General features: G+C 63.1%; 189 protein-coding genes and 6 pseudogenes. 79 read left to right on the forward strand and 116 right to left on the reverse strand.

Annotation, left to right across the window (positions count from 1 at the left end):
- The first annotated feature begins 128 nt into the window (after positions 1 to 128).
- The 4 genes from BLV20_RS20300 (at position 129) to BLV20_RS20320 (ending at position 14,080) form a co-directional block, all read left to right on the forward strand.
- The gene (locus BLV20_RS20300; protein WP_371914330.1) at positions 129 to 12,548 is read left to right on the forward strand and encodes a hemagglutinin repeat-containing protein; all 12,420 of its coding nucleotides are present in this window, start codon (positions 129 to 131) and stop codon (positions 12,546 to 12,548) included.
- 7 nt (positions 12,549 to 12,555) lie between these two features.
- Positions 12,556 to 13,188, forward strand: a complete 633-nt coding sequence (locus tag BLV20_RS20310; RefSeq protein ID WP_092304268.1) for a hypothetical protein — start codon at positions 12,556 to 12,558, stop codon at positions 13,186 to 13,188.
- 149 nt (positions 13,189 to 13,337) lie between these two features.
- A complete protein-coding gene (locus tag BLV20_RS20315) occupies positions 13,338 to 13,727 on the forward strand; it encodes a cysteine peptidase family C39 domain-containing protein (RefSeq protein ID WP_081002276.1) in 390 nt (129 codons plus the stop codon).
- Complete coding sequence (locus BLV20_RS20320; RefSeq protein WP_092304269.1) at positions 13,724 to 14,080, forward strand: hypothetical protein; 357 nt, start codon at positions 13,724 to 13,726, stop codon at positions 14,078 to 14,080. Before BLV20_RS20315 ends, BLV20_RS20320 begins: the two co-directional genes overlap by 4 nt.
- Positions 14,081 to 14,145: 65 nt before the next feature.
- On the opposite strand, the gene BLV20_RS20325 is transcribed toward BLV20_RS20320, so the two are convergent.
- Together BLV20_RS20325 and BLV20_RS20330 are read right to left on the reverse strand one after the other, a co-directional pair.
- Positions 14,146 to 14,418: a hypothetical protein gene (locus BLV20_RS20325; RefSeq protein WP_053260991.1), complete on the reverse strand. Its 273-nt coding sequence runs from the start codon at positions 14,416 to 14,418 to the stop codon at positions 14,146 to 14,148.
- Positions 14,419 to 14,941: 523 nt separating this feature from the next.
- Positions 14,942 to 15,544, reverse strand: coding sequence for a GNAT family N-acetyltransferase (locus BLV20_RS20330; protein ID WP_092304270.1), 603 nt, complete (start codon positions 15,542 to 15,544; stop codon positions 14,942 to 14,944).
- A 285-nt stretch (positions 15,545 to 15,829) separates the two neighbouring features.
- Between BLV20_RS20330 and BLV20_RS20335 the strand changes: the two genes are divergently transcribed.
- From BLV20_RS20335 to BLV20_RS20385, 11 genes are all read left to right on the forward strand, one after another.
- A complete protein-coding gene (locus BLV20_RS20335; protein ID WP_175540235.1) occupies positions 15,830 to 16,441 on the forward strand; it encodes a transposase in 612 nt (203 codons plus the stop codon).
- A gap of 74 nt (positions 16,442 to 16,515) precedes the next feature.
- Positions 16,516 to 18,177, forward strand: a complete 1,662-nt coding sequence (locus BLV20_RS20340) for a ShlB/FhaC/HecB family hemolysin secretion/activation protein (protein WP_256577844.1) — start codon at positions 16,516 to 16,518, stop codon at positions 18,175 to 18,177.
- 20 nt (positions 18,178 to 18,197) lie between these two features.
- Positions 18,198 to 20,015 carry a DUF2341 domain-containing protein gene (locus tag BLV20_RS20345; protein ID WP_092304273.1) on the forward strand — a complete coding sequence of 606 codons (1,818 nt, stop codon included), beginning with the start codon at positions 18,198 to 18,200 and terminating at the stop codon, positions 20,013 to 20,015.
- Between the two features lie 11 nt (positions 20,016 to 20,026).
- On the forward strand, positions 20,027 to 20,452 hold the full coding sequence (locus BLV20_RS20350) for an ExbD/TolR family protein (RefSeq protein ID WP_009048781.1): 426 nt from the start codon (positions 20,027 to 20,029) through the stop codon (positions 20,450 to 20,452).
- A gap of 3 nt (positions 20,453 to 20,455) precedes the next feature.
- Positions 20,456 to 21,178 carry an energy transducer TonB gene (locus BLV20_RS20355; protein ID WP_092304274.1) on the forward strand — a complete coding sequence of 241 codons (723 nt, stop codon included), beginning with the start codon at positions 20,456 to 20,458 and terminating at the stop codon, positions 21,176 to 21,178.
- A 43-nt stretch (positions 21,179 to 21,221) separates the two neighbouring features.
- Positions 21,222 to 22,916 carry a putative porin gene (locus tag BLV20_RS20360; protein ID WP_092304275.1) on the forward strand — a complete coding sequence of 565 codons (1,695 nt, stop codon included), beginning with the start codon at positions 21,222 to 21,224 and terminating at the stop codon, positions 22,914 to 22,916.
- Positions 22,917 to 22,946: 30 nt separating this feature from the next.
- Positions 22,947 to 23,591: a DNA repair protein gene (locus BLV20_RS20365; RefSeq protein ID WP_092304276.1), complete on the forward strand. Its 645-nt coding sequence runs from the start codon at positions 22,947 to 22,949 to the stop codon at positions 23,589 to 23,591.
- A gap of 20 nt (positions 23,592 to 23,611) precedes the next feature.
- A complete protein-coding gene (locus tag BLV20_RS20370) occupies positions 23,612 to 24,145 on the forward strand; it encodes a YbjN domain-containing protein (protein ID WP_092304277.1) in 534 nt (177 codons plus the stop codon).
- Positions 24,142 to 25,110, forward strand: a complete 969-nt coding sequence (locus BLV20_RS20375) for a peptidylprolyl isomerase (RefSeq protein ID WP_092304278.1) — start codon at positions 24,142 to 24,144, stop codon at positions 25,108 to 25,110. The genes BLV20_RS20370 and BLV20_RS20375 overlap by 4 nt, the downstream gene beginning before the upstream one ends.
- Positions 25,111 to 25,275: 165 nt before the next feature.
- Positions 25,276 to 26,292: a LysR family transcriptional regulator gene (locus BLV20_RS20380; RefSeq protein ID WP_092304279.1), complete on the forward strand. Its 1,017-nt coding sequence runs from the start codon at positions 25,276 to 25,278 to the stop codon at positions 26,290 to 26,292.
- A 146-nt stretch (positions 26,293 to 26,438) separates the two neighbouring features.
- On the forward strand, positions 26,439 to 26,957 hold the full coding sequence (locus BLV20_RS20385) for a GNAT family N-acetyltransferase (protein WP_092304280.1): 519 nt from the start codon (positions 26,439 to 26,441) through the stop codon (positions 26,955 to 26,957).
- Between the two features lie 170 nt (positions 26,958 to 27,127).
- Here the strand turns inward: BLV20_RS20385 and BLV20_RS20390 are convergent, their stop codons facing one another.
- Positions 27,128 to 27,832: an aspartate/glutamate racemase family protein gene (locus tag BLV20_RS20390; RefSeq protein ID WP_092304281.1), complete on the reverse strand. Its 705-nt coding sequence runs from the start codon at positions 27,830 to 27,832 to the stop codon at positions 27,128 to 27,130.
- 77 nt (positions 27,833 to 27,909) lie between these two features.
- Between BLV20_RS20390 and BLV20_RS20395 the strand changes: the two genes are divergently transcribed.
- Both BLV20_RS20395 and BLV20_RS20400 read left to right on the forward strand, forming a co-directional pair.
- The gene (locus BLV20_RS20395) at positions 27,910 to 28,701 is read left to right on the forward strand and encodes a helix-turn-helix domain-containing protein (RefSeq protein ID WP_092304282.1); all 792 of its coding nucleotides are present in this window, start codon (positions 27,910 to 27,912) and stop codon (positions 28,699 to 28,701) included.
- 69 nt (positions 28,702 to 28,770) lie between these two features.
- Complete coding sequence (locus BLV20_RS20400; RefSeq protein ID WP_175540236.1) at positions 28,771 to 29,262, forward strand: hypothetical protein; 492 nt, start codon at positions 28,771 to 28,773, stop codon at positions 29,260 to 29,262.
- A gap of 10 nt (positions 29,263 to 29,272) precedes the next feature.
- On the opposite strand, the gene BLV20_RS20405 is transcribed toward BLV20_RS20400, so the two are convergent.
- The 4 genes and pseudogenes from BLV20_RS20405 to ccoN form a co-directional block, all read right to left on the reverse strand.
- Positions 29,273 to 29,668, reverse strand: a complete 396-nt coding sequence (locus BLV20_RS20405) for a hypothetical protein (protein WP_092304284.1) — start codon at positions 29,666 to 29,668, stop codon at positions 29,273 to 29,275.
- Positions 29,669 to 30,684: 1,016 nt separating this feature from the next.
- Positions 30,685 to 30,999 (reverse strand): annotated as a pseudogene (locus BLV20_RS31790) (PAAR domain-containing protein); the annotation flags it as partial.
- A gap of 107 nt (positions 31,000 to 31,106) precedes the next feature.
- The gene (locus BLV20_RS20420; protein WP_092304285.1) at positions 31,107 to 31,334 is read right to left on the reverse strand and encodes a CcoQ/FixQ family Cbb3-type cytochrome c oxidase assembly chaperone; all 228 of its coding nucleotides are present in this window, start codon (positions 31,332 to 31,334) and stop codon (positions 31,107 to 31,109) included.
- A gap of 67 nt (positions 31,335 to 31,401) precedes the next feature.
- Positions 31,402 to 32,829, reverse strand: coding sequence for a cytochrome-c oxidase, cbb3-type subunit I (gene ccoN, locus BLV20_RS20425; protein WP_092304286.1), 1,428 nt, complete (start codon positions 32,827 to 32,829; stop codon positions 31,402 to 31,404).
- 496 nt (positions 32,830 to 33,325) lie between these two features.
- Between ccoN and BLV20_RS20435 the strand changes: the two genes are divergently transcribed.
- The 3 genes from BLV20_RS20435 (at position 33,326) to BLV20_RS20445 (ending at position 36,728) form a co-directional block, all read left to right on the forward strand.
- Entirely contained in the window at positions 33,326 to 34,999 is a 1,674-nt protein-coding gene (locus tag BLV20_RS20435; RefSeq protein WP_092304287.1) for a nitrite/sulfite reductase, read from the forward strand.
- Between the two features lie 55 nt (positions 35,000 to 35,054).
- A complete protein-coding gene (locus BLV20_RS20440; RefSeq protein ID WP_092304288.1) occupies positions 35,055 to 35,549 on the forward strand; it encodes a DUF934 domain-containing protein in 495 nt (164 codons plus the stop codon).
- Between the two features lie 210 nt (positions 35,550 to 35,759).
- Positions 35,760 to 36,728 (forward strand): hypothetical protein, encoded by a 969-nt coding sequence (locus BLV20_RS20445; protein WP_092304289.1) that lies wholly within the window; start codon positions 35,760 to 35,762, stop codon positions 36,726 to 36,728.
- Between the two features lie 36 nt (positions 36,729 to 36,764).
- Here BLV20_RS20445 and BLV20_RS20450 read toward each other — a convergent pair whose 3' ends face one another.
- Entirely contained in the window at positions 36,765 to 39,119 is a 2,355-nt protein-coding gene (locus BLV20_RS20450) for a tetratricopeptide repeat protein (protein ID WP_092304290.1), read from the reverse strand.
- A gap of 210 nt (positions 39,120 to 39,329) precedes the next feature.
- On the opposite strand from BLV20_RS20450, the gene BLV20_RS20455 reads away from it, so the two are divergent.
- On the forward strand, positions 39,330 to 40,001 hold the full coding sequence (locus tag BLV20_RS20455; RefSeq protein ID WP_092304291.1) for a DUF3313 domain-containing protein: 672 nt from the start codon (positions 39,330 to 39,332) through the stop codon (positions 39,999 to 40,001).
- 45 nt (positions 40,002 to 40,046) lie between these two features.
- On the opposite strand, the gene BLV20_RS20460 is transcribed toward BLV20_RS20455, so the two are convergent.
- From BLV20_RS20460 to BLV20_RS20520, 13 genes are all read right to left on the reverse strand, one after another.
- Positions 40,047 to 42,560, reverse strand: coding sequence for a fused MFS/spermidine synthase (locus BLV20_RS20460; RefSeq protein ID WP_092304292.1), 2,514 nt, complete (start codon positions 42,558 to 42,560; stop codon positions 40,047 to 40,049).
- Positions 42,561 to 42,824: 264 nt separating this feature from the next.
- A complete protein-coding gene (locus BLV20_RS20465) occupies positions 42,825 to 44,411 on the reverse strand; it encodes an arylsulfatase (RefSeq protein WP_092304293.1) in 1,587 nt (528 codons plus the stop codon).
- A 74-nt stretch (positions 44,412 to 44,485) separates the two neighbouring features.
- Complete coding sequence (locus tag BLV20_RS20470) at positions 44,486 to 45,508, reverse strand: HAD family hydrolase (protein ID WP_092304294.1); 1,023 nt, start codon at positions 45,506 to 45,508, stop codon at positions 44,486 to 44,488.
- Entirely contained in the window at positions 45,505 to 46,869 is a 1,365-nt protein-coding gene (locus BLV20_RS20475) for a BatD family protein (RefSeq protein ID WP_092304295.1), read from the reverse strand. The genes BLV20_RS20470 and BLV20_RS20475 overlap by 4 nt, the downstream gene beginning before the upstream one ends.
- Positions 46,866 to 48,458, reverse strand: a complete 1,593-nt coding sequence (locus tag BLV20_RS20480; protein WP_092304296.1) for a vWA domain-containing protein — start codon at positions 48,456 to 48,458, stop codon at positions 46,866 to 46,868. The genes BLV20_RS20475 and BLV20_RS20480 overlap by 4 nt, the downstream gene beginning before the upstream one ends.
- 1 nt (position 48,459) lies before the next feature.
- Positions 48,460 to 49,452 carry a vWA domain-containing protein gene (locus BLV20_RS20485; RefSeq protein WP_092304297.1) on the reverse strand — a complete coding sequence of 331 codons (993 nt, stop codon included), beginning with the start codon at positions 49,450 to 49,452 and terminating at the stop codon, positions 48,460 to 48,462.
- A complete protein-coding gene (locus tag BLV20_RS20490) occupies positions 49,439 to 50,026 on the reverse strand; it encodes a DUF4381 domain-containing protein (protein WP_092304298.1) in 588 nt (195 codons plus the stop codon). Before BLV20_RS20490 ends, BLV20_RS20485 begins: the two co-directional genes overlap by 14 nt.
- Positions 50,023 to 50,973, reverse strand: coding sequence for a DUF58 domain-containing protein (locus tag BLV20_RS20495; RefSeq protein ID WP_371914331.1), 951 nt, complete (start codon positions 50,971 to 50,973; stop codon positions 50,023 to 50,025). Before BLV20_RS20495 ends, BLV20_RS20490 begins: the two co-directional genes overlap by 4 nt.
- 11 nt (positions 50,974 to 50,984) lie before the next feature.
- Positions 50,985 to 51,959: an AAA family ATPase gene (locus BLV20_RS20500; protein WP_092304300.1), complete on the reverse strand. Its 975-nt coding sequence runs from the start codon at positions 51,957 to 51,959 to the stop codon at positions 50,985 to 50,987.
- 9 nt (positions 51,960 to 51,968) lie between these two features.
- Entirely contained in the window at positions 51,969 to 52,877 is a 909-nt protein-coding gene (locus BLV20_RS20505) for a transporter (protein WP_092304301.1), read from the reverse strand.
- Positions 52,878 to 52,912: 35 nt separating this feature from the next.
- Positions 52,913 to 54,319: a DUF1254 domain-containing protein gene (locus tag BLV20_RS20510; protein WP_092304302.1), complete on the reverse strand. Its 1,407-nt coding sequence runs from the start codon at positions 54,317 to 54,319 to the stop codon at positions 52,913 to 52,915.
- Positions 54,320 to 54,347: 28 nt separating this feature from the next.
- Complete coding sequence (locus tag BLV20_RS20515; RefSeq protein WP_092304303.1) at positions 54,348 to 55,811, reverse strand: DUF1254 domain-containing protein; 1,464 nt, start codon at positions 55,809 to 55,811, stop codon at positions 54,348 to 54,350.
- Positions 55,812 to 55,820: 9 nt separating this feature from the next.
- Entirely contained in the window at positions 55,821 to 56,615 is a 795-nt protein-coding gene (locus BLV20_RS20520) for a hypothetical protein (RefSeq protein WP_092304304.1), read from the reverse strand.
- Between the two features lie 607 nt (positions 56,616 to 57,222).
- Between BLV20_RS20520 and tpx the strand changes: the two genes are divergently transcribed.
- The 7 genes from tpx to BLV20_RS20555 all read left to right on the forward strand — a co-directional run bounded on the left by tpx (position 57,223) and on the right by BLV20_RS20555 (position 70,609).
- Positions 57,223 to 57,723 (forward strand): thiol peroxidase, encoded by a 501-nt coding sequence (gene tpx, locus BLV20_RS20525; protein ID WP_092304305.1) that lies wholly within the window; start codon positions 57,223 to 57,225, stop codon positions 57,721 to 57,723.
- 175 nt (positions 57,724 to 57,898) lie between these two features.
- Positions 57,899 to 59,227, forward strand: coding sequence for an MdtA/MuxA family multidrug efflux RND transporter periplasmic adaptor subunit (locus BLV20_RS20530; protein ID WP_092304306.1), 1,329 nt, complete (start codon positions 57,899 to 57,901; stop codon positions 59,225 to 59,227).
- The gene (locus BLV20_RS20535; RefSeq protein WP_092304307.1) at positions 59,224 to 62,328 is read left to right on the forward strand and encodes an MdtB/MuxB family multidrug efflux RND transporter permease subunit; all 3,105 of its coding nucleotides are present in this window, start codon (positions 59,224 to 59,226) and stop codon (positions 62,326 to 62,328) included. Before BLV20_RS20530 ends, BLV20_RS20535 begins: the two co-directional genes overlap by 4 nt.
- The gene (locus BLV20_RS20540) at positions 62,325 to 65,432 is read left to right on the forward strand and encodes an efflux RND transporter permease subunit (RefSeq protein ID WP_092304308.1); all 3,108 of its coding nucleotides are present in this window, start codon (positions 62,325 to 62,327) and stop codon (positions 65,430 to 65,432) included. Before BLV20_RS20535 ends, BLV20_RS20540 begins: the two co-directional genes overlap by 4 nt.
- Positions 65,429 to 66,907, forward strand: coding sequence for an efflux transporter outer membrane subunit (locus tag BLV20_RS20545; RefSeq protein ID WP_092304309.1), 1,479 nt, complete (start codon positions 65,429 to 65,431; stop codon positions 66,905 to 66,907). The genes BLV20_RS20540 and BLV20_RS20545 overlap by 4 nt, the downstream gene beginning before the upstream one ends.
- A 529-nt stretch (positions 66,908 to 67,436) precedes the next feature.
- A complete protein-coding gene (locus BLV20_RS20550; protein ID WP_092304310.1) occupies positions 67,437 to 69,515 on the forward strand; it encodes a putative bifunctional diguanylate cyclase/phosphodiesterase in 2,079 nt (692 codons plus the stop codon).
- Positions 69,516 to 69,862: 347 nt separating this feature from the next.
- Entirely contained in the window at positions 69,863 to 70,609 is a 747-nt protein-coding gene (locus BLV20_RS20555) for an SDR family oxidoreductase (protein ID WP_092304311.1), read from the forward strand.
- 38 nt (positions 70,610 to 70,647) lie between these two features.
- Here the strand turns inward: BLV20_RS20555 and BLV20_RS20560 are convergent, their stop codons facing one another.
- From BLV20_RS20560 to ccoG, 4 genes are all read right to left on the reverse strand, one after another.
- Positions 70,648 to 71,433 carry a PoNe immunity protein domain-containing protein gene (locus tag BLV20_RS20560; protein WP_092304312.1) on the reverse strand — a complete coding sequence of 262 codons (786 nt, stop codon included), beginning with the start codon at positions 71,431 to 71,433 and terminating at the stop codon, positions 70,648 to 70,650.
- Between the two features lie 14 nt (positions 71,434 to 71,447).
- Entirely contained in the window at positions 71,448 to 72,503 is a 1,056-nt protein-coding gene (locus BLV20_RS20565) for a hypothetical protein (protein WP_092304313.1), read from the reverse strand.
- A gap of 71 nt (positions 72,504 to 72,574) precedes the next feature.
- The gene (gene mapR / locus BLV20_RS20570) at positions 72,575 to 73,984 is read right to left on the reverse strand and encodes a GntR family transcriptional regulator MpaR (RefSeq protein WP_092304314.1); all 1,410 of its coding nucleotides are present in this window, start codon (positions 73,982 to 73,984) and stop codon (positions 72,575 to 72,577) included.
- Positions 73,985 to 74,156: 172 nt separating this feature from the next.
- On the reverse strand, positions 74,157 to 75,569 hold the full coding sequence (ccoG, locus tag BLV20_RS20575) for a cytochrome c oxidase accessory protein CcoG (protein ID WP_092304449.1): 1,413 nt from the start codon (positions 75,567 to 75,569) through the stop codon (positions 74,157 to 74,159).
- Between the two features lie 447 nt (positions 75,570 to 76,016).
- Between ccoG and BLV20_RS20580 the strand changes: the two genes are divergently transcribed.
- Positions 76,017 to 76,520: an MgtC/SapB family protein gene (locus BLV20_RS20580; protein WP_092304315.1), complete on the forward strand. Its 504-nt coding sequence runs from the start codon at positions 76,017 to 76,019 to the stop codon at positions 76,518 to 76,520.
- A gap of 235 nt (positions 76,521 to 76,755) precedes the next feature.
- Here BLV20_RS20580 and BLV20_RS20585 read toward each other — a convergent pair whose 3' ends face one another.
- Positions 76,756 to 76,941, reverse strand: a complete 186-nt coding sequence (locus BLV20_RS20585) for a hypothetical protein (RefSeq protein ID WP_092304316.1) — start codon at positions 76,939 to 76,941, stop codon at positions 76,756 to 76,758.
- A 235-nt stretch (positions 76,942 to 77,176) separates the two neighbouring features.
- On the opposite strand from BLV20_RS20585, the gene BLV20_RS20590 reads away from it, so the two are divergent.
- From BLV20_RS20590 to glgB, 3 genes are all read left to right on the forward strand, one after another.
- Positions 77,177 to 79,174 carry an alpha-1,4-glucan--maltose-1-phosphate maltosyltransferase gene (locus tag BLV20_RS20590; RefSeq protein WP_092304317.1) on the forward strand — a complete coding sequence of 666 codons (1,998 nt, stop codon included), beginning with the start codon at positions 77,177 to 77,179 and terminating at the stop codon, positions 79,172 to 79,174.
- A gap of 670 nt (positions 79,175 to 79,844) precedes the next feature.
- A complete protein-coding gene (treS, locus tag BLV20_RS20595; RefSeq protein WP_092304318.1) occupies positions 79,845 to 83,192 on the forward strand; it encodes a maltose alpha-D-glucosyltransferase in 3,348 nt (1,115 codons plus the stop codon).
- On the forward strand, positions 83,189 to 85,417 hold the full coding sequence (glgB, locus tag BLV20_RS20600; RefSeq protein WP_092304319.1) for a 1,4-alpha-glucan branching protein GlgB: 2,229 nt from the start codon (positions 83,189 to 83,191) through the stop codon (positions 85,415 to 85,417). Before treS ends, glgB begins: the two co-directional genes overlap by 4 nt.
- Before the next feature lie 213 nt (positions 85,418 to 85,630).
- Here glgB and BLV20_RS20605 read toward each other — a convergent pair whose 3' ends face one another.
- The 19 genes from BLV20_RS20605 to BLV20_RS20695 all read right to left on the reverse strand — a co-directional run bounded on the left by BLV20_RS20605 (position 85,631) and on the right by BLV20_RS20695 (position 109,127).
- A complete protein-coding gene (locus BLV20_RS20605) occupies positions 85,631 to 86,689 on the reverse strand; it encodes an autotransporter domain-containing protein (protein WP_092304320.1) in 1,059 nt (352 codons plus the stop codon).
- A 373-nt stretch (positions 86,690 to 87,062) separates the two neighbouring features.
- Positions 87,063 to 87,761: an alpha/beta hydrolase gene (locus tag BLV20_RS20610; RefSeq protein WP_092304321.1), complete on the reverse strand. Its 699-nt coding sequence runs from the start codon at positions 87,759 to 87,761 to the stop codon at positions 87,063 to 87,065.
- Positions 87,762 to 87,906: 145 nt separating this feature from the next.
- Positions 87,907 to 88,707 carry an endonuclease/exonuclease/phosphatase family protein gene (locus tag BLV20_RS20615; protein ID WP_092304322.1) on the reverse strand — a complete coding sequence of 267 codons (801 nt, stop codon included), beginning with the start codon at positions 88,705 to 88,707 and terminating at the stop codon, positions 87,907 to 87,909.
- A 92-nt stretch (positions 88,708 to 88,799) separates the two neighbouring features.
- Entirely contained in the window at positions 88,800 to 89,555 is a 756-nt protein-coding gene (locus tag BLV20_RS20620) for a PIG-L deacetylase family protein (RefSeq protein WP_092304323.1), read from the reverse strand.
- 285 nt (positions 89,556 to 89,840) lie between these two features.
- On the reverse strand, positions 89,841 to 92,009 hold the full coding sequence (glgX, locus tag BLV20_RS20625) for a glycogen debranching protein GlgX (protein ID WP_092304324.1): 2,169 nt from the start codon (positions 92,007 to 92,009) through the stop codon (positions 89,841 to 89,843).
- Positions 92,010 to 92,121: 112 nt separating this feature from the next.
- Entirely contained in the window at positions 92,122 to 92,427 is a 306-nt protein-coding gene (locus tag BLV20_RS20630) for a DUF2934 domain-containing protein (RefSeq protein ID WP_092304325.1), read from the reverse strand.
- A 21-nt stretch (positions 92,428 to 92,448) separates the two neighbouring features.
- Positions 92,449 to 95,241 carry a malto-oligosyltrehalose synthase gene (locus BLV20_RS20635; RefSeq protein ID WP_092304326.1) on the reverse strand — a complete coding sequence of 931 codons (2,793 nt, stop codon included), beginning with the start codon at positions 95,239 to 95,241 and terminating at the stop codon, positions 92,449 to 92,451.
- A complete protein-coding gene (malQ, locus tag BLV20_RS20640) occupies positions 95,238 to 97,319 on the reverse strand; it encodes a 4-alpha-glucanotransferase (RefSeq protein ID WP_092304327.1) in 2,082 nt (693 codons plus the stop codon). Before malQ ends, BLV20_RS20635 begins: the two co-directional genes overlap by 4 nt.
- Positions 97,316 to 99,115 (reverse strand): malto-oligosyltrehalose trehalohydrolase, encoded by a 1,800-nt coding sequence (treZ, locus tag BLV20_RS20645; RefSeq protein WP_092304328.1) that lies wholly within the window; start codon positions 99,113 to 99,115, stop codon positions 97,316 to 97,318. Before treZ ends, malQ begins: the two co-directional genes overlap by 4 nt.
- A gap of 12 nt (positions 99,116 to 99,127) precedes the next feature.
- On the reverse strand, positions 99,128 to 100,696 hold the full coding sequence (gene glgA / locus BLV20_RS20650) for a glycogen synthase GlgA (protein ID WP_092304329.1): 1,569 nt from the start codon (positions 100,694 to 100,696) through the stop codon (positions 99,128 to 99,130).
- Positions 100,697 to 101,182: 486 nt separating this feature from the next.
- Positions 101,183 to 102,136, reverse strand: a complete 954-nt coding sequence (locus BLV20_RS20655) for a D-2-hydroxyacid dehydrogenase family protein (protein ID WP_092304330.1) — start codon at positions 102,134 to 102,136, stop codon at positions 101,183 to 101,185.
- A gap of 21 nt (positions 102,137 to 102,157) precedes the next feature.
- Positions 102,158 to 103,168, reverse strand: coding sequence for an alpha/beta fold hydrolase (locus BLV20_RS20660; RefSeq protein WP_092304331.1), 1,011 nt, complete (start codon positions 103,166 to 103,168; stop codon positions 102,158 to 102,160).
- A gap of 138 nt (positions 103,169 to 103,306) precedes the next feature.
- Entirely contained in the window at positions 103,307 to 103,744 is a 438-nt protein-coding gene (locus tag BLV20_RS20665) for a YqaA family protein (RefSeq protein WP_092304332.1), read from the reverse strand.
- Positions 103,741 to 104,190, reverse strand: a complete 450-nt coding sequence (locus BLV20_RS20670; RefSeq protein ID WP_092304333.1) for a DUF411 domain-containing protein — start codon at positions 104,188 to 104,190, stop codon at positions 103,741 to 103,743. The genes BLV20_RS20665 and BLV20_RS20670 overlap by 4 nt, the downstream gene beginning before the upstream one ends.
- 254 nt (positions 104,191 to 104,444) lie before the next feature.
- Positions 104,445 to 105,359 carry a copper homeostasis membrane protein CopD gene (gene copD / locus BLV20_RS20675; RefSeq protein WP_092304334.1) on the reverse strand — a complete coding sequence of 305 codons (915 nt, stop codon included), beginning with the start codon at positions 105,357 to 105,359 and terminating at the stop codon, positions 104,445 to 104,447.
- Between the two features lie 3 nt (positions 105,360 to 105,362).
- Positions 105,363 to 105,746, reverse strand: a complete 384-nt coding sequence (gene copC, locus BLV20_RS20680; protein WP_092304335.1) for a copper homeostasis periplasmic binding protein CopC — start codon at positions 105,744 to 105,746, stop codon at positions 105,363 to 105,365.
- Positions 105,747 to 105,797: 51 nt separating this feature from the next.
- Entirely contained in the window at positions 105,798 to 106,736 is a 939-nt protein-coding gene (locus BLV20_RS20685) for a copper resistance protein B (RefSeq protein ID WP_092304336.1), read from the reverse strand.
- A complete protein-coding gene (locus tag BLV20_RS20690) occupies positions 106,733 to 108,535 on the reverse strand; it encodes a copper resistance system multicopper oxidase (protein WP_092304337.1) in 1,803 nt (600 codons plus the stop codon). The genes BLV20_RS20685 and BLV20_RS20690 overlap by 4 nt, the downstream gene beginning before the upstream one ends.
- Before the next feature lie 136 nt (positions 108,536 to 108,671).
- Complete coding sequence (locus tag BLV20_RS20695) at positions 108,672 to 109,127, reverse strand: SRPBCC family protein (RefSeq protein WP_092304338.1); 456 nt, start codon at positions 109,125 to 109,127, stop codon at positions 108,672 to 108,674.
- A gap of 531 nt (positions 109,128 to 109,658) precedes the next feature.
- Here BLV20_RS20695 and BLV20_RS20700 point away from each other — a divergent pair.
- Entirely contained in the window at positions 109,659 to 110,189 is a 531-nt protein-coding gene (locus BLV20_RS20700; RefSeq protein WP_092304339.1) for a hypothetical protein, read from the forward strand.
- 331 nt (positions 110,190 to 110,520) lie between these two features.
- Positions 110,521 to 110,709: a hypothetical protein gene (locus BLV20_RS20705; RefSeq protein WP_092304340.1), complete on the forward strand. Its 189-nt coding sequence runs from the start codon at positions 110,521 to 110,523 to the stop codon at positions 110,707 to 110,709.
- Positions 110,710 to 110,725: 16 nt separating this feature from the next.
- Here the strand turns inward: BLV20_RS20705 and BLV20_RS20710 are convergent, their stop codons facing one another.
- Positions 110,726 to 111,106 carry a fe2+ zn2+ uptake regulation protein gene (locus tag BLV20_RS20710; protein WP_092304341.1) on the reverse strand — a complete coding sequence of 127 codons (381 nt, stop codon included), beginning with the start codon at positions 111,104 to 111,106 and terminating at the stop codon, positions 110,726 to 110,728.
- A 312-nt stretch (positions 111,107 to 111,418) separates the two neighbouring features.
- On the opposite strand from BLV20_RS20710, the gene BLV20_RS20715 reads away from it, so the two are divergent.
- Positions 111,419 to 113,767 carry a bifunctional acylase PvdQ gene (locus BLV20_RS20715; protein WP_092304342.1) on the forward strand — a complete coding sequence of 783 codons (2,349 nt, stop codon included), beginning with the start codon at positions 111,419 to 111,421 and terminating at the stop codon, positions 113,765 to 113,767.
- Between the two features lie 52 nt (positions 113,768 to 113,819).
- Here the strand turns inward: BLV20_RS20715 and BLV20_RS20720 are convergent, their stop codons facing one another.
- Entirely contained in the window at positions 113,820 to 114,821 is a 1,002-nt protein-coding gene (locus BLV20_RS20720; protein ID WP_092304343.1) for a FecR family protein, read from the reverse strand.
- A 153-nt stretch (positions 114,822 to 114,974) separates the two neighbouring features.
- Here BLV20_RS20720 and BLV20_RS20725 point away from each other — a divergent pair, with 153 nt between their 5' ends.
- Both BLV20_RS20725 and BLV20_RS20730 read left to right on the forward strand, forming a co-directional pair.
- A complete protein-coding gene (locus BLV20_RS20725; RefSeq protein WP_092304344.1) occupies positions 114,975 to 115,244 on the forward strand; it encodes a PepSY domain-containing protein in 270 nt (89 codons plus the stop codon).
- A gap of 229 nt (positions 115,245 to 115,473) precedes the next feature.
- On the forward strand, positions 115,474 to 116,511 hold the full coding sequence (locus BLV20_RS20730) for an Ldh family oxidoreductase (RefSeq protein ID WP_092304345.1): 1,038 nt from the start codon (positions 115,474 to 115,476) through the stop codon (positions 116,509 to 116,511).
- An 80-nt stretch (positions 116,512 to 116,591) separates the two neighbouring features.
- Here the strand turns inward: BLV20_RS20730 and BLV20_RS20735 are convergent, their stop codons facing one another.
- Positions 116,592 to 116,912: an ElaB/YgaM/YqjD family protein gene (locus BLV20_RS20735; RefSeq protein ID WP_092304346.1), complete on the reverse strand. Its 321-nt coding sequence runs from the start codon at positions 116,910 to 116,912 to the stop codon at positions 116,592 to 116,594.
- Between the two features lie 156 nt (positions 116,913 to 117,068).
- On the opposite strand from BLV20_RS20735, the gene BLV20_RS20740 reads away from it, so the two are divergent.
- Positions 117,069 to 117,323 carry a hypothetical protein gene (locus tag BLV20_RS20740; RefSeq protein WP_025809079.1) on the forward strand — a complete coding sequence of 85 codons (255 nt, stop codon included), beginning with the start codon at positions 117,069 to 117,071 and terminating at the stop codon, positions 117,321 to 117,323.
- Here the strand turns inward: BLV20_RS20740 and BLV20_RS20745 are convergent.
- Positions 117,295 to 118,230 (reverse strand): LysR family transcriptional regulator, encoded by a 936-nt coding sequence (locus BLV20_RS20745; RefSeq protein ID WP_092304347.1) that lies wholly within the window; start codon positions 118,228 to 118,230, stop codon positions 117,295 to 117,297. The genes BLV20_RS20740 and BLV20_RS20745 overlap by 29 nt on opposite strands.
- An 84-nt stretch (positions 118,231 to 118,314) precedes the next feature.
- On the opposite strand from BLV20_RS20745, the gene BLV20_RS20750 reads away from it, so the two are divergent.
- Complete coding sequence (locus BLV20_RS20750; RefSeq protein ID WP_092304348.1) at positions 118,315 to 119,235, forward strand: carbon-nitrogen hydrolase family protein; 921 nt, start codon at positions 118,315 to 118,317, stop codon at positions 119,233 to 119,235.
- Here BLV20_RS20750 and BLV20_RS20755 read toward each other — a convergent pair.
- The 4 genes from BLV20_RS20755 to BLV20_RS20770 form a co-directional block, all read right to left on the reverse strand.
- Positions 119,228 to 119,773 carry a GNAT family N-acetyltransferase gene (locus BLV20_RS20755; protein ID WP_092304349.1) on the reverse strand — a complete coding sequence of 182 codons (546 nt, stop codon included), beginning with the start codon at positions 119,771 to 119,773 and terminating at the stop codon, positions 119,228 to 119,230. The two genes, BLV20_RS20750 and BLV20_RS20755, sit on opposite strands and share 8 nt — an antisense overlap.
- 38 nt (positions 119,774 to 119,811) lie before the next feature.
- The gene (locus BLV20_RS31795; RefSeq protein ID WP_092304350.1) at positions 119,812 to 120,030 is read right to left on the reverse strand and encodes a hypothetical protein; all 219 of its coding nucleotides are present in this window, start codon (positions 120,028 to 120,030) and stop codon (positions 119,812 to 119,814) included.
- Positions 120,027 to 121,280: a ferredoxin reductase family protein gene (locus BLV20_RS20765; RefSeq protein WP_092304351.1), complete on the reverse strand. Its 1,254-nt coding sequence runs from the start codon at positions 121,278 to 121,280 to the stop codon at positions 120,027 to 120,029. The genes BLV20_RS31795 and BLV20_RS20765 overlap by 4 nt, the downstream gene beginning before the upstream one ends.
- A 140-nt stretch (positions 121,281 to 121,420) precedes the next feature.
- The gene (locus BLV20_RS20770; RefSeq protein ID WP_092304352.1) at positions 121,421 to 122,320 is read right to left on the reverse strand and encodes a LysR family transcriptional regulator; all 900 of its coding nucleotides are present in this window, start codon (positions 122,318 to 122,320) and stop codon (positions 121,421 to 121,423) included.
- Between the two features lie 201 nt (positions 122,321 to 122,521).
- On the opposite strand from BLV20_RS20770, the gene glsB reads away from it, so the two are divergent.
- Positions 122,522 to 123,430: a glutaminase B gene (gene glsB / locus BLV20_RS20775; RefSeq protein ID WP_092304353.1), complete on the forward strand. Its 909-nt coding sequence runs from the start codon at positions 122,522 to 122,524 to the stop codon at positions 123,428 to 123,430.
- Between the two features lie 199 nt (positions 123,431 to 123,629).
- Here glsB and BLV20_RS20780 read toward each other — a convergent pair whose 3' ends face one another.
- Positions 123,630 to 124,103: an LEA/WHy family protein gene (locus tag BLV20_RS20780; protein WP_092304354.1), complete on the reverse strand. Its 474-nt coding sequence runs from the start codon at positions 124,101 to 124,103 to the stop codon at positions 123,630 to 123,632.
- A gap of 298 nt (positions 124,104 to 124,401) precedes the next feature.
- On the reverse strand, positions 124,402 to 125,841 hold the full coding sequence (locus BLV20_RS20785; RefSeq protein WP_092304355.1) for a nucleobase:cation symporter-2 family protein: 1,440 nt from the start codon (positions 125,839 to 125,841) through the stop codon (positions 124,402 to 124,404).
- Between the two features lie 255 nt (positions 125,842 to 126,096).
- Here BLV20_RS20785 and BLV20_RS20790 point away from each other — a divergent pair.
- The 3 genes and pseudogenes from BLV20_RS20790 to BLV20_RS20800 all read left to right on the forward strand — a co-directional run.
- Positions 126,097 to 126,598, forward strand: a pseudogene (locus BLV20_RS20790) (RNA polymerase sigma factor); the annotation flags it as partial.
- The gene (locus BLV20_RS20795; RefSeq protein ID WP_256577847.1) at positions 126,599 to 127,570 is read left to right on the forward strand and encodes a FecR family protein; all 972 of its coding nucleotides are present in this window, start codon (positions 126,599 to 126,601) and stop codon (positions 127,568 to 127,570) included. It abuts the pseudogene before it with no gap.
- Positions 127,571 to 127,689: 119 nt separating this feature from the next.
- On the forward strand, positions 127,690 to 130,182 hold the full coding sequence (locus BLV20_RS20800; protein ID WP_092304357.1) for a TonB-dependent receptor: 2,493 nt from the start codon (positions 127,690 to 127,692) through the stop codon (positions 130,180 to 130,182).
- On the opposite strand, the gene BLV20_RS20805 is transcribed toward BLV20_RS20800, so the two are convergent.
- The gene (locus BLV20_RS20805; protein WP_092304358.1) at positions 130,176 to 131,078 is read right to left on the reverse strand and encodes a LysR family transcriptional regulator; all 903 of its coding nucleotides are present in this window, start codon (positions 131,076 to 131,078) and stop codon (positions 130,176 to 130,178) included. The two genes, BLV20_RS20800 and BLV20_RS20805, sit on opposite strands and share 7 nt — an antisense overlap.
- 150 nt (positions 131,079 to 131,228) lie before the next feature.
- Between BLV20_RS20805 and speB the strand changes: the two genes are divergently transcribed.
- The 7 genes from speB (at position 131,229) to chrA (ending at position 137,393) form a co-directional block, all read left to right on the forward strand.
- Positions 131,229 to 132,188 (forward strand): agmatinase, encoded by a 960-nt coding sequence (gene speB, locus BLV20_RS20810; protein ID WP_092304359.1) that lies wholly within the window; start codon positions 131,229 to 131,231, stop codon positions 132,186 to 132,188.
- Positions 132,189 to 132,448: 260 nt separating this feature from the next.
- Positions 132,449 to 133,165, forward strand: a complete 717-nt coding sequence (locus BLV20_RS20815; protein ID WP_092304360.1) for a helix-turn-helix transcriptional regulator — start codon at positions 132,449 to 132,451, stop codon at positions 133,163 to 133,165.
- 54 nt (positions 133,166 to 133,219) lie between these two features.
- A complete protein-coding gene (locus BLV20_RS20820) occupies positions 133,220 to 133,561 on the forward strand; it encodes a nuclear transport factor 2 family protein (protein ID WP_092304361.1) in 342 nt (113 codons plus the stop codon).
- Between the two features lie 283 nt (positions 133,562 to 133,844).
- Positions 133,845 to 134,957 carry a cell division protein ZapE gene (zapE, locus tag BLV20_RS20825; RefSeq protein ID WP_092304451.1) on the forward strand — a complete coding sequence of 371 codons (1,113 nt, stop codon included), beginning with the start codon at positions 133,845 to 133,847 and terminating at the stop codon, positions 134,955 to 134,957.
- A 33-nt stretch (positions 134,958 to 134,990) separates the two neighbouring features.
- Entirely contained in the window at positions 134,991 to 135,590 is a 600-nt protein-coding gene (locus tag BLV20_RS20830; protein WP_092304362.1) for a DinB family protein, read from the forward strand.
- A gap of 87 nt (positions 135,591 to 135,677) precedes the next feature.
- A complete protein-coding gene (locus tag BLV20_RS20835; RefSeq protein ID WP_092304363.1) occupies positions 135,678 to 136,169 on the forward strand; it encodes a GNAT family N-acetyltransferase in 492 nt (163 codons plus the stop codon).
- Between the two features lie 21 nt (positions 136,170 to 136,190).
- Positions 136,191 to 137,393, forward strand: a complete 1,203-nt coding sequence (gene chrA / locus BLV20_RS20840; protein WP_092304364.1) for a chromate efflux transporter — start codon at positions 136,191 to 136,193, stop codon at positions 137,391 to 137,393.
- Positions 137,394 to 137,418: 25 nt separating this feature from the next.
- Here chrA and BLV20_RS20845 read toward each other — a convergent pair whose 3' ends face one another.
- The 5 genes from BLV20_RS20845 to BLV20_RS31480 all read right to left on the reverse strand — a co-directional run bounded on the left by BLV20_RS20845 (position 137,419) and on the right by BLV20_RS31480 (position 142,827).
- Positions 137,419 to 138,837, reverse strand: coding sequence for a heavy metal sensor histidine kinase (locus tag BLV20_RS20845; protein WP_092304365.1), 1,419 nt, complete (start codon positions 138,835 to 138,837; stop codon positions 137,419 to 137,421).
- On the reverse strand, positions 138,834 to 139,508 hold the full coding sequence (locus tag BLV20_RS20850; protein WP_092304366.1) for a heavy metal response regulator transcription factor: 675 nt from the start codon (positions 139,506 to 139,508) through the stop codon (positions 138,834 to 138,836). The genes BLV20_RS20845 and BLV20_RS20850 overlap by 4 nt, the downstream gene beginning before the upstream one ends.
- 566 nt (positions 139,509 to 140,074) lie before the next feature.
- Positions 140,075 to 140,296, reverse strand: coding sequence for a hypothetical protein (locus BLV20_RS20855; RefSeq protein ID WP_092304367.1), 222 nt, complete (start codon positions 140,294 to 140,296; stop codon positions 140,075 to 140,077).
- Positions 140,297 to 140,619: 323 nt separating this feature from the next.
- The gene (locus tag BLV20_RS20860) at positions 140,620 to 142,362 is read right to left on the reverse strand and encodes a phosphoethanolamine transferase CptA (RefSeq protein WP_092304368.1); all 1,743 of its coding nucleotides are present in this window, start codon (positions 142,360 to 142,362) and stop codon (positions 140,620 to 140,622) included.
- Positions 142,363 to 142,653: 291 nt separating this feature from the next.
- Complete coding sequence (locus BLV20_RS31480) at positions 142,654 to 142,827, reverse strand: DUF6026 family protein (RefSeq protein WP_175540238.1); 174 nt, start codon at positions 142,825 to 142,827, stop codon at positions 142,654 to 142,656.
- A gap of 243 nt (positions 142,828 to 143,070) precedes the next feature.
- Here BLV20_RS31480 and gnd point away from each other — a divergent pair, with 243 nt between their 5' ends.
- From gnd to BLV20_RS20875, 3 genes are read left to right on the forward strand one after another with little or no spacing between them, the layout of a single operon-like run.
- Positions 143,071 to 144,084, forward strand: a complete 1,014-nt coding sequence (gene gnd, locus BLV20_RS20865) for a phosphogluconate dehydrogenase (NAD(+)-dependent, decarboxylating) (protein WP_256577848.1) — start codon at positions 143,071 to 143,073, stop codon at positions 144,082 to 144,084.
- The gene (gene zwf, locus BLV20_RS20870) at positions 144,081 to 145,601 is read left to right on the forward strand and encodes a glucose-6-phosphate dehydrogenase (protein ID WP_092304370.1); all 1,521 of its coding nucleotides are present in this window, start codon (positions 144,081 to 144,083) and stop codon (positions 145,599 to 145,601) included. The genes gnd and zwf overlap by 4 nt, the downstream gene beginning before the upstream one ends.
- The gene (locus BLV20_RS20875; RefSeq protein ID WP_092304371.1) at positions 145,598 to 146,419 is read left to right on the forward strand and encodes an HAD family hydrolase; all 822 of its coding nucleotides are present in this window, start codon (positions 145,598 to 145,600) and stop codon (positions 146,417 to 146,419) included. The genes zwf and BLV20_RS20875 overlap by 4 nt, the downstream gene beginning before the upstream one ends.
- Positions 146,420 to 146,910: 491 nt before the next feature.
- Here BLV20_RS20875 and nhaB read toward each other — a convergent pair whose 3' ends face one another.
- From nhaB to paaF, 16 genes are all read right to left on the reverse strand, one after another.
- Entirely contained in the window at positions 146,911 to 148,413 is a 1,503-nt protein-coding gene (gene nhaB, locus BLV20_RS20880) for a sodium/proton antiporter NhaB (RefSeq protein ID WP_092304372.1), read from the reverse strand.
- Positions 148,414 to 148,551: 138 nt separating this feature from the next.
- Positions 148,552 to 150,606: a phenylacetic acid degradation bifunctional protein PaaZ gene (paaZ, locus tag BLV20_RS20885; protein WP_092304373.1), complete on the reverse strand. Its 2,055-nt coding sequence runs from the start codon at positions 150,604 to 150,606 to the stop codon at positions 148,552 to 148,554.
- A 58-nt stretch (positions 150,607 to 150,664) separates the two neighbouring features.
- On the reverse strand, positions 150,665 to 151,918 hold the full coding sequence (locus tag BLV20_RS20890; RefSeq protein WP_092304374.1) for an OprD family porin: 1,254 nt from the start codon (positions 151,916 to 151,918) through the stop codon (positions 150,665 to 150,667).
- Positions 151,919 to 151,951: 33 nt separating this feature from the next.
- Complete coding sequence (locus tag BLV20_RS20895) at positions 151,952 to 153,598, reverse strand: cation acetate symporter (RefSeq protein ID WP_092304375.1); 1,647 nt, start codon at positions 153,596 to 153,598, stop codon at positions 151,952 to 151,954.
- A complete protein-coding gene (locus tag BLV20_RS20900) occupies positions 153,595 to 153,903 on the reverse strand; it encodes a DUF485 domain-containing protein (protein WP_009048869.1) in 309 nt (102 codons plus the stop codon). Before BLV20_RS20900 ends, BLV20_RS20895 begins: the two co-directional genes overlap by 4 nt.
- A gap of 177 nt (positions 153,904 to 154,080) precedes the next feature.
- On the reverse strand, positions 154,081 to 155,157 hold the full coding sequence (gene paaE / locus BLV20_RS20905; RefSeq protein ID WP_092304376.1) for a 1,2-phenylacetyl-CoA epoxidase subunit PaaE: 1,077 nt from the start codon (positions 155,155 to 155,157) through the stop codon (positions 154,081 to 154,083).
- Between the two features lie 24 nt (positions 155,158 to 155,181).
- Positions 155,182 to 155,715 carry a 1,2-phenylacetyl-CoA epoxidase subunit PaaD gene (paaD, locus tag BLV20_RS20910; RefSeq protein ID WP_092304377.1) on the reverse strand — a complete coding sequence of 178 codons (534 nt, stop codon included), beginning with the start codon at positions 155,713 to 155,715 and terminating at the stop codon, positions 155,182 to 155,184.
- Entirely contained in the window at positions 155,702 to 156,463 is a 762-nt protein-coding gene (paaC, locus tag BLV20_RS20915; RefSeq protein WP_092304378.1) for a 1,2-phenylacetyl-CoA epoxidase subunit PaaC, read from the reverse strand. Before paaC ends, paaD begins: the two co-directional genes overlap by 14 nt.
- A gap of 8 nt (positions 156,464 to 156,471) precedes the next feature.
- Complete coding sequence (gene paaB, locus BLV20_RS20920; RefSeq protein WP_007926505.1) at positions 156,472 to 156,753, reverse strand: 1,2-phenylacetyl-CoA epoxidase subunit PaaB; 282 nt, start codon at positions 156,751 to 156,753, stop codon at positions 156,472 to 156,474.
- Between the two features lie 129 nt (positions 156,754 to 156,882).
- Positions 156,883 to 157,872 carry a 1,2-phenylacetyl-CoA epoxidase subunit PaaA gene (paaA, locus tag BLV20_RS20925; protein ID WP_092304379.1) on the reverse strand — a complete coding sequence of 330 codons (990 nt, stop codon included), beginning with the start codon at positions 157,870 to 157,872 and terminating at the stop codon, positions 156,883 to 156,885.
- A gap of 179 nt (positions 157,873 to 158,051) precedes the next feature.
- The gene (gene paaK, locus BLV20_RS20930; RefSeq protein ID WP_092304380.1) at positions 158,052 to 159,374 is read right to left on the reverse strand and encodes a phenylacetate--CoA ligase PaaK; all 1,323 of its coding nucleotides are present in this window, start codon (positions 159,372 to 159,374) and stop codon (positions 158,052 to 158,054) included.
- 104 nt (positions 159,375 to 159,478) lie between these two features.
- On the reverse strand, positions 159,479 to 160,684 hold the full coding sequence (pcaF, locus tag BLV20_RS20935; RefSeq protein ID WP_092304381.1) for a 3-oxoadipyl-CoA thiolase: 1,206 nt from the start codon (positions 160,682 to 160,684) through the stop codon (positions 159,479 to 159,481).
- On the reverse strand, positions 160,677 to 161,126 hold the full coding sequence (gene paaI / locus BLV20_RS20940; protein WP_092304382.1) for a hydroxyphenylacetyl-CoA thioesterase PaaI: 450 nt from the start codon (positions 161,124 to 161,126) through the stop codon (positions 160,677 to 160,679). Before paaI ends, pcaF begins: the two co-directional genes overlap by 8 nt.
- Positions 161,119 to 162,636, reverse strand: coding sequence for a 3-hydroxyacyl-CoA dehydrogenase PaaH (gene paaH, locus BLV20_RS20945; protein WP_092304383.1), 1,518 nt, complete (start codon positions 162,634 to 162,636; stop codon positions 161,119 to 161,121). The genes paaI and paaH overlap by 8 nt, the downstream gene beginning before the upstream one ends.
- A 2-nt stretch (positions 162,637 to 162,638) precedes the next feature.
- Complete coding sequence (gene paaG / locus BLV20_RS20950; RefSeq protein ID WP_092304384.1) at positions 162,639 to 163,430, reverse strand: 2-(1,2-epoxy-1,2-dihydrophenyl)acetyl-CoA isomerase PaaG; 792 nt, start codon at positions 163,428 to 163,430, stop codon at positions 162,639 to 162,641.
- A 51-nt stretch (positions 163,431 to 163,481) separates the two neighbouring features.
- Positions 163,482 to 164,255, reverse strand: a complete 774-nt coding sequence (gene paaF / locus BLV20_RS20955) for a 2,3-dehydroadipyl-CoA hydratase PaaF (protein ID WP_092304385.1) — start codon at positions 164,253 to 164,255, stop codon at positions 163,482 to 163,484.
- 357 nt (positions 164,256 to 164,612) lie between these two features.
- On the opposite strand from paaF, the gene paaY reads away from it, so the two are divergent.
- Both paaY and paaX read left to right on the forward strand, forming a co-directional pair.
- A complete protein-coding gene (paaY, locus tag BLV20_RS20960; protein ID WP_092304386.1) occupies positions 164,613 to 165,209 on the forward strand; it encodes a phenylacetic acid degradation protein PaaY in 597 nt (198 codons plus the stop codon).
- Between the two features lie 88 nt (positions 165,210 to 165,297).
- Positions 165,298 to 166,221: a phenylacetic acid degradation operon negative regulatory protein PaaX gene (paaX, locus tag BLV20_RS20965; protein ID WP_087091048.1), complete on the forward strand. Its 924-nt coding sequence runs from the start codon at positions 165,298 to 165,300 to the stop codon at positions 166,219 to 166,221.
- 261 nt (positions 166,222 to 166,482) lie between these two features.
- Here the strand turns inward: paaX and BLV20_RS20970 are convergent, their stop codons facing one another.
- A complete protein-coding gene (locus tag BLV20_RS20970) occupies positions 166,483 to 166,749 on the reverse strand; it encodes a hypothetical protein (protein ID WP_009048883.1) in 267 nt (88 codons plus the stop codon).
- 351 nt (positions 166,750 to 167,100) lie between these two features.
- Between BLV20_RS20970 and BLV20_RS20975 the strand changes: the two genes are divergently transcribed.
- Entirely contained in the window at positions 167,101 to 168,426 is a 1,326-nt protein-coding gene (locus BLV20_RS20975) for a sigma-54 dependent transcriptional regulator (protein ID WP_092304387.1), read from the forward strand.
- A 60-nt stretch (positions 168,427 to 168,486) separates the two neighbouring features.
- Here the strand turns inward: BLV20_RS20975 and BLV20_RS20980 are convergent, their stop codons facing one another.
- The 10 genes and pseudogenes from BLV20_RS20980 to BLV20_RS32115 form a co-directional block, all read right to left on the reverse strand.
- On the reverse strand, positions 168,487 to 169,773 hold the full coding sequence (locus BLV20_RS20980; RefSeq protein ID WP_092304388.1) for a transporter: 1,287 nt from the start codon (positions 169,771 to 169,773) through the stop codon (positions 168,487 to 168,489).
- 45 nt (positions 169,774 to 169,818) lie between these two features.
- On the reverse strand, positions 169,819 to 170,565 hold the full coding sequence (locus BLV20_RS20985; RefSeq protein WP_092304389.1) for a hypothetical protein: 747 nt from the start codon (positions 170,563 to 170,565) through the stop codon (positions 169,819 to 169,821).
- A 43-nt stretch (positions 170,566 to 170,608) separates the two neighbouring features.
- Complete coding sequence (locus BLV20_RS20990) at positions 170,609 to 171,289, reverse strand: C39 family peptidase (RefSeq protein WP_092304390.1); 681 nt, start codon at positions 171,287 to 171,289, stop codon at positions 170,609 to 170,611.
- Between the two features lie 63 nt (positions 171,290 to 171,352).
- A complete protein-coding gene (locus BLV20_RS20995) occupies positions 171,353 to 172,399 on the reverse strand; it encodes a heme utilization protein (RefSeq protein WP_092304391.1) in 1,047 nt (348 codons plus the stop codon).
- A 60-nt stretch (positions 172,400 to 172,459) separates the two neighbouring features.
- Positions 172,460 to 173,047 carry an adhesin gene (locus BLV20_RS21000; protein WP_092304392.1) on the reverse strand — a complete coding sequence of 196 codons (588 nt, stop codon included), beginning with the start codon at positions 173,045 to 173,047 and terminating at the stop codon, positions 172,460 to 172,462.
- A 1-nt stretch (position 173,048) separates the two neighbouring features.
- Positions 173,049 to 173,510 (reverse strand): hypothetical protein, encoded by a 462-nt coding sequence (locus BLV20_RS21005; protein WP_092304393.1) that lies wholly within the window; start codon positions 173,508 to 173,510, stop codon positions 173,049 to 173,051.
- Between the two features lie 355 nt (positions 173,511 to 173,865).
- A complete protein-coding gene (locus BLV20_RS21010; protein ID WP_092304394.1) occupies positions 173,866 to 174,390 on the reverse strand; it encodes an AAA family ATPase in 525 nt (174 codons plus the stop codon).
- Positions 174,387 to 174,953: a nicotinamide riboside transporter PnuC gene (gene pnuC / locus BLV20_RS21015; RefSeq protein ID WP_092304395.1), complete on the reverse strand. Its 567-nt coding sequence runs from the start codon at positions 174,951 to 174,953 to the stop codon at positions 174,387 to 174,389. Before pnuC ends, BLV20_RS21010 begins: the two co-directional genes overlap by 4 nt.
- Before the next feature lie 106 nt (positions 174,954 to 175,059).
- Positions 175,060 to 175,794: a methyl-accepting chemotaxis protein gene (locus tag BLV20_RS32110; protein ID WP_371914332.1), complete on the reverse strand. Its 735-nt coding sequence runs from the start codon at positions 175,792 to 175,794 to the stop codon at positions 175,060 to 175,062.
- A gap of 171 nt (positions 175,795 to 175,965) precedes the next feature.
- Positions 175,966 to 176,832, reverse strand: a pseudogene (locus tag BLV20_RS32115) (cache domain-containing protein); the annotation flags it as partial.
- A 144-nt stretch (positions 176,833 to 176,976) separates the two neighbouring features.
- Between BLV20_RS32115 and BLV20_RS21025 the strand changes: the two are divergent.
- Both BLV20_RS21025 and BLV20_RS21030 read left to right on the forward strand, forming a co-directional pair.
- Positions 176,977 to 177,807 (forward strand): undecaprenyl-diphosphate phosphatase, encoded by an 831-nt coding sequence (locus BLV20_RS21025; protein WP_092304397.1) that lies wholly within the window; start codon positions 176,977 to 176,979, stop codon positions 177,805 to 177,807.
- Entirely contained in the window at positions 177,807 to 178,232 is a 426-nt protein-coding gene (locus tag BLV20_RS21030) for a DUF1294 domain-containing protein (RefSeq protein WP_092304398.1), read from the forward strand. The genes BLV20_RS21025 and BLV20_RS21030 overlap by 1 nt, the downstream gene beginning before the upstream one ends.
- Here the strand turns inward: BLV20_RS21030 and BLV20_RS21035 are convergent.
- Both BLV20_RS21035 and BLV20_RS21040 read right to left on the reverse strand, forming a co-directional pair.
- Positions 178,229 to 178,573, reverse strand: a complete 345-nt coding sequence (locus tag BLV20_RS21035; RefSeq protein ID WP_007926440.1) for an MmcQ/YjbR family DNA-binding protein — start codon at positions 178,571 to 178,573, stop codon at positions 178,229 to 178,231. The genes BLV20_RS21030 and BLV20_RS21035 overlap by 4 nt on opposite strands.
- A gap of 23 nt (positions 178,574 to 178,596) precedes the next feature.
- Positions 178,597 to 179,505 carry a LysR substrate-binding domain-containing protein gene (locus tag BLV20_RS21040; RefSeq protein WP_092304399.1) on the reverse strand — a complete coding sequence of 303 codons (909 nt, stop codon included), beginning with the start codon at positions 179,503 to 179,505 and terminating at the stop codon, positions 178,597 to 178,599.
- A gap of 128 nt (positions 179,506 to 179,633) precedes the next feature.
- Between BLV20_RS21040 and BLV20_RS21045 the strand changes: the two genes are divergently transcribed.
- Both BLV20_RS21045 and BLV20_RS21050 read left to right on the forward strand, forming a co-directional pair.
- Complete coding sequence (locus BLV20_RS21045) at positions 179,634 to 180,245, forward strand: FMN-dependent NADH-azoreductase (protein ID WP_092304400.1); 612 nt, start codon at positions 179,634 to 179,636, stop codon at positions 180,243 to 180,245.
- A gap of 218 nt (positions 180,246 to 180,463) precedes the next feature.
- A complete protein-coding gene (locus tag BLV20_RS21050) occupies positions 180,464 to 181,501 on the forward strand; it encodes an alpha/beta hydrolase family protein (RefSeq protein WP_092304401.1) in 1,038 nt (345 codons plus the stop codon).
- A 1-nt stretch (position 181,502) separates the two neighbouring features.
- Here the strand turns inward: BLV20_RS21050 and BLV20_RS21055 are convergent, their stop codons facing one another.
- The 7 genes from BLV20_RS21055 to BLV20_RS21085 form a co-directional block, all read right to left on the reverse strand.
- Positions 181,503 to 182,690, reverse strand: coding sequence for an MFS transporter (locus BLV20_RS21055; protein WP_092304402.1), 1,188 nt, complete (start codon positions 182,688 to 182,690; stop codon positions 181,503 to 181,505).
- 231 nt (positions 182,691 to 182,921) lie between these two features.
- A complete protein-coding gene (locus BLV20_RS21060) occupies positions 182,922 to 184,508 on the reverse strand; it encodes an ABC-F family ATPase (protein ID WP_090321229.1) in 1,587 nt (528 codons plus the stop codon).
- 20 nt (positions 184,509 to 184,528) lie between these two features.
- Complete coding sequence (locus tag BLV20_RS21065) at positions 184,529 to 185,722, reverse strand: tyrosine-type recombinase/integrase (protein WP_092304403.1); 1,194 nt, start codon at positions 185,720 to 185,722, stop codon at positions 184,529 to 184,531.
- Between the two features lie 282 nt (positions 185,723 to 186,004).
- The gene (locus tag BLV20_RS21070; RefSeq protein WP_092304404.1) at positions 186,005 to 186,472 is read right to left on the reverse strand and encodes a hypothetical protein; all 468 of its coding nucleotides are present in this window, start codon (positions 186,470 to 186,472) and stop codon (positions 186,005 to 186,007) included.
- Positions 186,469 to 186,849: a pyocin activator PrtN family protein gene (locus BLV20_RS21075; RefSeq protein ID WP_092304405.1), complete on the reverse strand. Its 381-nt coding sequence runs from the start codon at positions 186,847 to 186,849 to the stop codon at positions 186,469 to 186,471. The genes BLV20_RS21070 and BLV20_RS21075 overlap by 4 nt, the downstream gene beginning before the upstream one ends.
- 158 nt (positions 186,850 to 187,007) lie before the next feature.
- A complete protein-coding gene (locus BLV20_RS21080; protein ID WP_092304406.1) occupies positions 187,008 to 187,289 on the reverse strand; it encodes a phage antirepressor KilAC domain-containing protein in 282 nt (93 codons plus the stop codon).
- Positions 187,290 to 187,299: 10 nt separating this feature from the next.
- The gene (locus BLV20_RS21085) at positions 187,300 to 187,890 is read right to left on the reverse strand and encodes a hypothetical protein (protein ID WP_092304407.1); all 591 of its coding nucleotides are present in this window, start codon (positions 187,888 to 187,890) and stop codon (positions 187,300 to 187,302) included.
- A gap of 47 nt (positions 187,891 to 187,937) precedes the next feature.
- On the opposite strand from BLV20_RS21085, the gene BLV20_RS31490 reads away from it, so the two are divergent.
- Positions 187,938 to 188,105, forward strand: a complete 168-nt coding sequence (locus BLV20_RS31490) for a hypothetical protein (protein ID WP_175540240.1) — start codon at positions 187,938 to 187,940, stop codon at positions 188,103 to 188,105.
- Between the two features lie 38 nt (positions 188,106 to 188,143).
- Here BLV20_RS31490 and BLV20_RS21090 read toward each other — a convergent pair whose 3' ends face one another.
- Entirely contained in the window at positions 188,144 to 188,905 is a 762-nt protein-coding gene (locus BLV20_RS21090) for a S24 family peptidase (RefSeq protein WP_092304452.1), read from the reverse strand.
- Positions 188,906 to 189,006: 101 nt separating this feature from the next.
- Here BLV20_RS21090 and BLV20_RS21095 point away from each other — a divergent pair, with 101 nt between their 5' ends.
- The 6 genes from BLV20_RS21095 to BLV20_RS21120 all read left to right on the forward strand — a co-directional run bounded on the left by BLV20_RS21095 (position 189,007) and on the right by BLV20_RS21120 (position 193,746).
- Positions 189,007 to 189,258: a helix-turn-helix domain-containing protein gene (locus tag BLV20_RS21095; protein WP_092304408.1), complete on the forward strand. Its 252-nt coding sequence runs from the start codon at positions 189,007 to 189,009 to the stop codon at positions 189,256 to 189,258.
- 319 nt (positions 189,259 to 189,577) lie between these two features.
- Positions 189,578 to 190,096 carry a phage regulatory CII family protein gene (locus BLV20_RS21100; protein WP_009049401.1) on the forward strand — a complete coding sequence of 173 codons (519 nt, stop codon included), beginning with the start codon at positions 189,578 to 189,580 and terminating at the stop codon, positions 190,094 to 190,096.
- Positions 190,089 to 190,313, forward strand: coding sequence for a TraR/DksA family transcriptional regulator (locus BLV20_RS21105; RefSeq protein ID WP_092304453.1), 225 nt, complete (start codon positions 190,089 to 190,091; stop codon positions 190,311 to 190,313). The genes BLV20_RS21100 and BLV20_RS21105 overlap by 8 nt, the downstream gene beginning before the upstream one ends.
- Positions 190,303 to 192,522, forward strand: coding sequence for a VapE domain-containing protein (locus BLV20_RS21110; RefSeq protein ID WP_092304409.1), 2,220 nt, complete (start codon positions 190,303 to 190,305; stop codon positions 192,520 to 192,522). Before BLV20_RS21105 ends, BLV20_RS21110 begins: the two co-directional genes overlap by 11 nt.
- Complete coding sequence (locus BLV20_RS21115) at positions 192,515 to 192,874, forward strand: PA0613 family protein (protein ID WP_092304410.1); 360 nt, start codon at positions 192,515 to 192,517, stop codon at positions 192,872 to 192,874. The genes BLV20_RS21110 and BLV20_RS21115 overlap by 8 nt, the downstream gene beginning before the upstream one ends.
- A 539-nt stretch (positions 192,875 to 193,413) precedes the next feature.
- Complete coding sequence (locus tag BLV20_RS21120; protein ID WP_092304411.1) at positions 193,414 to 193,746, forward strand: phage holin family protein; 333 nt, start codon at positions 193,414 to 193,416, stop codon at positions 193,744 to 193,746.
- Between the two features lie 138 nt (positions 193,747 to 193,884).
- Here BLV20_RS21120 and BLV20_RS21125 read toward each other — a convergent pair whose 3' ends face one another.
- Complete coding sequence (locus tag BLV20_RS21125; RefSeq protein WP_092304412.1) at positions 193,885 to 194,085, reverse strand: KTSC domain-containing protein; 201 nt, start codon at positions 194,083 to 194,085, stop codon at positions 193,885 to 193,887.
- Between the two features lie 247 nt (positions 194,086 to 194,332).
- Here BLV20_RS21125 and BLV20_RS21130 point away from each other — a divergent pair, with 247 nt between their 5' ends.
- A complete protein-coding gene (locus BLV20_RS21130) occupies positions 194,333 to 194,890 on the forward strand; it encodes a terminase small subunit (RefSeq protein WP_092304413.1) in 558 nt (185 codons plus the stop codon).
- Between the two features lie 20 nt (positions 194,891 to 194,910).
- Here BLV20_RS21130 and BLV20_RS21135 read toward each other — a convergent pair whose 3' ends face one another.
- Together BLV20_RS21135 and BLV20_RS21140 are read right to left on the reverse strand one after the other, a co-directional pair.
- Complete coding sequence (locus BLV20_RS21135; protein ID WP_092304414.1) at positions 194,911 to 195,669, reverse strand: bestrophin-like domain; 759 nt, start codon at positions 195,667 to 195,669, stop codon at positions 194,911 to 194,913.
- A 288-nt stretch (positions 195,670 to 195,957) separates the two neighbouring features.
- A complete protein-coding gene (locus tag BLV20_RS21140) occupies positions 195,958 to 197,550 on the reverse strand; it encodes a GMC family oxidoreductase (RefSeq protein WP_092304415.1) in 1,593 nt (530 codons plus the stop codon).
- 74 nt (positions 197,551 to 197,624) lie between these two features.
- Between BLV20_RS21140 and BLV20_RS21145 the strand changes: the two genes are divergently transcribed.
- Positions 197,625 to 198,689, forward strand: coding sequence for an AraC family transcriptional regulator (locus BLV20_RS21145; RefSeq protein WP_256577853.1), 1,065 nt, complete (start codon positions 197,625 to 197,627; stop codon positions 198,687 to 198,689).
- 21 nt (positions 198,690 to 198,710) lie between these two features.
- Here BLV20_RS21145 and BLV20_RS21150 read toward each other — a convergent pair whose 3' ends face one another.
- From BLV20_RS21150 to BLV20_RS21165, 4 genes are all read right to left on the reverse strand, one after another.
- Positions 198,711 to 199,169: a glycine zipper 2TM domain-containing protein gene (locus tag BLV20_RS21150; protein ID WP_092304416.1), complete on the reverse strand. Its 459-nt coding sequence runs from the start codon at positions 199,167 to 199,169 to the stop codon at positions 198,711 to 198,713.
- A 14-nt stretch (positions 199,170 to 199,183) separates the two neighbouring features.
- Positions 199,184 to 199,612 (reverse strand): YajG family lipoprotein, encoded by a 429-nt coding sequence (locus BLV20_RS21155; RefSeq protein ID WP_092304417.1) that lies wholly within the window; start codon positions 199,610 to 199,612, stop codon positions 199,184 to 199,186.
- 63 nt (positions 199,613 to 199,675) lie between these two features.
- Complete coding sequence (locus BLV20_RS21160) at positions 199,676 to 200,353, reverse strand: DUF3313 domain-containing protein (protein ID WP_092304418.1); 678 nt, start codon at positions 200,351 to 200,353, stop codon at positions 199,676 to 199,678.
- A 46-nt stretch (positions 200,354 to 200,399) separates the two neighbouring features.
- The gene (locus tag BLV20_RS21165) at positions 200,400 to 201,668 is read right to left on the reverse strand and encodes an OmpP1/FadL family transporter (protein WP_092304455.1); all 1,269 of its coding nucleotides are present in this window, start codon (positions 201,666 to 201,668) and stop codon (positions 200,400 to 200,402) included.
- A 232-nt stretch (positions 201,669 to 201,900) separates the two neighbouring features.
- Here BLV20_RS21165 and BLV20_RS21170 point away from each other — a divergent pair.
- A pseudogene (locus BLV20_RS21170) lies at positions 201,901 to 202,684 on the forward strand (transporter).
- 56 nt (positions 202,685 to 202,740) lie between these two features.
- Here the strand turns inward: BLV20_RS21170 and BLV20_RS21175 are convergent.
- From BLV20_RS21175 to BLV20_RS21200, 6 genes are all read right to left on the reverse strand, one after another.
- The gene (locus BLV20_RS21175; RefSeq protein WP_092304419.1) at positions 202,741 to 203,748 is read right to left on the reverse strand and encodes an HAD family hydrolase; all 1,008 of its coding nucleotides are present in this window, start codon (positions 203,746 to 203,748) and stop codon (positions 202,741 to 202,743) included.
- A 139-nt stretch (positions 203,749 to 203,887) separates the two neighbouring features.
- On the reverse strand, positions 203,888 to 205,546 hold the full coding sequence (locus BLV20_RS21180; protein ID WP_092304420.1) for an arylsulfatase: 1,659 nt from the start codon (positions 205,544 to 205,546) through the stop codon (positions 203,888 to 203,890).
- 325 nt (positions 205,547 to 205,871) lie between these two features.
- Positions 205,872 to 206,321: a hypothetical protein gene (locus tag BLV20_RS21185; RefSeq protein WP_092304421.1), complete on the reverse strand. Its 450-nt coding sequence runs from the start codon at positions 206,319 to 206,321 to the stop codon at positions 205,872 to 205,874.
- Positions 206,322 to 206,438: 117 nt separating this feature from the next.
- Positions 206,439 to 207,434, reverse strand: a complete 996-nt coding sequence (locus tag BLV20_RS21190) for a fatty acid desaturase family protein (protein ID WP_092304422.1) — start codon at positions 207,432 to 207,434, stop codon at positions 206,439 to 206,441.
- Positions 207,435 to 207,479: 45 nt separating this feature from the next.
- On the reverse strand, positions 207,480 to 208,280 hold the full coding sequence (locus BLV20_RS21195) for a PaaX family transcriptional regulator C-terminal domain-containing protein (protein ID WP_175540241.1): 801 nt from the start codon (positions 208,278 to 208,280) through the stop codon (positions 207,480 to 207,482).
- A 162-nt stretch (positions 208,281 to 208,442) separates the two neighbouring features.
- Positions 208,443 to 209,402, reverse strand: coding sequence for a LysR family transcriptional regulator (locus BLV20_RS21200; protein WP_092304423.1), 960 nt, complete (start codon positions 209,400 to 209,402; stop codon positions 208,443 to 208,445).
- Between the two features lie 169 nt (positions 209,403 to 209,571).
- Between BLV20_RS21200 and BLV20_RS21205 the strand changes: the two genes are divergently transcribed.
- Positions 209,572 to 211,608 carry an alkyl/aryl-sulfatase gene (locus BLV20_RS21205; RefSeq protein WP_092304424.1) on the forward strand — a complete coding sequence of 679 codons (2,037 nt, stop codon included), beginning with the start codon at positions 209,572 to 209,574 and terminating at the stop codon, positions 211,606 to 211,608.
- 90 nt (positions 211,609 to 211,698) lie between these two features.
- Positions 211,699 to 212,088: a DUF4345 domain-containing protein gene (locus tag BLV20_RS21210; protein WP_092304425.1), complete on the forward strand. Its 390-nt coding sequence runs from the start codon at positions 211,699 to 211,701 to the stop codon at positions 212,086 to 212,088.
- 202 nt (positions 212,089 to 212,290) lie between these two features.
- Here the strand turns inward: BLV20_RS21210 and BLV20_RS21215 are convergent, their stop codons facing one another.
- Complete coding sequence (locus BLV20_RS21215; RefSeq protein ID WP_092304426.1) at positions 212,291 to 214,645, reverse strand: tetratricopeptide repeat protein; 2,355 nt, start codon at positions 214,643 to 214,645, stop codon at positions 212,291 to 212,293.
- A gap of 537 nt (positions 214,646 to 215,182) precedes the next feature.
- On the opposite strand from BLV20_RS21215, the gene BLV20_RS21225 reads away from it, so the two are divergent.
- The 3 genes and pseudogenes from BLV20_RS21225 to BLV20_RS21235 all read left to right on the forward strand — a co-directional run bounded on the left by BLV20_RS21225 (position 215,183) and on the right by BLV20_RS21235 (position 218,761).
- Complete coding sequence (locus BLV20_RS21225) at positions 215,183 to 216,556, forward strand: transposase (RefSeq protein WP_092304427.1); 1,374 nt, start codon at positions 215,183 to 215,185, stop codon at positions 216,554 to 216,556.
- 367 nt (positions 216,557 to 216,923) lie between these two features.
- A pseudogene (locus BLV20_RS21230) lies at positions 216,924 to 217,207 on the forward strand (long-chain fatty acid--CoA ligase); the annotation flags it as partial.
- A 144-nt stretch (positions 217,208 to 217,351) separates the two neighbouring features.
- A complete protein-coding gene (locus BLV20_RS21235; protein ID WP_092304428.1) occupies positions 217,352 to 218,761 on the forward strand; it encodes a DUF1254 domain-containing protein in 1,410 nt (469 codons plus the stop codon).
- A 177-nt stretch (positions 218,762 to 218,938) separates the two neighbouring features.
- Here the strand turns inward: BLV20_RS21235 and BLV20_RS21240 are convergent.
- A pseudogene (locus BLV20_RS21240) lies at positions 218,939 to 220,085 on the reverse strand (IS3 family transposase); the annotation flags it as partial.
- 371 nt (positions 220,086 to 220,456) lie between these two features.
- On the reverse strand, positions 220,457 to 222,007 hold the full coding sequence (locus tag BLV20_RS21245) for a hypothetical protein (RefSeq protein WP_092304429.1): 1,551 nt from the start codon (positions 222,005 to 222,007) through the stop codon (positions 220,457 to 220,459).
- 246 nt (positions 222,008 to 222,253) lie between these two features.
- Between BLV20_RS21245 and BLV20_RS31105 the strand changes: the two genes are divergently transcribed.
- On the forward strand, positions 222,254 to 222,607 hold the full coding sequence (locus BLV20_RS31105; RefSeq protein WP_139192729.1) for a hypothetical protein: 354 nt from the start codon (positions 222,254 to 222,256) through the stop codon (positions 222,605 to 222,607).
- 1,600 nt (positions 222,608 to 224,207) lie between these two features.
- On the forward strand, positions 224,208 to 225,107 hold the full coding sequence (gene lpxO, locus BLV20_RS21260) for a lipid A hydroxylase LpxO (RefSeq protein WP_092304431.1): 900 nt from the start codon (positions 224,208 to 224,210) through the stop codon (positions 225,105 to 225,107).
- Positions 225,108 to 225,193: 86 nt separating this feature from the next.
- On the opposite strand, the gene ligD is transcribed toward lpxO, so the two are convergent.
- A complete protein-coding gene (gene ligD, locus BLV20_RS21265) occupies positions 225,194 to 227,785 on the reverse strand; it encodes a DNA ligase D (RefSeq protein WP_092304432.1) in 2,592 nt (863 codons plus the stop codon).
- Positions 227,786 to 227,816: 31 nt separating this feature from the next.
- Entirely contained in the window at positions 227,817 to 228,701 is an 885-nt protein-coding gene (locus tag BLV20_RS21270) for a non-homologous end joining protein Ku (protein WP_092304433.1), read from the reverse strand.
- Positions 228,702 to 228,916: 215 nt separating this feature from the next.
- Between BLV20_RS21270 and BLV20_RS21275 the strand changes: the two genes are divergently transcribed.
- Together BLV20_RS21275 and BLV20_RS21280 are read left to right on the forward strand one after the other, a co-directional pair.
- Entirely contained in the window at positions 228,917 to 229,273 is a 357-nt protein-coding gene (locus BLV20_RS21275) for a hypothetical protein (protein ID WP_092304434.1), read from the forward strand.
- A gap of 65 nt (positions 229,274 to 229,338) precedes the next feature.
- Positions 229,339 to 230,490 (forward strand): PQQ-dependent sugar dehydrogenase, encoded by a 1,152-nt coding sequence (locus BLV20_RS21280; RefSeq protein WP_092304435.1) that lies wholly within the window; start codon positions 229,339 to 229,341, stop codon positions 230,488 to 230,490.
- The last annotated feature ends 196 nt before the right edge of the window (positions 230,491 to 230,686 follow it).

The raw sequence follows: 230,686 nt of genomic DNA on the forward strand, positions 1-230,686 counted from the left end.
GCCTCAGCGCCGGCGGCCGGCTGAGCAACAACGCCATCATCGAAGCCGGGGTCAACGCCGACAACAGCCGCAATACCGACGGCGACGTCAGCCTGAGCGCGCAGACCCTCGATAACCGCGGCAAGAGCGTGGTCGCCAGCCGCCACCTGACGGTCAACGCGGCGCAAACCCTGAACAACCAGGGCGGCACCTTGAGTGCGGGGCAGAGCGCCAATATCAATGCCGCGACGCTGGATAACCAGAGCAAGGGGCGGGTTTTGAGTGGCGGTAGCCTCAATTTGACAGCCAGCCAGGTGCTCAATGGCCAGGGCGGGCTGGTGAGCAGCAATGGCGAACTGGTCGCCAATGTGGCGGCGCTGGGTAACGCTGGCGCTGAAATATCCAGCCTCGCCGGGGTGACCTTGAATGTTGCTTCGCTGGATAACGTCGCCGGCCTGATAGCGGCCGGCAGCGCTCTGAATATCAATGCCAGCGGTGCCTTCAACAACCAGGGCGGCAAACTGGGCGCCCGTGACATCACCCTTCGGGTAGCGGATCTGGACAACCGCCAGGGGCGAGTGATCGGCGATGCGAACCTGACGCTGAACAGCCAGGGGGCGATCAACAATGTCACCGGCTCGATGACTGCCGGCCAGTTGTTGAATGTGCAGGGCGCCAGCCTCGACAACAGCCAAGGCACGTTGCTGAGCAGTGCGAGCCTGAGGGCGAAAATTGCCGGGCAGTTGCTGAACCAGGCCGGCCTGTTGTCAGCGAACGATTGGCTGGCCCTCGACAGTGCCAGCCTCGACAACCAGCTCAAGGGACGAATCGTCAGCAAGGGCGGCCTCGACCTGAACACGGCGGGCATGCTGGATAACCGCAGCGGCAGCCTCAGCGCCGGTGGCGTCCTGACGCTCAATGCCAACCGGGTGGATAACCGTCTGGGCGGTTCGCTGGGTGCCGTCCAGGGAATGAACCTGGGGGCCGGCAGTCTCGACAATCAGGGCGGCAGCGTCTCCAGCCAGGGCTATCTGAAACTGACGGGGACCACGCTGAATAACAGCAATGGCGGCAAACTGCTCGCTAATGGCGACATCAACCTGAACCTCGAGCAACTCGACAACCAGCTCGATGGCCAGTTGTCCGGGCAGGCGGCTGTGCAGGTCAAGGCTGCGCGGTTGAACAACGGCCAGGGTGGCAATCTCTACGCCAAAGGCAATCTGGACCTTGCGGCGAGCGAGCAGTTGCTCAACGCCCGAGGCACGCTCAAGGGCGATGGCGCCGTTCTGCTCAAGGTCGGCAGCCTGAACAACGATGGCGGCAACCTCTCCAGCGTCAAGGACTTGAAGCTCACCAGCCCGGGCACCGTCAGCAACCTGGGCGGCACTCTGGTCAGCGGCGATACGCTCGACCTCAGCGGCGGCCAGCTCAACAACGGCGCCCAAGGCAGCATCTCCAGCACCAAGGCCCTGACGGCCAGCGTCAGTGGCCTCGATCAACAAGGCGGCAAACTGTTCAGCAGCACGGGGCTGAGCCTCGACCTGAACAACGGCCAACTGAATAACCAGGGCGGCCTGATCAACGCCCCAGGCCAGTTAGTGCTGAAGAACCTCAAGGATGTCGCGAACCAGAAGGGCGAGATTTCCAGCGACCAGGGGTTCACGCTGGCGGCACACATGCTGGACAACACCGCTGGCAAGATTGCCAGTCACGACGCGCTGGTGCTGCGCATTGATCGAGCCCTGAACAACCTCAGGGGGTTGGTGTCGGCCAATGGGCTGGATGTGCGAGCCGCCAGCATCGACAACACCAGCGGCACGATGGGCAGCGCTTCGGGCCTGGCCTTGAACGTTGAAGGTGCGGTGATCAACGTCAATGGCTCCGTTTCCAGTGCCGGGTTATCGACCTTCAAGGCGATGAGTCTGGACAACACCCAAGGCCAGCTGACGGCCGACCTTGGTCTTGGCGTCGAGTTGAGCGGGGCATTGAATAACCAAGGCGGCAAGGTCGGCTCCGGCAAGGCGCTGAACCTGGCCGCCGGCAGCCTCGACAACCGCGCGGCGGGAACGCTGCTGGCTGTCGACGGCAGCCTGACGGCAAAAGTTGCTGGAGCCTTCGATAATCGGGAGTTGGGGAAACTCAGGGCCGGCGCTGGCATCGAGCTGACCACCGGCCGTCTGGACAACCGTGGCGGCAGCCTGTCCGGCAAGGATCAACTGACCTTGCGCAGCGACCTGGCGGATAACCGGGGAGGGCTGATCCAGGCCGAGAAGGACCTGCGGTTACTGGTCGGACAGTTGGATAACCGCGACAAGGGCGTGGTGACCGGCAAGGCGGCGATGAACTATGAAGGCTCGCGGCTGGACAACAGCGGCGGCCTGCTCAGTGCGATCGGTCCGTTGACGCTCAAGGCCCTGGAAGTCTCCAACGGCAAAGGCCGCATCGCCAGTCAGGACGATCTCGTCGCAACCCTCGACACCTTGAACCAGCAAGGGGGGGAGTTGGCCGCCAAAGGCAGTTTGTTGCTGACTGGCAAGACCCTGGACAATCGCGGCGGCCTGGTGGGCAGCACCCACGCATTGACCCTCAATGTAGACCAGGTGGACAACCGGGCGGGGGAGATCTCCAGTACCGAAAGCAGCCTGAGCCATACGGGCCAGCGTCTGGACAACAGCGACGGTGGCAAGCTGCTGTCCGCTAGCGACCTGCAGTTGACCGTGGCGCAACTGATCAACCAGACCAAGGGCAAGCTGTTTGCCAAGGGCGCGGCTCACCTGGCCGGCACCACACTCGATAACGCCGGCGGTAGTTTCTCTGGTCTCAAGGGCCTGGATATCCGCCTGGATGGGGCCCTGCTCAACAACACCGGATTGCTCAGCAGCGAAGAGGCACTGACCCTCAATGTCGCCACGCTGGACAACACCGCGGGCAAGCTCAGCGGCGCCCGCGCCCTGTCGCTGACCAGCCTGGGTGCAGTGCTCAACCAGGGGGGCTCGATCATCACCGACCAAGGGTTGAGCCTGTCCAGCGCCAGCCTCGATAACAGCCACAACGGCGTGATCAACGGCAAGGGTACAACCCGCGTCACCACCGGTGCCTTGGACAACAGCCAGGGCGGCCACCTCACCAGTGACGGTACGCTGGAGCTGACTGCCACCCAGGTCAGCAACGGCGCCACCGGCCGCATTGCCAGTGAAAAGGACCTGACCGCCAGCGTCACGGCCCTGGATCAGCAAGGCGGCGAGTTCTTCAGCAAGACCCGCCTGGAGCTGGACCTGAACAACGGCCAGCTCGACAACCGCAACGGCCTGATCAATGGGCCCGTGCTGGTACTCAAGAACCTCAAGGATGTCGCCAACCAGAAAGGCGAAATTTCCAGTGCCCAGGCCTTCACCGTCACGGCGCAAAACGTCGACAACAGCGGTGGCAAGCTGTTGAGCGACCAGGGCCTGACCCTGCGCATCGCCCAGCTCCTGAACAACCTCGACGGGCTGGTTTCCGCTGCGTCCATTGATAGTCGCAGTGCCTCCTTGGACAACAGTCGCGGCATGATCAGCAGCCGTGGCGCTGTCGATCTGGGCGTGGCCCAGACCTTCAACAACCGCAATGGCACGCTGATCGGCGACGGGGCAGTGCTGTTGGCGGCCAACCGGCTCGACAACAGCGACGGTTCGGTGGCCGGCAAGGCCGATGTGTCGGCCAGCCTCGGTACCCTCGATAACCAGAACGGTCAATTGATCGCCAGCGGTGCCCTGAATCTGACCGCCAGCGCGCTCGACAACCGCCAGGATGGCCTGGTGGCGGCTACAAAAGCGCTGAAACTCGAGGTCGGCGAGATCGACAACCGGGGTGGCGAACTCTCCGGCAGCGCCGGCATCAGCCTGACCGGCAACCGCCTGGATAACAGCGACAGCGGTCAGATCATCGCGGCCATGGGCTTGACCATGACCCTCGGCCAGGTGTTCAACCGCAATCAGGGCCTGATCGACGGTAAGGCGGGTCTGACCCTGGATGGCCAGACCCTGGACAACACCGCAGGTCATTTGCTCAGCGGGCAGGACCTGCGGCTGGGCCTGGGCAGCGACCTGACGAACGATCAGGGCCAGATCGGCAGCGAAGGCACACTCGATGTCAGCGGCGCCAACCTGAGCAACGCTGGCGGCAGCCTGTCGAGCGCAGGCGCCTTGAAGGTCAAGGTCAGCGGTGCGCTTGGCAACCAGGGCGGGAAACTGGTCGGCGACGGCAGCGTCGACCTGCACAGCGCCAGCCTCGACAACCGCCAGCAAGGCGTGATCAGCGGCAAGGGAGTGGTCGGCGTGACCACTGGCGCCTTCGACAACAGCCAGAAGGGTAGCCTGAACAGTGGCGACAGCCTGACCCTCAGCGCCGGCCAGGTCACCAATCGGGACGGCGGCAGCATCGGCAGCGTCAAGGCGCTCACGGCCAGCGTTACCGGCCTCGACCAGATGGGCGGCAAGCTCTTCAGCGAAACGAGCCTCACCCTCGACCTGCATCAGGGGCAACTGAATAACCGCAACGGCCTGATCAATGCCCCGTTGCTGGTACTCGACAACCTCAAGGGCGTCGCCAACCAGGGCGGTGAAATCTCCAGTGCCCAGGCCTTCGCGCTTGCCGCCGACAGCCTCGACAACAGCAACGGCAAGCTCCTCGGCAACCAGGCCGTGACCCTGCGGGTCAACCAGGCCTTGAGCAACCTCAAGGGTCAGATTGCCGCGGCGGCCCTCGATGTACGCGCCGCCAGCCTGGACAACGCCGAGGGAACCGTTAACAGCCGTAGCGATTTGAACCTGAACATTGCCGGCCTGTTGAGCAATCGAGACAAAGGCCTGATCAACGCGAAGCAGAACCTGACACTCGGCAGCGCCGACTTGAACAACCAGGGGGGAACCCTGCTCGGTGGCAGCGCCGTGACCCTCAATGCAATGGCACTGAACAACAGCGCCAACGGCTTGATCAACAGCCAGGGCGGTTTGAGCCTGACCGCCCACAGCCTGAACTCCAATGACGGTGGGGAAGTGTCGGCCAAGGGTGACATGGCCTTGACCCTTGGGGCCTTGACCCAGAATGGCGGTCGCTTGCTGGGCGACGGTGGTGTGCGCCTCGAGTTGTCGGGCAGTGACCTCGACAACCGCAATGGCTTGCTGATTGCCAAAGGCCCGCTGAGCATCAACCGCTTGCGCGACCTGAATAACCAGAATGGGGAGATTTCCAGCAGCCAGAGTTTCAACCTTATCGGTCGTACCCTGAACAACAGCGGTGGCAAGTTGATCAGCCAGAACCAACTGGGGCTGACAGGCGACACCTTGCTCAACCAGGGGGGCCTGATCTCTGGCTGGCAGGGGCTGGCAGTCAATGGCGGCAGCCTCGACAACCGCAACAACGGCACGCTGTCCAGCCGCGGTGGCGACCTGGCGGTGAACGTCGGCGGTGCCTTGCTCAACAGCGGCGCCGGCGCGCTGGTCAGCCAGAAGACCCTGACCGTCAACGCGGCCAGCCTGGATAACAGCGCTGGCATCCTGTCCAGCGGCGCCGGCCAGCAACTGACCGTTGGCGGTCTGTTGAACAATGCCTTGGGCGGCTCGATCGACAGCGGCGCGGCCCTGACGTTGCAAGCCATGGCCTTGAGCAACGGCGGCAACATCAATGCCCAGCAGTCGCTGGGCTTTACCGGCACGACCCTGGATAACTCCGGCGGCAGCCTGGCCAGCAATGGCGCGGTGAGCCTCGACCTATTGGGCAACCTGACGAACACCAATGGCAAACTGGCCAGTGGCGGTCCGCTGGTGATCAGCCGTAGCAGCCAGATCAACAACCAGGGCGGCCAACTGGTCAGCCAGGGGTTGCTGAGCGTGCTCAGCGGTGGCCTGGATAACCGCAATCGCGGCACTGTCGCGAGCAACGACAGCCTGGTCATCAATACCTCCGGCGCCGTGCAGAACAGCGGCGACGGCCTGATCTACAGCCAGAACGGCAACCTGCAAGTCACTGCCGCCAGCCTGGGCAACGCCAAGGGCACCATGCAAAGCCAGGGCGCGTTGAACCTGGCCGTGAGCGGCGATATTGACAACCAGAGCGGCCGGCTCCTGGCCCAGAACGGCGATCTCAAGGTCAGCGCCACCAATCTCGATAACCGCGGCGGTACCCTCGCCAGCCTCAAGGGCGCGCTGGAAGCGCGTGTCGTCGGCGTGTTGAAAAACGGTTACGACCTGACCAACAACCGCCAGGGCGGCATCACTCAGGCTCAGCGCCTGAACCTCAGCGTATTGGGCGGCATCGATAACTACGGCGGGCGCATTTCGACCCAGGGCGGCGATGCACTGATCACCACCGCCAACTTCGACAACCGTAACGGCGGCTTGTATGCCAAGGGGCTGGTCAAGGTCAGCGGCAATAATTTCGACAACAGCGGCGACAACGACGGCCAGATCGCCGGTCACCAGGTCGACCTCAGCCTCAACGGTCACTTGAACAACCGCATGGGCATCATCGAGAGCGACAGCACCCTCAGCGTGCGTGCCGCCAGCCTCGATAACCAGACCGGTCAGCTTCGGGCCCTGGGTGCCGGTGGTAAGACCGACTTCCAGATCGGCGGCCTGTTCGACAACCGCAACGGCAAACTGGAAAGCGCCAACAGCGACCTGACCCTGAATGCCGCGAGCTTCCTGAACCAGGGCGGCAGCTTGTTGCATGTGGGCAACGGCACCTTCGATATCGCCACGGCCAACGTCACCAATGCCGGCGGCAACCTCGTCACCCGTGGCGGGCTGACGCTCGCCGCCGACAGCTGGACCAACAGCAGCGTGATCCAGGCCGGGCGCCTGACCATCAACGTCAACAACCTGACCCAGACCGGCAGCGGGCAACTGCTGGCCTCCACCAGCCTGGTGGGGACCGGTGGCAACTGGAGCAACGATGGCCTGATTGCCAGCGACGGTACGGCCAGCCTGACCCTGGGCGGCAGCTATGGCGGCAACGGGCGTTATACCAGCCTGGGCGACCTGGGGCTGACGGCCGCTGCCGTGAGCCTGGGCAGTGCCGGCAGCGTCGCCAGCGGCGGCAATGCCACGATCAATATCGGCGGGCAGCTCAACAACTATGGGCGCATGACTTCCGCTTCCGGGATGAACGTCAATGCCGGCTCGATCAACAACTTCGGGACCCTGGGCAGCAGCGCCAACCTGCGATTGGGTACGTCCAGCCTGCTGAACCAGAAAGGTTTGATCTTCAGTGGCGGCGACATGACCTTGAGCGTCGCCAACCTGACCAACCAGAACGGCGACCTGTACGGGCTCGGCAACGTGGCGATCGGCGGCTATGGTGGCGCTGCCCGGGCCGCGGGGGTCTACAACGTCTCCGGTTCGATGGAGAGCGGCGGGGCATTCGCGCTGAACGCCGATGTATTCCAGAACCGGACCGATGGCGCGGTGGCGTCGGGCAGCCGCAAGCTGTTGTCGGGCTTTATCGCCAATATCTGTAATGACTGCCGAGGGGGCAGTTACACCTTCACCTTGGCGGCCCGCGAGGTCTACGAGAGCGTCGACAACGACACCAGTGCTTCGGCGGTGCTGACCGCCGGCAAGGATCTGGTGTTCCAGGGCGACAGTTTTCTCAATAGCAAAAGCACGGTGAGCGCCGGCGGCAATATCAATATCACCGCCGACAGCCTGCAGAACATCGGCGCGCAGAATGGGACCATCGAGCGCACGCGTAAGTACCATGTACGCGACATGGGCGCTGGCACTACCGGGCGATTTTTCTCCGATGTCCTGATGCCCTACAACCAGCGCAACAACCCTGATTTTCCTTATGAGTACTATCTCGATCTGGACGGCGGTATCCACAAAGCCATTCCCAAATCGGGTCGTGTCAGAGAGGGAGGGCGAGAGGGCGAAAGCTATAACGTGGTGTCTCTCAAAGATGTCGAAACGGGGAAGGGGGTCAGTGCACGCTATGGCTATAACATCGTACTCACCGGCCTGAAATATGGCTTCGAAAACACGACGTTCTCCCAATACGACCCAAACAACCTGCTTGAACTGCCGAGCCAGCTGTCCCAATACACACTGCTCAGCGACGTCGAGATTGCCAAGGACAGTAGCGGTGCCGTCAGTACCGCAGGCAGCCGTAATGCGGTTATCCAGGCGGGCGGGAATGTTTCGATCACCGCTGCCAAGGACCTGCAGAACAGCGTCATCCATCAGGACTACAACGTCGGCGGTGGTACCAACAAAGTCGCCGACACCAAGGTGAATGCCAACGGCACCACCGTTGTGCGGATCAATAGCCAACTGCCTCCCGATCTGGCCCAGCAACAAGTCAACCCGTTGAGCCTGCCCGGCTTCGCATTGCCGACAGGGCACAATGGCCTGTTCCGCTTGAGTGGGCAGGGCGCAGCGGTGCAGCAGGCGACCCAGGCCAATAGCGGGCCGCAAGACTGGAGCATGGGCAGCGCCTCGGTCAGCACCGCCCAACGTCAACAGAACTTGCCGGATATTCAGGCGCGTAGCTTCCAGATTGCCGATGTTGCCCCAGTGGCCTCCAGCGATCGGCAACTGACCCGGGTTACTCGCCAGGTCACCGACAGCAACGTGGGTGCCAGCGCGCTCGATGTCAGTGCCCCGGCCGACAATGGCGGCAACCTACTGTTGCCAGGCTATGAGGGCCATGCTGGCGCGATCACTCAGGTGGGAGCCGTGCAGGTCGAAGGCGCCAGCCATAGCGCAGTTGCCACGGGGCCGGACCTGAGCGTGCCAACGCTGCCGCTGGCCCCCTCGACCGGCGTGACCACGCCTGGGAACAGCCAGACTCCCGGCGCAATGGTCGCGACACCAGTGGCCAGCCAGACCCTGGCCCGGGTGCAGGGCCTGCCAGATACCAGTTTCAAGGCCAATCCGCAGAAGTACCTGATTGAAACCAATCCGGTGCTCACCGACCTGAAACAGTTCATGAACTCGGACTATCTGCTCGCCAACCTGGGCTATAACCCCGACGAGAGCCAGAAGCGCCTGGGCGATGGTTTCTATGAGCAGAAACTGATCCAGCAAGCGGTCGTCGCCCGCACTGGCCAGCGTTTTATCGACGGCCAGACCTCGGACGAAAAACTCTTCAAGTACCTGATGGACAACGCCATCACCAGCAAGCAGCAGCTCGGCTTGTCGGTGGGTGTGACGCTGACCTCACAGCAGGTCGCGGCGCTGACCCACGACATCGTCTGGCTCGAAGAGCACGAAGTGAATGGGGAAAAAGTGCTGGTGCCGGTGTTGTACATGGCCCAGGCCGAAGGCCGCCTTGGCCCGACCGGTGCCTTGATTGCCGGTAACGATGTCAGCCTGATCGCCGGGCAGAACCTCGACAACGTCGGCACCCTGCGCGCCACCAACAACCTGTCGGCCACGGCGGGCAACAATCTGGTCAACAGTGGCCTGATCGAGGCCGGCAAACGCCTGGACCTACTGGCGGGCAACGACATCGTCAACAAGGCGGGCGGCATCATCGCCGGCCGCGACGTGAACATGGCAGCAATCGGCGGCGATGTGCTCAACGAGCGCAGCGTCACCTCGGCGGACAGCGTGGCACGGGGCTATTCGCACAAGGATTACGCCAACAGCGCCGCGCGTGTCGAAGCCGCCAACGACATGAGCATTTCCGCCGGTCGTGACCTCAGCACCCCTGGCGGCGTGCTGCAAAGCGGCCGGGACATGAACCTGAGCGCGGGGCGCGACGCCAATCTGGTGTCCACCGAGCTCAGCAACAGTCTGGTGCTGGGTAAAAAACACTACAGCAGCGATATCACCCAGATCGGCGCCGAGGTCAGCGCCGGCCGCGACCTGACGGTCAAGGCCGGTCGCGACATCAACGCCATCGCCAGCGAAATCGAGGCCAAGCGCAACATCGCCATGGCCGCCACCCAGAACCTGACCCTGTCCTCGGCGGCCGACGAGCAGCACTCCTACGAAAAGACCAAAAAAGTCACCCGTCAGGAAGACCACGTCAGCCAGGTCGCCACCACCCTCAACGCCGGCGGCGATGTCTCGCTCAGTGCCGGCAACGACATGGCGCTGATCTCCAGCCGCATCACCGCCGGCGACGAAGCCTACCTGGTGGCCGGCAACAACCTCGAATTGCTGGCGGCACAAGACAGCGATTACTCGCTGTACGACAAGAAGAAAAAGGGCAGTTTTGGCAGCAAGCAGACCCAACGCGACGAAGTGACCAAGATCACCCATGTCGGCAGCGAAATCACCACCGGCGGCGACCTGACCCTGGTCAGCGGCGGGGACCAGAAGTATCAGGCCGCCAAGCTGGAAAGCGGCAATGACCTGACGTTGCAGAGCGGTGGGGAGATCACCTTCGAGGGGGTGAAGGATCTGCATCAGGAGAGTCACGAAAAGACCAACAACAACGCGGCCTGGGTTTCCTCCAAAGGCAAGGGCAATACCGACGAAACCCTGCGCCAGACGCAGATGCTGGCCGCCGGCGACATCGTGATCAAAGCCGTTGACGGCTTGAAGATCGACGTCAAACAGGTGGATCAGCAAACCGTCAGCCAGAGCATCGATGCGATGGTGAAGGCCGATCCGCAACTGGCCTGGCTGAAACAGGCCGAAGCTCGGGGCGATGTGGATTGGCGGCAAGTGAAAGAGATTCATGAGTCCTTCAAATACAGCAACTCGGGGCTGGGGCCGGCTTCGCAGATCATCATTGCGATCGTGATGGCGGCGGTGGTTGGGCCTGCTGCTGCCGCGATGGCCGGTGGTAGTACCACGGGCGCTGTGGTCGGTGCTGTCGCGGCAAACGCTTCGACCAACGCAACAGTCAGCGTCATCAATAATCGCGGCAACCTTGGTGCTGTGTTCAAGGACGTGACCTCTTCCGATGCAATGAAGGGGTATGTGATTTCGGGTGTCACAGCCGGATTGACGGCTGCTTACTTCGATGGTTGGACGGGAACCAAGACTGATCCAATCACCGGCAAGGTGACGGGCCCAGCCCTAAATACCTGGAAGGGGGTAGGTCAGTTTGCGAGTAATCAGGTCCTTCAAGGAGGGGCGTCCACTCTTCTGAGCAAGGCACTCGGACAGGGCGGTAGTGCGAACGACGCCCTGAAAAATGCCTTGTTCAACACTCTGGCGGCGGCGAGCTTCAATGCGGTGGGTGACTACACCAAGGATGTCCTGGCGGACGGCTCGTTACCTAAGATCGCGGTTCACGCGATGGTGGGTGGACTACTGGCTAAGGCCACTGGAGGCGACTTCAAGACGGGAGCATTGGCGGCAGGGGCTAACGAGGCACTGGTGGTGCAGTTGGACACCTTGGTCAAGGGAGACAAGAGCCTGCTGACCATGAGCTCGCAGATCGTGGGGGTGCTGGCGGCTGCGGCACAAAGCGATGCTGATGCGGCCAAGATGGAGAAAGGCAGTTGGGTTGCCAAGAATGCAACGCAGTACAACTGGCTATTGCATAAGGAGATAGAGGCAGCAGATCAGGCGCGGGAAGGATGCAAGGCGCGTGGAGGGGATGTTACAGGCTGTCAGAATAGGATTACCCAGGCTATGGACAGTCTGGACAAGGCCCGCAATCTTGAGCGCACAGAGCAGGCTCGACAGGTACAACTGGCTGCCTATCAACAGGGCATGACAGGGGAAGAGTACCAGCAGGCTTTAAACAGCTACTGGAACGGCATCGATCAGAGTCAGGTTGTCTGGTCTGGCTATGGTCCTGCGAACGAATGGGGATACATCGCCAGTGGAATGGGAGCCGGCTTTGTTGATGCGGCTGTGAACTGGCCTGGCAAGGTTTACGACGACACTGTCAATACGCTGACCCATCTGACGGATATTCCAGGCAATATCGTTCAGGCAGGCAAGGCGGGTATTGACTGGCTCAATAGCCCGATTCCTGCGCAAAGCCTGGAGCGCGCTGGTGACCAGTTGCTGTTTTCGACGCCAGATAAGTTAGGCTCTATAGTCTTCGACGCCGCTACTGGGGCGATCACAGCAGGTATTGGTGGTAAGGCTGTTGAGTGGGTTGGTGGGAAGTGGGTTGGTGCAAAAGGGCCAAGTCAGATCGTTGTGCGCAGCGATAACGATTTCAGCGCAACAGTCAACGGAAACGGCAAACCCAAAGCGTATATCAATGAAAACGGCGATTTGGTTCCACCCAACATCAATGGGACTGGCAGCGTCCAAACGCACGTGCGTGGTGGTAACCCTGAGAATTCGCCGTATATATCTGTTACTGATCCAAGTGCAACGTCGAATCCGAAAAATTATGGCACCGATAAAATTGAGATCGACGTAAAGCGCTTGCAGAAGGACATTGATTCCGGTGTACTTCCAGATACCAAGTTTTTGACGAATCAACAGGTGGCAGCAGAATTGCAATCGAAAGTGGATGCGGCTCGTGCAAGGTATACAAACAACCCATCTCGAAATAACAAAGATTCGTTGATTAACGCGGAGAGAGATTTGGGGAACGCTACGCGCGATGGTGAGTGTTTGATCAAGGGCTGTGTGCCGGCCGACTATATTAAAACGGTAAAAAAATAGGTTTTTTATGGAGCCGAAAACATACGAACTTTTGAATCACATTCCAAAACATGCGGATTATGCCGTGAGTGCAGGAGATTTGGATCCAGAGGATATTCCACAGGATAGAATTGACGCCGTGCTGGATTTGCTTCGTCATGCGAATAACGATGAGGAGCACTTCTTGGCTGCGAAGTTACTGACCAGTTGGGGCATCCATGAAGGGTTGATTGCCTTGGAGGGGAGAATGGACAAACCTGGAGGCATCGAAGGAGTCTATTTCCATCGACTACACGGATACGACGACACTTATCACCAAATACTCTTGGCTGTGACTCGGTATTTTGCCAACGTGGCTGATCGTGGAGATATCGAGGCTGCGAGAGTCCAGATCTATTCCCCCCTATCGAAAATCATTGCTTTGGCGAGTAGTGAACCGTTTGAAATAGCCAAAATTTTTGATTTCGCGAGTAGTGAAAACTACTCAGAGTATGTGCCTCTTGTTGAAAAGCACCTTGTCGCCATAATTGATCATCCCGAAATACATCGCTGGAAAATTTATGATGCTATTGAATTTTTGATGGTTTTCAATCCCGGTTTCGTTGCGTCTCTATTGAAAGAGAAAAACAAGACGATTGATGATTTTAGGCCTGTGACATAAGGGCGATAGCCTCGGTGTAAAGGAACCGTGGTTGCCGGAGAAGCTGCTGGTGCAGGCCCTAAAAACCCACTCCTTGCTGATTCGATATCACGAGATGGTGATCGTTTGGTTCTGAACCAAGGACCAATACCTACATGTGGTCATAACTCTTGTGGAATGGTTTTGGATACGATGGGAAAAAGGTTGATGTGGAGAGCCTAATTCAGAAACTTGCACCTTCTAAAGACGGTATTTTTCCTCAGGATGTTGCTAGCCTCATGAAGTCTGAAGGCGTTCCCGCAAGTGCCTTTAGGAGCAGAAATGTTGCTGACTTGGCCAGATACACTTCAGACGGAACTCCAGTGGTTGTTCAGGTGGTTGACAAAACTGGAGGATCTGGCTTCTCTCACTTTGTTGTAGTAGATGGGGTTACAACTAGGAATGGTGTTTCTGTTGTTGCAATTCGTGATTCGCACGGTAGTCAATATTTTAGTCCTGTTACTACCTTTGAAAAGAATTTTACGGGTGAGGTTGTCGTTCCTAGGAGTGCTTTGAAATGAAATTGAATATTAGATTTCCTAAGAATCTAGCTACTGATGCTTTACTTGGGCAGAAGTTAATTCCTTGTTTGTGCAAAGTGTCTAAAGAGTTTGAGGTTTCTTTTCTTGATCCTATGCCTGAGGTTTCGGGAGTTGTTTCTGAGTGGGATCGTAAGGAATTAGAATTAAGAGCTATTGCAGGAGTTGGGGGGCAGTATACGCACTACGCATTCGGCCGGATAACTCTGAAAGAAGTTGAGCTTGATGTTTATCAGGTTATAGATCTTGAGATGTTTTACAGGATTTTTGGCTGGTGTGTGATCTTGAAAGATGGTGAGTATGCGCCGCCCGGGGATTTCTGGGACGAAGAGTAGTCGGTTGTACGTTCAACTATCTAATGGATTAAATAAATGGGCGGCCTAACGCCGCCCACTACTACTTAAGCTGAAAGCCCTTCTTGTAATTTTCTCCCAGCCACATCCATCAAATCACACCCATCGCGCAGCATGATGCTGCAAACCAGCGTCAGTTCCTGAAGCAGAACAGGTTCGTGTCTAGGGGCATCCGCTACCGAAAAACTTTCCAGTAGTTGGGTCACCGCGCGTATGCGATAAGCGGCCGCATCGTGCAGCACGTCGATAGGCGCTTGGGTATCTATAAGCAAGGAAGGGATGTTGCAGTCGTGGCCCGTGATGGGCATGTATCGATCCATGATCAGACTCTCTACTTGATTGCTGAGGTCATCACTCAATCGTCGCCAAACGAAAGGGTGACAGCTGTACGCAGGTTGGCGAACCGGCAGTAGAGAAAACCGGCAGACCCGGAGGTCTCCCGCGCACAGCCGCCATAACGCGACTCTGCGGACGAGCGGACGGCTGCAAAAAAGCCATCAGCTTGCGCATTCTCTACTGTCAGGTCGCCAAACCCGAATCGCCATCTGGGCGACCGGCGGACTATAAGCGCGGGCCCGGGGGCAGGCAAGCCGGGGTTTTGTACAAATCGTGTAGATGATCTTCGGCGTTTATGAAACCGTCGCGGCCGTTCCGGCCGATCGCAGCCTGCGGCAGCGGCTACGGGGATCGCATCGGTTCGGCGTTTTTTTGTCGGGCATGGGGGCCTTTGGGCTTGGCCGCTCAACGGTCGATAGCTGGCGAGAAAATGCCTTGAAGCTCACCACCTTCCGACATAGCCGGTCGTTATTCAGCCGTGGAATGCCCCTCTCACCGACACGGTCCCTATAAAAACTGTCCATCTGGAAGGTCGAGATCGATGGTCCCTCTGGTCAATGCAGAGGCTGCCGCAATGGCCTTGGGTGAAAACAGGCGCAACAGAACGACTTTACCCAGCGTATCGCTGCATAACGCCATTTCGTGTCGATTGCCGATCAGCACTACGTCGGGCGCAATGGGCCAGCCGCCTGCCCGGGCATAGAAACGCGCCAGCGGTGGGTCGCAGGTGAAGACGCCGATATCGAGGTTGCTGTGTTCCATGCAGCGCGTAGCCGCGGCGACGGTCCTCAGGCCCAGGCCTTGTCCCTGGCAAGCGGGATCGGTCATGACGCAGCTGAGCCCGGCGATGTCGAATGTGTGGCCGGCATGCTCGATCGTTTTCATGGCGACAGCGGCGTAGCTGAGCACCCGATCGGGTGCGCAGATGTAGAACGAGAAGGTGTCGAACACGGGCGCGTGCAGCGGGGCGGCTTCGGCGTCTTCAGGCACGTCCGGCTCGGGATAGACGCGCCGCTGCAGCAAGGCGAATTCTCGCTGCAAGGCCGAGGAGGCCCGCTGGTAGGCGATGGCGTCGACAGTCCCGGGTTCCGTGGGCCTGAGGTCTGTCATGGGTGTGTCCTTTGTCTGAAATAGCCTGGCTGAGGGGGCGATATTCTCGCATGCCGGCCGTGTGGCGTTCACCGCGTCACCGCCCCCCACCGTTCCACTCCATATTTCCGGGCCAGGCACCCTGGCGCCCTCAGGCCTGTCCTGGCCGAACCTTCCCGGGGCGAATGAAGCTTTTGTGACAAAAGTTCGGTAGCACTTCGCCAGTCCCGTCATGGATATGTGACGCGCTTGAGGGGGCCTTCTGGCCACTGTTCTGAGCCGAGGCGGGACGCCGGGAGTGAGGTTATGGGGACTATGGAACGCTACGCGAAAGTGGGCATGCAGGAGCTGGACCAGCGGTTGTCGAAGATTGTCGAGGCCGCGCGCAAGAAGCCGGTGTCGGTCTACCGCTACGGTGCGCCGTGGGTCTGGATCGTTTCCCAGGATGACTGGCAGGGCGCCTTGAAGGAGGTGTCGAGCTATATCCCGCCGGGCCATTCGCTGGTGTTGCTACGCCCGCAGATCGACGCCTTGCTCGACCAGCACCGCGACATTCTCCAGGCCCTGGATGCCGAGCCCGGCATGCTCATCGCCCCGCGCACGGTGATGCACATCCTGCTGTTGCAGCTCTTGTACTCGGTGCCCGGCGAGCAGCAGCTGTACGAGCAGCTCAATTACAACCTGTTGTTCCGCTGGTTCATCGGCCTGGACCTGAACCAGAAGGTCTGGGGCCTCGGCGTGCTGAGCCGCGATATCGCCACGCTGTTGAACGACGCGCGGGCGGTGCAGTTGATCCAGAAAATCATCGGTGAAGTGTTCTGTGGCGCCTTGCTGCAAATGCCCGAGTTCTCGCTGAACTTCGCGCTGCTGCACAGCTGGCTGGCCAAGCACGCCACGACATCGACCTTGAGCAATTGAGGCGGCCAAACGCCGTACAGACGGCGACGGCGGTTTCGACGCGGTTCGACATTCTTGGAAATCTAGGGGGCGGTGTGGAGCATCTGTTCAAGAGATGGCGGCCGGGGCCGACCAGGCGCTGGCTGCCGGTGTGCGGCTGGCTGGCGCTGGTCGCGCTGAGCCAGCCGTTGCTGGCCGAGGAGGGCGGCCCGCTGGAAGGTGATGCCGCGCCAGCTGGCGCGGCGCAAGGCGAGGCCGCGCCTGCGCGGCTGGTGGATGTGAATGAATACTTCGTGCGCGGCAATACCGTGCTCGATGCCCGGGCCATCGAAGAGGCGGTGTATCCCTTCCTCGGTCCGCAGAAGGCCCTGAGCGATATCGAAGGCGCCCGCGATGCCTTGCAGAAGGTCTACCAGGCCCGCGGCTACCAGTCGGTGTTCGTCGAGCTGCCGGAGCAGAAGGTCGAGGACGGCATCGTCTACCTGCAGGTCAGCGAGACCAAGGTCGGGCGGGTGCGGGTGGTGGGGGCCAAGCATTATTCGCCGGTGGAAATCCGCGACGAAGTGCCGGCGCTCAAGGAAGGCGAGGTACCGGACTTCGCCAAGGTCCAGGGCCAGCTGGCGAGCCTGAACAAGACCCCCGGGCGCCAGGTCATGCCGCTGGTTCGCGAAGGCCAGCGCCCCGGCACCATGGACGTCGACCTGCAAGTGGAAGACCAGAACCCCTGGCAGGCCAGCGTCGGCCTGAACAACGACTACAGCGCCGACACCAAGCACCTGCGGGCGGTCACCAGCCTGGGTTACAACAACCTCTGGCAACTGGGCCACAGCATTTCCCTGACCTATTTCACCGCGCCCGAAGACCAGGACAATGCCAAGGTCTGGTCCGGTTCCTACACCGCGCCGCTGAACGAGCGCTGGAGCCTGCAGTTCGCCGGCTACCAGTCCGACAGCAACGTCGCCACCATCGGCGGCAGCAACGTGCTGGGCAAAGGCCATTCCTACGGCCTGTCGCTGATCTACAGCCTGCCGGCCAGTGGCAGTTGGGCCAACTCGTTCTCGGTCGGGGTGGATTTCAAGGACTTCGAGGAAGAGCTGAGCCTGGGCGGCAACAGCGACAAGGTGCCGCTCAAGTACGCGCCGTTCACCTTCGCCTACAACGGTTTGCGCTACACCGAGACTTCCCAGCTGGGCCTCGGCCTGAGCCTGGTGGCCGGCACCCGCAGCCTGTTCGGCTATGGCAGCTCGGACGAAGACTTCGACTACAAGCGCTACCGCGCCAACCCCAGTTTCGCCGTGCTCAAGGGCGATGCGAATTACACCTACACCTTCGCCAACGACTGGCAGAGCGCGTCCAAGGCCGCGTTCCAGCTGGCCTCGGGGCCGCTGGTGTCGAACGAGCAGTTCTCCGCCGGTGGCGCCACCTCGGTGCGCGGCTACCTGGCGGCCGAGCGCACCAGCGACGACGGCTACCTGTTTTCCCAGGAATTGCGCACGCCGTCCCTGGCCAAGTACCTGGGCGGCTATGTCAACGAATGGCGCTTCTACGCCTTCGCCGAGGGCGCGCAGATGTACCTGCGCGACGAGCTTCCCGACCAGGAGGCCGACTACAGCCTGGCCAGCGTTGGCCTGGGCACCCGCGCCAGCTTGAGCAAATGGCTTTCCGGCAGCCTGGATTGGGGTTACCCGCTGCTTGACGGACCGAACACCCAGAAACAGGACTCGCGCGTGCACTTCAGCGTGCAGGCGGCGTTTTGATCTTTCACGGAGTAACTTTCATGCAGCGCTTACTGATTTCCCTGTTGATCTGCCTGGGCTTCGTGCTCCCGGCGACCGCCCAGGCCTGGTGGCAGGACGATTGGCACTACCGCAAGCAGATTTCCATCGACACCACGCCGCAAGGCGCGGCCATCAACCAGGCCCTGGGCCGTACCGCGCTGCTGGTGCGCCTGCACACCGGCAACTTCAGTTTCGACGGGGTCAAGGAAGACGGCTCCGACCTGCGTTTTGTCAGTGCCGATGACAAGACCGTGTTCAACCACCAGATCGAAAGCTTCGACCCGCTGATGGGCATGGCCCTGGTCTGGGTCGATGTGCCGAACGTCGAGGGCGGCCAGCGCCAGGACATCTGGATGTACTACGGCAACCAGAAGGCCCCGGCCAGCGCCAACGGCCAACTGACGTTCGACCCGAACTACATCGCCCTCTATCACTTCGATGGCGCCAACGGCATGCCACCCAAGGACACCACCGCCTACGGCAACCACGCGCAGAGCGCCACCGGCGCGAGCATCGACGGGGTGATCGGCCGCGCCTTGCAGTTCAACGGCCAGCCGCTGCTGTTGCCGGCCAGCCCGTCGCTGCAACACAACGCCGACGGCGCCTTTACCTTCAGTGCCTGGGTGCGCCTGGACCAGGCCAGCGGCGAACAACTGCTGCTGGCCCGCCGCGAAGAGGCCGGCAGCCTGCTGCTCGGGGTCAACCAGGGCGTGCCCTTCGTCGAGGTCGACGGCCAGCGTGCGGTATCGACCCAGCCACTGAACCCGGGGCAATGGCAGCACCTGGCCCTGACCGCCCAGGGCAGCCAGCTGGCGCTGCTGGTCAATGGCCGCGAAAGCGCGCGCCTGGCGGTGGCGCTGCCGGCCTTCAATTCGCCGCTGGCGATCGGTGCCGACCTTCCGGCCGAAGCCGGCGCCGAGGCCAGTGTGTTTATGCCGTTCGCCGGCGCCATCGACGAGCTGCGCCTGTCCAAGGTGGCGCGGCCCGCCGGCCTGCTGCTGGCCGACGCCGCGGCCCAGGGCGCCGAATCGAAGCTGGTGGTCTACGGCGTCGATGAAGAGCAGTCGGGTTTTGGTTTCGGCAGCCTGGGCTTTCTGCTCAAGGCCGTGCCGGTGGATGCCTGGGTGATCATCGCGGTGCTGGTGCTGATGATGTTCCAGTCGTGGATCATCATGATCCGCAAGAACCGCACGCTCAGCCGCGTCAGCAGTGCCAACCAGGCTTTCCGCGAGCAGTTCGCCCGGGTCGGCACGCGCCTGGAAATGTTTGCCGACGATCATGAGCTGGCCCAGCGCCTGGAGCATTCCTCGCTGTGGCGCCTGTACCAGGTGGCGGTCCAGGAGATCCGCACCCGTCGCGCCCAGGGCGCCGACACCTCGTCGGTCTCGGCGGCGACCATCGAAGCCATCCGCTGCTCCATGGACGGCGTGCGCACCCGCGAGAACCAGCAACTCGGTTCCAAACTCTCGACCCTGTCCAACGCCATCGCCGGCGGACCCTACATCGGCCTGCTGGGCACGGTGCTGGGGATCATGGTGGTGTTCCTCGGCACGGCCATGGCCGGCGACGTCAACATCAACGCCATCGCCCCGGGCATGGCCGCGGCCCTGCTGGCCACGGCCATGGGCCTGTTCGTCGCGATCCCGGCGCTGTTTGGCTACAACCGGCTGATTACCCGTAACAAGGAAGTCAGCGCCGACATGCGGGTGTTCGTCGACGAGTTCATCACGCGCCTGGCCGAGCTGCATGGCGCCGGCCAGTCCAGCGAAGGCGCCGCCACGCGCGCGCATAACGCCAACGCCAGCGTACCGGCCTGAGGAGAAACGTCATGGCTTCTGTGAACGCCTCCCACGACGACGATGACGACGCGGCAGTGGACAGCATCAACATCACGCCCCTGGTGGATGTGCTGATGGTGGTGCTGGTGATGTTCATCCTCACCGCCACCGCCCAGGTCTCCGGGATCCAGATCAACCTGCCCAAGGCCAGCGCCTCGGTGTCGCTGTCGGAGGCCAAGACCAAGGCGATCTCGGTCAACGACGGCGGCCAGGTGTTCCTCGACGCCTACCCGGTCACATTGCCCGAGCTGGAAGAACGCCTGCGCATGGAGAAGGCCCTGAACCCGGACTTCCCGGTGATCGTGCGCGGCGACGCCACGGTGCAGTACCAGAAGGTCATCGAAGTCCTGGACCTGCTGCGCCGGCTGGAGTTGTCCCAGGTCGGGCTGGTCACCGGCAAACCGAGCCAGGGCTGAATCATGACTGCACAGCAACCGATCGCACCATCACCAATCCAGCTGCCGCCAGTGAAGAACCGCACGGCGCCGCGCCTGCTCAAGTGGGGCGCGGGGCTGCTGCTGGGCGCCGTTGCCGCCTGGCTGCTCTGGCAGTGGGCCAATGACATGAGCGGGGTGCGTCGCGAAGCGCCGAAGGTGCCGACCATCATCCCGCTGCCGCCACCACCGCCACCGCCGCCGGAACCTCCCAAGGAGCCGGAGCCGCAGGTCGAGGAGAAGGTGCCCGAGCCGGAACCGACCCCGGAGCCGGAGCAGGTCAAGCCCGAGGAAGAGGCACCGCCGTCGCCGGTGGACGATCTGGCCAACCCGATGCAGATGGACGGCGAGGCCCAGGCCGGCAGCGACGCCTTCAACATCGGCGCCGGCAAGGGCGGCGGCATGGCCGGTTCCGGCGGCGGGCGCCTGGGCAACGGCACCTACAGCCAGTTCCTGGCTTTCACCTTCCAGCGTGTGCTGCGGGAAAACCCGGAGCTGCGCAACCAGGCCTTTTCGCTGCAAACCGACGTCTGGCTGAGCGCCGTCGGCGAGATCACCCGGGTCGAGCTGGTCAAGTCCAGCGGCAACCCGCACATCGACACCCAGGTGCTGGCCGCCTTGCGCGGCGCACCGGCCCTGACGGAACGGCCTCCGGCCTCCCTGACCCTGCCTGTACGCCTGTCCCTGCAGGGGCGGCGTCCGGGTTAACCGAACGACTGATGCAAGTTTTGCCAAAAGGAGCTGTGTGCAAATGATTTCCAACGTGAATCGATTGTCCCTGGCGATCGGCATGGTCATCGCGACCCTGGTGGGACCGGTAGCGGCCGCGCCCGCTGCGCCCTCGGAAAACGCCACGATCAATCTGATCCGTTTGCTGGTGCAGCAGGGCGTGCTGAAACAGGCACAGGCCGACGGCCTGATCGCCCAGGCCGAGCGCGAAGCGCAGCAGGCGCGCCAGGCCAACACCACGGTGGCCGCGGGGCCGGCGGCGACGCCGGGAGATGTGCGGGTGCAATACGTGCCGGCGATCGTCCGCGATCAGATCCGCGACCAGGTCAAGGCCGAGGTCATGGCCACCGCCAAGCAGGAAAACTGGGCCCAGCCCAATACCTTCCCGGACTGGGTGTCGCGCATCAGCTTCGACGGCGACATTCGCCTGCGTAACGAATCGCGCTACTACTCGGGCAGCAACAGCAACGAAATCGTCGACTTCGCCAAGCTCAACGACAAGGGCCCGTACGACGTCAACCCCAACACCAGCTCCAGCCTGCCGCCCTTGCTCAACACCCGCGAGGACCGCGAAAACCTGTTCCGCCTGCGCGCCCGGCTGGGCATGAAGGCGCAGATCGCCCCCGACTGGAGCGCCGGCATCCGCATCGGCACCGGCTCGGACGACAACCCGGTGTCCACCACCCAGACCCTGGGCGGCGGTTTCGGCAAGAAGGACATCTGGCTCGACCAGGGCTACCTGACCTGGAACGCCACCGACGAGCTGACTCTGACCGGCGGACGGATCGCCAACCCGTTCTTCTCCACCGACCTGCTGTATTCCAACGATCTGAATTTCGACGGCGTGGCGGCGATCTTCAACCACAAGCTCAATCGTGACTGGAGCCTGTTCGGTACCGTCGGCGCGTTCCCGGTGGAGTACACCGACGACACCTCCACCAGCAACGGCTTCGACAAGGAAGACAGCGACAACAAATGGCTGTACGGCGCGCAGATCGGCGCCAACTGGGCGATCAACAGCAACCACCGGCTCAAGGGCGCGCTGGCCTACTACCGCTTCGACGACATCGAAGGCCAACGCTCCAGCGCCTGCGAACCCTGGGCCGGGGCGCCGGGCTGCGACACCGACGACACGCGCGCGGCCTTCATGCAGAAGGGCAACAGTGTGTTCCTGCTGCGCGACATCACGCCCAACCCGCTCAACCCGGCCGCCACCGCGCAGCCGCAATTCGTCGGCCTGGCCTCGGAGTTCAACCTGCTGGACCTGAACCTGGTGTGGGACGCCGACCTGCCGCAGGACTTCAAGCTGCGTAGCCAGGCCAACTACGTGCACAACCTGGGCTACGACGAAGGCGAGATGCGCAAGCGTTCCGAGGGCCAGATCGTCAACAACCTGGATAGCAACGGCGAGCTGGAAAGCGGCGCCAATGCCTGGATGGTGCAGTTCACCCTGGGCAACAGCCTGGAGCTGGCCAAGCAGGGCGACTGGAACCTGTTCGCCGGCTACAAGTACATCCAGCCCGATGCGCTGCCCGACGGTTTCAACGATTCCTCGTTCCACCTCGGCGGCACCAACGCCAAGGGCTATTTCCTCGGCGGCAACTACGGCCTGGCCAAGAACGTCTTCGCCACCGGCCGCTGGCTGAGTTCCGAGGCGGTATACGGTGCGCCGTTCGACATCGATGTCTTGCAGCTTGAAATCAACACGCGCTTCTAGGGCGCAGGGATGGATCGCATGAATAACTTGATGAACACGCGAGCCAGGGCAGGGCGCTGCCTGTTGTTGACCCTCGGCGTGCTGCTGGCCGGCGAGGCCGGCGCCGAAGGCATGGAGGAGCGCCTGCGCACCCAGTTGCGCAGCACCACCCAGCAGTTGCAGGCCCTGCAGAGCGAACAGGCGCAGGCCAGCGCGGCGCGCATCGCCGCCGAGAACCAGGCCAAACAGGCGCAGGCGCAGATCAAGCAACTGACCGCCGACCTGGCCAAGGCCCGCGGCGTCGCCGAGCAACTGGCCGGCCAGCAGCAGAGCCTGCACAGCCAGGCGCAGGCACAGGTGGCCGCCAGCAGCGAGCAGATCGGCAAGTTCAAGAAGGCCTACGACGAATTACTCGCCATGGCCCGGGCCAAAGAGGCCGAACGGGCCAAGCTTCAGGCGCAATTGAGCGAACGTGACACACAAGTGCAGCAATGTTCGGTCAAGAATCAGCAAATGTACGGCGTGGCCAAGGAAATCCTCGCGGCCTACGAAAAGATCGACGTCGCCGAAGTGATGAAGATCCGCCAGCCGTTCGCCGGCAGTGCCCGGGTCAAGTTCGAGGAACTGGCCCAGGGCTTTGGCGACGATTTGTACAAGACCCAGTTCGATGCCCCCCGGGCAGCGAGCGCTCACTGAATATCAGGGAAGAACCGAGCATGACTGAACAAGCGCAACTGATTGCCAGCGTCACCCCGCAGAGCCTCACCGAACTGCTGCAAGGCGCCGGCTACCGCGTCAACCAGACCGACCAGAACGGCATCGTGCAACTGCTCAGCGCCAGCCAGGGCATCGGCTATGCGGTGCGTTTCGGCAACGCAGCGGGGGCTGAAACGCGCAGCTACGTGGACTTCACCTTCAGCTGCGCGCTGCGGGTCCAGGGCGACTTGCCGGCGGGCCTGGCCGAGCTGTGGAATGCCTCGCGGCGCTTTGCCCGGCTGTCGGTGCAGGGCGAGTTCCTGGTAATGGAAATGGACGTGCTGGTGGCCGGCGTCAGCCACGATCACCTGCGCAGCCAGCTGGAACTGTGGGACCGGCTGTTGCAGGAGTTCATCGTCTACCTGCGCGACTACAGCCAGCACGCCGCGCGCCTGCAGGCCCAGGCCGATGCGCCTGGAACAGCGCCCGAAGCAACGCCTGGATCGATAGCCGAGACAGCGCCCGAGGCCACCGCCGAGGTGCCCGCGCCGTGAAAAAGCCAAGCCTGGTGGTCGGCGCCGGGGCGCTGGCCTTGGTGGCGCTGGCGGTGTGGTTGGGCGTGCGCCCAGGCAGCGACCCGGTGGCGGCGCAACAGCCCGTGGCGGCGGCCGCCAGCGCGCTCGACAATAGCCCCGCCGACGCCGGCCCGGCAGTGGCGCGCCTGGGTAACCAGCAGGTGGCGCCGCAGGAGCTCAAGGCGCTGTTTGCCGCGTTGCCCGAGCAGGCCCGCGAGCAGTTGCGCGGCAATCGCCCGGCCCTGGAAAGCTGGATTCGCACGCGCCTGGCGGAAAAGGCCGTGCTCGAACAGGCCGATGCCCAGGGCTGGCGCCAGCGTCCGGACGTGGCCTTGCAGACCCGGGTGGCCACGGAGCAGATCGTCTTTCGCGACTACTTGCGCTCGGTCAGCCAGGTGCCGGACGGCTACCCGAGCGAGGCCGAATTGCAGCAGGCCTATGACGCCGGCAAGGCGCAGTGGCAGACCCCGGCCTTGTACCGGGTCAGCCAGATCTTCCTCGCGGTGAACGACCCGCAGGCGCTCGAGGCGACGCGCAAGCAGGCCCAGGAACTGAGCAAGAAAGCCCAGGCCGCCCCCGGCGAATTCGCCGCCCTGGCCAGCCAGTATTCCCAGGACCCCGACAGCGCCCGGCGTGGCGGCGACGCCGGTTTGCAGCCGTTGCAGCAACTGCTGCCCGAGGTGCGCGGCGCGGTGGCGCGCTTGAAGGTCGGCGCGGTGTCGGATGCGCTGCAAAGCCCGGCGGGGTTTCATGTGCTCAAGCTGACCGAGCAGCAGCCGGCCCGCACCGCGACCCTGGACGAGTTGCGCGAGCGCCTGACCCAGGCCCTGCGGGCCCAGCGCCAGGAACAGATCGCCAAGGCTTACCTGGAAGGCATGCTCGACACCGCGACCCTGAGCATCGACGGCGCGCAGTTGAACAAGGTGCTGGAGGAGAAGCTGTAAGTGCGGCGGTGGGATTGATACCGCTTTCGCGAGCAAGCTTCGCTCCTACAGGTTCAATGCCGTCCATGTAGGAGCGAAGCTTGCTCGCGATAGACGGCAACGCCGTCCAACCCGCTACAAACAACGTGCAATGGATGCAATCACCCACATGACAGGGAGTCACTCATGTCTTTTCTGGAACCCGCCCCGATCTCCGGCATCACCCCCTACATCGCTGCGGCCGAGCCTCGCGAAGCCTGGCTGGCGCTGGCCGCCGGGATCGAGCCGGAGCTGGCGCAGTATTTCCTGGTCACCGCCCGTTGCGGCTGCTTCATGCAGGCCGCGCGCAGCCTGAATATCAAGTCGACGCTGCTGCGCAAACAGCTGGCGCAACTGGAGGAGCAGTTGCGCCGCTCGCTGTTCAGCTTCCAGGGCAGCGCCCTGAGCCTCAGCCGCGAAGGCCAGCAGCTCAAGGCGCAGTTGGTCGCCCTGGCCCACGAACGCACGCTGCCCGTGCTCGAACAGCCGCTGATTCGCCTGGCGGTGGCCGAGTCGATCCTGCATGACATTCTCGGTCGCGACCTGATTTCCCTGCTAAGGCGCAACGCCAGCGTGCGCCTGGAAATCATCTCCATCGACAGCGAATTGTCGTTGCGGGCGCTGACCGCCGACGTAGTGGTGTGGCTGGGCGGAGTCGACTCGCCGACGCCCGGGCCGAGTTTCGTCACCCGCCAGCCGCAGCCGCTGGTGCGCCTGGACTACCTGCCGCATATCGCCAAACGTTACTCGCGGGTCGCCGCGCGCCCGGACAGCCTCGACGACCTGGCCGACTACATGCTGGTGCAATGGCAGCAGGACCGCGAAGTCGAGCCGCTGCGGCCGTGGAACCAATTGGTGGAGCAACGCCTGGCCGGCGTGGTGCAGGTGCATTCCTACGAGCTGATGCTGGAGATGATCCGCTGCAGCGCCTGCATCGGCTTGTTGCCCCATTACATGAGCCGCTTCGACCGCGGCCTGACGGCACTGCCCGGGCTGTTCGACGAGGCCATGCCGCGCCAGGTGTGGATGGCGGTGAACGCCGAAGTGGAGCACGACGCCGAAGTGCAACAGCTGGTCGACCTGATCCTCAACACCTTCCGGGAACGCAGCGAGTGGTTCGACTTCGACCCCCCCCTCCGTAGGAGCGAAGCTTGCTCGCGATAACGTCCTGCCTGACACACCGCGATACCCGCATCGCCAACAAGCTGGCTCCTACGGCGGGAACGGGCCGGGCGCCTTGCGCGGCTCTCGCCATCCGCGCTTCTGGCGCTCTACACTCGACGGTCCTATCGCATAACCAAGGAAGACTTATGCCCGCAGAGACCCCCACCATCGTCATCGAACGCTTCAGCGAAGCCCATGTGCCGGGCATCACCGCGCTGTACAACGACCCCGCGGTCGCCCGCCAGGTGCTGCAGATGCCGTTTCAGTCCGCCGAGGTCTGGCGCAATCGCCTGGCGCCGAGCAATGAACGACTGGTGGCCCTGGTGGCGCTGCATCAGGGCGCGGTGATCGGCAGTTGCAGCATCGAGCAGTTCTCGCGCATCCGCCGCGCCCACTGCGGCAGCGTCGGCATGGGGGTAGCGCTGGAATGGCAGGGCCAGGGCGTCGGCAGCCGGCTGTTGGCCGCGGTGCTGGACGTGGCGGACAACTGGATGAACCTGCAACGGGTGGAACTGACGGTGTTCGCCGACAACGAAGCCGCCCTGGGCCTGTACCGCAAGTTCGGTTTCGAAAGCGAAGGCCGGCTGCGCGACTACGCGGTGCGCGACGGCCAGTACGTCGACGTCCTGAGCATGGCGCGCCTGCGCCGCGCCCTCGCTACCTGACGTCTACCTAACCGCCACCGGCCCCCGTAGCCGCTGCCAAGCGCCAGCGAGGCTGCGACAGGTCCGCAGGACCTCAGCGATCTTGAGAGCGCCGCGCCCGCTCCGGGCGATCGCAGCCTCGCCAGGGCTCGGCAGCGGCTACAGGCTTGCGGATGGCCGATGATCTTCGATCAGCCATGCCGCGCGTCCTCCAGGGCAAACGCCACCGCCGCCCGCGCATGCAGTTCGGTGGTGTCCAGCAGCGGCAGGGGGCTGTGCTCGGGCTTGAGCAGCAGGCCGATCTCGGTGCAGCCAAGGATGATGGCCTGGGCTCCGTGGTCCATCAGGGCCTGGATCACCTGCTGGTAGCGCTGGCGCGAGGCGTCGCTGATGACACCCACGCACAGCTCGTCGTAGATGATCCGGTGCACGGCCTGGCGGTCCACGGCGTCCGGCACCAGCACCTTGAGGCCATGACCGATGAGGCGTTGCTTGAGGAAATCCTCCTCCATGGTGAAAGCCGTGCCCAGCAGGCCGACATTCAGGGCGCCGGCCTCGAGGGCCGCCGTGGCGGTCGGGTCGGCGATATGCAGGAAAGGCACCGACAGCACGGCCTGAATCTGCTCGGCGAGTTTGTGCATGGTGTTGGTACAAAGCACCACGCACTCGGCACCGCCGGCCTCCAGGCGCCGCGCCGCATCCACCAGGATGTCGGCGGCGAGGTCCCAGCGCCCGGCGTGCTGGGCCTGTTCGACAGGCCCGAAGTCGACGCTGTACATTAGCAGCCGCGCCGAGCGCAGCGGCCCGAGTCGGTCCCGTACCTGCTGGTTGATAAGGCGGTAATACTCGGCGCTGGACTCCCAGCTCATGCCGCCGATAAGGCCGATGGTGCGCATACGCAGCTCCTGTTGCTGACAAACCTGAGTGTCGAGAGTGTCCCGTGACACAGCCCAGCGATCTATCAAGAAATTTCATGCCCGCCGTATCAAGCAGCAAGGTTCTGAGCCGCGAGTTGCTGGGCGGTACGCTCGGCCTGCAATTGCTGCCGCGCGCGGCCTACAGTGCGCGCGATCCGCTGCAGTGGCAAAGCCTTGGCGTGAGCCTGGAGCGCCAACGGGGCGTGCATGCCATCGGCAGCGACCGGCGCGAGGATTTCGACAGCTGGCCGGGAACCCTGGCCTTGACCCCGGCCGGCGTCGAGGTGTTTTCCGAGTCGCCCCACGGCGGTGAATACGTGTTGCTGCGCTGGCTGGCCGATCCCCAGGCCCAGGGCATCGCCCGCGGTTCGCAGCGTTTGCAGCTGCCCGGGCAGGCCAGGGCCCTGGCGCTGGGGCGGCAGGCGCGGCGGTTGTTGCTGGAACCGGCCGGCGATCAGTTGGCCCTGGAAGAATGCGCCTTGCAGTTCGCCGGCCTGGCCGCCTTCGACAAGCCGCCGACCAAGGCGCCGCGGCGAGCCGAGTTCAGCCGGGTGCTGACGCTGATCGACGAGCAATACGCCGAGCCCTTGTCGCTCACTGAATTGGCGGCTTGCACCGGACGCAACGAATTGGGTTTCCTGCGCGAGTTCACCCGCGCCATCGGCATGACGCCCCATGCCTGGCTGGTCGAAGTCCGGGTGCAGGCGGCGCGCCGGCTGATCGAACGCAGCGACCTGCCACTCGCCGTCATCGCCCTGGAAACCGGCTTCGCCCACCAGTCCCACATGGGCAGCGCCTTTCGCAAGATTTTCGGCCTGACTCCGAGCCAGTACCGCGCAGGTTTTTAGTCATACGCCATACCCCCCAATCTGCCATGCTCAAGATCCGCAACCGCGGGCTCTCGAAGAGGCATGAACATGGACGACGTACGGCAACTGGGCGAGATGCTTCGGCACTATGCAGAAAGCGAAGCACACAAGAAACAGCTGTTCGAAAGCCAGAAGGTGGTCTGGGCGAGCCGTATCACTGAGCTTTTCGAACATATCCAGCAGTGGCTGGCACCGGTGCTGATGCCGGACCTGCTGGCCTTGAATCGCGAACCCTACTTGGCCTTCAGCCCCAGCGTCCCGGTGAAAACTTCGACCTTCAAGACCGAGAAACTGACCATCGTCATCGTCGGCAAACCGGTGGAGTTCGTACCCGATGTGATGGGCGCCGCCGGGCAGATTTCCCTGGCGGTCATGGGCCTGACCGCCGCGCGTTACGGCAGCGTGTCCTTGGCGGGCTTAGCCGACGGCAGTTGGCAATGGCGCCAGGCCAACGGCCTGAAGGAGTCCGACGTCTTTACCTTCGACGGCGACTTCCTGGCGTCGCAGTTGCAGGTGCTGATCCCCCGGGAGCGTGGGTGAGGGCCCGGGATCAGGGCTGTGCAGCTTCCAGCACCTTGAGTTGATAGGTCCTCTGTGCTTCCTGCCCTGTGCATTGAGTACCGTAGCTGCTGGCATACGCGTTGATGGTATAGGTGCCCGGTGTCAGCGGTTTGCCGGTGATCAGCGCGTAGTGGGTTCTTTTCTGGTAACTCAGCTCCAGCCCCTCGGGTAACGGGTGGTCGGGATGAATATAAAAACCGGTGAGCGGTGTATCGGCGCCCACTACCTCCAGCTTGACGCTGAACGGTTGGCCGGCGACGGCGATGGGCAGTGTCTCTGGCTGCATCGTGAGATCCGGGCGGGTATAGCAGCCCGGAAGAAATCCCAGCCCACAACCGCTGAGCATGAGTGAAAGACCAATAGATGAAATCAGTGCGCGCTTCATGGGAGTTTCCTGGGAGCTGTTCAAGGGATCTTGCTGAACACAAGGCCGCCGTATATGTATTTGAGAATGGTCTGCAGGGTCGATCCCGCTGGGATCTGATGCAATAACTCACCCCAGGAAAAGATCATCGAGGAACTGATGGTGTCACTGGGTGCCGTGGTCGGGGTGATGGGGCCGGATAAGGTTTTCGCTGGTTGCTCCCAGGTCACCCAGTGGTTTTTCATTTGCCCTGCATTGGCTGCCAGCATCCCCGCACCGATAAGGGTCGCCATATGAGTGCCGGGGCGGATGTACTGGAACAGTTCGCTCAACTGATCCTGGTTTATATGGGACGAGAACTGGATGTTGTCGAAAAGAATCTCGGCTCCCGCTTGTTTGAACCATTTTCTGAGCCCGGCGGGCAGGGTGATCCCGGAGAACATGTCATCCGGCTCGTCATAGGCGAACAGCAGGTTTTCACTGTCACGCAAGCAGGCCAGGGTGATCCAGTCGATAGCCCAAATGCGGTCGCCTTCTGTGCCACGGCTGAAGTTTTTCGGATTGCAGGCGCCGTGGCTCGGCTTGATGTGCAACTGCCCGATGGTGGTTTCACCCGTTTCCCATAGCTCGGTGATGGCTTTTGCGTACAGGTCGGGACGGTCCATCAGCAAGGCATAGAAGAAGGTGGCCGGACCGCAGAGGCTGGTGTCTTTCTGGTCGGGGTAGGGGCTGATTGGATGAAAGCGTTTCAGGCTGCCGCCTTGCGCCTTTGCCAGGCGAGCCTCGATCTGCTCGTGAATCTTGCTCTTCTCGAACGGGTCTCGCGGGGTGCCCATGGGGTGAGCCTGATCGTTGAAGATCCGCTCCTTCATAGGCGCCGCTTGAAAGTCGTCGAGAATTTTTGCTGCCGCCGCCCGCGGATCAGCGACGACCGTCGGGATGGTCGGAGCCAGTGCCGCCACGGTTGGCGCGCCAGCCAGCGCTGCGGCCTGTGGGGCAGCGGCAGGCACTAGGGCCGCTGGGGCCGCCGCCAGATTCGGCATCGCCGACACCGCGCTGACCGGCGCCGCTGTAACGGTATCGCCAATGATCACACTGCCCGAACCGCCGACGATAATGCTGCCGTGGCTACCGATACTGCTCTGTACCGCTGCATTACGGCCATTGATGAAGACCGTTGCCGACACCCCACCGACGATCGCCGCGCCGCAGGCACTCTGATCGTCGCGCCGGGCTGCGGCCAGGCCGTCGAACAGGACATCGGGGGAGCCGCTGACGATGGGGTTGGTGCCATGGCCCGGCATCGGGCAGGAGGTCGGGTCGGTTACCCGGGCTGCTGGTTTTCCGCTCATTTTCGAAACGTCCGTGTTTAGTCAGCGGCGAAGACTAAGCGAAACCCCCGGCCGCTGGCCAATCGGTTGTCCTTGGTGCGCAGTGGCGATCAGGCCGCGAGGCGGGGTCAGACCTCCATATTGCCCCAGCCGGGCCTGGCGGTTTGCGGTTCCGGCGCCACGGCGTTGATTTTCTTGCCGGTGACGCGTTCCACCCGGCGCGCCACGTCCGGGTCGTCGGCGAAGGGGATCAGGCTGGCGTCGTCGAGGCTCTTGGCCGATTGATGGCGCAGGCAGTAGCCGATGCTGAGGTAGAGGAAAGTCACGCCGAGCAGGTCAAGGGCGAATTCGATCATCGGGGGCTCGCTGTGCTGCAAGGTGGGGAGGGGGACGCGGGCCAGGTGTGGTCCGCGTCGCAGGCGATCAGGCGATCTGGGCTTCGCTCTCGGCGAGGCGCGGGTCGGCCACGCGCACGGTGCGCCAGGTGTTGTAGGCCATCAGCAGCATGCCGCTGAGGAAGAACACGCCACCGGCGAAGCGCACGATAAAGCCCGGGTGGCTGGCCTGCAGGGCTTCGACGAAGGAGTAGGTGAGGGTGCCGTCGTCGTTGATGGCGCGCCACATCAGGCCCTGGGTAATGCCGTTGACCCACATCGAGGCGATGTAGAGCACCGTGCCAATGGTCGCCAGCCAGAAGTGCAGGTTGATCAGCGGGATGCTGTGCATCTGCTCGCGACCGAACACCTTGGGCACCATGTGGTAGGTGGCGCCGAAGGTAATCATCGCCACCCAGCCGAGGGCGCCGGCGTGCACGTGGCCGATGGTCCAGTCGGTGTAGTGGGAGAGGGCGTTGACGGTCTTGATCGCCATCATCGGACCTTCGAAGGTCGACATGCCGTAGAACGCCAGGGACAGCACCAGGAAGCGCAGGATCGGGTCGGTGCGCAATTTATGCCAGGCGCCCGAGAGGGTCATCATGCCGTTGATCATGCCGCCCCAGCTCGGTGCCAAAAGGATCAGAGACATGGCCATGCCCAGCGATTGCGCCCAGTCCGGCAGCGCGGTGTAGTGCAGATGGTGCGGGCCGGCCCAGATGTACAGGGTGATCAGCGCCCAGAAGTGCACGATGGACAGGCGATAGGAATACACCGGACGCCCGACCTGCTTGGGCACGAAGTAATACATCATTCCCAGGAAACCGGTGGTCAGGAAGAAGCCCACGGCGTTGTGCCCGTACCACCACTGGACCATGGCGTCAGTGGCGCCGGAATACACCGGGTAGGATTTGAACCAGTCCACCGGGATCGACAGGTGATTGACCACGTGCAGCATGGCGATCACCAGGATAAAGGCGCCGAAGAACCAGTTGCCGACGTAGATGTGTTTGGTCTTGCGCTGCACCACGGTGGTGAAGAACACGATGGCATAGGCGACCCAGACCACGGCCATCCACACCGCGCCGGAGAATTCGATTTCCGCGTATTCCTTGGTGGTGGTGTAGCCCAGCGGCAGGGTGACCAGCATGATCACGATCACCGACTGCCAGCCCCAGAAGGTGAAGGCGGCGAGCTTGTCGGAATACAGCCGCACCTGGCAGGTGCGCTGTACCGCGTAGTAGCTGGCGGCGAACTGTGCGCTGCCGGCGAAGCCGAAAATCACCAGGCTGGTGTGCAGCGGGCGCAGGCGGCCGAAGCTGGTCCAGGGCAGGTCGAGGTTCATTTCCGGCCAGACCAGCTGGGAGGCGATCCACACCCCCATGGCCATGCCAATCACGCCCCAGACCACGGTGGCGATGACGAATTGGCGCACCACCTTGTAGTTGTAGGCCGGTTCCATTGTTGCTGTGCTCATGGTCAATGCTTCCACGGTTGCAAAGGCTTGCCAGGCCACCCGGCCTGGCATGCCGTGCACTGTAGAAAGCACGGGCGAAACAAAACAGACTCAGAAAAAACACATAAATACGGATCAGATTGGTCGCCTGCCGGTGCTGGTCCGCGACCTGCTGATACGGTTTTTTAGTGGTTACCTGAATCTGTAACGTCCTGAGCTGCAAGTGCATAGTCACCGCCACACCAAAACCCCCGGATCACCCCTGGAATGCATATCCCCGTGGCCACCGTGGCCCTGTAGCCGCTGCCGAGCGCAGCGAGGCAGCGATCGAGTTGGGCGGCATCCCGACGTAGCGCTCGCAATCCAGGCTATGCGGTCTGGCAGATAGAACGCGTGTGCCGGTCTTGCGGCTGCCTTGCAGCCGATCGCAGCCTCGCTGCGCTCGGCAGCGGCTACGGGCTTAGAGGGTTATGGCGGCCAGGGGCGGGATCGGGGTCAGCATTGATGAGGCCGTGACATGTATCAGTATGACGAGTACGACCGAGCCCTGGTCTTTGAACGGGTGGCGCAGTTTCGCGATCAGGTCGGGCGTTTCATGGCGGGCGAGCTGAGCGAAGAAGAGTTCCTGCCGCTGCGCCTGCAGAACGGCCTGTATATGCAGAAACACGCCTACATGCTGCGGGTGGCCATTCCCTACGGCACCCTCAGTGCACGGCAGATGCGCACCCTGGCCAGCATCGCCCGCGACTACGACCGCGGCTATGGCCACTTCACCACCCGGCAGAACATGCAGTTCAACTGGATCGAGCTGGCCCAGGTGCCGGACATCCTCGAACGCCTGGCCGGGGTCGAGATGCATGCGATCCAGACCTCCGGCAACTGCGTGCGCAACATCACCACCGAAGCCTTCGCCGGGGTGGCCGCCGACGAACTGATGGACCCGCGGCCCCTGGCGGAGATCCTGCGCCAATGGTCGACCATCAACCCGGAATTCCTGTTCCTGCCACGCAAGTTCAAGATCGCCATCTGCTCGGCCCACCAGGATCGGGCGGCGATCATGATGCATGACATCGGCCTGTACCTGTACCGCGACGCGCGCGGGCAGATGCTGCTGCGGGTGATGGTCGGTGGCGGCCTGGGGCGCACGCCGATCCTCAGCCAGCAGATTCGCGACGGCCTGCCGTGGCAGCACCTGCTGTCTTATGTCGAGGCGGTGTTGCGGGTCTATAACCGCCACGGCCGGCGCGACAACAAGTACAAGGCGCGGATCAAGATCCTGGTCAAGGCCCTGGGCATCGAGGCCTTCGCCAAAGAGGTCGAGGAGGAGTGGCAGCACCTCAAGGACGGCCCGGCGCAACTGACCGAGGCCGAATACCAGCGGGTCGCCAGCGCCTTCGTACCGCCGCTCTACGAGCGCCAGCCGGCCACCGATCTCGACTACGGCAGCCGCCTGGCCGAGGAGCCAGCCTTCGAGCGCTGGGTCACGCATAACGTCCAGCCGCACAAGGTGCCGGGCTATGCCAGCGTGGTGCTGTCGACCAAGCCCGGCAGCGCCTCGCCGCCCGGAGATGTGACGGCGGCGCAGATGGAGGCGGTGGCCGATTGGTCCGAGGCCTTCGGTTTTGGCGAAATCCGCATCGCCCACGAACAGAACATCGTCCTGCCGGACGTGCCCAAGGCGGCGCTCCATAGGCTGTGGCGGCTGGCCGGCGAGCAGGGCCTGGGCAGCGCCAACGTCGGCCTGCTGACCGATATCATCGCTTGCCCCGGCGGTGACTTCTGCGCCCTGGCCAATGCCAAGTCGATCCCCATCGCCCAGGCGATCCAGGCGCGTTTCGACAATCTCGATTACCTGCACGACCTGGGCGACATCAGCCTGAATATCTCCGGCTGCATGAACGCCTGCGGCCATCACCACATCGGCAATATCGGCATCCTTGGCGTCGATAAGAACGGCAGCGAGTGGTACCAGATCACCCTCGGCGGTGCCCAGGGCAAGCACAGCGCGCTGGGCAAGGTCATCGGCCCGTCGTTCAGCGCCGAGGAGGTGCCGCAGGTGATCGAACGCATCATCGCGACGTTCGTGCGTTATCGGGAAAGCGAAGAGCCGTTCGTCCAGACCGTGCAGCGCATCGGCCTGGAGCCATTCAAGGAGTGGGTCTATCCGAAAGTGCTGGAGGCGCAGCCATGAATCACAAGCGCGACGGTGAACCACAAGGCGCAGCCATGAACCAGGAAATCAACCCATGAACAATCTGTTGCGCTTGCAGGATGGCCAGGCGGGGCGAGTCGAAGACGATCCCTGGAGCCTGGTACGTGAAGTGGACGGCCCGCTGCCCGCAGGGCCGCTGATCCTGCCGCTGGCTCGCTGGCTGATCCGCCGCATCGAGCACGAGCCGGCGCGGGACGGGGTCTGGCTGGGCCCGGACGATGATGTGGAAAGCCTGCGGCCCTGGCTCAAGCTGATCCCGCTGATTGCCCTGGACTTCCCCAGCTTCCGCGACGGTCGCGCCTACAGCCAGGCCTACCTGCTGCGCACCCGCCTGGGCTGGATGGGCGAATTGCGCGCGGTGGGCGATGTGCTGCGCGACCAGCTTAGCCATATGCGCCAATGCGGCTTCGACAGCTTCGCCATCCGCGAAGACAAATGCGCCAACGACGCTCTCAAGGGGCTGGCCGGCATGAGCGTGCTCTACGGGCGCTCGGCGATCGAGCCGAGGCCGCTGTTCCGGCGCCGCTGAGCCGGGCCGGCGGCGGGGCTCGCCCGTGCGCGCCGCGGCTTGCGTGGCGGTGCCGGAACAGCGGCTGTTGCGACAAACGGACATTTGTCCTTGGGTCGATGGTGGCACTTTGGTAAAGTCCCGGCTCTCAAGAAGGGGCCAGGGATTGGCGTCCGGCGATCAGCCGCAGGCGTGCCTGGCATGGGTCATCCATGGAAGAGAGTCGCGGCTGTGAGCGTTGCTAAAAAAATACTCGGGTTGTTTTCGTTGTTGCTGATCCTGGCCTTGTGGGTCGGTTACTTCTATGTGTACCAGGATGCCCGCAGCGGGCGCCTGGGCGACACCTTCGACAGCTATGGCTTGTGTGGCAACACCTCGAGCGATCCGCTCAATTACTTCAAGCGCGACCATCTGGTGCTCAAGGTCACCAACGACACCCGGGGCGATTTCAAGGTGTCGGGGATGGTCAACGTTTCCGAGCGCACCTATAACCGCTACGAACTGGGCCGCTATCCGCTGAAGTTGCGCCTGGAACCGCTGCAGTCGTCCTACAGCATGCCGCCGTCATATTTTGAAGAGGTCAAGGTCAAGCCCTTGAACCGCAACTTCAACTCGCCGCACAAGAATGCCTACGCCGACCTGGAAAGCCGCTCGATCCGGGTGATCGGCGAGGCCAGCCGGTTTCCCTTCGACGTGTACCGTTATGGCTACAAGCCGGTGTTGTACATCCTCAAGGGCAATGAACAGGTCGACCTGCCGTTCAAGCGCATCGTCACGCAGATGAACCTGTCCAACACGTTCACCCCGACCCGGCTGTACAACCCGGCGGACTATATCGCCGAGCGGAACAGCCTGGTCCAGCCCGGCGACTATCCCGCCTATGGCGCCAGTGAATGCGCCTTCAGCATCGAGCGCAAAAGCTCGTTCAAGGTCATCGTGCTGCTGTTGTTGCTGGTGGTCTGCCTGCCGCTGCTGATGGTGCTGTACCGCGACGAGCCAACCATCGATTTTCTCGCCACGCTGCTGGCGGTGGCGGCGGTCCGGGTGTTCCTGGTCGGGCCGCTGCAGGACTACCAGCTATACGGCATCGACTTTGTGTTTGGCGCCGTGATCATCCTGGTCGGCACGCTGTCGCTGCTCAAGGCCATGCGCATCAACGCCTTGCGCGAGGCGGCGGCAAGGCGCGGAACGACCTGGTAACGGACCACGGCGAGCGGTATCGGCCGCTCGCCCGCTTCACTTCAATGCCGGGTCCTGCGGGTTGAGTTGTTTCCATCCCTGCATCAGCACCTGCGCCTTGGGCTCCTGGCCGCTCTCCAGGTAGTACTGGATCAGCGACAGTCGCGCATTGCGCTGGGTCGGCTGCCGTTTGAGCAGGGCTTCCAGTTGCGCGCAGGCCTCATCGAGTTTGCCGCTGTCATGCAGGGCCACGGCCATCACGTAGGCGTACTGACCGTTCTGTGGTTCCAGGCGCGCGGCATTGCGCAGGTACGGCATGGCTTGGGCACTCTGGCCGGCACGGATCAGTGCCAGCCCCTGGCTGTGTTGCAGCAACGCGGCCTCCGGATGTTTCTTGAGTTGCTCTTGCAGCAGGCTCTGCGCTTGCGGGCCGCGACCGTTGGCCTCCAGCCACTGCACCAGCGTCACCAGCGCCGGGAAGAAACCGGGGTCGCGCAGCAGGGCGGCGCGCAGGCTTGGTTCGACCTTGGCTGCGCGCCCGCTGGCCTGGTAGAGCATGGCCAGGTTGAGGTTGGCCTCGGCGCGTTCGGCGAGGCTCAGTTGCACTGCCTCGTATTCGCCAATGACCCGCTCCCAGCGCGCTTGAGCCGCGCCCAGGCCCGTGCGTGCGGCGCCGAGCAAGTCCCGGGCCGCGGCGATGCGCACCGCGCGGACCGGGTCGTCCAGCAACGGGCTGAGCAAGGCGCCCCGTTCCGCGGCGGGCAGCAGGGCGCTGACCGCGCGAACCGCGCTTTCGCGAATCTGCGGGGCCGGGTTACCCAGGTCGTTGCCGGCCAGCTTCAGGGCTTGCTCGCTGGGGTAGTTGGCCAACTCGCCGAGCAGGGTGGCGCGCTGGATCGCCGGCAGGTTGCTGCGCTGCAACTGTTGGTACAAGGCCTGGGCGGCGCCCGGCTGGCCGCCGCGAATCAGCCACAGGCTGTCGTCATAGCGCGGGGCCTGGGGAGCGGCGCCCGTGGTCCAGAGTTTAAATTGTTCAGTGATGCGGTCACCGGCCTTGCCCTGGTGACAAGCCAGGCAGGCATCCGGAGTCCCCAGCTTTTTCGCTCGTTCCGGGTTGGGCAGGCTGAAGCTGTGGTCATGGCGAAAGTCGTTGCCCATGTACAACTTGCCGGGCATATGGCAATCCACGCACTGCGAGCCGGGCTGGCCCATGGCGTGCCGGTGATGCTCGGGCGAGTCGTAGTTCTTCGCCAGCAGGCCCTTGTCGTCGATGCCGCCGATGGCGCTCTTGCCGGCGCTGTTGTGGCATTGCAGGCAGACACCGTTGCCCGGGGCCTTGAGTGCGGTGCTGTGGGGGTTGTGGCAATTGCTGCAACGCACGCCCTTGTCGAACATCTTGCTCTGCAGGAAGGAGCCGTGTTCGAACACCTCGTCCTGGATCTTGCCGTCCAGGGCATACAGCTCGCGGGTCAGGGTGCTGGGCAGGTAATCGTCCATCAGGCGCTGGCCCACGGTGTAGCCGTCGCCGAGCGGCGCGCGGCGGGCGTGGCAGCGGGCGCAGGTCTCGATCTCGAGCGTGGCGTCCTTGGCCTTGAGGTCGACGGCGAAGCCTTTGTGGATCAGGTCATCCTTTTTCGCGGTCCAGGCCAGATGGTTCGAGGCTGGGCCGTGGCAGGCCTGGCAGCCGACGCCGAGGCTGTTCCAGTGGCTGGCGTAGGTGTTGCTCGAGGCATCGAAATTGCGCTGGTAGCCGGTGGTGTGGCACTCGACGCACATGAAGTTGGCGTTCTGGCTGGGCTGGCTCCAGTGCAGGGGATTCTTGAAATTCACTCCCTGGCCCGGGTACAGGTGGAACCAGCGGTTTTTCTCGGTATCCCAGGCCACGCCCAGGGCTTGCAGGCGACCTTCGCCGACCTCGATCAGGTACTGCTGCAACGGCGCGATGCCGAAGGTGTAGGCGACCTTGAAGTCGGCGTTCCGGCCGTCCTTGCCCGGCGTATTGACCCAGAACTGCGAGCCCTGGCGAAAGAAACGGGTGCTTTCGCCTTCGCCCTTGAAGCGTCGGTCGTTGAAATCACCGAGCACCGTCTGTTCATTGGCGGCCTGCATGGCCAGCTGGTGATGGGAGCCTTGCCAGTCACTGGACGGCTTGCCGTGGCAGCCCTGGCATTGTTGCTCGTCCACCATTTGCGCTGGCGGGCTGGGCGCCGGGGCCTGGGCCGGTTGCCGGGCAACCGCGGGCGGCGGCGCGGGTTGCGGTAAAGACGGTGGTTTGTCGTTGCCGAGAAACAGCCAGAGGGCCACCAGCAGCGCCAGCAACAGGGTGGCGCTCAGGGGGAACAGGTAACGGTCGATGGGCGAGCGGGGCGAATCAGGTCGTGGGGTTGCGGCTTTATTCTTGGGCTTGGGCATTGCGACTTCCGTATCCAGAGGCGTGACTGCCAATACGCTTTCAGGCGGATGCAGCTTTGACGTCGGACCGGTATCTGTCAAATTTGCCACGAACTAATCTTGAACATTTTCTGAATTATCCTGTATTGGTGTACTGATTTTCCCACTATTGGCTATACCTACATTTCCTCAATCCAGTAGTGCTTCCGGATTTCTGACAGGAGTTACCCCATGAAGCTCGCATCAATGATGAGCACGCTGTGCCTGGCCTCCCTTGGGATGGTGGGTTGTTCCAGCAATATCACCCAGCCAGACGAATACTCCGGTTTCCTTAGTGACTACAGCCAGCTCAAGGAAGCCAAGTCGCCATCGGGAGTCGAGGTGATGCGCTGGGTCGATCCCAAGCTCGATGTCAAGCGATACACCGCGGCCTACATCGAACCGACGCAGTTTTATCCAAAGCCTCAGCCGACCGTAAAAATCCCGCAGAACACCCTGAACGGCATCAATGCCTATTACGACCAGGCCCTCAAGCGTGAAGTGAGCAAGTCGCTGCCGCTGGCCAACGGCCCAGGTCCCGGGGTGCTCGTGATACGCGCGGCGATCACCGCGGTCAGCAGCAAGACCGAGGGCCTCAAGCCTTATGAAATCATCCCGGTGGCCCTGGTGGCCGCGGCGGTCAGTACCGCCAGCGGGATTCGCGACCAGGAAACCACCCTGGGCACCGAAGCGCAGTTCATCGATGGCGGCAACAACAAGGTGATTGCCCAGGTGGTGCGCAAAGGCACCGGCAAGGAGCTGGAAAACAGCAGCCAGGTGATGCAGGCCTCCGATGTGAAGAATGTCATCGACGGCTGGGCCTCGGACCTGCACCAGTCCTACCTGAAACTCAAAGGCAGATAAGCCTCAAGGGGCGAGCGCCGCTGCCGGCGCTCGCCCCGTATTGCTTCATTGGCCGGTAAACCAGCGGTAGTACGGGTTGCCGCCATCCCCTCGCATCACCTCGCGGATGTACCTGCCCCAGGCTTCGCGATCTCCTTCGTAGGCATACAGGCTGGCGCGATAGAACTGCATCAGGCGTTGCTGGTGCTGGTTCAACCGGTCGTTGAAGGCCGCGTCGCTGTTGCGCAGCAGCGGCGGCTGGTAGAGGTTGAGCAAGGCCGGCAGGACCCGGGTAATTTCCTTGGCCCGCACCCAGGGCGCGTATTCGATGCGTGGCTGGTCGTCGGTGACCGGCAGGGCATCGGCGACAAAGCGCTGCAAGCCCTCGCGATCGGTGATCCAGGTGGCCAGCAGGGCTGCGGCGGAACTCACGCCGACATCCTGCAAGGCACTGCGCACGCCGTCCTGGGCGAAACGCTGGCTGATGCGCGCCACGTCCAGTTCGATCGGCTCCAGCGAACCCACCAGCAGCATCTCGTGAAATTCACTGGTCCACAGCGTGGCATAGGGAAAGACGTCGAGAAAACTGCGCACCAGCGAGCGCGAGTCATCGATATTTTGCGTCGGCAGCGGCAACCACTGCGCTACCAGGCCCTGGCGTTGCAGGCGCCGGGCCGCCAATTGGTAGAAGTCCCGCGAATACAGGTTGACCACGCCGGCGGCGGAGGGCGGCGGCGGTTCCAGGGTAATCAGGTCATAGCGCTGCGGGCTGCGCAGCAGCTCCTGGCGGCCATCGCGCAGGCGCACTTCGATCGCCGGGTCCGCCGCGGCATTGAAGTTGCCCTTGAACAGCGGCGCGGCCTTGACCACCGACGGCAGTAGCTCGGCCACTACCCGCTGCTCCAGTTCCGGGTAGCGCAACAGGGCGCCGGCGGTGATTCCGGTGCCAAACCCGATGACCAGCGCCGAACGCGGTTCGCCGTTGTGGATCAAGAGCGGCAGCAAGGCCTGGATGCGCATGTAGCGCAGCGAGGGCATGGCGTCGCCGGTGTTCGACACGCCCTGGATGTACAGGCGCTGGAAGGCCCGTTCGCCCTTGCCCTGAGTGACCACCGCCACCGTGCCGCCACGGCCTTCCTCGTAGAACGCCAGCTTGCCATCACGGGCGCCGGGCAACAGCTTGGCCAGGTGGTCCACGGGCACCAGCCCGGCCAGCGCCAGGGACAACAGGCCGATCGCGACCACCGCCTGGCGCCGGCCCTTTTTCACCCCATGGCCGCGGCGCACCGCGAGGTAGCCGATCAGCGCCGCGAGCAGCGCCAGCAAGCCGAGGGTGCGCACCAGGCCCAGCAACGGGATCAGCACAAAACCGCAGAGCGCCACGCCGACTATGCCGCCCAGGGTGTTGAAAGCCACCACCGCGCCGACATCGCGGCCGACCCGCTCGGCCCCCACGCATAAACGCAGGGCCAGGGGGAAGGCGGCGCCGAGCAACAGCGTCGGCACGAACACCTGGCTCAGGGCGGCCACGGCAAAACGTCCGCTCATGCCCAGCAGCTCGCTGCCGCCCAAGGCCAGGACCAGGGCCTCGGCCTGGGTCTGCAGGTGGATCAGCCAGCGCCCGAGCACGGCGATTTCCAGGAGCGCCAACAGCCCGGCGGCGGCAATCAGCAGGCCGAACAGGCCCCAGGGATCACGCACCCGGTCGGCCCGGCGAGCCATCAGGCCACTGCCCAGGAACAGCCCCGCCAGGTAGGTGGCCAGGACCACCGCGAAGGCGTAGGTGCGGGTGCTCATGAACGGCACGATGGATTGCGACCAGACCACTTCGTAGCCCAGCGCCACGCCGCCGGCGAGCGCATACAGCAGCATGGCCTGGCGCGCCAGCGGGGCGGCGACCTCGGCCTTGCGCGGCGCCGCCATGGGCATTGGCGCCTGGCGCAGCAGGCCGAGGGCCGCGACGGCCGCCAGCAGGTTGAGCGCGGCGGCGATCAAGGCGCTGCCGCGCACGCCAAAGGTGGCGATCAGCACAAAGGCGCTGAGCAAGGTGCCGGCGATGGCCCCGGCGGTGTTCGCCGCATACAGCCGCCCGCCGGCCCGGCCGAGTTGCCGTGGATGCGCCGACAGGGCGCGCATCAACACTGGCAGGGTGCCGCCCATCAGCATTGCGGGCAGGCCCACCAGGGCAATCGGCAGGCCCCAGGCCAGCAGGCCGAAATGTTGGCCCAGCCAGGCGAAGGCGGGCGCCGCGAGGCCCAGGCCAACCGTGGCGCCCAGGCCGAGCACGGCCACCAGCAGCTCGACGATGGCATACAGCAGCCAGGGCTTGCCCACCCGGTCGGCATAGCGCCCGACCAGCAGGCCACCCAGGGCCAGGCCGGCGAAGAAGGCACTGATCCCGGCGGTGATGGCATACACCTCGACACCCACCACCAGCGACAGCTGCTTGATCCACAGCACCTGGTAGATCAGCGCGGTGGCTCCGGAGATGAACAGCAGCAGGGCCGGGAGCAGCAACCTGGCCCCGGTGTCGGGCAAGGCGCTGGCGGTGGCCTGTCGAGTGGCGGTACGTGAGGACATGACGCTGGACCTTCTGCAAGAAAATGTGCGCAGGAAAACACGCGGCTCAAACACCTGTAGCCGCTGCCGAAGGCGGCGTCGCGACGCTGGCGATCCTGGCGGACCTGACACAGCCTTCGGCAGCGGCTACAGGACGTTGCAGGCGCGAAGCATGCTGGCGATGAAGGATAACGAGGTCGGTACAGACCACGCGTCCTTATCGCGGGCAAGCCCCGCGCCCATGGTTGTTCGAGGTTCCCACGCAAGCGTGGGAACGTCCGGGAGTTACTGGGTGGCTTGCGCCTTCATTTTTTCAGCGATCTTGGCATCCACCGCCGCGCGGATCTGGTCGATGCTGAAGCTCGCGGGTTTCTGGCTCGGTGGGTACTCGATGAAGGTCTCGAGGAACTTCGCCGACTTGGTCACCGCGACGCCAGCCAGGTAGACGTTCTTGGTCTGCCAGTCGTAATACTGGTCGGAAACGACGTCGGCGCGCTCATACGGGTCCATCCGCAGGTTGAAGATCTTCGGCACCCGCAGGCACACGAAGGGTTCGCTCCAGACTCGGAAGCCGCCAGGCTCGCGCTGTTCGCAGAACACCACTTTCCAGTTGTCGAAGCGCATCGACACCAGCACGCCGTCGTCGTTGAAATAGTAGAACTCGCGACGCTCGCTCTTGGGCTGCTGCCCGGTCAGGTAGGGCAACTGGTTGTAGCCGTCCAGGTGCACCTTGAAGTTGCCGCCGCCGGTGGTGGGCGCCCAGCCCTTGAGCAGCTTGTCCTTGACCCCGGGGTCGCCGGCCGCCGCCAGCAGCGTGGGGAACCAGTCCAGGCCCGAGAACATCTCGTTGGACACTTCCCCCGGCTTGACCTTGCCCGGCCAGCGGATCATCGCGGGCACCCGGTACGCGCCTTCCCAGTTGGAGTTCTTTTCATTGCGGAACGGCGTGGTCGCCGCGTCCGGCCAGGAGAACTGGTTGGGGCCGTTGTCGGTGGTGTAGACGACGATGGTGTTGTCGGCGATTTTCAGGTCGTCGAGGGTTTTCAGCAGTTTGCCGACATCGTTGTCGTGCTCGAGCATGCCGTCGGCGTATTCGTTGCCGGGCATGCCGCTCTGGCCCGCCATCGACTCGCGCACATGGGTGAACAGGTGCATGCGGGTGGTGTTCATCCAGACGAAGAACGGCTTGTCGGCCTTGGCCTGCTTCTCGATGAACGCCTGGGCCGCGGCGGTGGTCTCGTCGTCGATGGTTTCCATGCGCTTCTTGTTCAGCGCGCCGGTGTCTTCGATCTTGCCGTCGGCAAAGCTGTGGATCACCCCGCGCGGCGAGTTGGCCTTGACGAAATCCGGGTCGTCCTTGGGCCAGTACGGACGCTCGGGCTCTTCCTCGGCGTTGAGGTGATACAGGTTGCCGAAGAACTCGTCGAAACCGTGGGCCGTCGGCAGGTATTCATCGCGGTCGCCAAGGTGGTTCTTGCCGAACTGGCCGGTGGCATAACCCTGGGACTTGAGGGCCTGGGCGATGGTGATGTCGCGCTTTTGCAGGCCGACCGGAGCGCCCGGTATGCCGACCTTGGACAGGCCGGTGCGCAATGGCGTCTGGCCGGTGATGAAGGACGAGCGTCCGGCCGTGCAACTGTTCTCCGCGTAATAGTCGGTGAACAGCATGCCTTCCTTGGCGATCCGGTCGATGTTCGGAGTCTTGTAGCCGACCACGCCCATGGAATAGGCGCTGATGTTGGTCTGGCCGATATCGTCGCCGAAGATCACCAGGATATTGGGTTTTTCCGCCGCCCCGGCCGTTGCCGAGAGCGCCATGAGCGAAGTCGCCACCAGGGCGAATTTCGGTAGCCACTTGCGTATGCGAGTCATAGGACTGGCTCCTTGTTAGCTTGAGTCGCGTTGAGCGACCAACGTTGATAGCGATCCTGCGTTACGCTTTTTTCTTATTGCACTTGCTCGGTTGCGGCGGGCTCGAACGGATGGATCCGGCGCCATTGCGAGGCCATGTCGACGATCGTCCAGCCGCGTTTTCTGGCTTCGTCGAGCGCCTTGTCCAGGCGCCCGATCTTCGAATCCCGGTCATAGGCCCATTCGCGTTGGGCATCGGTGTGGTGCACCAGCCCCATGAAACGCTTGCCCGGTCCGGCGGCGGTCCATTGCAGCATCTGCAGGTCGCCGTCGGAGTTGCCGAACGCGAGGATCGGCCGGCGTCCGATCAACGCGTCGATGTTTTCCGGCTTGCCCGGGCCGTCGTCGTTGTGGGCCAGATGGGCGGTGCGCAGGATCGACAGGTCGCCGTCCCGGTCCTGGAAGCGGGTGACGAAGGTGGTGCCGATCACCTGTTCCGGCGGCACGCCGTACACCTGTTCGGCAAAGGCGCGCATAAACGCCGTGTCGCCGCCGGAGACGATGTAGGTCTTGAAATCCTGGCTGCGCAGGTAGTCGAGCATCTCCAGCATCGGCTGGTAGATCATTTCGGTGTAGGGCTTGCCGGTCTGCGGATGGCGGGCCTGGCTCAGCCAGGTCTTCGCGTTGTCGATAAAGGCCTGGGTGGTGATCCCGGTGTGGGTCGCGCCAATGATTTTCAGCAGGCCGTCCATGCCGCTGGCGGCCAGGGCCTGCTGGTCGTTTTCCAGCACCGCCTGGAACGGCTGCTGGGTCTTCCATTCCGGGTGCTGCGGCGCCAGGCGCCGGACCTCGTCGAAGGCGAACAGCACCTGGAAGTACGCCGGCTGTTCGCTCCACAGGGTGCCGTCGTTGTCGAAGACGGCGATGCGTTCGGCCGGCTTCACGTAGTCCCGCGAGCCTTCGGTGGTCACCGCGCGGACGAACTCGATGAGGCTTTTTTTCGCCGGGCCGTCGTTCCACGAGGGCAACGGCTCGTTGGCCTGGGCGAGCAGAGGCAGGGCCAGGGCCAGCAGCCAGGCGAACCGGTAGCGGCGATGCGGGGGCAGTGAGGGCGTCATGGCAAATCCTTGTCTTGACCGGGGTTGAGGGGGCGCAGGCTATGAGCGTCGGCATGCGCGCGGCGGCGCAGGTTGGCCAGGCGCTGCAGGTCCGGCAGGGCCTCGCCGAGTTGCCGCAGTGCCGTCGCGGATTTGCCGTCGCGGCCGTAACAGGCGCGCAGCAAAGTGCTCAGGCGCGGGCCCAGGGTGCCCAGGCCAAGCCCCAGGCGGCGACGGCGCAACCACAGGTACAGCGCGCCCAGTTGTCCTTCTTGCAACTGCGCGGGGACCTGGCGCCAGGCGTACTCGGCGGAGGCCAGGCGTTGTGCCCGGCGCTGCGCCCGCCGGTGCCGCCAGGCTTGCCGGGCGCGTTGCCAGAGCGGCCGGGCGAGCCACAGGCCGAGGCCCAGCAGCAGCGCCGACAGGGTCAGGCCCAGGGCGTGCCGGGACAGGTAGGCAGGGTGGCGCTGGCCGAGGTCCTTGAGGTCCTGGGCGATGGAAAATACCGCCGCGTAACCACCGCCGGCGCGGGCCTCGAAGTCCAGCGCCGGCAGCTGGCTCAATTGCAACCGATGCTGGCGGCTGTCCCACCATTTCACCTGGATGGCCGGAAGCTGGTAATGGCCGGCGCGCTCGATGCGGTAGGTCACGCTGTCGCGGCGCTGGCCACCGCTGACATGCCCGCGGCCATCGTCGATATCGCCAATCTGCGGGGTCTTCGGGTAACGGCTCAGGCCCTCGACTTCGGCCAGCTCCGGCGCCGGCAGCGCCATGGCTTGGGCGCCATCGGCCTGCAGGCTCACGTGACGGGTGATGCTGTCGCCGACCTTGAGCGCGGTGGCGGGCGGATCGATGCGCTGGGCCAGGCGCAGGTCGCGGGCCACCAACACGGTTTCTCCGGGGGCGAAGCCCGGCGGCTGGCGGGCAGCGAAGTGCAGCGGCGGGGTTTGCGCGGTCAGCTCATGGCTGGCCTGGCCGGGTGTGGCCTTGACCGTGAGCACCGGAATATCGAAGTCCTGGGCTCGGGTCGGGGTGATCCGGTAGGTGTAGCGCATGCCGTAGAAGGCTTGGCCGTCCAGGGTCAGGTTGAGGTGCTCGGCCTCGCCGCCCGGGGCCAGGACCTGGGCGCCGGGGAGGCTCAGGCCGGGCAGGGTGGCTGCGCTGGTGAACCAGCTGTCGGTCAGCACATCCACTTGCAGTTGCAGGGTTTCGCCGACCATCACCGAGCTTCCCGGGTCGAGCCGCGCCTGCACCCGCAGTTGCGGCTCGTCGGCCCAGGCCACCACGCACAGCAGCAACCCTGTCGCCGTTGCCGTGAGCCGCGCCAGGGCATGCACGGCCTTCCAGGGGGCGGTCAGCGCCAACAGTTTGCCCAGGCTCATGGCGTGGCCCCCGGCTGGCTGGCGGCCTGGTCCTGCAGGCTGAACTTCTGGCGCAGGAAACTGGCCGGCGAGGTGGTGAGGTTTTGCAGCCAGAGTTCATCGCTGCTGGCCTGCTCGGTTTCCAGGGGCTTGCCCTGGCCCTTGCCGGCCGGCTTGTCGAACTTGATCGCGTCCGGCTTGACCTCGGGGGCGTTCTGCGCGGCGCTTTCGCTGTCTTTTTCCAGGGCGATGGCCAGGGCCAGGTTGGCGCTGGCTTCGGCGAACCGGGGTTGCAGTTGCAGCGCCTGGCGATAGGCGGCGATGGCCTGGGCGAACTTGAAACGCCGCACGTAGATATTGCCCAGGTAGAAGTAGGCCTGGGGTGTGTCGAGGCGGGCGAAGCTCGCCAGGGCCAAGTCGTAGTCGGCGGCGCGGTAGGCCGCGATGCCTTTCCAGTAAGGGTCGACAAACTGCGCGGCCGCAGCCGGGTAATGCTGCCGTTCGAAGGCCCAGCGGCCTTGCTGGTCCGGGGTCAGGAAGGCGTCGGCCAAGGCATTGGCCCGGGCCGCTGGCGTTTGCAGGCCCAGCCCCAGGGCGAGCAGCAGGGCGGCGGTCCAGTTCAGGCTCCAGCCGCGGCGTACACAGCAAAAACCAATCAGCAGCAGTGGCCAGCACAGCCAGTAGCCGGCGTCCTTCCAGTGCAGTTGGCGCTGTTCGTCGCTGGCGTCCTGGAAGTGCCGCTGGGCATGCAGCTCGACCCAGTCCAGGTCATCGTCGTTCAGGGTCAGGCTGCCCAGCGGCGCGTCGAGGGTCTCGGCCAGCTGTTGCAGCGCCTTGCGGTCGAAGCGGCCCAACTCGGGGCGGCCGTTGCCGTCGGTGCGCGGCTGGCCGCTGGCGTCGCGAATGATCCCGCCGTCCTCGCTGCCCACGGCGAGGATCAGCACCTGCAAGGCGCTGCCCTGCAACAACCCGGGCAAGGCGGGCAGTTGCGTGAGGTCGGCGCCGTCGCTGAGCAGCAGCAAGGTGCCGGGGCTGTGTTCCGCCAGCAACAGGCGCCTGGCTTGCTCGATCACCGCCACCAGGTTTTTCCCCGGGCGCTCGATCAGGTCGGTGCCCAGGGCCTGGATAAAGCTGTCGAGCAGCGCCGGGTCGTCGGTGGCCGGCAGCACCAGGTGGGCGCTGCCGGCATAGGCGATCAGTCCGGTGCGCGCGCCGCTGCGGCGCAGCACCAGGTCGTGGAGTTTGTGCTTGGCCGCTTCCAGGCGGCTGGGCGACAGGTCGCTGGCGTCCATCGAGGCCGACAGGTCGACGGCGATGACCAGCGGCGCGCGATCCTGCAGAAAGGCCGGGCGGTCGCGTTCCCAGGTCGGGCCGGCGGCCGCCACCGCGCCGAGCACCAGCAGGGCGCTGGCCAGGTGCACCGGGCGCAGGCGCGCGCGATCCCGCGGGGTGACCAGCAGATGGGCCAGCAGGTGCGGGGCGATATTGCCGCGCAGCCGGCGTTGCAGGTCCTGGCGACGGTGCCACAGCAGCGGCAGGCCGAGGCCGAACGGGATCAGCAGCAGCCACAGGGGGCGCAGAAAATGCAGGTCGGCCAGATCGATCGGCATATCAAGCCTCCTGCCGCACGGGGCTGCGCCGCAGGCGCGGGTGTAGCCAGGCCAGCAGGTGATACAGCGCCAGCAGCCCCAGGGCCGCGGCCAGCGGCAGCCAGAACAGCTCGCGCTGCGGCTGGTGGCTGAAGGTCTTGACTTGATGCGGGGTCAGCCGGTCGAGCGTGGCATACACCTGGTCCAGGCTGGCGCGGTCCTCGGCGCGGAAATAGCGGCCGCCGGTGCTGTCGGCGATGCGCTGCAAGGCACCGAGGTCGACCTTGTTTTCGCCAGCGGCCTGCGGGTCGCCGATGCCGATGGTGTGGATCACCACGCCGCGCGCGGCCGCCATGGCCGCCGCGCGCTCTGGCGCGATGGCGCTGTGCGTGTCGTTGCCGTCGGTGAGCAGGATCAGCACTTTTTCCTGTTCCCGGGCCTGCTCCAGCAGTTTCAGGCTCAGGCCGATGGCATCGCCGATCGCCGTATTGGGCCCGGCCATGCCGATGCCGGTGTCATCGAGCAGCAACGCCAGGCTGGCGTGGTCGAGGGTCAGCGGCGCTTGTGGGTAGGCGCCGCTGCCGAACACGATCAGGCCCAGGCGATCGTCCTTGCGGCGCTGGATAAAGCCATGCACCACCTGCTTCACCGCGGCCAGGCGATCGATCCTCTGCCCGCTGTCGTCGGTGAAATCGGTGGTTTCCATGGACTGGGAAATGTCGATGGCCAGCATCAGGTCGCGCACGGGCTGTTGGCGTTCGATGGGTTTTTCCAGCCATACCGGGCGAGCCACCGCCAGTACCAGCAAGGCCCAGACCAGCAGGTTGAGCAGCAACTGGCCACGGTTGCCAGGAGCCCCGGCGACCGTCGGCGACTGGCCGACAGCGCGGCTGATGCCGGTGAAGAACGGCACACGCACGGCGCTGCGGGCCTCGCGGTATGGCGGCAGGTAGCGGTAGCCGAACCAGGGCAGCGGCAACAGCAGTAACAGCCAGGGGTAATCAAGCTGCCACATGATGACGCTCCACCCAGGCGCGGCAACTGTCGAACAGTTGCCGCCGCTGTTGTGCCGGCAGTTGCAGCAGTTGTTCGTCCGGCGCATAGGCCAGCTGCGCCAGCCGCAGGCTGAAATCGGCGGGCAGCGGCTGCCGGCTGTGGCGTTGCAGGAAGTCCTGCCAGGCCTGGCCGTGCAAGGGCCCCGGCGGCGCCTGTCGCCGCTCGGCCGGCGCGCGCGCGGGCCACCAGGGTTTAGCCGCGAGCCGCTGCCAGCGTCGGTCGCCGGCCAGCCCGGTGCCTGTCCAGGAGTACGGCTCGGGCATCGACAGCGCCACGCGCTTGAGCAGCTCCGGCAGCTCGCGCAGGGCGGCCAGGGAGTCGCCGCTGCCCTGCAATTGCGCCAGGCGCAGCAGCGCCTCGCGCCGGTAACGGTCGCGGCGCCATTGCCAGTAGCGGTGTCCGGCCCAGGCCGACAGCATGACCGCAAGCAGGCCGAGCAGCAGCCACCAGCCCCAGGTCTGCGGCAGATAGCTGACGGGCGCGGGCAACTCCAGCTCCTTGAGCTGCTCGATGGCGGGCGCCGGGCTGCTCATGGCCGGCTTCCGTGCAGCTTGCCCAGCTCGCTGCGCAGTTGCTCGTCGGCGGCGGCGCCGGTGCTGAACATCATCAGCGGCACCTGGCTGCACCGCAGCAGGCTGGCGACGTCCTTGAGCCGGCCGCGGAGAAAATCGCCCAGGGGCTGATGCACCTGGCGCTGCTCCACCGCCAGTTCCACCTGCAGCTCGCCCTGGGTCACCCGCAGGCGGCCATTGGCGGGCAGGTCCAGGGCGAGCGGGTCGTAGACTTGCATGGCGATCACGTCATTGTGCGCCGCCAGTTGCCGCAGCAGTTGCAGGGTGCGCGGGCCGGCGCCGGCGAAGTCGCTGACGATGCAGATCAAATGGTCGTGGCCGGCCAGGGCCAGGCATTGCTGCAACACCTTGTCCAGTTGATCGTCGCCTTCGTGGTCCGGGTTGCCGGCATTGAGCGCCCGGTTGTGCTCGACGATCCGGCTGCACAGCGCTGCCACGCGCTTGCGGCTGCGCAGCGGGGCGATGCTGTCGATGCGCTGGTCGTTGAACACCAGGGCGCCGACCCGGTCGCCGGCCTGCAACGCCATCCACGCCGCCAGGGCGCCGAGTTCGGCGGCCAGGGCGGATTTGAAGCTGCGGCGCGAGCCGAAGAACATCGCCATGCGCTGGTCCACCAGGATCAGCGCCGGGCGGTCACGCTCCTCGGTGAAGGTGCGCACCACCGGCTTGCCGGTGCGCAGCGATGCGCGCCAGTCCAGGTGACGCAGGTCGTCGCCAGGTTGGTAGCGCCGCAGTTCGTCGAAGTTCAAGCCGCGCCCGCGCAACCGCGAGGCATGGCCGCCGGCGAGGATGCTGGCGCGTGGCTGGCGGGCGAGAAAACTCAGCGGGCGGGCCTTGAACTCCAGCGCCATCAACTGCGCCAGGGAGACATAGACCCAACCGTCGGTGTCCTGCTGTCCGGCCTGCATGGGCATGTTCCTCAGGCCGGGATGGCCACGCTGTCGAGCAAACGGTCGAGTACCTGGTCGGCGCTGACGCCGTCGGCCACCGCGTCGTAGCTCAGTTGCAGGCGATGGCGCAGCACCGGGTGCAGCACCGCGCGCACGTTGTCCGGCGACACGAAGTCCTGGCCCTGCAACCAGGCGTCGGCGCGGGCGCAGCGGTCCAGGCCGATGCCGCCGCGGGGGCTGGCGCCGATGGCGATCCAGCGCGCCAGGTCAGGGTCGGCCGAGTGGCGGGTGGCGTCGATCAGGTCGATCAAGTAGCGGTCGATGGCCGGCGATACGTGAATCGCGCTGACTTCGCGACGCGCGGCGAAAATCACCTGTTGTTCCAGGGCAAACCCGGCGACCGGCGCGGTCTTGGCGCCCAGGGCCTGCTCCTCTGCGCGCAACAGGCGCAGCACCTGGCTTTCGTTGTCGGCGCTGGGGTAGTCCAGCAGCACCTTCATCAGGAAGCGGTCCATCTGCGCTTCCGGCAACGGGTAGGTGCCTTCCTGCTCGATGGGGTTTTGCGTCGCCACCACGATAAACAGCTCGGGCAGGGCATGGCTGGTGCCGGCCACGGTGATCTGCCGTTCTTCCATGGCTTCGAGCAGCGCCGCCTGGACCTTGGCCGGGGCGCGGTTGATTTCGTCGGCGAGGATCAGGTTGCCGAACAGCGGGCCGGGCTGGAAGCGGATCCGATGCTGGCCGTCGACCTGATGCAGCACCTCGGCGCCGGTGATATCCGAGGGCAGCAGGTCGGGGGTGAACTGGATGCGGCTCATCTTCGCGTCCAGGTGCTTGGCCAGGGCCTTGACCGTGCGGGTCTTGGCCAGCCCCGGCAGGCTTTCCAGCAGCAGGTGCCCGTTGGCCAGCAGGCCGATGAGGATCTGCCGGATCACCTGGTCCTGGCCGAGCACCGCTTCGGCGATGCTGGCTTGCAGGGCGTTGAGGTCGTTCAGAGTGGTCATGGGCAATCCTTACCAGACGTATTGCAGGCGCAGGGTCCAGGTTTCCACGTCCGGCGAGCCGGTGCGTTCGGACACGGTGTCGGAATAGGCGATCAATCCGCCGAACTGCGGCGACAGCATGAAGCCCATACTCGCCCCCAGCAGGCCGTTTTCCTGCTTGTTGTCCTGCCAGTCGCCATCGATCCGGGTTTCCCCGCCGCGGCTGTAGGTGGCATCGAGCGATGCCCACAAGGCGCGGTTGATGGTGTAGCTGTAGTGGCCTTCGATGGCATACAGCGGCTTCTGCTCGAGCTTGCTGTCGCCGTGGTAATCGTCGTTGTCGCCGAACAGGGAGACCCAGGTGTTGATCTCCAGCCAGGTCGGGCCAAACGGCGTGCCAAAGCCGATTTCCGGCTTGAATACCCAGCGGTTGGCGCCGATGTTGATGACCCGGTCCTTGTCGTAGTCGCCGTTCGGCGTGGTGACCCACAGCGCGCCGGTGAGGAAGGTTTCCGGGGTCCAGTTGGCGAACTCCTCCTTGCTCAGCGCCGGGCCGCCGAAGATGTTGTGCACCAGCACGATTTGCGTGTCGCCCATGCCACCGTTGTGCTTGGTGCCATCGAAAAACCGCGCGTTGTCGAACGAGGCGGAAACGTCGGCGTAGGGCTGCAGGATCTGGATCGCGCTGTTGCGCCCGTCCACCGAGAAGGAACGGGCGAAACGGGCGATATACAGGTTGGCATCCAGCGACAGCCCATCCAGCGGCAGCGCGGTGTCGATCGGCGTGTTGGTGTGGATGCGGTTGTAATAACCGAACGCCATGTTCAGGTCGGTGGGCAGGTTCTGCCAGTCGCGGGCATTGTCGGCTACCCCGAGCAGGGGCGTGATGGCCAGCGTCAGCGCAGTACAGCGGGCTTTACAGGAAAGGGACGAACCCATCGCATGGCTCCTTCAATCTGCTGGTGGGCAGAACTTCATTGCTGCGCGACCGGCGTCAGCAAGGGCATCTTCCATTGGCCGTTACTCACCTGCGGCCGTGGCAGATAAATACGCAGCACCCCGTAGAACGGTCCGTCCGGGGCCGGCAGCCAGTTGCTTTGCAGGGCCTCGGCCGGGGCCTGGTGCTGCACATAGAGGGTCAGGCCGCCGTCGGCATCGCGCTTGAGCCGCGGCAACATGTGGGAGTTGATCAGGTAGCGGTTCAGCGGGTTGTCCACCAGCAGCTTGTTCTTGCCGTCGTACAGGGTCAGCGACCAGAAGGCGTCGGCCGGGGGCAGGGCGTCCTTGGCGAAATGCAGGGTGTAGGCGTGTTTTGCGGCATCCACCGGGTGGCCCTGGTTGTCGACGAAGTAGCCGATGTAATTGGCCTCGTCCGCCGAGTTGCCGAAGATCCCCATGTTGGCGCCGGCATAGCGGTACAGGTAATTGTTCCGCAGGTGCGCGCGGTCACCGAACAGGTCGCCGCTGCTGACCCGGTGAGTGTCGACCTGGTCTTTCTTGAACGCCGCGAACTCGGCCTTGCCGTCGGCGATTCCGTGTTCCAGGGCCTGGCGCTGTTCGGCACTGAGGGCGCTGGCCTGGAACGGCTGGCCGGCGCCGACGCCGATTTTCGCAAAGCGTGCCAGCAGCGGTTTCTCCGCCTCCTGGGCCGGGGCGAAGGCCAGCATGAAATTCAGGTAGCGGAACAGCTCGGGGCTGTCGCTCATGTGCGCGACGGGTTTCGGCCAGTCGATCGGCGCCACGGCCGCGGGCGGCGGTTGCTTGAGGTACTGGCTCAGCGGTTCGACCTTGTAGCCTTGCTGGATGCGCTTGACCTGCTCCAGGTCCTGCCCGTCGTACAGTTGGGTGCGGTACAGGGCATAGGCGATGGCGGTCTCGCTGTTGACCACGCGTTCGATGCCGGCCGGCGCCTGGCCGTTCCAGTCGGGCCCGGCGATCATGAAGCGGCCGCCCTGGTTGCCGCTGGTGCGGGTGCCCAGGTAGGCGAAGTTCTGCGTGTAGAGATCGATCAGTTGCACCGAGTAGTAACGCTCCTTCTCGATGGCCGGCAGGGTCAGGATCACCGGCTCGCGGCGCAAGTCGAGCCAGACGAAGGAGTAGGGCGTGTCCGAGTTGGGGGTGACGAAGGCCGTGTCCCGGGGGGTGAAGACCTGGGCGGTGTTGCCGATGCTGTTGAACCCGGCCTTGAAGTTCGGGCCCTGGCTGTCCACGGCCTGGGTGTAGAGGGTCTTGTACATCTCCACCACGGGGAAGCCGTAGAGGTAGGCCTGCTTGGCAATCGCCCGGGCTTCATCCGGCGTAGCGCTGAACCCGGCCCAGGCGCTGTTGCAAAGTAGTAGCGAGCAGGCCAATAGCAGGCGGATCGGTGTGTCCCTGTTCATCGTTCTGTCCTTTATATAAAGCCATGGGTTATTGCACGGGCGTGATGTCGTCGAGCTTCCAGCTTTTGTCGAAGTAGGCCAGGGTCGGCGCGTACAGCCGGAAGTAGCTGAACCAGTGCTTGCCTGGCAGGGTCTGCACCCAATTGCTTTCCAAGCCTTCGGGCGCCTTGGGGCCGAAGTACAGGTCGACCGAGCCGTCGGGGTTTTTCTTCAGATCCTGGCGCGACGACAGGTCGGCCTTGCGCTGGGGGTTGTCGATCAGGCAGCGGCTGTCGATGTCGTACACCGTCATCGACCAGAATTGCTTGGCCGGTGGGTTGGCGCCGACGCGCAGGCGGTAGTTCTTGCCGCCGTCGAGCCAGTTGCCGCTGTTGTCGGTGTAGGCGCCGAGGTAGGTCTGGCCCAGGCCCGGGGTCTTCGAAACCATGCCCTTGGTATTGGTCACCGCTTCATAGAACCAGGCGCTGCGTTCCCACAACTGGTCGTAATAGGTCAAGCGCTGCGAGGGATCGGCGATGTTCAGGACCTTGTCCCATTGCCGGTCGGGCCAGTACTGGGCGTCGGGGAAACGCTTGGCGAAGGTGTTGGCCTTGGCGATCAGTTCGCCAACCTCGACGCCTTGTTCCAGGGCCTTGCGCTGGCGCTCGTTGGGGTTGAAGGGCTTGTCCTTTTCGATGCCCAGGCTGGCGAGCATGGCCATGTAGAAGCGGTCGCGCTCGTTGACCGGCTCTTTCTGGATGATCCCGTGCAGGCGCTGCCAGTAGGCCATGCCCCGTGGCTGGGTGCCGGACCAGGCCTTGCCGCCGGGCGACAACAGGCGGGTCTTGGCGGGCTCGGCACGCTGGGCGTAGGGGTACATCCTGAAGCGCTCGACCAGGGCCTTGCCCTTGGCCGGGTCCGGGTCGAGCACGCGAAAGCCCACCAGCACGTTCATGGTTTCGGACTTGGCCAGGTAATACTGACCGGCATCGTCCGGCGGTTGCTGGCCCGGTGGCAGCACCAGGTACTTGCCGCCCTTGCCCTGGTCGGGGCCGGTCTGGCCCATGTCGATGATCGCCCGTTGCCAGAAATCACCGATACCGCCGGCGGTGGGCCCGGCGGGCATCTCGATCACCAGCGGCCCGGTTTCGTTGAGGTCGACGAAACCGAGGATGTAGGGCGTGGTGGCGTTGGCGGTGATCACTCCGAGCTTGTCTTCGTAGCTGTCGAGCACCATCAGGTCGCCGCTTTTCGCCCCCAGTTTGTCGCGAAACTCCGCCTGCCACTGCGCGTAGGACACCAGGGGCAGGGCCCAGAGGTAACTCTGGGTGGCCTGCTGGAAGTCCAGCTCGGCATAGAGTGCGGCGACGGCGTCGCGCGCCGGCAGCTCGCCCTCCATGCCGATCGCTCCCAGGCGCGTATCGCCGGCGGCGGCCTGGGCCTGGGCACCGACACCACAGCTGGCGAACAGGGCGAACAAGCTGAAACCGGTACGACGCAGCAGGGCGTGCATAAATGCTCCTTATTTTCCGAAGGTGATATTGAGGCCGGCGAACAGGGTGAACTGCGGCAGGCCATCGCCCTTGCGTTCCACCGTCCACTGCGGCTCGACGAAGGCATTGAGGATGTTGCCGCCGGCTTTCCAGGCCTTGCCGATACCCAGCCCGACGGGGATGTAATGCGTGTCGTTCTTCAGGTCGAAGGTCCAGATGCCGGTGGAGCGCAGGTACCAGCCGCGGGGCAGGTTGTGGATGACGAAGGGCTGCACGGTGGCGCTTTCGACATGGGCGCGGTCATGGTCGCCGGCGAACGAGCTCTGGTACTGCACCAGCGCGCCCAGCAGCCCGCGCGGCGAGGCGTCGATGGCTACCGCGGCCAGGCCGGCCTGCCACTTGCCGGTGCCCAGCTCGTCCTGTTCGGCGGTGGGGGCGGTGATCTGCGGGCCGATGCCCAGCTGCACGCCCTCGGTCTTGAGCAGGAAGATGTCGAACAGGTTCAGGTCGCCGATCCCGGTGCTGTAGCCCTGGTGCGGATCCGGGCGGGTGCTTACCGGCAAGGTGGCGCGCAACAATTGCGGGACCGCAATGAAGTCGCCGGGAGCGATGGGCAGGGTGCCCCGCAGCAGCAGGTCATTGGTGTGGGCGTTGCTGTCGTAGAGTCTTGGCGTGTAGTAGTCCTGAAGGTTCAGGCCCGGTGCCAGGTTCAGTGGGTTGTTGCTTTTGTTGGCGGTCTCGGCGTTATCGGCCAGCGCAGGCAGCCCGGGCAATAGCGTGATGACCACGAGCACCATAGGTGCAATGGAAGAAGCTTTTGACATGATTCCCCAATCCTTTGTCGGCTCAAGTCGCTCTACGGCGCTTATTGGCCGCTTACTACTGGTCTTCATGTGTCAACGGTAGGACTTGTCTGAAGACGCTAGCAGCTAAATCCTGGATCGCCAGTCGAAAGTATTAGTTCTTCAGTCGTTGTGCGCCCTGTCACGGATGTGTGCGGCGCGCTGGATAACCTTCGGTGCATGGGCGCCAGCAAGTTTTGCAAAGGGATGAGTTATCGCATTTTGATATTAAAGTTAAAGTTATTTCTAGAATAGAAAAAGCTATGTAAAACATATAGTTATGTGTGTTTTATGAAGTCTTTTATGTTGTATTGATTGTGAGGGGGGAACATCGCATGGCGGGTCCATGGCGCAATCGGCACTGCACTTTCGGCGTGGCTGCTGGTCAGTCTCTGCATGCTTCGCGCTTTCCATGTCCGGCTGTGCCATGGGCGGCGCTTGCCAGGATGGGACCGTGCAAGCCAGGCGCCAGGCGCTGTAGGACAATTTGCATTGCGGGCATAGGTCGCAGGGCCGTTTCGTGTTTAACTTCGGCCTCTCGAATTTCTTTGCAACAGCTCAATCACAACCATTTGAAAGGACGACGTTCATGGCTCAAGTCACTCTTAAAGGCAACCCGGTCCAGGTCAACGGCCAACTGCCACAAGTCGGCGCCAAGGCGCCTGCATTTTCCCTGGTTGGTGCCGGCCTGGCCGACATCACCCTGAGCAGCCTTGCCGGCAAGCGCAAAGTGCTGAACATTTTCCCAAGCGTCGACACCCCGACCTGCGCCACTTCCGTGCGCAAGTTCAATGCCCAGGCCAGCGGCCTGAACAACACCGTGGTGCTGTGCATCTCGGCCGACCTGCCGTTTGCCCAGGCTCGTTTCTGCGGCGCCGAAGGCCTGGAAAACGTGCAGAACCTGTCGACCCTGCGTGGCCGCGAGTTCATCGAAAACTACGGCGTGGCCATTGCCGACGGCCCGCTGGCCGGCCTGACCGCACGCGCGGTGGTGGTGCTGGACGAGAACGACACCGTGCTGCACAGCGAGCTGGTCAAGGAAATCGCCGAAGAGCCTAACTATGACGCGGCGTTGGCCGTTCTGAAGTAACAGGTTTTACAATTATTCACGGCCTGGCCATGTCCAGGCCGTTTTTATTTGTGCTTCAGTGGTTTAGCCGACACTTGCAAACGTAAGTCGAAGGTAAATTGCCGGTAAAGGCGCTTTGCTAAATACCGGCCAGTGCTTATCTTTCAGCCTTCTGAAAAAGAACCCCTCGCGCCCAATGGTTGATCACTCCATGCAATCCTCCGTTTCCCGCAATTCCCGTCGCTGGCTGTTCGGCCTGCTCGTCCTGTTGGCCATCGTCGGCCTGAGCTGGAAATTCTGGCCGGCCTCGACCACTCCAAAGGATGGCGCCGGGCAAAAAGCCGCTGCCGGACACACCGGTCGCAGCGGGGCGATGCGGCCGGGGTTTGGTGGCGCGACGGGGCCGATCCCGGTGCGGGTGGCGCCGGCCACGCGCGGGGACTTCCCGCTGTATTACAAGGCGCTGGGCACCGTGACCGCGCTCAACACCATTAATGTGCGCAGCCGGGTTGCCGGCGAACTGGTGAAAATCGCCTTCGAGGAAGGGCAGATGGTCAAGGCCGGCGACCTGCTGGCGGAAATCGATCCGCGGCCCTACCAGAACGCCTTGCTGCAGGCCGAAGGCACGCTGTTGCAGAACCAGGCCCAGCTGAAGAATGCCCAGGTGGACTACGAGCGCTATCGCGGCCTGTACGCCCAGGACAGTATCGCCAAGCAAACCCTGGACACCGCCGCGGCGCTGGTCGGCCAGTACCAGGGAACGGTCAAGACCAACCAGGCGGCGGTCAACGACGCCAAGCTCAACCTCGAATTCACCAAGATCCGCGCGCCCATCACCGGCCGCGTCGGCCTGCGCCAATTGGACGTCGGCAATCTGGTGTCGGCCAACGACACCACCGCGTTGGCGATCATCACCCAGACCCAGCCGATCAGCGTGGCGTTCACCCTACCGGAGAACAACCTGAGCACGGTGCTGGAGCGTTATCGCAGCGGCGCCAAGCTGCCGGTGGAAGCCTGGGACCGTGGCGACCAGAAGCTGCAGGCCAGCGGTGTGCTGCAAAGCCTCGACAACCAGATCGACACCACCACCGGCACCCTGAAATTCAAGGCGCGCTACGAGAACCGCGACCAGGCGCTGTTTCCCAACCAGTTCGTCAATGTGCGCGTGCTTGCCGACACCCAGAAGAATGTGGTGCTGGCGCCGTCGGCGGCGATCCAGTTCGGCACCAACGGCACCTTCGTCTATGCCCTGGACGGCGACAACAAGGTCAAGATCCGCCAACTGCAGGTCGGTGACAGCAATGGCGACGCCACCGTGATCAAGGCCGGCCTGGAAGCCGGCGACCGGGTGGTGCTGGAAGGCACCGACCGCCTCAAGGACGGCAGCGAAGTGGAAGTGGTCAACACCGCCGAGGAAGTGCCGGCCACCCCGACCGAGCACCTGCAAGGCAAGCCGGCCAGCTCGGCGAACACGCCTGCCGCGGGCCCGGCCAGCCAGACTCCGGCGGGCAAGGTCGGCGCATGAATATCTCGCGGCTGTTCATCCTCCGTCCGGTAGCGACCACCCTGAGCATGCTGGCCATTGTCCTGGCCGGCCTGATCGCCTATCGCCTGTTGCCGGTCTCGGCGTTGCCCCAGGTCGACTACCCGACCATCCGGGTAATGACCCTGTACCCCGGTGCCAGCCCCGACGTGATGACCAGCGCGGTCACCGCGCCCCTGGAGCGCCAGTTCGGACAGATGCCCGGCCTGACCCAGATGGCCTCCACCAGCTCCGGCGGCGCCTCGGTGCTGACCCTGCGCTTCAACCTCGACATCAATATGGACGTCGCCGAGCAACAGGTGCAGGCGGCGATCAACGCCGCGACCAACCTGCTGCCCACCGATCTGCCGGCGCCGCCGGTGTACAACAAGGTCAACCCGGCGGACACCCCGGTACTGACCCTGGCGATCACTTCCAAGACCATGCTGCTGCCCAAGCTCAACGACCTGGTCGACACGCGCATGGCGCAGAAGATCGCGCAGATCAGCGGCGTCGGCATGGTCAGCATCGCCGGCGGCCAGCGCCAGGCGGTGCGGATCAAGGTCAACCCCGAGGCCCTGGCGGCCAACGGCCTCAACCTGTCGGACGTGCGCACCCTGGTCAGCGCCTCCAACGTCAACCAGCCCAAGGGCAATTTCGACGGCCCGACGCGGGTGTCGATGCTCGACGCCAACGACCAGCTGACCTCGCCCAAGGATTACGCCGAGCTGATCCTGGCCTATAACAACGGCGCGCCGCTGCGCCTCAAGGATGTCGCGCAAATCGCCGGCGGCGCCGAGAACGAGCGGCTGGCGGCCTGGGCCAATGAAAACCAGGCGGTGCTGCTCAATATCCAGCGCCAGCCCGGGGCCAACGTGATCGAGGTGGTCGACCGGATCAAGGCGCTGCTGCCGAGCATCACCGACAACCTGCCGGCTGGCCTCGACGTCATCGTGCTCACCGACCGCACCCAGACCATCCGCGCCTCGGTCGCCGACGTGCAACATGAACTGCTGATCGCCATCGCGCTGGTGGTGATGGTGACCTTCCTGTTCCTGCGCCGGGCCAGCGCGACGGTGATTCCGTCGATCGCCGTGCCGCTGTCGCTGATCGGCACCTTCGGCGTGATGTACCTGGCGGGCTTCTCGGTCAACAACCTGACCCTGATGGCCCTGACCATCGCCACCGGCTTCGTGGTCGACGACGCGATCGTGATGCTGGAGAACATCTCGCGTTTCATCGAGGAGGGCGACAGCCCGATGCAGGCCGCGCTCAAGGGCGCCAGGCAGATCGGCTTCACCCTGGTATCGCTGACCCTGTCGCTGATCGCCGTTTTGATCCCGCTGCTGTTCATGGCCGACGTGGTCGGGCGGCTGTTCCGCGAGTTCGCCATCACCCTGGCGGTGGCGATCCTGATTTCCTTGGTGGTGTCCCTGACCCTGACGCCGATGATGTGCGCGCGGCTGCTCAAGCGTGAGCCCAAGGAAGAAGAGCAGGGACGCTTCTACCGCGCCAGCGGCGCCTGGATCGACTGGCTGATCGCCAGCTACGGGCGTGGCCTGCAGTGGGTGCTCAAGCATCAGCCGCTGACCCTGCTGGTGGCCGTCGGCACCCTGGCCTTGACCGTCTTCCTTTATATGGTGGTGCCCAAAGGCTTTTTCCCGGTGCAGGACACAGGGGTGATCCAGGGTATTTCCGAGGCGCCGCAGTCGGTGTCCTTCGCCGCCATGAGCCAGCGTCAGCAGGACCTGGCGAAAATCATCCTGGCCGACCCGGCGGTGCAAAGCCTGTCGTCCTATATCGGCGTCGACGGCGACAACGCCACGCTCAACAGCGGCCGGCTGCTGATCAACCTCAAGCCGCACCGCGAACGCGACCTCAGCGCCGCCGAGGTGATTGCGCGCATCCAGCCGCAGGTCGACCAGTTGGTGGGCATCCGCCTGTTCATGCAGCCGGTGCAGGACCTGACCATCGAGGATCGGGTCAGCCGCACCCAGTACCAGTTCAGCATGTCGTCGCCGGATAACGACCTGCTGGCCCTGTGGAGCGGACGCCTGGTGGATGCCCTGGCCCAGCGGCCGGAACTCACCGATGTCGCCAGCGACCTGCAGGACAAGGGGTTGCAGGTGTACCTGGTGATCGACCGCGACGCCGCGTCGCGCATCGGCGTCTCGGTGTCGAACATCACCGACGCGCTGTACGACGCCTTTGGCCAGCGGCAGATTTCCACCATTTACACCCAGGCCAGCCAGTACCGCGTGGTGCTGCAGGCCCAGGCCGGGGAAACCATCGGCCCGCAGGCGCTGGACCAGATCTACGTGAAGACCACCGACGGCGGCCAGGTGCGGCTGTCGAGCCTGGCGCGGGTCGAGGAGCGCCAGGCGCAACTGGCCATTGCCCATATCGGCCAGTTCCCGGCGGTGATGATGTCGTTCAACCTGGCGCCCGGCGTGGCGCTGGGGCAGGCGGTGGACATCATCGAGCAGGTGCAGAAGGACATTGGCATGCCCATCGGCGTGCAGACCCAGTTCCAGGGCGCGGCGCAGGCGTTCCAGGCTTCGCTGTCGAGCACCTTGCTGCTGATCCTGGCGGCGGTGGTGACCATGTACATCGTGCTGGGGGTGCTCTACGAGAGCTATATCCACCCGATCACCATTCTCTCCACGCTGCCGTCGGCGGCGGTGGGGGCCTTGCTGGCGCTGATCCTCAGCGGCAACGACCTGGGCATGATCGCGATCATCGGCATCATCCTGCTGATCGGCATCGTCAAGAAGAACGCGATCATGATGATCGACTTCGCCCTCGACGCCGAACGCAACCAGGGCATGGCGCCGGAGCAGGCGATCTACCAGGCGGCGCTCCTGCGTTTCCGGCCGATCCTGATGACCACCCTGGCCGCGCTGTTCGGCGCCGTGCCGCTGATGCTGGCCACCGGCTCCGGCGCCGAACTGCGCCAGCCCCTGGGCCTGGTGATGGTCGGCGGCCTGTTGCTGAGCCAGATCCTGACGCTGTTCACCACTCCGGTGATTTACCTGTACTTCGACCGCCTGGGCCGGCGCTGGCGTTCGGCGCCTGAGCGCGCGGAGCCGGTAGAGCAGCCATGAACCTGTCCGGACCCTTTATCCGCCGGCCGGTGGCGACCATGCTGCTGAGCCTGGCGATCATGCTGCTGGGCGGTGTCAGCTTCGGCCTGCTGCCGGTGTCGCCGCTGCCGCAGATGGACTTTCCGGTGATCGTGGTCCAGGCCAGCCTGCCGGGGGCCAGCCCCGAGGTGATGGCATCTACCGTGGCCACGCCGCTGGAGCGCTCCTTCGGTGCGATCGCCGGCGTCAACACCATGAGCAGCCGCTCCAGCCAGGGCTCGACCCGGGTCATCCTGCAATTCGACCTGGACCGCGACATCAATGGCGCGGCGCGGGAAGTGCAGGCGGCGATCAACGCCTCGCGCAACCTGCTGCCCAGCGGCATGCGCAGCATGCCCACCTACAAGAAGGTCAACCCGTCCCAGGCGCCGATCATGGTGCTGTCGCTGACCTCCGACGTGTTGCAAAAGGGCCAGTTGTACGACCTGGCCTCGACCATCCTGTCGCAGAGCCTGTCCCAGGTGTCCGGGGTCGGCGAGGTGCAGATCGGCGGCAGTTCGCTGCCGGCGGTGCGCATCGAACTGGAGCCGCAACTGCTCAACCAGTACGGCGTGGCCCTCGACGATGTGCGCAAGACCATCGCCGAGGCCAACGTGCGCCGGCCCAAGGGCTCGGTGGAGACCCACGAGCAGATGTGGCAGGTGCAGGCCAACGACCAGCTGGAGAAGGCTAAGGATTACGAGCCGCTGATCATTCACTACAAGGACGGCGCGGCCTTGCGCCTGAAAGACGTGGCCAAGGTCACCGACGGCGTCGAGGACCGCTACAACAGCGGCTTCTTCAACGACGACGCGGCGGTACTGCTGGTGATCAACCGCCAGGCCGGCGCCAACATCATCGAGACGGTCAACGAGATCAAGGCGCAGTTGCCGGCGCTGCAGGCGGTGCTGCCGGCCAGCGTCAAGCTCAACCTGGCGATGGACCGCTCGCCGGTGATCAAGGCCACGCTGCACGAGGCCGAGATGACCTTGCTGATTGCCGTGGCCCTGGTGATCCTGGTGGTCTACCTGTTCCTCGGCAACCTGCGTGCCTCGCTGATCCCGAGCCTGGCGGTGCCGGTGTCGCTGGTGGGCACTTTCGCGGTGATGTACCTGTACGGGTTTTCCCTGAACAACCTGTCGCTGATGGCGCTGATCCTCGCCACCGGCCTGGTGGTGGACGACGCCATCGTGGTGCTGGAGAACATTTCCCGGCACATCGACGACGGCATCGCGCCAATGAAGGCGGCGTACCTGGGGGCCAAGGAGGTCGGTTTTACCCTGTTGTCGATGAACGTCTCGCTGGTGGCGGTGTTCCTGTCGATCCTGTTCATGGGCGGGATCATCGAAAGTCTGTTCCGCGAATTCTCCATCACCCTGGCGGCGGCGATAGTCGTGTCCCTGGTGGTGTCCCTGACCCTGACCCCGATGCTCTGCGCGCGCTGGCTCAAGCCCCACGTGCCGGGTCGGGAGAACGGCCTGCAGCGCTGGAGCCAGAAGGCCAACGACTGGATGGTGGCGAAGTACGCCAGCAGCCTGGACTGGGTGCTGCGCCACAAGCGCCTGACCCTGCTCAGCCTGCTGCTGACCATCGGGGTCAACGTCGCGCTGTACGTGGTGGTGCCCAAGACTTTCATGCCGCAGCAGGACACCGGCCAGTTGATCGGTTTCGTGCGCGGCGACGATGGCCTGTCGTTCACCGTGATGCAGCCGAAAATGGAAATCTTCCGCCGCGCGGTGCTCAAGGACCCGGCGGTGCAGAGCGTGGCCGGTTTCATCGGCGGCAACAACGGCACCAACAATGCCTTCATGCTGGTGCGCCTGAAGCCGATCAAGGAGCGCAATATCTCCGCGCAGAAGGTTATCGAGCGCCTGCGCAAGCAAATGCCCAAGGTGCCCGGGGCGCAGCTGATGCTGATGGCCGACCAGGACCTGCAGTTCGGCGGCGGCCGCGAGCAGACCTCCTCGCAGTATTCCTACATCATCCAGAGCGGCGACCTGGGGGTGCTGCGCGAGTGGTACCCGAAAGTGGTCACCGCGCTGCGCGCCTTGCCGGAACTGACCGCGATCGATGCCCGTGAAGGCAAGGGCGCCCAGCAGGTGACCCTGGTGGTCGACCGCGACCAGGCCAAGCGCCTGGGAATCGACATGGACATGGTCACCGCCGTGCTCAACAACGCCTACAGCCAGCGGCAGATCTCCACCATCTACGACAGCCTCAACCAGTATCAGGTGGTGATGGAGGTCAACCCGAAATACGCCCAGGACCCGATCACCCTCAACCAGGTGCAGGTCATCACCGCCGAGGGCGCGCGGGTGCCGCTGTCGACCATCGCCCATTACGAAAACAGCCTGGAAGACGACCGGGTCAGCCACGAAGGCCAGTTCGCCTCGGAGAGCATTTCCTTCGACATGGCCGAAGGGGTGACGGTGGAGCAGGGCACGGCGGCCATCGAGCGGGCGATCGCCAAGGTCGGCATGCCCGAAGACGTGATCGTCAAGATGGCCGGTACCGCCGATGCCTTCGCCGCGACGCAGAAGAGCCAGCCGTTCATGATCCTTGGCGCGCTGCTGGCGGTGTATCTGGTGCTGGGCGTGCTGTATGAAAGCTACATTCATCCGCTGACGATTCTCTCGACCCTGCCGTCGGCCGGGGTCGGGGCCTTGCTGTCGATCTACGTGCTGGGCGGCGAATTCAGCCTGATCTCGCTGCTGGGGCTGTTCCTGCTGATCGGCGTGGTGAAGAAAAACGCCATCTTGATGATCGACCTGGCGTTGCAGCTGGAGCGTCACCAGGGCCTGAGCCCGCTGGACTCGATCCGCAGCGCCTGCCTGTTGCGCCTGCGGCCGATCCTGATGACCACCCTGGCGGCGATCCTCGGTGCCTTGCCCTTGCTGCTGAGCAGCGCCGAAGGCGCGGAAATGCGCCAGCCCCTGGGCCTAACCATTATTGGCGGCCTGGTCTTCAGCCAGGTCCTGACCCTCTACACCACCCCGGTGGTTTACCTGTATCTCGATCGCCTGCGCCATAAATTCAACCACTGGCGTGGGGTACGTACCGATGCCGCTCTGGAAACGCCGCTATGACTGACTGTTCGCCACGCAACCTTCCCCAGCGCCTGGCCCTGGCCCGCGGGTCGCGGCTGTTGAGCCTGAGCTTGAGCCTGATGCTGCTCAGCGCCTGCGCCATCGGCCCGGATTATCAGCGCCCGACCGTTGCCGAGCCCGCGCAATACAAGGAAGCGGCGGGCTGGCGCCAGGCCAACCCCAGCGACTCCCTGGCCCGGGGTGCCTGGTGGGAGCTGTACGGCGACCGCCAGCTCAACGACCTGATCGGCAAGCTCAACAGCGCCAACCAGACCGTGGCGCAGTCCGAGGCGCAGTACCGCCAGGCCCAGGCCCTGGTGCGCAGCGCGCGCGGCTCGCTGTTCCCCACGGTGGACCTGAGCGCCGGGAAAACCCGCGCCAGCCAGGGCACCGGCAGCAGCAGCTCGGCCCTGAGCAGTTCCTCCAGCGGCATTCGCGACACCTACAACACCCAGCTCGGGGTGAGCTGGGAGGCCGATATCTGGGGCAAATTGCGCCGCGGCTTGGAAGCCGACCAAGCCAGCGCCGAAGCCAGCTTCGCCGACCTTGCGGCGATGCGCCTGAGCCAGCAGTCGGAACTGGTGCAGAACTACCTGCAACTGCGGGTCATCGACCAGCAGAAGCGCCTGCTCGAAGCCACGGTGGCGGCCTACCAGCGCTCGCTGACCATGACCGAGAACCAGTACCGCGCCGGGGTCTCCGGCAAGGACGCGGTGGCCCAGGCGCAAACCCAGCTCAAAAGCACCCAGGCCGACCTGATCGACCTGATCTGGCAGCGCGCCCAGCTGGAAAACGCCATCGCGGTGCTGATCGGCCTGCCGCCGGCCGAGTTCAGCCTGGCCGAGACCCAAGACATCCCGGCCTTGCCCCAGGTGCCCTTGAGCCTGCCGTCGCAGCTGCTCGAGCGCCGCCCGGACATCGCTTCGGCCGAGCGTTCGGTGATCGCTGCCAATGCCAATATCGGCGTGGCCAAGGCTGCCTATTACCCGGACCTGACCCTGAGCATGACGGGCGGCTACAGCAGCAGTACCTACGCCGACTGGATCAGCCTGCCGAACCGCTTCTGGTCGGTCGGGCCGAAACTGGCCATGACCTTGTTCGACGGCGGCCAGCGTTCGGCGGAAGTCGAGCGTACCGAGGCGGCCTACGACCAGACCGTGGCCAAGTACCGCCAGACCGTGCTCGACGGCTTTCGCGAAGTGGAGAATTACCTGGTGCAGCTCAAGGTTCTGGAAGACGAAGCCGCAGTGCGCCAGCAGGCCCTGGACGCGGCGCGCGAGTCGCTGCGCCTGACCGAAAACCAGTACCGGGCCGGGGTGATCGCCTACCTGGATGTGGTGGTGGTGCAAGCCACGGCGCTGAGCAACGAACGCAGCGTGCTGAACCTGTTGCAAAGCCGGCTGGTCACCAGCGTGCAACTGATCGCCGCCCTCGGCGGCGGCTGGGATGGCCAGCTGCAGGCCAGCAAGGAGTAACAGGCTGCATCGGCGATCCGCCAGTTCTACGAGCGCTGCGCGCTCGATCGCAGGCTACAGACAGCATGTAGCCGCTGCCGAGCCCGCGAGGCTGCGAACGGTTCGCGCAGCGACCGCAACCCCTGAATCCACGCGCTATCTGGCCTCACCGGTTGTCCGTCCTACAACCCCAGCGCGCTCGATTACAGGCGACAAACAGCATGTAGCCGCTGCCGAGCCCGCGAGGCTGCGAACGGTTCGCGCAGCGACCGCAACCCCTGAATCCGCGCGCTATCTGGCCTCACCGGTTGTCCGTCCTACAACCCCTGCACGCTCGATCGCAGGCTGCATCGATAGCCGCGTCCCTGGCGTTGTGTCACTGTTGCCAGCGGTCGAGTCGCTGTAACCGATTTGTTTTATCGCCCGGCTACTTTCGTTTGGCTGATGGCTTTTTGCTTAGTTTGTGAGTGCGCTTCGGCGTGCAATCAGTACAATTGCTCCTTTTTTACCGCCGGGTATGGAAGCTTCCGGCTAATGCCACGAGACGTCCATGCTCATCGGTACCTACTCCCCCGCACTGGTTCTGATTTCCCTGTTTGTGGCGATCCTGGCCTCCTATACCGCGCTCGACATGACCGGTCGCATTGCCACCACCCAGGGGCGCGCGGCGCTGTTATGGATGACCGGCGGTTCGCTGGCCATGGGGATCGGGGTGTGGTCGATGCACTTTATCGGCATGCTCGCCTTCAGCCTGCCGATCGCCCTGGGCTACGACGCCGGCATTACCGCGCTGTCGCTGCTGATTTCCGTGCTGTCCTGCGGTTTCGCCCTGTGGCTGGTGAGCCAGCAGCGCCTGCCGCTCTGGCAACTGGCCTTCGGCGCGCTGATCATGGGCGCCGGGATCAGCGCCATGCACTACACCGGCATGGCGGCGATGCGCATGCAGCCGGGCATCGACTACGACCCGAGCCTGTTCGGCGCCTCGCTGCTGATCGCCGTCGGCGCCTCGGCCGCGGCGTTGTGGATCGCCTTCCGCCTGCGGCGCAATACCCCCTATGTACGCCTGGCCCGCTGCGGGGCCGCGGTGGTGATGGGCATCGCCATTGTCGGCATGCATTACACCGGCATGGCCGCGGCACGCTTCGCCGACGGCAGCTTCTGTGGCGCGGCGGTGGACGGCTTGAGCGGCAAGGGCCTGGACAACCTGGTGCTGATCACCACCTTGGCGGTGCTGGTGATCGCCTTGTTGACCTCGGTGCTCGACGCCCGCCTGGAAGCCCGCACGGCGGTGCTGGCCGAGTCGCTGACCCTGGCCAACCGCGAACTGACCCAGCTGGCCCTGCATGACACCCTGACCGGCCTGCCGAACCGCACGCTGCTCGCCGACCGAATCGACCAGGCGATGCAACGGGTGACGGAGCAGGGCGACTGTTTTGCGCTGATGTTCATCGACCTGGACGGCTTCAAGCCGGTCAACGATGCCTTTGGCCATCACATGGGCGACCAGTTGCTGCGCGAGGTGGCCCTGCGCCTGCGCGAAGACCTGCGCAGCCAGGACACCCTGGCGCGGATCGGTGGCGATGAGTTCGTGCTGCTGGTGCAACTGAACGAGCCGGACGATGCCCTGCGCCTGGCCGCGCGCCAGGTGGGGCTGATCGGCCAGCCGTTCCGGGTCGTCGAGCATGAGTTGCAGATTTCCGCCAGCGTCGGCATCGCGCTATACCCGGGCAACGGCCTGACGCCCCAGGAACTGCTGATGAATGCCGATGCGGCGATGTATCACGCCAAGGGCACCGGCAAGAACGGCTACAGCTTTTTCGACGCCTCGATGAACAGCGACGCGCGCCGGCACCTGCAACTGCTGCAAGACCTGCGCAACGCCGTCGAACACAATCAGTTCAAGCTGTATTACCAACCCAAGTTCGACGCCGCCAACGGCTTGCCGGTGGGCGCCGAAGCCTTGCTGCGCTGGGAACACCCGCAGCTGGGCCTGCTGCTGCCGGACAAGTTCATTGGGCTCGCGGAAAAGACCGGCTTGATCATCCCTATCGGCGAGTGGGTGCTCAACGAGGCCTGCCGGCAGATGCGCGAATGGTACAGCGAGGGTTATGAGGGCTGGCGGATCGCGGTGAATATCTCCGCGCTGCAGTTCTGCCATGCCGGGCTGGTGGACAGCGTGGCCAGGGCGCTGAGCCGCCATCGCTTGCCGGCCAACAGCCTGACCTTGGAAATCACCGAGACCACGGCCATGAGCGATGCCGATGCGAGCATGACCGTGCTCAAGCAGTTGTCGGCCATGGGCGTGGACCTGTCCATCGACGACTTCGGCACCGGCTATTCGAGCCTGATGTACCTCAAGCGCCTGCCGGCCAACGAATTGAAGATCGACCGCGGTTTCGTCCGCGACCTGGAGCACGACAGCGACGATGCGGCGATCGTCTCGGCCATCGTCGCCCTGGGCCAGGCGCTGGGCCTGCGCATCGTCGCCGAAGGCGTGGAAACCAACGCGCAGCAGGACTTCCTGACCCAGCTGGGCTGCGATTCGCTGCAGGGTTATTTCCTCGGCTATCCGCTGCCGGCCGCACGCTTCATGCAGAGCATCCACCAGGCCGAACAGCTGGCGCTCTGAGTGCGTCGAACGCCTGCCTGCTTCGCAGGTTCGCAGCCTTCGGCAGCGGCTACAGCGCGTCTGTAGGAGCGAGGCTTGCCCGCGATGACGATGGGCCAAACGGCACAAAATCCCAAGACCGTGCTAGCGCAATAACATCACGGCCGTGCCGGCCGATCGCAGCCTGCGGCAGCGGCTACAGGTTTCAGGTCCAGCGCCTTTGCTCTTGTAACCGCTGCCGCAGGCATCGAGACGGCAGGCGCGACGCTTTGTCAGTCAGTGCCGGAAGCGGCTCGCAGAAGGTTTGCAACGCTGGTCCCAGGGTGTTTAATTGGCGGCGTTCAAAGATCAGCGAGGGAGTTGGCAGCATGGACAAGGTCATCCTCATCACCGGTGGCGGTCGCGGTATTGGCGCGGCCACCGCGCTGCTGGCCGCGCAACAGGGCTATCGCATCTGCATCAACTACCAGGCCGACGAACAGGCGGCCTTCCAGGTGCTGGAGCAGGTGCGCGGCCTGGGTGCCCAGGCGATTGCGGTGCGGGCCGATGTCAGCATCGAGGACGAAGTGATCGGCCTGTACCACCGGGTCGACGCCGAACTGGGGCGGGTCACCGCGCTGGTGAATAACGCCGGCACCGTCGGCCAGAAGTCGCGACTCGACGAAATGTCCGAGTTCCGCATTCTCAAGATCATGAAGACCAACGTGCTCGGGCCGATCCTCTGCGCCAAGCATGCGGTGCTGCGCATGTCGCCACGGCATGGCGGGCAGGGCGGCAGCATCGTCAACGTATCCTCGGTCGCCGCCCGCCTGGGCGCTCCTGGCGAATACATCGACTACGCCGCCTCCAAGGGCGCCCTCGACACTTTCACCATTGGCCTGTCCAAGGAAGTCGCCGGCGAAGGCATCCGGGTCAACGGCGTACGCCCGGGCTACATCTACACCGACTTCCACGCCCTGAGCGGCGACGCCGACCGTGTCAGCAAGCTGGAATCCGCCATCCCCATGGGCCGCGGCGGGCGCCCGGACGAAGTGGCGGAGGCGATCATCTGGCTGCTGTCGGACAAGGCCTCGTATTCCACCGGGACCTTTATCGACCTGGGCGGTGGCCGCTGAGCCGCAGGCCATAGGCCCGACCGTGTAGGCGCCGGCGCTTACCGGCCTGGAATCGGCGGTGGGCTGAAGCGGCGGGCGTACTCGAGCATGTCCCGCGGGAAGACCATGTGCCGCACGGCGCTGTCGTCGAGATCGTAGAGGTAGGCGATGGCCGCGGCCTCGAACGCCCAGTAGCCAAAGTAACTGCCGTCCGCGTGATCCAGATGGCTGTCGTGCCAGGAAGCGTGTTCGAAGGCCAGGTACCATTGGTTGCAATATTCCACCAGCAACTCGCGGGCCTCGCTGGGCTCCTCGGTATAAATGGCCTTGATCAGGGGCGTGTAGACCTCGTGATTCCACTGGTCGACGTCCTCGCGGCCGGGCAGGTAGGCCTTGAGCAAATCTTCGACCAGGGTGTCGTCACCGTGATAGCCGGCGCGGTCTTGCAACAATGCCAGGCGTGGCAGCAGGTCGTTGCGCTGCAGCAGGATGCACAGGCTGATGACCTGCACGTACTCCTCGAAGTCGTGCGGGTAGTCGTCGATAGCCAAGGGCGCGATATCCGGCATCTGCTCATGGAGCGCCAGTTTGCGCTGATAGTCTTCATACGCCTCGATCACCCCATCCAGGGCCTGGGCCAGTTGCTCCAGCGGCTCGCCGCCGGTGTAGCCCAGGATCAGGCGGTGTAGCCGTGCCTGCTGGACTTCCCAGGCCTTGAGGGAGGCTTCTTGAAGCGGGCTGTCGGCCATCATGCTGTGGGTCCGCCAGTGGGCTTCGACGCCTTCCAGGCTTTCGCGTTGCTGCTGGTACTGCTGCTGGCTGAGAAACACTTGTCTGCGGTTCATGTCGGGGCCTTGGTTCAGTACACGGGAATCAGGGTGAAGGGCGCCTTGCGCTGGGAGGCTTCCAGCAGCAGGGTCGGCAGGTCCACCTCGCTCGGTTCCAGCTCAAGGGCTTCCAACTCTTCTTCCAGCTGCCGCAGGTCGGCTGGCAGGGCACGAATCGGCAGGCGCTGGTAGGGCCGCGGGTCTTCGCCGTAGTACACCTGGGCCGGGCCGGGAGGAATACCTTCCAGGCGGGCAAAGCCTTCTTCGTCCAGGCTGCCTTCGGCTTGCGAGCCGTCGCTGAAAACTACCCGGTAGGCGGCGCCGGAGACCGGTTCCAGATTGGGGTAATGCAGGTTCAGCTCCAGCCAGTGGCCTTCGCCGGTGAGCGGCTCGAGGCCTTGGTTGATCGCCTGGGTGGTGCGGGCGGCGTCGCGGGATTCGGCCGGCAATGCGTCGCGGACGGCTGTCTTGCCCGGCTCGAGGGAAGACTGCGGCTTGGCCAGCAGGGCCGGGCCGCTGCTGTGGGCGGCGGCCGAGTTGTTGCGCTGCACGGCGATCCAGGGGGCGATGCGGTCGCGCACCGACTCCATGAGAAATTCGCTGTGTTGCCGCGCTTCATCCAGGTTGTGGATCACCAGCCGCTGTTGCTGGGGTGTCAGGCCTTTGAAGGTGGAGGAGGTGCGCACGGCGCTGACGATCTCGGGCATTTCCTCGCTCAGGCGTCGTGAGTCCAGGCATTTTTCCAGCAGTTGCTCGGGGCTGGTCTTCAGACGGCAGGCCAGCAGAGCATGGCGGATCAGGTCGAACAGGCGTTCGGCATGACGCTGGGGGGCACGGTTGATCAGGCGCAGGATGATCTTCAACTCCTGGCCAGGGCCGGGGATCCAGCCGATCAGGGCCAGGGCCAGATCGAAGAAAGCATCTTCCTCGTCCTTGGGGTTGTTCACCGCGTCCAGTTCGAAGATCGCCTGTACGCAGTCGTAGGCGTTGAGTTCCTGGGCCAGCAGGGGCAGGCGCCCGCGCTGGATGGCCTTGCTCAGTTCGACCTTGGCGTCTGGATAGTCGTCGTAATACAGGTCTTCGACCATGCCGCGCTCCTTCCCTGGAAAATTGGAGCGCGGATGCTGCATGAATTGCGGCGGAGCGACAAGGCCTAGGATTAGAACGAGCGCACGATCCGCCCCAGGGTCTCCATGGCCTGTTCCGCCGCGTCGTTCCACGGGCTGCCGTAGTTGAGGCGGATGCAGTTTCGAAAGCGCTGGGTCGGCGAGAAGATCGGCCCCGGGGCGATGCTGATGCCCTGGGCCAGGGCCATCTGGAACAACTTCAGCGAGTCCATCTGGGCGGGCAGTTCCAGCCACAGGAAATAGCCGCCGGCCGGCTGGCTGACCCGGGTCTGCGCCGGGAAATAACGGGCGATGGCCGCGAGCATGGCACTTTGCTGTTCTTCCAGGGCATAACGCAGCTTGCGCAGGTGGCGGTCGTAGCCGCCGTGTTGCAGGTAGTCGGCGATGGCCGCCTGGGCCGGCATCGAGGCGCACAGCGAGGTCATCAGTTTCAGCCGTTCGATCTTCTGCGCGTAGCGCCCGGCGGCGACCCAGCCGATGCGGTAGCCCGGCGCCAGGCTCTTGGCGAACGAGCCGCAGTGCATTACCAGGCCCTCGGTGTCGAACGCCTTGGCTGGCTTCGGTGCCTGCTGGCCGTAATACAGCTCGGCGTAGACGTCGTCCTCGATCAGCGGCACCTGATGGCTGCGCAGCAATTCCACCAATTCCTGCTTCTTCGCCTCGGGCATGGTCGCGCCCATGGGGTTCTGGAAGCTGGTCATGCACCAGCAGGCCTTGATCGGATGGCGTTCCAGGGTTTGCGCCAGGACGCCCAGGTCGATGCCGTCCCGCGGGTGCACGGGGATTTCCACCGCCTTGAGCTTCAGGCGCTCCAGCACTTGCAGGCTGGCGTAGAAGGCCGGCGCCTCGATGGCCACCAGGTCGCCGGGTTCGGTCACTGCCTGCAGGCACAGGTTCAGGGCTTCCAGGGCGCCGTTGGTGATCAGCAGCTCTTCCATGGGCAGCATCAGCCCGCCAACCATGTAGCGCAGGGCGATCTGCCGGCGCAGCTGCGGGTTGCCCGGCGACATGTCGGTGACCACCACCCGCGGGTCCATCTCGCGGCTGGCGCTGGCCAGGGAGCGCGACAGGCGTTGCAGCGGGAACAGGGTCGGGCTGGGAAAGGCCGAGCCGAAAGGCACGGTGGCCGGGTCCTTGATCGAGTCCAGCACCGAGAACACCAGTTCGCTGACGTCGACTTCGGTGGACTCGTTGACCTGGCTGCTGATCACCGGCTCGGAGAACGGGCTGGGCGCGTGGGTGTTGACGAAATAGCCGGAGCGCGGCCGGGCGCGGATCAGGCCGCGCCGCTCCAGCAGGTAATAGGCCTGGAACACCGTGGACGGGCTGACCCCATAGGTCTGGCTGGCATAACGTACCGAAGGTACGCGCTGGCCGGGGCCGAGCACCCCGGAGCGGATCAGTTCTGCGATGTCGTCGGCGAATTTTTCGTAGCGTTTCATGGGACGGCTCGGGATAGGCGGAAATGGGGCCGGTGCTGGCGCCCCCTGTGTAGGCGCAAGGCTTGCCTGCGATGGGCCGCAAACCAGCAGCGTGTTCTAGCTGCTGGAGCGCGTTGCCCCAATCGCGGGCAAGCCTCGCTCCTACAGGCGAGGCGGGGCCCAGTCTAAGGGATCAACGGTTCAACGGCGCAACAAACCGGCTCTTGGCCACGCTGTAGATTTCCGGCTGGTCGGCGTCGACCACCTTGAAGCCGAGTTCCTGGGAACTGCTCTGCGGCTGGTCGGTAAGCATCGCCACCGACACCGGCAGGTCGACGATTTCGCCGGCGGCCAGGCTGACTTCGGTCTTGCCGTGCAGCTGGAAGCCGTCGCCGTCCACCAGTTGCAGGCGGTAGTCCTGGCGTTGCTGGGTCTTGTTGATGATCTTCAGGCTGTAGATGTTCTCGATCTGGCCCAGGCTGTTTTCGCGGAACAGGCCACGGTCCTTGCTGACGTCCAGCGACACCATCGGCCGCTCCACCAGCGCCAGCGCCAGGGCGCCGATCATCACCAGCAGCACCACGCTGTAGCCGACCAGGCGCGGGCGCAGCAGGTGGGTCTTGCCACCCTGCAGCTGGTGCTCCGAGGTGTAGCTGATCAGGCCGCGGGCATAGCCCATCTTGTCCATGATCGAATCGCAGGCGTCGATGCAGGCGGCGCAGCCGATACATTCCATCTGCAGGCCGTCGCGGATGTCGATGCCGGTCGGGCAGACCTGCACGCACAGCTGGCAATCGATGCAGTCGCCGAGGCCGATATCGGCGGGTTTCACGCCGCGTTTGCGCGGGCCGCGGATGTCGCCGCGAGCCGGGTCGTAGGAAATGGTCAGGGTGTCCTTGTCGAACATCACGCTCTGGAACCGCGCATAAGGGCACATGTGCATGCACACCGCCTCGCGCAGCCAGCCGGCGTTGAGGTAGGTGGCGCCCGTGAAGAACAGCACCCAGAACAGGCTGACGCCGCCGATCTGCAGGGTCAGCAGCTCCTCGGCCAGCGGCCGGATCGGGGTGAAATAGCCGACGAAGGTCAGCCCGGTGAGCAGGCTGATGGCCAGCCACAGGGTGTGCTTGGCCGAGCGGCGGATCAGCTTGTTGAGGTTCCAGGGCGCGGCCTCAAGCTTGATGCGCTGGTTGCGCTCGCCCTCGGTGATCTTCTCGCACCACATGAACAGCCAGGTCCAGGAGCTTTGCGGGCAGGTATAGCCACACCAGACGCGGCCGGCGAACACCGTGATGGCGAACAGGCCGAAGGCGCAGATGATCAGCAGCGCCGAAAGCAGGATGAAATCCTGCGGCCAGAAGGTGGCGCCGAAAATATGGAACTTGCTCTCTGCGAGGTCCCAGAGCACCGCCTGGCGGCCACCCCAGTTCAACCACACGGTGCCGAAGAACAGCAGGAAGAGAAAGCCTGCGCCGCTCATGCGCAAGGTGCGGAACAGGCCGGTGAAACTGCGGGTGTGGATCAGGTTGTCGCTGGATTTGGCCTTCGTCTTTGGGCGCGCAGGCTCGAATGTTTCTACTAATCGGACGGGGATTCTATCGCTCATGGTCATTCGCTCATCAGCCTCCATCAGGCGGGTGAACTATGCCCAGCGATCTGTTTGCATAACAGACTCAGGTATCGCAATAAAAAGCAGATCAGATGGCCGCCAGGGGCTGCCCTGCGACAACTTGCCATACCTGGCCAAACACCGACTGTCGGGCGTCGGCGGCGTCTGGCACAGGCCTGCGCCGGATGCCGTGATGCAGATCAGGCAAATCACCGAATCACTGCCGCCGGCCTGCCAATGCCACCGCGCGTGGTGGCGCCTGCTACGGTCAATACAACGGCTTCTGCTGCGGTCGGACAGCGGCGCTGGCCTTAGAGGCGAGCCGCCGATGGATCGCACCTTTTGCCGGGCGCCGCTGTCCTTTCATTAGGCAGGCGTCATTGAAGGCCGCGAGAAGGCCGGCGCTGGCCACCCACAACAACCCGAACGGAAAAGGACCTGCCCATGAACGCCTGGTGGCATGAAGTCTGGGTCACCCTGCAAGCGGAGTTCGCCGATATCGGCGATGCCCGGCAACTCACCCAGATCACCGTACGTTTGCTGATCGCCGCGCTGCTGGGCGGCATCCTGGGTTTTGAACGCGAGCACAAGGGCAAGGCTGCCGGGGTGCGTACCCATATGCTGGTGGCGCTGGGGGCGGCGCTGTTCGTGCTGGTGCCGCAAATGTCCGGCTCCCAGGCCGATGCCATGAGCCGGGTGGTGCAGGGGGTCATCGCGGGCATCGGCTTTCTCGGCGCCGGCACCATTCTCAAGGGCAAGCAGGACGAGGAAGGGCATGTCAAAGGCCTGACCACTGCGGCCGGGCTGTGGATGACCGCGGCGATCGGCGTCTCGGTGGGCGTCGGCCGCGAAGCCACGGCGGTGCTCAGTACCCTGCTGGCGCTGGCGATCTTCAGCGTCATGCCCTGGATAGTGCGCAAGCTCGAAGGCGACGAGCCGCCAGGGTGAAGCGCGGCGGCATCGCCAGCAGGCTCGCCCCGCACGGCCGCGACAAGCCGAGGGAGCGAGCTTGCTCGCCGATAGCCTGGCCACGGAACGCGAGCCCATTGTCTACGCTTGTCATGATTTTGCTGTAGCGGTGGTCATGGCGAAGCAGGGTTTTGACGAAGCCAGCGTTTTAATAAAGCGATGGCTCGACGAAGCCATGATTCGACGAAGCCATGCCTCGACGACGCTAGGCTTTTCACCAGGCCAGCGTCCCGGGCCTTGGTTTAGCGATGACGGGCGCCGGTTTGCCGGGCGGGTCTTCCTTGGGCGGCGGTGGGTTTTCCGGCGGCTCCTCCTCGGGAATCGGCTGCGGTTCGGTGGGCGGCACGGGCGGGTGGTCGATGTTCGGGTCGGGCGTTTCTGCCGGGATCGGGATGCTCATCGGTATGGCCTCCTTTGTGCTTGGTTTTGCACGGTGTTCCAAGGTGGACCATCGGCCCGGTGATTTGATTCCCGGCGCAGCGGGGCAAATCCACCTGAACTTTTCCCCGTGTCGCGTCTCGGAACCTAAGTGCTTCGCTGATCCGCACGGTGGGTGCGGATGGACTGATCCTGAGGGTAGAGCGCCGGAATAAACCAGTAACAGAGCGTCCATTGGGCGTAAGGAGTGATGCTCGATGACTGCGCAAAAACCGACTGAACTGCACTACAACCCGAATCTGCCGCTGTCGCAGGCCTTGCTGCTGCCGCGCATCGTCATCGAGAACACCATGCCGGTGATCGACGGCGGCCAGTTCGCCGCCAAGGCGGTGGTGGGGCAAGTGGTGCGGGTCAGCAGCAAGGTGTTCGCCGATGGCCACGACAAGCTGGCCGTGCGCATCCGCTGGCACGCCGAAGCCGACAGTCACTGGCACAGCGAAACCATGGAGGAGCTGGGCAACAATGGCTGGGCGGGTCAGTTCACCGTGGCCAGCCAGGGCCGTTACCTGTATTGCATCGAGGCCTGGATCGACCAGTTCGCCAGCTTCTGCTACGAACTGCAGAAAAAACACTTGGCCGGCGTTGCGGTCAGCCTTGAGTTGCAAGAGGGCCGCAGCCACGTGCTGCACGCCGCCGAGCGCAGCGAAGGGCCGCTGCGCGAGCAATTGCTGGCGCTGCACCATGAACTGGCAACATTGCTCGAAGCCGAGCAGGTGGCGCTGTTCCTCGACGAGCGCAGTGCCGCGCTGATGGCCGAGGCCGACCACCGTCCCTACCTGAGCCTGAGCCCCGAGTACCCGCTGGAGGTGGAGCGCGAACGCGCGCAGTTCGCCAGCTGGTACGAGCTGTTTCCCCGCTCGATCACCGACGATCCGGCGCGCCATGGCACCTTCAACGATGTGCACTCGCGCCTGGGGATGATCCACGACATGGGCTTCGACGTGCTCTACTTCCCGCCGATCCACCCCATCGGCCGCAGCTTTCGCAAGGGCCGCAACAACGCCCTGACCGCCGGCCCCGACGAGCCGGGCAGCCCTTATGCGATCGGCAGTGATGAGGGCGGCCACGAGGCGATCCACCCGCAGCTCGGCAGTCGCGAGGACTTCCGGCGCCTGGTGGCCGCCGCCGCCGAGCACGGCCTGGAGATCGCCCTGGATTTCGCCATCCAGTGTTCCCAGGACCACCCCTGGCTCAAGCAGCATCCGGGCTGGTTCAACTGGCGCCCGGACGGCAGCATCAAATACGCCGAGAACCCGCCGAAGAAATACCAGGACATCGTCAACGTCGATTTCTACGCCATCGACGCCATCCCCAGCCTGTGGCTGGCGCTGCGCGACATCGTGGTCGGCTGGGTCGAGGAGGGGGTGAAGATCTTTCGCGTGGACAACCCCCATACCAAGCCGCTGCCGTTCTGGCAGTGGCTGATCGCCGATGTGCGGGCGCTGTACCCGGAGGTGATCTTTCTCGCCGAGGCCTTCACCACGCCGGCGATGATGGCGCGCCTGGGCAAGGTCGGTTATTCCCAGAGCTACACCTACTTCACCTGGCGCAATACCAAGAGCGAACTGGCGACCTACTTCACCGAGCTCAACCAGTCGCCGTGGCGTGAATGCTACCGGCCGAATTTTTTCGTCAACACGCCGGACATCAATCCGTTCTTTCTGCATGAGTCGGGCCGCCCGGGGTTTCTCATCCGCGCCGCGCTGGCGACCATGGGGTCGGGCCTGTGGGGCATGTATTCGGGCTTCGAGCTGTGCGAGGCGGCGCCGATCCCGGGCCGGGAGGAATACCTGAACTCGGAGAAATACGAGATCCGCCCACGGGACTTCAGCGCCCCCGGCAACATCGTCGCCGAGATCGCCCAGCTCAATCGCATCCGCCGGCAGAACCCGGCGTTGCAGACCCACCTGGGCCTGCAGGTCTATAACGCCTGGAACGACAACATCCTGTATTTCGGCAAGCGCACCGCCGACCTCAGCAACTTCATCCTGGTGGCGGTCAACCTGGACCCGTTCAATGCCCAGGAGGCGCATTTCGAATTGCCGCTGTGGGAACTGGGCCTGCCGGACGACGCCCAGACCCAGGGCGAGGACTTGATGAACGGCCACCGCTGGACCTGGTACGGCAAGGTCCAGTTCATGCGGATCGAACCCTGGCGGCTACCGTTCGGTATCTGGCGTATCAGCGTCGCCTGATTCACATCGGTAGCCGCTGCCGCAGGCTGCGATTGGCCCGGAACGGGACGCGCTCTTGAGGCCCTTGAAGGCCCTGCGGGCCTTATCGCAGCCTCGCGAACTCGGCAGCGGCTACAGGGGGCAGGCTCGGCAGCGGTTATAGAGGCGCGCGATCGGTGTAGCCGCTGCCGCAGGCTGCGATCGGCCCGGAACGGGGCGCGCTCTTGAGGCCCTTGAAGGCCCTGCGGACCTTGTCGCAGCCTCGCGGGCTCGGCAGCGGCTACAGAGGAGCGGGTTCGGCAGCGGTTATGGAGGCGCGCGATCGGTGTAGCCACTGCCGCAGGCTGCGATCGGCCCGGAACGGGGCGCGCTCTTGGGGCCCTTGAAGGCCCTGCGGGCCTTGTCGCAGCCTCGCGGGCTCGGCAGCGGCTACAGAGGGGCGGGCTCGGCAGCGGTTATAGAGGCGCGCGATCGGTGTAGCCGCTGCCGCAGGCTGCGATTGGCCCGGAACGGGGCGCGCTCTTGAGGCCCTTGAAGGCCCTGCGGGCCTTGTCGCAGCCTCGCAGGCTCGGCAGCGGCTACAGGGGGTGTTCGGCAGCGGTTGGTTGTTATAGAGGGACGAGCTAGGCAGCGGCTACAGGTGCAGTGCTATCTGCGCGACATGGACCAATGAATTTTTCAGGAGTTACCCATGGCGAAGAAATCCAGGTCAGCCACCTTCATCAAGGACCCGCTCTGGTACAAGGACGCGGTGATTTATCAAGTTCACGTCAAATCCTATTTCGACTCCAATAACGACGGGATCGGTGACTTTCCCGGCCTGATCGCCAAGCTCGACTACATCGCCGACCTCGGCGTAAACACCATCTGGCTGTTGCCGTTCTACCCCTCGCCACGCCGCGACGACGGTTACGACATCGCCGAGTACCGTGGCGTCAGCCCCGACTACGGGACCCTCGCCGACGCCCGGCGCTTTATCGCCGGGGCCCACAAGCGCGGGCTGCGGGTAATCACCGAGCTGGTCATCAACCACACCTCCGACCAGCACCCCTGGTTCCAGCGGGCGCGCAAGGCCAAGGCCGGCTCCAAGGCGCGCGACTTTTACGTGTGGTCCGATAACGATCAGAAATACGACGGCACGCGGATCATCTTTCTCGACACCGAGAAGTCCAACTGGACCTGGGACCCGGTAGCCGGCCAGTACTTCTGGCACCGTTTCTATTCGCACCAGCCGGACCTCAATTTCGACAACCCGCAGGTGATGAAGGCGGTGCTGTCGGTGATGCGCTACTGGCTGGACATGGGCATCGACGGCCTGCGCCTGGACGCCATTCCCTACCTGATCGAACGCGACGGCACCAACAACGAGAACCTGCCCGAGACCCACGATGTGCTCAAGCAGATCCGTGCCGAGATCGACGCCAACTACCCGGACCGCATGCTGCTGGCCGAGGCCAACCAGTGGCCGGAAGACACCCAGCTGTACTTCGGGGATATGAAGGGCGACGACGGCGATGAATGCCACATGGCGTTCCACTTCCCGCTGATGCCGCGCATGTACATGGCGCTGGCCCAGGAAGACCGTTTCCCGATCACCGATATTCTGCGCCAGACCCCGGAAATTCCCGCCAACTGCCAGTGGGCGATCTTCCTGCGCAACCACGATGAACTAACCCTGGAGATGGTCACCGACCGCGAGCGCGATTACCTGTGGAACTACTACGCCGCCGACCGCCGCGCCCGGATCAACCTGGGGATTCGCCGGCGCCTGGCGCCGCTGATGGAGCGCGACCGCCGCCGCGTGGAACTGCTCAACAGCCTGCTGCTGTCGATGCCGGGCACGCCGACCCTGTATTACGGCGACGAGATCGGCATGGGCGACAACATCTACCTCGGCGACCGCGATGGCGTGCGCACGCCGATGCAATGGTCGATCGACCGCAATGGCGGCTTCTCCCGGGCCGACCCGGCGAGCCTGGTCCTGCCGCCGATCATGGACCCGCTGTACGGCTACCTGTCGGTGAATGTCGAGACTCAGTCCGGTGATCCGCATTCGCTGCTCAACTGGACCCGGCGCATGCTGGCGATCCGCAAGCAGTCCAAGGCTTTCGGCCGCGGCAGCCTGAAGATGCTGTCGCCGAGCAACCGCCGGATCCTGGCGTACACCCGTGAATACACTGGGCCCGACGGCAAGCACGAAATCATCCTCTGCGTGGCCAATGTGTCGCGCAGTGCCCAGGCCGCGGAACTGGACCTGTCGGCGTTCGCCGGCATGGTGCCGGTGGAGATGCTCGGCGGGAATGCCTTCCCGCCGATCGGCCAGCTGAATTTCCTCCTGACCCTGGCGCCTTATGGCTTCTACTGGTTTGTCCTGGCGGCGGAAAACCAGATGCCGAGCTGGCATGTGGAGCCGGCCCAGAGCATGCCGGACTTCACCACCCTGGTTCTGAAAAAACGCCTCGAGGAATTGCTCGAGGCCCCGTCGCGCACCACCCTGGAGCAAAGCTCGCTGCCCACCTGGCTGCCCAAGCGCCGCTGGTTCGCCGGCAAGGACAGCGCCATCGAGCAAGTGCACATCGTGTATGGCGTGCGCTTCGGCGATCCGCAGCATCCGGTGCTGCTCAGCGAGCTGCAGGTCAGTGGCGGTGGCCAGAGCGGGCGCTACCAACTGCCGTTCGGCCTGCTCGCCGAAGACCAGATCGGCGCCGCGCTGCCGCAGCAACTGGCCCTGGCCCGGGTGCGCCGTGGCCGCCAGGTGGGGCTGATCACCGACGCCTTTGCCCTGGAAAGCTTTGTGCGCAACGTCTTGCAGGCGATCCAGGCGCAAAGCGTATTGCCCTGCGGCGATGGCGAGATTCGCTTCGAGGCGACTCCGCAGCTGGCCGGGCTCGGCCTGGGCGGGGAACCGGAAGTGCGCTACCTGTCCGCCGAGCAATCCAACAGTTCGGTGGTGATCGGCGGCTGCCTGGTGCTCAAGCTGATCCGCAAGGTGGCCAGCGGGGTGCACCCGGAACTGGAAATGGGCGGCTACCTGACCGCCGCCGGCTTCCCGCACATTTCGCCCTTGCTCGGTTCAGTGAGCCGCCGTGACGGGCAGGGCGAGGACAGCCTGCTGATGATTGCCCAGGGCTACCTGAGCAACCAGGGCGATGCCTGGGAATGGACCCAGAACAACCTGGAGCGGGCGATCCGCGACGAGCTGGCCGACGCCGTGTCCGAGCAGGACCAGCATTACAACGCCCTGGGCGAGCTGCGCGACTTTGCCGGCATGCTTGGCCAGCGCCTGGGGGAAATGCACCAGATCCTCGCGGCGCCGACCGCCAACCCGGACTTTGCCGCGCAGCCGAGCACGGCCAAGGACGCCCAGGCCTGGGCGAAGCAGATTGGCGCGCAGTTGGAACGGGCCTTGCACTTGCTCAAGCAGCATCAATCCGAACTGACGGCCGAGGACCAGCAGCGCGTGGCGTCGTGGCACCAACACAAGAAGGCGATCCTGGCGCATATCCGGGACCTGGCGGAACGCGCGGTCGGCGGCCTGCGCATGCGCGTCCACGGCGACCTGCACCTGGGCCAGGTCCTGGTGATCAAGGGCGATGCCTACCTGATCGATTTCGAGGGCGAACCGGCACGACCGCTGGAAGAGCGGCGGGGCAAGCACAGCCCGTACAAGGATGTCAGCGGCGTGCTGCGGTCCTTCGATTACGCCGCGGCGCTGGCATTCAGTGGCCAGGCCCTCGACGCCTCGGCCCAGGCCCTGGTGGCCCGGCAGCGGGTGACCGAGCGCTACCTGCACGAAGCCCGCGAGTCGTTTGTCCAGGCGTATCGGCTGGCGACAGCTAGTCTTGGTCATGCCTGGCAGGACAAAAACGGCGAGGACGCGGCGCTGACCTTGTTCAGCCTGGAGAAAGCCGCCTATGAAGTGGCGTATGAAGCGGAAAACCGCCCGGCCTGGCTCGCCGTGCCGTTGCGGGGACTGCAGGCGTTGTTGAGCGGTGTGAAAGCCTTTTCCGAAACAAAAAGTGGTGGAGAACAGTCATGAGTTTCTTGAACAAGGGACAGGGTGAGGTCAGGCAGGCGATGCCTGCCGCCAGGGATGTCGAGGCACTGGTGCGTGCCGAGCACCAGGACCCCTTTGCCGTGCTCGGTCCCCATGACGACGGTGCCGGTGGCCAGTTTATTCGGGCCTTCCTGCCGGGTGCGCTGAGCGTGCAAGTGCTGGCCCGTGATGGCGTTACGCTGCTTGGCAGCCTTGACGGCACGGAAGTGCCCGGGCTGTTTGTCGGCCATCTGCCCGTGGCCCAGCCTTACCTGCTGCGCATGCAGTGGGCCGGGGGCGAGCAGGTCGCCGAGGATCCCTACAGCTTCGGCCCGTTGCTCGGCGAGATGGACCTGTACCTGTTCGCCGAGGGCAACCATCGCGACCTCAGTGCCTGCCTCGGCGCGCAGCTGAAAACCGTGGACGGCGTCGACGGCGTGCGCTTTGCGGTCTGGGCGCCGAATGCCCGACGGGTCTCGGTGGTCGGCGACTTCAACGTCTGGGATGGGCGCCGGCACCCGATGCGCCTGCGCCATCCGTCCGGGGTCTGGGAAATATTCATCCCGCGCCTGGGCCCGGGCGAAGCCTATAAATATGAAATTCTCGGCGCCCACGGCATCCTGCCGCTGAAGTCCGACCCGGTGGCGCTGGCCACCCAGATGCCGCCGGACACCGCCTCGAAAGTCGCCGGGCCGCTGACGATCGACTGGCAGGACTTCGACTGGATGCAGGGCCGTGGCGAACGCCAGCGCGCGGATGCGCCGCTGTCGATCTACGAACTGCATGCCGGCTCCTGGCAATGCGAGGTGGACGACCTGGGCGAAGTGGCGCGCCACTACAACTGGCATGAACTGGCCGGGCGCCTGATCCCCTATGTGCAAAACCTAGGCTTCACCCATATCGAGCTGATGCCGATCATGGAGCACCCGTTCGGCGGTTCCTGGGGCTATCAGCCGCTGTCGCAGTTCGCCCCCAGCGCCCGTTACGGCAGCGCCGACGACTTCGCGGCGTTCGTCAATGCCTGCCACCTGGCGGGCATCGGCGTGATCCTCGACTGGGTGCCGGCGCACTTTCCCACCGACGCCCACGGCCTGGCGCAATTCGACGGCACCGCGCTGTACGAATACGGCAACCCGCTGGAAGGTTTCCACCAGGACTGGGACACCCTGATCTACAACCTGGGGCGCACCGAGGTCCACGGTTTCATGCTGGCGTCGGCGCTGCACTGGCTCAAGCATTTTCACGTCGACGGCCTGCGGGTGGATGCCGTGGCCTCGATGCTCTATCGCGACTATTCGCGCAACGCCGGGGAATGGGTGCCCAATCGCCACGGCGGGCGCGAGAACCTCGAAGCCATCGACTTCCTGCGTCACCTCAATGATGTGGTGGCCCTCGAGGCGCCGGGCGCCCTGGTGATCGCCGAGGAGTCCACGGCCTGGCCCGGCGTCAGCCAGAGCACCCAGCAGGGCGGCCTGGGCTTCGCCTACAAATGGAACATGGGCTGGATGCACGATTCGCTGCATTACATCCAGCAGGACCCGGTGTACCGCGCCCATCACCACAACGAGCTGAGTTTCGGCCTGGTGTATGCCTGGTCCGAGCGCTTCATCCTGCCGATCTCCCACGACGAGGTGGTGCACGGCAAGCATTCGCTGATCGACAAGATGCCCGGCGACCGCTGGCAGAAGTTCGCCAACCTACGCGCCTACCTGAGCTTCATGTGGACCCATCCGGGCAAGAAGCTGCTGTTCATGGGCTGCGAATTCGGCCAGTGGCGCGAATGGAATCACGATCAGCAACTGGACTGGTACCTGCTGCAATACCCCGAGCACCGTGGGGTGCAGAAACTGGTGGGCGACCTCAACCGGCTGTACCGCGAGCACCCGGCGCTGCACGAGCAGGACCACGCACCTCAAGGTTTCCAATGGCTGATCGGCGACGATGCGATCAACAGCGTCTATGCCTGGCTGCGCTGGAGCAAGGAGGGCAAGCCGTTGCTGGTGGTGGCCAACTTCACCCCGGTGCCGCGCCAGGCCTACCGGGTCGGCGTGCCGTTCGCCGGGCGCTGGGGCGAATTGCTCAACAGTGATTCGGACACCTACGCCGGTTCCAACTATGGCAACGGCGGCGGGGTGTTCACCGAAGACGTGGCGAGCCATGGCCAGGCGTTGTCGCTGGTGTTGAACCTGCCGCCGCTGGCGGTGCTGATCCTGCAACCAGAGGCTTGATCCGGCTAGCCGTCGCGCCTGCAGGGCAACTCCTGCAGGCGCGAGCTGGCTGGCGATAAGCACCAAGTGTCGCTGAAACCCCAATTCCCGTAGCCGCTGCCGCAGGCTGCGATCGGGCTCGTAGAGCCCACAACCCGGATGACGCGTATGGCCGATGCTCCCTTGGCATCGGCTGCGCCGCCGAGCGCAGCATGCTGCAGCCATTACAGGCTTTTACCAGCGCATCCGCACACCCAGGCTGCCGATCAGCCCGTTGAGGTCGTTGTCATCCACATCGCTGCTGTAGTCGGCGCTCACGTACAGGCTGACGACCGGCGTGAGCCTGGCCACCAGGCCCAGGCCGACCTCGACGGTGGAGGACTTGCGGCTGCTGCTGATCTTGTCGACCTTGTCCAGGGTCAGCACATCGCCGCTGTACACCGTGTGCCACAAGCTGGTGCGCACATAAGGTTCCACCGAGTGCCCGGCCACGTCGTAGTGACCTTGCAAGTGGGCGCCGACGCGGCCGCTCCAGGAGTTCAGGTTGCCGGCGGAACTGCCGCCGCCGCTGTCAGCGTTCGGGTTGTCCAGGCTGATGCGCTGGTTGATCAATTGCGCCTGCGGTTCGACTACCCAGTTGTCGCTGATGCCGATGGGAATCCCGCCCTGTACCGACAGGGTCACCGCGCTGCCCTCGGCAGCTTGCCGCTGGCCCTGTCCGGTGCGGCTGAAGCCACTGACCCGGGCACCGCTGGCCGACAGATCGACATGCCAGCCCTGGGGACCGGTGAGGCTCCAGAACGCGCCGAGGCTTTGTCCCTGGACGCTGATGCTGTCGTTGCGCGGGTCGCTGAAGCCGCCGGGCATGCCCTGGCTGTTGGCCTGGAACTGGCTTTGGCCGCCCAGCAGGCCGACGCGCTGGGTATGGCCGCTGCTGCTTTCGAGGGTGTAGAGCACCGAGCCGCCGGGCATGCCGTTGAAGCTGCTGGCAAAACGCGAACCGAGGTAGCCGACTTCAGTCTGCCGCGCCGCGGGACCGTAAAGCGGATCCCACGCCTGCGGGCGGTCTTGCACGATACCCAGGCTGTTGCCCACGGGCTGGCTGGCCGGCATGGGCGCCTGGGGTGTCGCGGGTGTGAGCAGACTGTTCAAAAGCAGGTCCTGGCGATACCAACGCTGCGCCTCGTCCTCGGCAGGGGATGCCTGCGCCTCCATGGAAGAGCACAGCAGAACCGAAGCAGAAACTGTGCACAGAATGATTTTGATCTCTTGTGGGGTGAGTGAAGTTTTCATGGGGGCTACCTTGCAATCGCATGCCGTGTCTCGCTATGGCGTCTCTCCTACCCCGAATGAGGGGCGACCGAGTTCGTTGAGGCAAGGCGCGTCGACCCGCTCTAGAGCAGGGGTTTCGGACTTGCCCCTGGTGATTTGTCCGGGGGTAGTAAGCTGTAGCTAAGGAGACGACAAGGCAGACGTCAAGAAAATGACCGACCAATGGCGTAGGTAATTCAGGCGATGTAAACGACTGAAAAAACGTGGTTCTCTAAGTTCTTGTTTGTGCGAAAAAACGTCGGCAAGGGCAGGGGCAAGCGGATTTTCAGTAGCCCACTACCGACCCGCCCCTGGGCGGGCGAATCGGCAGGGTTGGGCGACCCTCGGCGGGTTTTCAGCCTTGGGCCAGCTCCGTGGCCGCCTCGTCGATCAGGCCGGCGACCTCGGCGGGCTGGGAGGCGAGGGATGCATGGCTGGCCGCCAGGCTGATGATCTTTCTCGCCCCCAGGCGCGCAGCCATGCGTTGCTGGTTCTGCGGGGCGATCATCCGGTCCTCGGTGGAAATCTGGTACCACGACGGCTTGTGCTTCCAGGCGGGGGTACCGATGGTGTTGCCGAAGGTATTGGCCAGCGGCGCCTTCTGGGTCAGGCCCATGACCAGCCCGTCCTGCTCCGGCAGATCCTGGCAGAAGCTTTCATGGAAGCGCTCCGGCTTGACCCACAAGTAGCCGTCGCTGTCGGGCAGCAGGTTCGCCGCAGCCTCGGGCGGGTGCTGCTGGGTGATGCCGCCAGGGCTTTCGCCGGCATCGGGGGCGAACGCGGCGATGTACACCAGGCCCGCGACATTCGGCGCCAGGCCGGCTTCGGTGATTACCGCGCCGCCGTAGGAATGGCCGACCAGCAGCACCGGCCCTTCCTGCTGGGCCACCAGCTTGCGGGTACGCTCGACGTCATCGGCCAGCGAAGTCAGCGGCAGCTCCACTGCGCGAATCCGCGTGTAGCCGCGTTGCAGCAGCTCGACTATGACTTTGTTCCAGTGGGCGGCACCGCCCCAGAAACCATGGACCAACACAATCACGGGTTTATCGCTCATGGGGTGACTCCTTGGTAATAACACCAGACAGCGGCCCGACGCTGCGGGCAGCGATCGGAATGAGAGGCTCGAGTATCGATGACAATCGCCGCCTGCGCACGATCCCGGCGCGGCGATTGTTTGTGCGAATGTTTTGGGCGGTCGCTCAGAGGTGCACTTCCACCGCCAGCGGCAGGTGATCCGACAGGTGCGTCCAGGGCTTGTGCCCGAGGATCTTCGGCGCATGGCTGGTGGCGTTGCGCAGGTAGATGCGGTCCAGGCGCAGCAGTGGCCAGCGCGCCGGGTAGGTCTTCGCCGGGCGGCCGTGGTGGCGCTCGAAGGCTTCGTGCAGGTCGTCGCGGCGGGCGAGGGTGGTGTTGCCATGCAACTGCCAGTCGTTGAAATCGCCGGCGATGATCACTGGCGCGTCGTCCGGCAGTGCCTCGAGCAACAGGCACAGCAACTCCAATTGCAGTTGGCGATGGCTTTCCAGCAGGCTCAGGTGCACGCAGATGGCATGCACCTCGGCGTGCCCCGGCACATCCAGCACACAGTGCAACAGCCCGCGGCGTTCCGGGCCGGTGATCGACACATCGAGGTTGCGGTACTGGCGGATCGGGTATTTCGACAGCAGGGCGTTGCCGTGATGGCCGTCGGGATAGACCGCGTTGCGCCCGTAGGCGAAGTCGCTCCACATGCTGTCGGCAAGAAATTCGTACTGCGATTGCTGTGGCCAGTTGCTGTAGCGGTTGGCGTGACGCTCGTGCTCGCCGAGGACTTCCTGGAGGAACACCAGGTCGGCCTGGGTGCTGCGTACCGCATCACGCAGCTCCGGGAGAATGAAACGACGGTTCAGGGCGGTGAAGCCCTTGTGGGTATTGACGGTCAGGATTCGCAGGCGATGGATCGCCTGGGTTTCGTCCGGCGTTGCCGGCGTGACCGGGCGCCTGGTTGAATCGGTGCTCACGCTCACTCCTCGTAATCAGGGCGGTTACTCATGCGACTGATACTTTGCCGGTCAGTTCAGGTTGCCCCCGATCGGCATAGGCCGGCGGTGCCCTACATGAAAATGATTTCGTAGGACTGGCGCAGCCGCTCCAGCACCACCGACGTCAGCGTCGGGGCCAGGCCGATGCCCGGATCGCCCTGCAATTGGCTGGCGTAGGCATGCGCCGCATGGCGCTTGCGGGCCACGGTCCAGGTGTCCAGGCGCAGCTTGCGGGCGCGGTGCCAGGGCAGCAGGTGCTCATCGCGCGCCGGCCAGTGCCAGGCCAGCACCGGCATTTCGTGGAAGGCCACGCCGGCCCGGGCCGCGGCCCTGGCGCTGGCCCGGCCGACGGCATCGTGGTCATCGTTGCCGTCTTCGCGCCAGGTGCTGAACACCACGTCGCCGGGGCGCAGGTAGCGGCCGATGAACTGGCTCAACTGGTGCTCGCGGTCTTGCAGCGCATTGTCGACAAAACCGCCGCGAATCCATTTCAGGCTATGCAGGGGCAGCCCGAGGCGGCGCAGGGCCTCGACACTTTCCTGGGGGCGAAACACGCTCAGGCGCCGCTCCGACCACAGCTCGGAGCCGGGGTGGCTGGCGCTGCCGTCGGTGACGGAAATCAATTGCAGCGGATGGCCGTGGTGGGCCAGGACTTGCAGCAGGCCGCCGCAGATCAGCACTTCATCGCCCGGGTGCGGGGCGATGATCACCGCGCGGCATCCGGGCGGTACCAGGCTGGCGATGTTGATGGGGGGGACGTCGGGCAGATGGCGAGCGCCGTTCCAGACCTGCTCCGGCCAGTTGTCGCTCAGAGGTATGGGCTTCATGGGTATCACATCCTTGTTCCGGGGCAGTCGGCGCGCGGTGATAAGCCGGGCCCGCTTGGGTTCGCGCCCGGTGTCGGTCCGGGTGCCGGCGCTCCATACCTTGGATTGCCGTCCTGCAAGAGCGTTCAATCATGCGTGGCCACTGGCCACCATCACAGGGGCCGGCGGCGTATTCCGATCGCCACGCTCAGCGGTTCAAGATAGCCGGAAATGGGGAAATGGCACCATCGTACATTTGTATGATGCGCTGCCCGCGATCGGATTCCTGGATGGCCAGGAACCTGCTCAATCGTCGTTCTCGTGTTGCAGTTCGAACAGCAGCAGCGAGCGACCGGTCACCGAATACTGGTGGCCGAACTCGAAACGTTCCTGGCCTTTCACCGCCGGCTGGTTGGTGTCGATCATGCAGGTCCAGAAGCCGCCGGGGGGCACTTCCGGCAGGCTGAAGTTGACGATGTCGTGGTGCGCGTTGACCACCAGCAGCAAAGTGGCGTCGGCGCCGGGGCGGCGTATGCCGGTTTCCTGGGCGCGGCCGTCGAGCAGCATGCCCAGGCAGCGGCCGTGGCTGTCCTGCCATTGTTCGATGGTCATCTCGCTGGCGTCCGGGGCCAGCCAGGTGACGTCCTTGACCCCGATGTCCTCGTTGTAGCTGCCCACCAGGAAGCGCCCGCGGCGCAGGATCGGATAAGTCATGCGCAGCTTGATCAGGCGCTTGACGAATTTCAGCAACGACTTGCCATCGTCGTCCAGGTCCCAGTTGACCCAGCCGATTTCGCTGTCCTGGCAATAGGCGTTGTTGTTGCCGTGCTGGGTGCGGGCGAACTCGTCGCCGGCGACGATCATCGGCGTGCCCTGGGCCAGCAGCAGGGTGGCGAAGAAATTGCGCATCTGGCGCAGGCGCAGCGCATTGATCTGCGGGTCGTCGGTGGGGCCTTCGACGCCGTGGTTCCACGACAGGTTGTTGTTGCTGCCGTCCTGGTTGTCCTCGTCGTTGGCCTCGTTGTGCTTGTCGTTGTACGACACCAGGTCATGCAGGGTGAAGCCGTCGTGGGCGGTAACGAAATTGACAGAGGTGTAAGGCCGCCGACCGCGCTGGTTGAACATCTCGCCGGAGGCGGTCATGCGCGCGGCGAAGTCGGCGAGCTGGCCGTCGTCGCCTTTCCAGAAGGCGCGCACGGTGTCGCGGAACTTGTCGTTCCACTCCACCCAGCCCGGCGGGAAGCCACCCACCTGATAACCGCCAGGGCCGATGTCCCACGGCTCGGCGATCAGTTTCACCTGGCGCAGCACCGGGTCCTGGCGGCAGGCCACGAGGAAGCTGTGGCGCTCGTCGAAGCCATCGTGGTAACGCCCGAGAATGGTCGCCAGGTCGAAGCGAAAACCGTCCACGTGCATTTCCGTGGCCCAGTAGCGCAGCGAGTCGGTGACCATCTGCAGCACGCAAGGGTGGCTCAGGTCGAGGGTGTTGCCGGTGCCAGAGTCATTGATATATAAGCGTTTTTCGTCAGGCATCAGGCGGTAGTAGGAGGCATTGTCGATACCGCGCATGGACAGGGTCGGGCCCTGCTCGTTGCCTTCGGCGGTGTGGTTGTAGACCACGTCGAGTATCAGTTCGAGACCGGCCTCGTGCAGGTGCGCGACCATTTCCTTGAATTCGGCGATCTTGCCGCTGGCCAGGTAGCGCGGGTCGGGGGCGAAGAAGGCGATGCTGTTGTAGCCCCAGTAGTTGGTCATGCCCTTGTGCAGCAAATGCTGATCGTTGACGAAGGCGTGGATCGGCAGCAGCTCCACCGAGGACACCCCGAGCTTGCGAATGTGCTCCAGCACGTCGTCGACCATCAGCCCGGCAAAGGTGCCGCGCAACGCCTCCGGCACCGAGGGGTGGCGCATGGTGTAGCCGCGCACGTGAGTCTCATAAATGATCGTCTTGTCCCAGGGCACGCTGACCCGATGATCGTGGCCCCAGGTGTGGGCCGGGTCGATCACTTTGCATTTGGGCACGAAGGGCGCGCTGTCGCGTTGGTCGAAACTGAGGTCGGCATCAGGGTGGCCGATGGTGTAGCCGAACAGCGCCTCGGACCATTTCAGTTCGCCGACCAGTTGCTTGGCGTAAGGGTCGATCAACAGTTTGTTGGGGTTGAAGCGATGACCGTTGGCCGGGTCGTAGGGCCCGTGTACCCGGTAGCCGTAGACCAGCCCGGGGTGGGCGTCGGGCAGGTAGCCGTGGAAGATCTCGTCGGTGTATTCCGGCAGCTCGATACGCTCGAGTTCGACTTCGCCCGTGGCATCGAACAGGCACAGCTCGACCTTGGTGGCATTGGCCGAAAACAGCGCGAAGTTGACCCCCAGGCCGTCCCAGGTCGCGCCCAGCGGGAAGGGCAGGCCTTCGCGAATTCGTGTGGGTTCGGTGGTTGGCGGGGTTTTCGGCGTGGCGGCGGCTTTGGACGTGGTCATGAATGCTCCTGCAAATCAGATGGGCGAACAGGCCCTGTGGCGCATGGGCGCGCCACACACATGGGGAAGGGTGGCGAAGGTGGGGCGCGCGGGTGCCTTGGCGGCAAGGACGTCAGAGGGCCGGTGGCTTGCGCGGTGCCCGCGGCTTTTTCACTGCGCTGCTGGCTCCGGCGGCGGCCTTTTCTCCGGGAGGCGTCACCGGCGCCGCGGCCGCGGGCTTGGCGGCGGCCTTGGGCTTTGCCGCTGGCTTGGGGCTGGCGGCACGGGTTGCCTTGGGCGGCGTGCTTGGGGCCATGGCCTCGGCCTCGGCCAGCTTGCGGGCCATTTCCCAATGCCGGTGTTCCTGCCCGTCGGGCCGGCCTTCCGACTCCCAGATTTGATAGGCGAACTCACGAATGCGTTTGTCGTCGGTACTCATCGCAATGCTCCTGAACTGAACTCAAGTTTGGATGAAGAGGTTGACCGGGAAATCCCGCAATGCGCTGCTGATCGTCAGATCCTTGTGGGGTGTGACTGCCCTCGTGGAGAAAAGTCCCTTCAGGTTCTGCCCGGGTGCGGCGAACGGTAGATGCACTCGCGTATCGCCCCAATCCGGCGCGTCGACCCAGGGTTGCGCGCTGCTTTCCAGCAGCCGCGCGACCAACCTGGGCACTATCACCACGGCGCGTTGGCCCTGGTGTTCACGCATGAAGGCCAGCACCTTGCCGGCGTGGCGGCCCTGTACCGGCAGGGCCTGGTAAGTGCCCCGGCGAAACAGCTCGGGGTACTCGCTGCGGCGGGCCAGCGTGGCGACGATCAAGGCCTGCTTGATGCGCCCGTCGCGCCAGTTCGCCAACAGTTCCATGATTTCGCCGGGGTGGTCCAGAGCCTGCTGTCGGGCGGCGAAGTCCACCGGGCGGCGGTTGTCCGGGTCCACCAGGCTGAAGTCCCAGAACTCGTTGCCCTGATACAGGTCCGGCACGCCCGGCACCGTCATGCGCAGCAAGGATTGAGCCAGGCCGTTGAGGGCCCCGGCCGGCGCGATGAGCTGGACGGCGGCGGCGATGGCGCTGCGTAGCGGCAGGCCCTCGGCGCTGAGCAGCAGGCGCTCGATAAAGTCGCGTACCGCGCTTTCATAGGCGTCGTTGGGCGCCGCCCAGCTGCTGTGCAGCTTGGCTTCGCGCAGGGCTTTTCCCTGCCAGCCCCAGAGGCGCCGCGCATAGTCCTGCAGGCCCGGGTGGTCGTCGCTGCGCAGGTGCAGCGGCCAGCTGCCGAGCAAGGCTTGATAGAGGATCAGCTCGTCGCCGCCGTCGGGCGCCAACGGATCGCCGCGCAGCAGTTGCGCCAGGCTGCGCCAGTGCTCGACCTGTTCGACATACCACGGGCTGAGTTCGCTGAGCACCGCCAGGCGCGCGCGGGTATCTTCGCCGCGCTTGTGGTCGTGGGTGGCGCTGGCCAGCAGGTTGTCGGGGAAAGTCGCCAGGCGCTCGCGGCAGGCGGCATGGAAATCCTCCGCCGGGGCGCAGAAGCGTTCGCTGGAAAACCCCACGTCGTTGCGCGACAGCAGCACCGCCGAGCGATAGAAGGCGGTGTCTTCCACGGCCTTGGCCGCCGCTGGCGAGGTCAGTTGCTGGAAGCGCACGCAGGCATGCTTGAGGACCTTGCGCGGGCGCCCCGGCGGCAGCTGCCGCCAGCCGTACCCGCCGAGCCACTGTTGCAGGTAGGCCAGCACTGGCCAGTCGGCCTCGCCCAGGGTGTTGCGGGCACCTTGCAGGGCCTGCTGGAACACCACCTCGTCCGCCGCCGAGCGCCCGCAGGCGCCGATGTAGGTGCGGTACACCGGGAAATGCACGATCAGCGCCTGCAAGGCGCGGCGAATGGCGCCAAGGGTCAGGTCGCGGCTCATCACGTCGTTGCGCGCCACTTGCAGCAAGGCCTGGGCCACGCTTTCAAAGTCGCTGGCCAGTGAGCCGTTGAGCAATTGCTGGCGTGCCAGCCGGGCCTCTTCGAGGAAGTCCGCCGGGCGTTCACTGTAGCGGCTCCAGAGTGCGGCCAGGGGTTCGGCGCCCTGCGGGTCGTGTTGCAGCAGCGACAGCTGGTTCATGAATTCATAGCCGGTGCTGCCGTCCACGCCCCAGTCGCGGCGCAGGCTTTCGTCGGCGCCGAGGATTTTTTCCACGTAGATCGGCAAGTGCTGGCCGGGGCGCAGGGCATCGACCCGCCGCCGCAGCTTGCGGCAATAGCCGCGGGGGTCGGCCAGGCCGTCGATATGGTCGATGCGCAGCCCGTCCACCAGGCCGTCGGCGATCAACTGGAAGATCTTGCCGTGGGTGGCCTCGAACACCGCCGGGCGCTCGACCCGCAGCCCGCCCAGTTCGTTGATGTCGAAGAAGCGCCGCCAGTTGATGTCGTCCGCCGCCGTGCGCCAGCTGGCCAGGCGGTAGCCCTGTTGTTCCAGCAGGGCGTGCAGGCGGGCGAAGCCTGGCGGCTGGCGCGAATCGTAGAGCACCAGGTGCTGTTCGATGGCCGCGCGGACCCGCGGCTCGCGGGCGGCGTCCTGCAATTGCCGGTGCAAGGGGCCGGCCTGGGCATGGGCGTCGGGCTGGTAGCGCAGGGTGCTGAAGGCGTCGGCCAGTTGCTTGAGTCGTTCGGCCAGCGCGGCGTCGGGTTCGCCCTGGACCCTGAGCAGCTCGCCATAGTCGCTGGGGCAGATCGGGAAGTGATGCTGGTAATGCTCGACATGGAATTCGCCCTGCGCGGCATCGAAGCACAGCGTCAGCGTGCCTTCCTGCAGGGCCACGCCATAGTCGCTGCCGAGGAACGGCAGCAACAATTGGCCCTCCAGCAACGGGTCGGGGGAATGCCACTGGATATCGAAGAATTCGCCGTAGGGGCTCAGGCGCCCCCAGCGCAACAGGTCCTGCCACCAGGGATTGTCCGCGCCGCCGACCGCCATGTGGTTGGAGACGATATCCAGCAGCAGGCCCATGCCGTGTTGGCGCAGGCTGCCGACCAGGCGCCCGAGGGCGGCTTCGCCACCCAGCTCGGGGTTGACCCGGGTCGGGTCGACCACGTCGTAGCCGTGCATCGAGCCTGCGCGGGCGCACAGCAGCGGCGAGGCGTACAGGTGGCTGATGCCCAGGCGGGCGAAGTAGGGCACCAGCGGCACCGCGTCGTCGAGGGTGAAACCGCGATGAAACTGCAGGCGCAGGGTGGCCCGCACGGGTTGGCTGGGGATCCTGGCGGTCTTCATCGGTCGCGCTCGTGGGCCTGTTGCCGGGCGCAGGCCAGCAGTTCCAGGCGCCGCGCCGCGTCCGGATCGTCGAGCAAGGCCGCGCTGTCGCCGGCCAGGCGCCGGCGCCAGTTGGGATGGCTGTCGAGGGTGCCGGGCAGGTTGGCCTGTTCGTCGATGCCCAGGGCGTCCTCCAGGGGCAGCAGCACCAGCGGCGCGCGGGTATGGCCGAGAAACCGCACGCTGGCGTCCACCACCTGGTCGGCTTCGCGGGTGTCTTCTCGGAAATTTTGCGGGTCGCGGCTCAGGGCGTGGCGCAGGCCTTCGCGTTCACGCTGGCGATGTTCGCGCCAATGGGTTTCGCCGCTGGCGTCCACCAGGCCCAGGCGCGCGCTCCAGTCGATGTCGCGGCCCTGCCACCAACCGTTGAGGGTCGGCAGGTCATGGGTGCTGGTGGTGGCCAGGGCGTTGTCCGGCCAGTCGAGGATCGGCCGGAAATGCGTGCCGTGTTCCTGCTCGAACAGCAGCACGCGCATGCCGAGCATGGCCCGCGCGCTGAGTTTTTCCCGCAGGCCGTCGGGCACCGTGCCGAGGTCTTCGCCGAGGACGATCGCCTGGTGCCGGTGCGATTCCAGGGTCAGCAGGCGCAGCAGGTCGTCCACCGGGTAATACAGGTAAGCGCCGTCGCTGGGCGGGGCGCCGAGGGGGATCACCCATAGCCGTTGCAGGCCCATCACGTGGTCGATGCGCAGGCCGCCGGCATGGGCGAAGTTGGCCCGGAGCATTTCGATGAAGGCATGGAAACCGTTGCGCACCAGGCCTTCCGGGGAAAAGGCGGAAATGCCCCAGCCCTGGCCCTGGCGATTGAGGATGTCCGGCGGCGCGCCGACGGTCAGCGCCGCCAGCAGTTCGTCCTGGCGGCTCCAGGCCTGGCTGCCGCCGCCATCGGCGCCCACCGCCAGGTCGGCGATCAGGCCGATGCCCATGCCGCTGCTGCGGGCGGTGGTCTGCACCCGTTCCAGGCAGCGTGCGATTAGCCATTGGCAGAAGGCATAGAAGCCAATGTCAGCGGCATGCTCCTCGGCGAAGTGCGCCAGCGCCGGGCTGTTCGGCGTGCGCCAGGCGTCGGGCCATTCGCGCCAGTCGAGACTTTCGCCGCGGGCGGCGCGCTGGGCCTGGATGGCTTCGAAACGGCAATGGTTTTCCAGGGCCTCGCCACTGGCGTGGCGGAAGCTGGCGAAGTCCTGGTGCAGCGGGTGTTCGCCCTGGCAGAAGCCTTCATAGAGCGCGCGCAGGACTTTCTGCCGGGCCTGGGCCGCTACCGGCCAGTCGACCATCGGCTGGTGTTCCAGCTCATGCAGTTGCGCCGCCAGGCCGCTGGCGTCGATCGCGCTGCGCCAGGCGCGTTCGCCAAGAATGGTCCCGGGCGCGGCATACAGGCTGTTGAGGAACAGCCGGCTGGACGGCGAGTAAGGGCTGTAGCGTCCGCTGTCGCTGCTGAACATGGCATGCAGCGGGCTGATGGCCACGGCCTCGGCGCCACGTTCGCCCGCCACCCGGACCAGGTTCTCCAGTGCCTGGGTATCGCCAAAACCGCCATCGCCAGCGCGGCGCAACGCATACAGTTGCACGCTCAGGCCCCAGGCCCGGGGCGTGGCCTGGTCCACCGCGTCGGCGACGCTGTAGCAGCGCTCGGGCGCCACGGCCAGGGTGAAGTGCTGGTCGGCGATGCTGACATGCTGATAGCCGACCGGGACCAGGCCCGGCAGCATGGCGTCGGCGTCCAGCCGCAGGTTGAGCACGCTGCCGTCTTCCAGGCGGATCTCGCAGGGCGTGTCGGGGGCGAAGTAGTGCCCCAGGTCCAGGCCCTGGCCGGCATCGGCGGTCAGCAGCGGCGGCAGTTGCCGGCTCTGCTGCACCTGCAGCAGCTGGCGCAGGCTGGCTTCGATCTGCCGGTCGTTGTCGGCCGGGTGGCCGAGGCTGGCCAGCACGGCTCGCAGCACCCGCGGCGCGACCCGTTGCGGCTGACCGTTGGCATCGATCCAGTCGACGGCCAGGCCGGCCCGGCTGGCGAGGATTTCCAGTTGCGCGTCGCTCATCGGTGTTCTCCGTCAAGGTCTGGCGTGGGGGCGACTGTGCCAAGGCTGACCAGCGCGCTGTAGGGGGCGAGAGTGCCTTGGCGCAACAGTTCGAAAGCCTGGGCCGGGTATTCGAACAGGATCTGCGCCGTGCTCGGTGGCTGTTGCTGCTCGACCTGGCGCGCGCCCAGGTTGAGGTCGATGCGCAATTCCTGTCCATTGCCCAGGCGCCAGCGAGCGCAGAGCGCGCCTTCGCCCAGCACCTCGGCGCCCAGGGCCGTGGCGCCGGGCAGGTGTGGCACCAGGTGTTCGCTGCGCAGTTGCAGCAGCCGGCGATACAGCGCCTGGGTCTGTTCGCCCTCGGCCGGGTCGGCTTGCGGCCGTGAGGCGAGGAAGGTCTCGGGCGCGTTCGGGTCGGGAATCCGCTCGCGTTCATGCGGGTCGGCAAAGGCACTGAAGTCGGCGAATTCATTGCGCCGGCCTTCGCGCACGGCATCCGCCAGCTCGCCGTGGTGGCTGGTGAAATACAGGAAGGGTTGTGTGGCGGCCAGTTCGTCGCCCATGAACAGCAGCGGAATCATCGGCGACAGCAGCAACAGCACCGTGGCCGCCCGCAGCGCCCGTGGCTCGGCCAGGCTTGCCAGGCGCTCGCCGAAGGCGCGATTGCCGATCTGGTCGTGGTTCTGCAAGAACAGCACGAAGGTGCTGGGCGGCAGGTGGCCGCTGGGTTCGCCGCGGGCGTTGCCGTGGCGCGTGACATGACCCTGGTAGGCGAAGCCCTGGCTCAGGCAGCGGGCCAGTTTTTCGGTGGGCTGCTGGGCAAAGTCGGCGTAATAGGCGTCGGTTTCTCCGGTCAGCAGCACATGCAGGGCGTTGTGCCCGTCGTCGTTCCACTGCGCGTCGAAATGCTCTTGCAGCAGGCTGGCCTGGTTGTCTTCGTTTTCCAGGATGAGCCAGGCTTGCCGCGGCGGGGCGACCTGGCGGCGTACCCGGTGCGCCAGTTCGCGCAGGAAGTCCGGGTCGCCGATGGCGTGCACCGCGTCCAGGCGCAGGCCGTCGAAGCGGTATTCCAGCAGCCACATCAGGGCATTGTCGATAAAGAAGTCGCGCACCGCGCGGCGGCGAAAGTCGATGGCCGCGCCCCAGGGGGTGTGCCGGTCTTCGGTAAAAAAGCCCTTGGCATAGCGGTGCAGGTAATTGCCGTCGGGGCCGAAGTGGTTGTAGACCACATCGAGAATCACCGCCAGGCCCAGGCCGTGGGCGCTGTCGATCAGCCGCTTGAGGTCGTCGGGCGAGCCGTAGGAGGCCTCCGGCGCGTAAGGCAGGACGCCGTCGTAGCCCCAATTGCGCTCGCCGGGAAATTCCGCCAGGGGCATCAGCTCGATGGCGGTGATACCCAGTTCGGCCAGGCGCGGTAGCTGTTCCTCGACCGCGCGGTAGCCGCCGAGCACGCCCACATGCAGCTCGTAGATCACCGCTTCGTGCCACGGCCGGCCTTGCCAATGCGGATGGCGCCAGCGATAGGCGCGGGGATCGACCACCAGGCTGGGGCCGTCGATGTCGCCCTCCTGCGCGCGGGACGCCGGGTCGGGTACATGGATTTCATCGTCGATGTTGAAGCGGTAGCGGGTACCGGGCGGGCAGCGGCCGACGATCATGAACCAGCCGTTGGCCCGGGGCAGCATGGGCAGCGAGACAGCGTTTTCCAGTTCGAGGCTGACATGCTGCGCATCCGGTGCCCAGAGGGCGAAGCGGGTGCGCTCGGCGTCGAGGGGGACGGCTCCGTGGTGCCAGGTTTCCAGAGTCCTTGTCGGCATCCCGTGGCCCTCTCAGGGTTTCGCCGATTTTCCCAGGGCCTTGGCCACTAGCTGTTCATAGAGCTCGGCGTAGGGTTCCACCGCCTTGCACCAGTTGAAGGGCGCAGACATGGCCCGGCAGCGCATGGCGTTGAGCAGCTGCGGATAGGCGAACACCTTGAAGGCGCGGCCCAGGGCTTCTTTATAGCTTTGCACGGTCGACTCATCGAAGAGAAAACCGGTGACGCCGTTCTCGATGGTGTCGGCCAGGCCGCCGGTATTGCGCGCCACCGGCAGCGAACCGAAGCGCTGGGCGTACATCTGGCTCAGGCCACAGGGCTCGTAGCGCGAGGGCATCAGCAGGAAGTCGCTGCCGGCGAACATGCGTCGGGCGTCGGTTTCGTTGAAGCCGATGTTCACCCCGATGCGCCCGGGAAAACGCGCGGCCAGGGCGCGCATGGCCTGTTCTTCCTCCGGCTCGCCGCGGCCGATGATCGCGATCTGGCCGCCGGACTTGACGATGTATTCGGCCACTGCCTCGGTCAGGTCCAGGCCTTTCTGGTAGACCAGCCGCGAGACCACGGCGAACAACGGGCCGCTGCTGTCGTCCAGGCCGAACATCTGCCGCACCTGGGCGGCGTTGGCCGCCTTGCCTCGCCAGTCGCCGATGCTGAAGGGCGTGAACAGGTGCGGGTCGGTGGCGGCGTCCCAGCTTTCGTCGATGCCGTTGGGGATGCCGCTGAGCAGGCCTTGCTGGGTCTTGCTGGCAAGGAAACCATCAAGGCCGCAGCCGAAGGCCGGGGTGGTGATTTCCTGGGCATAGGTGGCGCTGACGGTGGTGATGTGGCTGGCGTAGGCCATGCCGGCCTTGAGGAACGACAGCTTGCCGTAGAACTCCATGCCTTCTTGTTGCAGCGCGTGTTCGGGGATGCCCAGTTCCGGGCAGGAGGCCAGGCTGACCACGCCCTGATACGCCAGGTTGTGGATGGTGAACAGGGTCGGCGTGCGCTGCCCGCGCCAGTGCATGTAGGCCGGTGCCAGCCCGGCGGGCCAGTCATGGGCGTGCACCAGATCCGGGCACCAGTGGATCTGCGCCAGGTTGGCGGCGATGTCGGCGGCGGCCAGGCCCAGGCGGGCGAAGCGGATATGGTTGTCCGGCCAGTCGCGGCCGTTGTTGGCGCCATAGGGGGTACCTTCGCGCTCGTAGAGTTCGGGGCAGATCAGCACATAGATCACCAGGCCGTCGGGCATGTCCATGCGCCCGATCTTGCAGGCCGGCAGGGCCGCGTGGCCACCGAGCTCGCCAATTACATGAATGGGGTTTTCGCTGTTCATGACCTGCGCGTAGCCGGGGATCAGCACGCGCACGTCATGCAGTTGCGCCATGGCGCGGGGCAGGGCGGCCGACACGTCGCCCAGGCCGCCGGTCTTGACCAGGTCGGCGATTTCCGAAGTGACGAACAGGACCTTCTTGCGATTGGGGTTGTGGCGGACCAACGGCAGTGACGTCTTGCCACCAGGGGTGGGAATCGAGGTGGGGGCCGTTTCACCGGCCAGCGGCAGAGGATGCTTTCCCTGGGTATGCAATACGGCACTGGTCATCAGTTTCTCCCGTTTTATTGATCTGTTCCTGGCATCGGGCCGGCGTATCAAAAGGCCTATCCGTGGCCGGGCAAAAAAAGCGTTGCGCATGCAAAAGCCGAACGCAGCCTCATGCGTCGACGCGAAGAGGATGAACGGGCCATTGCAAGGATTGCACCAGCCGCGCTGGCCCTACCTTTAACCTGACCCAAGGCGCGAGCCAAAAGTTTCGACTTTCTTTCAATCAAAGTGACTGCCTGGTCACTTTTCGAATTCCAGTCTAGGACAGAAGTTAGAGCGGGGGCATGACGATTAGGTTTTCTCTGCGGCGAGGTTGCGCTGCCCTGGAATAAAGCCGACGAAAGGCAGTTTCGCGCACCGGCGGAGGGCGAGGTTTTTTCGCCCCGGGAGCCAGGCGATGAAGCGATGCAAGCGCGCGGTGCGGGGCCGGACCGCCGGCGCCCGATGATGGTGCAGGGCAGCGCTGGCGCGATGCCCTGCGATGGTTCAGCCCAGCTGGCGGATCGGCTGCCCGGCCGCCCAGGCCTGGATGTCCTCGATCATTTGCTCGAAGAACTGCCGATAGTTCTGCTGGCTGACATAGCCGACATGGGGCGTGGCCAACACATTGGGCAAGCGGCGCAAGGGGTGGTCGATGGGCAGCGGCTCCTGTTCGAACACGTCCAGTGCCGCGCCGGCCAGGCGCCCGCGTTCCAGGGCGGTGATCAGCGCCGCTTCATCGACGATCGGCCCGCGGGCGGTATTGACCAGCAGGGCCGTGGGCTTCATCCAGGCCAGCGCCTGGGCATCCACCAGGCCGCGGCTGCGTTCGCTGAGCACCAGATGCACCGAGAGCACGTCGGCCTGTTCGAACAGTTGCTGCTTGTCGACATAGGTCACGCCGGCCGCCGCGGCGCGTTCGGCGGTGAGGTTCTGGCTCCAGGCGATCACCCGCATGCCGAACACCTGGCCGAACTGCGCCACCCGCTGACCGATGCTGCCCAGGCCGAGAATGCCCAGGGTCTTGCCATGCAGGTCGCCGCCCAGCCCCTGTTGCCAGAGGCCGGCGCGCAGGGCGCTGGCTTCGCTGAGCAGGTTGCGGGTCTGGGCCATGATCAACGCCCAGGTCAGCTCCGGCGCCGCATGCTTGTAGCTGTCGGTGCCGCACACCTGGATGCCCAGGCGAGCCGCGGCCGCCAGGTCGATGGCGGCATTGCGCATGCCGCCGGTGAGCAACAGCTTGAGCCGCGGCAGGCTGCGCAGCAGCTGCGCGTCGAAACGGCTGCGCTCGCGCATCACGCAGATCACCTCGAACGGCGCCAGGCGCTCGCTCATGGCGGCGGTGTCGCTGGGGTAGTCATGGATAAAGCTGACCTGGCCGATACCGGCCAACGCCGACCAGTCCACGACGTCACGGGCAACGTCCTGCCAGTCATCGATTACCGCGATCTGCACACTCATGGAGGCTCCGGGGAACACGCATCAAGGGGTTTGCAGCCAGCCCAGCAGGGCCTGGTGGAATTGCGCCGGTTGTTCCATCTGCGGGGCGTGGCCCAGGCCCGGGAACTCGATCAGGGTCGAGTGCGGGATAAGCCCGGCCACCTGCTTGCCCAGGACCTGATAACGGCCGATCCGCGCCTTGACCGCCGGCGGCGCGATGTCGCTGCCGATCGCCGTGGTGTCGGAGGTGCCGATCAACAGCAGGGTCGGTATCTTCAGGTCCTTGAACTCGTAGTACACCGGCTGGGTGAAGATCATGTCGTAAATCAGCGCCGAGTTCCACGCCACCCGCGTGTGCCCGGGCCCCTTGTTGAGGCCGGCGAGCATGTCTACCCAGCGCTCGAATTCCGGCTTCCAGCGGCCGTCGTAATAAGTCGTGCGTTCATAGTTACGGATGCCTTCGGCCGACAGCTTGAGCTCGCGGGCGTACCACTGGTCGACGCTGCGGTAGGGCACGCCGAGGGCCTTCCAGTCTTCCAGGCCGATCGGGTTGACCAGCGCCAGTCGCTGCACTTGCTCGGGGTATTGCAGGGCGTAGCGGGTGGCCAGCATGCCACCGGTGGAATGGCCCAGCAGGCTGACCTGCTGGATACCCAGCTGGTCGAGCAGTTGCCGGGTGTTCTGCGCCAGTTGCTGGAAGCTGTATTGATAGTGCTCAGGCTTGCTTGAAGTGCAGAAACCGATCTGGTCCGGGGCAATGACCCGGTAACCGGCGTCGCTCAGGGCCTTGATCGAGGTGTCCCAGGTCGCGCCGCAGAAGTTTTTGCCGTGCATCAGCACCGCGCTGCGACCGTTGGGCGTGCCCTTGGCCGGTACGTCCATGTAGCCCATCTGCACAGCCTGGCCCTGGGACTCGAAGGCGAAGTGCTGCAGCGGGTAGGGATAGTCGAAGCCTTGCAGCTCCGGGCCGTAGGCCGGGCCTTCGGCGGCCAGGACAGGCAGGGCGGTGGTCAGCAGCAGGCCGGGTAACCAGCGCAGGTATGAGCGGGACATCAAGCGACTCCACAAGGCGATGGCCGATCCTGGAACGGCGCGATTAGGGCGACATTAATAGGCAAAGGCCATGGCCCGGGCGAAACGTTCCCTTGGGTGTGCATGTTTTTGCGCTGCCAGGGGGGTGTTCCAGCGGGTTCAAGCGACCCAGCCGAGGGTCATCCAGGCCAGCACGCCGTAGCGCGCGCCCTTGGCCAGGGTGACGATCAGCAGGAAGCGCTTGAGCGGTTCACCCATGACCCCGGCCACCAATGTCAGCGGGTCGCCGACGATCGGCAGCCAGCTCAGCAGCAGCGACCAATGGCCGTAGCGCCGGTAATGGCTGCGGGCTGTATCCAGGTGGCGCGGGCTGACGGGGAACCAGCGGCGCTCCTTGTAGTGTTCCAGGCGCTGGCCCAGCCACCAGTTCACCAGGGAGCCGAGGACATTGCCGAGGGTGGCGACGGCCAGCAGCAGCCACAGGCTGAACTGGCCGTTGAGCAGCAGGCCCACCAGCACGGCCTCCGATTGCAGCGGCAGCAGGGTGGCGGCGCCAAAGGCTGCCAGGAACAGGCCGAGTAAGGCGGCGAGGATCAATGGGCCGGGTAGTCCGCGACCACCACGTCCTTGCCATCCTTGGTCAGGCCGATGACCTGGTAGGCGTCGGCGGGCATGCCGTCCATTTCCATGCCGGGCGAGCCCATGGGCATGCCGGGCGCGGCGACGCCGAGCAGGTCGTCGCGCTTGCTCAGGGCCAGCACCTGGTCCGCCGGCACATGGCCTTCGACGAATTTGCCGTTGATCACCGCGGTGTGGCAGGACGCCAGGCGCGGGGCCACGCCCAGGCGTTGCTTGACTTCGCTCATGTTGCTTTCGACGTGGTCATTGACCTTGAAGCCGTTGGCTTGCAGGTGCTCGATCCATTTTTTGCAGCAACCGCAGTTGGCGTCGCGGTGCACGTCGATCGGGATCAGGTCGGCGGCCTGGGCCAGGGAGCCGACGAGCAGGGCAGACAGGGCGGCCAGGCGCAGGGTGGTGTTCATAGGGAATCTCTCATCAGGGGTGCTCCGAGGGGCACGGTCTTGGGCCAGCAGGCTGGCGTATTTTGCTACTTTTCTCGAGCGCGGCGCGGCGCTTGTGTTTCAACGTTATACCAAGTGCTGGTCATCCGGACGCCGGGGCTTGTCCGTTATGCCGCGTTATCGTTTATCGCGGGCAAGCCTCGCTCCTACAGAAAATGTGCGCGCCTCTGTAGGAGCGAGGCTTGCCCGCGATAGCGGTCGCATCATTTCCGTGGTCATTCGGGAGCCGGGCTCAGGATGCCGAGCATGGCCACCAGGCCGAGAATCAGCAGGGCCGCCAACAGTTCCAGGCACATGCTGCGGCGCAAGGCGGCCAGCGCCGCTTTGGGCGAGCCTTGGCGCAGCCCCTGCTCGAGCTGCGGCACCAATTGAAAACGGTTCAAGGCGGCGAACACCAGCATGAGGGCGAACACCGCCACCTTCAGGCTGAGCAGCAAGCCGTAGGTAGTGGCGCTCAAGGGCGCCAGGTCCGGACCGACGATCAACAGGTAATTGACGACCCCGCTGAGGCTCAGGCAGACCACGATCAGCGTGCCCAGGCCGGCAAAACGCTTAAGCGCGTCGAGCAACTGGCGCACCTGTTGTTCGCCGGCGCAGGACCTGTCGCGTAGCAGCAAGGCAAAGGCCGCCAGCGCCCCCAGCCAGGCGCCGGCCCCCAGCAGGTGGAGAATGTCGCTGCCCAGATGCAGATAGCGCCGGCTGCCTTCGTCCATCGCCCCGTGCCCGCTCCAGGCCAGGCTCGCCAGGGCCAGCGCCGTACACAGGCTCAGGCCGCCGAGCGTGAACCTCGGCCAACCGCCGCTGGACGCAAGCAGCAGGCCCCCCAGCAGCAGAGCGGTCAGGCGCAGCAACCAGCTGTGGCCGACATCGGTCTCCAGCACCAGCATCGGCAACAGCGCCGGGTCCAGTTCGGCAAGGCGGGTGGCGCCACTCATCGACAGCGCCAGTTGCAGCAGGGTGGCACCCGAGAGCAGCACGCCCAACACCAGGGCCAAGGCCATTGGCTGGCGAAAACGCCAGCGGCCCTGTGCATCGCGTAGCCCGTAAAGGCTGAACAGCGCCAGGCCGAACAACAGCAGCAGGTCGAGGTACAAGGCAAAGCGCAAGGCGACGTTGAGGAGTTCGCCCATGGCTCAGTTGACTTCGAAGGTCAGGCTGCCTGTGATCGGATGGGTATCGGCGGACACCGCCCGCCATTCGACTTTATAAGCGCCCGCCGCGAGCGGGGCGGCCGGGGTGATGATCATGCTCTTTGGGTCGCTGCCGCCAGCCACGCTGGCCTTGACCGCCATTGGCGCGTGGCTCATGCCGGCCATGCCGGTCATCAACAACCGGGCCCCGGAAAACTGGGTGGTGAGTTTTTCCGAGAATTGCAGTTCGATTTTCGCCGGCGCCGCGACCTTGGCGCCTTCGGTCGGAGTCGAGGCCAACAGCTTGGGGTGCGCCTGGGCGACGCCGGCGAGTGACAGCCCGGCGCCCAGGGCGACGGCGATAACGAGATGCTTGAGGTAGGACATGCAAGGCTCCAGGCGGCGTTGGCCGCGGTGTTTTCTAATTATGGACGGGGGTCAGAACCACAGGCGCACGCCAAGCACCAGCCGGGCTTCGCTGCGGTCTTCGCCTTCTTCCCGGGCGTAGTCCGCGGTCTTGCCGTAGCTGCGGTTCCAGGTCACGCCGACATAGGGCGCGAACTGGCGGTGCAGCTCATAGCGCAGGCGCAGGCCGACTTCCGACTCGGAAAGCCCCGAGCCGATGCCCCGCTGCGGATCGTTCCGGCCGTACAGGTTGACCTCCGCGATGGGCTGCAGGATCAGGCGGTTGGTCAGCAGGATGTCGTATTCGGCCTGGAGCCGCAGGGCGCTCTGGCCGCCTTCGCCGAGGTAGGCGGTAACCTGGCTTTCGAAGTTGTACAGGGCCATGCCTTGCAGCCCGAGGGCGGCCCAGGTCTGCGGCGCGCCGGGCTTGAAGTCCTGGCGCACGCCGCCGAGCACATCCCACCAGGGGCCGATGGCATGGCCCCAGAGCGCTTCGATCTGGGCCTCTTCGGTCCGGCCGTTGCTGCGCTCGCCCTCGCTGCGCAGCCACAGCCGATCGATGTCGCCGCCGATCCAGCCATTCATTTCCCAGGCCAGGGCACTGCCGTCGTCGGCGTCCTGGTATTCCAGGCGATCGAACAGCCACAGCGAGTTGATCGCCTTGTCGTGCACGCCGTGGCCGGCCACCGGCGGGAAGGCCGCCTGGCGGTCGGCGTCGGTCAGTTCGGGGATTGGCGTGCGGCTGCGGGTGGGGGCGGCGGGCGTCATCATTTGCAGCGGCTCGCCGTCCATGCCGGTCATCTGGCCGTGGTCCATGCCTTGCATGGGAGCGTCTTGCATGGAGGGCATGGAGGAGGCCGGCATGGACGAGTGATCCATGCCGCCGTGGTCCATGCTTTGGGCGGCCTGCAGCGTGCCGGCGCCAAGGCCGAGCAGGGCGGCGAGCAGGGTCAGGGTATTTTTCGGCATCATGCGGCCCCCCCGGCTTCGTCCACTCGTACTTCGCGGAACATGCCCATCTCCATGTGGAACAGCAGGTGGCAGTGATAGGCCCAGCGCCCCAGGGCATCGGCGGTCACCCGGTAGCTGCGCTTGCTGCCGGGCGGCATGTCGATGGTGTGCTTGCGTACCAGGAAGCGCCCCTGTTCGTCTTCCAGATCGCTCCACATGCCGTGCAGGTGGATGGGGTGGGTCATCATGGTGTCGTTGACCAGGGTGATGCGCACCCGTTCGCCATAGGTCAGGCGCAGCGGCTCGGCGTCGCTGAACTTGATGCCGTCGAACGACCAGGCGAATTTCTCCATGTGCCCGGTCAGGTGCAGCTCGATGGTGCGGCTCGGCTCGCGCCCGTCCGGGTCTTCGAAGGTGCTGCGCAGGTCGGCGTAGGTCAGCACCCGGCGCCCGTTGTCGCGCAGGCCGATGCCCGGGTCGGCGAGTTTCGGTGTCGGGCTCATGGTCTGCATGTCCACCAGCGGGTTGCCGTCCTCCGAGGCCGGGTGAGCCTGCATGGCGCCGCCCATGCCCGCCATGCTGCCGTGGTCCATGCCGGCCATGGCGCTGTGGTCCATCCCGGGCATATTGCTATGGTCCATCCCCTGCATCTGGCTGTGATCCATGCCGGGCATGTCGCCCATGCCCGCCATGCTGCCGTGATCCATGCCCATGTCGGCCATGCTGATCAGCGGGCGAGGGTCCAGCGGCGGCACGGGCGCGCTCAGCCCCGGACGCAGGCTCAGGGTGCCGCGGGCATAACCGCTGCGGTCCATGGACTGGGCGAACAGGGTGTAGGCCTCTTGCGAACCGGGCTCGACCAGCACGTCGTAGGTTTCCGCCACGGCGATGCGCAGTTCGTCGACGCTGACCGGCTGCACATACTGGCCGTCGGCGGCGACCACGGTCATTTTCAGGCCGGGAATGCGCAAGTCGAAGTAGCTCATGGCCGAGCCGTTGATCAGGCGCAGGCGCAGTTTTTCACCGGGCTTGAACAGCCCGGTCCAGTTGCCGCCCGGGCTCTGGCCGTTGATCAGGTAGGTGTAGGTATGGCCGCTGACGTCCGCCAGGTCCGTGGGGCTCATGTTCATCTGTGCCCACATCTTGCGATCGGCGAGCGTGGCCGCCCAGCCATCGCGGCTGACATCCTCGATAAAGTCGCCGACCGTGCGCTTGTGGAAGTTGTAATAGCCGGACTGCTTTTTCAGCACATGCATCAGGCGCTCGGGCGCCTCGTCGCTCCAGTCGCTGAGCATTACCACGTAGTCGCGGTCGTACTGGAAAGGTTCCGGCTCGCGGGCCTCGATTACCAGCGGGCCATAAACCCCGGCCTGCTCCTGCAGGCCCGAATGGCTGTGGTACCAGTAGGTGCCGTTCTGCCGGACCTTGAAGCGGTATTCGTAGAGGCCGCCCGGGGCGATGCCGTGGAAGCTCAGGCCCGGCACGCCGTCCATGTTGGCCGGCAGGATCACGCCGTGCCAGTGGATCGAGGTGTCCTGCTCAAGGCGGTTGCGTACCCGGATGGTCACGGTGTCGCCTTCGCGCCAGCGCAGCAGCGGCCCGGGCAAGCCGCCGTTGATGGTCATCGCGGTGCGGGATGTGCCGCTGTAGTTGACCTGGGATTGGCCGATGAACAAGTCGAACTGCTGGCCGCTGAGGGCGGGCAGTTGACCGTCGTCGCTGCGTGCCCAGAGCGGCTGCTGCCACAGCCCGCTGCCGGCCAGGACGCCGCCGGCGGCCAGGCCCTTGATGAAAGTGCGTCGTGTGGGTTTTACGTGCATGCCCCAAGGCTCCCTCGATCCTGGTATGTCAGGTATGAGGTGACCTTAAGCAGCCGGGGCTGTCAGGAAACTGAGGCCAACATTACAGATTTGTCAGCTAGCGCCTCGGACCCTGCTGCAGAGCTTGGCGACAGGGTCAGCGCGCGGCCTCTTCCAGGGTGTGCTTGAGGTTCGCCAGGGCCCGCTCGGACAATTGCTCGATGCGGGTGCGCAAGCTGCTCAGGTTGAGATCGGTGGAATAGTGCAGGGTGCGTTTGAACAGGGTGCCATCGCCGTATTTGCGCAATTGATAGTGCAGCGAGCCGTCCACCGGCGCAGAACTGAACACGCACTTGAATTCCTTGGGGAATACCGCGACCAGCACCCGGCAGCTCATCTGGATCTGCAGGCCGAGCAAGTCGATGGTTTCGCTGAAGCGATGCCCCGCCGGCAAGGAGCCGGCCAGGCCGGTGTCGGCGTGCAGGGAAGAGGGGTGCCATTCGCTCCAGCGATCCGGCTGCGTCACGTAGTAGTAGACGGTATCGATCGGTGCGTCGATGTAGAGCTCATGAGTAATGAGTTCATCGACCAGGTGCTGCTGACGTTGTCCCATGATGCACCTCCTTGTGATTGGAGCATCAAATATAGTTCTCCGCGGGCACTCCACACGCCGACCGGTCGACCGCGCAGCAGCCCTTGCAGCCACCCTCGGCAAGCCGGCGATGCAACCCTTGGACAGGCCATCGACGAGGGCTGGCCCGCGGGACCGGGCCGCCGCTTGGCAAGGTCATGAAAGATCTCCACAAGATGCCGCCACAAAGCCCCCAAGACGCCATCGATCGTAACTAACCAAATGGTCCATAAGGCACTGCGAATTGCGGCTTGGTTACTCCGGGCGCGATTGTTAAACAATTGTTTCAGCTAGCAAAACCGCGGCTTCCAGGCGTTTGTATCGTAAATGTACGAGAATTGTAAAAAGCTGAAATATTTATTGGAGCAACGCCGGGGCGCGCCGATACTCCGGCCATTGTTATTCTCTCAATCAGGTTTTTCAGACACCCGTTAGTTGAACTTGCATCACCCTCTAAAAAAGTGGCGCATGTGCAGGGAAGCGGTTGAAAACCGGTACACAGGAGTCTTTTTTATGACAATCGGAAATGTCGGTGGCTGGACCAGCAAGGCCGGTCTGCTGGTGCAAGAGAGCGCCGGGCGGGGCAAGGCGGTCAGCCAGAGCACCAAGGTCAAGCAGATGCTCGCCCTGGTCGGCCAGAACCCGCTGGCGCTGAACGTGTTCAAGATGGACGAAATGAAGCTGCACAAGCAGATCAAGGGCTTCGATCCGGAGAACGTCAGCGCCAAGCAACTGGGCAACATGAGCACGTTCCTCAAGGAAAAAGGCCTGATCAGCGACGTGACGGCGATGACCCTGCTCAACGCCGGCGACAAGTTCGACCGCTTCGGCGTGCAGAAGGACCCGGAGGCCAAGTTCAACGCCCTGGAGTATTTCGCCATCCAGCTGGACACCATCCAGACCAATAACCTCAAGGGCAACAAGTACGCCAACTACCTGATCCCCGAGTACAAGAAAGCCATCTACGTGCTGCAGAACCTGCAAAGCTACGGCAAGGGCAACGGCACCACGGTGACCGACAAGAATCACTCCGCCAAGGCGTGAGGCAACAAAAAAAGGCCCTCGACCGAGACACCGGTCGAGGGCCTTTTTGTTGCCGGTTGTTTACCGATCGAGCAAGACCGGCATCGCTTTGGCGAAGGCTCGCCGGCAAATGGCAGGGCCGGGCGTCTGCGGCGAGGCGGACGTCGTCCTCGCAACCGCCCGGGGGCTCCGGGGTTTTAAACCGCCACGATGCAGCGAAAACTCTTGCGCGGCTGTACCATGAGGCCCCGTTTGCCTGCGCCCGGCCCGATGCCCGGCAGGCGGTCGGCATTTGTTTCGATACAAGGTCGATACCTTTACAGGCTGCACTTTTCAGATTCAGGAATCCGTAATGACCCAGAAGCAACGCTTGATCTATTCGATTGTGATTTCCCTGGTGGTACTGGGAATCATGCTTGGCCTTTCCTACCTGCAGAACGCCGGGATGATTACCGAGAAAATGTTCCAGTACATCGCCATTGGCGTGGCGGTGACCGTGGTAATCATCAATGGCGTGATGCGGCGCAAGGTCAAGCCTTGAGAGACTCCCGACGGCCTCAGTTGCGGCCGTCGAGTATGGCTTCAGCCTGTTGATGCAGGCTGAAGCTCTTGTCGGCATTGAGGGTAATCACCCCTTCGCTGCACAACCGCTTCAACACCTCGCGCACGCTGAGGAACGACAGCGGAATATCCAGCTCCAGCAAATGACTGTGAATTCCCCGCACGCCCATGGTGCGGTGGCTTTCGGCTGCCTGTAGCAAGGCATCGATGACTTTCAGGCGGATCAGGCTGGTGCGCAGGCCGAAGCTCTTGAGCAGGTGCCTGATGCGCTCGTTGCGGTTGCGCTCGGCGTGCTTGCCGAAAACACCGGAGCCGGCGTTCAGGGAGGACGCGGGTTGTGCGGTGTGGCCATCCGTTGGCAGTTGCGGGTCGTACATGCAAAAAACTCCTTTTCAGCGCCTGATCAGGAAAATGATGGGTGCTCTCATATAACTAGACGAACGAGCGGCGCAAATCATGAAAAATCAGTTGTAGGAAAATTGTGATGCCTTTGTCATCCCCAGGTTGGCCGGAGTTTACGGCCTGGGCCCGCGGGGTTAAATTTTTTTGCGCGACTTCGTCTGTAAGGGCAGGCGGGCCTTGGCTGATGCCGGGCGGCGCCGTTCTTTTCCAGGCTGGAATCCGTGTTCCTGTGTGCTGATCGCATCGCGCGCCGGCCCGGGTTCGGCTTTTTTCGATCAGGAGTCGGCGTGATTATTTCCAGGCAGTTACCCAGGTTTTGCCTTGCGGGCGTGTTTCTCGGGCTGAGCCTTGCGGCGCAGGCGCGCGAGGTACCGTCCGGCGAGGCGAGTGCCGATATTCGCCGCACCGGCTTTGGCGTCCCGCACATTCGTGCCACCGACGAACGCGGGCTGGGCTACGGCATTGGCTATGCCTACGCCCAGGACAACCTGTGCCTGCTGGCCAACGAGGTGCTGACGGTCAATGGCGAGCGCTCGAAGTATTTTGGCCCGCAGCAGAAAACCAATGAGCGTCGCGAGAACCTGGCCAGCGACTTGTTTTTCAACTGGCTGAACACGCCCCAGGCGGTGTTCGGCTTCTGGCAGGCACAGACGCCGCAGGTGCGACAGCTGATCGAAGGTTATGTCGCCGGCTACAACCGTGCCCTGGCCGAACGCCAGGCCCGCGGCCTGCCGGAGCAGTGCCAGGGGGATTGGGTGCGGCCGCTGACCGCCCTGGACCTGGTCAAGCTGACCCGTCGGCTATTGGTGGAAGGGGGCGTCGGCCAGTTCGTCGAGGCCCTGGTGGGGGCGACACCGCCATCCGCCACGGCCCGGCTCGAGCAGTCGGCCCAGGCCTTTGCCCAGGCGGATGCCCGCGGCCAGCGTTTCGCCCTGGACCGGGGCAGCAATGCGGTGGCCGTGGGGCACGAGCGTTCGTTCAATGGCCGCGGCATGTTGCTGGCCAACCCGCATTTCCCGTGGGTGGGCGGCATGCGCTTCTATCAGATGCACCTGACCATTCCCGGCAAGCTGGATGTCATGGGCGCCGCGCTGCCGGGCCTGCCGCTGATCAATATCGGCTTCAGCCAGCACCTGGCCTGGACCCATACGGTCGACACCTCCAAGCATTTCACCCTGTACCGCCTGCAACTGGACCCCAAGGACCCGACCCGTTACCTGCTCGACGGCAAGTCGCTGCCGTTGGACAAGCAGACGCTCAGCGTGAAGGTGAAGGGCGCGGACGGCCAGCTTGCGAGCATCGGCCATACCGTCTACAGCTCGGTGTTCGGGCCGGTGGTGCAGTGGCCCGGCAAGCTGGACTGGGACAACCGGTTCGCCTACAGCCTGCGTGACGCCAACCTGGAGAACGACCGGGTGCTGCAACAGTGGTACGCGATGAACCAGGCCGCCAGCCTCAAGGAACTGCAGGCCTCGGTGCATCAACTGCAGGGCATTCCCTGGGTCAATACCCTGGCGGTGGATGACCAGGGCCAGACCCTGTACATGAACCAGTCGGTGGTGCCCAACGTCAGCGCGGAAAAGCTCGCGCGCTGCAGCGATCCGCGGATCGGCACGCAACTGATCGTCCTCGACGGTTCCCGTAGCGCCTGCGCCTGGGACATCGACCCGGCCGCCGCGCAAAAGGGCATCTACCCGGCGAGCCAGTTGCCGCAACTGCTGCGCGGCGATTACGTGCAGAACTCCAATGACTCGGCGTGGATGGTCAACCCGGCTGCGCCGCTGCAAGGCTTCTCGCCGCTGATCAGCCAGCAGGACCTGCCGCTGGGGCCGCGCGCGCGTTTCGCCCTGGAGCGCTTGAACGCAACGGGCCCGGCCAAGGCGCTGAGCGCTGCCGACCTCAAGCACATGGTGATGGACGATCAGGTGTATCTGGCCGGGCAGGTCATGCCGGACCTGCTGCAGTTCTGCGCGGCCGACCTGGGCAGCGATGCGCAGGCCCTGGCGCCGCTGTGTGCCAGCCTCAAGGCCTGGGACCGCAGCGCCAACCTGCAGAGCGGCTTGGGTTTCGTGCATTTCCAGAATGTCATGAAGCAGTTGGAGGCCGTCGGCGATCGCTGGCGCGTGGCGTTCAATGCGCAGGACCCGCAGCACACCCCGCGTGGCCTGGCGATCGATCGGCCGCCGGTCGCCAAGGCGCTGCGCGAGGCGATGCTGGCCTCGGCCAGGCAGGTGGCCGAGTCGGGCCTGAAGGCCGACAGCCGTTGGGGCGATATCCAGGTGGCCAGCAGCGGCGGCCAGCAAACGCCGATCCACGGCGGACCGGCCAGTCTTGGGGTGTACAACGCGATCCAGAGCGTGCTCGGGGCCGACGGCAAGCGTGAAGTGGTCAGCGGCACCAGCTACCTGCAAGTGGTGACTTTCGATGACCAGGGGCCGCGGGCCCAGGGCCTGCTGGCGTTTTCGCTGTCCAGCGACCCGGCGTCGCCGCACTCGCGGGACCAGACCGAGGCGTTCTCGAAGAAACAGTGGAGTGTGTTGCCCTTTACCGAGCAGCAGATCCAGGCGGATCCGCAGTACCGCTTGCAAGTGATCCATGAAGCGGATGATCGGCTGCGCAAGGTCGCGACCCAGTAGGCACGTTCAACCTGGCGTCAAGCGAAGGCCGCACCCGCGAGGGTTGCGGCCTTCAGCTTTTTGGCGTGGTGCCTGGCAGCGAATTGATCACCGGATTGCCGTCCTGGTTGCGGGTCAGGTACACCGGCAGCACCTTGGGCAGCGTGGTTACCAGGCTCTTGATCGCGGTGGTGTCGTAGATGCCGCCGACACGGATGTTGCCCGTGGCGCTGTCGGCCAGCATCACCGGCGTGCTCAGGTAGCGATTGATCAGCGGCAGGGCTTCGCCGAGCGCCAGGTTGTCCAGCACCAGCTTGCCGTGACGCCAGGCCAGGGAGCTGTCGCCGGTGTAGGTCTGGCTGATCTGTGGCTGGTAGTCGCCCTGGCGATAGCTTGCCTGCATGCCCGGATCGAGACGGAAGCCGCCATCGGGGTGATGGTTGTCGCTGTTCACCAGCACCGAGCCTTCGAGCAGGGTGACGCGCACCTGATCTTCATACATCCAGACGTTGAACTGGGTGCCGGTGACGCGGACTTCGCCACTGGCCGCCTTGACCACGAACGGGTGGCTGCTGTCGTGGCTGACCTTGAAGAAGGCTTCGCCTTTTTTCAGGCTGACCTGGCGCTGGTCCTTGTAATTGCTGTAGCTCAGCTCGGTGCCGAGGTTGAGTTCGACCTGGCTACCGTCGGCCAGGGTGACCTGGCGCACGCTGCCGTCGGCCTGGAAACGCTCGTAGGAGGAGGGCAGCCAGCCCAGGCTCCAGCCGCTGTAGGCCGCCAGGGGCAAGGCCATGGCGCTGACCGCTGCGGCTATGCCGTAGACGCGCCAGGACCTGCGCGGTGCCGTCAGGGGCAGGACGTTGGCGGTCTGGGTGCGTGGCAGGTGGTCGGCGACTTCCCAGATTTCCTGCATCGCTTCGTATTCGAAGGCATGCAACGGATGGGCATCGCGCCATTGCTCGAAGGCCTGGCGCTCGGCGGCCGTACAATCCGCGGCATGCAGGCGCATGCACCAGTGCGCGGCGGCATCGGTAATGGCGTCGTATTCGGCTTCTGTGAGGTGCTTTTCGCTCATTGGCTCTTCCTGGTTTCGCGCATTCTAACCTTCGCAGCCAGGCTTGGAGAACCGCAGTCATGGCTAATGCATATCAAAGTGGAACTTATTTTTTGCCCCAATGCCCTAAAAAAACGGGACTTTTGCAAGCAATATCCACAGATGGAGTGAAAAATGATCAAAAATACATTGGCCGCCGTCGTTGCCACTGCCACTTTGCTCAGTGCCGGCGCGGCATTGGCCGACCGTCCGGGGGCCGGCTGGGTGACGATCGAAAAAGCCATCGAGACAGCCAAGACCAAGGCCGGCTACATCGAGATCTACAAGATCGAAGCCGACAGCAACGGCTATTGGGAAGGCGAAGGCCGTAAATCCGACGGCGTGGTCTACGAATTCCGTATCGACGGTGCCTCGGGCAATGTCGTGCGCGACCAGAAAGACTGACTCCCCCTCCCGGCGCCGGCTCCGCGCCGGTGCCTGCCCTGGCGCGCTTGCGGCGCGCCATCCCCGCCTGATCCAGCTGTTCCTGTCGACGTTGTCCCGGCATCGCCTGTGCAAGGCCGTGGCCGAGGTTGACAGAGCGCGCGCAAAGCGTTGTTTAATCGCCGGGCGCACTCACCGATGTGCACCTCATACGCTGTAGCCCATTCCAATAATTAATCCGGAGCTCCAGATGTCTGTATCGCCCCTGGCTGTTGAAACACCGCGTGAACACTTGTCGCTCGAGGCGCTGGTGAAACTGTTGGAAGCGATTTTCCTGCGCCATGGCACCAGCGCCGAAGTGGCGCGCAGCCTGGCGCAGAACTGTGCCAACGCCGAGCGTGACGGCGCGCACAGCCATGGTGTGTTCCGTATGCCCGGCTACGTATCGACCCTCAAGAGTGGCTGGGTCAATGGCCAGGCCGTGCCGGTGGTCGAAGACGTAGCCCCGGCCTTTGTCCGGGTCGATGCCGGCAACGGTTTCGCCCAGCCGGCGCTGGCGGCGGCACGCCCGCTGCTGGTGGAGAAAGCGCGCAGCGCCGGGATCGCTATCCTGGCCATCCGCAACTCTCATCATTTCGCCGCGCTGTGGCCGGACGTCGAACCCTTCGCCGAGGAAGGGCTGGTTGCCCTGAGCGTGGTCAACAGCATGACTTGCGTGGTGCCCCACGGCGCCGATCGGCCGTTGTTCGGTACCAACCCGATCGCCTTCGCCGCGCCCCAGGCCGGTGGCGACCCGATTGTCTTCGACCTGGCCACCAGCGCCATTGCCCATGGCGACGTGCAGATCGCCGCGCGCAAGGGCGAACGCCTGCCGCCGGGCATGGGCGTGGACGGCCTCGGCCAGCCCACCGACGACCCCAAAGCGATTCTCGAAGGCGGCGCGCTGTTGCCGTTCGGCGGCCACAAGGGCTCGGCGCTGTCGATGATGGTCGAGCTGCTGGCGGCGGCGCTGACCGGCGGCAACTTCTCGTTCGAGTTCGACTGGTCCAACCATCCCGGCGCGAAGACGCCCTGGACTGGCCAGTTGCTGATCGTCATCGATCCGAGCAAGGGCGCCGGGCAGAATTTTGCCGAGCGCAGCCAGGAATTGATCCGGCAGATGCACGGCGTGGGGCTCAAGCGCCTGCCGGGGGATCGTCGGCATCGCCAGCGGGAGAAGTCCCTGCGCGAGGGCATTGCCCTGGACGCCGCGGAGCTCAGGCAGTTGCGCGAGCTGGCAGGGCTTTAGAACACGCTTCCAGAATGCAAAGGACCAGGCCGGCAAAGTGCCGGCCTGGTCCTTTTTCCAGCCGTGGACGGCCAGGCTTGTTACGAACGACGCCCCAGCAACAGGCCCGCCAGCAGGCCCAGGCCTGCGGAAATGGCCACGGTCTGCCACGGATGGCCGCCGATATACTGCTCGGTGGCTTGTACCATCGGTTTGCTGCGTTCACGCACGCTGGACACCGAGTCCAGCGCCTGCTTGAGCTTCATCCCGACCTGCTGGCGCAGGTTTTCACCTTCCTCGCCCACCAGCGACGCGCTGCTTTTCAGGAGCTTTTCGGACTCCTCGATCAGCGCCTGGAGCTCGCTGAATGCCTGGTCCTTGATTTGATCGTCAGCCGCTTGCGCGGCAGTTTTACGAGCCATTGCGTTACTCCTTGCAGGTCAGTGATGGGTTGAACAATGGAGTCGCGGGGGCGACGAAAAGTTGCAGCTATTTTTCCGCCCCGGCGCCATGCCAGCGGGAAAACCCCGGCCGTCACAGTGTAAGATGGCGGCTATTTTACGCAGCAGGAAATTCCCATGAGCTTCAATCTGGCCAACAAGACTCTCGCCGAGCGCGCAGAGATCGAAGATGAAAAGTCCCGTCTGTTCGAGTTGTGGCAGAGCAACCTGGGCAAGGCCAAGGGCGAGGCCGCGCGGTTGTTCGGCGAGCGCGGCAAGCGCAAGGGCAAATGGGCCGAATGGGTACGCTCCGAGCTCGACGGCATGTCGCCGCCGGAATACGCCAACATGGTGCGCAGTGAAGTCAACCGCCTGATGGCGGCGAACAAGTAGCTTCGAAACTGGCGACAATCGCCTCGCGTACTTTCAGCACCACCGGATCGATCTGCGCGCTGGTGCGCCAGCCCAGTTCGATCGGGTAGCGCGGCAGGTCCAGCGGGCAGGGCAGCAGCGCCAGCCCAGTGAGTTCGGCGATGCTGCGCGCGGCATGGGCCGGAATGGTCGCCACCGCTTGGCTGCCCTTGAGCAGATGGGGCAGCGCGGCAAAATGCGTGGTCGAGGCGCAGACCTGGCGACTCAGCCCCAGGGCCGCCAGCCCCTCGTCGGTAATCCCGATAAAACCTTGCGACGACACCAGCACATGCTCGCGGGCGACGAACTCGTCGAGGTCGATGGCCCGCTGCCCCGGGGCCAGGCTCGCCGGGTCCGCCAGGCACAGGTAAGCACCTTCCCCCAAGACTTGCCGGCTGAGCATGCGCTCGGCGAAGCCGCCGGCGCTGATCGCCAGGTCGATGCTGCGCTGCAACAGCGCTTCGCCGACGATCTGGCTGTGGCTCTGGCGAAAGATCAGCCGCAGCTTTGGCGCTCGCCGGGCAACTTCCTCGATCAGGCGCCGGCCATAGGCAATCTCGAAATCGTCCGACAGCCCGATCGCCACCGAGCGGCCCTGATAATGGCTGGCCTGGGGATCGACCATGGCCAGGCTTTGCCGACATTTGTTCAGCGCCTCGCTGACCACCGGCTTGAGCTGGTTGGCCCGCAGCGTCGGCGCCAGGCCGCGCCCGGTGCGCACGAATAACTGATCGCCGTACAGCTCGCGCAAGCGTCGCAGCGCCGCGCTCATGGCCGATTGGGTGACACCCAGGCGCAGGGCGGCGCGGCTGGCGCTGGATTCGTCGTGCAGCGCCTCGAAGGCCTTGAGCAGGTTGAGATCGACCTGGGCGATATTCATCTGGTTCATATCATTCAGTATCAGAGTGGGCTTTCTGCATGATCGGCGAGCGCCGGACAATGGGCAACACCTCACCGCCACAGGAGTTTCCCAATGTCCAAGTCCGTTGTCGCCGCGTTGCAGATCGGCTCTCTGCCAGGGGGCAAGGCCGATACCCTGGAACAGATCCTCTCCTTTGAAGCCGCCATCATCGAGGCCGGCGCGCAGTTGGTGGTGATGCCCGAGGCCTTGCTCGGCGGTTATCCCAAGGGCGAGGGGTTCGGCACCCAGCTCGGCTATCGCCTGCCGGAAGGCCGCGAGGCGTTTGCCCGGTATTTCGCCAACGCCGTCGATGTGCCGGGGGCGGAAACCGAGGCCCTGGCCGGCCTGGCCACACGCACGGGGGCCAATCTGGTGCTGGGGGTGATCGAGCGCGCCGGCAGCACTTTGTATTGCACCGCGCTGTATTTCGATCCGCAGCACGGCCTGGTGGGCAAGCACCGCAAGCTGATGCCCACCGGCACCGAGCGGCTGATCTGGGGCAAGGGCGACGGTTCGACCCTGCCGGTGTTCGACACCCAGGTCGGCCGGGTCGGGGCGGTGATCTGCTGGGAAAACATGATGCCGCTGCTGCGCACCGCGATGTATGCCAAGGGCGTGCAGGTCTGGTGCGCGCCAACGGTGGATGAGCGTGAGATGTGGCAGGTCAGCATGCGCCACATCGCCCATGAGGGCCGCTGCTTCGTGGTCAGCGCCTGCCAGGTGCAGGCGTCACCGCAGGCCTTGGGGCTGGAGATTGCCAACTGGCCGACCGAGCGCCCGTTGATCGCCGGTGGCAGTGTGATTGTCGGGCCGATGGGCGAGGTCCTGGCCGGGCCGCTGGTGGGACGCGCCGGCCTGCTGACGGCGCAGATCGATACCGCCGAGCTGGTGCGGGCGCGCTACGACTACGACGTGGTCGGCCACTATGCGCGCCCGGACGTGTTCGAACTGACGGTGGACGAGCGGGCCAAGGCTGGCGTGCGTTTCATCTGAGGCGACGCCATTCTTCGCGGGTGATTTCCCAGAGATCGCGAGGCAATCGCCCGCAGACAAAGTCGTCTTCGTCGCTGCCGACCAGGCGCATGCCCGTGCGTTCGGAGATCCGCCGCGAGGCCAAATTCGGCGCGGCCTTGGGCACCCGCATGACCTTACGGTCCAGTACCTCGAACCAATACTCGGTGACCGCCGCGCTGGCCTCGCTCATATAGCCCTGGCCCTGCCACGCCGGGGCCAGCCAGAAGCCGCGGTTATTGTCGGCTTCGTCCATCAGGCTGACATTGCCGATCAGTTGCTCGGGCGCGCTTTTCAGGCGGATCGACCAGTGCCATTCCTCGCCGCGCTCGACGGCCGGCAACGCCAGGTCGCGCAGATAGCTCAGCGCCCCATCGGCAGGATAAGGCCAAGGCACCCGAGCGTTGAGATAACGCACCACTTCCCACTGCGCAAACTGCTGCTGGATGGCCTCGGCGTCGGCCAGTTCCAGCGGGCGCAGGATCAGGCGTTCGGTGTAGAGGGTGGGGGGCGGCTTCATGTTCGCGGCACATTCCTTGTGTGGGTCGGCTGTTTTTTTCAGCGTCCGCCCAACACCAGGCGTTCGCCGAGAAAGTCGACGAACACTCGCAGTTTCGGCGGCAGATGTCGACTGCGGGGCCTGAGCACCGTGAACCTGCCGCTGTCGACCTGATAGTCGTCCAGCGCCGACACCAGGGAATGTCGGCGCTGGCAATGCCCTGGCGCTGGTGGTGCGGCTAATGCTGCGTGCGCCGCGTCGGACTTGAAAGGGTTCAACGAAACTCGAAGAACTCGTAGTGCAGGTTGCGCTCGGGAATCGCCTGTTCGCGCATCAACGCCTTGACCCGCGCCAGCAAACCCTTGGGGCCGCAGAAGCTGATGTGGATGTGTTGCGGATCGGTTTCGCGGGCGGCGCGTTGCAGGGTTTCGCCCAGGCGATCGGCGCCGTCGGTGTGGCCGATGAAGTCCACCCCGCGTTGCTCGGCCAGACCTTGCAAGGTTTCGACGCTGGGGAAGGCCCGTGACGGGTTGTAGCAATACACCAGGGTCGCCTGCTCGAAGCGCCCGGCGGCGGCATCCTGTAGCCACGAGATAAAGGGCGAGATGCCGACGCCACCGCCGATCCAGATTTCCCGGCCTGCATCGAGCCGTCGCTTGAAGCGGCCATAGGGCGCGTAGAGGTCGGCGAGCATGCCGACCTTGACCTGCTGGCGCAGCTTCTGGGTGTAGTCGCCCAGGGCGCGGATCACGAATTCGATGCGCCCGTCGCTGGCGTGGGCGCTGGCAATGGTGAAGGGGTGCGGTTCGCGCAGGCCTTTTTCGCGCATGGCGAGAAAGGCGAATTGCCCGGCCTTGAAGGCAAAACCGCGATGCAGCGGGGTCAGTTCCAGGTGCAGGGAATTTCTTTCCAGGGTGACCTTGCTGACCCGGTATTCGCCGGCCTTGGCCAGCAACGGATAAAGCAGCAGCTTGTACAAGGCGCCGAGCAGACCCAGGCCGCACAGTGCGGTAAGCCAGATGCCCGAGGGTTTATCCAGGGCAATCGGCGACTTGAAGCTCAACCAGTGCAGGATGACGATCGCGAACAGCGGCCCGGACAGCTTGTGCCACCAGCGCCATTGGCCGTAGGGAATGTTGCGGTTCAGTGCCAGCAGCACGATCAGGCCGAGGGCGACGTAGCTCAATTGCCGCACCATGCGCGTCCAGTACTTGGACAGCTCGATGATCGGCACGCTTTGCCAGGCATCCAGGTTGGCCTTGAACACCAGGTGAAAGCTGGCGCCGGCCAGCGCCCAGATGCCCAGCCATTTGTGGGTTTCATAGACCCGGTCGAGGCCGCCGAACAGCCGCTCGACCCAGCGCCAACGGCTGGCCAGCAGGCAGGACAAGGCCATATAGGCCAGCGCCGTGGCGCCGAGGACCAGGCTCAGGGTGGCGCTGGTCAGCCAGGTATCGCTGGGGATTTCCAGCAGCACGGTAAAGGTAGTGATCAGCAAAACGCCGAGCACCGCGTGCCATGTTTTCAAGGGGACACCTCTGAAGATAAGGCGCCGATGCAGGCATCGGCGCGCAGGATAAGTCGGGGCTGCGCGGCAAGTGGCGCAGCCGGAGCGGGGCTATTTTACCGGCGGGCGGTAGGACCGAGCTGACCTGTATCAGCGCCCGCTCAATGCGGGTAGGGCAAGGGGTTTTCCACCAGCCAGGCCTGGGCGAAGTCCAGGTAGGCGTGGACGATTCTCGAGGGTGGGCGCTGGGCCGGATACAGCAGGTGCAGCTGTTGCTCCGGCATCGGCAATTCGGGCAGCACGGCCCGCAGGCGACCGTCGCGCACGGCTTCGGCGGCGAGAAAAGCCGGCAATTCGGTGACCACCTTGGCGGTCAGCGCCAATTGTCGCAGGTGCAGGTAATCGTTGGCGGCGAACAGCGGATCGGGGCTGTAGGCCTGGTCGCCCAACTGCCACTGCTGACGGGCATCGGCATTGCGCGACCACACCGCACAGGGAAAACCGCGAAGGTCGGCGGGCGTTTGCGGGGTGCCAAGGCGTTCCAGCAGCAGGGGGCTGGCGACCAACATATGCCGGTAGCTGCCCAGCAGGCGCGCCGGGCGATCCTCGTCGAGCAGCGGCCCGGCGCGCAAGGCGACGTCGACCCCGTCTTGCGCCAGGTCGCTTTCGCGCTCACGGCCCCGTTCGCTGATATAGACCGCGACCTGGATTTCGGGATGGCGTCGCTGGAATTCGGCCAGCAGCTTCCACCAGCTCTCGAATGCGGCGGGCACCGACACGCTCAGGTGGCCCTGCAAGTGCAGTCGATCATTTCTGACAGCCTGTTCGCCCTCGGCCAGGGCCTCGATGCCCCGGCTGGCGTGCTTGTAGAGCTGGCTGCCGGCGGCGGTCAGCCGGGTACCGCGGGCGGAGCGTTCCAGCAGTTGCACATTGAGGCTGCGTTCCAGTTCGCGAATGCCCCGGCGGATGGTGGCCAGCGGTAATTGCAGCAGGTTGGCGGCGGACGAAATGCTGCCGCATTGGACCACGCTGACAAACATCCTGGCGGCGTTGAGATCCATGTGCGCTCCCTGTCGAATGTAGGGGAAAGCCTATCAGCTGCGGCTCTGCCCGATCAAAAAAGCGCGGTCCGCGGGCGATTGTCATCCGCGGTTTTTCTCCCGCGCGGGGGATCCTCGCGATAACTGTGTTCTCGACGCGGCGGGGCGCGTCTAGCAGCGATAGCTTCGCAGCGGTGCGGGGCAGGGAGTGCGAGTCTGAACATGCAAGCGTTGTTGAACGAGATCCTCGACGAGGTCCGTCCCCTGATTGGCCAGGGCAAAGTGGCCAGCTACATTCCGGCGCTGGCCGACGTGCCGGCCAACCAGCTGGGGATTGCCGTGTACGGCAACGATGGCCAGGTCTTCAGCGCCGGCGACGCCGATACGCCATTCTCGGTGCAGAGTATTTCCAAGGTCTTCAGCCTGGTGCAGGCCATCGGGCATTCCGGCGAGGCGATCTGGCAGCGCCTGGGGCACGAGCCTTCCGGGCAGCCTTTCAATTCATTGGTGCAGCTGGAGTTCGAGCGCGGCCGTCCGCGCAACCCGTTCATCAATGCCGGGGCGCTGGTGATCTGCGATATCAACCAGTCGCGTTTCGCGGCGCCGACGCTGTCGATGCGCGATTTCGTGCGGCGCCTGTCCGGCAATGCGCAGGTGCTGGTGGACGGCCGCGTCGCCGATTCGGAATACCAGCATCGCGCGCGCAATGCGGCGATGGCCTACCTGATGCAGTCCTTCGGCAACTTCCACAACGACGTCGAGGCGGTGCTGCGCAGCTACTTCAGCCACTGCGCGCTGCGCATGAGTTGCGTCGACCTGGCACGGGCCTTCTGCTTCCTGGCCAACGACGGTTTCTGCAAGCACAGCGGCGAGCAGATCCTCACGGCGCGCCAGACCCAGCAAGTCAATTCGATCATGGCCACCAGCGGTCTGTACGACGAAGCCGGCAACTTCGCCTACCGCGTCGGCCTGCCGGGCAAGAGCGGCGTGGGCGGCGGCATCGTCGCGGTGGTGCCGGGACAGTTCACCGTATGCGTGTGGTCGCCGGAATTGAACGCGGCGGGTAACTCGCTGGTGGGCATGGCGGCGCTGGAGTTGCTGAGCCAGCGCATCGGCTGGTCGGTGTTCTAGGGGGGCGGGAGCATTGCGGCCGGTTGCGGGTGCTGCGCACCCGATCGCAGGCTGCGCCAGCGGCTACAGGGGCGCGGTGATTGTGTAGCCGCTGCCGAGCCTGCGAGGCTGCGCTCGGTTGCGTAGCAAGCGCAAAGCCTGAGTCCACGATCTGCCTGGATAAGCGTGCCGGTTGGTTTTGCGAGCGCTGCGCGTGCGATTACCAGGTGAAGTTGGCGGTCTTGGGCAGGCTCAACTGGCCTTTGTCGACGAAGCGCAGGGTGCCGAGCGCGCCACCGGCGAGTTTGCCGCGCAGCACATAGGGCAGGTTGTCGAGGCTTTGCGTCTGGCCCAGGCCCAGGGTCTGGCGCAGCACGGCGAAGGCCGAGACGCTGACCGGCACCACCAGCACCGCCTCGGAGAAGCGCCCGATGCTACCGGCCTGGTCGCTGACTCCGGATGCCAGCGGCCGGCCGTTGACTTCCAGGTCCAGGGCCACGCCGTTGTAGTCGATCACGGCTTCATTGGGGTTCTGCACGCGCAGCTTGACCGCGAAGCGCACTTCCAGGTCCTGGCTGGGCAGGGGCTCGATCCCCACCACGTTGATGTTCAGCGGATCGTGCCGGGGAAACAGCGCGCAGGCGCTCAGGCTGAGCAACAGCAGGGAAAGGGCGAGGCCGAGGAATCTGCGCATTGAAAGCTCTCTGCGTGAATGGAGGCAGTGCTGAATCTAGCGCGCCCTGGCCGTCGCCACAAACCGGGGGTGTTTGCCGGGTAGCTCTTTTGTAGGAGCCAGGCTTGCCGGCGATAAGGCCGGCAGGCCTGGTAACGTGCTTGAGGCCAGCCGTCTGCCGGTGTCGCCGCCGACGCCATCGCGAGCGAGCTGCGCTCCCTACAGACGCTGGTTTGGCGGTGCGGCTAATGGCGGCATCGCGAGCAAGCTTCGCTCCTACAGCAGCAGTTCGTGCGAGCGTCCTAGAAAAAACGCAGGGTCAGGCGTTGGCCTTGGGGCTTACATCCGGGTCTTGCATGACCTTGAGCGTCGCCGCTTCCGGGTCGAATTCGTCTTCTTCCAGCTCCATGAATTCTTCCGGCAGGAAGATGTTCAGCAGGATCGCGCACATCGCGCCGACGGTGATCGGCGACTCGAAAATGTTGTGCAGCGCCTTGGGCAGCTCGCGCAACACTTCCGGCACCGCCGCCACGCCCAGGCCCATCCCCAGGGAGATCGCCACGATCAGCACGTTGCGTCGGTGCAGCCCGGCTTCGGCGAGGATCTTGATCCCGGCCACGGCCACGGTGCCGAACATGATCAGGGTGGCGCCGCCCAGCACCGGCTTGGGCATCAGTTGCAGCACCGCGCCGATTACCGGGAACAACCCTAGCAGTACCAGCAGGCCGGCGATGAAGTACGCCACGTAGCGGCTGGCCACGCCGGTCAGCTGAATCACCCCGTTGTTCTGGGCGAAGGTGACCATCGGCAGGCTGTTGAACACCGCCGCCACCATCGAGTTGAAACCGTCGGCCAGCAGGCCGGACTTGATGCGCTTGATGTACAGCGGGCCCTTGACCGGCTGCTGGGAAATCATCGAGTTGGCGGTCAGGTCGCCGGCCGCTTCCAGGGGCGAGATGAGGAAGATCACCGCCAGCGGAATGAAGGCGATCAGGTCGAAGGAAAAGCCGTACTTGAACGGCACCGGCACGCTGACCATCGGCACGTCCGGCATCGCCGCCATGTCGACCCGACCCAGCAGCCAGGCGACCACGAAGCCCAGGGTCAGGCCGATGACGATCGAGCCCAGGCGCAGCATCGGGTGACTGAAGCGGTTGAGCACCACGATGGTCAGCAGCACCAGGGCCGCCAGCCCCAGGTTGCTGGCGGCGCCCAGGTCCGGCGCGCCGAAGCCGCCGGCCATGTCGGTGACCGCTACCTTGATCAGCGACAGGCCCATCAGGGTGATGATGGTGCCGGTGACCACGGGGGTGATCAGCTTGCGCAGCTTGCCGATGAACTGGCTGAGGAACATCTCGATAAAGGCCGCGCAGAAGCAGATGCCGAAGATGGTCGAGAGGATTTCTTCGTTGCTGCCGCCGCGCCCCTTGACCATCAGGCCGGCGCTGAGCAGCACGCTGATAAAGGAAAAGCTGGTGCCCTGCACGCACAGCAGGCCGGAACCGATCGGCCCCAGGCGCCGGGCCTGGACGAAGGTGCCCAGGCCCGAGACGAACAGCGCCATGCTGATCAGGTAGGGCGTTTCGTTCTGCAGGCCCAGCACGCCGCCGAAGATCAGGGTCGGCGAAATGATGCCGACAAAGCTTGCCAGCACGTGTTGCAGCGCGGCGAAGATTGCCGCGCTGAAATGCGGGCGGTCCTCCAGGCCATAGATCAGGTCGGACTTGTAGCGCGGCGTGGAGCGATCAGGTGCGGTCATGGGAAAAAGCCTGCCAATGACGTGTCGATAGGGCATGAAACACGTGGAGAAAGGGCGCGACGCGGGCTGTCGGAGGGACGTAAGGCAAAATCTGCGGACCCGGTCAGAAAAATGGAGGCGCAGGATGCCAGAAAGGTGGCTGGGTCAGAAGGGCTGACAGCGTCGTGGTGGAAAACTTCGGCGAAGCATTAAAGATACTGTTTCTCATTTACGCTTGTGAAATAATCCCGCCCCCCGAAACCCGGACCGCCCGCGATGTTGCCCACGCCCAGCCTGCTGCTGAGTTTTCAGGAGCACTACGACGACCTGCTGAAGTTCCTGACCCGGCGCATGAGCGACCGCCAGCGGGCCGCCGACGTCGCCCAGGAAACCTACCTCAAGTTGCTCAAGGTCGATCAGGCGTTGGCGGTGCACAACGATCGCAGCTTTATCTTCCGCGTTGCCGGCAACCTGGCCATCGACACCCTGCGGCGCGAACAGCGCCTGGCGGCCAACCTCAGCGACGGCCAGGACCACGCCGAAGCCATAGATCCGGCGCCGGCCCCGGAAGCTGCGCTGCTGGCCACGGAACGCTTGTCGCTGCTCGACGAGGCCTTGCAGCAACTTTCCGAAAATGCCCGCCAGGCCTTGCTGCTCAACCGCATCGATGGCCTGACCCAGGCGCAGATCGCAGTCCGGCTGGGTGTTTCCGAAAGCATGGTGGCAAAATACATCGGCCAGGCCCTGCGCCATTGCCGCGACTGGTTGAAACATCACCATGCGTGAATCCTCCCATCCAGCCGAAGCCCCCATGACCGAATCGCCGATGAACGAGCACCCGGACAGCCTCGAAGATGCCGCCCTTGACTGGCTGATGCTGCTCAATTCGGGCCAGGCCAGCGCCGCCCAGCGCATGGAATATCAACGCTGGCGCCAGGCCAGCCCGGCCCATGCCGCCGCCGCGGACGAAGCGCAACAGCTGTGGGCCGACCTGGGCATGACGGCTACCGCGCGGCAGCATGCGGCCACCGTGCCGGCCCCCCGCAAGATCCGGCGCCGCTGGCCGGCCCTGGCTGCTTCGCTGGTGCTGGCGGTGGCTGGTTACGGCGGCTGGCAGCAGTGGCCCGCCTTGAGTTCCGACTATCACACCGGCGTCGGCGAGCAGCAGCGGATCACCCTGGCCGACGGCTCCGTCGTCACCCTCAACAGCGCCAGCGCCTTGTCGGTCGCCTACTCGGGCGAGGAGCGCCGGGTGGTTTTGCAGGCCGGCGAAGCGCTGTTCGAGCCGTTGGCCGAGGCCCGGCCGTTCGTGGTCAGCGTCGGCGACGAGCATTTGCAGAGCGCCGCCAGCGCCTTCAGCGTGCGCCGCGACGGCAGCGCGCTGACCCTGGTGGTGCGGGCCGGGCAGGTGCGGCTCAGCGGTGCCCACTCGCCGGTGCTGGTGCAGGCCGACCAGCGCCTGCAACAACGTGCCGGCCAGCCGCTGCTGGCGCAGCAGGCGGTGGATGCCGCCAGCCTCACGGCCTGGCAGCGCGGCAAACTGATCTTCAACGGCCGGCCGCTGGGGGAGGTGATCGCCGAGCTGGAGCGTTACCAGCACGGGCGCATCCTGATTTCCGACACCCAGCTGGCGGCGCTGCCGGTCAGTGGCGTCTTCGACCTCGACGACCCGCAAGGGCTGTTGCGCACCCTCGAACAGCGCTACCCGCTCAAGGTCACCTACCTGCCATGGCTGGCGGTGCTGCACTGAGGAAAATTTTTTCCGTGGGGCACTGCAAGTTCTTCCCGGCGAGATCGTCGTAGTGAGACTGAGAAGAAAATCATTCTCATTGACGTATTCAACGGGTCGGGAAGAAACACGTGAAAGCTATGTTCAAGCAGTTGGCATTCAAGCAAGCGACGAAGTCCACAGCATCGACAGCGCAGCGCGGCGGCAATGGGGTGCGCCGCACGTTATTGGCCCAGGCGGTGGTCGCCGGCCTGTTCGCTCCCTTGTTGGCGCAGGCCCAGAACAGCGATGCCGGCCAGGGCGCCAGCGATCTCAAGCAAAGCGCCAGCGCTCAGGAGCGCCTGGTGACCCTGGCCTTGCCCGCGCAACCGCTGGACCTGGCCCTGACCCGCTTCGCCGACCAGGCCGGCCTGCACCTGCTGTACACCACCGCCGACGTCGAGGGCCTGCAAGCGCCGGCGCTGAACGGCCAGGTCAGCGTGACCCAGGCCTTGCAGACGCTGCTGGCCGGCAGCGGCATGAGCTGGCAGTTCAGCGACGCACGCACGGTAATCCTGCGCCGCGCCGCGGCTCCGGCGACGAGCCTCAACCTCAAGCCGATCGAAGTCAGCGTCGCCTCGCGTACCAGCACCGCCATCAGCGAGATTCCCGGCACGGTGTGGGTGGTCGACCAGACCCAGCTGCGCGAACAACTGCAAACCGGAGTCAGCCTCAAGGAGGCCATTGGCAAGCTGGTGCCGGGCCTCGACCTGGCGCCCGAAGGCCGCAGCAACTACGGCCAGAACATGCGCGGGCGCAGTGTGTTGGTGATGATCGACGGGGTCAGCCAGAACAGTTCGCGCGAATTGTCGCGGCAGTTCGACAGCATCTCGCCCTTTAACGTCGAGCGCGTCGAAGTGCTGTCCGGCGCCAGCGCTATCTATGGCGGCGGCGCCACCGGCGGCATCATCAATATCGTGACCAAGAAGGGCGAACCCGGCCCGGCGCGTTTCGAGACCCAGGTCGGCGCCAGCAGCGGTTTCAACAACAGCGACGACCTGAGCACCCGCGTCGCCCAGTCGGTGAGCGGCGGCAATGAGCGCATCAGCGGCCGCCTGGGCGTGGCGCTGGAGAAGAACGAAGCCTTCTATGACGGCGGCGGCGACCAGATCTTCATCGACAACACCCAGACCGACCTGCAATACAACCGCACCATCGACCTGATGGGCAGCCTGGCCATGCAGTTCGACGAGCAGCAGAGCCTGGACCTGCTGGCCCAGTACTACGATTCCGGCAACGACGGCAACACCGCCATCTACTTCCCCAACCTGAGCTACCAGAAGCCCTCGAACCTGGAAGACGCCGAGCTGCGCGGCGGTTATTCCACCGACCTGGAGCCACGCACCAAGCGCGTGCTGTTCAACGCCAACTACCACCACAACGATGTGCTGGGCCAGGACTTTTACCTGCAGGCGTCGTACCGCAAGGAAGACAACAATTTCTTCCCGTTCCCTTACTACAACACCGGCAAGCCCACCGGCTCCAAGGGCGTGTACTTTGCCGCCTCGCAGCAGAACTTCGAGGTCACCAGCCTCAAGGCGCTGTTCGCCAAGACTTTCAGCGACTTCAAGCTGACCTACGGCGTGGACCTGGACCGCGAACGCTTCAATGCCCAGCAGAGCGTGTTCGACCAGCGCACCTCGTCCGAGAGCGGCGGCCTGGACCTGGACACCGTCAGCAAGGCGCCGCGCTACCCCAGTTATCGGGTCGATGGCCTGTCCGGCTATGCGCAGCTGGACTGGCACGCCACCGATAACCTGACGGTCTCCGGCGGTGCCCGGCGCCAGCAGATGGACGTCGAGGTCAGCGACTTCAAGGGCGTGCCGGGCGGCAACAACGACTACCAGGTCAACCTGTTCAACCTCGGCACCATCTACGACTTCAAGAACGGCCACCAGCTGTGGGTCAACTACGGCGAAGGGTTCGATCTGCCGGACCCGGCCAAGTTCTACGGCAAACCGGGGCTGAGCGTGGACGACAACCCGCTGGCGGGGATCAAGAGCCGGCAGGTGGAGACCGGCTGGCGCTACTCGGACAGCGACTGGGATGCCCAGGCGGCGCTGTATTACATCTGGTCGGACAAGGTCATCACCACCGACAGCGCGACCCTGACCATCGACGTGGTCGATAAGAAGAGCCGCGACTACGGCTTCGAAGGCGCCTTGACCCGTCACTTCGCCAGCAGCTGGGAGGCGGGCAGCACCCTGCACCTGGTGCGCTCCGAGGAAGAGGACGCCAGCGGCGACTGGATCAAGCGCGACGCGCGGTACGCCTCGCTGTCCAAATCCACCGCCTTTGTCGGCTGGAAGGGCGACCGCAGCAGTGCGCGCCTGCAAGGCAACCATGCCTTTACCCTCAAGGACGACGCCGACCACACCATCGACGGCTATACCACCTTCGACCTGCTGGGCAGCCACGACACGGCGTTCGGCACCTTCAGCGGCGGCATCCAGAACCTGCTGGACAAGCAATACAGCACCGTCTGGGGCCAGCGCGCCAAGCTGTTCTACTCGCCGACCTACGGGCCGGAATACCTGTACGACTACCAGGGCCGCGGCCGCACCTACACCTTGAGCTGGTCGATGGCCTACTGAGGCGGGGCGAAGGCGGCCAGCAGGTCTTGCTCGAAGGCCTGCTGGGCATCGCCGGGGGCCTGGGCGCGGTGGCGCGCCAGATAAAAACCCACGTCGTAGCTCAGGTCCTGCGGGCGCAGGGCCTTGAGCAAGCCTCGGTCTTCCCAGGTGCGGGCAAAGTGGCTGGGCAGGTAGCCGATGTGCTGGCCCGAGAGAATGAAGGTCAGCGTCGCCTCGACCTGCTGTGAACAAGCCGAGCCGGGAACACCCGACAGCGGCTCATGGTTTTTCAGCAGCCGGTAGCCGTGGTCGACCTTGTCGGCGCGCTGCAGGGCTTGCAGGTCCGGGTTGGCCTCGGCGAACAGCGGATGGCCGCGGCCGCAGTACAGGTGCTGGGTTTCGCTGAACAGCTGCTGGTAATCGAAGGCGTGCTGCACCCTGGAGAAATAGCCGATGGCCAGGTCCAGGCGATGCTGCAACAGCAGGCGCTCCATCTCGCCGGTCATGGCGCTGATCATCTCGATGCGCACCGACTGGTCACGCTGGCGAAAGCGCCGGATCGCCTCGGCGACGTTCTGCAGCACCCCTGGGTCGAGCGCCTCCGACAGGCCCAGGCGCACCTCGCCGAGCAAACGCCCGGCCACGCCGTTGGACTGCTGGCGAAACTGCTCGATGGACTTGAACAAGCCGCGGGTCGCCAGCAGCAACTGCTCGCCCTTGGGCGTCAGGCCAAAGCCAGCCTTGCCGCGATTGCACAGGCGATAGCCGAGGCGGGTCTCCAGCTTGGCCATCTGCTGGCTGATGCTCGACTGGCTGAGCCCCAGTTCGCCCTGGGCGGCGCTGAAGCCGCCGCATTCGACCACGCAGGCGAACAGGCGCAGCAGGTGCAGGTCGAGGTCGTGCAATTGGCCGAGCATCAAACATTACTCCGGGTGAATGTCAGGTTAATACGCTTGATATTTTTCCAATGTATCGGCCACGGCAAGCTGCTGCCACAGATTCCTCGAGGGCCGTCGGCACAGAGGTCTCTGTCACCGTTCGCAGCCGCCCAGCACAAGGACCGATCCATGAATATCGCCAGCCGCAACGACCAGGCCCTGACCCGCGACAGCCTGTATGGCACCGCCGCCGAAAGCACCTACGCCGGCATCACCAGTTTTATGCGCCGCCGCTACAGCCGCGACCTGCGCGGCGTGGACGTGGCGGTCAGCGGCGTGCCGTTCGACACCGCCACCAGCAACCGCCCCGGCGCGCGTTTCGGCCCACGGGGGATTCGCGCGGCTTCTGCCGGCATCGCCTGGGAACGCCACTGGCCCTGGGCCTTCGATCCGTTCGAGCATTTGGCGGTGGTCGACTACGGCGACTGCGCCTTCGACTCCGGGGTGCCGCAGTCGGTGCCGCAGAGCATCGAGGAGCATGCCGAGCGGATCCTCGCCAGCGGCAGCGCGATGCTGACGTTCGGCGGCGACCATTTCATTACCTATCCGCTGCTCAAGGCTCATGCGCGCAAGCACGGGCCGCTGGCGTTGATTCATTTCGACGCGCACAGCGATACCTGGCCGGACGAGGAGGGCAAGCGCATCGACCACGGCACCATGTTCTGGCATGCGGCCAGGGAAGGCCTGGTGGACCCGGCGCGTTCGGTGCAGATCGGCCTGCGCACCACCAACGACGATCACCAGGGTTTTGCCGTGCTGGATGCGCGGCAGGTGCACCGGCGTGGCTGCGAGGCCATTGTCGAGGCGATTCGCCAGCGGGTCGGCGAGCAGCCGGTGTACCTGACCTTCGACATCGATTGCCTGGACCCGGCCTTCGCCCCCGGCACCGGCACCCCGGTGTGCGGCGGCCTGAGTACGCTGCAGGCGCTGGAGATCCTCGGCGGCCTGCGCGGCATCAACCTGGTGGGCATGGACGTGGTGGAAGTCGCCCCGGCCTATGACAGCGCGGAGATCACCTCGCTGGCGGCGGCCACCCTGGCGATGGAAATGCTCTGCCTGTATGCGGCGCGGCATAAGGTCGACCTGTAGGGCGGAAAGCGGGTGCGGGATTGCCGCAGATGTGCGTTTTGCGGCAACTGCGTTGCCGATCGCAGCCTCGCGGGCTCGGCAGCGGCTACGGACGCGCTGCCTTTGTAGCCGCAGCCGAGTCGGCGAGGCAGCGATCGAGCGCCAAGCGCTGGCCAAACCAGACACCGCGTTTCTCCAGCAAGGTCAGAGTTCGCTACTGACAGATCCTGACAGGGGGCTCTGCTAAGCTGCGCCGATCCTTCCTTGTCGAGCCTGATGCCGTGTCGCGCACCACTCGTTTGTTGACCCTGCTGCAAGTATTGCGCGGCAAGCGTTGCCCGGTAACCGCCGCGGCGCTGGCGGCCGAGCTCGAGGTTTCCGAGCGCACGCTGTACCGCGATATCGCCGAACTGACGGCCCTGGGCGCGCCGATCCATGGCGAGGCCGGGATCGGCTATGTGCTGCGCAGCGGCCTGTTCCTGCCGCCGCTGATGCTCAACGCCGACGAAGCCGAAGCCATCGTCCTTGGTCTGCGCTATGTCGACCAGCGGGGCGACGAGGTGCTCGGCAAGGCCGCTGCCGATGCCTTGGCCAAGATCGCCGCGGTGCTGGCGCCGGCGGCCCAGGAAGCCTTGCACAACCCGACGGTGCTGCCCGGCCCGCCGGCGTATGGCTACCCGGAAAACGTGGTGCCGCTGAATGTGTTTCGCCAGGCCATTCGCGAGCAGGCCAAGCTGCACATCGACTACGCCGACGTGAACAAGACCCCCAGCCAGCGCCTGATCTGGCCGCTGGCCCTGGGCTTCATGAACGAGGCGCGGGTGATCGTCGCCTGGTGCGAGTTGCGCGACGATTTCCGTACCTTTCGCACCGACCGCATCGCTGCCGCGAGCGAGCAGGGCGCGCGCTATCCGGGGCGCCGCAGCGACTTGCTGCGCACCTGGCGCCAGCGCCTGCAACTGGATGATGCCGGGCGTTTCACTCCTGACAAGAACTGACACGAGGGCGTTTTAGCATGGCTCCCGTCACGACAAACAAGGAGCCTCGACACCATGACCAGTACAGCCACTTCTCTGGCACCCGCCATCGCCGCTTATCTTGCGGCCACCAATGGCCGTGACAGTTCCGCCGTCGCCAGTTTCTTCGCCGCAGACGCTCAGGTGTTCGACGAGGGCCAGCACCAGGCCGGCACCCAAGCCATCGCCCAATGGATGGAAGACACCGCGCGCCGCTACCAGCCGCGGGTCGAGGTGCTCAAGGTCCAGCAGCGCACCGGCAAGGTGCTGGTGGACAACCTGATCACCGGCAGCTTCCCCGGCAGCCCGCTGGAGCTGCGCTACGTGTTCCGCCTCGACGAGCAGGGCAAGATCGCGCGGCTGGATATTTCGCTGTAGCCGTCGCGCTCGCTGTAGCCGCTGGCGCAGCCTGTGATCGGCAACGCGGTTGCCGCAAAACCCGGGCACGCGGTGTATCAGGTAGAACGCGCGGCCCGGATTACGGCAACTGCGTTGCCGATCGCAGCCTCGCGCTGCTCGGCAGCGGCTACACAGGCGCCGTGTTCCTCGTAGCCGCTGCGGAGCGACAGCGAGGCTGCGATCGACCTGGGCGGCATTCCGACGCGGCTGTCGCCAGGTGAGGCGTGGCATACTGCGGGCCCATTTGCGGATGCGCGGCACCATGCCTTTCGATTCTCCCCTCAGCGCCTATCAATACGCCCTCCAGGAGCGCGGTTTCGTCGCCGACCAGGCCCAGGAGCGGGCCATGCTGGCGCTGCAGCAGTGCCATGTGGCCCTGCATGAAGGGCGCAAGCCAATCACCGGGGTCTACCTGTGGGGGCCGGTGGGGCGGGGCAAGACCTGGCTGATGGACCAGTTTCATCAAAGCCTCGAGGTGCCGGCGCGGCGCCAGCACTTCCACCATTTCATGGGCTGGGTGCATCAGCGCTCGTTCCAGCTGACCGGCACCGCAGACCCGCTGCAGGCCCTGGCCCGGGAGTTGAGCGAGGAGGTGCGGGTGCTGTGTTTCGACGAACTGTTCGTCAACGACATCGGCGACGCGATCATTCTCGGGCGGCTGTTCCAGGTGATGTTCGAGCAGGGCGTGGTGGTGGTCTGCACCTCCAACCAGCCGCCGCAGCAGCTGTATGCCGACGGCTTCAACCGCGAGCGTTTCCTGCCGGCGATTGCCGCCATCGAGGCGCATATGCAGGTGGTGGCGGTGGACGGCGCCCAGGACCATCGCCTGCACCCGGGAGCCGTCACCCAGCGGTATTGGCTGACCCCGGCCGGCCAGCCCAGCGCCCTGGGGCCGGTTTTCGAACAGCTGGCAACGGGGCCGGTGCTGTCCAGCGCCGTGCTGCCGGTGGGTTATCGCGACGTGCAGGTGATCAAGGCCAGCGAGCGGGTGCTCTGGTGCCGTTTCGCCGACCTGTGCGAGCAACCGTTCGCCGCCATGGACTTCATGGCGCTGTGTGACCGTTTCGCCGCGATCCTGCTCGGCGAGGTCCCCGAACTCAGCGCGCAACAGCGCCCGGGGCGGATTGCCCGGGGCACCGAGGACGGCGCCGAGCGGGTGGTGGCCGGCGATCGCGAGCTGCCGCAATTGTCGGTGCACGATGACAGCGTGCGGCGTTTCATCGCCTTGGTCGACGAATGCTACGACCGCAAGGTGCCGCTCTACCTCGAAGCGCGGGTCGCGATGGACGCCCTGTACACCGAGGGCTACCTGGAGTTTCCATTCCGCCGTACCCTCAGTCGTCTAAAGGAGATGCAGCTGCAGCGTTTCGGCTGAGCCCCTCCTGGCCATTACAAGGGAGACCTGACCGTGAACCAGCCCCTGTCCCACCATCTGCTGACCATGGCTTACCAGAACGCCTGGGCCAATCACCGCCTGGGCAAGGCCTGGGAAATACTGACCCCGAGCGAGCTGGCGGCGCCGCGGGTGAGCTTCTTTCCCAGCCTGAAAGCCACCCTCAATCACATCCTTACCTGCGACTGGTTCTACGTCGACGCGCTGGAGCGGGAACTGCGCGGCGAGGCGCCACGGGTCGACTGCCATGTGTTTTTCGAGGTCGAGGAGCCCTTCGATCAGCCCGCCGACCTGCGCCGCGAGCAAGCCCTGGTGGACCGCCGGCTGATCGCCTATTGCGCGCAGCAACGGGATGCCGACTTGCAGCGCATCGTCACCATTGCCCGGGAAACACCGCAGCGCGACACCCGGCTGCGCCTGCTTGCGCATCTGTTCGAGCATCAGTTGCACCACCGTGGCCAGGTGCACGCCATGCTCAGCGGCACCCGGGTGGCGCCGCCGCAGTTGGATGAGTTTTTCTGCGCGGGCGAGGCAGCCTTGCGCGCCGGGGACTTTGCCGAGCTGGGCTGGAGCGAAGCGCAGATCTGGGGCGAGGATCAGGCCGGACAAGGCTGAATTTTCCTCGTTCGGTCATGCATGGCTGTCTACAATCGGGCGGCGACCTTTCGCAGCCCCACATCATTGGATTCGTCGAGGACAAACATGGACGTTGCAGACGTATTGGTACTCCAGGCCAGCTACACCAACCCGATACACGCCGAGGCGATTGGCCTGGTGCTCAATCACTATGCCCAGGACCCGATGGGCGGCGGCCAGCCGCTGGGCGCCGACCTGTTGCGGCAATTGCCCGGCGAGCTGGCCAAGCGTCCCCATGCGTTCAGCGTGCTGGCCTTTGTCGGTGGCGAACCGGCCGGGCTGGTGAATTGCTTCGAGGGCTTTTCCACCTTTGCCGGGCGGCCGCTGGTCAATGTGCATGATGTGGCGGTGATCGAGCGGTTCCGCGGCCTGGGCCTGAGCCAGAAGATGCTGCACAAGGTCGAAGAGATCGCCCGCCAGCGCGGTTGCTGCAAGATCACCCTGGAAGTGCTGGAAGGCAACGCGGTGGCCCAGGCGTCCTACCGCAAGTTCGGCTTCGACGACGCCGCGTTCGACCCGAGCCACGGCCGGATGCTGTTCTGGAACAAATCCCTGTAGACCTTTGGAGCCTGTCAGCCGATGAATTCATCTCCCCTGGATACCCCTGTAACCCGCCGTGACAGTGCCTGGGCGGTGTTCCTGGTGTTTTTGCGGCTGGGCTTGAGTTCCTTCGGCGGACCGGTGGCGCACCTGGGGTATTTCCGTACCGAGTTCGTCCAGCGCCGCGCCTGGCTGAGCGAGTCGGCCTATGCCGAGTTGATCGCCCTGTGTCAGTTCCTTCCGGGGCCAGCCAGCAGCCAAGTGGGTTTCGCCCTGGGCTGGTCGCGGGCGGGGCTGGCCGGCGCGTTGGCGGCCTGGCTGGGGTTTACCTTGCCGTCGGCATTGATCCTGATTGCCCTGGCCCTGGGCCTGGTGGGCAGCGGCAGCGGGCTGCCCGCCGGGCTGGTGCACGGCCTGAAGATCATCGCCGTGGCGGTGGTGGCCCAGGCGTTGTGGGGCATGGCCCGCAGCTTGTGTCGCGGCTGGCCGCGCGCGCTGATTGCCGTCGTTTCAACGCTCGGCGTATTGCTCTTGCCGACCACCCTCGGCCAGGTCGGCGTGATGTTGCTGGCCGGCCTGATTGGCGCGGGGCTGCTCAAGCCGGCCGTCGACAACCGTGCAGACGGGCTGGCCATCGCCGTCGGCAAGCGCACGGGCTGCCTGGCCCTGGGGGCATTTACCCTGTTGCTGGTCGGCTTGCCGTTGCTGGCGGGGCTCTGGCCGAGCCTGCCGCTGATGCTGGCCGACGCTTTTTATCGGGCCGGCGCCCTGGTATTCGGCGGCGGCCATGTGGTGCTGCCGTTGTTGCAAAGCGAAGTAGTGGCGCCGGGCTGGCTGGGCAACGATCTGTTTCTCGCCGGTTACGCCGCCGCGCAGGCCGTTCCGGGGCCGCTGTTTTCCTTCGCCGCCTACCTCGGCGCGGCCATTGACGGCTGGAGTGGCGCGCTGCTGTGCCTGGCGATGATTTTCCTGCCGGCAATGCTGCTGATCATCGGCGTCCTGCCGTTCTGGCAGCACCTGCGTCATTTGAATCGGGTCCAGGCCGCGCTGGCCGGGGTCAACGCCGCGGTGGTCGGCCTGTTGGCGGCTGCGCTGTATGACCCGCTGTGGACCAGCACCATCCTTGCGCCGCTGGACCTGGGGCTGGCGCTGTTGGCCGTGGCGGCGCTGATGCGCTGGAAGCTGCCGCCGTGGCTGGTGGTGCTGGCCGGCGGCGCCGTCGGCCTGTTGCTGGGGGCCTGAAGCCCGGCGCCGCAGACCATGAGCCTTACGCCCGCGGCGGGTGATCGAGCCGGGCAAACACCAGGCGGAACAGGGTAAAGCTGCCCGGCACGCTGCTGACTTCGGTCGAGCCCTGGTGCAGGTTCATGATCGAACGCACGATCGCCAGCCCCAGACCCGTACCGCCTTCGGCACGCGAGCGGCTGCTGTCGACCCGGTAGAAGCGTTCGAAGAGGTGCGCCAGGTGCTGCTGCGGGATGCCGGCGCCAGGGTTGCCCACCGACAGCGACACGCTCGAGTCGTGCTCCTCCACCAGGATCGAAATGCTCGCCGCCCGCGGGCTGTGGCGGATCGCGTTGGACAGCAGGTTGGAGATCGCCCGCTGGATCATCAGGCGGTCGCCATACACCAGGCCATCGCCGGACAGGCTGATGCCCAGGTGTTTTTCCTCGGCGCTCAGGGCGAACAGTTCCATGACGCGCCGCGCTTCCTCGCCCAGCGAGACTTCTTCGAACGCCACCTGGGAGGCCGGATGGCTGACCTGGGCGAGGAACAGCATGTCGCTGACGATCCGGGCCAGGCGCTCGAGCTCCTCGGTGCTCGACTCCAGCACCGCCTTGTATTCGTGAGGCGGGCGCTCGCGGGACAAGGTGACCTGGGCCTTACCCATCAGGTTGGTGATCGGCGAGCGCAGCTCGTGGGCCAGGTCGTCGGAGAACTGCGAAAGCTGCTGCACGCCACCGTCGAGGCGGTGCAGCATGAAGTTGATGCTGTGGGCCAGCTCGGCCAGCTCCCGCGGCAGATTGATGGGCGACAGGCGATGGGTCAGGTCCTGGGTCGTGACCTTGGCGGCCACCCGGCTGAACTGTTGCAACGGCGCCAGGCCGCGCTGCACCACCCACCAGGCGCCGATGCCGATCAGCATCAGCAGCAGGGGCAGGGCGATCACCGTAGAGCGCAGGTAGGCGCTGAGCAGCGCCTGGTCGTTGGCCCGGTCCAGGGACAGCACCACCCGCACCTGTTCGCCATTGCGCAGGGTTATCAGGCTGGAGGCGCTGAGCAGCCGGTTGCCGGTATTGTCGAGCCAGTCGAGGAAAGCCGGGCTTTCCGGGCGGATCAGCGCGACGGGCAGCGGCTCGAGGTTGCGGTTGCCGATGTCCAGCAGCGGCTCGGCCGTGGAGTCGGGGCCGAAAATGCTCAGGTGCAGGTTGTCGTGGCCCATCACCAGGTCCAGCAGCGAATGCGGGCGGGCGGCGATGTCGCCGGTCTTCAGGTCGCTGGTCAGGGTATGGCGGATCTGTTCGAGTTTGCTGTCCAGGCTGTTTCTCGCCAGGCTGTCCAGTTCATGGCTGAGGGCCAGGTAGGCCAGGGTCGCGAGCAGTAACACCAGGCCGGCGCCCATCAGGCTGACGGTCAGGCCCAGGCGCATGGACAGGCTGCTGGCGGTGCGCTGCGCGGCTTTCATTGGCGCACTTCCAGGACATATCCGACACCGCGGATGGTGTGGATCAGCTTGATATCGCTGGCGTCGTCGATCTTTGCCCGCAGGCGGCTGATGGAAACTTCCACCACGTTGGTGTCGCAATCGAAGTTCATGTCCCAGACCAGGGAAATGATCTGGGTCCGGGTCAGCACTTCGCCCGACTGGCGCATCAGCACCTGCAGCAGGGTGAATTCCTTGGTGGTCAGGTCGATGCGCCGCGCACCGCGATAGGCCCGGTGCCGGCGCGGGTCGAGCTCGAGGTCGGCGACCCGCAGGCTGTCGCTCGCCGGCAGGTTCTCGCTGCGCCGCAGCAGGGTGCGCACCCGTGCCAGCAATTCAGGAAACTCGAAAGGCTTGACCAGGTAATCGTCGGCCCCCAGGTCCAGCCCCTTGACCTTGTCGGCCAGGCGCCCGCGCGCCGAGAGCATCATGACCCGGGCGCTGCTGTCTTTGCGCATGTCTTCGAGCACTTGCCAGCCGTCCTTTTCCGGCAGGTTGACGTCCAGGATCACCAATTCGTAGTTGTGCTGTTCTATCAGGTAAAGACCGTCGATACCGGTGGCGGCGCGGTCAACTACATAACCGCTTTCGGTCAGGCCCTGATGCAGATAATCGGCAGTTTTACGCTCGTCTTCGACAACCAGGATGCGCATGTAAAAGTGACCTCTTGATCATTAAAAGGATTTCAACGGCGCTGGATATGAAGTTGTTGTTGGACCAGCCATAAAACCCGAGAAGTTGCTGCCGATCGGCAGCTATAACGTTCTGGGTGAAGGAATGTTCAAGCCTGAAGTGGCTTCAGGGTCAAGATTTAATAGGCCTTATATCAATGGCTTGTGGCATTTATCGACCGCCGGTAGGCGACGCGCCGGTAAGCGCGTAGCTGGCTTGAGATGGGCGTTAAAACACTATTGGGTATGAATGGAGAAATACGGAGTATTGAAGTTTTATCGCGGGCAAGCCTCGCTCCTACGATGAGCGGTTAAGGTTTTTGGTATTGTTTCAATATATGTCTAAGTTGAGGCGCAGACTCATATTAATACAGCCGGCAATGATCGTTGGTTAGATGGCGTAATTGTCATTTTGACGTCAGCAAGTTGATAGCCGATGGTCATGTCCGTGATAGGGGCGCATAAAAAAGGCGCCCATGAAAGGGCGCCATAAGTTCCTCTCTGCCAAAGGACATGATTTCAGAGAGGTGTAGAGCTCGGTGGCATCTTCAAGCGTCCGGTGGCGTGCTGGCGCGAGTCTTTTGCGTAGCGGGTGCCTCGGGTTTTTTCCCCTTGTCGGAGGCGCTCTGTTCGGTATCGGTGTGAGGTGTTTGCAGGCTGACGGGGAAGTTCTCCCAGTATTGCTTCATGCGTTCAGCGCCGCCTTCGGCGAACGCTGCACCCGAGCTGGCAATCATCAGACCGGCGAGCAGGAGTGTGGAAGTTTTCATGTGCGGTGTCCCATTGACAGTGGTCGGTACTCGTCGCGTCCCTGTCACGAGGCAGTAGATCAAGTCTGGGGCGATTTCATTAACGGCGGGTTAACAGCCGACGGGGGGAGGTGAGGGTGGCAATCCGGGGTTAACGGCTGACTTCGCCATCCAGGGCGAGTAGCCGGCGCGGTGATTCAGCCCGCTGGATTTCGCCCGCGACCGCGGCCCGGAAGCCCTGGGCACAAAAATGCCCCGTGAAGGGGCATTGAAGTCAGGCGCTACGGGGCTGCTTGAGCCCCGCGGGAAAAGACTTATTTCTGCACAACTTATTTCTGTATGACTTATTTTTGAACCACCGCAGCAGCTGGCGGTGCCTTGGGCTTCATCAGGCTGAAGTCGATCAGGGCCTTCTCGTTGCGCTCATAGGGGTTGCCGATCAGCAGCGGGCGCGGCTTGAAGCTGTCGCTGACCAGGCTCTTGCTGCGGTCCAGTTCGTTGGCGCTCAGGCCCGCCATGTCGGCCCAGGTGTGGATCAACTGCGAGCTGCTGTACGGACGGCCAAGGTCGCCGGCGAAATTCCAGTCGTGGTTCTGCTTCCACTTCGGCGAGGCCCAGGCGATGAACGGAATGGTGTACATCGGCGCGGTCGGCTTGCCTTCGTTGCGGCCCAGGGTGTTGTGGCCGGCGGAGTCGAACACGTCTTCGCCATGGTCGGAGAGGTACAGCAGGAAGCCGTTCGGGTCGCTGCTGGCGTAGTCCTTGATCAGGCTCGAGACCACGAAATCGTTGTACAGCACCGCGTTGTCGTAGCTGTTGTAGGTCGGTACCTGGTCGTCACGCACGCCGGCCGGCACACCGGTGCGGTCGGTGAACTTGTCGTAGCTTGGCGGGTAGCGGTACTGGTAGCTCATGTGGGTGCCCAGCAGGTGGACAACGATGAACTTGCGCGGCGCGCCGTCGGCCAGGGCCTTGGAAAACGGGGCCAGCACGTCGCCGTCGTACTGGCGGGCGTTCTGGTTGCGGTTGTTGTTCAGGTAGACCTGCTCGTCCGCCTGTTCGGAGAAGGTGGTGAGCATGGTGTTGCGCTTGGTCATGGTCTGCTGGTTGGTGATCCAGTAGGTCTTGTAGCCGGCCTGTTTCATCACGCTGACCAGGGACGGCGTCTTTAGGTACAGGTCCGGGTTTTCCTCGTCGGCGAAGGTCAGCACTTGCTGCAGGGCTTCGATGGTGTAGGGGCGCGGGGTGATGACGTTGTCGAAAATCGCCAGCTGGTCCTTGAGCTTGTCCAGTTCCGGCGTGGTCTGGCGCGGATAGCCATACAGGCTCATGCGCTGGCGGTTGGTCGACTCGCCGATCACCAGCACCAGGGTCGAAGGCTGGTTGGCCATGCTGTCCTGGAGATTTTGCAGCGGCGGGATCTTGCTCACGTTGTCGAGCATGCCCTGCATGTTGCCCAGCTGTTCGCGGTATCGCCGATAGGCCACCACCATCTGCCATGGCACCGCAGGCTCGATGCGCGTCTCGAATTTTTCCAGGCCCCCGGCGAAGCTGCCGGTGCGCACGGTCTGCTTGACCAGCGGGTAGCCGATCACGGCGACCAGGATCGCCGCGGCCACGGCCAGCGCGCGGCCGCGCGGCAGGTAGACCGGGCGCAGGCGGGTCCAGAGCCAGATGGCGAAGGCGGTATGGGCGAGGAACGCCAGCACCATCCACCAGGCGAAGTACTGGGTCAGGTACTCGCCGGCTTCGGAGGGGTTCGACTCGAACATGATGAAAATGACGCTCTGGGAAAACTCCTGCTGATAAATGAAGAAGTAACCCAGGCTGGCCATGGAGCAGGCCCAGAGCACCACGCCGATGACGGCCGCCAACAGGCGCGTGCGGGCCGGGAACAGCAGCATCGGCGCGAGCCAGATCGCGCTCATGATGAAGGCCTGACGGAAACCGGTGAAACCGGAAGTGTCGGTCAGTTGGATCAATAATTGGGTGATGCCGGAGAAATACCAGAAGAACAGGAAGAGCCAGCCCAGGCCCGCCCAGTCAAACCCTTTCGCGGACGTCTTGTCGCGTTTAAACACAGCCATCGAGTGCTCCAGCCTCATTGAACATGACGTGCGCCGGAGAGCTTCGAATTACCCCGGCGAACGCGCGCCGCGCCTTCGGCGGCGGCAATAGTGCGCCGGAGTATCCATAAACAGGTGTGAAAACTTTGTGAGTTGGTACCCGCGTGTCAGATAATGCCGCGCCTCGGATGCGGGCTGGCTGCAAGTGCGGGACAGGCTGGGGGAGAGGGGCAAAAAGAAGCCGGCGATCAGCCGGCGTCAATTATCAGCCTGTTGCAAGGACCGGCCACGACGGGCGGGTTCCTCGGATCGTCAGGCCTGTAGCTGGGTGACGCGGGTCACCTGGTCCACGTCCTGCAACGCCAGGCGCAGCTGCGCCAGCTCTTGCTTCAATTGGTCGCGCTCGTTCTTCAAGGCGCGCAATTCGTCACGACGGATAGTGACGTAGAGGGTTTGTGGAGGTCGTGCCGGTAGTACTGTGCCCATTGCTCACCTCGCAAATGGCGTGCATCAACTGTGTTCCGGCCGCTCGAATTCCGGGGCCTGAAACACTATCGGCGGCAATTTTGATTTCTTTTGCCGGCAAAGGGAACTTTTTTATTTTTAGCGGTCGTTGTGCCTTCGACGCGATTTGCGTCGTTATCCACTCACTGCTTGGGAAACACTGCTTGGGAAACTTAGTCCGGATGCTCTGGACTAACCCTCACTGGCCTCGTTGGGCTATAACTTTTGACACAATTTAGTAGTAAGGAGCATCAGCACATGCAACTGGGGATTATCGGACTGGGCCGCATGGGCGGAAACATTGCGCGGCGCCTGATGCTCAATGGGCACGAAACCGTGGTCTATGACCGCAACAGCGCTTTTGTCAGCACCCTGAGCGAGGAAGGCGCCAAGGGCGTCGCCGACCTGCCGGCGCTGGTTGCCGGCCTGGAAAAGCCGCGCGCGGTCTGGGTCATGCTGCCGGCTGGCGCGCCCACCGAAGACACCATCGAAACCCTCGGCCAGTTGCTCGAGCCGGGCGACGTGATCATCGATGGCGGCAACACCTACTATAAGGACGACATTCGTCGCGCCCGGGCGCTGGCCGAGAAGGGCCTGAACTACATCGACGTCGGCACCTCCGGCGGCGTCTGGGGCCTGGAGCGCGGCTACTGCATGATGATCGGCGGCGACGCCGAGGTGGTCCGCCGCCTGGACCCGCTGTTCGACGCACTGGCCCCGGGCATGGGCGACATTCCGCGGACCAAAGATCGCGTGGCCGAGGACGATCGCGCCGAGCGCGGCTACATCCACGCCGGCCCCGCCGGTGCCGGGCACTTCGTCAAGATGATCCACAACGGCATCGAGTACGGCATGATGCAGGCCTTCGCCGAAGGCTTCGACATCCTCAAGACCAAAGCCTCGCCAAGCCTGCCGGAAGATCAGCGCTTCGATCTCAACGTGGCCGATATCGCCGAAGTCTGGCGCCGTGGCAGCGTGGTGTCGTCGTGGCTGCTGGACCTGACCGCCGACGCCCTGGCCAGCGATCCGCAACTCGACGGTTTCTCCGGCGAAGTGGCCGACAGCGGCGAAGGTCGCTGGACCATCGAAGCCGCCATCGAGCAGGCAGTGCCGGTCCCGGTGCTGTCGAGTTCGCTGTTCGCCCGTTTCCGTTCCCGCCAGCAGAGCACCTATGGCGACAAGATGTTGTCGGCCATGCGCTTCGGCTTCGGCGGCCATGTGGAGACTCCAAAAAAATGACCTCCTCGCGAAAGAAGTCCAAGGCTCATCCCGCTCCACCTACCACACTGTTCCTGTTTGGCGCCCATGGCGACCTGGTCAAGCGCCTGCTGATGCCGGCGCTGTACAACCTCAACCGTGACGGCTTGCTGGATGAAGGGCTGAAGATTGTCGGAGTCGATCACAACGCCATCAGCGATGTGGACTTCGCCAAGAAGCTCGAGGACTTCATTCGCACCGAGGCTGCCGGCAAGGTCGGCAGCGGCGCGCAAGCGCTGGACCCGACGCTCTGGGCCAAGCTGGCCAGTGGCATCAGCTATGTCCAGGGCGACTTCCTGGACGACAGCACCTACGAGGCGCTGGAGGCCAAGATCGCCGCCAGCGGCACCGGCAATGCGGTGTTCTACCTGGCCACTGCACCGCGCTTCTTCAGGGAAGTGGTGCAGCGCCTGGGGGCGTCGGGGTTGCTGGTCGAAGGCGACAACGCGTTTCGCCGGGTGGTGGTCGAGAAGCCTTTCGGCTCCGACCTGCACACCGCGCAAGCGCTCAACGAATGCCTGCTCAAGGTGATGAGCGAGAAGCAGATCTATCGGATCGACCATTACCTGGGCAAGGAGACGGTGCAGAACATTCTGGTCAGCCGTTTCTCCAACAGCCTGTTCGAGGCTTTCTGGAACAACCATTACATCGACCACGTGCAGATCACCGCGGCGGAAACCGTCGGGGTGGAAACCCGTGGCAGCTTTTATGAACACACCGGCGCCCTGCGCGACATGGTGCCCAACCACCTGTTCCAGCTGTTGGCGATGGTCGCCATGGAACCGCCGGCGGCCTTCGGCGCCGATGCGGTGCGTGGCGAGAAGGCCAAGGTGGTCGGGGCGATTCGCCCCTGGAGCACCGAAGAGGCCCTGGCCAACTCGGTGCGTGGCCAGTACGTGGCGGGCAAGGTGGGCGACAAGCCCGTGGCCGGCTACCGCGAAGAAGCCAAGGTGGCGCCGGACAGCAACACCGAGACCTACGTCGCCCTCAAGGTGATGATCGACAACTGGCGCTGGGTCGGCGTGCCGTTTTACCTGCGCACCGGCAAGCGCATGAGCGTGCGCGACACCGAGATCGCCATCTGCTTCAAGCCTGCGCCGTATGCGCAGTTCCGCGACACCGAGGTCGACCACTTGCAGCCGACCTACCTGCGCATCCAGATCCAGCCCAACGAAGGCATGTGGTTCGACCTGCTGGCGAAAAAACCGGGGCCGACCCTGGAGATGGCCAATATCGAGCTGGGCTTTGCCTACAAGGATTTCTTCGAGATGCAGCCTTCCACCGGCTACGAGACGCTGATCTACGACTGCCTGACCGGTGACCAGACCCTGTTCCAGCGTGCCGACAACATTGAAAACGGTTGGCGCGCGGTGCAGCCGTTCCTCGATGCCTGGAAGGAAAAGGCCAAGGTGCATATCTACCGCGCCGGCGAAGACGGACCGGCGGCCGGCGACGAGCTGCTGAGCCGCGACGGCCGTGAATGGCACAGCCTCGGATGAGCGATGAGGGGCAGCCGGCCATCCAGTTCCTGCTCAGCGACATGGACGGCACCTTGTTGCTGCCCGATCACAGCCTGAGCCAGCGCACCATCGCCGCGGTGCGCGCGCTGCGCCAGGCTGGGGTGTTCTTCAGCCTGGCCACCGGACGGCCGCCGCGGGCCATGTTGCAGCAGATCGAGGCCCTGGGCGTCGACCTGCCGACCGCGGCGTTCAATGGCGGCACCATCGTCAATCCCGATGGCAGTTACCTGGTGCGTCATCACCTGCCGGTGGACGTCGCGATCAGCGCCCTGGCGTTGTTGTCGCCGCAGCCGCAGGTGGAGGTCTGGGTATTCGCCGATGGCGAGTGGCTGCTGCGCAATCCGCACGGCCCAATGGTGCCGCGCGAGCAGCATGGCCTGGGTTATCCGCCGGTGGTGGTGGAAGGTTTCGACGACTATCTGCCGCGCATCGACAAGATCGTTGCTGCCAGTGCCGACACTCAACTGTTGGTGGAACTGGAGGCGCGCCTGCTGGTGGAGGTCGGAGGGCAGGCGCAGGTTTCCCGTTCGCAGCCGGTGTACCTGGATGTGACGGCCCTGCAGGCCAACAAAGGCCAGGCGCTGATAACCCTGGCGGCGTTCCTCGGGGTGCCGCTGGAACGCACCGCGGCGCTGGGCGATGGCGGCAACGACCCGGCGATGTTCCAGCAAGCCGGGTTATCGATCGCCATGGGCCAGGCCGAAGCGGTGGTAAAACGCCAGGCCGACCTGGTGACCGGCAGCAATGTCGCCGATGGCGCCGCCGAGGCTATCGAACGTTTCATCCTGCCGCGCTGAGGTTAAATCTGTAGCCGCTGCCGAAGGCTGCGATCGGCCCGCAGGGCCGCTGCGGTTCCCAGATCGCCGAAGGCCTTCGGCCTTATCGCAGCCTGCGGCAGCGGCTACAGGGTTTTGCTTGCAGCCTGTAGCTCAGCGGAGTAGGCAATGCTCCGCACGGCAGGCGCCCCCACTGCGCGATCACGATCGAACAATCCATCCTGCCGCACCGAGATCGAATCTGTAGCCGCTGCCGAAGGCTGCGATCGGCCCGCAGGGCCGTTGCGGTTCCCGGATCGCTGAAGGCCTTCGGCCTTATCGCAGCCTGCGGCAGCGGCTACAAGGGCAGGGCTGCACGCCTTGTGTAGCCGCTGCCGAGCAACGCGAGGCTGCGATCGGCCACGTAGTGGCCGCCAAACCTGAGCCCGTGGTGCGTCAGGCTGAACGCATTGTCCGGATCGCGCCCGCTGCGCGGTCGTTCGCAGCCTGCGGCAGCGGCTACAGGATTTTGCTTACAGCCAGTAGCTCACCGCGTACCAGCCCAGGCCACCCATCACCAGGGTGTAAGGCAAGGCCATCCACACCATGCGCCCGTACGACAGGCGCACCAGCGGCGCGATCGCCGAGGTCAGCAGGAACAGGAACGCCGCCTGGCCATTGGGCGTGGCCACGCTCGGCAGGTTGGTGCCGGTGTTGATCGCCACCGCCAGGGCTTCGAAATGTTCGCGGCTCATCTGTCCGGAAACGAAGGCCTGTTTCACTTCGGTGATGTAGATGGTGGCGACGAACACGTTATCGCTGATGGCCGACAGCAGGCCGTTGGCAATGAACAGCATGCCTGGCTGCTGGCCGGTCGGCAGCGCCAGCACCCACTGGATCAGCGGGGTGAACAGCTGCTGGTCGTGAATCACCGCGACCACCGCGAAAAACACCACCAGCAGGGCGGTGAACGGCATCGCATCCTTGAAGGCGTTGCCCAGGCGGTGTTCGTCGGTAATGCCGGTGAAGGCGGTGATCAGCACGATCACCATCAGGCCGATCAAGCCGACCTCGGCGATATGCAGGGCCAGCGCGGTCATCAGCATCAACGCCGCCGCGCCCTGTACCAGCAGCGCCGCGCGTTGCCGCTGGGTGCGTTCGGCGTTGTCTTCGGCGGCGTAGTTGGCCAGCACCGCGCGCACGTTATCCGGCAGCAAGGTGCCATAGCCGAACCAGCGCAGTTTCTCCAGCAGCACGCAGGTCACCAGCCCGGCCACCAGGACCGGCAGGGACACCGGGGCGACCTTGAGGAAGAACTCGACGAAGTGCCAGCCCATTTCATGACCGATCAGCAGGTTCTGCGGTTCGCCGACCAGGGTGCAGACGCCGCCCAGGGCGGTGCCCACCGCGCCATGCATCAGCAGGCTGCGCAGGAAGGCGCGGAACTGTTCGAGGTCCTGGTGATGCAGTTGCGGCAGGTGCCGGTCGTCGTTGAGTTCGCTGTCCTGGCGCGGGTCGGTGCCGGACGCCACCCGGTGATACACCGAATAGAAGCCCACCGCGGCGCTGATGATCACCGCGGTCACCGTCAGGGCATCGAGAAACGCCGAGAGAAAGGCCGAAAGAAAGCAGAACAGCAAGCTCAGCAGCGCCTTGGAACGCACCCCCAGCAGCAGCCGGGAGAACAGGAACAGCAGCAACTCCTTCATGAAATAGATGCCGGCCACCATGAACATCAGCAGCAGGATCACCGGGAAGTTGTGCACCAGTTCGTCGTACAGCGCCTTGGGCGTGGTCATGCCCAGCGCCACGGCTTCCAGCACCAGCAGGCCACCGGGCATCAGCGGGTAGCATTTGAGGGCCATGGCCAGGGCGAAGATAAACTCGGCCACCAGCATCCAGCCGGCCACCACCGGGCCGACGGTGAACAGTAGCAAAGGGTTGAGCAGCAGGAAGGCGAGGATGCTGGCTTTATACCAGCGCGGTGAATGGCCGAGAAAATTATGGGTGAAAGCCTGGGCCAGTGAACCGGACATGGGCTGCTCCTTGTATTGAAGAAGCGCGCAAATTGCCGCAAGCAGGGGTGAAGATCAAGAAACTCTGAAATCTTTTGCCACAAATGCCGCCGAGGCCCGTTCAGGAGCCGATAAACCAGCTCCTGCGGGCCGCGTCGGTCAGTCTTCGCGTTTGACCACCAGGGTCAGGATGTCGTAGCTGGCCACCAGCTCGCCCAGCTGGTTGCTGACCTCCACGTCCCAGGCCACCACGCCCTGGGGGATGCCCTGCGGGCTCTTCTTGCCCTGGTCGATCTTGCGCTTGCAGGTCAGGCGCGCCTGGATGGTGTCGCCAATGCCCACCGGGTTGATGAAACGCAGGGTATCCAGGCCGTAGTTGGCCAGTACCGGCCCTTGCGCCGGGGACACGAACAGCCCGGCCGCCGCCGACAGCACGAAGTAACCGTGGGCGATGCGCTTGCCGAATTGCGACTCCTTGGCCGCGATCTCGTCGAAGTGCATATAGAAGTGGTCGCCGGACAGGCAGCCGAAGTTCACCAGGTCGGCCTCGGTCACCGTGCGTCTATGGGTCAGCAGCGACTCGCCGATCTGCAGGTCCTGGAAGAACCGGCGGAACGGATGCACCTCGGTCTCGATGACCTTGGCGCCACGCACGTATTCGCCGGTGACCGCCGCCAGCATGCTCGGCGAGCCTTGCACCGCCGCCCGTTGCAGGTAGTGCTTCACCGCCCGCAGGCCGCCGAGTTCCTCGCCGCCGCCGGCACGCCCCGGGCCGCCGTGCTTGAGCTGTGGCAGCGGCGAGCCATGGCCGGTGGATTCGGCGGCGGATTCGCGGTCCAGCACCAGCAAGCGACCATGCCAGGCCGCCGCAACCGGGATGGCCTTGGCGGCGATCCGTGGATCGCGGGTCACCAGGCTGGCCACCAGGCTGCCTTTGCCCCGCGCGGCCAGGGCCAGGGCTTCGTCGAGGTCGTCATAGGCCATCAGCGTGCTGACCGGGCCGAAGGCCTCGATATCGTGAGCGCCGCCTTCGGCATGCGGGTCGCGAGCCTGCAACAGGGTCGGGGCGAAGAACGCGCCCTGGCTGGTGTTTGTCCCGCGCGGCTCGAAGCCGTCCCGGGCGCCGAACAACAGGTCGCTGCTCTGCAGCAAAGTCTCCAGGCGTTCGGCCACGTCCCGCTGCTGGTCGTGGGAGGCCAGCGCGCCCATGCGCACGCCTTCCACCGACGGATCGCCGACCACCACCTTGGCCAGCCTGTCGCGCAGGCGGCTGGCGACCGCGTCGATGTGCCTGGCCGGCACAATGGCGCGGCGAATGGCGGTGCATTTCTGCCCGGCCTTGGTGGTCATTTCCCGGGCCACTTCCTTGATGAACAGCTCGAACTCTTCGTCATCCGGGCTTACGTCCGGGGCGAGGATCGCGCAGTTCAGCGAGTCGGCCTCGGCATTGAACGGCACCGAGTTGCGAATCAGCTGCGGATTGGCGCGCAGCTTGGCCGCGGTATCGGCCGAGCCGGTGAAGGTCAGTACGTCCTGGCCCTGCAGGCGGTCCAGCAGGTCGCCGGTACTGCCGATCACCAGTTGCAGGCTGCCGGCGGGCAACAGCCCCGATTCATCCATCAGGCGTACCACGGCTTCGGTCAGGTAGCTGGTGGCGGTGGCTGGCTTGACGATGCACGGCATGCCGGCGAGGAAGCTTGGGGCGAACTTTTCCAGCATGCCCCAGATCGGGAAGTTGAATGCGTTGATATGCACCGCCAGGCCGCCGCGGGGCACCAGGATATGGGTGCCGGCGAAGCTGCCGAGCTTGCTCAGCTGCAGCGCCGGGCCTTCGTGGACGATATTGCCCGAGGGCAATTCCCGCGAACCCAGGCTGGCATAGGTGAACAGCGTGCTGTTGCCGCCCTCGATGTCGATCCAGCTGTCGGCGCGGGTGGCGCCGCTGTGGTGGGAGATAGCGTACAGCTGTTCCTTGCGTTCGCTCAGGTACAGCGCCAGCGCCTTGAGCCGCTGGGCGCGCTGCTGGAAGTCCAGGGCCATGAGGGAGGCGATGCCCTGGCGCCGGCCATGGTCGAGCGCCTCGGCGAAATCCAGGCGCTCTTCGTGGGTGCGGGCCAGTTCGTGGCCGTCGATGGCGCTGCGCAGCACCTGGGCGCCGTGTTGGCCGATCCAGCGGCCGGCGATGAAGCTTTGCAGGGTAGGGGCGTGAGGCATCACGATTCCTCCGGATGATGAATGAGGCCGGCGCGGCCAGCGACCGCGCCGGCGGGGTTTACCAAAGAGCCAGGGTGTAGCCGAGGATCAGGCGGTTCTCGTCGAGGTCGGTGGTCAGGCCGTTGCCCGAGCGAAAGGTCACGTTGCGCCAGCGGATGCTCAGGTCTTTCAGCGGTCCGCTCTGGATCACGTAGGTGATGTCGGTGTCGCGCTCGGTTTCACGGCCGTTGTCGACAGTGCCCGCCTTGACGTGGCGGCCATCGGTGTAGCGGGTCATGAAGGTCAGGCCGGGCAGGCCCATGGCCGCGAAGTCGTAGTCGTAGCGCAGCTGCCAGGAGTCTTCCTCGGCGCGGGTGTAGGTGTTGTAGGTCACCAGGTTGACCACGTAGGGATCGCCACCGTTGAGGAACGGGAAGGCGCTGTCGCCGGACAGCTGTTGCCAGGTGGCGCTGATTTTGTGCGGGCCCTTGATCAGGCTGAACATACTGTTGAAGTTGCGGTTGTCGACCCGCCCGGCGCGCTCGGCGCCATCGCCACGGCTGTCGAAGTAGCGCAGGTCGCTGCGCAGGCTGAAGCCGCCGCCCAGGGGCTGGGTATGCAGCAGGCCGAGGTAGTGCTGGCGATAGATCTGTTCGAGCTTGCCGTAGTAATAGCTCAGGCTCAGTTGCGGGCTGAAGGCGTAGCTGGCGCCGGCGAAGTCGAAATGATCGCTGCGGGCGACGCCGTAACCGATGTCGTCGTTGCTCGAGGAATCCCGCAGGTTGGCTTCGGTCAGACGCCCGGCATTTATCGTCAGGCCGCTGATTTCCTGGCTGGTCAGCAAGCCGCCCTGAAAGGTCGAGCCGAGCAGGCGGGTGTCGTTGTAAGTGGCCACGGGTAGCAGCGGTTGCAAGGTGCCGATCTTTAAAACGCTTTTCGACAGGCGCAGCTTGCCGGTCAGGCCCAGCTCGCTGAACTCGTCCGCAGGTGTGTGGCTGTTGGGGCCGAACGGCAGCAGGCCAGTGCCGCGGCGATCCGGGCTGGAGTCGAGCTTGAGCCCGAGCTCGCCAAGGGCATCCAGGCCGAGACCCAGGGTGCCCTCGGTGTAGCCGGACTCGATCCGCGCGGTGAAGCCCTGGGCCCATTCCTCGGCCTTGGACTGCGCGGCGTTGGCCTGGCGAAAGTCACGGTTGATGTAGTGGTTGCGCATTTCGATCCGCGCCTTGCTGTCGCTGATGAAGTCGGCTTGTACGCTGCAGGTGAACAGGCCCAGGCCCAGCGAGGCCATGGCCGGCAGCAGGTGTTTCGGTGAGGTGATGGAAACGGGGTTCATTGTTGTTATTCCCTGTCATCGATCGGAACGGGTTCAGTGTTTGCTGGCGCCGGATGCGCCGATGCCGGTCATCGAGCGGATGAACTGCGCGAGGTAGCGACCACGCTCCAGTTCGGCCCGCGCCGAGGTGTCGGTCACCGAGAACAGCCAGGCGCTGAAGAACGCCAGGCTCATGGAGAACAGCGCCGGGTTGGAGTAGGGGAACAGCGCCCGTTCGTGATGCAGCACGTTGACCCAGACCGCCGGGCTCAACACCAGCAGCACGATCGCCGACACCAGCCCGGCCAGGCTGCCGGTCACGGCGCCGCGGGTGGTCAGGCCTTTCCAGAACATCGAAAGGAACAGCACCGGGAAATTCACCGAGGCGGCGATGGCCAGCACCAGCCCGGACAGGAAGGCGATGTTCTGCGACTCGAACAGCAGGCCGAGGATGATCGCCAGCACGCCGATGCATAGGGTGGCGATGCGCGACACGCGCATTTCCTGCTGCTCGCTGGCCTGGCCCTTGCGCAGCACGCAGGCATACAGGTCGTGGGACACCGCCGAGGCACCGGACAGCGCCAGGCCGGCGACCACCGCGAGAATGGTGGCGAAGGCCACCGCCGAGATGAAGCCGAGGAACAGGTTGCCGCCCACCGCCTGGGCCAGGTGCACGGCGATCATGTTGCCGCCGCCGATGATCGCGCCGCTGGCGTCGCGGAACGCCGGGTCGGTGCCGACCATGACGATCGCGCCGAAGCCGACCACGATCAGCAGCAGGTAGAAGTAGCCGATGAAACCGGTGGCGTAGAACACGCTCTTGCGCGCTTCCTTGGCGTCGCTGACGGTAAAGAAACGCATCAGGATATGCGGCAGGCCGGCGGTGCCGAACATCATGCCCAGGCCCAGGGAAATGGCATCGATGGGGTTCGACAGCAGCCCACCGGGGGCCATGATCGCGCTGCCCTTGGCGTGCACGGCACTGGCCCCGGCGAACATCGCCTCGGTGCTGAAACCGAAATGCCGGAGCACCATGAACGCCATGAAGCTGGTGCCGAACAGCAGCATCACCGCCTTGATGATCTGCACCCAGGTGGTGGCGAGCATGCCGCCGAAGGTCACGTAGAACACCATCAGCACGCCGACCAGCATCACCGCGTAGAGGTAGCTGATACCGAACAGCAACTCGATCAGCTTGCCGGCGCCGACCATCTGCGCCACCAGGTACATCAGGGCCACGGTCAGGGTGCCGAAGGCCGAGGTCAGGCGCACCGGGGGCTGTTCCAGGCGGTAGGACACCACGTCGGCGAAGGTGTACTTGCCCAGGTTGCGCAGGCGTTCGGCGATCAGGAACAGGATGATCGGCCAGCCGGCGAGCACGCCCAGGGCATACAGCAAACCGTCGTAGCCATTGAGGAACATCATCGCCGAGATGCCCAGGAAGGACGCCGCGGAGATCATGTCGCCGGCGATCGCCAGGCCATTCTGCAAGCCGCTCATGCCGCCGCCGGCGGTATAGAAGTCGCTGGCCGAGCGGGTGCGCAGGGCGGCCCAGCGGGTGACGCCGAGGGTGAACAGGACAAACACCAGGAACATGCCGATGGCATTCCAGTTCAAGGGGCGCGCGCTGCCTTCGGCGGCCAGCGCCAGGTCGGTGGCGAACACGCACGGCAGGGCGAACAACACAAGCAAGGGCTTCATTGGGCGCACTCCTGCTTGAGCTTTTCGTTCAGCGGGTCGATCACGTTATTGGCGCGATAGACGTAAAAACCGGTGAGGGCGAAGGCCAGCAGCACGATCGCCACGCCCACCAGCATGCCGACCGTGGTCACCCCGCCACTCAGCGAGCGCCCCAGGGTGCTGGGGGAAAACGCCACCAGCAGCACGAAGCCGTAGTAGATCACCAGCATGGCCAGGGTCAGGGACCAGTAGAGGTTCTGTTTGCGCCGCACCAGCTGGACGAAGTCGGGGTGCTGGCGGATCTGTTCGATGTCTTGCGGGGTCATGGGAGCGCTCTCTTGATGTTGTTTTTGTTTTGGTTGAAACGCGGTGAATTTTTTTGCTTCTGTAGCCGCTGCCGCAGGCTGCGATAAGGCCGAAGGCCTTCAGCGATCTCAAGACCGTGCGCCCGCTTCGTCGGAGTGCTGCCCAAGTCGATCGCAGCCTGCGGCAGTGGCCACAGGTCAGAGCTGGTCGAAGTCCAGCACCACCTTGTCGCTGACCGGGAACGACTGGCACGACAGTACGTACCCGGCTGCCACTTCGTAGTCCTCGAGGGCGTGGTTGCTGTCCATCTCCACTTCGCCTTCGATCACCTTGCACTTGCAGGTGGAGCACACCCCGGCGCGGCACGAATAGGGCAGCTCGGCGCCCTGGGCATTGCCGGCGTCGAGGATGCTCTGGCTGTTGCGCGGCAGGTCGAAGGCCAGGGCGCGACCGTCGCTGATCACGGTGATCTGGCTGACCGCCGCGTCGCGCTGCCGGGCTGCCTCGCGGGCCTCGCGCCTGTGCTGGCTGCCAGCGGCGGCGAACAGCTCGAAGTGAATGCGCTCGGCGGCCATGCCGCGGGCTTTCAGGCTGTCGCGCACGGTTTCGGTCATCTCCTGCGGGCCGCAGATGAAGGCCGCGTCCAGGGCCTTGACGTCGAGCCAGCGGGAAAACAGCCGGGCACATTTGTCGGCGTCGATCCGGCCGTTATAGAGGTCGACGTCCTGCTGTTCGCGGCTGAACACGAAGATCAGATTCAGGCGTTGCAGGTAGCGGTTCTTCAGGTCTTCCAGCTGTTCACGAAACAGGGCGGCGGAACTGGAACGGTTGCCGTACAGCAGGGTGACGCGGCTGTGGGGCTCGGTTTCCAGGGTGCTCTTGATGATCGACAGGATCGGCGTGATGCCGCTGCCGGCCGCCACCGCCAGGTACTGGCCATGGCGCGCGGGGTCGAGTTCGACATGGAAGTGTCCGGCGGGCGGCATCACGTCCAGGCAGTGCCCGGGCTTGAGCCGATCATTGGCGAACGCCGAAAAACGCCCGCCGGCCACGCGCTTCACGGCAATGCGCAGCTCGCCGTCGTTGACCCCGGTGCAGATCGAATAGGAACGGCGCACCTCCTCGCCATCCAGCTGGGTGCGCATCACCAGGTGCTGGCCCTGGGTGAAATGAAAGCTGTCCTGCAGGTGCTGCGGAATCTCGAAGGCGATGGACACCGCGTCGCGGGTTTCGCTGCGCACATCCTTGATGGTCAGGCTGTGGAATTTGCTCATTGTTGTTCTCCCACTGACACGGCGTCAGATGCACTTGAAATAGTCGAACGGCTCCAGGCAGTCCCGGCAGCGATACAGCGCCTTGCAGGCGGTCGAGCCGAACTCGCTGAGCTGTTCGGTGTGGGCACTGCCACATTGCGGGCAGCAGATGGCGGCGCTTTCGCCCAGCAGGCTGCGCTTGCTGCCACTGCCCACGGGCGGGGCGATGCCGTAGGCCCGCAGCCGTTCGCGGCCGCTGGCGGTGATCCAGTCGGTGCTCCAGGCCGGGCTCAGCCGGCGTTGCAGACGGGGCGCGGAAAACCCGGCGAGCTCCAGGGCGGCGCGGATATCGCCCTCGATCACCTCGGTGGCCGGGCAGCCGGAATAGGTCGGGGTGACCACCACCTGCAGGTGGCCGTCGTGCCAGTCGAGGTCGCGGACGATGCCCAGGTCCACCACGCTGACCACCGGCACCTCCGGGTCCATGACCGCGCCGAGGATGTTCCAGGCCGCCTCCAGGTCGCCCGGTTGCAGGGCACGAGCGCCGCGGTCGCTGGAAATCAGCTCACCAGGTCGCATCGGGGTACGCTCGTGGCAGCGCCTGCATCTCCGCCAGCAGAATGCCCAGGTGTTCGCTGTGCAGGCCGCGGCGGGCGTCCAGGTAGAAATGGCTGGGGGCCGGCGGCAGGGGCAGGGTGGCGCTGGCGAAGATCCGCGTCACCGTGGCCTGCCAGGCGCTGGCGACCTGCGCGGGGTCGGCGATGATGCCGGCGCCGTGCAGGTGGTTTTCGCTGTCGTCGCCGCTGATCAGCTCGACGGTGAAGCGCCAGAGCAGGGGAATCGCCTCCAGCATGCGTTGGTGGCTGTGCTCGGTGCCGTCGCCCAGGCGCTCGACCCATTCGCTGGAGCGGCGCAGGTGATAGGTGACTTCCTTCACCGCCTTGGCGGCGATCCCGGCGATGCGTTCGTCGCTGGACTGGGCCAGGCCCTTGAGCACTTCCAGGTGCCAGGCGTCGTAGAGAAACTGCTTGAGCATGGTCACGGCGAAATCGCCGTTGGGCTGCTCCACCAGCAGCAGGTTGCGATAGGCCCGCTCGTCGCGGCGGAACGCCAGGTGGTCGGCGTCGCGGCCGTCGTCCAGCAGTTCGGCGGCGTAGTCCAGCCAGTTGCGGGCCTGGCCCACCAGGTCGAGGCCGACGTTCATCAGCGCCAGTTCTTCTTCCAGGGCCGGCGCGCGGCCGCACCACTGGCACAGGCGCTGGCCCTGGACCAGGGCGCTGTCGCCCAGGCGCAGCAGGTATTGGATCAATTCGCTTCGCGTGTTCATGGTCGACCTCACATGTGCCCGACTTCGGCCGGCAGCTCGTAGAAGCTGGCGTGGCGATAGACCTTGTCGTCCGCCGGGTCGAACAGCGGGTCCTTTTCATCCGGGGACGAGGCGACGATCAGCGCCGAGGGCACTACCCACAGGCTCACGCCTTCGCTGCGGCGGGTGTAGAGCTCGCGGGCGTTCTCGATGGCCATGGCGCTGTCGGCGGCATGCACGCTGCCGACGTGCTTGTGGTTGAGCCCATGCTTGCTGCGCACGAAGACTTCGAAGAGGGTCCATTCAGACATAAGGGTGACTCCACATCAGGGGCTGAATTCATGTAGCCGCCGCAGGCTGCGATCGATCCCGAAGGGGACGCGCTCTTGAGGCCCTCGAAGGTCCTTCGGGCCTTCGCAGCCATCGGCAGCGGCTACGGGTCAGGCGGCGTTTTTATTGGTTTTCTTGCGGGCGTGGGCGACCGCGGCTTCGCGGACCCAGGCGCCGTCCTCGATGGCCTTGCGCCGGGTGGCGACGCGTTCCTGGTTGCACGGGCCGTTGCCCTTGAGCACTTCGTAGAATTCGTCCCACTGGATCTCGCCGAAGTCGTAGTGGCCGCGCTCGGCGTTCCACGTAAGGTCAGGGTCCGGGCAGGTGCAGCCGAGCAGTTCCAACTGCGGGATGGTCTGGTCGATGAAGCGCTGGCGCAGCTCGTCGTTGCTCTGGCGCTTGATCTTCCAGGCCATGGACTGCGCGCTGTTGGGCGAGTGTTCGTCGCTGGGGCCGAACATCATCAGCGCCGGCCACCACAGGCGGTTGATGGCGTCCTGGACCATGTCCTTCTGTGCCTGGTTGCCCTCGCGCATCATGGTCAGGAGGATTTCGTAGCCCTGGCGCTGGTGGAAGCTCTCTTCCTTGCAGATGCGCACCATGGCCCGGGAGTAGGGGCCGTAGGAGGTGCGCTGCAGCACCACCTGGTTGACGATCGCCGCGCCGTCCACCAGCCAGCCCACCGCGCCCATGTCGGCCCAGTTCAGCGTCGGGTAGTTGAAGATGCTCGAGTACTTGGCGCGGCCGCTGTGCAGCTTGGCGATTTCCTCGTCGCGGTCGGCGCCCAGGGTTTCCATCGCGCTGTACAGGTACAGGCCGTGGCCGGCTTCGTCCTGGATCTTGGCCATCAGTTGCAGCTTGCGCTTGAGGGTCGGGGCGCGGGTCACCCAGTTGCCTTCGGGCAGCATGCCGACGATTTCCGAATGGGCGTGCTGGGAGATCTGCCGGATCAGGGTTTGCCGATAGGCATCCGGCATCCAGTTCTTGGCTTCGATCTTGATTTCCGAATCGATTTTTTCCTGGAAGGCACGTTCCTGTTCGGACATCTCCGAACGGGGCTTGATGCTTTTGACTCCGGTCTCTACCAGCTGTGCGTACATGGTGCGTCTCCTGCCGTGAAGGATTGCCTGGGCATGGAGAACTTTATATGTGATACAAAAATAAATATCAAACACAAAATATCGTGTCGTATGTGTTTTTGTATCGCTTTGCCCGTTGAAGGTTTCCCCTCGGGCAAAAAAAAAGCCCCGCCGAAGCGGGGCTTTAAGCTTGGAGTGCCTTATTTCTGCCGGTTGTCCACCACGTGGCTGGCTTTGCCCTCGGAGCGCTTGAGGGAAAAGGCCGGGCGCAAAACGATACGCGAGCTGATGCCGATGTAGGTCTTGATGTGCCGGCTCAATTCGTCGCAGATGGCTTTCTGCTGCTCGTCGCCCAGCTGTCGATGCTCGTTCTTGAGCTCCACATGCACCTCGACGCTGTCGAGGTTGCCGTTGCGGTACAGGTGGATCTCGTAGCATTCGCAGAGTTGCCGGATCTTGAGCACCTGCTCCTCGATCTGCGTGGGGAACACGTTGACCCCGCGAATGATCAGCATGTCGTCGCTGCGCCCGGTGATCTTGTCGATACGCCGCATGGGTCGCGCCGTACCGGGTAGCAGGCGAGTCAGGTCGCGGGTGCGGTAGCGGATCATCGGCAGGGCTTCCTTGCTCAGCGAAGTGAACACCAGCTCGCCCATCTGGCCGTCCGGCAACACCTGGCCGGTCACCGGGTCGATGATCTCGGGGTAGAAGTGGTCCTCCCAGATAGTCGGCCCGTCCTTGGTCTCGGCGCATTCCATGGCCACGCCCGGGCCCATGATTTCCGAGAGCCCGTAGATGTCCAGGGCGGTGATGTCCAGGCGCTGCTCGATGGCGCTGCGCAGTTCGGCGGTCCAGGGTTCGGCGCCGAAGATCCCCAGGCGCAAGGCGAGCTTTTGCGGATCGATGCCCTGGCGCTCGATCTCGTCGGCGATATTGAGCATGTAGGAGGGCGTGACCATGATGATGTCCGGCTGGAAGTCCTTGATCAGTTGCACCTGCTTTTCGGTCTGGCCGCCGGACATCGGAATCACCGTGCAGCCCAGGCGCTCGGCGCCGTAGTGGGCTCCCAGGCCGCCGGTGAACAGGCCGTAGCCGTAGGACACATGGACCTTGTCGCCACGCCGGCCGCCGGCGGCGCGAATCGAGCGCGCGACCACCCTGGCCCAGGTGTCGATGTCGTTCTGGGTGTAGCCGACCACCGTCGGCTTGCCGGTGGTGCCGCTGGAGGCGTGCAGGCGCACCACATCCTGGATCGGCACGGCGAACATGCCGTAGGGGTAGTTGTCGCGCAGGTCGGACTTGCTGGTGAACGGGAACTTCGCCAGGTCCTCCAGGCTACGTACATCGTCCGGGTGCACGCCCAGCGCGTCGAAGCGCTGACGGTACAGCGGCACGTTCCGGTAGGCGTGGTTCAGGCTCCAGCGCAGGCGTTCCAGCTGATGCTGGCGCAACTGGTCGACGCTGGCGGTTTCCAGCGGGTCCAGCAGGGGATCAAGCACGGCTTTGGCAATTGGCATGTTCATGGCTTCACTCGAATTATTGTTGTGTTGCGACCCGCCGGCGGGCGAGTCTTGAGTGCCTGCGCCCAGGATACCCGTGGGGGCTCCGGGCGCGGGTGCATCTGGTCTTAAAGTCGCTCGATGATCAGGGCGATGCCCTGGCCCACGCCGATGCACATGGTGCACAAGGCGTAGCGGCCCTGGCGCTGCTCCAGTTCGTGCAGCGCGGTGGTCACCAGGCGCGCGCCGCTCATGCCCAGGGGATGGCCCAGGGCAATTGCGCCGCCGTTGGGGTTGACCCGCCCGTCGTCGTCCGCCAGGCCCAGCTCGCGCAACACCGCCAGGCCCTGGGCGGCGAACGCCTCGTTGAGCTCGATCACGTCCATGTCCGCCAGGCTCAGCCGGGCCAGTTCCAGCACCTTGCGCGTGGCCGGCACCGGGCCGATGCCCATGATCCGTGGCTCGACCCCGGCGGTGGCCATGGCGACCACCCGACCACGAGCCTTGAGGTCGTAGCGTTGCGCGGTCGCGGCATCGGCCAATAACAGGGCGCAGGCACCGTCGTTGACCCCCGAGGCGTTGCCCGCGGTGACGCTGCCGCCCTGGCGGAACGGCGTACCGAGCTTCCGCAATTGTTCGAGGGTGGTGTCGCCCCTAGGGTGTTCGTCGTGTTCGACCAGAGTCGGCGGGCCTTTGCGTTGGGGGATGGGCACCGGGACTATTTCCCTGGCCAGGCGTCCGCTGGCTTGCGCCGCTGCGGCCCGTTGCTGGCTGCGCAGGGCAAAGGCGTCCTGGTCGGCGCGGGAAATGCCGAACTGCGCGGCGACGTTCTCCGCGGTTTCCGGCATCGAGTCGATGCCGAAACCTTGCTCCATCAGCGGGTTGACGAAGCGCCAGCCAATGGTGGTGTCGAACAGTTCGGCCTGGCGCGAAAACGCGGTCTGCGCCTTGCCCATCACCAGCGGCGCGCGGGACATCGATTCGACGCCGCCGGCCAGCACCAGCCCTGCCTCGCCACAACGCAGGGCGCGGGCGGCGGTGCCGATGGCGTCCAGGCCGGAGCCGCACAAGCGGTTGAGGGTGGTGCCGGGGACCTCCACCGGCAACCCGGCCAGCAACGCCGACATGCGCGCCACGTTGCGGTTGTCTTCGCCGGCCTGGTTGGCGCAGCCGTAGACCACTTCGTCGACCCGGCTCCAGTCGACACCGGGGTGACGCTGCATCAGGGCGCGCAAGGGGATTGCCCCCAGGTCGTCGGCGCGCACGCTGCTCAGGGCGCCGCCGTAACGGCCGATCGGGGTGCGGACTGCATCGATGATCAGGGCGTCATTCATTGGGGGCCTCCTGCGCCAGCACCGGGCCGCGCACTTTGTAGGATTTGCCGTGGAACAGGGCGATCAGCACGCCATGCTGGTTTTCGATCCGCACGTCGTAGTTGCCGGTGCGGCCGCTACGGCTTTGCTCGATGCAATCGGCGGTCAGGGTGTCGCCCAGGCGGGCCGGGGCGATGTAGTCGATGCTGCAGCCGATGGCCACCGTGGCTTCGTCGTAGGTGTTGCAGGCCAGGGCGAAGGCCGAGTCCGCCAGGGCGAACAGGAAGCCGCCGTGGCAGGTGCCGTGGCCCTGCAGCATGTCTTCGCGCACGCTCATGCCCAGCCGGGCGGCGCCGGGCGCCACTGACAGCAGGCGCATGCCCAGCGCCTGACTGGCGTTGTCGCGTTTGAACAGGCTCTGGGCGCACGCGCTGGCCAGGTTCATGGCAGGGTGATCAAGCATGCAGCGTCCTCCCTTCGGCAACCCGGCGGCGTAACAGCAGCGACGGTCGATAACGCTCCTCGCCGTAGGCGGCCTGCAGGTTTTGCAGGACCTCGAGCACCCATGGCAGGCCCAGGCGGTCGGCCCAGGCCAGGGGGCCTTCGGGGTAATTGACCCCGGCATGCATCGCCAGGTCGATGTCCGCCGCCGAGGCCACGCCTTGCAGCAGGGCATCGGCGGCCTCGTTGGCGAGCATCGCCACCGTGCGCAGGACCAGCAGCCCCGGGCTGTCGTTGAGCTGGCTGACCTTGAACCCGGCGCGTTGCAACAACGCCACGGCCTGGTCGCGGGCCAATGGGCTGGTGCCGGCGCAGCAACTGATGGCCAGGCGACCGGCGCTGGCATAGTCATGGGCCAGGTCCAGCAGGATCAGGTTGCTCAAGCCTTGGTCGCGGGCGCGCTGGCTGGCCAGGCGTCCGTCGCTGATGGCCAGTACCGCGTCGCCGATCCGCAACAGGCCAGGGCCGTCACGCTCGATTAGTCGCAAACCTGACTCGCGCAGGCGTTGCAGCAAACTTTGGGCAGCCCCCAGGTCGCCCTCGACCACGCAGTGCTCGATGGGCTGATCACTGTGCAGTTCGGCAGGGGCCGGGCGTTCGGCGCCCTCGGCATAGGAATAGAAGCCCTGGCCAGTCTTGCGGCCGAAATGCCCGGCATCCACCAGCTCCTGCTGAATCAGCGACGGCTGAAAGCGCATGTCGCCGTAATAGGCCTCGAATACCGAACAGGTCACTGCGTAGTTGACGTCGTGCCCGATCAGGTCTGTCAGCTCGAAGGCGCCCATGGCAAAACCACCGGCCTCGCGCAGCAGGGCATCGAGGGTGGCGCAGTCGCCGGCGCCTTCCTGCAACAGGCGCAGGCTTTCGGCGTAGAACGGCCGGGCCACGCGATTGACGATAAAGCCCGGGGTGGAGCGGGCGTGCACCGGCTTCTTGCGCCAGTTTGTCGCGGTGTCGTACAGGCACTGCGCCAGTTGCCGGTCGCTGGCCAGCCCTGAGACGACCTCGACCAGCGGCATCACCGGTGCCGGGTTGAAGAAGTGCAGGCCCAGCAGGCGTTCGGGGCGTTTCAGGCCGGCGGCGATGCGGGTGATCGACAGCGAAGAAGTATTGCTGGCGAGGATGCAGCTGTCGCGGCACAGACTTTCCAACTGGCGAAACAGCTCGCGCTTGGCCTCGAGGTTCTCGGCGATGGCCTCGATGATCAGCTCGCTGTCGGCCAGTTGCTCGATGGATTCGGCCGCCTGCAACCGGGCCATGGTCGCGCTGTGCGCCTGGGGATCGAGCTTGCCGTTGGCCACGCGTTTGGCGAGTTGCCGGTCGATGCCGGCTATGGCCTGCGCCGAGGCGCCCGGGCGGTTGTCCAGCAGCCATACCGGGTGACCGGCCTGGGCCGCGACCTGGGCAATGCCGGCGCCCATCGCGCCGGCGCCGATCACCGCGACACGGGCCTGGGGTGTCAGTGCGCTCATGTTCAGCGTCCCTTGAAGGTCGGTGTGCGTTTGTCCATGAAGGCACTCACGCCTTCGCGGTAGTCCTCGCTGCGCCCGGCCAGGCGTTGCAGGTCTTTTTCCAGTTCCAGCTGTTCGTCGAAGCTGTTGTTCAGGCTGGCGTTGAGGCTGCGCTTGATCAGCGCCAGGCCGTAGGTCGGCTGGGTGGCCAGGTGGCGCGCGAGCTTGAGGGCCTCGTCACGCAGCTCGGTATCTTCGACGCAGCGATAGATCAGGCCCCATTGCTCGGCCTGTTCGGCCGTCAGACGATTGCCCAGCAGGGCCAGGGCCTTGGCCCGCGCCATGCCGACCAGGCGCGGCAAGGTCCAGGTGCCGCCGGAATCGGGGATCAGGCCGATCTTGCAGAACGCCTGGATAAAACTTGCCGAGCGACCGGCCAGTACCAGATCGCAGGCCAAGGGAATGTTGGCCCCGGCCCCGGCGGCCACGCCGTTCACCGCGCAGATCACCGGCAGCGGCAGGTCGCGCAACTGGCGGATCAGCGGGTTGTAGAAGCGCTCGATGGACTCGCCCAGGTCCGGTACCTCTGCGCCGGGAGCCACGTTGCGGTCGCTCAGGTCCTGGCCGGCGCAGAAGCCACGGCCTTCGCCGGTCAACAACAGCACCCGGGCCTCGGGATGGGCGCGCAGTTGCTTGAGCGCTTCGCGGACCTCGCCATGCATCTGCGTGTTGAAGCTGTTGAGCTGCTCGGGGCGGTTCAGGCTGAGGAGGGCGACGCCTGCCTCGACGGAAAACAGGATGTGTTCGAAGTTCATGGTTCTGGCGCTCTCTGACAGGTCGTGTGAGTCGTTGGTCCGTATGCCGGCCTAGTGCCCGGTGAAGCTGGGCCGGCGTTTTTCCTGGAAGGCGCGGATGCCTTCTTCGCGGTCGCGGGTGCCGGCCAGCACCGTGAAGGCATGGCGCTCGAAACGCAGGCCGCTGGCGAGGTCGGTGTCCAGCGCCTTGAGCAGTGCCTCCTTGGCCAGCCGCAAGGCCAGCGGCGCCTTGCCGGCGATCAGCCGCGCCAGTTGCAGGGCGCGCTCGACCGTGAGTTCCGGCTGGGTGACCTCGCTGACCAGGCCGGCGCGCAAGGCATGGCGGGCATCGATCGACTCGCCGCCGAGGACCATCTGCATGGCCAGGGATTTGCCGACTGCCCGCAGCAGGCGCTGGGTACCGCCGGCGCCGGGCATGATCCCGAGGTTGATTTCCGGTTGGCCGAAGCGTGCGTCCTCGCCGGCGATCAGGATGTCGGCGTGCATGGCCAGCTCGCAGCCGCCGCCGAGGGCGAAGCCGTTGACCGCGGCTATCAATGGTTTGCTGAAGCCGGTGATCCGCTGCCAGGAAGCCTGGCGGGGGTCGTTGAGGATGCCGGTGAGGTCGCGCTCGGCCATTTCATTGATGTCGGCGCCGGCGGCGAATGCCTTGCGGCTGCCGGTCAGCACCACGGCCTGGGTCTCGTTATCGGCCTGGGCGGCGTCCAGGGCGGCTGCCAGTTCGCCGAGCAATTGGGTGGTCAGGGCATTCAGGGCGGCGGGGCGTTGCAGGGTAATCAGTCGAACGCCGCCATCGAGGCTTTCGACAGCAAGGGTTTGAGGCATGGCGGATGCCCTCGGGGTGCACGCTCGGCGCGGGGCCGGGTCATTATTGGATCGGCTGGGGAGCCGGTTTTCGCCGAGTATATCGCCAATACGATACACAAATGCAACGTAAAAATATCATTAGTGTGTCTTTATGTTGGGTTTTTGATCTGTCGTGTCAGGGCGGAGAGGGTCTATAAGGTCCTGCTTTTCTTGGTGTTACTGGGGTTGTTTCCGTATTCTGTCGGCTTTCTCTGAGTTGGGACGTGATACTAACTTTCCGCTTTTTCGTTTAAGCTTGATGTGATACAAAATAAATCATGATCGGCATCGCTTTGCGCAATGTGTCGACTTACCGCCCTAGCCAAGGAGTACCTCATGACTTGCTACAGCCTCGACGGCCTGACCCCGGTGGTCCATCCCAGTGCTTATGTGCATCCGTCCGCCGTGCTGATCGGCGACGTGATAGTCGGTGCTCACTGCTACATCGGCCCGCTGGCCAGCCTGCGCGGCGATTTCGGGCGGATCGTGCTGGAGGAGGGCGCCAACCTGCAGGACACCTGTGTGATGCACGGTTTTCCCGACAGCGATACGGTGGTCGAGCGCAACGGCCATATCGGCCACGGCGCGGTGCTGCACGGCTGCCGGATCGGCGCCGATGCGCTGGTGGGGATGAACGCCGTGGTGATGGACAACGCCCGCATCGCGCCACGCTGCTTCGTGTCCGCGGCGGCCTTCGTCAAGGCCGGCTTTCAGTGTGAGGAGCAGTCGCTGATCATGGGCGCCCCTGCCAGCGTCAAACGCCGCCTCAGCGACGAAGAGCTGCACTGGAAGCAGGCCGGCACCCGGGAATATCAGCAGCTGGCCAGGCGCTGCCTGGAGCAGATGCAGGTCTGCGAGCCGCTTGCGGAGCCCGAAGCCAACCGCCCACGTATCACTGACAGCGGCCTGCGCCCGAAAAATACCGGCCAGTGAAACAGCCAAGGCACAGTGGATCGCGCGGTCCACGCCACTCCAAGCCGGTGAAACCCGGTATATTTCTTCCTTTTTGTCCGGTACGCCCATGTCGTCCCTAGCACCCCTGAATCACCTCGTGACCCGCTTCCAGGAGCAAACGCCGATCCGCGCCAGCTCCCTGATCATTACTCTGTACGGCGATGCCATCGAGCCCCATGGCGGGACGGTATGGCTGGGCAGCCTGATCCAGTTGCTCGAACCCATCGGCATTAACGAGCGGCTAATCCGCACCTCGATCTTTCGGCTGACCAAGGAAGGCTGGCTGAGCGCCGAGAAAGTCGGGCGCCGCAGTTATTACAGCCTGACCGGTACCGGGCGTCGGCGTTTCGACAAGGCCTTCAAGCGGGTCTACAACGCCAGCGTGCCGGCCTGGGACGGCTCCTGGTGCCTGGTCATGCTGTCGCAGCTCGGCCAGGACAAGCGCAAGCAGGTGCGCGAAGAGCTGGAGTGGCAAGGTTTTGGCGCGATTTCGCCGGTGGTGCTGGCTTGTCCCCGCAGCGATCGGGCGGACATCAACGCGACCCTGGTGGACCTTGGCGCCCAGGAAGACACCATTGTGTTCGAGACCACTGCCCAGGATGTGCTGGCCTCCAAGGCGCTACGTCTGCAGGTGCGCGAAAGTTGGAACATCGATGAGTTGGCGGCTCACTACAGTGAGTTCATCCAGCTGTTCCGGCCGCTATGGCAAGCGCTGCGCGAGCAGGAGCAGCTGCAACCGGCCGATTGTTTCCTGGCGCGCCTGCTGCTGATTCATGAGTACCGCAAACTGCTGTTGCGCGATCCGCAACTGCCGGACGAACTGCTCCCTGGCGATTGGGAAGGCCGGGCGGCGCGCCAGCTCTGCCGCAACATCTATCGCCTGATCTACGCCAAGGCCGAGGAATGGCTCAACGACGCTCTGGAAAACGCCGACGGTCCGCTGCCTGACGTGGGCGAAAGTTTCTATCGGCGTTTTGGCGGTTTGAAGTAAGGCGTTTCAAGACGCAGCCCTTGTTCAGCAACAACTCGGCGTCGGGGATGCCTGATGTGCAGAAACTAAAGCTCCATGTCAGGCACGGACTAAGGCTGCAATAAAGAGGTTTTAACGAATATCGGAAGACACGCCTTGAAGCAGGCGGGAAAGGCAAGTCAGACAGCGAAAGTTGAACTTTCTGCAAACTGGCTAATGTGTGGCTATATCAACTGCGACAAAATAACGCAGATCACCCGAAGGTGATCTGCGTTCGTGTTTTTACTCTGGCATGGCCCAGGATTGCAGTTTGTAACCTTCCTGGCTCAGTTCGGCGCGGGCCTGTTTCAGCAGGTCTTCCAGTTGCGCCGGGTCGGAGTACGCGCTGCTTGGAATCTGTTTGCGGCCAATGCGGGTATTGGTGCGGTCGATGACGGTCAGGCTCAGTTCGCCGTTGCCGTCTTGTGGGGCCCAGGCGACGCATTGGAATGGCTGGAATGCGCGGTCGGCGATCAAAAGTGCTTCGTTGATACGGAGCGGGGCGTTCATGGGGTCTTCTCTCTATGTGCCCAATCAAATGATGTGCCGTCGGTTGGGCTTACCGTTCGGCTGGTTACTTGTACTGATGTCTCGAACCGGGGATCAGGTCACATAGAAAGACCAGAATTTACAACTTTTGTTCACAGCCGCGATGCAGAGCCTTCTTTTGAAAGCTGAATGAAAGATTGGCGCAAGGAAATAAACCAGGCGCGTGGATCCATCTAACGGTTAGTCCAAATGGTGATTGGCGCTATAAACAAACGATACAAGGCAGCGTCAAGTAATTGCTAATGTTACAGCCAGGTTTGCCAAACTACTGTTTCTACTAACTTTTCCTCTTTTTGGCGCCAAGGAACAGTCATGCTTGAAGCGACCGCCCAACGCCGCCTCTTAGTGGTCGACCCCTGTGATGCCTGTCATCGTCTACTGCCTGGATTGCGCCTGGTGGGTTGGGATGTCGACAGTTGTGACCTGGAATCCGCCGTGGATCGCAATTGCGACGTCGGCCTGCTGCGCTTGCGCGCCTTTCACCTGGAGCGACCGGAAGCGGTCAAGGATCTGATCAGCCGCAGCGGCACCGAGTGGATCGCGGTGCTCAGCCCCGATGTGCTGCGCCTGCACCAGGCCGGCGATTTTGTTTGTGAATGGTTTTTCGACTTTCATACCCTGCCGTTCGATGTCTCGCGGGTCCAGGTGACCCTCGGACGGGCATTCGGCATGGCTCGCCTGCGCGGCCAGGGGCACGTCCATATTCATCAGCCCGGGCATGAGCTGCTGGGCGACAGCCGGCCGATCCGCGATTTGCGCAAGCTGCTGAGCAAACTGGCGCCCACCGAGTCGCCGGTGTTGATTCGCGGCGAAAGCGGTACCGGCAAGGAGTTGGTGGCCCGGACCCTGCATCGACAGTCGCAGCGCCACAGCAAACCCTTTGTGCCGATCAATTGCGGGGCGATCCCCGAGCACCTGATCCAGTCCGAGCTGTTCGGCCATGAAAAGGGCGCGTTCACCGGCGCCCACCAACGCAAGGTCGGGCGAATCGAGGCCGCTCATTGCGGCACCTTGTTTCTCGATGAAATCGGCGACTTGCCGCTGGAGCTGCAGGCCAACCTGCTGCGTTTCTTGCAGGAAAAACACATTGAGCGCGTGGGCGGCAGCCAGCCGATACCGGTGGATGTGCGGGTGCTGGCGGCGACCCACGTGGACCTTGAGGCGGCGATCGACAAGGGGCGTTTTCGCGAAGACCTGTATTACCGCCTGAACGTGTTGCAGGTGGTCACGGCGCCGTTGCGCGAACGGCATGGCGATATCGGCATGCTGGCCAACCATTTTGCCCATTTCTATAGCCAGGAAACCGGGCGCCGTCCGCGCAGCTTCAGCGAAGACGCGCTGGTGGCCATGGGCAAGCACGATTGGCCGGGCAATGTCCGCGAGCTGGCCAACCGGGTGCGACGCGGCCTGGTGCTGGCCGAAGGCAGGCAGATCGAGGCCCGGGACCTGGGCCTGCTCAGCCCGCAGGCGTGCATTGCGCCCATGGGCACGCTGGAGGACTACAAGCATCGGGCCGAGCGCCAGGCCTTGTGCGATGTCTTGAACCGGCACAGCGACAACCTCAGTGTCGCGGCCAGGGTGCTGGGCGTATCGCGCCCGACGTTCTACCGATTGCTGCACAAGCATCAGATCCGCTAGGGCGGTGCAACGAAAAGGCCCGCTGCGAGGCGATCTCGCAGCGGGCCTTTTTTATACCCCTTAGAAGTAGTAAGGGAATTTCAGGCTGAAGGTGAAGTCGGGCGCATCGTCGGTCAGTCCGATGGACAGGTTGGGCACTATGGTCAGGTTGTCGGTGGCCGCGACGGTCATGCCGACGTTGAAATAGCCGGCGTTGGCATCGCTGGACACCACGGATTGCCAGTCGCCGCCGTCTTCCTTGAGCTTGCTCTTGCGCTGGACCAGGTCCGAGAACGAGAACGACATACTCATCTTCTCGTTCAGGGCGAAGGCGATGCCCATGCCGATCTGGAAGCTGTCGCCGAGCTTGACCTTGCCCGGGGTCTTCTGGTTGACCGTGGAGCTGATGTCGTCGAACGACTCTTCCAGGTTGTGGGTGTAGGAGAGGGTGCCGAACAGCACGGCGGGGTCGAAGGTCTTGACCAGCGAGATGCCCGGGGTGATGGACCAGACACCGTTGCCGGTCGGCAGGTCTTCCGGGACGAACAGGTTGGTGTTGTCCTGGACCTGGCGCAGCTTGATGCCGAAGGGTTCTTCGCCGGTCGGCGCCTTGACGCGCAAGGTCAGCACCGCATCCGGGGTATTGACCGACTCGTCGAGGAATTTGTAGGCGATGCCGAAGTTCACGTCGCCAAGGGTCGGATCGTTGGACACGGTTTTTTCGCTGGTGACCCCCGCCGCGCCGTTCTGGGCGCCGCCGGACTGGTAGGTCGACTCGCGGTAGATCACCGGCACGTTAATGTCGAACTGCCAGCGATTGTCCAGGTTGTAGCGCCCCGTGAGGTCCAGGGTCCAGTTGTCGGCCTTGATCCGGTCCAGGTTGATGTTGCCGAGGAAGATCGAGTCCAGGGCCAGGAAACCATTGAGAATCAGCTGCCGGGTGTCGTAGCGGGAGTAGGTCAGGCCGGTCTCGACGCTGAACTTGCCGCCACCGAAGAAGCCACTGGCCTCGTCATACAGGTTGGACACACTCTGCGCTGGTTGCGAGTCGTCCCTGAGCGATTCCCCGTAGGAACTGCCGACCGTCGGGCCCTTGGTCGTGGCCCCCGCCACCTGCTGGTTGCCACGCATGTCGGCCGGCGATTTGGCCAGGCGCTTGGGAGGTGGCTCCGCCGGTTGTTCCTCGACCTGGCGTACCCGTTGCTCCAATACCGCCAGGGCCTTCTGCTGCACTTCGTAACGTTGCTTAAGCTCCAGTAATTCCTGTTTCAGGGCCTCCAGGTCGGCGTCCGAGGCTGCGTGCAGCAGGGTCGCCGGCAAGAGGGTGCTCAAACACACAAGCGCACGCAGGGAAACTGATCGATACATGAATAAGCCATCCCTTCAAGCCTAATGATCGAGAGTCAGCGTAGTTCAATATCCCAGGTTGCGTAGGCCCTTGAGCTGGGTCAGGTTGCAGTCCAGAGCGCCGGCACTCGGGCCGTTGTTGTTGAGCACCACGTTCAGCTGGGTCAGGTTGCTGACCATGTTGCTGCTGCCCATCAGGCGGGTGTTTTGCAGCAAGCCGCCCTGGGCCACTTGTTGTTGCGCCGAACCCTGGTTGTTGTTGGCCTGGATGGCCATCTGGATGCCGCCGCCGGTGGCGGACACGGCCACGCTGCCCGCAGCGTTGCTGCCGGTGATGGTCTGGCCGTTCATCAACAGCTGGCCTTGGGCCGGCTTCAGTGCCGGAGCATGGCTGGCTTCCCGGACATCGATGGAAACGTTGTTATAGGCGGTATTGCCGTCGCCTGCCGCGCGCACGCTTTGGGTGACCCCCTGCGTGGTGGCCAGGCCCGCGCCGCCGATCACGTTGCCCGAGCCCTGGGTGGGCGTCGAGCCGTTGCCGGTTTCCTGGATCGTCGAGACATAGAATTCCGGTTTCACCGTCGATTGCTGGATCTGCATCGAGGTCGTGGCCCCGATCAGATCGCCCGAGGCGTTGCGCCAGGTGCTGCTCATGACAATGCCGAAGCTGATGATCCGCCCGGGCATGACGTAGCGCCCGCGGAGCTCGGCGAGTTCCTGGTCCTTGATTTCTATAGGCGTGAACCCTGCGTTGGCGTACGCAGGAATGCTTGCTACCAGGCAGGCGGCGGCCCGCCAGTAAGGGCTTTTCATCTGCTGCTCCCGGAGCGTCCTGCCCCTTTATCCTTTTGCGACCCTAGAAGAAGTCGCTCTGAATGAAACCGAATTCCATCAGTTCTGCGTCTTTGACCGGGTTGAAGGTGTCCAGCTGGTTCTTCGCGGTCAGCGGGTTTGGCGGGCTGAGCAAGGCGTTGGCCTTGTCGTAGCCGGGGCCGATGATGGCGAAGACGATACCGTTCCAACCTTTGACAAAGTCTTCGTGGGAGTAGCGTTTATGGCCGAGGACGGGGTCGCCGATATAAACCCAGTCTTTCTGTGCCCGCTGCATGACCACGAAGTGCTTGTAGCCGCGAATGTCCATCAGTACCACCACCGGAATGGTCACCGCCTCGAGCTTTTCGGGCGGTATCCGGTAGCCCCGGGCGCGCATGCCGATACTTTCTATGTAGCGCTTCATGTCCAGCATGGAGAAACCCTGGGTGCGGACCAGATCCTGGTCGGCCGTGGCCAGCATGCCTTTGATGACGAGCTCTTCATCGACGTCGAGCCAGTAGGCCTGGCGCAGCACCGTCGCCAGTGCGGCGGCGCCGCAGCTGAAGTCGGTTTTCTGTTCGACCAGGTCGGCGAACTTGCGCTCCCGGATGCTTTGCACCGGCTTGTAGACCAGGTTTGCGCCGGGCAGCACGGCCACCGGCATCTGTGCGGCCTGGGTCAGGCCCGCCAGGCAGAGCAGGAGGCAGAAGGTTGCAGTTCGCATGATCGATAGGCCTTGTGGGACGGTGGAAAAGCCCCGTTTCCGGGGCTTTCGTTACGATCGCGGTTACAGGCAGGCTCTGCAGCCGGCAGCGATGGACAGCGAGTTGCTTTGTTGGTTGCCGACGCCAGCCGAGACGTTGGCACCGCCGTTGCCGGAGAAGCCGTTCATCGAGCCAGACATCGACGCGTTGTTGATCACAGGGTTTTTCCAGCCGTCTTTGGTCAGCACTTGCTTGGTCCAGTAGCCGGAAAGTTCTACCGTCCCTTGTTCCTTGAAGGTGAACTTCTGATTGCCACTATCGTGATCGCCGCCGCCGCGACGATCATCGTCGCCATAATGGCCACCGCCATGATGACCATTGTCATCCTGAATCTTGCCGTAGCCGGTGCCTTTATAAGTGCCGCTGGCCTGGAACTGGCCAGAGAGGGTGTCTGTTTTGTAGGTACGCACACCCTTGTTGTCCACGTCCAGGCCAGTGGAAGTCTGGTTCGCCGAAGCTGACGCGGTCGCTACGCGTCCGCCGGATACGGCGATTGCCAGGTTGTTTTTCTGTTGGTTGAAGTCGCCGGCGGTGACGTTGATGCCGATGTTGCCGGAGCCGCTGTTGCCTGCATTGTCGAGTGTTGCGCTGTTTTGCGTGGACCAGTTTTTCACCGTGTTGTTGGTGTTGGTCTGGGTCGCGCTGGAAGTGGCTACCGCGCTGCCAAAGATGAAGCTTTCATCGGCGGTGGCCAGGGCGACGGCGTTGTCTTGCTGGTTGCCGTCGCCGGCAGCCACGTTGGCGCCCATGTTGCCGTTGGAATTGTTCATTGAGTCGCTGGCGTCGGCGTTGTTGTGGGTGCCGCGGTTGCTGACGCTGTTGCCCGAGCTGTACTGCTCATCGGTCACGTTGGCCACGGCACCGGCGGTGAGTTGCAGCTTGGTGTTGAGGTCTTGGCCGCCGTTGCCGCCGTGGCCACCGTGACCGCCGTGGCCTCCGTGATGGCCATGACCATTGCCGTGGCCATTGCCGTTACCGTTGCCGTGGTTGTCATCAGTTGCCTGGGCAGCCATTGCCATGACTGCAGCGAGCGCAAAAACCAGTGGTTTAAGAGCCATTGTGGGTTTCATGGTGTTTCTCCGTGCTTAAGCTGGTTGAGTGTCGGTACTTTCTAAGCGCGTTGCTGCGGGTCAGTCAGCGACCCGTATGCTCAGGGTGTTAGCCATTCGGTTCCCCACCCCGGCACTCTGGTTCACCTGAATCACTCCCCGGCTGCCGGTGAAGGCCTGGTCGCTGGTAACGACCTGGCGGCTGCCTTTAGAAGCGTCAGTTGCTCCCGAGCCTGGTAACAGCGCCACGTTCTGCTGGGACAGGACGCTGTCATCGATACTTTGCGGCTGGGCACTGATGCTCACCCGCATGGCATTGACCATTTGGTTGTTGGCACCGGCCCCCTGGTTCACGCCCAGGACCCCGTTGCCGTTGCTGAAAGCGTTGCCGCCGATGTTGCTGCTGGCATCGATCGCGCCGCTGGCCGGCGTACCGAGCCTCTGCCGGACCACCGTGGTGGCGGAAGCGTCGGTGCCGATGGCGATGGCGCGCGTATTGGTTTGTTGTTGCTGGTCGCCGGCGGCCTGGTTGACGTTGAAGTTGCCGTTGTAGCGGGCGCCGGAGTTGTGGATGGCGGCGCTGTCCACCACCTGGGTGCCCGGGTCGGCCATCGCGGGCGCCCAGCCAAGGAGGGCTAGCAGGGCAAGCAATGCGAGTGTGCGGCTCATCTCATTGGCCTCCGGACAGCCGGCCCAACGGCGCCAGGCCTGAACTCAGGGAACGGTTGATGGTGTTGGAGATGGCGCCACCGCTGCCGCCGCCGTGGCCGGCACTCATGCCGGTCATGCCGTTGGGGTTGGTGACGCTGTTCATCCCCTGCAGGTTCACGCCGTTGGGCATGATGTCGCGGCTGATCGTGGAGCCGCTGCTGACCCCGGCGAAGTCTCCGTCGCTCAACTCGGTGTTGCTGGTCATCTGATTGACCCGGGCCGAAGGGTTGGCATTGACGGTGGTCGGGTAGGGGTCGGGGTGCAACGGCGGACGGCCGACAGGGCGCGGTTGGACCTCGCGGTCCAGAACGATCCTGCCATCCCGGATGTCGCCGGCGGCCTGGGCCGGGAGGCTGAGCAGCGAGCCGAGCGCACAAGCGATCAGCAGCAAATGGCTCAGAGCTGAATTGATATTGCCCACGGCAGCATTCCTTCTTCGATCACTGGTCCTGGTCAGCGTTGCGAAGGAGAGAGCAGAAGCTGTGCCGCTTTTTTGATTGTTTCAGTAATTCAACAGGTTATGAGCATTCCCGGGCGGGGGCAGGGCACTGCTGTTTCAGCAATGAGACGACGAGGGCTTCGCGCGGCCCGCCATTGTCAAGGGGAGCAGGCTGGATCCAAGCTTCAGGGTGGCCTGTTTCAGGGGCTTAACAGTTGCCCGGCGCGCGTTGAAAAGCCTTTTGATTCAGTGCTTTTACACATTGGCCGGTGTTTCAGCGGTGAGCATGCATCGGCGCCAGCGGCGCAGGAAAAACGGCGGGACGGGCAGCCTTCGGCTAGCCCTGGAGCAACCGCTCGACCAGCTCGAACGCCCGTTGCCGGCGAGCCTCCCAGTCGCCGCGAATCACCTCGAAGGGCTGGTTGTGGCGCGATAGCCAGTCACCGGTGGCCTTGAAGAATGCCAGGCGTTCGCTCAGCTCGGGTTGGCAGCGCTGGCCGTCGTCGCTCCAGCCGACATCCTCCGGTGACAGCAGCAGGTGCAGGTCGTAGCGACGCTCCAGCAATGCCGGCTCGAGCCAGTCGGGGCAGGCGCCGAACAGGGCCTGGCTCCAGAGCATATTGCTCAGCAGGTGGGTGTCGAGAATCAGCAATCGTGGGCGTTGCGAACGGGCCTGGTCTTCCCAGGCCAGCTGGCCGAGGGCAATCTCGGGGATATCCGCCAGGCAGGTGTCGCGTTGTTTCTGCTCGATGAAATGACGCACGTATTCGCCCACCTGGATGCCACCGAAGTGCGCCTGCAAGTGGCCGCTGAGCCAGCTCTTGCCGCTGGACTCGGGGCCGGTCAGTACCAGCACCTTCATGCCGGGCGCAACGCCGGGTCGGCCCGCCAGGCGCGCCAGCCCTGCACGGCCAGCAGGGTGAACAGCCCGTACAGCGCCGCCGTCAGGTACAGCTCTTTGTAGATGAACAGGCCGACAAAGATCACGTCGACGGCAATCCACAGCGGCCAGCATTGCACGCGCTTCTGCGCCATCCACCATTGCGCCACCAGGCTGAAGCCGGTCAGCGCGGCATCCAGCCAGGGTTGCGCGGCATCGGTCCAATGGGCCATGGCGGCTCCCAGCAGCAGGCTGCTGATGGCGCCCAGGCCCAGGCCGAACAGCATCGGGCGCGGCGCCAGCTGGCTGACCGGACGCCCCTGGTGGCTGGCGCCACCGCGGGTCCATTGCCACCAGCCATATAGCTGCAGGACGGCGTAGACCACCTGCAGCAGCATGTCCGAATACAGTTTCACCTCGAAGAAGATCCAGCTGTACAGCAGCACCATGACCAGGCCGATCGGCCAGCACCAAGGGTTTTGTCTGACTGTCAGCCAGACGGCGATTACGCCGAGTACAGCGGCGAACAGTTCAAGCCCGGACATGGAAACTACCTGGAAGCGGAGGAGGGTGCGGATTGTAACCAGAAGCGGCCTTGCATGTTAGTGAAGGCCGCCCAGCGTGGCGGAGCGAACCCCGCCACGAACCGCTTCACACCCGGAACTGGCGCAACAGCCCGTTGAGCTGTTCGCTCAGTTCCTTGAGATGCAGGCTGGCGGCACTCGACTGCTCGGCCGCCAGGGCCGTGCTGTGGGACAGGCCGGCGGCCTGGGTGACGTTCTGGTTGATGTCTTCGACCACGTGGGCCTGTTGCAGGGTGGCGCTGGCGATGGAGGCGTTCAGCCCGTTGAGGTTGCGCAGGGCCTGGCCGATGGCATTCAGGCTCTCGCCGGCCCGCCCGGCCTGCTCGATGGTTTGCTGCGACGCCCGGCTGCTGTCGCCGATGACTTTCACCGCGGCTTCCGAGTGCCCCTGCAAGCGTTCGATCATCGACTGGATTTCGGCCGTGGATTTCTGTGTGCGCTGGGCCAGCAGGCGCACTTCGTCGGCGACCACGGCGAACCCGCGACCCTGTTCGCCCGCGCGAGCAGCTTCGATCGCCGCGTTGAGCGCCAGCAGGTTGGTCTGCTCGGCGATCGAATGGATCACCTCCAGCACGCTGCCGATCTGGGTGCTTTCCTGGGCCAGGGTGCGAATCACCTCCACGGCCTGGTCGATGGTGGCCGAGAGCTGGTCGATCTGTTGCAGGCTGCCGTCGATATTGACCTGGCCTTGCTGGGCCTGGGCTTCGGCGTCGCGCATCTCGCTGGCGGCGTGTTCGGCATTCTTCGCCACGTCTTGCACGCCGTAGGTCACTTCGTTGATGGCGGTGGCCACCAGTTCCATCTGCTGCGACTGCTGCTGGCTGCGTTCCTGGGCCTGGCTGGCGTTGGTGCCCAGGTCGGTGGAGGATTGCGCCAGCGCGCCGGCCGAGACTTGCAGTTGGCTGACGACCAGGCGCAGCTTGGCGGTGAAGCCGTTGAAGTGCCGGGCCAGCTCGGTGACCTCGTCCTGGCCGTGGGTGTCGAGGGTGCGGGTCAGGTCGCTTTCGCCGCTGGCGATGTTGGCCATGGCGTGCACCGTTTCCTGCAACGGACGGACGATGCTGCGGGCAATCAGCAGCACCAGCAGGGCCATGAACAGGGCAATGCCAACGCCGACCGCCGAGGCCTTCATTACCTGGCTGCGGAACTCGACCTGCACGTCATCGATGTACACGCCCGAGCCGATGATCCAGCCCCAGGGCTCGAACAATTGGACATAGGAGGTCTTTTGCACCGGTTCGCTGGCGCCCGGTTTCGGCCACCGATAGTTGACCATGCCGGCGCCCTTGGCCTTGGCGATGGCTACCATTTCGTTGAACAAGGCAAAGCCGTCGGGATCGCGAATGGCCGAGAGGTTCTGGCCATCGAGCTTGGGGTTGGTCGGGTGCATGACCATGACCGGGGCCAGGTCGTTGATCCAAAAATAGTCGCTGTGGTCGTAGCGCAGGCCGCGTATGGCGCTCAGTGCCTGCTTTTGCGCCGTCGCGCGATCGAGGCTGCCGGCGCTTTCCAATCCATGGAAATAGGCCAGCACGCCGTTGGCGGTCTGCACCACATGTTGGGTCTTCTGGGCCTTGGCCTGGTACAGGTCGTCGTGAATCTGCTTGAGCATCAACATGCCCAGCGTCAGCAGCATCAGTACCGCCACAATCAGGATCAGCCACAGCCGGCGGCTGATCGACATTCTGCGTAAGCTGTTCATGAATCTGTCACTCCCCGATTGTTTTTCTTGTAATGAAACACCCCGTGCATCCGTCATGCGCTCCTTGCAGTCAGGCCCATCCGGTTCTCTCAACGCGACAGCGTTTATCGAGCATCTCTGATAGGATTTCGGCCTCATCGCGAAAAACCTGAATCCGGCTGATTTTTCACGGAATTTTTCAACGGCGATGATGATCTTATTGCGGCCGCGAATCCGCGACGCACGTCAGTGAATCTTGAAGAAAACTAAAAGGCATGCCACGGCATGGCCTTCGGGGGATTAATGGAGCTTTGGACCGCCATACAGGCATTGATTTTGGGGATTGTGGAGGGGCTGACAGAGTTTCTGCCCATCAGCAGTACAGGGCACCAGATTATCGTCGCTGACTTGCTCAACTTTGGCGGCGAGCGCGCCATGGCGTTCAACATCATCATTCAGCTGGGGGCGATTCTCGCGGTGGTCTGGGAGTTTCGCCGCAAGATCTTCGAGGTGGTCACTGGCCTGCCGACCCAGCGCAATGCCCAGCGCTTCACCGTCAACCTGCTGATCGCCTTCATGCCCGCGGTGGTGTTGGGAGTGATCTTCGCCGACCTGATCCACGAATACCTGTTCAACCCGATCACCGTTGCCGCGGCGCTGGTGGTGGGCGGCGTGATCATGCTCTGGGCCGAACGCCGGCAGCATGAAGTGCACGTCAACACAGTGGACGAGATGAGCTGGAAAGATGCCTTGAAGGTCGGCTTCGCGCAGTGCCTGGCGATGATTCCAGGCACCTCGCGCTCGGGCTCCACCATCATCGGTGGCCTGCTGTTCGGCCTGTCGCGCAAGACCGCCACCGAGTTCTCGTTTTTCCTGGCGATGCCGACCATGGTCGGTGCCGCGGTGTATTCGGGCTACAAGTACCGCAACCTGTTCCAGCCGGACGACCTGCCGGTATTCGCCGTCGGCTTCATCACCTCGTTCATCTTCGCGATGATCGCCGTCAGGGGCCTGCTCAAGTTCATCGCCAACCACAGCTATGCCGCGTTTGCCTGGTATCGCATTGCCTTCGGCCTGGTAATCCTGGCCACCTGGCAGTTCGGCTGGGTCGACTGGACCGCGGTTCATTCCTGATGAATGCACGCCAGCACAACCGTCCCGGCGATGGCGCCGGGACACGAATCCAGCGACCACGGCTCAAGGCGGCGCTGTTCCTGTTGCTGTGCGCCTTGCCCTTGTGCGGTTCGCTGCTGTTGGGCGTGAAGGGGATTTCCTGGGTACCGCTGGTGGCCTACGGCGCGGTCAGCGTGCTGACGTTCTTCCTTTATTGGAGCGACAAGCGCAAGGCCCGCAGCGACAGCTGGCGCACCCCGGAAAACGTCCTGCACGCCATGGAGCTGGCCGGTGGCTGGCCAGGCGCCTTGTTGGCGCAACAGGCGTTTCGCCACAAGACCCGCAAGGTTTCCTACCAGTTGCTGTTCTGGCTGATCGTGCTGCTACACCAGGTGTTCTGGATCGACCGGCTGTTTCTCGAAGCCAGCCTGTTCTCGCTGTTCTAAAGCAATAAGCCGACCTGGACTCGCTTCGGCAATTTGCTCACCACCAGTTGGTGCGAACGCCGCAACAAGTCGCGCAACTCGCCGGCGCCCAGCGGGTAGGGCGTCTGCATGATGATCCAGTGCGCCCGGGCCAGGTATGGCGCCGGCGCAATGCCGGGACGATCGACATGGCCAAGGAACAGTTCCTTGTCCACCTTGAACGCCAGCGATTCGCCCCGCAGGTTCTGCAGGGCGAACATCTTGTTGCCGGCCACGGAGAACACCCGCACGCCGCCCCATTTGTAGTCTTCGCGCGCTCCCGGAAGGTCCAGGCAGAATTGCGCCACATCCGCTTCAGTCATGGTTGTTCCTTTTCTTGCGGCCGTCATAGCGTTCGGTCTCCGCAGTCTTTGAACGCTTCGCCAAGGTGCTCGATCCACGCCCTTACCGCTGGCAATACACCGCGCCGATGAGGGTAGACCGCCTGCAGCCAGCCGCCAGCCAACGACCATTCCGGCAGCAGCCGCACCAGTTCTCCGCTCTGCAGTTCTTCTTCGCAATACATCATCGGCAGCATGGTACAGCCAAGGCCGGCGAGGGCGCTGGCGCGGCGGATGATGAAGTCGTCGACGCCCAGGCGTGCCTCCAGCACCACGTCGCATTTCTCGCCCTGCGCATCGAGCAGGCGCAAGTGCACCATGCGGTCGGCCTCCAGGGCACCCAGCACCGGGACCTTTTTCAGGTCGGCGGGGCTGTGGATCGGCCACTGGCGGGCGAACGCCGGGCTTGAGACCATCACCGTCTGCGCCTGGCGCAGGCGGCGCGTTACCAGCAGGGGATCTTCGTCGCCCTGTTCACGAACCCGCAACGCCACGTCGATGCCTTCGGCGATCACATCGACTCGGCGGTTGAGCAATTGCAGATCCAGTTGCACCTGGGGGTATTGCTCGAGGAAGGAGCTGATCACGTTCGGCAACATATGCTGCCCCAGGCTGACCGGGCAGGACACCCGCAGGCGCCCGCGAGGTTCGCTGGACATGCTGGCCACGGCCTCGTCGGCCATTTCCGCTTCCAGCAGCATGGCCTGGCAGTGTTGCAGGTAACGTTCGCCGACCGTGGTCAGCTTCAATTGGCGGGTGGTGCGCTGCAGCAGCCGGGTGTGCAGCCGCTCTTCCAGCTCGGCGATACGCCGCGACAGGCGCGATTTGGGCACCCCGAGCAGGCGCCCGGCAGCGGCGAAACCACCGGCTTCCACCACCTTGGCAAAGTAATAAAGATCGTTGAGGTCTTGCATATTCTGTCTCTACTGTCCTGCTGGTGGGACAATCTATCGCATTTTAGCCGACTAATCAGCTATTGGTTTCACCTGTAGGATTGTCCTCAATTGATCGCCGGTGGCGATCCTCTCTTGGAGAATCCCAGATGAAACTGTTGCATATCGATTCGAGCATCCTTGGTGACAACTCGGCTTCCCGTCAGCTGAGCGAAAGCGTGGTCAAGGCCTGGAAAAGCGCCGACGCCAGCGTTGAAGTGACCTACCGTGACCTGGCCGCCGACGCCATCAGCCACTTCAGTTCCGCTACCCTGGTAGCCGCCGGTACCCCGGCCGAAGTGCGCAGCGCTGCCCAGCAGCACGAAGCCGAGTTGAGTGCTTCGACCCTCGCCGAATTCCAGGCCGCCGACGCGATCGTGATCGCCGCGCCTATGTACAACTTCAGCATTCCGACCCAGCTCAAGGCCTGGATCGACCGCATCGCCGTCGCCGGCCAGACCTTCCGCTACACCGAAGCCGGCCCTGAAGGCCTGTGCGGCGGCAAGAAAGTCATCGTCGTGTCCACCGCGGGCGGCCTGCACGCCGGCCAGGCCACTGGCGTGGCCCATGAGGACTACCTGAAGCTGCTGTTCGGTTTCCTCGGCATCACCGATATCGAGTTTGTCCGCGCCCAAGGCCTGGCTTATGGCGACGAAGTCCGCAGCAAGGCCCTGAGCGACGCCCAGGCGCAAATCGACGAGCAGCTTTTCGCGGCCGCGTAAGGCTTATGTAAAAGTCGCTTACGCCCCAGGCAATGCCCTCTAGACTCTGTATTCCGATGCCCACCTGGCGACGGAATACGGAGTTTTTTGTGTTCGTGTTTCTGGCCCGGGTTATGCAGCTTATGGACCCGGCGATGGCCTGGCCCGTGTCAAGAGGCCCAGGACACAAACCAACAAACAGCAGGCCGGCGTTGCAGCCGGTAGAAGGTGGTGCATCGATGAGGCGTCTTTGGGCAATGTCGCTGGCCTGCCTGCTCGGCGGCCCGATTACCGTGCATGCCGCGCCCGCGCCCCATCCGCATTGGAGCGTGGGTTTCCACGAGATGAGTTTTCTCGACCCGCTGGACCAGCAGCCGATGCGCGCCATCGCCTTTTATCCTTCCACCGGCATCGAACACGGCAGCCAGGTCGAGGGTTACCCGATCGCGGCCTCCCGCGACTCGAAGATGGCCATCGGCCGTTTCCCGCTGTTGATGCTGTCCCACGGCAATACCGGTACGCCGCTGGCCCTGCATGACCTGGCCACTTCGCTGGCGCGCAAGGGTTTCGTGGTGGTGGCGGTGATCCATCCCGGCGACAACTACAAGGATCACAGCCGGCTGGGCACCCTGAGCAACTTGTATGGGCGGCCGATCCAGATTTCCGCAGCCATCAGCGCGACCCTCGCCGACCCGATGCTGTCGCCTTTCGTCAATGCGCGGCAGGTTGGCGTCATTGGTTACTCCGCAGGTGGCGAAACGGCGCTGATCCTGTCCGGCGCCACCCCGGACCTGGACCGCTTGCGCCGCTACTGCCAGGAACGCCCCGACGATCACGACGCCTGCAATACCCAGGGCGAGCTGATTGTCGATCGCGACGATTTGCAACCGGTCGCCGACCCGCGGGTCCAGGCCTTGCTGCTGATGGCGCCGCTGAGCCTCAAGTTCGGACGGCAGACTTTGTCCGGGGTGCATGTGCCGGTGCTGCTGTACAGCGGCGACGTCGACAAGCTGGTGGCGCTGGACAAGAACGCCGCGGCCCTGGCCCGCAAGCTGCCAGTCGCGCCGGACTTCAGGTTGCTGGCCGGGGCCGGGCATTTCGTGTTCATGGCGCCGTGCAGCGAAGCGCAGATGCTGAGCATGCCGGCGTTGTGCACCGACGCCGAGGGCGTCGACCGCGAGGGCATTCACCGCAATCTGATTGCCGAGGCCGGCCGCTTCTTTGCCCGTGCCCTGGGCAAGCCGAGCCGGGCCGGGATGCAGACCGCGGATCAGTGATTCAGCCGTCGGCCCGGCGCTTGAGCAGCAGGGTCAGGCCCAGGGCGCTGAGCGACAGCAGCGCCGCGCAGAAGAAGATTGACGAATAGCCCAGGTTCAACGCCACTGCGCCCATCAGGGGGCCGGCAATGGCCAGTGCCAGGTCGAAAAATACCGCATAGGCGCTCAGGCCGGCGCCGCGGCTGGTGCTGGGCACCTGCTTGATCGCCTCCACGCCCAGCGCCGGGTACACCAGCGACAGGCCGAAACCGGTAAGCCCGGCACCGACCAGGGCGAACGCGGCCGATGGCGCCAGCCACAGCAGGACCAGGCCCAGGGTCTCGATGCTCATGCAGGCGATAGCCGCGTGGAAACCGCCGAAACGGCTGATGCAAGAGATAAACAGCAGGCGCGACAGGATAAAGCACACGCCAAAGACCGTCAGGCAGTAGGCCGCGCCGCTCCAGCCGCGGCTGAGGTAGAACAGGGTAATAAAAGTAGTCAGGGTGCCGTAGCCGATGGATGCCAGGCTCAGGCTGGCGCCGTAAGGCGCGATACGGCCGAACACTGCGCGAAACGACAGGCGCTCGCCACGGACCACCGGCACCGATGGCTTGTTGCGGATCAGCAGCAGGGCCAGTGCCGCCAGCGCCGACAACGCCAGGCCCAGGCTTTCGAAGCCGTAGTCATCGACCATCACCACCCCCAGCGGCGCGCCGATGGCGATTGCCCCGTAGGAGGCGATGCCGTTCCAGGAAATCGAGCGCGCGGTGTGCTCGGCGCCGACCTGGCCCATGCACCAACTGATGGTGCCCACGCCGATCAAGCCCTGGGCCACCCCGAGCAGCAGGCGCCCCAGCAGCAGGATGCCCAGGCTGAGCAGCGGCAGCGCTTGCAGCAGGGTCGACGCCAGGGTCAGCAGGCCGCTGAAAAAGATTCCCGCCAGGCCGTAGACGATGGCGCGCTTGGTGCCGAGGTTGTCCGACATGCGCCCAGCCATGGGCCGGCTGAGGAGGGTGGCCAGGTACTGCGAGCCGATGGTCAGCCCGGCCACCACGGCACTGAAGCCCAGTTCGCCGTGCACGTAGCCCGGCAGCACCGCGATCGGCAGGCCGATGCAGATAAACGCGATAAAGGTATAGAAGACGATAGAGACGATCTGCAGGGTGATCGCCATGGAGCTCGGTGCGGGCGGTTGTTGCACGGACATGGGGGCTCGTTCGCGGGCGGGCGGTGGGAGAGCTGCATCATGGCGCGCGTCGAAAACAAAAGGAAGCAGGCTAACGATTTCTTTATAGGCGGGTATTTGTGGGGCAGGGATGCCATCGCGGGCACGCCTCGCTCCTACAGAGCGAGGCTTGCCCGCGATGCTTTTATAACCGGACAAAAAAAGCCCCGTCACCAGGACGGGGCTTTCGGACCGGCAGCCGGAGGGCGTTCCTTAGAACACCACGCCCTGGCTGCGCAGGTAGTCGTCGTAGGTGCCGCTGAAGTCGGTCACGCCGTTCGGGCTCAACTCGATGATGCGGGTGGCCAGGGACGATACGAATTCGCGGTCGTGGCTGACGAAGATCAGCGTGCCCGGGTAGTTTTCCAGCGCCAGGTTCAGCGCCTCGATGGATTCCATGTCCAGGTGGTTGGTCGGTTCGTCCATCACCAGCACGTTGGGCTTTTGCAGGATCAGCTTGCCGAACAGCATGCGGCCCTGTTCACCACCGGAGATGACTTTTACCGACTTGAGGATCTCGTCGTTGGAGAACAGCATGCGGCCCAGGGTGCCGCGGATGATCTGCTCGCCCTGGGTCCACTGGCCCATCCAGTCGAACAGGCTGACGTCGTCTTCGAAGTCATGGGCGTGGTCCTGGGCGTAGTAGCCCAGCTCGGCGCTTTCGGTCCACTTCACCGAACCGGCGTCCGGGGTCAGCTCGCCCATCAGGGTACGCAGCAGAGTGGTCTTGCCGATGCCGTTCGGGCCGATGATCGCTACGCGCTCGCCGGCTTCGACGGTGAAGCTGAAGTTCTTGAACAGGGTCTTGCCGTCGAAGCCCTTGGACATCTGCTCGATGGTCACGGCCTGGCGGTGCAGCTTCTTGGTCTGTTCGAAGCGGATGAACGGGCTGACGCGGCTCGATGGCTTGACCTCGGCCAGCTGGATCTTGTCGATCTGCTTGGCGCGGGAGGTGGCCTGCTTGGCTTTCGAGGCGTTGGCCGAGAAGCGGCTGACGAAGGTCTGCAGCTCGGCGATCTGGGCTTTCTTCTTGGCGTTGTCCGACAGCAGCTGCTCGCGGGACTGGGTCGCCGCGGTCATGTACTCGTCGTAGTTGCCCGGGAACAGGCGCAGCTCGCCGTAGTCCAGGTCGGCCATGTGAGTGCAGACGCTATTAAGGAAGTGACGGTCGTGGGAAATGATGATCATGGTGCTGTTACGCGCCGTGAGAATCGTTTCCAGCCAGCGGATGGTGTTGATGTCCAGGTGGTTGGTCGGCTCGTCCAGCAGCAGTACTTCCGGATCGGAGAACAGCGCCTGGGCCAGCAACACCCGCAGCTTCCAGCCTGGCGCGACTTCGGTCATCGGGCCGAAATGCTGTTCCAGGGGAATGCCCAGGCCCAGCAGCAACTCGCCGGCGCGGGACTCGGCGGTGTAGCCGTCCATCTCGGCGAACTCGGTTTCCAGCTCGGCCACGGCCATGCCGTCTTCTTCGCTCATTTCCGGCAGCGAGTAGATGCGGTCGCGCTCGGCCTTGACCTTCCACAGCTCTTCGTGACCCATGATCACGGTGTCGATCACGGTGAATTCTTCGTAGGCGAACTGGTCCTGGCGCAATTTACCCAGGCGAACGTTCGGCTCCAGCATGACCTGGCCGCCGGACGGCTCGAGGTCGCCGCCGAGGATTTTCATGAACGTCGACTTACCGCAACCGTTGGCGCCGATCAGGCCATAGCGGTTACCGCCGTTGAACTTGACCGAAACGTTCTCGAATAGCGGCTTGGCGCCGAACTGCATCGTGATGTTAGCTGTGGAGATCAATTACCTTACCTATCAATGGGTTAGAGCTGGTCTTTTTTACCTGATACCGATTTGATACCAATCTGGAGCTTTTCCAGCTCCCCCCAGTCTGAGCTTGAGTTGAGCCAACGCGCATACGTCGTCAGCAACATTTGGACGCTGTGGCCAAGCTGCTGAGCGATGAATGCGGGGTTCATGTTGGACATTAAGCATATTGTCGCATAAGTATGACGGCAGTTGTACGGCGGCCGATGAGGCATAGCTAAAGCCTTCAGTGCTGGCCTCCATTGTTTGTGCAGGTCCGACGTTTGCTTGATGTACTCGCTGTTCTTCGAAGGCGGGAACACGTAGGGCGTGGTTTTGATCTTGCCGATGCCGTTTGCACGACGCTCTGCGTACTGACGGGCGAACTTGAGCGCGTGCAGCGCTCGTTCATTCAGCAGAACAAAGCGGTCCTTGTTGGTCTTGGTTCGCTCCTCGACAAGGCCAAGCGCTACGGTGCGGCAGACATGTACCTGGCGTTTCACCAGGTCGACAGCATCCCAGCGCAACGCCGCGACCTCCGACAGTCGAAGCCCGGTGAAGAATGCGAACTCAAAGAATGCGGCATAGATTCCGCTGGGCCAGTGGGTTGTTTGGTACAGGTGGGCGATGATGCGGTTCGCTTCATCCAAGGAGAACGGGCTGATCTCCTTTCGCGATCGTTTGGGGCGGTCTATCGTCGCGGCGGGGTTCTTCTTGATCAACTCTTCAGCTACTGCCGCTTCCAGAATCGTCGATAGTTTGACTAGGGCGTTACGCCGAACTCCTGGCGATGTCCACTCCGTGGCCGCAATGATGCGGCGAAGGAGTGTGGTGGTGATTTGGTCTATGCGGATCAGTGCCAGCGGCGGAATCCAGTACAGATTCAGTGCACCTTTGTAGTTGTTGCGCGTGCCGGTTGTGATGACTCGACCATCAAGCCAAAGCTGGGCGTACTCGTGAAAGGTTGGAATGCTGTTCAGCATAACGGCCGAGTCGGGGAACAGCTCGGCGTACTTGGTATCATCCAGGAGGCCGAGCTTGATCAGGCTCTTTACTTGATCGCGTAGTTGGGATGCAGCTTTAATGCCTTTCTGCGTCGCGGGGTAGGGGAGCGTTTCACATCTGCGGACCCCGTTCCAAGTAAAACGAATCCTGAGGGATTTGCGGAAGAGTTCCACTCCACTGGGCAAATCCATTGTGCTTCTTGCCATTCCTCATACCTTCTTTTGCTATACAAAATTCGATGTCCCTGCTTGTTCCAGACCCCTTCCGGAATTTGTTTTCTTGCGCGGCGCGTCGCAAGAGCCCTAGACGAAATGCCTAAAAAATGGGCCATAACTTCCTCAGAGACCTTATCTACGTCAGGGTGAGGTATGGATTCCAAACTGCTATTCGTCATCTCTTTAACCCTCCCGTCTGTGTGAGTAAGGCGCTTCTTCCTATGAACCCGGGGTCGGACGTTCCGTCCATTGCGACTGAGGCAGAAGTAACCATCACGCAGCCTCCACAGTAAATTGGTTGGCGGTACCGAGTGGTTGTCCTACTGAGTTGCCCTGAATTCCTGGTTGCAGCTGCGCCGCCATTGCAAGCGCCTGCTCGCGCAGAGATCGGGCATCACGCTCGAGCTGCTTGCCAGTACGAAAGGCGCTAAAGGTTTCGGCGGCGATCCGCAGCAGCTCGCCGATGGCGACCAGCGTCTGGTTCTCGGCCGGGCCAAAGAGGGGAACTGCTTCAAGTCGTTTGCAGGTTTGTGCCAAGCACGTGTGATCGGACCGGATGAACTGCAGGGAGGCCCGTAGCTCGCGGATGGTTTTGGCGCTTGCGGCGCGCTGGATGTCTTCACCCTCGCGCAGGCCAGTCTCCAGACCATCACTGCGGCCCATGATGTAACCGCCCCAAAGCAGCAGGGCGGCCAGAACTATCAGAATGACGAGTGCACCGATTTGTATTGGGGTCATCATGTGGTGTGCTCCTGGGATGGTCGTTGGCTGGTGGTGACAGCCGTCAGTGGTGTGGGGGCAGCATGGCGTTGGCCGTCCTGCTGTCGCTGCATGTCTTCATCAGCCTTGTAGGCGCGGATGTCGATCAGCGAGGCGACGTGGCGGATGTGCGCGTACTTCAGTGCCTTGCGGCTGGTGTCCAGCGTGGTGATCGGAAGCTGGATCCGCCCGCTGTTGATCTCCGTCACGAACGACTGCTCGTTGAGGTTGCGAAAGTACTGCTCGCGGACTTTTTCCAGAGGGATCAGGACGTCACCGAAGATGCGATACAGCAGCTCGACCGTGGCCGATTCGGGCGCCGGATGTAGGCGAAGCGGATTCTGTGCAGCGTTACTCATGGCCTTGTCGAGCCTCCTTGCGTTGTTGTCGTGCTGGGTGGTTCCAGGCGTTCAGGCAGTGGCGTCTGGTCAGCTCGCGCAGATGTTCGGGCACTTCGAGGAGCGCGGCGTTGCGCTCTTTGCGTGTGCGCATGGCAACGATCTGGCGGGCGTACTCCCTAGGCCACGTCACGGCGATCTACCGGGATGGCAGGAAGATCAATGTCCAACTGGTCGGCCAGCCAGTGGATGCCGGCTTGCTTGACCCGGGTCGACTGGCTGTATTGCAGGCCGTATTTCTCGTCATACCAGGGGCTGTCCTTGACCCGCAGGTACGCTTTGTCGCGCTTCTGGTGCGCCGGCAGGTTTCCCTTGAGCAAACCTTTTTCCCGCATGAGAGCGATCAGTTTGGGGCGAGTGAGGCCGAGTTGAGCGGCTGTTTGGGCGAGCGTGCGTTCCATGGCGTCCCCCTCATGCCGCGTGCGCAGCAGGGGTGGCCGCTGCAGCGAGGTGGTTGATGGACTCGATGAGCCTTGCGTAGATCTCGACATCGGGGTCGTACAGGGTGAAGCAACGCGTATGCGGGCTCTTGTTGCCGATGCTCAAGATGGCGGTGACACCGCGACGCGAATGGGTGCGATGCAGCGCCAGATGCAGTGGAAGTTCGAAACCCATGTCAAGGCTCAGCACGCCGCCGGTGTGCACCAGTTCGAACACACGCTGCTTGTCCTGGACTTCAAAACGGCCGTATTGACGATCGGCATGCGGACGCTGCACCAGGTCGCTGGAGTTGCTCGCGTCGAACGGACCGTTGGCAATCTCTTCGATGAAGTCGGCCAGTTTAAGGTGCATCTTCTTGTCGTTCTGCAGGGTCAGCGTGTGGCGCTCGTTGCCCAGCTCCACGACAAAAGTGCTTTCCATTACGCCGCGCTCAGCCTTGAGGCGAAACGCCAGGCATTCACGCTTCGGTGCTGTGCGCAGGACGTGGTTGAAGGTCTCGGTCAGGTTGACCTGGGCGTTGAGCAACTGCAGGGTGCGGTTGTCGATTTTGTACTTAGTCATGCCGCGTGCCCTCCGCCGTTCGGGTCGAAACACTTGGCAGGAGGGCGATGTTTTTTGAAGGTCTTGGTGCTGATAAAAGCGCAGCCACTTTCTCGGGCCAGACGGCGAACCTCGAAAATGCGGGAGGGATCAGCGATGGTTGGATGCAGATGAATCGTAGCTTTGGTATGCATGAGTTTGCCTCGCTCTGTGGTGAAAGAGTGAGTGCAAATTAGCAACAGCTAATCCATTTCGCAATAGCAAATGCTAAATTTCAGATCTCCAAGTACTTTGACGGCTTCAAGATAGCGCCTACGTAATGGATTTTTTCGACGAGCTTTTCTTCCAGGAAGATAGGAGGGTAGCTGTCGTTAATGCTGTCGAACCGGAGTTGACCGTCCCGGTGATAAATGAACTCTTTCATCATTCCTCTACCATCGGTGGTCCGCACGAGTACTTCATCGCCAGTTTGATAACGATGATTTGGCTCAATGAGCACAAACTCCCCGTTTTTGATGCGTGGATGCATGCTGCTTCCCACGACTTTCAAGCCATATGCATCGGGATCGGAACTGATAATTTCCAAGTACCCATCGGCATGACCTGGGGGATATTCAAGTGCGTCGAAATAGCCGTCAGTACCCAATATTGCCTTTCCGACTACGGGCACTGGGGCTGGGCGCCGGTGCTCGCTTGCTTCCCGCTCTTCAGCTGTTCTAAGGGCGGTTTCGTTGATAGTTGCATTGAAGAAAGCGGGGTGGGGCAAGACTGGGGGCTTGAGGCCAAGAGCAATCCAAGCGGCGGTAATTTGATGCTGGTCTTCGGCGGAGTAGGTTCCCGTGGTAAGCAAATCAGCAGGAATTGCGAGTTTTTTAGCAAGGTTCGTGGCAGCTCTGTCACCCAATGTCCGGTGCCCGTTCAGGATCTGAGAAATGTACGAAGCGTCCACATCGGCATGCGCTCCGGCAAAGTCCTTGAGCTGGTTTTCACCAATCAAGGCTTTAAGAATCGTGAGGCGTTTTTCGTAGATATTCATATAGGGAATCATCCGTGCTCCGTTAGCAAAATGTAAATTACGTTTTGCTATTGCGGACCGGATTAGCAGTTGCTAATCTTGTGTTGAATAGGGGGTTAGCAATGACGCTTCTCGAATACATAAAAATCCTAGACGACGCACAGCTCAAGACCTTTGCCTCTCGATGTAATACCTCAGTCGGCCAATTAAAGCAGGTCGCTTATGGCAATCGTCGGGCGAACGCAGCTTTATCCATTTCGATTGATCGGCATAGCTGCAGTCGTGTGACGTGTGAGTCGTTAAGGCCAGACATTGATTGGCAATATTTGCGAACGCAGGCACCAGCTAATCACAGAGTAGAAAACGCTGCATAGAAAAAAGGCGACCCTAGGGTCACCCAGTTTCTCCCGACAGCATCACCACAATGCAGTCGGGTCGCGATGTCGGAAGGCGAGCACACCACATGCCGTCGACCTTCATCGCGTTTCCAAGGCTCGGAAGCCTTGGTGTTGCTGCCGTTCTTACCACAGAGCTGGCAGCTGTTGCGCCAGGGGTGAACAACGGATTGTTCGCCCCAGCACGGTGCCGGTTATCCCCTGCAAGGGTTCCCGGCGTTTGGGCCATACCAAGCCACGCGGCAAATGTATCACCAACGTCTGTCGCGCGGCACTGGCAACTTTTAGGATTAATGCCATGAGCCGAATTGCTCTCAGTTCTCTGGAACGGGCGCAGCGGGAAATCCTGCCGCTCGATTTAGCGTTGTACCACGCCGCTCGCGATTACCCGGGCGGCGCTGCTGCCATCGCCGCTACCACCGGCCGCAACCCGACCACGCTGCAGCACAAACTGTCACCAACCCATCCGAGCCACTCCATCAACATTCAGGAATTCGGCGAGATCCTCGAACTGACCAAAGATCGCCGCATTCTCGATGCGGTGCATGCGCTGGTCGGCGACACGATCTGGCAGGAGTTGGCTGACACCTACACCAACGACATGCCCGAGACCCTGACCACGGGTATCGCCGAATACTTCCGGCAGGTCGCGGATCTGGCCGAGACCTGGGCCAAGAGTATCGGCGACGGCGTCGTCACCGATCAGGAACTGGCGGCGATTCGTCTGCAAGTGTTCCGGGGTATTCAAGGGCTGCTCGGGTTGTTCAACCGCGCCACCTACGTCAACCAGACGACGCGAGGTGCCGACCGTGGCTGATATCGCCGATTTCGCCAACGATCTGGTGCAGGAACGCATCGATCAAGCCATGGCCGCGCGCAGCGCAGCCAAGGCCGAAAGTGCTGCTCATTCCTTGCTGTTCTGTGAAGCCTGTGACGATCCTATCCCGGAAGCGCGTCGCTTGGCCCAACCGGGTTGCTCACAGTGCATCAGCTGCCAATCCCTCTCTGAGCGGGGGATTCGTCATGCTCGATGAGGTACTGGGGCAATTCGCCGATTACGGTCTGGAGCCAGCGCAACCGCTGGTGTTCGGCAAGCTGACCCGCTGCAAGACATCGCAGGACAAGGGCAAGGAAAAGAACGGCTGGTACGTGGTTCACGAGCAGCGCACGGAGAAGGGCGACACGCTGATCTTCGGCGCTTTCGGTGACTGGCGTTCGGGTGAGACCCAGAAGATCAAGGTCAAGGCCGGGCGCATGTCGCCGGAAGAACGCGAAGTGATGCGCGCCCGTCAGGAAGAGGCCAAACGCCGCGCCGCCGAAATCGCGAACAACGCTGCGCGGCGGGCCGCGAAAAGGGCACAGGGTTTGTTCGAGCGCATGCCGACCACCGGACGCAGCGATTATCTGGACCGCAAGCAGATCGTTGGCATCAATGTCCGCTACGCGCCGCGCACCGGCGCCGTGCTGGTGCCGATGAAGAACGCCCGTGATCAGGTCATGGGCCTGCAGGTGATCTTCCCGAACAAGCAGGAAGACACCGGCCGCGACAAATCCTACTGGCCTTATGGGATGGCGAAGGAGGGCACCTTTCACCTACTCGGTCCGCATTCGGTACCGGGTGAGCCAGTGCTGGTCTGTGAGGGCTACGCAACCGGCGCCAGCCTGCACATGGCGACGTCGCTTGCCGTAGCGGTGGCCTTCGATGCGGGCAACCTGTTGGCCGTGTGCAAGATCATGCGCGAGCGCTTTGCCGGCTGCCCGCTGATCATCTGCCGCGATGACGACTGGAAGACCACCAAGCCTAATGGTGATGCCTGGAACCCAGGTGAGGAGAAAGCGAGCAACGCTGCCCTGATCGTCGGTGCCCAAGTGGTCTCTCCGATCTTCTCGATTGAGCGCCACGACAAGTGGACTGACTTCAACGACCTGCACGTCGCCGAAGGCCTCGACGCGGTTCGCCGACAAGTGCTCGCTGTGGTGCGTCCACCGGCCGCCGGTGGCTGGAAAGATCAACTCGCCCGCAGTGAAAGCGGCGCTCTGATCGCGCACATGCAGAACGTCGAACTGATCCTCGCTCACGACGAACGCTGGGCCGGGGTGATCAGCTACTGCGCTTTCAGCTCGAAGATCGTCAAGCTGCGTGCGGCGCCCTATGGCGGTGGTACCGGTGAGTGGGCCGACATCGACGACGTGCGTGTCATGAAGTGGCTCGCACAGCAGTACAACCTGCGTGTGAAGTCCTCGCACGTGATCGAGGCCGTCAGTGTCGTGGCGCACGACCACGCGTTTCATCCGGTGCGCGAGTACTTGAAAAAGCTGGAATGGGATCGCGTGCCACGCCTGGAGCGCTGGTTGACGGATGTCATGGGGGTGAAGGCAACCGACTACACGTCCAAGGTCGGCAAGCGCTGGATGATCTCGGCCGTAGCGCGTGTGATGAAGCCAGGTTGCAAGGCTGACTCGGTGATGATCCTCGAAGGTGTACAAGGCGCCGGTAAGTCGACCGCCATGAGCGTGCTCGGTGGTGAGTGGTTCATGGACACGCCGTTTGCCCTCGGCGACAAGGACGGCTTTCAGGCGATTCGCGGCAAGTGGATTGTCGAGCTCGGCGAGCTGGACAGTTTCAACAAGGCCGAGAGCACAAAGGCCAAGCAGTTCTTCTCGGCCTCGACCGACACCTACCGCGAAAGCTATGGCCGCAGAACCCTGGACGTGCCACGCCAGTGTGTATTCGTCGGCACCACCAACCAGGACGAGTACCTCAAGGACGCCACCGGCAACCGACGTTATTGGCCGGTGGCCTGTACCAAGGTCGACGTGGCGTTGCTGCGCGAGATCCGCGACCAGCTGTGGGCCGAAGCGATGTTCTGTTTTGAGGCCGGCGACCTCTGGTGGGTAACGCGAGAGGAAGCGCCGATGTTCAGCGAGGAACAGGACGAACGCTTTGTGGTGGACGAATGGGAAACGCCCATCCTGACCTGGCTCGAAGAATCACAGATCGGCGAGACCACCACCGGCAGTGAGGTGATGAGTCAGGCGCTCAAGCTCGATCCCGGTCACTGGGGCAAGCCGGAGCAGATGCGCGTGGGTGCGATCCTCCATCGACTGGGCTGGCGACGGTTCCGTTTGGGCGCATTGAGCAAGAGCGGCCAGCGGCCTTGGGCGTACAAGAAACCGGAGGGTTGGGGCAGGGCGCCTGCGCTGGAACAACCTGAGTTTGAGGAGCCGTGCTTCGATGATTAAAGCGATCGATATGGCTCTCAAGCAATGGGCGCAGGAGCTGCACAGCGATGAGGTTGCCGCCGGTTACTCAGGCGGCAACATGGTCGCCATGATGATGGAGAGCGGTGGTCAGCTTGTGCGCGGAAGGCGCGGGAGCAGGGTGCCGCTGGAGGCCTCTCTGGACATTGAGCGCATCGTCAAGAAACGCCTCGATCCCGAGTTGATGACGGTGGTGCAGGTGCATTACTTCCAGCCCGATACGCCCTTGACAGTGCGTCTGGCTCGAAGTGGCTGCACCCGCAATATCTATTACCAGCGCCTGCATGACGCCCACATCGTGGTCGAGCACTTCCTCCTGGGGGAAGCGGCTTGATCGTGAGCATCCCTCTGGCTTACGTCGTCCCACCGGCCTGCCTCCGTCCCACCGCTTTTTGCGGTGGTGGGACGGGCGCAGGCCGCGTCGTTGTTGGGCTGTCCCACCGTCCCACCTTTTTCAGGCCTCCCGCCCGTGTGTGCGTAGCGGGTACAGGTACGCGCGTTTACGCGCACGCGTGCTTTTTAAATTTCTCTCTATACACGAGAAAAGAGAGATAAAAGTAGGACGGTGGGGCAACGCCCCAATCTGCGGGACTTTCAGACGTCCCACCTAGTTTTAGAGAGGTGGGACGCATGGGACGCCACCGAAACAACAGAAGCAAAAGCCAGCCGGGTTGAGATATTCACCGACATTCGCCATCCGTTCACCGGGCGTAAGCCACATATTCACCGGATGGCATTAAAACGGTCTTGCTGCCACCAGAATCGACCTGTAAAAAGGGGCCATCTTCGATGGGTGCGACCGCAAAGCGCGGCAGGCCACCCACTACCTGACCCGGCCATTGCGCCGGGTCTTTTTGTTTAAGGGGCAGGGCAATGACGAACGAGCAACAGGCACTGTCAGAGATGCCGATCTGGTTGGTGATTGCCCTGTCCCAGGTTGGCGGTGTCTCCGGCGAGATGTGGCGCGCTGACAAGGATGGGGCACGAGGTTGGGCGTTACTGCGCCGCCTCGCACTTCGGTCCGGTGCCTGCATCGTGTGCGGTGTGTCAGCGATGATGTTGCTGTTCGGTGCGGGCCTGTCGATCTGGACAGCGGGCGCCCTGGGTTGCCTGACCGCGATGGCCGGCGCGGACGTCGCCATCGGCTTGTACGAACGCTGGGTGGCCAAGCGCTTGGACCTGAGCGAGGCGGAACCGAAGGCATGAGCCGGGCAGGCCGGGTAGGGTGCCGATTTTTCCGGGTCCTCCCCAAGGGCCGCCCCCTACACGGGTTGCCGAACTCGCGGAATCTCTCTAGCTGAAACCTTTGCAGGGATGTCCGTCTTTCCAAGTGGAAGACGGGTCTCAGCACTGATAACGATCACGAATGTGCTGGTTGTAGTAGGCGCCTTTGGACACCGCGGCCATCAAGCCATTGTGTATGGCCGATGGGACGCCGCAGAAATCGTAAGAGTGACCCTGTTCAAAGCGGATCCTCATTCGTCTCGTTGCTGGGTCGTAGCCAACGGCGGTCATCGCACTGGAATGCACGGCAATCATTTCCATGACATCTCTCCCTCTGACGGATCGTCCACTGATGCTAGTCGAACGAGGCGGATCTGCGGCCCGGGCCACCGAAAACGCGCCGGGGACCCTGGGGACTTTCGAAGGACACGGGGTCGGAAACCCGCGGGAAGGTGTTAGCGGACAGTTCACCAGCTTAGTGAACTGGAGTGAACTGGAGTGAACTGGAGTGAACTGGAGTGAACAGGTGAACCTCCCCGTATTCATTAAGTGAACAGGACATTCCATCATGACTGTAATCAGTAAAACGGAGTTTGCAGCACGGCGTGGCTGGGCTAAATCGTATGTGTCCAAGTTGGCCAATCAGGATCGGTTGGTTCTGACCGAGGATGGCAAGGTAGAGCTGGAAGCCACCGAAGCATTGCTGGCCGAGTCGGCCGACCCAAGCAAAGCCGCCGTCGCCAACCGTCACGAACGGCTTCGTCTGCAACGGGAAGCGCAAAACGCCGGCGAAATACCTGCAGTGCCGCAAGTCGGGCAGGCGGCGGACTTTCAGAAATCCCGCGCTCTGCGGGAGCACTACCTGGCGCTGCAAGAGCAAGCCAATTTTCACAAACAACAAGGCACCTTGGTCGAGCGCATCGCGGTGGAAACCGGTGCCTACAACGCGGGCCGCCTGTTGCGGGACCAACTGCTGGGCATGCCCCCGCAACTTGCAGCGGAGCTCGCCGTCATGACCGACCCCTGGCAAATCGAAAAGCATCTGACATCGGCTATCCGTCGCTCGCTTGAGGATGCAGAGCGCTTGTCCTCGGCGGATCTTCAACATGCAATGACCACGAGTTAAAGCCATGCCTACGGAACGAATCAGTCCCGGATGATCTCGGCCAAAGCCTGGCGCATCGGCTCGCCGGAGACATGGACGAGGCCGGAGAAGGGCGAGTCGAGCTCCAGGATCATGGTAATTCCTCCCGAAACCGCAATCGAACAGAGGCAGGAAACGGCGATCGTCGTGGCATTGCGAGGTGCGAACAAACCAAAGCTGGAGAAAACAAGGCCAAGCCAAAAGATCAGCAGAATCAGGAATGGCATCGGAATATTGCTTACACGTTGTTCCGCGAGCATCCAGCGCGCCTCTAACACGTCGTCCGTTAGCTTGAGTGCCTGCGAGCGGATCCAGCGCTGCCTCGGGGTAGTTGCAACGAGCATTAGAATCGAGTCCTGTGTCGCCTCCATCATCCGCACAGTCGCATCGGTTGACCGAGACGGTTCTCCAGCCATCGGGAACAACTCTTGCATTTTCGCACTGGCGTAGGTGCGCAACTCGGTACGCGCACCTTCCGCCTCTGGTCCGTATCGCTGCATCAACCGGTTGATGCGGACGATGTCTATGGCGATTTTAGACACTTCAGCCGACCGTGACGAAAATGAACTGTTCGCCGTTGAAATCATCAAGCCGATCACCAACGCTGACATCATGCCGACAATCGCCGCCGACACGGTGATGGCATTACGCGACTCATTACTAAGGTGATGCTCGGGCAAAGATCGCACAGCAAAAATGCCTATCAGTGCACCACCAAAGATACACATGAAGGCGATTACTCCAATACCGATATGGTTCATGAGAGAAAAGTGCGCATCGCATCACCTTCGCGTTCATGTTGTCGGGAAGTTCGGTGCCGCAAGAGCAATATCTTTTTAATTGCGATGCGAGCGGCGCACTTGGATCGTTTTGTTGCATTGGTGACGTGTAGACATCCGCGCCGCGCCTTTCATGAATCGATTTCGGCCTATCTCTCTCACGATCACAACGTCCGGAAGGTCAGACAATCTTTGCCGATTTCACCCGCCGGGACTAAAAGGCGCCGCTCGCGAAGCGCGGCAAAGGCGGCCCGATCAACGAAATGACACTCAGGATTGCCCGCTCGCGGATAGCCAGTCGGCGGCGCGCTCGGCAATCATGATTGAAGCGGCATTGGTGTTGCCACCAATCAGTGTCGGCATGATCGAGGCATCCACAACGCGGAGTCCCTCAATCCCATGCACACGCAGCTGGCTGTCCACCACCGCCTGCTCGTCGATGCCCATTTTGCAGGTGCCGACCGGGTGATAAATGGTGTCGGTGCGCTGGCGCAACAGCTCGATCAGTTGTTCGTCACCGTATAACCCTTCGCTGTGCATATCCTTCAGACCGTAACGTGCCATCGGGGCTTGCTGGATAATCTCCCGGGTCATTCGGTATCCGCTGAGCAGGGTCTCCACATCATCGTCATGCCCCAGAATGTTGGGATCGATGCGGGGTGGGGCGCTCGGGTCATTCGATTGCAAGCCAACGCTGCCTATGCTTTTGGGGCGCAATACGCACACGTGGCAACTGAAACCATGCCCCCAGTGCAGCTTGCGGTTGTGATCGTCAATCATCGCAATCACCGAATGCAGCTGGATATCAGGGCGAGCAAGTCCGGAATCGGTTTTCAGGAAACCGCCACCTTCGGCGAAGTTGCTGACGAAGGGGCCGCTTCGATGCCGGGCATATTTGATCAGTGCCTTGCCCATCTTTGCGCCACCGCGCAGGGAGACTCCCATCAATGACGTATCGTGGCTCTTGTAGCGGAGCACCACATCCGGATGGTCTTGCAGGTTCTGCCCAACGCCGGGAAGTTCGTGCTGCACAGGTATGCCCTGAGGCTTGAGTTCCGCCTGCGGGCCAATTCCCGAGAGCATCAACAAGTGCGGACTACCAAAACATCCGGCACTGAGCAGTACCTCTTGGCGAGCCTTGATGGTCTGGTGGTTGCCCTTGATGCGCAGCTCCACGCCGACGGCCTTCTTGCCTTCCAGCACGACGCGCTCGGCGGCCACCGAAGTCAGTACGGTAAGGTTCTTGCGGATCTGGCGAATCGGTTTGAGGAAAGCGGTGGCCGTGCTCCAGCGCCGACCATCGCGGATAGTCACGTCGAACTGGCCGACACCTTCCTGGTCGATGCCGTTGAAGTCAGGGTTATGGTGGTGTCCGGCCACCTGCCCCGCCTCGATAAAGGCTTGGGTGACGGGATGCATCGGGTTCCTGCCGACATAAAGCTCGCCTTGCGCACCGTGATAGTCGCAGGCCCCGCGGTGGTTCATTTCACTCTTGCGAAAGTACGGCAGTACATCGGAGAACGACCATCCCGGATTGCCCAGGGCCTGCCAGTCGTCATAGTCACTGTGATGTCCACGGATATAAACCATGCCGTTAATTGAACTGCTGCCACCCAACGCCCTGCCGCGAGGTTGATAGCCACGACGTCCGTTCAGGCCAGGCTGAGGTACTGTCTGGAGCGCCCAATTGACGTGTCGGCTCGGCACAATCGCCGCGACGCCCACGGGTGCGTGGATCAATGGCGAACGGTCTTCCGGGCCGGCCTCCAGCAAACATACGGTGACATTGGGATTTGCACTCAGGCGATTAGCCAGGACGCAGCCAGCTGAGCCGGCGCCGATGATTACGTAGTCGAATTCCATCACAGATTGATCCCGAGAGAGCAAATTGGGGCTGCTTCGTCAGGAAGCAGTAGGGGATGTGTCGGGATAGATTGTTGGCGCAAACGCACAGAAAATTATTGACCTCTCATGACATTTATTTGATCTTTGATGATATGACTTCTTTAATCCGAACAACGTCATTCACAGGATTCCGTGAAGTGACGAGCCAGCTCGGCGGGCAAGCTGACCTCATGCTTGAACGCTTCCGCATCAACCCGGACCTGTTGATGGACGAGGACGCGCGCGTGCCGTTACGTTCGTTGGTAGGGCTACTGGAGTTTGCTGCGCGAGAGCTGGAGTGTCCCGATTTTGGTCTGCGCATGGCCGAGTATCAGGACTTGCATATTCTCGGGCCCATTGCGGTGATTGCCCGAACGTGCGCCACGGCGGGAGAGGCGTTGGCGCAAATCATCCGGTTTATCGGTTACCACAGCCCGGGCATCCGGCTGGATCTCGATCTGAGCGAGGCCAACGCTCCGCGTCTGGTCATTGATATCCGGTTGTCCGGACCGAGCCCGCGCCGGCAAATGGAGGAGCTGGCGATGGGGATGGCGCATAACGGCATGAAGTTGCTGTATGGCGCCGATTTCGTTGCTCAGTCCGTTCTGTTTTCCAGTCATCAGTCACTGGCGCAGACACGCTACCGGCGCTATTTCAAAACGACGGTGTACAGGGGGCAATCCTGCAACGCACTTGTCCTGCGTGACGAGCAACTGAGTCAGCGCATCGAGCAGCAGGCCCCCTTCCTGCATCAGGCACTGGAACAGTATTTCGCCCAGTTCGACTGCCAAGCGACATCGGATGTCGTCGATCAAGTCGAGCGCCTGGTTCTGCGAATGATGCCGATACAGCGTTGCCGTTTGCCCTTGATTGCCGAGCAACTCGGCATGCACGTGCGTATGTTGCAACGCAGGTTGGCCGATCACGGGCAAAGCTTTGATGAGTTGGTCGAGACCCTCCGTCGCGACCGTGCCGACCACTATCTGGTGCAAAGGCACATGCCGATGTCCCAAGTCGCCGGGCTTCTTGGCTACAGCGAACAGAGTGTGTTCAATCGCGCTTGCCGGCGCTGGTTTGCAATGTCGCCGGGAGCCAGACGTCGTCAGTTACTCAGATGAAGCCTCAGCCTTGCATTGGCCTTAACCGCCTTGCGGCACCACTCGGGCATCATTACCTGAGCCTTGGATATAAACGTTCATACCTTTACCCAGGGATGGATTGATCGGCTGGGTAACCGACACCAGTACACCACTTTTGACCCGCACGATGATCTGTTGCGCTACTATCGGTTGGTCGTACTTTTTCTTCTCTGCGTAATTTCCGCCAACAGCACCGGCGAGCGCGCCTGCAACTATGGCGACATCGCGCCCGGTGCCGCGACCGATCAGGCTACCAATGCCGAGTCCGCCAAGGCCACCGAGTACGGCGCCGACGCCACTGTCGTGATTGGTCTGCATCTGAGTCAGCGATATCTGCTCGATCCTCCCTGAGCGAATCTCGGTTTCACCGGCACCGCCATCGGTTGATCCCACGGCGGAGCAGGCACTGATCAGCACAGTCGCCAACGTGAGCGTCAGCCAGGACAGGATTGCTTTCATTGCTGTTCACCTCGTTATTGGTATTTGATGGCAATGCCTTTGAGCTTGCGTCCCTGGATCGTTTCAATGTCACGGCTCCACAGCGGGCCAGTCACGTAGGCGGCGACGGGCTGAATGTGGTCATAAACGATGACCACCGCGTCTGCGCCAAGCTTGGCCGCTTCTTCACGCAGTTTCTGTTCAACCTGAGTGATGGGCGGCGCCGGGTCGACACTGGCATTGATGAGGATTTCGCCCAGTTGCACATTGGATCGCGTAGGTTCTACGCGCAATACCTTGACTTCGCTGGGCAGGGTTGGCGCAGGATGCTCAACCCCGACGTACGCAGTCGTCTGGGCATCGACCGTCGCGCATGCACTCAGCATCAGCACACTGGCGATGAGCGCTGCGGCGAGTAGCGGCATTTGTAATTTTGAGAATCGAAGCGATGAACAGGTCCACATGTCAGTTGCCCTCTGCTTGAGGCTTGTTCAACCGCCAACGTGCATCGGCGGTTGAAACAGGGCTCAGCTGCGGATGAACGCCCAGAGATCGGCATTCAATTTGTCGATGGCGGCCTTAAAGTCTTTCGTCGTGATTTTCTGGCTTTCGTTCGACAGCTGCCTGCCAAATACCTTGCGTACGACTTTGGCTACGGTCTGATTGGTTTTCGCGTCGATAAACTCGGCTTCGAGGAACAGGTTAGTGTCCTGATCCCGGTGACCGATGGCTGCCTGCGTCGCCCCGACCACGGCCGCGACCGGCACCACTTCATACCATTTCATGCCTTCGTTGGAGGCACTCACACCGGTGATAGCTGCGCGCAGGAGCAGGGGTTTTGACCCGGCCGGTGCTGCGCTCTCGTTTGAAACCACCCGGTATTTCTGGCCGAGCACGCCTTTGGCCTTGCTGGTCATGTAGTTCTGCAATTCGTCCAGCGTCTGCTGGTTGACCCGCTCGTTGGGCTTGGGCGCCGGATAGAGTTCCAGCTTGTTGAACACCACCGTGTCGTAAGCGTTTGCGTTCCACGACGGACTCACCCAGCGCATGGTCTTCTCGCCACTGGTGGTCGTCACTTCTTCCAAGTTGTTGTAGTTGGGGAGGAAACCGGAGTACTGGTCCTGTTCGGTGACTTTCGATGTACAACCAACGAGGAGGAGCCCGAACAATGCGGCGCCGATAAGTGATTTTCGGGACAAGTTCATAGTGGATTTGCTCCTTGGGTAGGATCGTTTTTTTGTTAGCGGTACTTCAGAATCGCCAGGTCATGTTTCCGGTCAAGGCTTGAATCCAGGCGTTATCGAACTGACCGGAAGTTCGAGTGCCCGACACGGATTTAGTCTGATCCACCGGCTGGTCGCCGAGCCAGGCCATGACCCAGCTAACGTTGACATCGGTGTCCTTATCCAGGGCAAAGGTGGCCCCCGTTGCAATGCGCCAGGATTCACCCATGGGCACGGTGAAGGTACGATTGCTGTCCGAGACGGCGCTGCTGTCATACGCCACACCGAAGTTCCACAACAGTTGTTCGGTGGCCTGGAATTGCGCGCCGAGAGAGAGATGCCAGGTGTCCTTGAAGTTAGCGTCGACGGTTCTTGATTGCGATCCCAGCGCTGTGGTATCGACCTGCACGGCAATGTCACCGAACTCCGACCAGTCCTGCCAGTTGACCGACGCCAGTAACGCCCATTGCCGGTCGAGTTGCTGGAACAGACTCAGGGTGACGGTTTGCGGCACCGTCATATCCAATTGGGTATTGGTTCCATTGACCCGCTCCAGCAACCGGCCATCGCCCTTGACGTCCAACCCGTCTTCGAATTCTAGGTCGACCTTGCTGGTGTAAGTCAGACCGATGCGTGTGCCGAGTTGCGGGGCGTAAATCACGCCCGCGTGGGCACCAAAACCCCAATCATTGTCCTTGTACTTAAACTGCCCGTCGCTGCGGTCGGTGAACCCGAACGGCGAGCGGTCGATGGCGGTCTGTGCTTGCAACATGCCGTACATGGCTCTCACGCCGAGCCCCACTGACCACTGCTCGTTAAAGCGGTACGCCACGCTCGGCACCATCGACAAACCAAGCAGGCTGGCGTTCTGCGCAAAGTAACGCCCTGACCATTCGTTGTCGTAATTGACCGCCAGCCCGAAGTCGCCGTACTGGCCGAAGCCGACGCTCCAATGGTCATCCAGTTCATGGCTGATGAAAAAGCTGCCGCCGGGAATCGGATCGAGAGCGTTACCACTGCCGCTGCCTGAGACATTGGTATCGGAATCGCGATCAAAGGTCAGTTCGCCATAAAGGACCTGCAAACCGCCGGTGATTTGCGTGCCTGGCAGGTAACTCATGCCCGCCGGATTACTGGCGATGGTCGAAGGGCCTTGGGCGCGGGCGGCGGCACCGGCATTGGCCAGGCCAACGTTATCTGTGCCGATTTCGTAAAGCATGATGCCACCCGCCCAGGTTTGCTGAGAGCACAGCGCAAGAAGCGTAAGGGCGGGTAAGGCTGTTGTTCTGGTTTGCATATGAACCTCGACAAACATCGTTTCCAAGTTAGGGATGCCGGCGGCCTCCTGTCCTTGGATTCGCCACCTGTTGCCCACGCACTTCTAAAGGCGAATTGGCCTGTGTCGAGAAAACCTGAACTACGCTGACTGGGGCCGGTTTATTCGCCAACGCCCCCCTTAATTCTTAGTCCATATTCTCGATAACGAGAAGGAGCTACTGGTGAAAATACGCATTCTCCTCACGACACCTATGGCCTTGACAGTGATTTGGCCCATGATCGGTCTTGCCGCTGATAGCCAGGCCGAGCTGGCCAAACAGGCACTAAATCCGGTTGCTGCGCTCTACAGCCTGCCCATTCAATACAACTGGAACCAGAAACTTGGCCCCAGTGGCGAGGGCTATCAAAGCGTCACCAATATCCAGCCCGTGCTGCCATTCAGCCTGAACGATGAGTTGAATCTTATTTCCCGGACTATCCTGCCGATTATCGACCAACATGGCCTTGTTCCCGGTGGGCAGGCCAATAAGTCGGTATCGGTGATATTACTCAAAGCTTCTTTTTTCACCCAAGCACCCAACCGCAGGCGACTGGATTTTGGGGGCGGGGCCGGCGATTCTGGTGCCAACCGGCAGCGATGACCTGTTGAGCACTGAACAATGGGGGGCGGGCCCCACTGTGGTCGCCCTCAAACAAAGTAATGGCTGGACCCGCGGCATTCTGGCCAACCACATCTGGTCGCTGGAAAACAGCCCGCCCGATGACAAAGACAAAATCAACCAAACCTTTCTGCAGCCGTTCTTTAGTTACACCACCCACACCTACACCACCTACGGCATCAACACCGAATCCACCTACGACTGGCAAACCCGCGAATGGTCAGTACCGATCAATCTCTCCGTCACCCAGTTGTTCAAAGTGGGTCATCAACCAATGAGCCTGCAAGCAGGTCCTCGCTACTGGGTTGACAGCCCGAAAGACGGCGCCGAGGGCTGGGGATCTCGGGTGGCATTCACGCTGTTGTTTCCCAAGTAAGTCCAACCACAATCGTCAGAGCCCAAGCCGCAGTGAAGCGGTAGAGGCGATAGGTTTCATGGCGCCGCAGTATCAAAAGGGTAGATTTTCACCCACTCTTTCGCCATATCAACCACCGTCCACTTCTGCGCCAAAGCTTCATCCAGCGCCTTGTCCAACTTGCCAATCTTCGACTCCCGGTCATACGCCCACTCACGCTGCGCGTCGGTGTGATGCACAAGTCCCATGAAGCGTTTGCCATCGCCCGCAGCGGTCCATTGCAACATTTGCTGATCACCATCGGAGTTACCAAAAGCGAAGATCGGCCGGCGGCCTATAACCGCGTCAATACTCACGGGTTTACCTGGGCCATCGTCGTTATGAGCGAGCTTAGGCATGCGCATGATCACCGGCTTGCCGGCGTTATATTGATACTCAGCGGTGAAGGTCGTCCCGATGACCTGCTCCGGTGGAACGCCATACACTTCCTCCGTCCAGGCGCGCATGAACTCCACTTCGCCCCCAGAAACGATGTAGGTTCTGAAACCGTTGGCTCGCAAGTAGGCGAGCAATTCCAGCATCGGCTGGTAGACCATTTCAGTGTAGGGTTTATGGGTTTTGGGATGCACGGACTTTGCGAGCCATGTGCGGACATTGGCCAAAAAGGCTTGAGTACTGATCTCGGTATGGGTGGCATCGATGATCTTCATCAATCCCTCCATACCACTGCCAGCCAACGTTTTCTGGTCGTTTTCCAGAACTGCCTTGAACGGCTGCTGTTGTTGCCATTCAGGATGCTGTGGTGCCAGGCGTTTGACCTCTTCAAGGGCGAACAGCATCTGAAAATACATGGGCTGTTCGCTCCACAGCGTGCCGTCGTTATCGAACACTGCAATGCGTTCAGCCGGTGATACAAAATCCTTGGAACCATCGGCCGTCACGGCGTGCACGAATTCGACAATGGCTTGTTTGGAAGAGCCCTCACGCCAAGAGGGTAAGGGTTCGGCCGCTTGCAGTAGCAGCGGCCACAACAAGACAAGCAAGAGCCAATGCATTGCCGGACGACCCAATGAAATGTTGTTCATGGATTACTCCCCTAGAACCGGGCGAGAAGGTGAATTCTTAAATATCCACTGCTTAATTTTTCACGCGTGTTGGATACTCGCCAACTTCAAGCTGCGAAGTGGCGACCTTTGATGAGGTCGCCAATTTTCGGCTGATTGATCAGTTGCCAACAGGCATCGGCAAGTTGACGCCCTCTTGCTTCAGAGCCTCACGCACGGATTGAAATTTCTGATACTGCGACAGCGTGATAGGTCCGTCATAACCCATACTTTGCAGTTTTCGCGGTGGGTATTCGACGTAGGTTTTCATCAGCTTCATGATCGCGGCTGTGATCGGCACCATTGTCCAAGTGCGCTCCGTAAAGGTGGTCATGAAGAGGTCATAGCGCTCTTGCGGGTCTTGCCACAAGTCAAAGACTTGCGGCACGGTGGCCACATATTTTTCTGCGCCTTTCCACCCCAGGTTAGCGTCCACCGCCAGACCACCGGTATGCGCGCCATCATCACCGCGCAGGTTGAACACGGCCTTATAGTTTCCGACGCGGGCCGCACCCGGGGTCAATTCGTTCTCGGTAAAGTAGAACCACTCTTTGCGTGGGGAAGGGGCAGTGCCGGTGAGCACGGGGGTCATGTCGTAACTGTCGAAGATAATCGGCTGACCCTCGCGATCTTTCTCAGGCAGCTTTACGCCAGCAACAGAGGCGAACGTCGCCATCAAATCCAAGCCGCCAAGAATCTCGTGGTTTTTTGTGTCTGGTTTGATTTTCTCTGGCCAGACCGCAATCGCCGGAACCCGGTTACCGCCTTCACGCACCGTGCCCTTGGTCCCGCGGAACGGTGTGTAGCCGGCATCCGGATAGACGTCCTGCCAGGCACCGTTGTCAGTGGTGTAAACCACCAAGGTGTTTTTATCCATCCCAAGCGCCTTGAGTTTGTCCATGATGCGACCTATGCGGGTATCCAGTTCGACCACGGAGTCGGCGTACTTGGATTTAGACATGGACTTATGAACGAACTCCGGTGCAGGCATGTTGGGCTGGTGCACCTTCATGAAGTTGACGTTAATAAAAAACGGCTTGTCCGATTTGGCCGCTGTATCGAGAAACTCCAGTGCGGCTTTTTCGACATAGTTGTCAAAGAAGGGGATACCGACCACACCGGGCTTGCCATCCACGACAGGAGTGTCCACGTACTGGCCATTGACCTTGAATTCTTCGATCGGTTTTTCACCTGCCTTGCCGGACATCGCGCCTTTGGTCACCTTGGTAAACATCGCGCGGGTTTCCGGGTCCATGTCGGGGAACCATTCGGGGTCGGCATAGGTGTAGGCATTGAGATGGTACAAGCCGACGTATTTCATCACGTCGTAGCCCTGCGCATTGGGCAAGGCATAATCCGCTTCGCCCAAGTGCCATTTACCGGTGAAATAGGTGTCGTACCCCCCGGTTTTCAGCACCGAGGCCAAGGTCCACTCTGCCGCTGGTAAACCACCACCCTGGCCCTGCATGGCCACGGTGGTCATGCCGCTACGATTAGGGATACGTCCGGTTTGCATGGCCGCTCGACCAGGCGTGCAGCTTGGCTGGGCATAAAAAGAATAAAAAGTGACTCCCTCTGCCGCCAGCTCATCGATGCTCGGCGTAGGCATACCTCGACCGATCCCGCCTCCGTAGGGGCCAAGGTCACCGTAGCCGGTATCGTCGGAGACGATAAACAGGATGTTGGCCTTTTCCGTTTGAGCCGCATGGGCCAGTCCGTTCAATGACAATAGTGCAGCAAACACGACAGATAACTTGAAACGATCCGATAGCTGGTCCATACCAGGATTCCTCGTTGTTTCATGGTGTTAGCAACCGGGTGATGAGCGCACATCAACATCGATCCTTAGTGCATTGACCACCGAGTAGTTCGCCCAGTTAGTGCGTATAGAATCATTTTTTCTTATTGTCTGACCCTTACACGGGTTAAGACACAGAAGGAGTCTAGTGCGGTTTTTTTCGGTTGAACATGTCGCTCGTAATGTTTTTGGGGCAGCATGTAAAGCCAGAGTTACAAACTGTATGTACACCCACTATTAATCCAATAAACCGCACTGCAATCACTGGATAGGGTGGGGGTTCTATTTCCAAATAAACTAAGCAGCGTCATCGAGTTGCTTGTGCTATATCACCGCAAAAAATATCGACGTTGCCATCTTCGGGTGAGGTTCGCACGACAACTGAATAATTACCCGAGAGCAGATCTGGCATTGTTATCGGTGCGCTTCTGTAAAAGCTCCAACCACCGGCACCAGTGGCGGATTGAGTGTCGACCTTGTCGTTCATTGCGTAGGCGGCTGGTCCTGGTTGCTGGCAACTGCCATTATTGATGAACGTGTACAAGCGCGGAGGCATGATGGTTCCGATGGGAACGCCTGTAACGTTGAAGTCAAAGTTAGTTTGATTGCCTACGCCGGTCAACGTGGTAGTGGCAACATGCCCCGAATTTTTGTGAGTCGCTGCCAGAGGAAGGTTCATTGAATGGTTTGATGAGCTGGTGCAGCCAAAGAGGATCGCGGTGAGAAACAGCGTAGCCAGGGGGGAGCAGGGTTTCATTGCCAACCTTCAATATTGGAAGAAGTGCGGTGGGGGACTATTGGGTATAGCTCATTAATAGCGTTGCACTCATGAGCATCTACTTTTATAGCCCCCCAAATTCCTGAAAACCCTGGTTTATCGATCAGTCTTTTGAGCCCGAACGCTCAACTGCCGGAGCACCTGCAAGTAAGTGGGTGGTTTCGGTACGATGCCACGGTCGCGCAAAAGCGCATGCAATTGTGGCAGGCGAAAATACGGCACTGACGCCATTAGATGATGCTCAATGTGAAAGTTGACCCGAATAGGCGCCACGCAAGCGCGGGCGATCAAACCAGCCTGTGTAGTACGAGTACTGCGAAGTACGTCTGGGCTTGATTCCAGACAGGCATGTTCCGCCATGGAGCGAATGCGGATGAACAGCGGAAACGGTGCGATATAGGCCAGCACCCAAACGCCGTATAACCAAGTATTCCCGCTTATCCAGAACGCAGCAAAGAGCAGGCCGTTGGTGAGCAGCATACCGCTTGCGTTTCTGAAGAAAGTCCGCGGGTAGTCCCACCAATGACGACCTTCCTGTGGCAGGCGCCGGATGTCGCTGGTCAGCGACCATTGCAGTACGCCGGCGTCCATCAGCAATCGTCCCACCAGGAACTTGAGGCCGGTGACACCAGAAAGATCACGCAAACACTTACGCATCAATGAGCGGCGAGTCGTAGGCAGCCCCGCCACAAGACGGAGATCGGGATCGTCGACGGTAGAGGTTTTGGCGTGATGGGTCAGATGATAGGGACGGTACTTGCGCAGCACATTCCAGATCGGCCGGGCGCACAACCAATCGACCAGTACATCATTGCACCATTTGGTCTTGAACAAAGTTCCGTGCGCGGCGTCGTGCTGCAAAATCCCAAAGCACAACTGGCGTCCGGCAATAATGACGACACCTGCGATCAGCGCGAGGCTAAATCCCCACCAGGGTAAGAGTTCGCGGGCCCAGGCCAGACCCATAAAGGTCAAGGCCAGCACACCCCAGGTAGAACCCACCGCCCAGGCGCCCCAGCAGTCTGAGCGTTCGCTAAAAGATTTGATTTCATCTCGGCTGAGAATATCGCTGATCTTAGTCTTGTTATGCATGTCTATCCTCTACATCAAAGGCCTGTAGCCAGCCTGGGTGATGAGTCAGTTGAGTCTTAAGGGCTGTTGCAAAAAGGTGCGCCAGATCTGGTGACCCTGATCCACGAAACGTTTGGTACAGGCAAAGAGTTCAGTGCGCAGCGCCACATCGACCAAGGGTTCCGGCAGCAGGGGATCGAAGACAATCTGGCGGATGGCTTCGCGGCCGAGGATGAAAGACTCGCGTGCGGCCGCATCGAGCCTCAGTTGCTCGGCGCGCAGTGTCCAGCTCTCCAATTGCTGGCAATTGCGGCGATAGCTGTCGTTAAGCAACTCGCCATTCCACAGGCCTTGTATTCGCTGTACCTGCGTATCTTCGAAACCCGTGGCCTGGAAAACCAATGCGGCCGGCTCCAGGCCGAGGTCGATCAAGCGTCGGCGCAACGACTCGACATCAGGCTCGACATTGTTCGGGCGGACATACAGGTCCTTGTCCAGTTCCGCGAAACCCATCATGTGCAACGAACGTTCACGCTGGCGCAATATGTTGCGGTCACTGCGTCCCAAGGCGTTGCACGCGACCATCAGATAACTACCGTCCCACGACCGTAGATGCTGCTCCACGCTACGCCACCCAAACAACTGCGTCGAAATGTCCTTGGCCTGTGGTCCCAGCTGATAACTTCCGCGCCCCGCACCTTCAAGTAGTGCTTCGATAGTGAGCCGCGCCAGGGTGACTCGGACGTTGTTTTCACTGATTCCGAATAGCTCACACGCGGCAATGGCTTCCCTGACCTGCAAGGGAATGCCGTTTTTAGCGACCAGCAGTTCGAGCACCAGGCTTTTTACGCAAGGTTTCATAGTCATACCAAGTCATTACGCTTTTGGATGGGGTTTAGCTCGATTGGTAACATTACACAATCGGCAAATACAATATTAATTACGTAATGATCAAGGGCGGTGTGGGGAGAGGTGCAGCAAGTTATAGCGGCTGTCGGGTGATGTCCTTTGCCAGGTGTACCGCTGGATTCACTTTGTCCTCATCTGGGCGAGAAGACTTTCCCGCTGACAGTTTTCTTCTTCCACGGCCCTCACTTCCCTCATGTAAACCTCTACCGCAGGTGGCAGTGAGCGATCTTTCAGGTAGATGAAGCCGTAACGGGTGCGCAGTGCGAGGTCATGGATGGGTAACGGTACGATTTCTCCCGCCATGATTTCCTGCTCAAAAGTCGATAAATTCCCTAAAGTCAGGGCATTACTGTTCTCGACGAATCGAATGATTTGCATCGGCACGTCTATTTCGATTGCCGGTATAAAATCGCCCGTCACCGCGTCATAAGCGCCGGCACAGCCCAACGTTGCCGGGAGCAAATGGGTTGCCAGCCGCAGCGGAATGCGCGAGGCCACCCAGGGGTAATCGAGCGTTTGTGCCAACGTCAGTGAACGATGTTGCGACAGCAGCGGGTGGCCGGGACGGCAAAACAGACGACCCTCATGCTCCCCCAACAGCTCACAGGTGAACTCTTCCCTGCCTTGCAACGTACTGATTTCGGCGATCCCCAGATCCACTGCACCTGTGGCGACCTGATGAGCAACTTCACGCCATCCGGCGACATGTGCAGTGACCTTGATTTGCGGATGCCGGGCATGCAATCGCGCGATGCTGGCATAACCGCTGGTGATGCTGGGGTAGGGACCCAGAGCGACCCTGAGGGCTCCGATTTCTCCTCCCGCCAGCAAGGCGATGTCCCGCCGCAGGTCCTCCTCGGCCACTAACAGGCGCTGGCTTTTTTCCCGAAGCAAATGACCAAACGCAGTCAACACGACGCCTTCTGTGCGTCGGTCGAACAGCGTGACCCCGAGCTCGGTCTCCAGCAATTGGATGCTTTTGCTCAGTGCCGGCTGGGAAACCCCCAACGCTTTTGCTGCCCGACCAAAGTGCGCATGTTCAATCAATGCCAAAAACTGATGTAAGCGGCGTGGTGTCATATCATAACCTTTATGTTATCGAAAAATATAAAAAGCGGAATTTTTCGGAATTAACTGAATATGCTATTCATGGCCTGACGGGTCAAGCTGACGACGCACAAAACAGGCACCGTGCGCAATCAACGGCATTGACGCTCATTGGCACACCCTTTGGCGCAGGAACCCTTTCATGTACAACAAGACCCTTCATCTGGCCCTGGCAATCACCCTTGGCAGTGGCGTCAGCCCGGCCATTTTTGCTGCCGATGCAAACGGCTTAAGTTCTGATCCAGCCTCAACACAAAATGCGCATTTCGACAGCAAGGGCAAAGCGCCTTCGCCTTACACGATCGAGATGCAAAATGGTTTGCGCAAGGCTCTTCCGTTTGCGGACAAGCGCGATTTTGAAGAAGCGAAAAAAGGCTTCATCGCTGCACCGTCCTACAACAAGATCATGGCCGAGGCCGGGAATGTCGCCTGGAACATGGGCAGCTATAACTTCCTGCTGGAAGGCAAGGACTACGACAGTATCAATCCGTCCCTGCAACGCCAGGCGGTACTCAACATGGCCTTCGGTCTGTATGAGGTAGTTCCGGAGAAGATCTACCAAGTGCGCGGGTTTGACCTGGCCAACATCACCTTCATCAAGGGCGATACGGGCTGGATTGTGTTCGACACCCTGATGTCGAAGGAAACTGCCAAGGCTGCCTTGGATTTCATCAATGAAAAACTCGGCCAGCGCCCGGTCGTAGCGGTAGTGATCTCTCACTCCCATGCCGACCATTTCGGTGGTATCCGCGGAGTGGTCGATGAAGTTGATGTGCGCAGCGGCAAGGTCCCGCTGATAGCACCGACTGGTTTTATGGAACATGCCCTGGCTGAAAACGTCTACGCTGGCAATGCCATGAACCGGCGCGCGTTCTTCCAATATGGTGTGATGTTGCCGCACAGCCCGTATGGCCATGTCGACATGGCCATTGGTAAAAATGCCTCCATTGGCAACACGGGGCTGATTGAGCCCAATCGCTATATCGCGAAAGATTTCGAGACCCTGACCATCGACGGTGTTGAAATGGAGTTTCAAAGCACACCCGGCACCGAAGCGCCGGCGGAGATGAATACCTGGTTCCCGCAATTCAAGGCATTCTGGGCCGCCGAAAATATTACCGGCACTATCCATAATATTTACACGCTGCGTGGTGCCCTGGTCCGTGATCCACTGGTCTGGTCGAAGAACATCAATAACGCCTTGTATCGTTACGGACAACAGGCCGACGTCATGTTCGCGGCGCACAGTTGGCCACGTTGGGGCAATGAGCGCATTCAGGATGTCATGCGCGCGCAACGCGATGCCTACGCCAACCTGAACAATGCCGTACTGCACGCCGCCAACCAGGGCGTCACCATCAACGAGATTCAAAACGTCTACAAGTTGCCCGAAAGCCTAAAAAACAATTGGGCGACCCATAGCTACCACGGTTCGGAAGAGCACAATAGCCGCGCCGTGATCAACCGCTACCTGGGTTACTGGGATGCCAACCCGGCGACGCTGATGCCGCTGTCTCCGAAAGATTCGGCGCCGCTGTATGTAGAAATGATGGGCGGCGCAGACAAGATCATGACCAAGGGGAAATCCCTGTTTGATCAAGGCAAATACCGTGAAGCCTATGAAATCCTCAATAAGCTGGTCTATGCAGAACCACAGAACAGCAAGGCCAAGGATCTGCTTGCGGATGTCTATGAGCAGGTCGGCTATCAGAAGGAAAGTGCCGGGGTGCGCAACAGCTTCCTCGCTGCAGCGTATGAATTACGCCATGGCATGCCCAAAGGGGTGCCGCCAAAATCCACCGGGCCAGACCTTATCCGCGCCATGAGCACGGAGTTGTGGCTGGAATACCTCGGCATCAGCCTGGATGGCAGCAAAGTCGCGGATCAACACTTCATCCTGAATCTCAAGACGCCGGACAATGGAGAACAATTCGTAGTGGAGTTGAGCAATTCCACACTGACCAGCATCAAGGGACAGCAGGCCAAAAACGCCGACCTGACCATCACTCTCAATCGCTCTGCGCTTGAAGGCGTGATGGCGAGAAAAACCAGCTTCGATCAGCTCGTCAAGGACGGCAAGGCTAGCTTCACCGGCAATCACAAACCGTTCGAACTGCTGATGGCCGCCATGACGCCGTTTACCCCGGACTTTGAACTACTGCCAGGTACAAAGCAGTAGGTGAACTGCGTGCTTAATCCCGCTGAGTGCCAGTAACCTTGGCGCGCCCGTTGCTCGGACGCGCCCATTCAACATCTGCAAAGGATTTTCATGAAAGATGCACTGAGAAAATATTTTCTGATCATCTCATTCCTCACCGTAGGCAGCATTGCGCTGATCTACGGTGTAAGCCCAACGTGGTTCGCCCTTACATTTTTAGGTATGGAGGTACTCGACATCAACATCGCTCACATTCTCCGCGCTGTAATGTGCCTGTACCTCGCGTTAGGTACATTCTGGCTGGTCTGTGCCTTCCAACCGAAACTACACAAAACCGCCATCTTTACGGTTCTGATTTTTTGCAGTGGTCTTTTTCTTGGTCGCTTAATTAGCTTCATGATTGATGGATTGCCCTCGATACTCCTTCAAATCTATGCGGGGATAGAGTTGGCGGTCATACCGTTCGCCTATTGGCTGTTGCGACTTCGCGACAGCGAATAAACCCGCGCACAACGTAAATTTGAGCTGTTATCCCTCAAAGAGCCAGGGGCCAGGATGCAGTGGGCAAAGTGCGGAACGCCAGTGAGCGATGCTCCAGTATTGGGGCATGCAATTCAGTGGTTGAATAAAACAACATACCGGCGCGCATCGATTCGCCATATGCATGTTTTCCCTGCTCGGCAGCTGCTCCAGACGCGACGGATCATTTCAACGATGGATCATCCATGTTCATTTTCTTCCAGCCCTGCAAGAGCATCTGCGCCTTCGGTTCCTGCCCGCCTTTGAGGTAGTAATGGATCAACGCCTGCCGCGCGTTGCGGTTCGCGGGCTGCACCTTCAACAGCCTTTCCAATTCCTCACATGCCGCCTCAACGTTGCCGCTGTCATGCAGTGCTACGGCCAGGACGTAACCGTATTGGGCGTTATCGGGTTCCAGTTGCGCGGCTTTGCGCAGAGCCGGCATGGCTTGATCCGTTTTACCCGCACGCACCAGCGACAAACCCTGGGTATGTTGCAGCAGGGCGGCCTCCGGGTGTTCTTTCAGGCTTTGCGCGAGCAGCGCCTGAGCTTCTTGGCTGCGTCCGCCCGCTTCCAGCCATTGCACCAGCGTCACCAGTGCCGGGTAGAAATCCGGGTCACGCTTAAGGGCCGTGCGCAGCAGCGCTTCGACTTCGCCGCTGCGACCGCTGGCCTGGTAGAGCATGGCCATGTTGAGGTTGGCTTCGGCGCGTTCGGCCAGGCTCATCTGCACCGCTTCGTACTCGGTGATGGCCGCATTCCAGTCTGCCTGGGCATTGCCCAATCCGTTACGGGCCACGCTCAGCAGATCCCGAGCCGCAACGATGCGCACCGCCTTCACCGGATCACCCAGCAACGGCGTCAGCAGCGGCGCACGTTCCGGGGGTGGCAGGAACGCGCTGATCGCCCGCACCGCACTTTCACGCACTTGCGGCGCCGGGTTACTTAAGTCCTTGGTGGCGAGCTTCAACGCCTGTTCGCTCGGGTACAGCGGCAATTCCGCAAGCAAGGTCGCACGCTGGATCGCCGGCAGGTTGCTGCGCTGCAGCTGCTCGTACAAGGCCTGCGCGGCACCGGGCTGGCCGTTGCGAATCAGCCACAGGCTTTCGTCGTAACGTGGCGCCTGCAACGGGGTGGCGCTGTTCCACAGTTTGAATTGCTCGGTGACCTTATCCCCGGCCTTGCCTTGGTGACAGGTCAGGCAAGCATCCGGCGTGCCAAGTTTTTTCGCCCGCTCCGGGTTGGGAATGCTGAAGCTGTGGTCATGCCGGAAGTCGTTGCCCATGTAGAACTTGCCGTGCATGTGGCAATCCACGCACTGGGAGCCTGGCTGTCCTTGGGTGTGGCGGGTGTGTTCGATGGAATTGTAGTTCTTCGCCTGGAGGCCCTTGCCATCGACACCCGCCACCGAGGTCTTGCCGGCGGTGTTGTGGCATTGCAGGCAGACGCCGTTGCCCGGTGCCTTGAGTTCGGTGCTGTGGGGATTGTGGCAGTTGCTGCAACGCACGCCCTTGTCGAACATTTTGCTTTGGGCGAAGGAGCCGTGTTCGAACACTTCATCCTTGATCTTGCCGTCCAGCGCATACAGCTCGCGGGTCAGGGGGCTCGGCAAGTAGTCGTCCATCAAGCGTTGGCCAACGGTGTAGCCGTCGTCCAGCGGTGCGCGGCGCGAATGGCAGCGGGCACAAGTTTCGATCTCGACGGTGGCCTCCTTGTCCTTGAGGTCGACGGCAAAACCGGCGTGGATCAAATCAGTTTTTTTCGCTGTCCATTCCAGGTGATTCGATGCAGGACCATGGCACGCCTGACAACCGACACCGAGGCTGTTCCACTGACTGTCGAACGCATTTTTTGCCGCGTCGAAATTGCGCTTGTAGCCAGTGGTGTGGCACTCGACGCACATGAAGTTGGCGTTCTGGCTCGGCTTGCTCCAGTGCAGCGGACTCTTGAAATTCACTCCCTGGCCCGGATAGAGGTGGAACCAGCGGTTTTTCTCGGTATCCCAGGCCACGCCCAGTGCTTGCAAGCGACCGTCACCGAGCTCGATCAGGTATTGCTGCAACGGCGCGATGCCAAAGGTGTAGGCCACTTTGAAGTCAGCATTCTTGCCGTCTATGCCAGGGGTGTTGACCCAGAAATCGTCGTCCTTACGCGAGAAACGTGTGGTTTCGTTTTCCGCCTTAAACGAGACGTTATTGAAGTCGCCCAGCATCGTCTCGGCACTGGCTTGCTGCATCGCCAATTGATGATGGGAGCCTTGCCAATGCTTCGTCTGCTCGCTGTGGCAGCCCTGGCATTGTTGTTCGTCGACCATCTTCGCTGGTGCCACGGCGACAGGTTGCGGCGTGGCCTGCTGAACGACCGGGGTGCTGAGTGGCACGGTTTTGATTGGCGATGGGGTGCTGCGCAGCAGAAACCAGCCGATCGCCGCTACAGCCACCAGCAACACACCGATGGTGACGGGAAACAGGTAACGGTTAATCAGGGGCGGTGGCGGATCAGGGTGTGGGGTTGCTGCATTATTTTTATGTTTCGGCATTGCGATTTCCATGGTCCAGGTGCGTTTGCCGTCAAGTGCGCGTCAATCGTGAAGAAAATTCGGGGGCACAACGAAGCCAAGGGAACGAGTACATCGCTAATTCGCTACTCGACCCTTGGGGCTGCCACGTTTCCGTCGCCGTGTGGCAGGATCGAAGGAGGCGTGTCTAAGGGCCAGCACAAACGCATTACTAGGTAGATAGGGTCATTCGGCGCGGGCAGCCAGTTGGCTTCCTTTGCCTCACCCGGAAGTCCTTTTAAATGTAGAGGGTCAGAGACCCGTCCTCATCTTTCTTCATGCCGGACAGCATTGGTGAAATGGAGTTTTCTGCAATAAGCATAGGACATTTGGGCGAGGCAGGTGCTTGAGGCGTGCAGTTGCACAGCCGGGTGCTGCAGGATGGGCCTCATGTCGAAGCAAGAGGTAAACCGGAGATATATAGCGGCCGGCCGGTTTTGGCCGATTCTGTTGAAAAAGTAGCTCCCCTGTCTGGCCTGCGGCAAAATCCTCGCATCGGCCAGCAGGGAAGCACGCAGCATGATGGGACAGTTATCGAGTGGGCAGGAGCGACTGTTTTACTCGTTCAACCTCGAAGATCACATCCCAGCCAATCACCTTCTGCGCAGCATTGATCAGTGCCTCGAACTGAACGACCTGCGCCATTACCTCGCCGATTTCTATAGCCCCATAGGGTGTCCGTCGATTGATCCCGAACTGATGATCCGCATGCTGATCGTGGGCTATTGCTACGGCATTCGCTCCGAGCGGCGGCTTTGCGAAGAGGCCCATTTGAACCTGGCGTATCGCTGGTTCTGCCGGTTGAGCCTTGAAGATGAAGTACCCAACCACTCGACCTTTTCTAAGAACCGACACGGTCGTTTTCGGGACAGCGATTTGTTTCGCTGGTTGTTCAATGAGGTGCTGCGTCGCTGCATGGACGCAGGGTTGGTCAAGGGCGAAGGGTTTGCCGTGGATGCCAGCATCATCAAGGCGGATGCGAGTCGGCAGCGCGACGTGCCGGGTGATGAACCGGTCAACTGGAGCGATCCGTCCCTGAGCAGCCGCGCCGTGCGTGAGTACCTTGAGGCACTCGATGAGGAGGCTCTGGCCAAAACGCTGCCGAAGCGCCTATCGCTGACGGATCCTCAAGCTCGCTGGACCGCAGCTCCAGGTGGCCCAGCGTTCTACGCCTATTCCACGAACTATCTGATCGATACCGAGCACGGCGTCATCGTGGATGTGGAACCCACACCGGCTCATCGCACAGCCGAGGTCGAGAGCACCAAGACCATGATCGACCGCGTCGAAGCGCAGTTCGACATCAAGCCGGAACGCCTCATTGGCGACACCGCTTACGGAACCGCGCCGATGTTGGCCTGGATGGTGGAGGAAAAAGACATTGAGCCGCATGTGCCGGTGTGGGACAAAACCGAGCGCAAGAACGACAGTTTTTCGAGCAATGATTTCCACTGGAATGAAGAGACTGAGGAGTACCGCTGCCCGGCCGGCAACATATTGCGTAGCGAATGGCGAGCTTTCAAGAACGAGCGTTCGCACATCACCAAAGCCAACACCATCATCTTCCGCTCCAGACAAACTGACTGCGTGACGTGTCCGATGAAAGCCAAGTGCTGCCCGAACACTTCGATTCGCAAGATCGCCCGCAGCATCCATGAAGCCGCTCGTGATGTGGCTCGACGAATCGCAGCGACGCGCGAGTACGTACGCTCTCGCCACGAACGTAAGAAGGTCGAAATGCTGTTTGCTCACCTCAAGCGCATCCTGAAACTGGATCGCTTGCGACTACGTGGCATGAGTGGCGCGACCGATGAGTTCACGCTGGCCGCTGCGGTGCAGAACCTGCGACGGCTGGCCAAATTTACCTCTCAAGGGCCACCGATCACGGGATAGGTGCGTCTGCACCAAGCCAAAAACTTCAAATTAACCGAATAACAGCGCAACAAAGGTCAACGAAGGGCCGAGAAACCACTCAATGTGGTGAGTAGGTTCTCCGATGGTGGTCGTGCCTGAGTTCAGACGAATTGAAAATCCGACTTTTTCAACAGAATCGGCCGATTTCAGCCTGTTGCGAGAGGCAGAAAACGACCCATTGCAACCAGTCGCAACAGGCGAAAATCGGCCACCAGCGGCCAGTAGCTTAGGCTTAGGCGATAAACTCCTCCGGATTAGTCCACGGCATGCACACCAGAAGCCACGGTCACGGCCACTGCCAGCCATTCAAGCGCTTGCCCATGATCGGGATTCCTTTCGGTTCGATACCGATGATATCGCCACCATTGACCCTGATGGTTACATGCAGATCACCGAGCGCGCCAAGGATGTGATTCAGTCCGGTGGCGAGTGAATTTCCTCAATTGACCTGGAGAACGCCGCAGTCGGTCACCCGGCGGTGGCAGAGGCAGCGGTCATCAGGATTCTCCATGCCAAGTGACAGGAACGGCCGCCTATGTCGAGGCGTTGCAGCATATGGCGACGGGCAAACTGCAAAAAAATAAGTTGCGTGAGCAGTTCCGGGGCTATCGTTTATCCGAGAAGAGATGAGCCGTCGCGTGTTGGGCAACCGTGCTTGCGGTCTCACACGCTGAGTAGCGCCGCAAAATGCTTGCCTCGTCTGTTGCAGACCTCACTTTCTAGGCAGAAGGATGAGCGGCGAGTACACAATTCAACACTGCTGGGGTATACGGAATGTTGAACATTAAAACACTTAAATCCATTACATCCGCTTTGGCATTACTCGCTCTTTTCCCATTGTCAACGGTGCATGCCCAATCAGCGACTACTGCTGAACAAGCACACGCCATCGGCATCGATGCTTACACCTATTTCTACCCGCTGTTGTCCATGGACATCACACGCAAGCAGTTCACCAACATCGAACCTGGCAAGGAGTTTGGTAAAGGCCCGATGAATATGTTCGTGAGCGTGCCGGAATATCCGCCCGCCGATTTCAAGGGCGTAGTGCGCTCGAACTTCGACACGCTCTATTCCATCGCCTGGCTGGACCTGACCAAGGAAGCGCTGGTGATCTCCGCACCGGACACCGACGGGCGCTATTACCTCCTGCCGATGCTCGACATGTGGACAGATGTCTTTGCCTCGCCCGGCTGGCGGACAACCGGCACCGAGGCGGGCAACTTCCTGGTGACCCCACCCGGCTGGAGCGGAACCGTCCCGCAGGGCTTCACCCATCTGCCAGCACCAACGCCTTATGTCTGGGTCATCGGCCGCACCAAGACCGATGGGGCTGCGGACTACCCGGCAGTGCATAATATTCAGGCTGGCTACAAGGTAACACCGCTCTCGCGCTGGGGTAAAAATGCAGAGCCGGTGACGGTACAGATCGATCCAAGCGTCGACATGAAGACACCGCCAAAGACCCAGATCGACTCTATGCCTGCGGCCAAGTACTTTGCCTATGCCGCCGAACTGCTCAAGCTGCAGCCGCCTCACAGCACCGACCAGCCAATCATCGCGCAGATGAAGCGGATTGGTATCGAGCCCGGCAAGAGCTTTGATATCGACAAGCTCGACCCGGCTGTGAAGCAAGCACTTGAGGGTGTGCCCGCCGAAGCTCAGGCACTCATGAATTGGAAGCTGGCGACACTCGCCCGAGTCGCCAACGGCTGGTCAATGAACACCGATACGATGGGTGTTTACGGCAACTACTACCTCAAGCGTGCCATCGTCTCGCAGCAAGGGCTCGGCGCCAACGTCCCCGAGGATGCGATCTATCCGCTGAATATCGCCGACGACACCGGCAAGCCCCTCGACGGTGCAAACAAGTACACGCTCCACTTCGAAAAGGGCGCCACTCCACCGGTAAACGCTTTCTGGTCGATCACGCTTTACGATAGCGATGGCTTCCAGGTCGGGAATGCGCTCAATCGCTTTGCCGTCAGTAGTTGGATGCCGTTCAAGACCAATGCAGATGGCTCTCTCGACCTGTACTTCCAAAACGAGAGCCCCGGCAAAGACAAGGACGCCAATTGGCTGCCTGCTCCCAAGGGAGCGTTCAACCTGACCATGCGGCTGTATGGACCAAAGTCCGAGGCGCTCAATGGTAAATGGAACCCTCCTGCGGTTAAGCGGATGTAGAGGAAAGTGGCTCGATCCCATCAATTGCGTATGAGCGCAAATAACGGGCGTACAACAGGGGATCAGCCACTTCATTACTCGTCCCCTCAAGTGATCGCGACGGGAGCCCGACTCCCGTTCGCGACTCAAAAGGCAGGAATGCCTCCCGCTAATGTCTGAATCGCCCCGGATTCTCTGGACACCTTGCAAGCTCATTGCGTAACGCTTTTCAAACGCTACCGGTGACAACTGATTGTTGAAACCATGGCGGTGTTTTGCGTTGTAGAACATCTCGATGTAATCGAACACATCACTACGAGCATCTTCGCGCGTGGAATAGATTTGCCGCTTGATCCGTTCCCGCTTTAGAAGCTGGAAAAAGCTTTCAGCCACGGCGTTGTCATGACAATTGCCTCGGCGGCTCATGCTGGCAACCAAATTGTTCGCTTTCAAAAAACTGCGCCAATCGGAGCTGCTGTACTGGCTGCCTTGGTCGGAATGAATCATCACCTCTTGCTTCGGTTTACGCCTCCAAACCGCCATCAACAACGCATCGATGGCCAAATCACTGGTCATTTGCGACTTCATTGACCAGCCAACGACCTGGCGAGAAAACAGATCCAGCACCACAGCCAAATACAGCCAGCCTCCATACGTACGAATGTAGGTGATGTCGGTGACCCAAACCTTGTTGGGCTCTACGACATCAAACTGGCGCTTCAGTAAATTGGGTGAGGCGACCGCTGGCTTACCGCCGTACTTTCCAGGGCGACGTCGATACCCTCTCTGAGAGCGCAGCCCTTCAAGACGCATCAGCCTCGCCACACGATGACGACCACAATCCTCACCGACCTCGCGCAGATCGTCATGGATTTTGCGATAGCAATAAACGCCGCCGCTCTCCAGCCATGAATGCTTGATCAAACCCAGCAGTCGCTGATCGTCTTTGGCGCGTGCAGATTGCGGCTCAGACAACCAGGCGTAATACCCACTGGGATGGACTTTCAGCGTCAGGCAAAGCCGTCGAATCGAATAGTCGCCCGCGCGCTGTTTGATAAAGGCGTACTTCAACCGCACTCCTTGGCAAAGTACGCGGCGGCCTTTTTAATATGTCTCGCTCTTCAGTCACCCGCTTGAGTTCCGCTCGCAGACGACGCAGCTCAGCGTGCTGATCATCATCCTGCTGCCGTTCTTGTTGAGGTTTGCTGTAGCGCTTTATCCAGGCATAGAGGCTATGCGTCGACACGCCGAGACGAGCCGCTACATCAGCGACAGGCAGCTTCTTTTCGGTCACCTGATGGACCGCTTGAATTTTGAATTCTTCGGGGTAACGCGGGTTGCTCATGGCACCTCCTAATTGGCCTCAGTTTAAGGCAAAGAGGTGTCTACGAAACCCGGGGCGATTCAGATTTCAGATAATGACAGTGGAAGAGGTGAAGTCTCTTCTATCAGACCGTCCCAGCGGCCTGTTTCGGTCAAAGGACAATATCCACCTGTCAGCGATAATTTTCACTAACGCCTGTACTAAGTAATTGCACAGACTTGCCCACCCGTTTGTATTCGACCTGACCAGTCATTTGCATCGGATTTGACCAATACGTTTTGGCCCGTAGCGGCCGTTCGCCTGCCCCCCATGAACATCAGGTATTAAAGGAAGCTTACAGCCGATCCCACAGTGGGCTCGCTTTCGCACCGCCATCGCCTGAACCTCGGCGTCTAGCGCTTTTTCTTGTTCACCTTCTTGGCTTCTTTTCGAGCTTCTTTCGCCATTCTGCGTCGCTCAGCTCGGTTCATTGGGGTGCCAGACTCGTAATCGTAGAACTTGGGACCACTGAAGTTGAACGGCATCGGGAATTCGTGACTTCTTCCGCCGAAGTACTGCACATCCTTGCTCGGTGTCTGTAGTACGTCGAGCTCTTCCATTGCGCCCTTCCAAACGGCGGACTCCTCTGAGCTCATCTCGTGAGTAAGGTCGACGTACAAGAATTCTTGCGAAGCTACTTTCTCGGAGAAGGGCTCGGATGCAATACCAATCGCTTCGGTCACGCGGGGAAAGCGCAGCTTGATGCCGTGGCAGTATGCGAGCAGTGCAGCCGAGCGCATCTCCCGGTAATCCTGGTAGTCAACATTCGGCGGCTTTGGAACAGTCAGGAATACGTACCCGCGGGACATGTTGTCGCCGCTCAGGATCATGCGTGCGAACTTCTTACCGGGCTCGCTCTTCGAGAGCGCGAAGCGGAAATGACAGGCGAGCTCGCGCCTTGCAAGTCGGGGCTCTGCTGCGATGGCGCGCAGGATTCGCTCATGGTCGACGGTCTCCGGCGGTATCTCGGGGAGCCCAACCGCTGTTCCTGCGCGAACGAAGGATGCTTGGTACTCAATGAGTGCATCCCACATGTAGCTGCCCTGATCGGCCTCGTGCTTGGCCGCTCGCTGAGGGCTTGAGCGATAGAACCGCCAATCTCCCTCCAGGAGGGCGACGGCACCAGTGGCAGGGGGCACCTTGGGCAAGGTGTGCCGACCGTTCTCCATCGTGCACATGTACTGCGCAAGCAATTCCTCTTCACCGGCAACGTGCATGAAGACGCCGTTCGCACCGAAATAGCGCTCCTTGCAGGTTAGGTAGTCGACAAGGTCCGGGACGGTGTCCAGTTCCTCTAAGAGGGCGTCGACTGTCACCTCATCGAGGACGTGGACGAAGCGGCGGTCTTTCAGTGGGAAGCCGACTTCAAAAGGGCGTTCGTGGTGGGCGTTGCCCTCAAGCATGCTGTTGAGCATCAAGCTGCCGCTGCTTCCAGCGCCGAAGTACCGAACTGCTGCCTCATGGCCGCCTCGCGTTACGGCAATCAGGAAGTAGCGGGCTAAGCTTGGGTTCGGGAGTTCCACGGGCAACTTGGTCTGACATGACTTGTCGACGAACACGCGGCCTGGGAAACGACGCAGGAAATTTTCGGCCCCTGCAAGCTGCCTTGCTGACTTCTCGATTGCTCGCTTGTACCAACGCGGCCAGGCAACCTTGATGTCCACGTCCGACTGAAACGCGCAGTGCTTGTCGGAGAACAGCAGCACGTCGTTGCCAAAGACCACCAGCAGGTCTACCAACTCCTTGCCATCCCCCTTACCGCTTGATCTCCCTTCGTCGCTGTGAACGTTCGGGTAGCTCCACAGACTCAGGAACGCCTTGCGGGCGAGCCGCGCAAGGGCACGCTCCGAATCGGTCGTGCCCTGTGCCTCAGCTGCTTTCTCCCAGGCGGTCTTGTTGCTCATCCTGCTATCCCTAGTCTGCGATTCCACAGCATATCTGGGCCGCTCACTACACGTGCATCGAAATCGTGTGAGCGACCAATGACCCCTCTTGATTACATTGCGGTCGCCCGCGCCGCCGAGGCGTGCGGCAGCTCTTGGCCGTTCTCTCCCGATCATGGTTACAGAGCTCGCTGGTCAAATCCTATGCAATCGGTGGTCAGAACGAATGCAAATGACTGGTCAGGTCGAATGCAAACGGGTGGTTAAGTGGAATGCAATTTCGCATGTACGATAACAAAGCTCAGCCGAGTGCCAATTTCAGGCAAAGCATCTTTGAACGGCCACCGATATCTACGCTTTGGCGAATTCTTTGACGGCACCCTCGGCGCATCGCTCGGCATCCCTTTTCTGTTCGATATTGCATCTGGTGATTATGGGAAACTTTGGCCTGAATATGACTATGAGTCGTGGTCTGCAGAAGTGGAGGTCTTTCACAGTCCAATGGCAGAACAACCCATGTCTATTGAGTTGATGCTTGAGGCTATTCATTGGAGAGAGATCAACGGTAGATTTGAGCGAAAGCCTTTTTTGAGCTATCCATTCTTCGATCCAGGATCATGATCCTCAACTCCGAAGCTAAGGTTCCATCACCTGATGACCTGCTGGCAGCAAGTTCTATAGAGCAGGACATTTGACGGTCGAGTAGGTGACGCGAGGTGTACTTCCGGCGAAGATTCCAGCAGCATAATCTGCGATAGGCCGCTCATTCATGGGGTTGGTGCACTGCTGGTCGCAAGTGCATTTTTCGTGAAACTTCTTGGCGTGGATCGGAGCCGGACGAGCACCTGACGGTATGCGCTGCATCATTCGATTTATGCGCAAGGCGAATCAAATTCGCGCTTCTGCGTGCCCGTCCCTCATACGTTAGGGCTCCATTGGACTTTTGGCCGGGAAAGTATGGCCATAAATTGCCTATTCGCCAACGGCAGTCTCTGGCCGATATTGCCATCCTATAAACGCCGCAGCCGCATGATAGTGTCAGTAATGCGTCGCGCATTGATATCAAGCGTTTCCATCGCCGCCCCTACGGTATCGACCAAATTCCGAGCTCCATTTTCAGAGGCTCACATTGTCACCATCTTCAATGGCTGCACATATAGCGTGCTGATTGTGCAGCAGGGTGAGAGCATCTGCTGTGGCTTCGTCGACTTGCCTTGTCCCAAGGCAAGTACTCCGATAGCGCGGGGTTCTTTCCGCAATTCTTTTTGAGGTGCTGATTTTACTGGCTTAAGACAGAGAGAAAAATTACTGAGTGCGGAAAAATAATGATGCTAAACGTATGATTTATAAGTCTTAAAAGATGGACTTAAAATCCCGTGTGTTTAAAAGGATTTTATATGACTTGTTTGCGAGCGCGGATGCCATCTTCGCCACATACAACGACTTGCCAAGGAGGTATTGCTCCCTTGGCAAGTCGCAGAAGAGCAGGGCAAGATCTGATACCGATTTTGATACCAGGGACTGCTTAAAGATGCATTCTCGTGCGATCCTGTGCGAGCTAACCCATTGATTTTCTTGCGCTTGTGACCGCATCGCAATGCATCCAAGATCGCATCGTGATGTTAGCTGTGGAGATCAATTACTTACCTATCAATGATTTAGAGCTGCAATGGTTTAGCGCCGCAATGGTCTGGAGCTGACATGAAACGGCTGACGCCGCCTCGGCACCCTGCCTGGAGCTTCTCCAGGACGGGACCGGGGCGGGGTTGAGCTGAGCCAGCGGGCATACGTCGACAGCAGCTTTAAGGCCTGGGGCCAGGCTGCCGAGCAAGAAATGCGGGAGTTCATGTTGGAATTTGGCGCGCATTGTCGCATATGTGCGCCGGCAGTTGTATGACAGCGACCCACGGATTTTCATCCTTGCCGGCAAGGGCCGGGCGCGGGCGCGAATCGCCGGCAACCGGTGCCGCGCATGGGCGCCTGGGCCAGGCGACGGATGGGACGGAGCGGGGCGGCGGACATATTTTCACAAAACGGTGTTAACCGTTGGTTACAAACTGTGGCTAAAATGCCGACCAGTTGCCACGTGCCACCATTGGCACCGGCTCAGGGATGTGCCATCAGGGACCTCTTATCGCTTTCGGACGCTGCACATGACCCCTTGGCCCGGTTGGCCTTAGTGGGGGCGCAGTATGTTCTCTTCTGACATGTGACGATTTCCGTGAAACTCATCATTGCCGCTGTTTACGTTCTATCCATCGCGTATGTCCACCTGCGTGGTCGCGTGCGTCACAAACTGGGCCGCCAGCTGAGCGATCATTCGAGCTTCCTGGCGCCGATCAATTGCTTCCTTTATCTGTTCTCGAAGATCCCCAACCGTCCGTACCTCGATCCGGCCGACTTTCCCGACCTGAGCCCCTTGCAGGCCCACTGGGAAGAAATTCGCGCCGAGGGCCAGAACCTGCTCAAGGCCGGCGAGATCAAGCGTTCGGATCAATACGACGATGTCGGCTTCAACTCGTTCTTCAAGACCGGCTGGAAGCGCTTCTACCTCAAGTGGTACGGCGACAGCCATCCTTCGGCGATGAAGCTGTGCCCGCGGACCACCGAACTGGTGCAGAGCATCGGCTCGATCAAGGCGGCGATGTTCGCCGAATTGCCGCCGGGCTCGAAGCTGGTGCGCCACCGCGACCCTTATGCCGGTTCATACCGTTACCACCTGGGCCTGGAAACGCCCAACAGCGCCGGTTGCTACATCAATGTCGACGGTGAGAACTATCACTGGCGCGACGGCGAAGCAGTGATGTTCGACGAGACTTACATCCATTACGCCGAAAACACCACCGGGGAAAACCGCATCATCCTGTTCTGCGACGTCGAGCGGCCAATGAAGTACCGCTGGGCCGCCGCCTTCAACCGCTGGTTCAGCCGTACCGTGATGGCCGCCGCCGGTTCGCCGAACGATGCCGGCGATCGCACCGGGGGCCTGAACCGCGCCTTCACCAAGCTGTACAAGATCCGCCTGCACGGCAAGCAGCTGAAAAAGCGCAATCGCAAGCTGTACTACCTGGAAAAGTGGGCGCTCTTCGCTGCGCTGTTGTTGCTGTTCATCTTCATCTGATTCGCCCAACGGCGAATTGCCGATCGCGAGCAAGCCTCGTTCCTACATGGGCTTTGTAGGGGCGGGGCTTGCCCGCCATCCCTTCCTCAAGGCTTGTCCGCTCCCAACTGTTGCCACATCTTCGCGGTGATCCGCTGTCGATGGGCGTAGCCGTGCCATGGATGCTTGTCCAGGGCCTCCAGGCGTTGCCCCAGGTTCGTCACATTCCATTGCTGGGCGTGGCGGACGTCCGCCAGTTCATCCCGCGCGATCGGCACCGAGACCGGCAGCCCCGGACGGGCCCGAACCGAATAGGCCGCCACGGTGCTGGCGCCGCGGGTATTGCGCAGGTAGTCGACGAAAATCTTGCCGACGCGATTTTTCGGGCCCATGGTCGCGGTGATGCGCTCGGGCAATTGTTGCGCCATGAACTGCGCGATGGCCTTGGCAAAGCCCTTGACCGTATCCCAGTCGGCCTTGCGCGCCAGCGGCACGATCAGGTGCATGCCTTTGCCGCCGCTGGTTTTCAGGAAGGCCTGCAAGCCCAGCTCATCGAGCACCGAAAGCGTCAGCTGGGTGGCTTCGAGCATGCTTTTCCAGGGCAGGGCCGGGTCCGGGTCGAGGTCGAGCACGAACAGGTCCGGGGTTTCGATCTGATCGTGAGTCGCGCCCCAGGTATGCAGCTCAATGGTGCCCATCTGTACGGTGCCGATCAGTGCCGGCGTGCTGTCGATTTCCATCAGCCGCGCGTGGTCCGGGTCCAGCGCCCGATCGAGATGACGGATATGGGGAATTGCCATGCGCTCGGCATGTTTCTGGAAAAACTGCTCGCCTTCCACGCCGTCCGGCGCCCGCAGCAGCGACACGGGCCGGTCGCGCAGATACGGCAGGATCTGCTGGTCGATGCTGGCGTAGAACTGCGCCAGTTGCAGCTTGGTGGTGCCGGACTGGCGGTCGATGACCCGTTCCGGGTGGGTGATCTTGACACCCGCCACGGTGTGCCCGGCCGATTTGCCCGGACGCGGGGCGCTGTTCGGGCTGGGAGTTTCGACCGCCTTGGGCGCCTTGGGCTGTTCGCGGACGATTTCGCTGGCCGGCTTATCGCTGCGCAGGGCGATGAACGCCGCCTGCCGCACCACGTGCTCGCGGGTCCATTCGGCGAATTCGGCTTCGATCACCAGTTGCGGTTCGACCCAGTGCACGCCGCGGGCCTGGGCCGAGGTCAATGGCCTGGCCAGGGGCGATGAATTCCGCTCAAGTTCCCGCATGCGGCCATGCAGTTGCTGCAAGGTCTTATGGTCGAAGCCGGTGCCCACCCGGCCGGCATAAACCAGCCCGGTATCGTCGTTGACCCCCAGCAGCAGGGCGCCAAACCCGCTGCGCGTGCCTTGCGGCCCGGTATAGCCGATGACCACGAACTCCTGGCGCAGCCGGCATTTGAGCTTGATCCAGTCGGTGCTGCGGCGTGACACATAAGGGCTGCCGGCCCGTTTGCCGATTACTCCCTCCAGGGACAGCGCGCAGGCGCTTTCGAGAATGTCGTGGTGATCGGCGACAAAGGCCTCGGAAAAGCGCAGGACCTTGCTCGACTTATGCCCGAGCACTTCCTTAAGGGCCTCGCGGCGTTGCTCCACGGGGGCTTCGCGCAAGTCCGCGCCCTGCAGGAAAGGCGCGTCGAACAGGTAATAGATGATGTCCGCGCTGCGCCCGACATCGAAGGCGTTCTGCAGCGCCTGGAAGTCCGGCAGCCCCTTGTCGTTGAGCACCACGACTTCGCCATCGAGCCAGCTGTCCTGGAGCTTCAGGGCGGCGAGGGCCTTGGCCTGCTGGGGCAGGCGGCTGGTCCAGTCGTGGCCGTTACGGGTCAGCAGGCGCACTTCGCCGCCCTGGATCCGCGTGAGGATCCGGTAGCCATCGAACTTGATTTCATACAGCCAATCGCCGCTGGGAGCCTTTTCCACCAGGGTCGCCAGTTGCGGCGCCAGGCTTTGCGGCAGCCCGCTGGACATTTTTTTCGGGGCTATTTTCGGAGCTGTTTGCGGAGCTGTTTTGGGGGGTATCTTCGGCGCTTTCTTCTCGACGTGCCTTACGGCCCGGGGTTTGGCGGCTGCGGGCTGGTCGTCGCCGACCGTGGCCCCGCTGAGCACGCTCCTGGGCAAGGCCTGGACCACGTCGTACTCGTCAATGGGCCGCGCCTGCGAGTCCTGCTCCTTGATCAGCAACCATTGCTCCTTGTCGCCGCTGCCACGCAGGTGAGTGCGCACCAGCGCCCAGTCGCCGGCGAGCTTTTCGCCGATCAGGGTGAATTTGAGCTTGCCGGCCCGGTAGCTGGCCTGTGGGTCGTCATGGGGCTGCCACACGCCATGGTCCCAGACGATCACGTCGCCGGCGCCGTACTGCCCGGCAGGGATGCTGCCCTCGAAATCGCCGTAGCTCAGCGGGTGGTCTTCGACATGCACAGCCAGGCGTTTTTGCCTGGGGTCCAGGCTCGGCCCCTTGGGCACCGCCCAGCTTTTCAGGCTGCCGCCCAGTTCCAGGCGAAAGTCGTAGTGCAGGTTGCGTGCGTCGTGCTTCTGGACCACGAAACGCAGGGCCGAGGCGGCCTTGGCGGACTTGCCGGCGGGTTTATCCGCCGCCGGCTCGGAAGTGATCTCGAAGTTGCGTTTGCGTTGGTATTCACTCAAGGATTTATTAGCCATGGCCCACTACCCTGGATTGCCCCCGCACCGTTCAGGCTCGGGTTCTTTTCGTGGCTTTCTTGGCCGCCGCCGGCTTGTCCGCGGCCTTGGCGGGTTTGTCCGGACGGGCGGGCGCCTTGTTCCTGGACTTGCCGCCCAGGCTGCGCTTGAGCATCTCGGTGAGGTCGATGACATCGGCGCTTTTGCGTTGCTCTTCGCCCGTGCCGCTTTCCACGTCCTCGATCCGGCCGGCCTGGGCCTTCTTCTCCACCAGCGCCATGATCTTCTCGGTGAAGCTGTCGCGGTATTCCTCCGGCTGCCAATCGGTGCTCATGTCCTCCACCAGGCGCTTGGCCATTTCCCGTTCGCCTTTGGCCAGGTCCGGGTGGGTCACTTCCGGGCCCAGGGTCAACTCGTCGAGGCTGCGCACCTCGGCCGGCCAGCGCAGCATCACCAGCACCAGCGCCGACTCCAGCGGCATCAGGGCCGCCAGATGCTGGCGGGTATGCAGCACCACCAGGGCCAGGGCGACTTTGGAAGTGCTCTCCAGGGTTTCGCGCAGCAGGGCATAGACCTTGCCGCCGCGTTTGTCCGGCGCCAGGAAATAGGGGGTATCGATGTTCTGCAGCGGGATCTGCTGGCTGTCGACGAAAGCGAAGATGTCGATGGTCTGGGTGGACAGCGGGTGGGCCGAGCGGATCTCTTCCTCGCTAAGCAGCACGTAGCGACCTTTTTCGTACGCCACGCCCTTGACGATATGTTCCTTGGTCACTTCCTTGCCGGTGACCTTGTTGACCCGCTTGTAACCCACCGGGTCCATGGTGCGCTGGTCCAGCCAGTCGAAGTCGACGCCCTGGGAGGAGGTCGCCGAGACCAGCGCCACCGGAATGTGAACCAGACCGAAACTGATCGCGCCTTTCCAGATTGCCCGTGCCATGAGCCTGCCCCTGTATTGACGGTAGCGTCACTGTGTAGCGACTGGTTTTCAGGTGACCCGTGGCACGGCGCGAAAGTTTCCGTGGGGTGCCGGCCTGCATGGGACAAGCCGATAACTCGTGTTACATGTCTGACCGATTATTTAATTAACAAGGCCGAACGCGGGGCGTAGCGTGCACTCGAAACGATAACCTGTCGCCATCCGGGAGAGACGTCATGAACAGCCTGCTTCGCGGTCTTGCCGTGTGCGCATTGATGAGCTGGGCCGGCAGCGCCGCGTTCGCCGCGCCCCAGGCCATCGGCGGCCCGGCGTGCGCCATGCTGCTGGCGCAGAACCTGCCAGGCAGCAACAACAATCCCTATAACAGCCCGATCCGCCGGGCCAACCCCAACAGCATGCAGGGCACGCAACCCATTGCGCCTCCCGTTCGCGGGCTCAATACGCTGCCCGTGCCACGCCAGCCGACCCTGGAGAACGGCGGCATCGGCAACGGTTACCCGCGCACCATCACCCAGCCGCGGATCATCGACCCGACCCCCGTGACCCCACCCCGTAGCCAACAGCAGCGATAAACGCTGGCCGTCCGTGCCGATGCCGGTTCGGGCGGAAACCTTTTTATCGACAGAAGGAATCGTGCATGTTGCGTAAAACTCTCTTGGCAACCCTCTGCGCCAGCGTTTTTCTGGGCTGCGCGCTGCCGGCGGCGGCTGCCCCCGGCCAATCATTGCACAGCGAATTGGGCCCCCTCAGCGTGACCCCGGTGGTCGAGGGGCTGGATCATCCCTGGGCGCTGGCATTTTTACCGGATCGCCAGGGCTTCCTGGTGACCGAGCGCCCAGGCAACCTGCGGCTGGTCGGCGTCGATGGCAAGCTCTCGGCGCCCCTTGGCGGGGTGCCGCAGGTCTGGGCCAGGGGCCAGGGCGGATTGCTGGATGTGGTGCTGTCGCCGGACTTCAAGCAGGATCGCATGGTCTACCTGTCTTATGCCGAAGGTGGCGGCGAGGGCGGTACCGCCGGGACGGCGGTGGGGCGCGGGCGACTCTCCGAGGACCTGACGACCCTCAAGGATTTCCAGGTGATTTTCCGCCAGGCGCCCAAGCTTTCCACTGGCCAGCATTTCGGCTCGCGCCTGGTGTTCGACCGCGACGGCTACTTGTTCATCGTCCTGGGGGAAAACAACGACCGCCCGACCGCCCAGGACCTGGACAAGCTGCAGGGCAAGGTCGTGCGCCTTTACCCGGACGGCCGGGTTCCGGACGACAATCCATTTGTCGGCCAACCGGGTGTGCGCCCGGAGATCTGGTCTTATGGCCATCGCAACCCGCAGGGCGCGGCGCTCAATCCATGGAGCGGCACCCTGTGGGATAACGAGCACGGGCCCAGGGGCGGCGATGAGGTCAACCTGATCGAGCGTGGCAAGAATTACGGCTGGCCCCTGGCGACCCATGGCATCAACTATTCCGGCGGGCCGATTCCCGAAGCGCAGGGCAAGACCACGATGGGGACCGTGGCGCCGCGGCACGTCTGGGAGAAGTCCCCCGGCGTCAGCGGCATGGCTTTCTATGACAGCGACCGCTTCAAGCCCTGGCAGCACAGCCTGTTTATCGGCGCCCTGGTGTCCCAGGAACTGATCCGCCTGCAGTTCGACGGCGACAAGGTGAGCCACGAAGAGCGGCTGCTGGGCGAGCTCAAGGCGCGCATCCGCGACGTGCGCCAGGGGCCGGACGGCTACCTCTATGTGCTGACCGACGAAGACAAGGGCACGTTGTACAAGGTCGGCCTGGAATAACACCCGCAACGCCGATCCACCGTAGGAGCGAAGCTTGCTCGCGATAGCCGCAAAGCGGCGATGCATCTGCCAACGCGCGTTATCGTCGAGGATTTTTCGCGCGCAAGCTGCGCTCCTACGGGGTAACGCCGATCCACCGTAGGAGCGAAGCTTGCTCGCGACAGCCGCGAAGCGGCGATGCACCTGCCAACGCGCG

It is taken from the genome of Pseudomonas sp. NFIX28 (assembly GCF_900107395.1).
Classification (GTDB): domain Bacteria; phylum Pseudomonadota; class Gammaproteobacteria; order Pseudomonadales; family Pseudomonadaceae; genus Aquipseudomonas.

Coding starts and splice junctions, on each gene's coding strand:
- BLV20_RS21160 (WP_092304418.1), bottom strand. CDS start 200,353: ATGAACTTGTCCCGAAAATCACTTATCGGCGCCGCATTGTTCGGGCTC.
- BLV20_RS20795 (WP_256577847.1), top strand. CDS start 126,599: ATGCGTGAATCCTCCCATCCAGCCGAAGCCCCCATGACCGAATCGCCG.
- BLV20_RS20730 (WP_092304345.1), top strand. CDS start 115,474: ATGTCTGTATCGCCCCTGGCTGTTGAAACACCGCGTGAACACTTGTCG.
- BLV20_RS20390 (WP_092304281.1), bottom strand. CDS start 27,832: ATGCGCACCATCGGCCTTATCGGCGGCATGAGCTGGGAGTCCAGCGCC.
- copC (WP_092304335.1), bottom strand. CDS start 105,746: ATGTCCTACCTCAAGCATCTCGTTATCGCCGTCGCCCTGGGCGCCGGG.
- BLV20_RS20800 (WP_092304357.1), top strand. CDS start 127,690: ATGTTCAAGCAGTTGGCATTCAAGCAAGCGACGAAGTCCACAGCATCG.
- BLV20_RS20455 (WP_092304291.1), top strand. CDS start 39,330: ATGAAGCTCGCATCAATGATGAGCACGCTGTGCCTGGCCTCCCTTGGG.
- BLV20_RS21075 (WP_092304405.1), bottom strand. CDS start 186,849: ATGAGTAACGCTGCACAGAATCCGCTTCGCCTACATCCGGCGCCCGAA.
- BLV20_RS20580 (WP_092304315.1), top strand. CDS start 76,017: ATGAACGCCTGGTGGCATGAAGTCTGGGTCACCCTGCAAGCGGAGTTC.
- treS (WP_092304318.1), top strand. CDS start 79,845: ATGGCGAAGAAATCCAGGTCAGCCACCTTCATCAAGGACCCGCTCTGG.
- BLV20_RS20700 (WP_092304339.1), top strand. CDS start 109,659: ATGACAATCGGAAATGTCGGTGGCTGGACCAGCAAGGCCGGTCTGCTG.
- BLV20_RS20370 (WP_092304277.1), top strand. CDS start 23,612: ATGACTGAACAAGCGCAACTGATTGCCAGCGTCACCCCGCAGAGCCTC.
- BLV20_RS20335 (WP_175540235.1), top strand. CDS start 15,830: ATGGGGACTATGGAACGCTACGCGAAAGTGGGCATGCAGGAGCTGGAC.
- BLV20_RS20995 (WP_092304391.1), bottom strand. CDS start 172,399: ATGAAACCCACAATGGCTCTTAAACCACTGGTTTTTGCGCTCGCTGCA.
- copD (WP_092304334.1), bottom strand. CDS start 105,359: ATGGGCGAACTCCTCAACGTCGCCTTGCGCTTTGCCTTGTACCTCGAC.
- BLV20_RS21025 (WP_092304397.1), top strand. CDS start 176,977: ATGGAGCTTTGGACCGCCATACAGGCATTGATTTTGGGGATTGTGGAG.
- BLV20_RS20725 (WP_092304344.1), top strand. CDS start 114,975: ATGATCAAAAATACATTGGCCGCCGTCGTTGCCACTGCCACTTTGCTC.
- BLV20_RS20405 (WP_092304284.1), bottom strand. CDS start 29,668: ATGAAGCGCGCACTGATTTCATCTATTGGTCTTTCACTCATGCTCAGC.
- tpx (WP_092304305.1), top strand. CDS start 57,223: ATGGCTCAAGTCACTCTTAAAGGCAACCCGGTCCAGGTCAACGGCCAA.
- BLV20_RS20900 (WP_009048869.1), bottom strand. CDS start 153,903: ATGACCCCGCAAGACATCGAACAGATCCGCCAGCACCCCGACTTCGTC.
- BLV20_RS20395 (WP_092304282.1), top strand. CDS start 27,910: ATGCCCGCCGTATCAAGCAGCAAGGTTCTGAGCCGCGAGTTGCTGGGC.
- glgB (WP_092304319.1), top strand. CDS start 83,189: ATGAGTTTCTTGAACAAGGGACAGGGTGAGGTCAGGCAGGCGATGCCT.
- BLV20_RS20895 (WP_092304375.1), bottom strand. CDS start 153,598: ATGAAGCCCTTGCTTGTGTTGTTCGCCCTGCCGTGCGTGTTCGCCACC.
- glgA (WP_092304329.1), bottom strand. CDS start 100,696: ATGACCAGTGCCGTATTGCATACCCAGGGAAAGCATCCTCTGCCGCTG.
- BLV20_RS21010 (WP_092304394.1), bottom strand. CDS start 174,390: ATGAAGGTGCTGGTACTGACCGGCCCCGAGTCCAGCGGCAAGAGCTGG.
- BLV20_RS20500 (WP_092304300.1), bottom strand. CDS start 51,959: ATGACCACTCTGAACGACCTCAACGCCCTGCAAGCCAGCATCGCCGAA.
- paaY (WP_092304386.1), top strand. CDS start 164,613: ATGACTTGCTACAGCCTCGACGGCCTGACCCCGGTGGTCCATCCCAGT.
- zwf (WP_092304370.1), top strand. CDS start 144,081: ATGACCTCCTCGCGAAAGAAGTCCAAGGCTCATCCCGCTCCACCTACC.
- BLV20_RS20565 (WP_092304313.1), bottom strand. CDS start 72,503: ATGGTCGAAGACCTGTATTACGACGACTATCCAGACGCCAAGGTCGAA.
- BLV20_RS21150 (WP_092304416.1), bottom strand. CDS start 199,169: ATGAAAGCAATCCTGTCCTGGCTGACGCTCACGTTGGCGACTGTGCTG.
- BLV20_RS20720 (WP_092304343.1), bottom strand. CDS start 114,821: ATGAGCGAAAAGCACCTCACAGAAGCCGAATACGACGCCATTACCGAT.
- BLV20_RS20750 (WP_092304348.1), top strand. CDS start 118,315: ATGTCCAAGTCCGTTGTCGCCGCGTTGCAGATCGGCTCTCTGCCAGGG.
- BLV20_RS20785 (WP_092304355.1), bottom strand. CDS start 125,841: ATGACCGCACCTGATCGCTCCACGCCGCGCTACAAGTCCGACCTGATC.
- ligD (WP_092304432.1), bottom strand. CDS start 227,785: ATGGCTAATAAATCCTTGAGTGAATACCAACGCAAACGCAACTTCGAG.
- glsB (WP_092304353.1), top strand. CDS start 122,522: ATGCAAGCGTTGTTGAACGAGATCCTCGACGAGGTCCGTCCCCTGATT.
- BLV20_RS20660 (WP_092304331.1), bottom strand. CDS start 103,168: ATGTCCCGCTCATACCTGCGCTGGTTACCCGGCCTGCTGCTGACCACC.
- BLV20_RS20850 (WP_092304366.1), bottom strand. CDS start 139,508: ATGCGCATCCTGGTTGTCGAAGACGAGCGTAAAACTGCCGATTATCTG.
- BLV20_RS21140 (WP_092304415.1), bottom strand. CDS start 197,550: ATGGAATTCGACTACGTAATCATCGGCGCCGGCTCAGCTGGCTGCGTC.
- BLV20_RS20310 (WP_092304268.1), top strand. CDS start 12,556: ATGGAGCCGAAAACATACGAACTTTTGAATCACATTCCAAAACATGCG.
- BLV20_RS20550 (WP_092304310.1), top strand. CDS start 67,437: ATGCTCATCGGTACCTACTCCCCCGCACTGGTTCTGATTTCCCTGTTT.
- BLV20_RS21045 (WP_092304400.1), top strand. CDS start 179,634: ATGAAACTGTTGCATATCGATTCGAGCATCCTTGGTGACAACTCGGCT.
- BLV20_RS21195 (WP_175540241.1), bottom strand. CDS start 208,280: ATGACTATGAAACCTTGCGTAAAAAGCCTGGTGCTCGAACTGCTGGTC.
- BLV20_RS20475 (WP_092304295.1), bottom strand. CDS start 46,869: ATGAGCCTGGGCAAACTGTTGGCGCTGACCGCCCCCTGGAAGGCCGTG.
- BLV20_RS20540 (WP_092304308.1), top strand. CDS start 62,325: ATGAACCTGTCCGGACCCTTTATCCGCCGGCCGGTGGCGACCATGCTG.
- BLV20_RS21070 (WP_092304404.1), bottom strand. CDS start 186,472: ATGATGACCCCAATACAAATCGGTGCACTCGTCATTCTGATAGTTCTG.
- BLV20_RS21280 (WP_092304435.1), top strand. CDS start 229,339: ATGTTGCGTAAAACTCTCTTGGCAACCCTCTGCGCCAGCGTTTTTCTG.
- BLV20_RS20325 (WP_053260991.1), bottom strand. CDS start 14,418: ATGGATCGATACATGCCCATCACGGGCCACGACTGCAACATCCCTTCC.
- BLV20_RS20970 (WP_009048883.1), bottom strand. CDS start 166,749: ATGAACGCCCCGCTCCGTATCAACGAAGCACTTTTGATCGCCGACCGC.
- paaI (WP_092304382.1), bottom strand. CDS start 161,126: ATGCTTGATCACCCTGCCATGAACCTGGCCAGCGCGTGCGCCCAGAGC.
- BLV20_RS21115 (WP_092304410.1), top strand. CDS start 192,515: ATGATTAAAGCGATCGATATGGCTCTCAAGCAATGGGCGCAGGAGCTG.
- BLV20_RS20740 (WP_025809079.1), top strand. CDS start 117,069: ATGAGCTTCAATCTGGCCAACAAGACTCTCGCCGAGCGCGCAGAGATC.
- BLV20_RS20560 (WP_092304312.1), bottom strand. CDS start 71,433: ATGAACCGCAGACAAGTGTTTCTCAGCCAGCAGCAGTACCAGCAGCAA.
- BLV20_RS20890 (WP_092304374.1), bottom strand. CDS start 151,918: ATGAACCCCGTTTCCATCACCTCACCGAAACACCTGCTGCCGGCCATG.
- BLV20_RS21035 (WP_007926440.1), bottom strand. CDS start 178,573: ATGACTGAAGCGGATGTGGCGCAATTCTGCCTGGACCTTCCGGGAGCG.
- BLV20_RS21200 (WP_092304423.1), bottom strand. CDS start 209,402: ATGACACCACGCCGCTTACATCAGTTTTTGGCATTGATTGAACATGCG.
- BLV20_RS20495 (WP_371914331.1), bottom strand. CDS start 50,973: ATGCAGGCCGGACAGCAGGACACCGACGGTTGGGTCTATGTCTCCCTG.
- BLV20_RS21190 (WP_092304422.1), bottom strand. CDS start 207,434: ATGCATAACAAGACTAAGATCAGCGATATTCTCAGCCGAGATGAAATC.
- BLV20_RS21090 (WP_092304452.1), bottom strand. CDS start 188,905: ATGAATATCTACGAAAAACGCCTCACGATTCTTAAAGCCTTGATTGGT.
- BLV20_RS20635 (WP_092304326.1), bottom strand. CDS start 95,241: ATGAAGACCGCCAGGATCCCCAGCCAACCCGTGCGGGCCACCCTGCGC.
- BLV20_RS20855 (WP_092304367.1), bottom strand. CDS start 140,296: ATGAAAACTTCCACACTCCTGCTCGCCGGTCTGATGATTGCCAGCTCG.
- BLV20_RS20350 (WP_009048781.1), top strand. CDS start 20,027: ATGGCTTCTGTGAACGCCTCCCACGACGACGATGACGACGCGGCAGTG.
- BLV20_RS20385 (WP_092304280.1), top strand. CDS start 26,439: ATGCCCGCAGAGACCCCCACCATCGTCATCGAACGCTTCAGCGAAGCC.
- BLV20_RS20345 (WP_092304273.1), top strand. CDS start 18,198: ATGCAGCGCTTACTGATTTCCCTGTTGATCTGCCTGGGCTTCGTGCTC.
- BLV20_RS20330 (WP_092304270.1), bottom strand. CDS start 15,544: ATGACAGACCTCAGGCCCACGGAACCCGGGACTGTCGACGCCATCGCC.
- BLV20_RS21215 (WP_092304426.1), bottom strand. CDS start 214,645: ATGCCGAAACATAAAAATAATGCAGCAACCCCACACCCTGATCCGCCA.
- BLV20_RS20770 (WP_092304352.1), bottom strand. CDS start 122,320: ATGGATCTCAACGCCGCCAGGATGTTTGTCAGCGTGGTCCAATGCGGC.
- BLV20_RS21205 (WP_092304424.1), top strand. CDS start 209,572: ATGTACAACAAGACCCTTCATCTGGCCCTGGCAATCACCCTTGGCAGT.
- BLV20_RS21155 (WP_092304417.1), bottom strand. CDS start 199,612: ATGTGGACCTGTTCATCGCTTCGATTCTCAAAATTACAAATGCCGCTA.
- BLV20_RS20605 (WP_092304320.1), bottom strand. CDS start 86,689: ATGAAAACTTCACTCACCCCACAAGAGATCAAAATCATTCTGTGCACA.
- BLV20_RS20320 (WP_092304269.1), top strand. CDS start 13,724: ATGAAATTGAATATTAGATTTCCTAAGAATCTAGCTACTGATGCTTTA.
- BLV20_RS20630 (WP_092304325.1), bottom strand. CDS start 92,427: ATGAGTACCGACGACAAACGCATTCGTGAGTTCGCCTATCAAATCTGG.
- BLV20_RS20485 (WP_092304297.1), bottom strand. CDS start 49,452: ATGTGGCAGCTTGATTACCCCTGGCTGTTACTGCTGTTGCCGCTGCCC.
- BLV20_RS21040 (WP_092304399.1), bottom strand. CDS start 179,505: ATGCAAGACCTCAACGATCTTTATTACTTTGCCAAGGTGGTGGAAGCC.
- BLV20_RS21065 (WP_092304403.1), bottom strand. CDS start 185,722: ATGGCAAGAAGCACAATGGATTTGCCCAGTGGAGTGGAACTCTTCCGC.
- BLV20_RS31490 (WP_175540240.1), top strand. CDS start 187,938: ATGTTTTTTGAAGGTCTTGGTGCTGATAAAAGCGCAGCCACTTTCTCG.
- BLV20_RS21165 (WP_092304455.1), bottom strand. CDS start 201,668: ATGCAAACCAGAACAACAGCCTTACCCGCCCTTACGCTTCTTGCGCTG.
- BLV20_RS32110 (WP_371914332.1), bottom strand. CDS start 175,794: ATGGAACTGGTGGCCACCGCCATCAACGAAGTGACCTACGGCGTGCAA.
- BLV20_RS20780 (WP_092304354.1), bottom strand. CDS start 124,103: ATGCGCAGATTCCTCGGCCTCGCCCTTTCCCTGCTGTTGCTCAGCCTG.
- BLV20_RS21175 (WP_092304419.1), bottom strand. CDS start 203,748: ATGAACAACATTTCATTGGGTCGTCCGGCAATGCATTGGCTCTTGCTT.
- BLV20_RS20380 (WP_092304279.1), top strand. CDS start 25,276: ATGTCTTTTCTGGAACCCGCCCCGATCTCCGGCATCACCCCCTACATC.
- BLV20_RS21120 (WP_092304411.1), top strand. CDS start 193,414: ATGACGAACGAGCAACAGGCACTGTCAGAGATGCCGATCTGGTTGGTG.
- BLV20_RS20875 (WP_092304371.1), top strand. CDS start 145,598: ATGAGCGATGAGGGGCAGCCGGCCATCCAGTTCCTGCTCAGCGACATG.
- BLV20_RS20435 (WP_092304287.1), top strand. CDS start 33,326: ATGTATCAGTATGACGAGTACGACCGAGCCCTGGTCTTTGAACGGGTG.
- BLV20_RS20670 (WP_092304333.1), bottom strand. CDS start 104,190: ATGAACACCACCCTGCGCCTGGCCGCCCTGTCTGCCCTGCTCGTCGGC.
- BLV20_RS20440 (WP_092304288.1), top strand. CDS start 35,055: ATGAACAATCTGTTGCGCTTGCAGGATGGCCAGGCGGGGCGAGTCGAA.
- BLV20_RS20705 (WP_092304340.1), top strand. CDS start 110,521: ATGACCCAGAAGCAACGCTTGATCTATTCGATTGTGATTTCCCTGGTG.
- paaC (WP_092304378.1), bottom strand. CDS start 156,463: ATGAACACGCGAAGCGAATTGATCCAATACCTGCTGCGCCTGGGCGAC.
- pcaF (WP_092304381.1), bottom strand. CDS start 160,684: ATGAATGACGCCCTGATCATCGATGCAGTCCGCACCCCGATCGGCCGT.
- BLV20_RS20520 (WP_092304304.1), bottom strand. CDS start 56,615: ATGTCAAAAGCTTCTTCCATTGCACCTATGGTGCTCGTGGTCATCACG.
- pnuC (WP_092304395.1), bottom strand. CDS start 174,953: ATGTCCGGGCTTGAACTGTTCGCCGCTGTACTCGGCGTAATCGCCGTC.
- paaX (WP_087091048.1), top strand. CDS start 165,298: ATGTCGTCCCTAGCACCCCTGAATCACCTCGTGACCCGCTTCCAGGAG.
- speB (WP_092304359.1), top strand. CDS start 131,229: ATGAATATCGCCAGCCGCAACGACCAGGCCCTGACCCGCGACAGCCTG.
- paaD (WP_092304377.1), bottom strand. CDS start 155,715: ATGCGACCTGGTGAGCTGATTTCCAGCGACCGCGGCGCTCGTGCCCTG.
- BLV20_RS20510 (WP_092304302.1), bottom strand. CDS start 54,319: ATGAACAGGGACACACCGATCCGCCTGCTATTGGCCTGCTCGCTACTA.
- paaB (WP_007926505.1), bottom strand. CDS start 156,753: ATGTCTGAATGGACCCTCTTCGAAGTCTTCGTGCGCAGCAAGCATGGG.
- treZ (WP_092304328.1), bottom strand. CDS start 99,115: ATGCCGACAAGGACTCTGGAAACCTGGCACCACGGAGCCGTCCCCCTC.
- BLV20_RS20490 (WP_092304298.1), bottom strand. CDS start 50,026: ATGAGCAGCCCGGCGCCCGCCATCGAGCAGCTCAAGGAGCTGGAGTTG.
- BLV20_RS20685 (WP_092304336.1), bottom strand. CDS start 106,736: ATGATGCCGAAAAATACCCTGACCCTGCTCGCCGCCCTGCTCGGCCTT.
- BLV20_RS21245 (WP_092304429.1), bottom strand. CDS start 222,007: ATGAGCAACAAGACCGCCTGGGAGAAAGCAGCTGAGGCACAGGGCACG.
- BLV20_RS20755 (WP_092304349.1), bottom strand. CDS start 119,773: ATGAAGCCGCCCCCCACCCTCTACACCGAACGCCTGATCCTGCGCCCG.
- BLV20_RS21050 (WP_092304401.1), top strand. CDS start 180,464: ATGAGGCGTCTTTGGGCAATGTCGCTGGCCTGCCTGCTCGGCGGCCCG.
- BLV20_RS21275 (WP_092304434.1), top strand. CDS start 228,917: ATGAACAGCCTGCTTCGCGGTCTTGCCGTGTGCGCATTGATGAGCTGG.
- BLV20_RS20400 (WP_175540236.1), top strand. CDS start 28,771: ATGGACGACGTACGGCAACTGGGCGAGATGCTTCGGCACTATGCAGAA.
- BLV20_RS20450 (WP_092304290.1), bottom strand. CDS start 39,119: ATGCCCAAGCCCAAGAATAAAGCCGCAACCCCACGACCTGATTCGCCC.
- paaZ (WP_092304373.1), bottom strand. CDS start 150,606: ATGCCTCACGCCCCTACCCTGCAAAGCTTCATCGCCGGCCGCTGGATC.
- nhaB (WP_092304372.1), bottom strand. CDS start 148,413: ATGTCCGGTTCACTGGCCCAGGCTTTCACCCATAATTTTCTCGGCCAT.
- BLV20_RS20515 (WP_092304303.1), bottom strand. CDS start 55,811: ATGCACGCCCTGCTGCGTCGTACCGGTTTCAGCTTGTTCGCCCTGTTC.
- BLV20_RS20690 (WP_092304337.1), bottom strand. CDS start 108,535: ATGCACGTAAAACCCACACGACGCACTTTCATCAAGGGCCTGGCCGCC.
- BLV20_RS20655 (WP_092304330.1), bottom strand. CDS start 102,136: ATGAGTGTGCAGATCGCGGTAATCGATGACTGGCAGGACGTTGCCCGT.
- BLV20_RS20820 (WP_092304361.1), top strand. CDS start 133,220: ATGACCAGTACAGCCACTTCTCTGGCACCCGCCATCGCCGCTTATCTT.
- BLV20_RS21130 (WP_092304413.1), top strand. CDS start 194,333: ATGACTGTAATCAGTAAAACGGAGTTTGCAGCACGGCGTGGCTGGGCT.
- BLV20_RS20735 (WP_092304346.1), bottom strand. CDS start 116,912: ATGGCTCGTAAAACTGCCGCGCAAGCGGCTGACGATCAAATCAAGGAC.
- BLV20_RS20535 (WP_092304307.1), top strand. CDS start 59,224: ATGAATATCTCGCGGCTGTTCATCCTCCGTCCGGTAGCGACCACCCTG.
- BLV20_RS20420 (WP_092304285.1), bottom strand. CDS start 31,334: ATGATCGAATTCGCCCTTGACCTGCTCGGCGTGACTTTCCTCTACCTC.
- BLV20_RS20805 (WP_092304358.1), bottom strand. CDS start 131,078: ATGCTCGGCCAATTGCACGACCTCGACCTGCACCTGCTGCGCCTGTTC.
- malQ (WP_092304327.1), bottom strand. CDS start 97,319: ATGAGCGACGCGCAACTGGAAATCCTCGCCAGCCGGGCCGGCCTGGCC.
- mapR (WP_092304314.1), bottom strand. CDS start 73,984: ATGAAACGCTACGAAAAATTCGCCGACGACATCGCAGAACTGATCCGC.
- BLV20_RS20465 (WP_092304293.1), bottom strand. CDS start 44,411: ATGACTCGCATACGCAAGTGGCTACCGAAATTCGCCCTGGTGGCGACT.
- BLV20_RS20835 (WP_092304363.1), top strand. CDS start 135,678: ATGGACGTTGCAGACGTATTGGTACTCCAGGCCAGCTACACCAACCCG.
- zapE (WP_092304451.1), top strand. CDS start 133,845: ATGCCTTTCGATTCTCCCCTCAGCGCCTATCAATACGCCCTCCAGGAG.
- BLV20_RS21080 (WP_092304406.1), bottom strand. CDS start 187,289: ATGGAACGCACGCTCGCCCAAACAGCCGCTCAACTCGGCCTCACTCGC.
- BLV20_RS21185 (WP_092304421.1), bottom strand. CDS start 206,321: ATGAAACCCTGCTCCCCCCTGGCTACGCTGTTTCTCACCGCGATCCTC.
- paaF (WP_092304385.1), bottom strand. CDS start 164,255: ATGCCTCAAACCCTTGCTGTCGAAAGCCTCGATGGCGGCGTTCGACTG.
- BLV20_RS20845 (WP_092304365.1), bottom strand. CDS start 138,837: ATGAAAGCCGCGCAGCGCACCGCCAGCAGCCTGTCCATGCGCCTGGGC.
- BLV20_RS21110 (WP_092304409.1), top strand. CDS start 190,303: ATGCTCGATGAGGTACTGGGGCAATTCGCCGATTACGGTCTGGAGCCA.
- BLV20_RS20695 (WP_092304338.1), bottom strand. CDS start 109,127: ATGGGACAACGTCAGCAGCACCTGGTCGATGAACTCATTACTCATGAG.
- BLV20_RS20745 (WP_092304347.1), bottom strand. CDS start 118,230: ATGAACCAGATGAATATCGCCCAGGTCGATCTCAACCTGCTCAAGGCC.
- BLV20_RS20980 (WP_092304388.1), bottom strand. CDS start 169,773: ATGTATCGATCAGTTTCCCTGCGTGCGCTTGTGTGTTTGAGCACCCTC.
- paaA (WP_092304379.1), bottom strand. CDS start 157,872: ATGTACGCACAGCTGGTAGAGACCGGAGTCAAAAGCATCAAGCCCCGT.
- BLV20_RS20990 (WP_092304390.1), bottom strand. CDS start 171,289: ATGCGAACTGCAACCTTCTGCCTCCTGCTCTGCCTGGCGGGCCTGACC.
- BLV20_RS20505 (WP_092304301.1), bottom strand. CDS start 52,877: ATGGGTTCGTCCCTTTCCTGTAAAGCCCGCTGTACTGCGCTGACGCTG.
- BLV20_RS20530 (WP_092304306.1), top strand. CDS start 57,899: ATGGTTGATCACTCCATGCAATCCTCCGTTTCCCGCAATTCCCGTCGC.
- BLV20_RS20470 (WP_092304294.1), bottom strand. CDS start 45,508: ATGACGCCCTCACTGCCCCCGCATCGCCGCTACCGGTTCGCCTGGCTG.
- BLV20_RS21180 (WP_092304420.1), bottom strand. CDS start 205,546: ATGGACCAGCTATCGGATCGTTTCAAGTTATCTGTCGTGTTTGCTGCA.
- ccoG (WP_092304449.1), bottom strand. CDS start 75,569: ATGAGCGATAGAATCCCCGTCCGATTAGTAGAAACATTCGAGCCTGCG.
- BLV20_RS20360 (WP_092304275.1), top strand. CDS start 21,222: ATGATTTCCAACGTGAATCGATTGTCCCTGGCGATCGGCATGGTCATC.
- BLV20_RS20355 (WP_092304274.1), top strand. CDS start 20,456: ATGACTGCACAGCAACCGATCGCACCATCACCAATCCAGCTGCCGCCA.
- BLV20_RS20585 (WP_092304316.1), bottom strand. CDS start 76,941: ATGAGCATCCCGATCCCGGCAGAAACGCCCGACCCGAACATCGACCAC.
- BLV20_RS20590 (WP_092304317.1), top strand. CDS start 77,177: ATGACTGCGCAAAAACCGACTGAACTGCACTACAACCCGAATCTGCCG.
- BLV20_RS21055 (WP_092304402.1), bottom strand. CDS start 182,690: ATGTCCGTGCAACAACCGCCCGCACCGAGCTCCATGGCGATCACCCTG.
- BLV20_RS31480 (WP_175540238.1), bottom strand. CDS start 142,827: ATGGGCACAGTACTACCGGCACGACCTCCACAAACCCTCTACGTCACT.
- BLV20_RS21135 (WP_092304414.1), bottom strand. CDS start 195,669: ATGAACCATATCGGTATTGGAGTAATCGCCTTCATGTGTATCTTTGGT.
- glgX (WP_092304324.1), bottom strand. CDS start 92,009: ATGACCACGTCCAAAGCCGCCGCCACGCCGAAAACCCCGCCAACCACC.
- BLV20_RS20860 (WP_092304368.1), bottom strand. CDS start 142,362: ATGGCTGTGTTTAAACGCGACAAGACGTCCGCGAAAGGGTTTGACTGG.
- BLV20_RS21210 (WP_092304425.1), top strand. CDS start 211,699: ATGAAAGATGCACTGAGAAAATATTTTCTGATCATCTCATTCCTCACC.
- BLV20_RS21030 (WP_092304398.1), top strand. CDS start 177,807: ATGAATGCACGCCAGCACAACCGTCCCGGCGATGGCGCCGGGACACGA.
- BLV20_RS21235 (WP_092304428.1), top strand. CDS start 217,352: ATGTTGAACATTAAAACACTTAAATCCATTACATCCGCTTTGGCATTA.
- BLV20_RS20460 (WP_092304292.1), bottom strand. CDS start 42,560: ATGTCCTCACGTACCGCCACTCGACAGGCCACCGCCAGCGCCTTGCCC.
- BLV20_RS21085 (WP_092304407.1), bottom strand. CDS start 187,890: ATGACTAAGTACAAAATCGACAACCGCACCCTGCAGTTGCTCAACGCC.
- BLV20_RS21270 (WP_092304433.1), bottom strand. CDS start 228,701: ATGGCACGGGCAATCTGGAAAGGCGCGATCAGTTTCGGTCTGGTTCAC.
- BLV20_RS21100 (WP_009049401.1), top strand. CDS start 189,578: ATGAGCCGAATTGCTCTCAGTTCTCTGGAACGGGCGCAGCGGGAAATC.
- BLV20_RS20365 (WP_092304276.1), top strand. CDS start 22,947: ATGAACACGCGAGCCAGGGCAGGGCGCTGCCTGTTGTTGACCCTCGGC.
- BLV20_RS21095 (WP_092304408.1), top strand. CDS start 189,007: ATGACGCTTCTCGAATACATAAAAATCCTAGACGACGCACAGCTCAAG.
- paaE (WP_092304376.1), bottom strand. CDS start 155,157: ATGAGCAAATTCCACAGCCTGACCATCAAGGATGTGCGCAGCGAAACC.
- paaK (WP_092304380.1), bottom strand. CDS start 159,374: ATGAACATGCCAATTGCCAAAGCCGTGCTTGATCCCCTGCTGGACCCG.
- paaH (WP_092304383.1), bottom strand. CDS start 162,636: ATGAGCGCACTGACACCCCAGGCCCGTGTCGCGGTGATCGGCGCCGGC.
- BLV20_RS20610 (WP_092304321.1), bottom strand. CDS start 87,761: ATGAGCGATAAACCCGTGATTGTGTTGGTCCATGGTTTCTGGGGCGGT.
- paaG (WP_092304384.1), bottom strand. CDS start 163,430: ATGAACTTCGAACACATCCTGTTTTCCGTCGAGGCAGGCGTCGCCCTC.
- chrA (WP_092304364.1), top strand. CDS start 136,191: ATGAATTCATCTCCCCTGGATACCCCTGTAACCCGCCGTGACAGTGCC.
- BLV20_RS20555 (WP_092304311.1), top strand. CDS start 69,863: ATGGACAAGGTCATCCTCATCACCGGTGGCGGTCGCGGTATTGGCGCG.
- BLV20_RS21125 (WP_092304412.1), bottom strand. CDS start 194,085: ATGGAAATGATTGCCGTGCATTCCAGTGCGATGACCGCCGTTGGCTAC.
- BLV20_RS20545 (WP_092304309.1), top strand. CDS start 65,429: ATGACTGACTGTTCGCCACGCAACCTTCCCCAGCGCCTGGCCCTGGCC.
- BLV20_RS20985 (WP_092304389.1), bottom strand. CDS start 170,565: ATGAAAAGCCCTTACTGGCGGGCCGCCGCCTGCCTGGTAGCAAGCATT.
- BLV20_RS21000 (WP_092304392.1), bottom strand. CDS start 173,047: ATGAGCCGCACACTCGCATTGCTTGCCCTGCTAGCCCTCCTTGGCTGG.
- ccoN (WP_092304286.1), bottom strand. CDS start 32,829: ATGAGCACAGCAACAATGGAACCGGCCTACAACTACAAGGTGGTGCGC.
- BLV20_RS21225 (WP_092304427.1), top strand. CDS start 215,183: ATGATGGGACAGTTATCGAGTGGGCAGGAGCGACTGTTTTACTCGTTC.
- BLV20_RS20620 (WP_092304323.1), bottom strand. CDS start 89,555: ATGAAGCCCATACCTCTGAGCGACAACTGGCCGGAGCAGGTCTGGAAC.
- BLV20_RS20710 (WP_092304341.1), bottom strand. CDS start 111,106: ATGTACGACCCGCAACTGCCAACGGATGGCCACACCGCACAACCCGCG.
- BLV20_RS20975 (WP_092304387.1), top strand. CDS start 167,101: ATGCTTGAAGCGACCGCCCAACGCCGCCTCTTAGTGGTCGACCCCTGT.
- BLV20_RS20480 (WP_092304296.1), bottom strand. CDS start 48,458: ATGCCGATCGATCTGGCCGACCTGCATTTTCTGCGCCCCCTGTGGCTG.